This is a genomic window from Enterobacter genomosp. S (assembly GCF_001631805.1).
GTDB lineage: Bacteria > Pseudomonadota > Gammaproteobacteria > Enterobacterales > Enterobacteriaceae > Enterobacter > Enterobacter quasihormaechei.
The window spans coordinates 57,672-288,357 of record NZ_LVVA01000020.1; the positions used below are offsets into that span (position 1 = coordinate 57,672).

208 protein-coding genes and 3 pseudogenes (2 of these 211 only partly in view) are annotated in these 230,686 nt (G+C 56.0%); 92 read left to right on the plus strand and 119 right to left on the minus strand.

Annotation, left to right across the window (positions count from 1 at the left end; genetic code table 11):
• The 3 genes in view from treZ to glgX are tightly spaced (at most 15 nt apart) and all read left to right on the plus strand, a layout consistent with a single transcriptional unit that may run on beyond the window.
• Positions 1-1,769: the 3' portion of a malto-oligosyltrehalose trehalohydrolase gene (gene treZ, locus A3466_RS15440; protein WP_063451290.1), read on the plus strand. The gene continues 19 nt to the left of window position 1, outside the view; 1,769 of the gene's 1,788 nt are visible here — the last part of the coding sequence; its start codon lies off the left edge, out of view; the stop codon is at positions 1,767-1,769.
• On the plus strand, positions 1,766-4,234 hold the full coding sequence (gene treY, locus A3466_RS15445; RefSeq protein ID WP_063451291.1) for a malto-oligosyltrehalose synthase: 2,469 nt from the start codon (positions 1,766-1,768) through the stop codon (positions 4,232-4,234). The genes treZ and treY overlap by 4 nt, the downstream gene beginning before the upstream one ends.
• 15 nt (positions 4,235-4,249) lie before the next feature.
• Positions 4,250-6,325: a glycogen debranching protein GlgX gene (gene glgX, locus A3466_RS15450; protein ID WP_063451292.1), complete on the plus strand. Its 2,076-nt coding sequence runs from the start codon at positions 4,250-4,252 to the stop codon at positions 6,323-6,325.
• On the opposite strand, the gene A3466_RS15455 is transcribed toward glgX, so the two are convergent.
• The gene (locus tag A3466_RS15455) at positions 6,322-6,870 is read right to left on the minus strand and encodes a winged helix DNA-binding protein (protein WP_063451293.1); all 549 of its coding nucleotides are present in this window, start codon (positions 6,868-6,870) and stop codon (positions 6,322-6,324) included. The genes glgX and A3466_RS15455 overlap by 4 nt on opposite strands.
• Positions 6,871-7,094: 224 nt before the next feature.
• Between A3466_RS15455 and A3466_RS15460 the strand changes: the two genes are divergently transcribed.
• From A3466_RS15460 to A3466_RS15470, 3 genes are read left to right on the plus strand one after another with little or no spacing between them, the layout of a single operon-like run.
• On the plus strand, positions 7,095-7,817 hold the full coding sequence (locus tag A3466_RS15460) for a DUF969 domain-containing protein (RefSeq protein WP_063451294.1): 723 nt from the start codon (positions 7,095-7,097) through the stop codon (positions 7,815-7,817).
• The gene (locus A3466_RS15465) at positions 7,814-8,800 is read left to right on the plus strand and encodes a DUF979 domain-containing protein (protein WP_063451295.1); all 987 of its coding nucleotides are present in this window, start codon (positions 7,814-7,816) and stop codon (positions 8,798-8,800) included. Before A3466_RS15460 ends, A3466_RS15465 begins: the two co-directional genes overlap by 4 nt.
• A 9-nt stretch (positions 8,801-8,809) precedes the next feature.
• Positions 8,810-9,805, plus strand: coding sequence for a DUF2891 domain-containing protein (locus A3466_RS15470; RefSeq protein ID WP_063451296.1), 996 nt, complete (start codon positions 8,810-8,812; stop codon positions 9,803-9,805).
• 12 nt (positions 9,806-9,817) lie between these two features.
• Here the strand turns inward: A3466_RS15470 and A3466_RS15475 are convergent, their stop codons facing one another.
• Complete coding sequence (locus tag A3466_RS15475) at positions 9,818-11,200, minus strand: DHA2 family efflux MFS transporter permease subunit (RefSeq protein WP_063451297.1); 1,383 nt, start codon at positions 11,198-11,200, stop codon at positions 9,818-9,820.
• A 126-nt stretch (positions 11,201-11,326) separates the two neighbouring features.
• Between A3466_RS15475 and A3466_RS15480 the strand changes: the two genes are divergently transcribed.
• The 3 genes and pseudogenes from A3466_RS15480 to A3466_RS15490 all read left to right on the plus strand — a co-directional run bounded on the left by A3466_RS15480 (position 11,327) and on the right by A3466_RS15490 (position 13,068).
• Complete coding sequence (locus tag A3466_RS15480) at positions 11,327-12,241, plus strand: LysR family transcriptional regulator (protein WP_063451298.1); 915 nt, start codon at positions 11,327-11,329, stop codon at positions 12,239-12,241.
• A 65-nt stretch (positions 12,242-12,306) separates the two neighbouring features.
• Positions 12,307-12,595: pseudogene (locus tag A3466_RS15485) on the plus strand (DUF1778 domain-containing protein).
• Positions 12,583-13,068, plus strand: coding sequence for a GNAT family N-acetyltransferase (locus tag A3466_RS15490; RefSeq protein ID WP_063451300.1), 486 nt, complete (start codon positions 12,583-12,585; stop codon positions 13,066-13,068). Before A3466_RS15485 ends, A3466_RS15490 begins: the two are co-directional and overlap by 13 nt.
• Before the next feature lie 302 nt (positions 13,069-13,370).
• On the opposite strand, the gene A3466_RS15495 is transcribed toward A3466_RS15490, so the two are convergent.
• From A3466_RS15495 to A3466_RS15540, 10 genes are all read right to left on the minus strand, one after another.
• A complete protein-coding gene (locus A3466_RS15495) occupies positions 13,371-14,174 on the minus strand; it encodes a carboxymuconolactone decarboxylase family protein (RefSeq protein WP_063451301.1) in 804 nt (267 codons plus the stop codon).
• Between the two features lie 15 nt (positions 14,175-14,189).
• Positions 14,190-14,885, minus strand: coding sequence for a putative quinol monooxygenase (locus A3466_RS15500; protein ID WP_074161047.1), 696 nt, complete (start codon positions 14,883-14,885; stop codon positions 14,190-14,192).
• A 40-nt stretch (positions 14,886-14,925) separates the two neighbouring features.
• Positions 14,926-15,531: an NAD(P)H-dependent oxidoreductase gene (locus A3466_RS15505; protein WP_120286599.1), complete on the minus strand. Its 606-nt coding sequence runs from the start codon at positions 15,529-15,531 to the stop codon at positions 14,926-14,928.
• 36 nt (positions 15,532-15,567) lie between these two features.
• Complete coding sequence (locus tag A3466_RS15510) at positions 15,568-15,945, minus strand: DUF1330 domain-containing protein (protein ID WP_063451302.1); 378 nt, start codon at positions 15,943-15,945, stop codon at positions 15,568-15,570.
• A gap of 38 nt (positions 15,946-15,983) precedes the next feature.
• Positions 15,984-17,003: an aldo/keto reductase gene (locus A3466_RS15515; RefSeq protein WP_063451303.1), complete on the minus strand. Its 1,020-nt coding sequence runs from the start codon at positions 17,001-17,003 to the stop codon at positions 15,984-15,986.
• Positions 17,004-17,005: 2 nt separating this feature from the next.
• Complete coding sequence (locus tag A3466_RS15520) at positions 17,006-17,578, minus strand: NAD(P)H-dependent oxidoreductase (RefSeq protein WP_063451304.1); 573 nt, start codon at positions 17,576-17,578, stop codon at positions 17,006-17,008.
• A gap of 149 nt (positions 17,579-17,727) precedes the next feature.
• Positions 17,728-18,762: an amidohydrolase family protein gene (locus A3466_RS15525; RefSeq protein WP_063451305.1), complete on the minus strand. Its 1,035-nt coding sequence runs from the start codon at positions 18,760-18,762 to the stop codon at positions 17,728-17,730.
• Between the two features lie 102 nt (positions 18,763-18,864).
• Positions 18,865-19,812: an aldo/keto reductase gene (locus A3466_RS15530; protein ID WP_063451306.1), complete on the minus strand. Its 948-nt coding sequence runs from the start codon at positions 19,810-19,812 to the stop codon at positions 18,865-18,867.
• 84 nt (positions 19,813-19,896) lie between these two features.
• Positions 19,897-20,586, minus strand: a complete 690-nt coding sequence (locus A3466_RS15535; protein WP_015705388.1) for a type 1 glutamine amidotransferase domain-containing protein — start codon at positions 20,584-20,586, stop codon at positions 19,897-19,899.
• A gap of 11 nt (positions 20,587-20,597) precedes the next feature.
• Positions 20,598-20,903, minus strand: a complete 306-nt coding sequence (locus tag A3466_RS15540) for a hypothetical protein (protein ID WP_045910563.1) — start codon at positions 20,901-20,903, stop codon at positions 20,598-20,600.
• A 139-nt stretch (positions 20,904-21,042) separates the two neighbouring features.
• On the opposite strand from A3466_RS15540, the gene A3466_RS15545 reads away from it, so the two are divergent.
• Positions 21,043-21,942, plus strand: coding sequence for a LysR family transcriptional regulator (locus tag A3466_RS15545; RefSeq protein ID WP_063451307.1), 900 nt, complete (start codon positions 21,043-21,045; stop codon positions 21,940-21,942).
• Positions 21,943-21,969: 27 nt separating this feature from the next.
• Here A3466_RS15545 and A3466_RS15550 read toward each other — a convergent pair whose 3' ends face one another.
• Entirely contained in the window at positions 21,970-22,878 is a 909-nt protein-coding gene (locus A3466_RS15550) for a LysR family transcriptional regulator (RefSeq protein WP_063451308.1), read from the minus strand.
• A gap of 212 nt (positions 22,879-23,090) precedes the next feature.
• Here A3466_RS15550 and A3466_RS15555 point away from each other — a divergent pair, with 212 nt between their 5' ends.
• The 3 genes from A3466_RS15555 to A3466_RS15565 all read left to right on the plus strand — a co-directional run bounded on the left by A3466_RS15555 (position 23,091) and on the right by A3466_RS15565 (position 26,315).
• Positions 23,091-24,077 (plus strand): aldo/keto reductase, encoded by a 987-nt coding sequence (locus A3466_RS15555; RefSeq protein ID WP_063451309.1) that lies wholly within the window; start codon positions 23,091-23,093, stop codon positions 24,075-24,077.
• Positions 24,078-24,123: 46 nt separating this feature from the next.
• Positions 24,124-25,305 (plus strand): aldo/keto reductase, encoded by a 1,182-nt coding sequence (locus A3466_RS15560; protein WP_063451310.1) that lies wholly within the window; start codon positions 24,124-24,126, stop codon positions 25,303-25,305.
• A 65-nt stretch (positions 25,306-25,370) separates the two neighbouring features.
• Positions 25,371-26,315, plus strand: a complete 945-nt coding sequence (locus tag A3466_RS15565) for an SMP-30/gluconolactonase/LRE family protein (protein ID WP_063451311.1) — start codon at positions 25,371-25,373, stop codon at positions 26,313-26,315.
• Positions 26,316-26,366: 51 nt separating this feature from the next.
• Here the strand turns inward: A3466_RS15565 and A3466_RS15570 are convergent, their stop codons facing one another.
• From A3466_RS15570 to A3466_RS15585, 4 genes are all read right to left on the minus strand, one after another.
• Positions 26,367-27,404: an aldo/keto reductase gene (locus A3466_RS15570; RefSeq protein ID WP_063451312.1), complete on the minus strand. Its 1,038-nt coding sequence runs from the start codon at positions 27,402-27,404 to the stop codon at positions 26,367-26,369.
• A gap of 481 nt (positions 27,405-27,885) precedes the next feature.
• Positions 27,886-28,548, minus strand: coding sequence for an epoxyqueuosine reductase QueH (locus tag A3466_RS15575; protein ID WP_369750619.1), 663 nt, complete (start codon positions 28,546-28,548; stop codon positions 27,886-27,888).
• A gap of 91 nt (positions 28,549-28,639) precedes the next feature.
• Complete coding sequence (locus A3466_RS15580; RefSeq protein ID WP_063451314.1) at positions 28,640-29,932, minus strand: glycoside hydrolase family 28 protein; 1,293 nt, start codon at positions 29,930-29,932, stop codon at positions 28,640-28,642.
• A gap of 104 nt (positions 29,933-30,036) precedes the next feature.
• Positions 30,037-30,795, minus strand: a complete 759-nt coding sequence (locus tag A3466_RS15585) for a DeoR/GlpR family DNA-binding transcription regulator (RefSeq protein ID WP_063451315.1) — start codon at positions 30,793-30,795, stop codon at positions 30,037-30,039.
• An 86-nt stretch (positions 30,796-30,881) separates the two neighbouring features.
• On the opposite strand from A3466_RS15585, the gene A3466_RS15590 reads away from it, so the two are divergent.
• Together A3466_RS15590 and tam are read left to right on the plus strand one after the other, a co-directional pair.
• Positions 30,882-31,466, plus strand: coding sequence for a GDP-mannose pyrophosphatase (locus A3466_RS15590; RefSeq protein ID WP_063451316.1), 585 nt, complete (start codon positions 30,882-30,884; stop codon positions 31,464-31,466).
• 84 nt (positions 31,467-31,550) lie between these two features.
• The gene (tam, locus tag A3466_RS15595; RefSeq protein ID WP_063451317.1) at positions 31,551-32,309 is read left to right on the plus strand and encodes a trans-aconitate 2-methyltransferase; all 759 of its coding nucleotides are present in this window, start codon (positions 31,551-31,553) and stop codon (positions 32,307-32,309) included.
• A 6-nt stretch (positions 32,310-32,315) separates the two neighbouring features.
• On the opposite strand, the gene A3466_RS15600 is transcribed toward tam, so the two are convergent.
• The 4 genes from A3466_RS15600 to A3466_RS15615 all read right to left on the minus strand — a co-directional run bounded on the left by A3466_RS15600 (position 32,316) and on the right by A3466_RS15615 (position 36,714).
• Positions 32,316-33,506 carry a cytochrome c biogenesis protein/redoxin gene (locus A3466_RS15600; protein WP_063451318.1) on the minus strand — a complete coding sequence of 397 codons (1,191 nt, stop codon included), beginning with the start codon at positions 33,504-33,506 and terminating at the stop codon, positions 32,316-32,318.
• A gap of 135 nt (positions 33,507-33,641) precedes the next feature.
• Positions 33,642-34,937, minus strand: a complete 1,296-nt coding sequence (locus A3466_RS15605; protein ID WP_063451319.1) for an ATP-binding protein — start codon at positions 34,935-34,937, stop codon at positions 33,642-33,644.
• The gene (locus tag A3466_RS15610) at positions 34,934-35,674 is read right to left on the minus strand and encodes a response regulator (protein ID WP_063451320.1); all 741 of its coding nucleotides are present in this window, start codon (positions 35,672-35,674) and stop codon (positions 34,934-34,936) included. Before A3466_RS15610 ends, A3466_RS15605 begins: the two co-directional genes overlap by 4 nt.
• A 44-nt stretch (positions 35,675-35,718) precedes the next feature.
• Entirely contained in the window at positions 35,719-36,714 is a 996-nt protein-coding gene (locus A3466_RS15615; RefSeq protein ID WP_063451321.1) for an alpha/beta fold hydrolase, read from the minus strand.
• 646 nt (positions 36,715-37,360) lie between these two features.
• Between A3466_RS15615 and A3466_RS15625 the strand changes: the two genes are divergently transcribed.
• On the plus strand, positions 37,361-37,909 hold the full coding sequence (locus tag A3466_RS15625; protein WP_063451323.1) for a GNAT family N-acetyltransferase: 549 nt from the start codon (positions 37,361-37,363) through the stop codon (positions 37,907-37,909).
• Here the strand turns inward: A3466_RS15625 and A3466_RS15630 are convergent.
• The 8 genes from A3466_RS15630 to sad form a co-directional block, all read right to left on the minus strand.
• Positions 37,897-38,811: a bestrophin family protein gene (locus A3466_RS15630; protein WP_063451324.1), complete on the minus strand. Its 915-nt coding sequence runs from the start codon at positions 38,809-38,811 to the stop codon at positions 37,897-37,899. The two genes, A3466_RS15625 and A3466_RS15630, sit on opposite strands and share 13 nt — an antisense overlap.
• Positions 38,812-39,011: 200 nt before the next feature.
• Complete coding sequence (locus A3466_RS15635; RefSeq protein ID WP_063451325.1) at positions 39,012-40,463, minus strand: tagaturonate reductase; 1,452 nt, start codon at positions 40,461-40,463, stop codon at positions 39,012-39,014.
• Positions 40,464-40,580: 117 nt separating this feature from the next.
• Positions 40,581-41,108 carry a GNAT family N-acetyltransferase gene (locus tag A3466_RS15640; RefSeq protein ID WP_063451326.1) on the minus strand — a complete coding sequence of 176 codons (528 nt, stop codon included), beginning with the start codon at positions 41,106-41,108 and terminating at the stop codon, positions 40,581-40,583.
• 82 nt (positions 41,109-41,190) lie between these two features.
• Positions 41,191-42,156: a sensor domain-containing diguanylate cyclase gene (locus A3466_RS15645; protein WP_063451327.1), complete on the minus strand. Its 966-nt coding sequence runs from the start codon at positions 42,154-42,156 to the stop codon at positions 41,191-41,193.
• A gap of 58 nt (positions 42,157-42,214) precedes the next feature.
• Entirely contained in the window at positions 42,215-42,577 is a 363-nt protein-coding gene (locus A3466_RS15650) for a DUF4186 domain-containing protein (RefSeq protein WP_063451328.1), read from the minus strand.
• A complete protein-coding gene (glsB, locus tag A3466_RS15655; protein ID WP_432416609.1) occupies positions 42,577-43,479 on the minus strand; it encodes a glutaminase B in 903 nt (300 codons plus the stop codon). Before glsB ends, A3466_RS15650 begins: the two co-directional genes overlap by 1 nt.
• A gap of 86 nt (positions 43,480-43,565) precedes the next feature.
• On the minus strand, positions 43,566-45,155 hold the full coding sequence (locus A3466_RS15660; RefSeq protein WP_063451330.1) for a methyl-accepting chemotaxis protein: 1,590 nt from the start codon (positions 45,153-45,155) through the stop codon (positions 43,566-43,568).
• A gap of 127 nt (positions 45,156-45,282) precedes the next feature.
• The gene (gene sad, locus A3466_RS15665) at positions 45,283-46,665 is read right to left on the minus strand and encodes a succinate-semialdehyde dehydrogenase (RefSeq protein WP_063451331.1); all 1,383 of its coding nucleotides are present in this window, start codon (positions 46,663-46,665) and stop codon (positions 45,283-45,285) included.
• A 99-nt stretch (positions 46,666-46,764) separates the two neighbouring features.
• Between sad and ptrR the strand changes: the two genes are divergently transcribed.
• Positions 46,765-47,643, plus strand: coding sequence for a putrescine utilization regulator PtrR (gene ptrR, locus A3466_RS15670; protein ID WP_063451332.1), 879 nt, complete (start codon positions 46,765-46,767; stop codon positions 47,641-47,643).
• Between the two features lie 20 nt (positions 47,644-47,663).
• Here the strand turns inward: ptrR and A3466_RS15675 are convergent, their stop codons facing one another.
• Positions 47,664-48,476, minus strand: a complete 813-nt coding sequence (locus A3466_RS15675; RefSeq protein ID WP_063451333.1) for a PhzF family phenazine biosynthesis protein — start codon at positions 48,474-48,476, stop codon at positions 47,664-47,666.
• A 24-nt stretch (positions 48,477-48,500) separates the two neighbouring features.
• Positions 48,501-49,289, minus strand: a complete 789-nt coding sequence (locus tag A3466_RS15680; protein WP_063451334.1) for a PhzF family phenazine biosynthesis protein — start codon at positions 49,287-49,289, stop codon at positions 48,501-48,503.
• A gap of 176 nt (positions 49,290-49,465) precedes the next feature.
• On the opposite strand from A3466_RS15680, the gene A3466_RS15685 reads away from it, so the two are divergent.
• On the plus strand, positions 49,466-50,662 hold the full coding sequence (locus tag A3466_RS15685) for a sugar transporter (RefSeq protein ID WP_063451335.1): 1,197 nt from the start codon (positions 49,466-49,468) through the stop codon (positions 50,660-50,662).
• A 45-nt stretch (positions 50,663-50,707) separates the two neighbouring features.
• On the opposite strand, the gene A3466_RS15690 is transcribed toward A3466_RS15685, so the two are convergent.
• The gene (locus tag A3466_RS15690; protein WP_063451336.1) at positions 50,708-51,373 is read right to left on the minus strand and encodes a MarC family NAAT transporter; all 666 of its coding nucleotides are present in this window, start codon (positions 51,371-51,373) and stop codon (positions 50,708-50,710) included.
• Between the two features lie 256 nt (positions 51,374-51,629).
• On the opposite strand from A3466_RS15690, the gene marR reads away from it, so the two are divergent.
• Genes marR through marB form a run of 3 tightly spaced genes read left to right on the plus strand, consistent with a single transcriptional unit; the run spans position 51,630 to position 52,713 of the window.
• Complete coding sequence (gene marR, locus A3466_RS15695; protein WP_003857182.1) at positions 51,630-52,064, plus strand: multiple antibiotic resistance transcriptional regulator MarR; 435 nt, start codon at positions 51,630-51,632, stop codon at positions 52,062-52,064.
• 20 nt (positions 52,065-52,084) lie between these two features.
• A complete protein-coding gene (marA, locus tag A3466_RS15700) occupies positions 52,085-52,465 on the plus strand; it encodes an MDR efflux pump AcrAB transcriptional activator MarA (RefSeq protein ID WP_001303241.1) in 381 nt (126 codons plus the stop codon).
• Between the two features lie 32 nt (positions 52,466-52,497).
• Positions 52,498-52,713 (plus strand): multiple antibiotic resistance protein MarB, encoded by a 216-nt coding sequence (gene marB / locus A3466_RS15705; protein ID WP_063451337.1) that lies wholly within the window; start codon positions 52,498-52,500, stop codon positions 52,711-52,713.
• 38 nt (positions 52,714-52,751) lie between these two features.
• Here the strand turns inward: marB and eamA are convergent, their stop codons facing one another.
• Positions 52,752-53,651, minus strand: a complete 900-nt coding sequence (gene eamA / locus A3466_RS15710) for an O-acetylserine/cysteine exporter (RefSeq protein WP_063451338.1) — start codon at positions 53,649-53,651, stop codon at positions 52,752-52,754.
• Between the two features lie 193 nt (positions 53,652-53,844).
• Here eamA and ydeE point away from each other — a divergent pair, with 193 nt between their 5' ends.
• A complete protein-coding gene (ydeE, locus tag A3466_RS15715) occupies positions 53,845-55,062 on the plus strand; it encodes an efflux MFS transporter YdeE (RefSeq protein WP_063451339.1) in 1,218 nt (405 codons plus the stop codon).
• 46 nt (positions 55,063-55,108) lie between these two features.
• On the opposite strand, the gene zinT is transcribed toward ydeE, so the two are convergent.
• From zinT to A3466_RS15755, 8 genes are all read right to left on the minus strand, one after another.
• Positions 55,109-55,747, minus strand: coding sequence for a metal-binding protein ZinT (zinT, locus tag A3466_RS15720; protein ID WP_063451538.1), 639 nt, complete (start codon positions 55,745-55,747; stop codon positions 55,109-55,111).
• 52 nt (positions 55,748-55,799) lie between these two features.
• The gene (urtE, locus tag A3466_RS15725; RefSeq protein ID WP_063451340.1) at positions 55,800-56,498 is read right to left on the minus strand and encodes an urea ABC transporter ATP-binding subunit UrtE; all 699 of its coding nucleotides are present in this window, start codon (positions 56,496-56,498) and stop codon (positions 55,800-55,802) included.
• Positions 56,499-56,507: 9 nt separating this feature from the next.
• Entirely contained in the window at positions 56,508-57,305 is a 798-nt protein-coding gene (gene urtD / locus A3466_RS15730) for an urea ABC transporter ATP-binding protein UrtD (protein ID WP_063451341.1), read from the minus strand.
• Positions 57,305-58,378 carry an urea ABC transporter permease subunit UrtC gene (urtC, locus tag A3466_RS15735; RefSeq protein WP_063451342.1) on the minus strand — a complete coding sequence of 358 codons (1,074 nt, stop codon included), beginning with the start codon at positions 58,376-58,378 and terminating at the stop codon, positions 57,305-57,307. Before urtC ends, urtD begins: the two co-directional genes overlap by 1 nt.
• On the minus strand, positions 58,378-59,952 hold the full coding sequence (gene urtB, locus A3466_RS15740; protein ID WP_063451343.1) for an urea ABC transporter permease subunit UrtB: 1,575 nt from the start codon (positions 59,950-59,952) through the stop codon (positions 58,378-58,380). The genes urtC and urtB overlap by 1 nt, the downstream gene beginning before the upstream one ends.
• A 22-nt stretch (positions 59,953-59,974) precedes the next feature.
• Positions 59,975-61,246, minus strand: coding sequence for an urea ABC transporter substrate-binding protein (gene urtA, locus A3466_RS15745; RefSeq protein WP_063451344.1), 1,272 nt, complete (start codon positions 61,244-61,246; stop codon positions 59,975-59,977).
• Between the two features lie 200 nt (positions 61,247-61,446).
• A complete protein-coding gene (locus A3466_RS15750) occupies positions 61,447-62,550 on the minus strand; it encodes a cobalamin-independent methionine synthase II family protein (RefSeq protein WP_063451345.1) in 1,104 nt (367 codons plus the stop codon).
• A gap of 150 nt (positions 62,551-62,700) precedes the next feature.
• On the minus strand, positions 62,701-63,117 hold the full coding sequence (locus tag A3466_RS15755; protein WP_063451346.1) for a rhodanese-like domain-containing protein: 417 nt from the start codon (positions 63,115-63,117) through the stop codon (positions 62,701-62,703).
• Between the two features lie 73 nt (positions 63,118-63,190).
• On the opposite strand from A3466_RS15755, the gene ftrA reads away from it, so the two are divergent.
• A complete protein-coding gene (gene ftrA / locus A3466_RS15760; protein WP_063451347.1) occupies positions 63,191-64,189 on the plus strand; it encodes a transcriptional regulator FtrA in 999 nt (332 codons plus the stop codon).
• Between the two features lie 147 nt (positions 64,190-64,336).
• On the opposite strand, the gene A3466_RS15765 is transcribed toward ftrA, so the two are convergent.
• Positions 64,337-64,699, minus strand: a complete 363-nt coding sequence (locus A3466_RS15765) for a hypothetical protein (RefSeq protein WP_063451348.1) — start codon at positions 64,697-64,699, stop codon at positions 64,337-64,339.
• A 243-nt stretch (positions 64,700-64,942) separates the two neighbouring features.
• Between A3466_RS15765 and A3466_RS15770 the strand changes: the two genes are divergently transcribed.
• Positions 64,943-65,176, plus strand: coding sequence for a DUF2554 family protein (locus A3466_RS15770; protein WP_063451349.1), 234 nt, complete (start codon positions 64,943-64,945; stop codon positions 65,174-65,176).
• Here the strand turns inward: A3466_RS15770 and A3466_RS15775 are convergent.
• Complete coding sequence (locus A3466_RS15775) at positions 65,173-67,137, minus strand: peptidase U32 family protein (RefSeq protein ID WP_063451350.1); 1,965 nt, start codon at positions 67,135-67,137, stop codon at positions 65,173-65,175. The two genes, A3466_RS15770 and A3466_RS15775, sit on opposite strands and share 4 nt — an antisense overlap.
• An 80-nt stretch (positions 67,138-67,217) precedes the next feature.
• A complete protein-coding gene (locus tag A3466_RS15780) occupies positions 67,218-67,745 on the minus strand; it encodes a helix-turn-helix domain-containing protein (RefSeq protein ID WP_063451351.1) in 528 nt (175 codons plus the stop codon).
• 91 nt (positions 67,746-67,836) lie between these two features.
• On the opposite strand from A3466_RS15780, the gene A3466_RS15785 reads away from it, so the two are divergent.
• A complete protein-coding gene (locus tag A3466_RS15785) occupies positions 67,837-69,003 on the plus strand; it encodes a benzoate/H(+) symporter BenE family transporter (RefSeq protein WP_063451352.1) in 1,167 nt (388 codons plus the stop codon).
• On the opposite strand, the gene A3466_RS15790 is transcribed toward A3466_RS15785, so the two are convergent.
• Entirely contained in the window at positions 68,983-69,855 is an 873-nt protein-coding gene (locus A3466_RS15790; protein ID WP_063451353.1) for a helix-turn-helix domain-containing protein, read from the minus strand. The two genes, A3466_RS15785 and A3466_RS15790, sit on opposite strands and share 21 nt — an antisense overlap.
• 174 nt (positions 69,856-70,029) lie before the next feature.
• Here A3466_RS15790 and A3466_RS15795 point away from each other — a divergent pair, with 174 nt between their 5' ends.
• The gene (locus A3466_RS15795) at positions 70,030-70,926 is read left to right on the plus strand and encodes a DMT family transporter (protein WP_063451354.1); all 897 of its coding nucleotides are present in this window, start codon (positions 70,030-70,032) and stop codon (positions 70,924-70,926) included.
• Positions 70,927-70,959: 33 nt separating this feature from the next.
• On the opposite strand, the gene A3466_RS15800 is transcribed toward A3466_RS15795, so the two are convergent.
• Together A3466_RS15800 and A3466_RS15805 are read right to left on the minus strand one after the other, a co-directional pair.
• Entirely contained in the window at positions 70,960-71,634 is a 675-nt protein-coding gene (locus A3466_RS15800; protein WP_063451355.1) for a DUF3313 domain-containing protein, read from the minus strand.
• Between the two features lie 135 nt (positions 71,635-71,769).
• The gene (locus tag A3466_RS15805) at positions 71,770-73,365 is read right to left on the minus strand and encodes an ABC transporter substrate-binding protein (RefSeq protein WP_063451356.1); all 1,596 of its coding nucleotides are present in this window, start codon (positions 73,363-73,365) and stop codon (positions 71,770-71,772) included.
• 111 nt (positions 73,366-73,476) lie between these two features.
• Between A3466_RS15805 and pepT the strand changes: the two genes are divergently transcribed.
• The gene (pepT, locus tag A3466_RS15810) at positions 73,477-74,706 is read left to right on the plus strand and encodes a peptidase T (RefSeq protein WP_063451357.1); all 1,230 of its coding nucleotides are present in this window, start codon (positions 73,477-73,479) and stop codon (positions 74,704-74,706) included.
• Here pepT and tehB read toward each other — a convergent pair.
• Both tehB and tehA read right to left on the minus strand, forming a co-directional pair.
• Positions 74,703-75,296 carry a tellurite resistance methyltransferase TehB gene (tehB, locus tag A3466_RS15815; protein ID WP_063451358.1) on the minus strand — a complete coding sequence of 198 codons (594 nt, stop codon included), beginning with the start codon at positions 75,294-75,296 and terminating at the stop codon, positions 74,703-74,705. The two genes, pepT and tehB, sit on opposite strands and share 4 nt — an antisense overlap.
• Positions 75,293-76,291, minus strand: a complete 999-nt coding sequence (tehA, locus tag A3466_RS15820) for a dicarboxylate transporter/tellurite-resistance protein TehA (protein WP_063451359.1) — start codon at positions 76,289-76,291, stop codon at positions 75,293-75,295. The genes tehB and tehA overlap by 4 nt, the downstream gene beginning before the upstream one ends.
• Positions 76,292-76,412: 121 nt before the next feature.
• On the opposite strand from tehA, the pseudogene ydcK reads away from it, so the two are divergent.
• Positions 76,413-77,393: pseudogene (gene ydcK / locus A3466_RS15825) on the plus strand (YdcK family protein).
• On the opposite strand, the gene rimL reads toward ydcK, so the two are convergent.
• From rimL to A3466_RS15845, 4 genes are all read right to left on the minus strand, one after another.
• Positions 77,388-77,927, minus strand: coding sequence for a 50S ribosomal protein L7/L12-serine acetyltransferase (gene rimL / locus A3466_RS15830; RefSeq protein ID WP_063451360.1), 540 nt, complete (start codon positions 77,925-77,927; stop codon positions 77,388-77,390). The pseudogene ydcK and the gene rimL sit on opposite strands and share 6 nt — an antisense overlap.
• A 59-nt stretch (positions 77,928-77,986) precedes the next feature.
• On the minus strand, positions 77,987-79,642 hold the full coding sequence (locus tag A3466_RS15835) for a glucan biosynthesis protein D (protein WP_063451361.1): 1,656 nt from the start codon (positions 79,640-79,642) through the stop codon (positions 77,987-77,989).
• A 229-nt stretch (positions 79,643-79,871) separates the two neighbouring features.
• Positions 79,872-80,645, minus strand: coding sequence for an ABC transporter substrate-binding protein (locus A3466_RS15840; protein WP_063451362.1), 774 nt, complete (start codon positions 80,643-80,645; stop codon positions 79,872-79,874).
• A 1-nt stretch (position 80,646) separates the two neighbouring features.
• A complete protein-coding gene (locus A3466_RS15845; RefSeq protein WP_063451363.1) occupies positions 80,647-81,825 on the minus strand; it encodes a pyridoxal phosphate-dependent aminotransferase in 1,179 nt (392 codons plus the stop codon).
• A 113-nt stretch (positions 81,826-81,938) separates the two neighbouring features.
• On the opposite strand from A3466_RS15845, the gene A3466_RS15850 reads away from it, so the two are divergent.
• Positions 81,939-82,781, plus strand: a complete 843-nt coding sequence (locus A3466_RS15850) for a LysR family transcriptional regulator (protein ID WP_063451364.1) — start codon at positions 81,939-81,941, stop codon at positions 82,779-82,781.
• On the opposite strand, the gene A3466_RS15855 is transcribed toward A3466_RS15850, so the two are convergent.
• Both A3466_RS15855 and hglS read right to left on the minus strand, forming a co-directional pair.
• Positions 82,768-84,273 carry a carboxylesterase/lipase family protein gene (locus tag A3466_RS15855; protein ID WP_063451365.1) on the minus strand — a complete coding sequence of 502 codons (1,506 nt, stop codon included), beginning with the start codon at positions 84,271-84,273 and terminating at the stop codon, positions 82,768-82,770. The genes A3466_RS15850 and A3466_RS15855 overlap by 14 nt on opposite strands.
• Positions 84,274-84,315: 42 nt before the next feature.
• Entirely contained in the window at positions 84,316-85,659 is a 1,344-nt protein-coding gene (gene hglS / locus A3466_RS15860; RefSeq protein WP_063451366.1) for a 2-oxoadipate dioxygenase/decarboxylase HglS, read from the minus strand.
• Between the two features lie 227 nt (positions 85,660-85,886).
• Between hglS and A3466_RS15865 the strand changes: the two genes are divergently transcribed.
• The gene (locus tag A3466_RS15865; RefSeq protein ID WP_063451367.1) at positions 85,887-86,810 is read left to right on the plus strand and encodes a LysR substrate-binding domain-containing protein; all 924 of its coding nucleotides are present in this window, start codon (positions 85,887-85,889) and stop codon (positions 86,808-86,810) included.
• A 41-nt stretch (positions 86,811-86,851) separates the two neighbouring features.
• Here the strand turns inward: A3466_RS15865 and A3466_RS15870 are convergent, their stop codons facing one another.
• From A3466_RS15870 to A3466_RS15890, 5 genes are all read right to left on the minus strand, one after another.
• A complete protein-coding gene (locus tag A3466_RS15870; protein ID WP_063451368.1) occupies positions 86,852-88,543 on the minus strand; it encodes a methyl-accepting chemotaxis protein in 1,692 nt (563 codons plus the stop codon).
• Positions 88,544-88,702: 159 nt separating this feature from the next.
• Positions 88,703-89,821 carry an S-(hydroxymethyl)glutathione dehydrogenase/class III alcohol dehydrogenase gene (locus A3466_RS15875; protein WP_063451369.1) on the minus strand — a complete coding sequence of 373 codons (1,119 nt, stop codon included), beginning with the start codon at positions 89,819-89,821 and terminating at the stop codon, positions 88,703-88,705.
• Positions 89,822-89,853: 32 nt separating this feature from the next.
• A complete protein-coding gene (locus A3466_RS15880) occupies positions 89,854-90,129 on the minus strand; it encodes a metal/formaldehyde-sensitive transcriptional repressor (RefSeq protein ID WP_063451370.1) in 276 nt (91 codons plus the stop codon).
• A gap of 351 nt (positions 90,130-90,480) precedes the next feature.
• On the minus strand, positions 90,481-91,374 hold the full coding sequence (locus A3466_RS15885; protein ID WP_063451371.1) for a dihydrodipicolinate synthase family protein: 894 nt from the start codon (positions 91,372-91,374) through the stop codon (positions 90,481-90,483).
• A 21-nt stretch (positions 91,375-91,395) separates the two neighbouring features.
• Positions 91,396-92,091, minus strand: coding sequence for a B3/B4 domain-containing protein (locus tag A3466_RS15890; RefSeq protein ID WP_063451372.1), 696 nt, complete (start codon positions 92,089-92,091; stop codon positions 91,396-91,398).
• Between the two features lie 43 nt (positions 92,092-92,134).
• Here A3466_RS15890 and A3466_RS15895 point away from each other — a divergent pair, with 43 nt between their 5' ends.
• The 3 genes and pseudogenes from A3466_RS15895 (at position 92,135) to A3466_RS15900 (ending at position 93,518) form a co-directional block, all read left to right on the plus strand.
• Positions 92,135-92,737: a helix-turn-helix domain-containing protein gene (locus A3466_RS15895; protein ID WP_063451373.1), complete on the plus strand. Its 603-nt coding sequence runs from the start codon at positions 92,135-92,137 to the stop codon at positions 92,735-92,737.
• Between the two features lie 93 nt (positions 92,738-92,830).
• A pseudogene (locus tag A3466_RS23725) lies at positions 92,831-92,944 on the plus strand (GNAT family N-acetyltransferase); the annotation flags it as partial.
• A 217-nt stretch (positions 92,945-93,161) separates the two neighbouring features.
• The gene (locus tag A3466_RS15900) at positions 93,162-93,518 is read left to right on the plus strand and encodes an ASCH domain-containing protein (protein WP_063451374.1); all 357 of its coding nucleotides are present in this window, start codon (positions 93,162-93,164) and stop codon (positions 93,516-93,518) included.
• 124 nt (positions 93,519-93,642) lie between these two features.
• Here the strand turns inward: A3466_RS15900 and A3466_RS22490 are convergent, their stop codons facing one another.
• Entirely contained in the window at positions 93,643-93,999 is a 357-nt protein-coding gene (locus A3466_RS22490; RefSeq protein WP_074161052.1) for a DUF4440 domain-containing protein, read from the minus strand.
• A 229-nt stretch (positions 94,000-94,228) separates the two neighbouring features.
• Here A3466_RS22490 and A3466_RS15905 point away from each other — a divergent pair, with 229 nt between their 5' ends.
• The 5 genes from A3466_RS15905 (at position 94,229) to A3466_RS15925 (ending at position 96,442) form a co-directional block, all read left to right on the plus strand.
• On the plus strand, positions 94,229-94,834 hold the full coding sequence (locus tag A3466_RS15905) for a hypothetical protein (RefSeq protein ID WP_063451375.1): 606 nt from the start codon (positions 94,229-94,231) through the stop codon (positions 94,832-94,834).
• 188 nt (positions 94,835-95,022) lie between these two features.
• A complete protein-coding gene (locus A3466_RS15910; RefSeq protein WP_003857263.1) occupies positions 95,023-95,295 on the plus strand; it encodes a DUF883 family protein in 273 nt (90 codons plus the stop codon).
• Between the two features lie 187 nt (positions 95,296-95,482).
• Positions 95,483-95,722: a regulatory protein YcgZ gene (gene ycgZ / locus A3466_RS15915; RefSeq protein WP_003857265.1), complete on the plus strand. Its 240-nt coding sequence runs from the start codon at positions 95,483-95,485 to the stop codon at positions 95,720-95,722.
• A gap of 118 nt (positions 95,723-95,840) precedes the next feature.
• Positions 95,841-96,140, plus strand: a complete 300-nt coding sequence (locus A3466_RS15920) for a hypothetical protein (RefSeq protein WP_063451376.1) — start codon at positions 95,841-95,843, stop codon at positions 96,138-96,140.
• 23 nt (positions 96,141-96,163) lie between these two features.
• Positions 96,164-96,442 carry a biofilm development regulator YmgB/AriR family protein gene (locus A3466_RS15925; RefSeq protein WP_074161053.1) on the plus strand — a complete coding sequence of 93 codons (279 nt, stop codon included), beginning with the start codon at positions 96,164-96,166 and terminating at the stop codon, positions 96,440-96,442.
• An 84-nt stretch (positions 96,443-96,526) separates the two neighbouring features.
• Here A3466_RS15925 and A3466_RS15930 read toward each other — a convergent pair whose 3' ends face one another.
• Complete coding sequence (locus A3466_RS15930; protein WP_063451378.1) at positions 96,527-97,984, minus strand: EAL domain-containing protein; 1,458 nt, start codon at positions 97,982-97,984, stop codon at positions 96,527-96,529.
• Positions 97,985-98,269: 285 nt separating this feature from the next.
• Here A3466_RS15930 and A3466_RS15935 point away from each other — a divergent pair, with 285 nt between their 5' ends.
• On the plus strand, positions 98,270-99,154 hold the full coding sequence (locus A3466_RS15935) for a hypothetical protein (RefSeq protein WP_063451379.1): 885 nt from the start codon (positions 98,270-98,272) through the stop codon (positions 99,152-99,154).
• 33 nt (positions 99,155-99,187) lie between these two features.
• Here the strand turns inward: A3466_RS15935 and A3466_RS15940 are convergent, their stop codons facing one another.
• The 4 genes from A3466_RS15940 to A3466_RS15955 all read right to left on the minus strand — a co-directional run bounded on the left by A3466_RS15940 (position 99,188) and on the right by A3466_RS15955 (position 122,214).
• Complete coding sequence (locus A3466_RS15940; protein WP_063451380.1) at positions 99,188-100,363, minus strand: HlyD family type I secretion periplasmic adaptor subunit; 1,176 nt, start codon at positions 100,361-100,363, stop codon at positions 99,188-99,190.
• Positions 100,360-102,525 (minus strand): type I secretion system permease/ATPase, encoded by a 2,166-nt coding sequence (locus tag A3466_RS15945; RefSeq protein WP_063451381.1) that lies wholly within the window; start codon positions 102,523-102,525, stop codon positions 100,360-100,362. Before A3466_RS15945 ends, A3466_RS15940 begins: the two co-directional genes overlap by 4 nt.
• 176 nt (positions 102,526-102,701) lie before the next feature.
• Positions 102,702-120,728: an Ig-like domain-containing protein gene (locus tag A3466_RS15950; RefSeq protein WP_432416610.1), complete on the minus strand. Its 18,027-nt coding sequence runs from the start codon at positions 120,726-120,728 to the stop codon at positions 102,702-102,704.
• Between the two features lie 148 nt (positions 120,729-120,876).
• A complete protein-coding gene (locus A3466_RS15955; RefSeq protein WP_063451383.1) occupies positions 120,877-122,214 on the minus strand; it encodes a TolC family outer membrane protein in 1,338 nt (445 codons plus the stop codon).
• Between the two features lie 732 nt (positions 122,215-122,946).
• Between A3466_RS15955 and A3466_RS15960 the strand changes: the two genes are divergently transcribed.
• On the plus strand, positions 122,947-123,690 hold the full coding sequence (locus A3466_RS15960; RefSeq protein ID WP_063451384.1) for a DeoR/GlpR family DNA-binding transcription regulator: 744 nt from the start codon (positions 122,947-122,949) through the stop codon (positions 123,688-123,690).
• A gap of 13 nt (positions 123,691-123,703) precedes the next feature.
• Complete coding sequence (locus A3466_RS15965) at positions 123,704-124,771, plus strand: oxidoreductase (RefSeq protein ID WP_063451385.1); 1,068 nt, start codon at positions 123,704-123,706, stop codon at positions 124,769-124,771.
• A gap of 42 nt (positions 124,772-124,813) precedes the next feature.
• Here the strand turns inward: A3466_RS15965 and cybB are convergent, their stop codons facing one another.
• The 3 genes from cybB to A3466_RS15980 all read right to left on the minus strand — a co-directional run bounded on the left by cybB (position 124,814) and on the right by A3466_RS15980 (position 127,864).
• Positions 124,814-125,344, minus strand: a complete 531-nt coding sequence (gene cybB / locus A3466_RS15970) for a cytochrome b561 (RefSeq protein ID WP_063451386.1) — start codon at positions 125,342-125,344, stop codon at positions 124,814-124,816.
• A gap of 87 nt (positions 125,345-125,431) precedes the next feature.
• A complete protein-coding gene (gene aldA, locus A3466_RS15975; RefSeq protein WP_063451387.1) occupies positions 125,432-126,871 on the minus strand; it encodes an aldehyde dehydrogenase in 1,440 nt (479 codons plus the stop codon).
• 198 nt (positions 126,872-127,069) lie between these two features.
• Positions 127,070-127,864 carry a YdcF family protein gene (locus A3466_RS15980; protein WP_063451388.1) on the minus strand — a complete coding sequence of 265 codons (795 nt, stop codon included), beginning with the start codon at positions 127,862-127,864 and terminating at the stop codon, positions 127,070-127,072.
• A 391-nt stretch (positions 127,865-128,255) separates the two neighbouring features.
• Between A3466_RS15980 and A3466_RS15985 the strand changes: the two genes are divergently transcribed.
• From A3466_RS15985 to A3466_RS16005, 5 genes are all read left to right on the plus strand, one after another.
• The gene (locus A3466_RS15985; RefSeq protein ID WP_063451389.1) at positions 128,256-129,575 is read left to right on the plus strand and encodes an MFS transporter; all 1,320 of its coding nucleotides are present in this window, start codon (positions 128,256-128,258) and stop codon (positions 129,573-129,575) included.
• 158 nt (positions 129,576-129,733) lie between these two features.
• Positions 129,734-131,389: an MFS transporter gene (locus A3466_RS15990; RefSeq protein WP_063451390.1), complete on the plus strand. Its 1,656-nt coding sequence runs from the start codon at positions 129,734-129,736 to the stop codon at positions 131,387-131,389.
• A gap of 19 nt (positions 131,390-131,408) precedes the next feature.
• Positions 131,409-132,491, plus strand: coding sequence for an HlyD family secretion protein (locus A3466_RS15995; RefSeq protein WP_063451391.1), 1,083 nt, complete (start codon positions 131,409-131,411; stop codon positions 132,489-132,491).
• Positions 132,488-133,867 (plus strand): efflux transporter outer membrane subunit, encoded by a 1,380-nt coding sequence (locus tag A3466_RS16000; protein ID WP_063451392.1) that lies wholly within the window; start codon positions 132,488-132,490, stop codon positions 133,865-133,867. The genes A3466_RS15995 and A3466_RS16000 overlap by 4 nt, the downstream gene beginning before the upstream one ends.
• Before the next feature lie 74 nt (positions 133,868-133,941).
• The gene (locus tag A3466_RS16005) at positions 133,942-134,601 is read left to right on the plus strand and encodes an O-methyltransferase (protein ID WP_063451393.1); all 660 of its coding nucleotides are present in this window, start codon (positions 133,942-133,944) and stop codon (positions 134,599-134,601) included.
• A gap of 82 nt (positions 134,602-134,683) precedes the next feature.
• Here A3466_RS16005 and hrpA read toward each other — a convergent pair whose 3' ends face one another.
• Entirely contained in the window at positions 134,684-138,586 is a 3,903-nt protein-coding gene (gene hrpA, locus A3466_RS16010; RefSeq protein ID WP_063451394.1) for an ATP-dependent RNA helicase HrpA, read from the minus strand.
• A 204-nt stretch (positions 138,587-138,790) separates the two neighbouring features.
• Between hrpA and azoR the strand changes: the two genes are divergently transcribed.
• A complete protein-coding gene (gene azoR / locus A3466_RS16015) occupies positions 138,791-139,396 on the plus strand; it encodes an FMN-dependent NADH-azoreductase (protein ID WP_063451395.1) in 606 nt (201 codons plus the stop codon).
• Between the two features lie 90 nt (positions 139,397-139,486).
• Positions 139,487-140,173 (plus strand): RluA family pseudouridine synthase, encoded by a 687-nt coding sequence (locus A3466_RS16020; RefSeq protein ID WP_063451396.1) that lies wholly within the window; start codon positions 139,487-139,489, stop codon positions 140,171-140,173.
• A 7-nt stretch (positions 140,174-140,180) separates the two neighbouring features.
• On the opposite strand, the gene A3466_RS16025 is transcribed toward A3466_RS16020, so the two are convergent.
• Complete coding sequence (locus A3466_RS16025; RefSeq protein WP_063451397.1) at positions 140,181-140,720, minus strand: DUF2058 domain-containing protein; 540 nt, start codon at positions 140,718-140,720, stop codon at positions 140,181-140,183.
• A 169-nt stretch (positions 140,721-140,889) separates the two neighbouring features.
• On the opposite strand from A3466_RS16025, the gene A3466_RS16030 reads away from it, so the two are divergent.
• Together A3466_RS16030 and A3466_RS16035 are read left to right on the plus strand one after the other, a co-directional pair.
• Positions 140,890-141,864 (plus strand): DUF1852 domain-containing protein, encoded by a 975-nt coding sequence (locus tag A3466_RS16030; protein WP_063451398.1) that lies wholly within the window; start codon positions 140,890-140,892, stop codon positions 141,862-141,864.
• 27 nt (positions 141,865-141,891) lie between these two features.
• Positions 141,892-142,920 (plus strand): methionine synthase, encoded by a 1,029-nt coding sequence (locus tag A3466_RS16035; protein WP_063451399.1) that lies wholly within the window; start codon positions 141,892-141,894, stop codon positions 142,918-142,920.
• 3 nt (positions 142,921-142,923) lie between these two features.
• Here the strand turns inward: A3466_RS16035 and A3466_RS16040 are convergent, their stop codons facing one another.
• Positions 142,924-143,856 carry a LysR family transcriptional regulator gene (locus A3466_RS16040; RefSeq protein ID WP_063451400.1) on the minus strand — a complete coding sequence of 311 codons (933 nt, stop codon included), beginning with the start codon at positions 143,854-143,856 and terminating at the stop codon, positions 142,924-142,926.
• 98 nt (positions 143,857-143,954) lie between these two features.
• Between A3466_RS16040 and A3466_RS16045 the strand changes: the two genes are divergently transcribed.
• Both A3466_RS16045 and A3466_RS16050 read left to right on the plus strand, forming a co-directional pair.
• Positions 143,955-144,389: a DMT family transporter gene (locus A3466_RS16045; RefSeq protein ID WP_063451401.1), complete on the plus strand. Its 435-nt coding sequence runs from the start codon at positions 143,955-143,957 to the stop codon at positions 144,387-144,389.
• A 4-nt stretch (positions 144,390-144,393) separates the two neighbouring features.
• On the plus strand, positions 144,394-144,852 hold the full coding sequence (locus tag A3466_RS16050; RefSeq protein ID WP_063451402.1) for a DMT family transporter: 459 nt from the start codon (positions 144,394-144,396) through the stop codon (positions 144,850-144,852).
• On the opposite strand, the gene A3466_RS16055 is transcribed toward A3466_RS16050, so the two are convergent.
• Genes A3466_RS16055 through A3466_RS16090 form a run of 8 tightly spaced genes read right to left on the minus strand, consistent with a single transcriptional unit; the run spans position 144,849 to position 150,729 of the window.
• On the minus strand, positions 144,849-145,382 hold the full coding sequence (locus A3466_RS16055; RefSeq protein WP_063451403.1) for a DUF3833 domain-containing protein: 534 nt from the start codon (positions 145,380-145,382) through the stop codon (positions 144,849-144,851). The genes A3466_RS16050 and A3466_RS16055 overlap by 4 nt on opposite strands.
• Positions 145,379-145,903, minus strand: coding sequence for a hypothetical protein (locus A3466_RS16060; protein ID WP_063451404.1), 525 nt, complete (start codon positions 145,901-145,903; stop codon positions 145,379-145,381). Before A3466_RS16060 ends, A3466_RS16055 begins: the two co-directional genes overlap by 4 nt.
• The gene (locus tag A3466_RS16065; RefSeq protein WP_063451405.1) at positions 145,900-146,385 is read right to left on the minus strand and encodes a DUF2878 domain-containing protein; all 486 of its coding nucleotides are present in this window, start codon (positions 146,383-146,385) and stop codon (positions 145,900-145,902) included. The genes A3466_RS16060 and A3466_RS16065 overlap by 4 nt, the downstream gene beginning before the upstream one ends.
• Positions 146,382-147,602 (minus strand): SAM-dependent methyltransferase, encoded by a 1,221-nt coding sequence (locus A3466_RS16070; RefSeq protein ID WP_063451406.1) that lies wholly within the window; start codon positions 147,600-147,602, stop codon positions 146,382-146,384. The genes A3466_RS16065 and A3466_RS16070 overlap by 4 nt, the downstream gene beginning before the upstream one ends.
• Positions 147,599-148,321 carry a DUF1365 domain-containing protein gene (locus A3466_RS16075; protein WP_063451407.1) on the minus strand — a complete coding sequence of 241 codons (723 nt, stop codon included), beginning with the start codon at positions 148,319-148,321 and terminating at the stop codon, positions 147,599-147,601. The genes A3466_RS16070 and A3466_RS16075 overlap by 4 nt, the downstream gene beginning before the upstream one ends.
• A gap of 1 nt (position 148,322) precedes the next feature.
• Positions 148,323-149,582, minus strand: coding sequence for an NAD(P)/FAD-dependent oxidoreductase (locus tag A3466_RS16080; protein ID WP_063451408.1), 1,260 nt, complete (start codon positions 149,580-149,582; stop codon positions 148,323-148,325).
• Entirely contained in the window at positions 149,579-150,298 is a 720-nt protein-coding gene (locus A3466_RS16085) for an SDR family NAD(P)-dependent oxidoreductase (protein WP_063451409.1), read from the minus strand. Before A3466_RS16085 ends, A3466_RS16080 begins: the two co-directional genes overlap by 4 nt.
• Positions 150,295-150,729, minus strand: coding sequence for a nuclear transport factor 2 family protein (locus tag A3466_RS16090; protein WP_063451410.1), 435 nt, complete (start codon positions 150,727-150,729; stop codon positions 150,295-150,297). The genes A3466_RS16085 and A3466_RS16090 overlap by 4 nt, the downstream gene beginning before the upstream one ends.
• A 258-nt stretch (positions 150,730-150,987) precedes the next feature.
• Here A3466_RS16090 and A3466_RS16095 point away from each other — a divergent pair, with 258 nt between their 5' ends.
• Both A3466_RS16095 and A3466_RS16100 read left to right on the plus strand, forming a co-directional pair.
• A complete protein-coding gene (locus A3466_RS16095) occupies positions 150,988-151,185 on the plus strand; it encodes a hypothetical protein (RefSeq protein ID WP_063451411.1) in 198 nt (65 codons plus the stop codon).
• A gap of 1 nt (position 151,186) precedes the next feature.
• Positions 151,187-151,939 carry a hypothetical protein gene (locus A3466_RS16100; protein ID WP_063451412.1) on the plus strand — a complete coding sequence of 251 codons (753 nt, stop codon included), beginning with the start codon at positions 151,187-151,189 and terminating at the stop codon, positions 151,937-151,939.
• Positions 151,940-151,992: 53 nt separating this feature from the next.
• Here A3466_RS16100 and A3466_RS16105 read toward each other — a convergent pair whose 3' ends face one another.
• The gene (locus A3466_RS16105; protein ID WP_063451413.1) at positions 151,993-153,969 is read right to left on the minus strand and encodes an alkyl/aryl-sulfatase; all 1,977 of its coding nucleotides are present in this window, start codon (positions 153,967-153,969) and stop codon (positions 151,993-151,995) included.
• 201 nt (positions 153,970-154,170) lie between these two features.
• Here A3466_RS16105 and A3466_RS16110 point away from each other — a divergent pair, with 201 nt between their 5' ends.
• A complete protein-coding gene (locus tag A3466_RS16110) occupies positions 154,171-154,806 on the plus strand; it encodes a helix-turn-helix domain-containing protein (RefSeq protein ID WP_063451414.1) in 636 nt (211 codons plus the stop codon).
• Positions 154,807-154,846: 40 nt separating this feature from the next.
• Here the strand turns inward: A3466_RS16110 and paaY are convergent, their stop codons facing one another.
• The 13 genes from paaY to paaA all read right to left on the minus strand — a co-directional run bounded on the left by paaY (position 154,847) and on the right by paaA (position 166,020).
• Complete coding sequence (paaY, locus tag A3466_RS16115; RefSeq protein ID WP_063451415.1) at positions 154,847-155,452, minus strand: phenylacetic acid degradation protein PaaY; 606 nt, start codon at positions 155,450-155,452, stop codon at positions 154,847-154,849.
• Between the two features lie 9 nt (positions 155,453-155,461).
• Entirely contained in the window at positions 155,462-156,397 is a 936-nt protein-coding gene (gene paaX, locus A3466_RS16120; RefSeq protein ID WP_063451416.1) for a phenylacetic acid degradation operon negative regulatory protein PaaX, read from the minus strand.
• 110 nt (positions 156,398-156,507) lie between these two features.
• On the minus strand, positions 156,508-157,824 hold the full coding sequence (gene paaK / locus A3466_RS16125; protein WP_063451417.1) for a phenylacetate--CoA ligase PaaK: 1,317 nt from the start codon (positions 157,822-157,824) through the stop codon (positions 156,508-156,510).
• Between the two features lie 26 nt (positions 157,825-157,850).
• On the minus strand, positions 157,851-159,056 hold the full coding sequence (pcaF, locus tag A3466_RS16130) for a 3-oxoadipyl-CoA thiolase (RefSeq protein WP_063451418.1): 1,206 nt from the start codon (positions 159,054-159,056) through the stop codon (positions 157,851-157,853).
• Positions 159,056-159,478 carry a hydroxyphenylacetyl-CoA thioesterase PaaI gene (gene paaI, locus A3466_RS16135; protein WP_063451419.1) on the minus strand — a complete coding sequence of 141 codons (423 nt, stop codon included), beginning with the start codon at positions 159,476-159,478 and terminating at the stop codon, positions 159,056-159,058. The genes pcaF and paaI overlap by 1 nt, the downstream gene beginning before the upstream one ends.
• Positions 159,468-160,895 (minus strand): 3-hydroxyacyl-CoA dehydrogenase PaaH, encoded by a 1,428-nt coding sequence (gene paaH, locus A3466_RS16140; protein WP_063451420.1) that lies wholly within the window; start codon positions 160,893-160,895, stop codon positions 159,468-159,470. Before paaH ends, paaI begins: the two co-directional genes overlap by 11 nt.
• A gap of 1 nt (position 160,896) precedes the next feature.
• Positions 160,897-161,685 (minus strand): 2-(1,2-epoxy-1,2-dihydrophenyl)acetyl-CoA isomerase PaaG, encoded by a 789-nt coding sequence (gene paaG, locus A3466_RS16145; RefSeq protein ID WP_102750676.1) that lies wholly within the window; start codon positions 161,683-161,685, stop codon positions 160,897-160,899.
• Entirely contained in the window at positions 161,685-162,452 is a 768-nt protein-coding gene (gene paaF / locus A3466_RS16150) for a 2,3-dehydroadipyl-CoA hydratase PaaF (RefSeq protein ID WP_063451421.1), read from the minus strand. The genes paaG and paaF overlap by 1 nt, the downstream gene beginning before the upstream one ends.
• Entirely contained in the window at positions 162,449-163,519 is a 1,071-nt protein-coding gene (gene paaE, locus A3466_RS16155; protein WP_063451422.1) for a 1,2-phenylacetyl-CoA epoxidase subunit PaaE, read from the minus strand. The genes paaF and paaE overlap by 4 nt, the downstream gene beginning before the upstream one ends.
• 7 nt (positions 163,520-163,526) lie before the next feature.
• Entirely contained in the window at positions 163,527-164,024 is a 498-nt protein-coding gene (paaD, locus tag A3466_RS16160) for a 1,2-phenylacetyl-CoA epoxidase subunit PaaD (protein WP_063451423.1), read from the minus strand.
• 11 nt (positions 164,025-164,035) lie between these two features.
• Complete coding sequence (gene paaC, locus A3466_RS16165) at positions 164,036-164,782, minus strand: 1,2-phenylacetyl-CoA epoxidase subunit PaaC (protein WP_063451424.1); 747 nt, start codon at positions 164,780-164,782, stop codon at positions 164,036-164,038.
• An 8-nt stretch (positions 164,783-164,790) separates the two neighbouring features.
• The gene (gene paaB / locus A3466_RS16170) at positions 164,791-165,078 is read right to left on the minus strand and encodes a 1,2-phenylacetyl-CoA epoxidase subunit PaaB (protein ID WP_003857353.1); all 288 of its coding nucleotides are present in this window, start codon (positions 165,076-165,078) and stop codon (positions 164,791-164,793) included.
• Between the two features lie 12 nt (positions 165,079-165,090).
• Positions 165,091-166,020, minus strand: coding sequence for a 1,2-phenylacetyl-CoA epoxidase subunit PaaA (gene paaA, locus A3466_RS16175; protein ID WP_063451425.1), 930 nt, complete (start codon positions 166,018-166,020; stop codon positions 165,091-165,093).
• 285 nt (positions 166,021-166,305) lie between these two features.
• Here paaA and paaZ point away from each other — a divergent pair, with 285 nt between their 5' ends.
• From paaZ to A3466_RS16205, 6 genes are all read left to right on the plus strand, one after another.
• On the plus strand, positions 166,306-168,345 hold the full coding sequence (gene paaZ, locus A3466_RS16180) for a phenylacetic acid degradation bifunctional protein PaaZ (protein WP_063451426.1): 2,040 nt from the start codon (positions 166,306-166,308) through the stop codon (positions 168,343-168,345).
• Positions 168,346-168,568: 223 nt separating this feature from the next.
• Positions 168,569-169,051 carry an Hcp family type VI secretion system effector gene (locus tag A3466_RS16185; RefSeq protein WP_063451427.1) on the plus strand — a complete coding sequence of 161 codons (483 nt, stop codon included), beginning with the start codon at positions 168,569-168,571 and terminating at the stop codon, positions 169,049-169,051.
• Positions 169,052-169,164: 113 nt separating this feature from the next.
• Positions 169,165-169,458, plus strand: a complete 294-nt coding sequence (locus A3466_RS22495; protein WP_236330859.1) for a polymorphic toxin type 44 domain-containing protein — start codon at positions 169,165-169,167, stop codon at positions 169,456-169,458.
• Positions 169,436-169,831 carry a hypothetical protein gene (locus tag A3466_RS16195; RefSeq protein WP_063451429.1) on the plus strand — a complete coding sequence of 132 codons (396 nt, stop codon included), beginning with the start codon at positions 169,436-169,438 and terminating at the stop codon, positions 169,829-169,831. Before A3466_RS22495 ends, A3466_RS16195 begins: the two co-directional genes overlap by 23 nt.
• A 159-nt stretch (positions 169,832-169,990) precedes the next feature.
• A complete protein-coding gene (tynA, locus tag A3466_RS16200; RefSeq protein ID WP_063451430.1) occupies positions 169,991-172,267 on the plus strand; it encodes a primary-amine oxidase in 2,277 nt (758 codons plus the stop codon).
• Between the two features lie 119 nt (positions 172,268-172,386).
• Positions 172,387-173,493: a GGDEF domain-containing protein gene (locus A3466_RS16205; protein WP_063451431.1), complete on the plus strand. Its 1,107-nt coding sequence runs from the start codon at positions 172,387-172,389 to the stop codon at positions 173,491-173,493.
• Between the two features lie 37 nt (positions 173,494-173,530).
• Here the strand turns inward: A3466_RS16205 and A3466_RS16210 are convergent, their stop codons facing one another.
• Positions 173,531-175,030 (minus strand): aldehyde dehydrogenase family protein, encoded by a 1,500-nt coding sequence (locus tag A3466_RS16210; protein WP_063451432.1) that lies wholly within the window; start codon positions 175,028-175,030, stop codon positions 173,531-173,533.
• A gap of 241 nt (positions 175,031-175,271) precedes the next feature.
• Here A3466_RS16210 and feaR point away from each other — a divergent pair, with 241 nt between their 5' ends.
• The gene (feaR, locus tag A3466_RS16215) at positions 175,272-176,180 is read left to right on the plus strand and encodes a transcriptional regulator FeaR (protein WP_063451433.1); all 909 of its coding nucleotides are present in this window, start codon (positions 175,272-175,274) and stop codon (positions 176,178-176,180) included.
• Here the strand turns inward: feaR and A3466_RS16220 are convergent, their stop codons facing one another.
• The 3 genes from A3466_RS16220 to A3466_RS16230 are packed head-to-tail and all read right to left on the minus strand — an operon-like array spanning position 176,181 to position 179,333.
• The gene (locus A3466_RS16220) at positions 176,181-176,498 is read right to left on the minus strand and encodes a YdbL family protein (protein ID WP_063451434.1); all 318 of its coding nucleotides are present in this window, start codon (positions 176,496-176,498) and stop codon (positions 176,181-176,183) included. It lies immediately after the preceding gene.
• A 7-nt stretch (positions 176,499-176,505) separates the two neighbouring features.
• Entirely contained in the window at positions 176,506-176,697 is a 192-nt protein-coding gene (locus A3466_RS16225; protein ID WP_003857369.1) for a YnbE family lipoprotein, read from the minus strand.
• A complete protein-coding gene (locus A3466_RS16230) occupies positions 176,694-179,333 on the minus strand; it encodes a YdbH family protein (RefSeq protein WP_063451435.1) in 2,640 nt (879 codons plus the stop codon). The genes A3466_RS16225 and A3466_RS16230 overlap by 4 nt, the downstream gene beginning before the upstream one ends.
• A gap of 210 nt (positions 179,334-179,543) precedes the next feature.
• On the opposite strand from A3466_RS16230, the gene A3466_RS16235 reads away from it, so the two are divergent.
• Positions 179,544-180,533 carry a 2-hydroxyacid dehydrogenase gene (locus tag A3466_RS16235; RefSeq protein WP_063451436.1) on the plus strand — a complete coding sequence of 330 codons (990 nt, stop codon included), beginning with the start codon at positions 179,544-179,546 and terminating at the stop codon, positions 180,531-180,533.
• A gap of 271 nt (positions 180,534-180,804) precedes the next feature.
• Positions 180,805-181,641: an alpha/beta fold hydrolase gene (locus A3466_RS16240; RefSeq protein ID WP_047050820.1), complete on the plus strand. Its 837-nt coding sequence runs from the start codon at positions 180,805-180,807 to the stop codon at positions 181,639-181,641.
• A 96-nt stretch (positions 181,642-181,737) separates the two neighbouring features.
• Here A3466_RS16240 and A3466_RS22500 read toward each other — a convergent pair whose 3' ends face one another.
• Both A3466_RS22500 and A3466_RS16245 read right to left on the minus strand, forming a co-directional pair.
• The gene (locus A3466_RS22500; RefSeq protein ID WP_064718041.1) at positions 181,738-181,911 is read right to left on the minus strand and encodes a GnsA/GnsB family addiction module toxin; all 174 of its coding nucleotides are present in this window, start codon (positions 181,909-181,911) and stop codon (positions 181,738-181,740) included.
• A gap of 294 nt (positions 181,912-182,205) precedes the next feature.
• Positions 182,206-182,484: a DUF1471 domain-containing protein gene (locus A3466_RS16245; protein ID WP_063451437.1), complete on the minus strand. Its 279-nt coding sequence runs from the start codon at positions 182,482-182,484 to the stop codon at positions 182,206-182,208.
• A gap of 251 nt (positions 182,485-182,735) precedes the next feature.
• On the opposite strand from A3466_RS16245, the gene A3466_RS16250 reads away from it, so the two are divergent.
• On the plus strand, positions 182,736-183,326 hold the full coding sequence (locus A3466_RS16250) for a DUF4142 domain-containing protein (protein WP_063451438.1): 591 nt from the start codon (positions 182,736-182,738) through the stop codon (positions 183,324-183,326).
• A gap of 78 nt (positions 183,327-183,404) precedes the next feature.
• On the opposite strand, the gene A3466_RS16255 is transcribed toward A3466_RS16250, so the two are convergent.
• Both A3466_RS16255 and A3466_RS16260 read right to left on the minus strand, forming a co-directional pair.
• Entirely contained in the window at positions 183,405-185,501 is a 2,097-nt protein-coding gene (locus A3466_RS16255; protein ID WP_063451439.1) for a pyrroloquinoline quinone-dependent dehydrogenase, read from the minus strand.
• Between the two features lie 10 nt (positions 185,502-185,511).
• Entirely contained in the window at positions 185,512-185,877 is a 366-nt protein-coding gene (locus A3466_RS16260) for a hypothetical protein (RefSeq protein WP_063451440.1), read from the minus strand.
• 368 nt (positions 185,878-186,245) lie between these two features.
• Between A3466_RS16260 and A3466_RS16265 the strand changes: the two genes are divergently transcribed.
• The 4 genes from A3466_RS16265 to A3466_RS16280 all read left to right on the plus strand — a co-directional run bounded on the left by A3466_RS16265 (position 186,246) and on the right by A3466_RS16280 (position 192,800).
• Positions 186,246-187,103 carry an alpha/beta hydrolase family protein gene (locus A3466_RS16265; protein WP_063451441.1) on the plus strand — a complete coding sequence of 286 codons (858 nt, stop codon included), beginning with the start codon at positions 186,246-186,248 and terminating at the stop codon, positions 187,101-187,103.
• A 290-nt stretch (positions 187,104-187,393) separates the two neighbouring features.
• Positions 187,394-187,936 carry a histidine phosphatase family protein gene (locus A3466_RS16270; protein ID WP_063451442.1) on the plus strand — a complete coding sequence of 181 codons (543 nt, stop codon included), beginning with the start codon at positions 187,394-187,396 and terminating at the stop codon, positions 187,934-187,936.
• 269 nt (positions 187,937-188,205) lie between these two features.
• Complete coding sequence (locus A3466_RS16275) at positions 188,206-189,171, plus strand: magnesium and cobalt transport protein CorA (RefSeq protein WP_063451443.1); 966 nt, start codon at positions 188,206-188,208, stop codon at positions 189,169-189,171.
• Positions 189,172-189,491: 320 nt separating this feature from the next.
• The gene (locus A3466_RS16280) at positions 189,492-192,800 is read left to right on the plus strand and encodes an autotransporter outer membrane beta-barrel domain-containing protein (protein WP_063451444.1); all 3,309 of its coding nucleotides are present in this window, start codon (positions 189,492-189,494) and stop codon (positions 192,798-192,800) included.
• A gap of 86 nt (positions 192,801-192,886) precedes the next feature.
• On the opposite strand, the gene A3466_RS16285 is transcribed toward A3466_RS16280, so the two are convergent.
• Positions 192,887-193,648 carry an OBAP family protein gene (locus A3466_RS16285; RefSeq protein WP_063451445.1) on the minus strand — a complete coding sequence of 254 codons (762 nt, stop codon included), beginning with the start codon at positions 193,646-193,648 and terminating at the stop codon, positions 192,887-192,889.
• A gap of 371 nt (positions 193,649-194,019) precedes the next feature.
• On the opposite strand from A3466_RS16285, the gene A3466_RS22505 reads away from it, so the two are divergent.
• Positions 194,020-194,556: a GNAT family N-acetyltransferase gene (locus A3466_RS22505; protein ID WP_074161058.1), complete on the plus strand. Its 537-nt coding sequence runs from the start codon at positions 194,020-194,022 to the stop codon at positions 194,554-194,556.
• Positions 194,557-194,651: 95 nt separating this feature from the next.
• On the opposite strand, the gene A3466_RS16290 is transcribed toward A3466_RS22505, so the two are convergent.
• Complete coding sequence (locus A3466_RS16290) at positions 194,652-195,920, minus strand: Y-family DNA polymerase (RefSeq protein ID WP_063451446.1); 1,269 nt, start codon at positions 195,918-195,920, stop codon at positions 194,652-194,654.
• Between the two features lies 1 nt (position 195,921).
• Positions 195,922-196,341: a translesion error-prone DNA polymerase V autoproteolytic subunit gene (locus A3466_RS16295; RefSeq protein WP_063451447.1), complete on the minus strand. Its 420-nt coding sequence runs from the start codon at positions 196,339-196,341 to the stop codon at positions 195,922-195,924.
• Positions 196,342-196,667: 326 nt separating this feature from the next.
• Here A3466_RS16295 and A3466_RS16300 point away from each other — a divergent pair, with 326 nt between their 5' ends.
• Positions 196,668-196,907 carry a DinI family protein gene (locus A3466_RS16300; RefSeq protein ID WP_006808847.1) on the plus strand — a complete coding sequence of 80 codons (240 nt, stop codon included), beginning with the start codon at positions 196,668-196,670 and terminating at the stop codon, positions 196,905-196,907.
• A gap of 834 nt (positions 196,908-197,741) precedes the next feature.
• Entirely contained in the window at positions 197,742-198,413 is a 672-nt protein-coding gene (locus A3466_RS16305; protein WP_063451448.1) for an SOS response-associated peptidase, read from the plus strand.
• Between the two features lie 198 nt (positions 198,414-198,611).
• Here the strand turns inward: A3466_RS16305 and dcp are convergent, their stop codons facing one another.
• Entirely contained in the window at positions 198,612-200,645 is a 2,034-nt protein-coding gene (gene dcp / locus A3466_RS16310; protein ID WP_063451449.1) for a peptidyl-dipeptidase Dcp, read from the minus strand.
• A 143-nt stretch (positions 200,646-200,788) separates the two neighbouring features.
• Between dcp and ydfG the strand changes: the two genes are divergently transcribed.
• Both ydfG and A3466_RS16320 read left to right on the plus strand, forming a co-directional pair.
• Complete coding sequence (ydfG, locus tag A3466_RS16315; protein WP_063451450.1) at positions 200,789-201,535, plus strand: bifunctional NADP-dependent 3-hydroxy acid dehydrogenase/3-hydroxypropionate dehydrogenase YdfG; 747 nt, start codon at positions 200,789-200,791, stop codon at positions 201,533-201,535.
• Positions 201,536-201,625: 90 nt separating this feature from the next.
• The gene (locus A3466_RS16320) at positions 201,626-202,312 is read left to right on the plus strand and encodes a GntR family transcriptional regulator (protein WP_063451451.1); all 687 of its coding nucleotides are present in this window, start codon (positions 201,626-201,628) and stop codon (positions 202,310-202,312) included.
• A 36-nt stretch (positions 202,313-202,348) separates the two neighbouring features.
• Here the strand turns inward: A3466_RS16320 and A3466_RS16325 are convergent, their stop codons facing one another.
• Complete coding sequence (locus tag A3466_RS16325; RefSeq protein WP_063451452.1) at positions 202,349-202,780, minus strand: universal stress protein; 432 nt, start codon at positions 202,778-202,780, stop codon at positions 202,349-202,351.
• 287 nt (positions 202,781-203,067) lie between these two features.
• On the opposite strand from A3466_RS16325, the gene ydfZ reads away from it, so the two are divergent.
• Positions 203,068-203,271 (plus strand): putative selenium delivery protein YdfZ, encoded by a 204-nt coding sequence (gene ydfZ / locus A3466_RS16330; RefSeq protein WP_063451453.1) that lies wholly within the window; start codon positions 203,068-203,070, stop codon positions 203,269-203,271.
• Between the two features lie 44 nt (positions 203,272-203,315).
• Here the strand turns inward: ydfZ and A3466_RS16335 are convergent, their stop codons facing one another.
• From A3466_RS16335 to A3466_RS16355, 5 genes are all read right to left on the minus strand, one after another.
• Positions 203,316-204,779: a mannitol dehydrogenase family protein gene (locus A3466_RS16335; protein ID WP_063451454.1), complete on the minus strand. Its 1,464-nt coding sequence runs from the start codon at positions 204,777-204,779 to the stop codon at positions 203,316-203,318.
• A gap of 223 nt (positions 204,780-205,002) precedes the next feature.
• Positions 205,003-206,382 (minus strand): MFS transporter, encoded by a 1,380-nt coding sequence (locus A3466_RS16340; RefSeq protein ID WP_063451455.1) that lies wholly within the window; start codon positions 206,380-206,382, stop codon positions 205,003-205,005.
• Between the two features lie 72 nt (positions 206,383-206,454).
• Positions 206,455-207,474, minus strand: a complete 1,020-nt coding sequence (locus A3466_RS16345) for a Zn-dependent oxidoreductase (protein WP_063451456.1) — start codon at positions 207,472-207,474, stop codon at positions 206,455-206,457.
• Positions 207,475-207,488: 14 nt separating this feature from the next.
• Positions 207,489-208,703, minus strand: a complete 1,215-nt coding sequence (manD, locus tag A3466_RS16350; protein ID WP_063451457.1) for a D-mannonate dehydratase ManD — start codon at positions 208,701-208,703, stop codon at positions 207,489-207,491.
• Positions 208,704-208,813: 110 nt separating this feature from the next.
• The gene (locus A3466_RS16355) at positions 208,814-209,140 is read right to left on the minus strand and encodes a YnfA family protein (protein ID WP_063451458.1); all 327 of its coding nucleotides are present in this window, start codon (positions 209,138-209,140) and stop codon (positions 208,814-208,816) included.
• Positions 209,141-209,290: 150 nt separating this feature from the next.
• Here A3466_RS16355 and A3466_RS16360 point away from each other — a divergent pair, with 150 nt between their 5' ends.
• The gene (locus A3466_RS16360) at positions 209,291-209,629 is read left to right on the plus strand and encodes a DUF1283 family protein (protein ID WP_063451459.1); all 339 of its coding nucleotides are present in this window, start codon (positions 209,291-209,293) and stop codon (positions 209,627-209,629) included.
• A complete protein-coding gene (gene speG, locus A3466_RS16365) occupies positions 209,629-210,189 on the plus strand; it encodes a spermidine N1-acetyltransferase (protein WP_063451460.1) in 561 nt (186 codons plus the stop codon). Before A3466_RS16360 ends, speG begins: the two co-directional genes overlap by 1 nt.
• A gap of 17 nt (positions 210,190-210,206) precedes the next feature.
• On the opposite strand, the gene A3466_RS16370 is transcribed toward speG, so the two are convergent.
• Complete coding sequence (locus tag A3466_RS16370; RefSeq protein ID WP_063451540.1) at positions 210,207-210,917, minus strand: YnfC family lipoprotein; 711 nt, start codon at positions 210,915-210,917, stop codon at positions 210,207-210,209.
• A 218-nt stretch (positions 210,918-211,135) separates the two neighbouring features.
• Between A3466_RS16370 and A3466_RS16375 the strand changes: the two genes are divergently transcribed.
• From A3466_RS16375 to A3466_RS16405, 7 genes are all read left to right on the plus strand, one after another.
• Positions 211,136-211,891, plus strand: a complete 756-nt coding sequence (locus A3466_RS16375) for a glycosyltransferase family 25 protein (protein ID WP_063451461.1) — start codon at positions 211,136-211,138, stop codon at positions 211,889-211,891.
• A 128-nt stretch (positions 211,892-212,019) separates the two neighbouring features.
• A complete protein-coding gene (locus A3466_RS16380; protein WP_063451462.1) occupies positions 212,020-212,325 on the plus strand; it encodes a DUF1161 domain-containing protein in 306 nt (101 codons plus the stop codon).
• Between the two features lie 130 nt (positions 212,326-212,455).
• Positions 212,456-214,894 (plus strand): selenate/tellurate reductase subunit YnfE, encoded by a 2,439-nt coding sequence (gene ynfE / locus A3466_RS16385; protein ID WP_063451463.1) that lies wholly within the window; start codon positions 212,456-212,458, stop codon positions 214,892-214,894.
• Positions 214,895-214,904: 10 nt separating this feature from the next.
• On the plus strand, positions 214,905-215,522 hold the full coding sequence (locus A3466_RS16390) for a DMSO/selenate family reductase complex B subunit (protein ID WP_017384545.1): 618 nt from the start codon (positions 214,905-214,907) through the stop codon (positions 215,520-215,522).
• A 1-nt stretch (position 215,523) separates the two neighbouring features.
• Entirely contained in the window at positions 215,524-216,378 is an 855-nt protein-coding gene (locus A3466_RS16395) for a dimethyl sulfoxide reductase anchor subunit family protein (protein ID WP_063451464.1), read from the plus strand.
• Positions 216,379-216,422: 44 nt separating this feature from the next.
• Positions 216,423-217,037, plus strand: coding sequence for a Tat proofreading chaperone DmsD (gene dmsD, locus A3466_RS16400; protein WP_063451465.1), 615 nt, complete (start codon positions 216,423-216,425; stop codon positions 217,035-217,037).
• 108 nt (positions 217,038-217,145) lie between these two features.
• Complete coding sequence (locus A3466_RS16405; RefSeq protein WP_063451466.1) at positions 217,146-217,457, plus strand: YebG family protein; 312 nt, start codon at positions 217,146-217,148, stop codon at positions 217,455-217,457.
• Positions 217,458-217,593: 136 nt separating this feature from the next.
• On the opposite strand, the gene A3466_RS16410 is transcribed toward A3466_RS16405, so the two are convergent.
• From A3466_RS16410 to A3466_RS16420, 3 genes are all read right to left on the minus strand, one after another.
• Positions 217,594-217,908: a hypothetical protein gene (locus tag A3466_RS16410; protein ID WP_063451467.1), complete on the minus strand. Its 315-nt coding sequence runs from the start codon at positions 217,906-217,908 to the stop codon at positions 217,594-217,596.
• A gap of 38 nt (positions 217,909-217,946) precedes the next feature.
• Positions 217,947-218,624, minus strand: a complete 678-nt coding sequence (catA, locus tag A3466_RS16415) for a type A chloramphenicol O-acetyltransferase (RefSeq protein WP_063451468.1) — start codon at positions 218,622-218,624, stop codon at positions 217,947-217,949.
• An 86-nt stretch (positions 218,625-218,710) separates the two neighbouring features.
• Positions 218,711-219,595, minus strand: coding sequence for a LysR family transcriptional regulator (locus A3466_RS16420; RefSeq protein ID WP_063451469.1), 885 nt, complete (start codon positions 219,593-219,595; stop codon positions 218,711-218,713).
• Positions 219,596-219,709: 114 nt separating this feature from the next.
• On the opposite strand from A3466_RS16420, the gene A3466_RS16425 reads away from it, so the two are divergent.
• From A3466_RS16425 to clcB, 7 genes are all read left to right on the plus strand, one after another.
• A complete protein-coding gene (locus A3466_RS16425; RefSeq protein WP_074161060.1) occupies positions 219,710-220,837 on the plus strand; it encodes an alpha/beta hydrolase in 1,128 nt (375 codons plus the stop codon).
• A gap of 215 nt (positions 220,838-221,052) precedes the next feature.
• Entirely contained in the window at positions 221,053-221,796 is a 744-nt protein-coding gene (locus tag A3466_RS16430; RefSeq protein ID WP_063451470.1) for a YoaK family protein, read from the plus strand.
• A 262-nt stretch (positions 221,797-222,058) separates the two neighbouring features.
• Positions 222,059-222,769 carry an osmoprotectant ABC transporter permease OsmY gene (gene osmY, locus A3466_RS16435; protein WP_063451471.1) on the plus strand — a complete coding sequence of 237 codons (711 nt, stop codon included), beginning with the start codon at positions 222,059-222,061 and terminating at the stop codon, positions 222,767-222,769.
• An 18-nt stretch (positions 222,770-222,787) separates the two neighbouring features.
• Positions 222,788-223,687 carry an osmoprotectant ABC transporter substrate-binding protein OsmX gene (gene osmX / locus A3466_RS16440; protein ID WP_063451472.1) on the plus strand — a complete coding sequence of 300 codons (900 nt, stop codon included), beginning with the start codon at positions 222,788-222,790 and terminating at the stop codon, positions 223,685-223,687.
• Between the two features lie 8 nt (positions 223,688-223,695).
• On the plus strand, positions 223,696-224,343 hold the full coding sequence (gene osmW, locus A3466_RS16445; protein ID WP_063451473.1) for an osmoprotectant ABC transporter permease OsmW: 648 nt from the start codon (positions 223,696-223,698) through the stop codon (positions 224,341-224,343).
• Entirely contained in the window at positions 224,343-225,491 is a 1,149-nt protein-coding gene (osmV, locus tag A3466_RS16450; protein ID WP_063451474.1) for an osmoprotectant ABC transporter ATP-binding protein OsmV, read from the plus strand. The genes osmW and osmV overlap by 1 nt, the downstream gene beginning before the upstream one ends.
• A gap of 104 nt (positions 225,492-225,595) precedes the next feature.
• The gene (gene clcB, locus A3466_RS16455) at positions 225,596-226,906 is read left to right on the plus strand and encodes a voltage-gated ClC-type chloride channel ClcB (RefSeq protein WP_063451475.1); all 1,311 of its coding nucleotides are present in this window, start codon (positions 225,596-225,598) and stop codon (positions 226,904-226,906) included.
• On the opposite strand, the gene bioD is transcribed toward clcB, so the two are convergent.
• From bioD to A3466_RS16470, 3 genes are all read right to left on the minus strand, one after another.
• Positions 226,841-227,536 carry a dethiobiotin synthase gene (bioD, locus tag A3466_RS16460; protein ID WP_063451476.1) on the minus strand — a complete coding sequence of 232 codons (696 nt, stop codon included), beginning with the start codon at positions 227,534-227,536 and terminating at the stop codon, positions 226,841-226,843. The two genes, clcB and bioD, sit on opposite strands and share 66 nt — an antisense overlap.
• A gap of 131 nt (positions 227,537-227,667) precedes the next feature.
• The gene (gene mlc / locus A3466_RS16465) at positions 227,668-228,888 is read right to left on the minus strand and encodes a sugar metabolism global transcriptional regulator Mlc (RefSeq protein WP_063451477.1); all 1,221 of its coding nucleotides are present in this window, start codon (positions 228,886-228,888) and stop codon (positions 227,668-227,670) included.
• A 121-nt stretch (positions 228,889-229,009) separates the two neighbouring features.
• Positions 229,010-229,915 (minus strand): LysR family transcriptional regulator, encoded by a 906-nt coding sequence (locus A3466_RS16470; protein WP_063451478.1) that lies wholly within the window; start codon positions 229,913-229,915, stop codon positions 229,010-229,012.
• A gap of 121 nt (positions 229,916-230,036) precedes the next feature.
• On the opposite strand from A3466_RS16470, the gene A3466_RS16475 reads away from it, so the two are divergent.
• Positions 230,037-230,686: the 5' portion of an MFS transporter gene (locus A3466_RS16475; RefSeq protein ID WP_063451479.1), read on the plus strand. Its footprint extends 604 nt past the window's final position; the window shows 650 of its 1,254 coding nt (coding positions 1-650); its start codon is at positions 230,037-230,039; its stop codon lies off the right edge, out of view.

The following is a 230,686-nucleotide window of genomic DNA, read 5'->3' on the forward strand; positions in this document are numbered from 1 at the left end:
GCAGGCACTGGGGTGCCGAGTTTATTTCCGATGACGTTGTACGTTTTCGCGTCTGGGCTGAAGGGCAGAAAGATCTCACGTTGCGTTTAACCGACACCGACATTCCAATGGCGGCGGTGGGCGACGGCTGGTTTCAGATTGACGTTCCCGGCGTCAGGCACGGTACGACGTATCAGTTTGTTTTACAGGATGGGTTGGCAGTGCCGGATCCGGCCTCACGTGCCCAGCAGAATGACGTCAACGGCCCGTCGGTGGTGATTGACCCCCGACGCAATCCGCCCGCGCAATCAGAATGGAAAGGGCGGCCATGGGAAGAGACGGTAATTTACGAACTGCATATCGGGACCTTCACCGAGGAAGGAACCTTCAGGGCGGCCATCGAAAAACTGCCTTATCTGGCCGAACTGGGCATTACGCAGCTGGAAGTGTTGCCCGTTTCCCAGTTTGGGGGGCAACGCGGCTGGGGGTATGACGGCGTATTGCTGTATGCCCCGCACTCGGCTTATGGCACGCCGGAAGATTTTCATGCCTTTATCGACGCCGCCCACGCGCTCGGGCTTTCCGTGGTGCTCGATATCGTACTCAATCACTTTGGCCCGGAAGGGAACTACCTGCCGTTACTCTCGCCGGCGTTTTTCCATCAGGATCGGATGACCCCGTGGGGCAACGGGATTGCCTATGAGGTTGACGCGGTCCGGCAATACATTGCCGAGGCGCCGTTATTCTGGCTGTCGGAGTATCATCTTGACGGCCTGCGCTTCGACGCCATCGACCAGATCCATGACGATGCAGAGACCCACATTCTTCCCCACATTGCGCAACGGATCCGCGCCGCATTTCCCGATCGTCATATCCATCTCACCACCGAAGACAGTCGCAACGTCATTTTCCTGCATCCGCGCGATGAGCATGGTCAGACGCCGCTTTTCACCGCCGAATGGAATGATGATTTTCACAACGCCGCGCATGTCTTCGCGACCGGGGAATCTCACGCCTATTACCAGGATTTCGCCTTTGAACCGGAGAAAAAGCTGGCGCGAGCGCTGGCCGAAGGCTTTGTCTACCAGGGCGAAATCTCGCTTCAGACCGGAAAATCGCGCGGGGTAGAGTGTCGCGAGCAGCCTCCGCAGTTTTTTGTCGATTTTATTCAGAACCACGATCAGGTCGGCAACCGTGCCCAGGGTGAGAGGCTCATCTCTCTGGCTGGCGCGGATAAAACGCGGGTGCTGTTCTCGGCACTGCTCCTGTCGCCTCATATACCGCTGCTGTTTATGGGCGAGGAGTATGGCGAAACGCAACCGTTCCTCTTTTTCACCGACTTCCACGGCGACCTGGCGAAAGCGGTGCGGGAAGGGCGCGCGAAAGAGTTTACTGGTCATGCCGGGCACGATGAAACCGTACCGGATCCCAACGACCTGAATACCTTTATGCGTTCGAAGCTTGACTGGAACAGGGTGGATACGGAGGAAGGCAGGGCGTGGGTGCACCTGACGCGCGGACTGATAGCGCTGCGTCAGCGCTATGTCGTCCCGTTGCTGAAGCAGCACGGCGCGGTTGAGGGTAACGTCCTGCAAACAACGCTCGGCATGGTTGCCGTGAGCTGGCGTTTTCCGTCCGGTACGCTGTCGCTGGCGCTGAATATCGGTAAAAAGCCGCTCACCTTGCCGGACCTGCCCGGAAAACCGATCTTTAGCTGGCCGGAGGCAATCGAAAACCTGCCGCCGAACAGCATTGTTGTTCGCTTTGCTGAAGGAGAAGCAACGCTATGATCCCGTCCTCAACCTATCGCATTCAGTTTCGCAACGGCATGACCTTTGACCGCGTGGTGGCCTTGATACCGTATATGAAAGATCTCGGTATCAGCCATCTCTACGCGTCGCCTGTTTTCACGGCAACCACGGATTCCACTCACGGTTATGACGTGACGAACCCCAATGAAATCGACCCGGCGATTGGCGGGCGGGAAGGGTTTGACCGCATGGCGGCGGCGCTTAAGCAGGCAGAGATGGGGCTGATTCTGGATATTGTGCCGAACCACATGTCCACTTCCCTGGAGAACCGCTGGTGGCGCGATGTGATCGAGCACGGCAGGCATAGCCGCTACGCGACCTATTTTGATATCGACTGGTCCAGACCGCTAACGCTGCCGTTTCTTGGTGACACCTTTGAAGCCGAGCTGGAGCGCGGGGCTATCACTGTTAAACGTGACAGTGTCACTAATAAGGCGGAGCTGGTTTATTACGACACCGCTTATCCGCTTAATCCCGGCACGTTTGCCGAGGACAAAAGCATCGCTGAAATCCACGAGGCGCAAAGCTGGCGCCTGATGTCCTGGCGGGAAGCGCCGAAACTGCTGTCTTGGCGACGCTTTTTTGAAATTACCGGGCTGGTGGGCGTGCGGGTGGAGAATGAGGCGGTATTTGCAGACACGCACCGCCTGATCCTTGAGCTTGTTCACGCTGGTGTCGTCGACGGCCTGCGCATTGACCATGTGGACGGGCTTGCCGATCCGCTGGGCTATTTGCAGCGCCTGCGGGCGGCTACCGGGCCGGATTGCTACATCACGGTGGAGAAGATCCTCGCGAAAGGGGAACAGCTTCCTGCGGAGTGGCCCGTCTCGGGTACCACGGGCTATGAGTTTATCGCCTCGCTGGCGGAAGTGCTGGTGGACGATAACAACCTCTCGCGGCTGGAGACGCTCCACGACGAGACGCTGGGCATGACCGTGGACAGGCATACGGAGCTGCGCAAGGCCAAAGGCCTGATGACCGATCGTAACTTTGAGGGCGAATTTACTACGCTGCTGACTATCGCCAGCGAGCTGGCCCGGCGCAACGACGTGGCGGTGCAGCACGAAGATATTCGCCACGCCCTGCGCGAGCTGCTTATCGCCTTTCCGGTGTATCGCACCTACGGCACCGCAGAGGGGATGACGCCGTCGGACGTAGCGCTGCTTAGCCGGGTGGTCGCCAGCGTGAACACGTCCGAACCCGCCCTGAGCCTGATCGTCCGTATTCTCACCGGCGATCTGCCGGAGCATGACCACGCGCAGGCTTCCCTTTTCCGCACCCGTTTTCAGCAGCTGACCGGGCCGCTGATGGCGAAATCGGTAGAGGATACGCTGTTCTTCCGCCACAACCTGGAGCTGGCGCTGAACGAAGTAGGCGCCGACCCGACGCCGCGCGCGTTTTCACTTTCCCGTTTTCACCAGGAGATGCGCATTCGTCTTGCCCGGCAGCCCGACGCGCTGCTGGGGACCTCTACCCACGACACCAAACGCGGCGAGGATGCGCGAGCGCGTCTGTACACGCTGACGGAAGTGCCGGATCTGTGGGGAGAAAACCTGGCGCGCTGGCGGCAGATGAACCAGACGCAGGTCCGGTTCCTGAACGACGGCACCGCGCCGAACGCCGCCGATACCTGGATGATCTACCAGGCGCTGGCGGGCGTCTGGCCTGCAACACTCTCGCCTGACGATCGCGACGGGCTTAAGTCACTGGAAGAGCGTTTCCTCGGCTTTATCGAAAAAGCCCTGCGCGAGGCCAAGCAGCGGACCGACTGGATCGACAGCAACGAAGATTACGAGAGCGTGGTGCTGGACTACGTGCGGCATCTGCTCTCCCCGGATAACACCCTGTTCCTGCGTGATTTCAGTGCCGCACTACAGCCGTTCATTCGGGCGGGATTAATGAACAGCCTGAGCCAGACGGTGATCAAGCTGACTGCCCCCGGCGTACCGGACATCTATCAGGGTAGCGAAGGGCTTAACTTTAGCCTGGTCGACCCGGATAACCGACGCGAACCGGATTTCACCGCGCTGGCGGAGAACCTGAGCACGACGGATTGCAACATCTTTAACGATGCGCAACGCTGGCGCGACGGCAGCGTGAAGCAGTATGTCACCGCCACGCTGTTACGGATCCGACCGCATTACCCAGCGCTTTTCCGCTACGGCGACTGGCTGCCGCTGAAGGTGACCGGCGAGCGCGAGGAGAACCTGATTGTCTATGCGCGCCTTCACGAGGAAGAGGCGCTTATCGTTGCCGTGCCGCGCCTGGTGTTTGACGTCACCGACAATGCGGCCCTGTGGGCCAATACCACCGTGGCCATACCCCAGGCGCTGGCCGGAAAACACTATCGGGATCTGTTTACCGGAGAGCGTCGCCTTCTGCCAGAGACGCTGGATTTAACGTCTGAAAAGGGATGTTTGTTGGTTCTGCTTACCTGCGAATAATCGAGGAGAACAAAAATGCCAAAGGATACAACGTTTGAAATTCGGGCCGGCGATGGCCAGCAGCTTGGCGCAAATTATGACGGAAAGGGGGTAAACTTCGCCCTGTTTTCCGCCCACGCGGAGCGGGTAGAGCTCTGTCTGTTTGACCCCTCCGGCAAAACCGAAATCGCCCGACTGGAGCTGCCGGAATATACGCATGAGGTGTGGCACGGCTATGTGCCCGACCTCGAGCCGGGCGCGCTCTACGGCTATCGCGTTCACGGCCCCTACGATCCGGAGAATGGCCATCGTTTTAACCCCAACAAGTTGCTTATCGATCCGTATGCCCGCGAACTGGTGGGCGACATTGCGTGGAACGATGCCCACTTCGGCTATGAGCTGGGGCATGACGAGCTCGATCTCAGCTTTGATACGCGCGACAGCGCGCCGTTTACGCCGAAATGTAAGGTCATCGACCCAAACGCCGCCGACTGGCAGGACTCGCGTCGGCCTGACGTTCCGTGGCCATACACCGTGGTCTATGAAAGCCATGTGAAAGGTTTTACCCAGCTTAATCCGGCCATTCCGCCCGAACTGCGCGGTACGTTTGAAGGGATGGGACATAAAGCCTCCGTGGATTACATCAAAAGCCTGGGCATCACCTCGGTGGAGTTGCTGCCGGTTCACTGGTTCCCGGACGATCAGCACCTGCTCGATCGCGGTCTTAAAAACTTCTGGGGCTATAACTCGCTGGCTTTCTTTGCGCCAGCGTCCCGCTATTACGGTCCGGCGGGTATCCAGGGTTTCCGCGACATGGTGCGCGCGTATCATGATGCGGGCATCGAGGTGATCCTCGACGTGGTTTATAACCACACGGCGGAGGGCAACGAGCTGGGGCCAACCCTGTCGTTTAAAGGGATTGATAACTTCTGCTATTACCGCACCATGCCGGATCAGCACCGTTATTACATCAACGATACCGGCACCGGGAACACCGTTAACACGTCGCACCCGCGCGTGTTGCAGATGGTCATGGACTCCCTGCGTTACTGGGCGGAATCGATGCAGATTGACGGCTTCCGCTTTGACCTCGGGACCATACTCGGACGAGAGCCGGAGGGATTCGATCCGCGCGGCGGCTTCTTCGATGCCGTGACCCAGGATCCGGTGCTGTCGAAGCTGAAGCTCATCGGTGAGCCGTGGGATATCGGCCCGGGTGGATATCAGGTAGGGGGCTTCCCGCCTGGCTGGGGCGAGTGGAACGATAAATACCGCGATACGGTGCGTGAATACTGGAAGGGGGATAACGTCTCTAACGATTTTGCCGCCCGCCTGCTGGGGTCCGGCGATCTGTATGATCTGCGCGGTCGTCGTCCGTGGGCCAGCGTCAATTTTATCACCGCGCATGACGGCTTCACGCTCAACGATCTGGTGTCGTACAACGAGAAACATAACGCCGATAACGGGGAAGATAATAACGACGGACATAACGATAACCGTTCGTATAACTACGGCGAGGAAGGGCCGACGGAAAACCCGGATATCATCGCCACCCGCGAGCGGCAGAAGCGTAATTTCCTCACTACGCTCTTCTTCTCCCACGGCACGCCGATGCTGCTGGCGGGAGATGAGTTTGGCCGGACGCAGAAGGGCAACAACAACGGATACTGTCAGGACAGCGAGATCTCCTGGATAAACTGGGAAGGGCTGTCAGAAAACGACGAGGCGCTGCGCGAGTTTACCCGTCGGCTGATCGCCCTGCGCGCGGAGCAACCGCTGCTGCGCCGGGAGAACTGGCGCGACGGGCTGGAGATCCGCTGGTTTAACGCCGGCGGCGGCCCGCAGCAGTCGGAACAGTGGGACGAGGGCTCCACCCTTGGCCTTTCCATCAGCCGTCCGGACCTTCAGCAGGAAGAGGGCGTCTGGCACGACGTGCTGATGCTGTTCAATCCGTTTGAAGGCACCGTGCCTTTCCAGATCCCGCAGTTTGGTGAAGGGGGCTGGGTGCTCGAACTCTCGACGGCGGAGGATGCCCCCACGGGGGAAATCATTACTGAATCTGTAGATTATGAGCTGGCCGGGCGGAGTATCACCCTGTTCCGCCGCCCTTAAAGCGAGGCCGCCGCGCGTGCGGCGGTATCGTACAGAGATGAGATCGCGCGCAGCAGCTGCGCGGTCTCGCCTATTGACGTTCCCGGAATGCCACTTTCCGCATGAATGTTGATCAGGCAGGCTTCCCGCACCTCACGGTACTTCATGCACAGCGCTTTCCCGTCCTCGGTCGTAGAGAAAAAAAGCTCTTTCCCCGCTTTCTCGCTGGTGACGTAGCCCGCCTTCACCAGCTTTTTCAGCGCATACGTCACCACGTGGGTATCTTCCACGTTCAGCACAAAGCAGATGTCGGCCAGCTTCTTCTTACGGTTGCGGTGATTCACGTGGTGCAGAAGCGAAACGTCAAAGGCTCCCATATCCGGTTCACCTGCTGCGGCCATGCAGCGCACCATCCACTTGTTGAACGCGTTGCTGGTCATGATCAGGGCGTATTCCAGCTCTGATAATTCGGCACACCGCTCTGAGACCAGATGACGGGAGGAGACGATACGCCCGTCCGCAATATCGTCGTGGTTTAACGCTGCCTTCGTTTTCTTAGTCGTCATACCGATCCTTTCTCCAGAATGTAAACCCGTCGATAAAATAAGAACATTTTATTGATAAATTGTTTACATGTTTTTGACGTTCAGATATAGCTTTTTAGTGCAGGTTCTGCGGAGCCTGACGCAAAACACAACATCGCGCGCCGTAATGCACCGGCTTCGCTCTGCTGCGAAGTATAAAAAATAGCCGTCGGCGCGCAACGCTCACTTTGGATAGGGTAACGTTTATGGACAGTTCTACACTGTTGCCGCTTATCGGGATTCCGGTGGTGGTTATTGGTTTTGCACTGCGTTTCAACCCGCTGCTGGTTGTCGTGGTGGCGGGGCTGGCGACGGGCCTGCTGGTTGGCATGGATTTCGGCATGCTGCTGGAAACTTTCGGCGAAAAGTTTGTGAATAGCCGATCGCTTGCCACCTTCATCCTGATCCTGCCGGTGATTGGCCTGCTGGAGTATTACGGGCTGAAAGAGCGCGCCCAGGCCTGGGTGGCGAAGATCGCCAGCGCCACCTCGGCGCGTATCCTGATGCTCTACTTTGTCGCCCGCGAAGGGACGGCTGCGCTTGGGCTGATGTCGCTGGGCGGCCATGCGCAGACGGTGCGTCCGCTGCTGGCGCCGATGGCGGAAGGGGCCGCGCTGAATGAATACGGCGACCTGCCGCAGCACATTCGCGACAAAATCAAAGCCCATGCCGCCGCCTGCGACAATATCGCGGTTTTCTTTGGGGAAGATATCTTTATTGCCTTCGGCGCGGTGCTGTTGATTGACGCCTTCCTCAAGGAGAACGGGATCGAGGGGATCGAGCCGCTGCATATCGGCCTGTGGGCCATCCCGACCGCCATCGCGGCCCTGATTATCCATATGACACGCCTGCTGCGCCTTGACGCCAGCATTCGTCGCGACGTGATGGCCTGGAAAGCAGAGCAGGGCACGCAGGAGATCGCATCATGATGACGCTCATCACCATTAACCGCGTGTACTACCTGATTGGCTTCGTCGTGATGCTGCTGGTGGTCATGACCCTTCGCGATCGCGCCAACCCGAAACGCTTTACGACCGCGCTGTTCTGGTTCCTCTTCGGCGGGATCTTCCTGTTTGGCGATCTGATGGTGCAGGAGCTGGGCAGGTCGCTGGCGTATCGCATTATTGGCGGCGCCGTGATCGTGATCGCGCTGCTGGCCGGTTTCGGGCTGGTCGGGAAGGGGCACTATAAAATGGCTACCGAGGAGGAGCGCGTTTCCTCGTCGAACCGGCTAAAAAACTGGCTGTTTTTACCCGCGCTGATGATCCCGGTGGTGACGGTGATCGGGACGCTGTTCCTGAAGGGCGTCTCGATCGGCGGCGTTTACCTGCTCGACCAGAAACAGCTCACCCTGGCGGCGCTGTGCGTGGCCTGCGTGGCGGCGATCCTCACCGGCTGGTGGCTGACGAAAGGCACGCCGCTGCACGCGATTCGTCAGTCTCGTCGGCTGGTCGACACCATCGGCTGGGCGGTGATCCTGCCGCAGATGCTCGCCATGCTGGGTGGGGTGTTTGTGGTGGCCAATACCGGTGAATCGGTGCAGAAGGTGGTCAGCCTGTTTGTGAACCCGGACAGCCGCTTCATGCTGGTGGTGATTTACTGCGTGGGGATGGCGCTGTTTACCATGATCATGGGTAACGCTTTTGCGGCGTTCCCGGTGCTGAGCGCCGGTATTGCCTTGCCGTTCCTGATTAACGTTCATCACGGTAACCCGGCGCCGCTGCTGGCTATCGGCATGTATGCGGGCTACTGCGGCACGCTCATGACGCCTATGGCCGCTAACTTCAACATCGTGCCCGCCGCGCTGCTGGAGCTAAAAGACAAATATCAGGTCATCAAGATCCAGATCCCGACCGCGTTAACCCTGCTGGTGGTGAACGTGTTCTTAATGTATTTCCTCGTGTTTCGCTAAGGAGCCGCTATGGAATTAACGCAACATCAGGCTGACGCCTTCGCCAGAATGCCGTTGACCTATTTACGTCAGGAATACCCGAACCACATTATGCACCTGCTCAACGACGACGGTGACGTATTGCCGCCTCGCGAGCTGCATCCGATATTTTACGGCTGCTTCGACTGGCATTCGGCTGTACATGGCTACTGGTTACTGCTGCGCTGCCTGCGTCTCTATCCCGAACTGCCGTGTCGGGAGGAGATTATCGCGCTGTTCGACGAACACCTGAACGATGAGAAGGTGGCGAAGGAGCTGGCCTATTTTACCGCGCCGTTCCGCGCGTCGTTTGAACGGCCCTATGGCTACGGCTGGCTGCTGGCGCTGGCGCAGGAGCTGCAACAATCGGCGCTGCCGCAGGCGGAGCGCTGGTACCAGACGCTGCAACCGTTAACCCTGGACATTCGCCAGCGGCTGGTGGATTACCTCAGCAAGCTTACCTATCCGATCCGCGTCGGGACGCACTACAACACGGCGTTTGCCCTCGCGCTGGGGCTCGACTATGCCCGCGCGGTGAACGACGACACGCTTGAGCACGCCATCCTGGACGCGTCGACGCGGTTTTATCTCGCGGATACGCATTATCCGGCACATTATGAGCCGGGCGGCGACGAATATATCTCCGGGGCACTGACCGAGGCCCTGCTGATGAGTAAGGTGGCGGAGGATTTCCCGGCCTGGTTCGATGCGTTCCTGCCCGAAATCGCGTCCGTTGCAGCGCTGATGCATCCGGCAGAGGTGAGCGACCGCACCGATCCGAAAATTGCACACCTGGACGGGCTTAACCTCAGCCGCGCGTGGTGCATGAAGCACATTGCCCGTGCCTTACCGGAGAATCATCGTGCCCGGCAGGCATTACGCGATGCCGTTGCGCGCCATCTTTCGGCAAGCGTGGAGCATGTCGTCGGCAGTCACTACAGCGGCGGACACTGGCTGGCGAGCTTTGCGCTACTGGCGCTGGAGTAGCCCAGCCTGGTTTCATTTTATCAGCCTCAGCGACCGTAACCGGCTTACGCTAACCAATACGGATACCGCTGAGGCTGCCGTGGCGATCCACAATGCAGTATGAACGGATCTTCCATCTGCTGTCAGCATAACTCCTACAACCGCTGCACCGAGACACTGTCCGAACGTCCGCATGATGGACAAAACGCCTGAAGCAAAGCTCGCATGGTCACGCGTAACGTTTGAGAGCATCTCCCGGTTATTGGGGCTCTGGAAGCAGCCAAACCCCATACCGCACACCAGGCACCGCAGGCAGATGTCCCACATGGCTGGGCTGGCAGGCAGCGTCGCCAGTAGCCCCAACCCCACCGCGAAAATCATCAGCCCGAGAGTGGAGATCGGCGGAGCGGAAATCGTGTCCGCCCACCGGCCTGCATGCGGTGCAATCAGCACGATCCCCAACGGCCACGGCGTAAACAGCAGGGCAGAGACGAGCGAGCTAAAGCCATAGACGCTTTGAAGCAGGAACGGCAGGGCAATGAAGGCGATCCCCTGGCTGACGAACGCCATCATCGACGTAAGCGCCGCGAGGGTAAAACGTTCATTTTTGAAGATGGCAGGCGGCAATAATGGGTTAGCCGAGCGGCGGATCTGCCAGACAAAGGCGATGCCGCTTAGCGCGGCGAGCGCCGACCAGCAGAGGCTGGTGATGTGCTGTTCTGCATTCTGGAAACTGTTCGCCGCCACGATCGTCGAGCCCAACAGCAGCGCCGACAATATTGCCCCCGGTGTATCGAAGGGCGCCTGATTTCGAACTGCGTCACGCGGCAGCGCTTTGACAGCCAGATACCAGGCGAGAGCGCCCGGAATAACGTTTATCGCAAACAGCCATTGCCAGCTCAGCATATGAAGAATTGTACCGCCCAATACCGGCCCGATAGCGGAGCTGAAGGCGATGAGCAGGGCGTGCAGCGCAAGAACGCGGCCAAGCAATCGTCCAGGAAACACGGACCGCAATATCGCGGGGGCAATACTCAGCGTCGCTGCGCCGCCGATCCCCTGAAGTACACGCATACCGATGAGCGCTGCCGGGGAATTCACCAGCGCGCAGCCCAGTGACGTCAGGGTAAAGGTCGTCAGGCCTGCGAGAAATACGGGGCGGTAACCCAGGCGGGCCGCAAGCGCCGCGAATATCGCCAGCGACATCGCAGCCGCCAGTAAATATCCGTTGGCGAACCAGACGGCAAAACTGGCAGATACCTGTATATCCTGAGCCATAGTCGGCAGGGCAATATTGATCATGGTGCCATCAAACACGCCCATTAACGTGGTGGTCATGACTGCGGCCATCACCCGTGCGCGCGCCGGGCCAGGCAGTCCTTCGTCGCCGGGTTGACTGGAAAAAAGCGTCGTCATGTTGTCCTCTGAAAGATTATTGGGATGACAAAACTATAAAGATGGCTTTTACCGGGCGGAAGGCGCACCATTTGCACTTTATCGTTGCATGAAACGCCTTATCCGAATTTGCAGGGAGGAGGGGAAATGTCCGATCCGGATTTTAATTTGCTAATAGCGCTCGACATACTGCTGAGTGAAGCGAGCGTGGCAGGCGCGGCACGTCGTTTGAACCTCAGCACCTCGGCCATGAGCCGCACGCTGAGCAGGTTACGTGACGTCACAGGCGATCCGATTCTGGTACGCGCCGGACGAAGCATGGTCCTGACCCCGTGGGCCGAAGCAACGCGGGATCGCGCCCGGCGCGCGGTGTACGAGGCCAAGGCGGTATTGCAGCCCTCAACCGAAACGTTCAACGTGGAAACTCTGGAGCGCCTTTTCACCATCCGGGCAAACGATGGTTTTGTGGTGGCGTTTGGGCCTGCGCTTATAGCGGCTGTGGCCAACGCCGCGCCGGCCGTCTGTATACGCTTTGCACCCAAGCCGGAAAAGACGTCGCGCTATCTACGGGAAGGACTGGTCGATCTGGAGATTGGCGTCCAGAGCAATATGGGGCCTGAAATCCGTTTGCAACGGCTGTTTGAGGATCGGTTTGTGGGCGTGGTGCGTAAAGGACACCCGCTGGCTTCCCTGGCAGACATACGCGTGGACGACTATGTCTCGTGGGGCCATGTGGTGGCGTCACCCGAGGGTACATTGCACGGATCCGTGGACGATGCGCTGGCCGGGCTGGGGATGAAGCGTAAAATCGCAAGCGTCGTACCGGGATTTCCGACGGCACTGTCCGTGGCGCTGGAATCAGATCTTATCGCCATGATACCCGCGCTCTATTTACTTAATCAGCAGGTAACGGACCAGGTTCACGTTTTCGAACTGCCGTTCAAAAGCCGACGTATAACGGTGTCGCAGATGTGGCACCCGCGAATGGAACGCGACCCTGGCCATCGCTGGCTGAGAGAGACAATTCTTGGTATATGTGGTGAGCGCAGATCTTACCGTTAACGGCTTTCGTATGATTTTGTATAGAGATTGCTATACACAACGCCTATGCTATTCTTGTAAAGCAAATGCTATACAAGAGGTGTTCCCATGAAATCAGATGTTCAGCTCAACCTTAGAGCCAAAGAATCTCAGCGGGCGCTTATCGATGCCGCCGCAGAGATCCTCCATAAATCACGTACGGACTTCATTCTGGAGATGGCCTGCCAGGCGGCCGAGAATGTGATCCTCGATCGACGTGTATTCAATTTTAACGATGAACAGTATGCCGAGTTCATTGATATGCTCGATGCCCCGGTCGCGGACGATCCTGCCTTAGAAAAACTGCTGGCAAGGAAACCCCAGTGGGACGTGTAACCGCACCAGAGCCTTTAACCAGCGTCCATCAACTGGCGGAATTCTTCAGTGGGGAAGCCGTGCTTGATGAATGGATAAAACAAAGAGGTCTGAAAAACCAGGCGCTCGGCGCAGCCCGAACGTTCGTTGTTTGTAAAACTGGCACGAAGCAGGTAGCGGGTTATTACTCACTGGCTACCGGCAGCGTTAACCATACGGAAGCGACCGGTAATCTACGGCGTAACATGCCGGATCCCATTCCCGTGATTGTACTTGCCCGTCTGGCAGTCGATGTCTCATTACGTGGAAAGGGGTTGGGAGCCGATTTGCTCCATGATGCGGTTTTACGCTGTTATCGGGTGGCAGAAAACATCGGCGTACGGGCGATCATGGTTCATGCACTGACTGAGGAAGCCAAAGCTTTTTATATTCACCATGGTTTCAGGGCATCGCAGATTCAGGAACGGACACTGTTTCTGAGACTTCCTCAGTAGAGATAAAGGGGAAGGGGTGAATGTGAGGAGCTCATAGGATTGGGGATAAGCTTTAGGATATCGCATTTAACTATTCTGGGTTTGAGGAATATACATAATTTACGACAGCACCAGAAACAGTATAACAAACTGTTTTAAATGGATATAAATCAAATGGCGATTCAAACTCACAGTTATGAACTCAGTTTTGGTTCATAACTGTGTTAAACGCTGTCCATAAATCACTCGATGTCACGCCTGTTGGTTCATGAACTGTTCGTTCTAATTTTGTGATGTGCGTCAGGTTTTAGTGTTCAGTAATATTACCTTTTACTCGATGATCGATTGTTTAGCACCTCTCCGACAACCGGAGCAGCAGTAAATGCGTTTGGCCAGCCAGCGTAGAACGCGGCCTGGGTAACTATCTCTCCGGCCTCTTCGGCAGAAAGTCCATTATCCATCGCTCTGTTGAGGTGATAGCCAATCTGCGCACTTTGTCCGGATGCGATTAACGCGCTGACCGTAACCAGGCTTCTGTCGCGGGGTTTCAGCGCGGGTCTTTGCCAGAGATCCAGGAAGAGTGGATCGGCAGTGAATTTAACCAGGCCTGGAGATATTGGGCCCACGTTTTTTTCCACCGTCTCTGAACGCTGCTTCTCTGCTTCCTGATTGAGGGGAAGCAGGTCCGGAGAAGCTTCAGGAAGTGCATCTGCCGTGACGCCGCGAGATTCAAAAACCGCTTTGGTCACGCCGACGGCTGACATTGCATTTGGCCAACCTGAGTAGAACGCCAGATGGGTAATGATTTCTGATAATTCCGCTGGCGTCACGCCGCTATCGAGAGCGACGTCAAGATAGTGCTTAAGCTCGGCAGGCTGGTTGCGGGCTATCAGCATGGCGACGGTTACCACACTACGATCCCTGGGCGAGAGGGCGTCGCGTGTCCACAGATCTTCAGTAATCGCTTCGCGACCAAAGCGTGCGAGAGCCGGTGAGACGGCACGAATATCAGATTCCGAGATCGCTGAAGGTTCAATTTTCATCATAGCGTTACCTCTTGTTTCCTCAGCATTGGCAAAATCAGAAATAACAAGCGACATGGCCGCCGCTGCAAGTACGCTTTTCATGTTAGTCCTTACTGGTCAACGTTGCGGATCCTGTTTGATTCCGCCTTTGTTACGAAGAAATACCGGTTTTACCGGGATAGCGTCCTTCCTGGCGCTCATATGCGCCGTTTGCCTGAGATAATCCAGGAAGTGCGGCGTTTGTCGGTGCAGTTGATAATCCTCCTCACTGGCGTAAATCTCATAGAAATACCAGCGGTTTGGCGTCTCTGAATCTGTACCGGCATACATGGCTAACACGCCTTTCTCTACTTTGAGCGACTCGGCCATTTCAGGAAGGACGATGTTTTTAAATTCGCTCTGAAATTCAGGCTTTACCTCGACGATCACCAGATTATTGATGGTTCGCTCATTCGGTATAATGTGTTTATCGCCCAGAAACTGTGGCTCCAGGGCGATTTTATTTTTCCTGTCAATAATGTCAGGTGCACGAGCAGCGAATGCTTTGTATGGGCCGGCATTGAGATGTTTGCGATAAGCACTCTCATTTTCATAGAGTTCGACCATGAATGCCTGACGTGGATTGTCGCTGCGTTGCAGGGCATACATCGCCAGCGTACCTGCTTCATGATCAACCGAAGCGGAAATCGTCTGTCTGGCTACGTCTGCAAAATCTTTGTCCCGATCGGGCCTGACGCCGAGCTCAAAGATATTCATCACTACCTTATCCGGCGCGTCCAGCTTTATTGCAAAGACAGGGCTGCTTATTAGCATGCAAATTAAAAGCATAAGAGTCTTTTTCACGATGATCCTTTTACTGAAATGGCTGTTTAAGACGTTCTATAAGTTGGTGTTGGTAAGAAGGTAACCGATCGCTGCTGGCGCTCTCAAAGACCAGGGGAGGAAGCCACGTCATACCTGCATGCAGGGCGCTTGCCTTCATCGGTAAAAACACATCCGAAAGCGATACCCCGATCCTGCCGTCCGGCCCGTAAGTGGAGCTTCCCCCCGCAGCCGTACTGACAATAAACATCTCCTTTCCCTGCCAAAGACCGGGTCCGACACTTCCCCAGGTTTCATTCAGCCAGGCCTTCATCATTGGTGTAATGTTGAACCAGTGTGTCGGGAAGATAAAAACAACACGCCTGTGCTCACGCATCATTTTTCGCTCAGCGTCGCCATTAATCCGACGTGTGTCATAGCCATACAGCGTCTCAAGGTTGCGAACCGTCACGCCTTCCAGACTCTCAGCGGCTTCCTGCAGCCCTTTTGTCAGAACTGAGCGTTCCGGATAAGGGTGAGAGACGATAACGAGCGTTTTAATGTCGGTCTTTTCACGGCTATGAGCATGACTAACGGGCATGAGGAAGATAAAGGCAAACAAAAACAATGCTGCTGCTCTGCGCTGAAGTAACACCATCATAAACCTCCTTTGTCTTAACAGGATTGTAAAACGCTATGGTGTAACAGGAGCCCGTTCTGGCAATCCTTCTACGATATAGGTTCGCGAATTGCCGGCACGGTGTCGGATAGGAATGATCTTCTGGTACGCGGCCGAGCTATACCAGTCCTGGGCATTTTTGAGACTCTCAAACTTGATTACAACCAGTCTGCCCTGTGCTCCAAACCCTTCTTTAACATCGGGTTCACCTCCTCTGACGATGAAGCGTCCACCAAAAGGTCTGAAGGTGGATTCAACCTGAGCGCTGTACGGTTTGATAGCGTCAAGATCGGTCGCCTGAAACTCTGCGATGTAATAAGCAGGCGTTGCTGCCAGGGCTGACGCGAGCCCGGAGAGGGTGAAAAGAGTGGCTACCACTGTTTTGAAAATCATCCTTCCTCCTCATAAGCTTTCATGAAAGTGAATAAGGGCTACCGCGTCCAGACCTGCCTGGCGTCTTTCGTTTGCGGCGTGTTTTGCGCCATGATCCCCGTCAGAACGTGCGGCTGGTAGGTTTCTTCCAGAAACCGGATTTCCTCCGTGTTTAGTTGAAGATTTACGGCGTTTACCGCGCCATCGACGTGATCTTTTTTTGTGGCCCCTACGACAGGTGAGGTGACTTTTGTCAGCAGCCAGGAGAGAGATATTTCCGTCATGGACACCTGATGTCGTTCAGCAAGTTCAGCTACACGCTCAATAATGAGCCGATCCTGTTCAGCCGTGCTGTCATATTTCCCGCGCGCATAATCATCCTCGGTGGATCGCCGCGTGTGGCCTTCTTTCCTGGAGAGGCGACCGCTGGCCAGCGCGCTATAGGGGGTCATGGCGATATTATCTTCAGCGCACAGCCCGAAGAGCTCTCGTTCATCTTCACGCATAATCAGGTTGTAGTGGCTTTGCACGGAGACAAAGGGCGTCAGCCCTTCGCGTTCGGCAAGGGCGTTCGCTTTCGCAAGCTGCCAGGCATAGCAATTGGAAATACCAATAGCGCGCACTTTGCCCGCAGTAACGGCGGCATGAAGCGCTTCAAGCACGTCAATAACTGGCGTGTTGTAATCCCAGATGTGGTAGATGTAGAGGTCGATGTACTCCATCCCCAGATTCTGCAGGCTCTGGTCGAGCGATCGGGCTATTGCCTCTTTTCCGCCGATCCCCCCGGCAATTTGCGCGGCGGTCCGCGGCAGAAACTTGGTGGCCAGTACCACGTCCTCGCGTTTTGCCATCTCCCGCAGCGCCCGGCCAACGTACCGCTCGCTGGAGCCGTTCTGATAGGCGATAGCGGTATCGTAAAAATTGATACCCTTTTCGAGACCGTAGCGGATAATGTCCCGGCTTGCTGTTTCGTCCAGCGTCCAGCGATGCTGGCCCGTTAACGGGTCGCCAAATCCCATACATCCCATACAGATGCGGGAGACCAGTAAGTCACTTTTACCGAGCCGGGTATACTGCATCTTTATTCTCCCTCTGGATTATTCACGACGGAATTGAGCAGATCGACAAGCCTTGAAGCGTGTTCCCAGGCAAGCGCTTTTTGCTGCGCGAGTTTGTCGGCATCCCGATCGGCATAGCTGATACCGCAGGTATAAACCGGCGCCAGTAGTTCAAGATTGCACAGCTTTGCTGTGGTCTCGAACGGAATAAGATACGCTTCAATGGGATGGCCAAAGAAACCGTCAGCGGTATAGAGCGCCTGTGGCGCCCCTGTAGTGAAGGAGAGGATCAGCTTTTTACCGCCCAGTTTCGCCGTTGAGCCATGCGCGAAACCGTGGACAAAGACCTCGTCCAGCCATTGTTTCATTAACCCGGGCAGTCCATACCAGGAAAAAGGGAACTGCCAGACAATCACATCGGCCCTGAGCAGGCTTTCCTGCTCCGCGGCGATGTTGAATTTGCCGTCCGGATAGAGCCAGTCCAGACGACGAATTTCAGCATCGGGAAGGGCGCTCGCCACTTCATCGAGGATAGTGGCGTTGGCGACGGAATGGTTCAGCTCAGGATGACCTGAAATAACAAGGATATTTTTCATTTCAATGGGTTAAATGTCTTTGTGAATATTTAACCCAGTATAGAGTGACACCATTATTTTTTTTAGAGCAGTAAAGACTCATTCACTTTTAGACAAAAACTAATAATGGTCAACTGTTCACATTGTACCGGTCATCACGAACCCGTGAACTACGCCGTGATGCCCAGTAAACGTTCTGCATTGCGAAATGCGATGGCCTCTTTTTCAGCCTTGTTGACGGGCAGACTGTCTATAAAGGTTTTTACACCGTCCAGGGTCTGATAGGGATAATCGACGGAGAACAGGATCCTTTCTGCCCCCATTAACTCGTAGATAAACTTGAAGTGCGGCAGTGTCAGCATACCTGACGGGGTAACGTAAACGTGTTCCTGGAAGGTTCTCGTTAGCGTGCGTGACAGACCCGTTGCAGCCAGTGGTAGGCTGTCATCAAGACGCTGGAGCCAGAAGGGTAACATCTCCCCCCAGTGGCCACTGATTACCTGCAGGTTGGGATATTTATCAAATGCGCCCGATAACATCAGCCGCAACAAATGGATCCCCGCTTCGTGATGCCAGCCCCAGCCAAACATAGAAAGCCTGGCGTTGACCTCTGCGCTGAAGCCCGTGAAGTAGGCCTGCTGTACGCTTTTAAGCGGTAACCCGGGATGAAGATAGAGTGGCACATTCAGTTTATTAAAGCGGGAAAGCAGGGAGTCATAGTCAGGATGATCGAGAAAGCATGAAGAGGGTCTGCCATTCAGCAGTGCTCCTTTAAATCCTAGTTTTTCAACTGCGCGGACAAGCTCATTTTCAGCATCTTTCGGCTGTGCCCAGGGAAGTGTGGCAAATGCCGCGAAGCGATCCGGGTGATTTCTTACCGCCCCGGCAAGGCGATCGTTTGCCGCCGTATTTAATGTTACCGCTTCATCCTCGGGTGCCAGCTGGGGGAATCCGCCCACAGAGAGTATCTGCAGGGTAATTCCCGCCTCATCCATATCCCTGAGGCGGCGGCTTCCCAAATCAGCGCCTTTCTGGTTTATCAGCGCATTCTTTTCAATCTGCGGCCGGCTTCGGTCAGGATTATGACCATCAGGGACGGTTTTCCCCCAGTCGCCAAGGAAAGGCGCCTGCTCAAGCGCAACGGGCATACACGCTCGCCCTAACTCGCTGTCGAGATAATGTTCTTCGAGGCAAATGATTTTCATATTCTTAGCCTTCATACAAAGCGGTAGAAGTGATGCAGATCAGGAGCGCCCGGAACAGCCCGCTCGTGAGTGACATTCATGACAGCCTGTTCCGGACGGGGTTTACACCATCGGTTTTTCCCAGGCGCCTCGTGTATCCACTCTGGTCTCTGCGGCGAGTTGTTCAAGCAGGCTGATTTCCTCATCGCGTAACTGGATATCTGAAGCGCTGGCGGCGTCCAGAACGTGATGGACTTTAGTCGCACCAACGAGGGGAAGGGTACCTTTCGCAATAGCCCATGCGATGGCTATCTGTGCCACGCTGGCATTCCTTTCGGCTCCCATTTTTTTCATGGCGGCGGTTAGTCTTTCTATCTGCGGCAGTACTGCGTTATAACTTTCGGCCCGGCCACTCCCGGCAGGCATGGGATGATTTGAATCATAACGACCACTGAGCGCGCCTTGCTCCAGGACCATGTAAGCAAAGAACGTGATGTTATTTTGTCGGCAATAATCAAGGATCCCGGCCTCTTCAGAGGCGCGATAAAGCAGGCTGTAGTGATTCTGTACTGCACTGAGGGAATAACCGGAAGCGTTAAGGATTTCGTTGGCGCGTCTGATTTGTGCCAGATTGTGGTTGGAAACACCTACGCGTTTTACCTTACCGCTTTGTAAAAGTGGGATCAGTCCTGGCGTCCATTTTTCGACGTCGAGGGGATTATGGATCCAGTAGATATCAATCGCGTCCACGCCCAGGCGTCCGAGGCTGGCCTCAAGCATATCGCTGACAGGCTGTGCAGACTGCTCGTTCGCAATCTGCGGCGTGAATTTGGTGGATAAAATCATATCCTCGCGGGGGAACTGACGGACTAATGTTCCCAGCGCTGCCTCGGAACTCCCCATGCCATATACTGCTGCGGTATCCCAGAGGTTGAGACCCTTACTCATGGCCGTGATGAACACGTCTGCCATCTGAGTATCAGAAAGATGATTGCCGAAGACGGTGTCGCCACCGGCGAAGCCTGTGCCCCAGGACCATGTGCCGAGCGCGACTGGAGGAAGAGTTTTCATATTCAGCTCCTGAAAAAAGGCCGGAACGTTGCTGACGTAAACCGGCCAAAGAGGGTGAGTAACGATGAAAGACAGATGAATGAATTAAGTTGGCTGGCGGAGGGCATTTAACAGCGCCACACCGACACCGTGCGCTGAAGCGGGATTCTGCCCCGTGATAAGGCGTCCGTCGGTAACCACGTTTTCAGACCAGTTCGGGGCTTCATGATGAAGCGCGCCATGCTCGCGGAGTGCAGTCTCAAGCAGGTAGGGAACCACATCTGTGGTGTGAACTTCTTCCTCTTCCTTGTTGGTAAAGGCCGCCACGTTTTTGCCTTTCACCAGGTATTCGCCGCTGCTGAGCTTTGCGTCAACCAGTGCCGCAGGCCCGTGGCAGACGGCTGAGACAATCCCATCACTTTCATACACTTCGCGGATAATACGCTGGGCATCATGGCTGTCGCGGAAATCCCACATGGTTCCATGCCCGCCCGCAAAGAAAACAGCGCTGTAATCGGAACCGTTCAGCTCAGATAACGCAGGCGTTGTGGCCAGGCGCTGCTGAAAATCGGTTTCGTTCCAGAACCAGGCGTTGACAGAGTCACTGAGGTCAAATCCATCCACCGGCGGCTGTCCCCCGCGAATGCTGGCTATCGTCGTTTTTAGTCCGGCATCTTCCAGTACTTTCAGCGGATGCGTCAGCTCAGCCAGGAAAAAACCGGTTGGTACACCGGATGCGCCTTTAATCGGATGACTGGAAACGACACACAGCACGGGTTTATCTGCAGGTTTCATATCGGGCCTCACTATTTATTTTTAAATTCAGCGGCAAAGAGATTTTCCCAGTTAATAAAGGAGCCAAGCGGAATGCACTCAAAGCTTAATAAGCCAGCTTTTGCCAGCGGGAATTCGGCCATTACGTTCATCGCTTCATCGACAGAGTCACATTCAAGAAAAATAGCGACGCCAGGTCTGTCCTGACGGAAGTAGATGTCGCGGATGAAGCCGGATTTATACAATCCCCAGGCGTGTAGCGCTTCAGCGTTAAGGTGTGGAGCATATTTTTCCAGCGATGCTCCAGGTGCGGGGATATCCAGACATAAAATTCGCATCATAGTCTCCTGAACTCAGGTCGTTGTAGAAAGAGATAAAAGTATAAGAGGCGAATTTCACGAAGATTAGAGGAGCATTGACTTAAGCATCTTTAGACTGTACTTAATAATCAGGCGGAGATTGCTTTAGGAACACATTATGAATAACGCCCTGTATAACCAGATACGGATCTTTCAGAGCATTGCACATGAGGGCAATATTTCGGCAGCCGCAAGAAAACTGGAAATTACGCCTCCCTCCGTCAGCAATGCGCTTAAGCTGCTGGAAGATCATATTGGCCATCCGCTTTTTGTGCGTACGACCCGCCGTATTGAGCTGACGGAAACCGGGCAGCTGTTGCTGGAACAGACCGCTGCGGCGGTGGAGTCGCTGGAAAATTCGCTTGAAAGCATTCGCGACCAGAATCAGGAGCCCTCTGGTATCGTGCGAATCACGCTCTCGCGTTTTGCCTATCTGTTAATTCTTAAGCCTGCAATGGCGAAATTCTGTCAGCAATATCCGGGTATAAAGCTTGAAATTTCGGTTTACGACGGTACCGTGAATGTTATCGAAGAGCGTTTTGATCTTGGGATCCGTTTTGGCGATATCCTCGAAGGTGGGGTGGTGGCGCGGCCGTTAATGAAACCCTTTCGTGAAGGGTTGTATGCATCCTCAGCTTATATCAGCGAGCATGGAATGCCCGAGGTGCCGGCTGACCTCAGTCAACACAAGCTGATTGGCTACCGTTTTATTACTAACAACCGCATCCTTCCGTTGATTCTGAACGATCGCGGAGAGCAGTTGACGGTTGAGATGCCCGGGCAGTTAATCAGCAACGATATTGACGTTATGGCAGACGGGATCCGTAACGGCCTGGGAATCGGACGTTTGTTTGAACCCATCTTGCAGTTACAGCCGGACAGGGAGCGCTTTATACCCGTGATGGAGAGCTACTGGAAAACCTACCCGCCAGTGTATCTCTATTACCCCAAAAACGCGGGCAAAACGAAAAGAGTTAAGGCCCTGATTGATTTTCTGATATCCGCTACGGGACGATAACGCCTCGTTCAGTATGGAGGCGCTATTTCACAACCCCAGCGGCCGGGCCTCCTGTATGAACTCAATCAGAAGGCGAAGCCCGGTCGGCAATTGCCGGCGGCTTGAATAATAGATATGAAAACCTTCCTCCAGCGGGGACCACTCCGTAAGCACCAGGCGGAGCCGTCCATCCTTCACATAGGGTGCAACAAGAGGCTCCGGAAAATACATCAGGCCGGCTCCGCCTAATACGGCCACAAGGCCCGTTTCAGCCTGATTGACCGTCACAGAGCCTGGCACAGTGATTTGGTACGTTTCGCCGTCTCGCTCAAGTTCCCAGCGATAAATCCGATCGTCGCCGAGACGATTGCTTATACAGCGATGGTGTAATAAATCATCAGGATGTTCAGGCGTTCCGTAGCGTTCAAGATAGTCGGGGGATGCTGCGATAACCCAGCGAATATCGGCAGATAAACGCCGGGCAACCATGTCTTCCGGGACGGTGCCACCATAGCGGATACCGGCATCGAAGCCCGCATCAGTGACGTCAACCATACGGTTGCTGGCCACAATATCGATTTCAATATCGGGATAGCGATCCATAAATGCGGGCATAACCGGCGCAAGCAAAAGATTGGCCGCTTCAACGGCAGCATTGATGCGGATACGTCCGCTAGGGGTATTACGATACCGGTTAAGCGATTCAAGCGCGCCTTCTATCTTGTCGAAAGGCTGAAGGACCGACTGAACCAGTTCTTCACCTGCAGCCGTAGGTGTAACGCTCTTGGTCGTGCGATTAAGGAGGCGAACCCCGAGCCGGGTTTCCAGTCCCTTCAGGGCATGACTAAGCGCTGATGCACTGACACCTAATTCAATCGCCGCACGGCTGAAACTGCGATGACGTGCAATAGCCATGAAATAAATGAGATCGGCGACATCAGCTCTGCTTATTTGCATACAGAATCGTTTTCCTTGTGCGTTAAGGCCCGAATGTATTGATACGGAAATGATATACACCATAGACCGATTAGCGCTCATCCGTTGCTGAATTTTTTTCACAAGTCCATCCACTCATCGCCTCTCACTGAACACGTTGTGCTTCGTTATTCTTGAAAATTATGCGCTCTGGCCGTCGGTCAGGGCGGAACATTCACCTAACGGAGCCGTGTATGAACTATACGCATCTTGGCCGCACCGGCCTGAAAGTCAGCCGCCTTTGTCTCGGAACCATGAATTTTGGTGACGTCACCGACGAGAAAACCAGCGCCCGCATTCTGGATGAAGCGCTTGAGGCGGGTATAAATTTCATTGATACAGCAGACGTGTATGGCACTGAACAATCACCCGATATCCAGCAAGGCTCGGGGCTGTCCGAAGAGATCATTGGTCGCTGGCTCCAGCAGGGTGGCCGGCGAGACAGTATCGTTCTGGCGACGAAAGTCTATCAGCCAATGGGGCCAGGTCCGAACGATCGCCGTCTTTCTGCTTACCATATTCGCAAGGCCTGCGAGGACAGTTTGCGACGGCTTAAGACCGACCATATTGACGTCTATCAGATGCATCACATCGATCGCTATACGCCATGGGAAGAGATCTGGCAGGCCATGGAACTCCTTGTTCAGCAGGGAAAAGTGCTTTATATCGGTAGCAGCAATTTCGCGGGCTGGGACATTGCGACTGCGCAGTCAGTTGCCACGGCCCGTCATTCCCTTGGCCTGGCTGCTGAGCAAAGTCTCTACAATCTGACTGCCCGAACTGTTGAGCTGGAGGTCATTCCCGCATGCCGCCATTTTGGCCTGGGACTGATTCCCTGGAGCCCACTTGCAGGAGGGTTGCTTGGTGGCGCACTGAAGAAGATGGCAAGCGGGCGCCGTGCAAGGCCCGCGTTTGCCCGTCTAATTGAACAGCACCGTCCGCAGCTGGAAGCCTACGAAGGATTATGTGAGGACCTCGGCGAAACCCCTTCCGATGTGGCGCTTGCGTGGCTCCTGCAGAATCCTGTCGTTACTGCTCCACTTATAGGGCCTCGTACGGTCGAACAACTCCATCAGGCGCTTCACGCAACGACAATCACGCTATCAGACGACACAATGAGCTGTCTCGACGAAATCTGGCCCGGACCCGGGGGAGAAGCGCCCCAGGCTTATGCCTGGTAATCACCAAATTAATGAATCCTTTCTTCGCTTAAGGGAGTCCCAGTTTATGAGCAAGATGATGCATGACCAGCATTCTGCTTCTGTACCCGCTTCCCGGGATCGTCGCAATTTTCTGATCGCCGGCGCCGGTCTGGCGTTGGCCGCTAGTACTCTTGGCAGTAGCGGAGCAGTGATGGCGAACCCGGCTGGTCAGGACACGTCGAAAGCCCCTTCGGATGCTGTTCCCGTCCAGAAGGAGACCTTAACCACGCGTAAACTCGGCTCGCTGGAGGTATCCAGCATGGGGCTCGGGTGTCTGCCTATGGTGGGGTATTACGGCGGTGGTCCGCGCGATCGTAAAGCCATGGTTTCGCTCATCCGGGCCGCCTTCGAACAAGGCATTACGTTCTTTGATACTGCCGAGGTGTATGGTCCCCATCTCAGTGAAGAATTTGTCGGGGAAGCACTGGCCCCCGTTCGCGATCGTGTGGTGATTGCCACTAAGTTCGGTTTCGGCGTGGAGGAGGGGAAGCCAACCTCCCTCAACAGCCATCCTGACCATATCCGCCGCGCCGTAGAGGGTTCGCTAAAGCGTCTGAAAACGCACCACATCGATCTGCTTTATCAACATCGCCCCGATCCGAATGTGCCGATTGAGGATGTGGCGGAAACCGTGAAGGCGTTGATCCAGGAGGGTAAAGTGAAACACTGGGGATTGTCGGAAGCGAGTGCCAGGACAATCCGCCGCGCACATGCGGTACTCCCTGTGACTGCAGTACAGAGTGAGTATGCCATGTGGTGGCGTGAACCGGAGACGCGGATATTTCCAACGCTCGAAGAGCTGGGTATCGGCTTTGTACCTTACTGCCCGACCGCCCGGAGTTTCCTTGCCGGGGCAGTCAATCCAAGCCAGCGGTTCGACAGCACCGATCGGCGGCATAACCTGCCACGCTTCCAGCCCGATGCACTGGTCAAAAACATGGTGCTGCTTGAATTCGCACAGTCGTGGGCCCGTCGCAAAAACACCACTCCGGTTCAGTTCGCGCTGGCCTGGGTGATGGCGCAGCGGCCCTGGATTGTCCCTATCCCGAGTACGACGCAATATCCGCACCTAATAGAAAACAGCGGTGCACCGCAAGTCCGGTTGACGGACAGTGAGCTACGCGAAATCGATGCGGCGCTTGCCAAAATCCCATTGCAGGGCGGTCGCGCCGATCCGTTTACCGAAAGTCAGTTTGATAAAAATTAATACCTGCTGTCACAGGGAGACTGCAGGTAAAGTCTCCCTCAGTGCTATTGCCGGGGATAAACCACATGAATGGACTAAATCATAACGCGCTTACCCACAGTGCCGTCCCCATACCGCCCTGCGAGCGTTCTCTTCAGACCGTGGAGGCCCAGCCGTACTTCAGCGTTTCAGAGGGGGCGCTTGTGCTTGAAGGGGCTGTGTTCGATCGGAACAATAACCTGCTGTTTGTTGATGTGGTGACGGGACGCGTGTTTAAGCTCACCCCGGAGCGGCAGCTTTCCATTGTACTTAAGGGGAATACATTCGGTGCTTCCGGCCTGGCGGTACACAAGGATGGACGGATCTTTATTGCGTCGGTGGGCGATATGCAGCGAGGTTCAGTCCGGGCTATCGAACCCGACGGCACCCGTGAGCAGATGGTTGTTACTCCTGATGCTGGATTTCTTGTCAACGACCTGGTCTTTGATAATCAGGGCGGATTTTATTTTACTGACAGCCGGGGAAATTCAGCCGATCCACAGGGTGGGGTGTTCTACGTTAGTCCCAACGTCGGGTCAATTCATACCATCCTGCCTGGACTCGCGGTCGGGAACGGCATAGCGATTGACTCCGCCGGCTCTCAGATATGGGCCACAGAACACGCTAAAAACAGGCTTCATCGCGTAAGATTGTCAGACGCCACCACGATTGCCCCCTTTGGTTCGGTTGTTACCTATCAGTTCACCGGGCCGGCTCCAGATGGGGCCCGTGTCGACAGCGAAGGCAATGTATATGTGGCCATCTCAGGCCAGGGGCGCGTCATGGTCTTCAACCGCAACGGACTGCCGATTGGGCAAATTGTGCTGCCTGACCGCGACAAAGGTCGTAACCTTAAATCGACAAGCCTGGCGATTCAACCCGGACATCACGAGTTGTTCATTGTCACCAACAGCGGGAACGAACCTGGTGGAGCGATGATTTTTCGATCGGGCGCATTCGCGCCGGCACCGCTTCCCTTTTCACATCAGTGACCGGGCATGAGTGTCCTGGGGGACCCGGCAACGCCGGGCCAGGGTAGGGCATTAACAGTCCTGTATTGCTGAAGGCGGCGTGAGTGACGGTGGCGTATCCGGAAGCGGGGGAATGATCCCGTCAACGGGGTGCGGCAGATAGTGTGCCTCGAGTTCCATGATTTCGTCATCGCTAAGTGAAAAGTCCAGTGCGCTGATAGCCGTGGAAAGATGTTCTGGTTTCGTCGCGCCGATGATCGGTGCTGTGATGACCGTTTTTGATAGCAACCAGGCAATTGCAACATGGGCTCTTGGCACATGGTGCTTTTCAGCAATGCTTGCAACAACATCAATAACGGGCTTATCCAGAAGGGCTGCGTTCTCATACATTTTTAACGCAAAGGCATCGTTTTGCGTTCGTCGGGAAGTGATACTCCAGTCGCGCGTGAGCCTGCCGCGTGCCATCGGACTCCAGGGGATCACACCAACGCCCTGGTCTTCACACAGGGGCAACATCTCGCGCTCTTCTTCCCGGTAAAGCAGATTGTATTGCGGTTGCATCGTAATAAATCGGGTCCAGCCGTTACGCTCTGCCGTATGCTGCATTTTTGCAAAGCGCCAGGCTTTCATAGATGATGCGCCGATGTAACGTACTTTTCCTGATTTAACGAGGTCATGCAGAGCCTCCATGGTCTCTTCAACAGGCGTGGAGTGGTCAAAGCGGTGAATCTGAAAGAGATCCACATAATCCATACCTAAGCGCATCAGGCTATCGTCAATAGACTGAAAAATGGCTTTGCGGGAAAGAAACCCGGTATTGGGTGAGTTGCGCCACGGAAAGAAGGTCTTTGTCGCCACAACGATCTCATCGCGTCTGGCCATTTCTCTCAGTGCTTTTCCAGCGATCTCTTCAGAACTTCCGCCCGAGTAGATATTCGCGGTATCAAAAAAATTAATGCCAGCTTCAAGAGCCTGACGAATGAGCGGACGTGACGCCTTTTCATCCAGGGACCAGGGTTGAGGCAGACGTTCTGGTTCACCATAGCTCATACAACCGAGACAAAGACGGGAGACTTTTAAACCGCTACGTCCCAGATTCACATACTTCATTCTGTGTTCCTTCCTTTATTGCCAGCAATTCTGTATGTGACAGGGTATTGTACTGGCATGAAGGAAACCAGCATGCGTCATCGAATGGTGTTGTGAGTTTTTTTCACAGATGGGCGTAATATTGTGGCGAACATGACCGGTAGGGTAGTCACATCATCAACTATGAGATGAGTTCTCTGGTTGTTCCTCGATAAATGTAAGATGGAATATGCCATGAACTTAGCGGATGCCCCGTAATTTTTGCGTTATGAAGTCATCGTAAGTCCACAACTAAACTTTGGCAACTGACTGATTCATCGGTAAGTTCCTGAAAGAGAGGAACTCATGAATCTAAGAACAAACCCATCATATTTAACATAATATACATTATGCGCACTAAGGTTAAAGAAGCTAAATTCTAGCGTCCGTCTCAGGCCAATCCCCAATCCGCGAAAGTTACACCACGGCCCAAAATCTGGTGCGGTTCCAGGCGTCTCTCGTACTATTGACCTTCATCTTCCTTACCATAGTAAAGTTTACCGAGTTTAATCAGCGGCCTGCCTTGCGATTTACGGTGCATGTTAGTATCACGCAGTGAATAAACGCAGCCACAGTACTCCTGCTGATAAAACTGTTCGCGCTTGCTGATCTCAATCATGCGCGACGATCCTCCCTGCTTACGCCAGTTGTAATCCCAGTACACCATTCCCGGATAATGCGCGGCGGCGCGCTGTCCGCAGTCGTTAATCTGCTGCATATTTTTCCAGCGGGAAATTCCGAGCGAGCTGCTGATCACGCTGAACCCATTTTCAGCGGCATACAGCGCTGTGCGCTCAAAGCGCATATCAAAGCACATGGTGCACCGAACGCCGCGCTCAGGCTCCCATTCCATACCTTTGGCGCGCTCAAACCAGTTATCGGTATCGTAATCTGCATCGACAAATGGCACGCCATGTTTCTCAGCGAAACGAATATTCTCCTCCTTGCGGATGAGATATTCTTTCTGCGGATGAATATTCGGATTGTAAAAGAAAATGGTGTAATCAATGCCCGACGCCTGAATGGCCTCCATGACCTCACCGGAACAAGGGGCGCAACACGAGTGCAACAACAGTTTATCTGCGCCGTTTGGTAGCTGTAGTTTCGGACGTTCAAAATTAGTCATAGCCATCAGTTATTTGATTCAGGAAATTTATGGTGGCGGACAGTGTAGCATCGAAAAGATTGCTTTAAAAAATGCGATGAGTTTTGTGCTCTCAACGCTCATAAACATCATTGCTGTCCCGCGTGGCCTCCCTTGCCGTGACATGGACATCGTTAAAGTGCAGCCCGTCAACGCCCGAAATCTTACCGAACTCGGTGGCATCAATCGTAATACCTTCCAGCACGAGCCCGGATAACGGACGCTCCGGATACCCTTCGATGAAAAATGCGCGTGAAAAAATGGTATTGGCGGATCGCCGTGCCACGATGTTTTTAATCGTCAGGCAGTTGACCGTAGTAAGCCCGGCTTCTCCCTCGACGCCCTCAGCCAGCTTGCGCCAGTGTTCTGGTTTTTCCGATAAATTGCCCTGGTCGCCATAGCTGTACTGCGGAAACCAGTTCAGCTGGATCAGAACAGGAAAGCGTACGTCCGTAAGTCGCAAATTCTGTACGGTAATATCCCGAATGAACCCGCCTCGGTTGCGGGCAGACTTAATGCGAAATCCAACGCCCGTACCGTTAAACGCATTATCTTCGATCAGGACGCGTTCAATGCCGCCTGAGGTTTCGCTCCCAAGGGTGATCCCGGACCCCTTATTCAGCGTACAGCCGCGAATCACTATATCCCGCGCCGGACGTGCTTTTTGCGCCGCTTCGCGACCCCGTCCTGATTTGATGCAGATATTGTCGTCATTGCAGGAAACGATGCAGCCTTCAACCCGCACCTGTTCACAGGAGTCGATGTCAATTCCGTCGGTGCTCGGCCCCGCAGAATTGCTAATCTGCACGCCCTCAACCGCGATATGGCGCGAATAACAGAGGTGCATGTTCCAGAATCCTGACTCCCGACTGGTGAAGTCACGCAGCAAAATGGTCTGGCTTTCATAAACCAGAACATTACGCGGGCGCTGAGAGTCGTAATCAACCACCCAGCGCAACCCTCTGGCGCTGTAGTCACCGACCATTCCGCTGTGCTCGTCCTCGCCCCAGAAGCGTTGCCACCAGACTGCACCCTGCCCGTCTATCGTGCCCGTACCGATAATGCTGACGTTTTCACAGTTGATGATATTAATGATGCCTGCTGGCCAGCGCATTTCTATGCCGGCTACCCGGGTATCAATCAGCGGATAATCTGCTAAATTCTGGCTTCCCATAAGCCGAGCGCCGGCGTCCAGACGAAGCGATACTCCACTTTTCAGGAACAGCGCTCCGGTCAGAAAATGGCCTTGCGGGATAACGACGACGTCGTTCCGTTGCGCGGTATTGATGGCCTGCTGAATGGCGGAAGTTGACAGGCGTTGCGCGGTTGGATCCGCGCCGAAGGCCAGAATGGAGATCGCTTTCATGGGTTGTCCTTAAACGAATGAAAGCGTTAGTCTAAGAATCAGCGTAACGTATAACCTTTGTCTGTTTGACAGCCCCGCAGCCAGGCTGGCAAAAAAGCGGATATTTACTGGCTTGCGATCACCGCAATGCCCTTTTCTTTCATGGCGTTGACCCAGCGTTCATCCGTTGTATCTTCAACGACCAACGTATTCACCAGCGACAAATCGCCAATCACAAACGCCGAGGCCGTATTGATCTTTTCCGGCGAGGCCAGTACTACCGTTTCTGCCGCTCTGCCGGAAAATGCACGTTTGATGCACGCTTCCTCATAATCTCCTGTAGTCAGCCCGGCCTCGGGATGAACGCCGGTGACGCCCATGAAGAACAGATCTGCATGAATACTGTTGATGCCTTCAATAGCGGCCGCGCCGACCGTGACGATGGAATGTTTATACAAACGGCCGCCAATCAGGATCACTTCTATGCTCGGATGGTCGACCAGCCCCAATGCGATACCCGGGCTGTGCGTCACCACGGTAATCCGTAAATCTGGCGGTAAGAACGTGATCAGTTCTGAGGTGGTCGTCCCGCCATCGACAATCACCACCTGCCCCGACGAAATGAGCTGCGCGCCCCGACGGGCCACGCGTTTCTTGGCATCCATTTTAACGGACTGGCGCTCGGCAAAAGGCGCAATCGCTGAAGATGCCGGAAGCGCGCCGCCGTGGACACGCTGCAAACGCCCTTCTGCCGCCAGTTCGCGCAAATCCCGGCGAATAGTGTCCTCTGACACCGAAAATAAGTGGCTAAGCGCAGTAGACTGAACCTGGCCTTCCGCCTCCAGCTTTTCAAGGATTAACTGTTTACGCTGACTGGTGAGCATTTTTTATTCCTGATATTGCACGATACATCTTGTTTTTGCACGATAGTGCTGCTTATGATGTTTACTCTACGAGAGGAGAGCTAAACGTGCAATCAAAACGTGCAGATATACGCATCATCAACAGCGAAACGTTGTCCGATAACTGGTATAACCTGAAAAAATACACTTTTGACCTCCAGCGCAGCGATGGCGACTGGCAGCGGCAAGAGCGCGAAGTATATGACCGCGGGAATGGCGCGACGATCCTGCTCTATAAACGCGACAGCAAAACGGTCATTCTGACGCGCCAGTTCCGTTTCCCGGTGTTTATCAATGGTCACGAAGAGGATCTCATTGAGGCAGCAGCGGGGTTGCTTGATAACCTGGATCCTGAAAGCCGGATTAAGGCCGAAGCGGAAGAAGAAACCGGGTTCAAGGTGACGCGCGTTGAGAAAATTTTTGAGGCCTACATGAGCCCGGGCTCCGTTACCGAAAAGCTCTATTTCTATCTGGCGGAATATCATCCGCAGGATCGGGCCAGCGCGGGCGGCGGCGTTAAGGCCGAGGGGGAAGATATCGACGTGCTGGAAATGACGCTGGATGACGCGCTACGGGGCATTGAGAACGGCCAGATTGTCGACGGTAAAACCATCATGCTGCTTTATCACGTAGCCCTGAAAGGCATTTTATAATCTCACGGTCATCCAGAAACCTGCCACGGCGCAGGTTTCTGCCTGTGCTATTCTTGCTGAACACCTCAACATGGAGATGCGAAAATGGCCGACTGGGATCCCTCTCTTTATCTTCAGTACAGCGCAGAGCGCACGCGTCCCGCCGCTGAGTTACTCGCCAGAATACCTCTTGCAGACGTAACGTCTGCCGTGGATCTGGGCTGCGGGCCGGGTAACAGCACGGCACTGCTGAAACAGCGTTGGCCTACAGCGCAGATCGCGGGCGTGGATAACTCCCCTGCCATGCTGGATGAAGCCCGACTGGCTCTGCCAGACTGTCAGTTTATTGAAGCGGATATTCGTCACTACAAACCTGAACAGCCTCTTAGCCTGATCTACGCCAACGCCTCCCTGCAATGGATCCCGGACCATTATCACCTTCTGCCACATCTGGTTTCACTGCTTCAGCTAAACGGCGTGCTGGCGGTGCAAATGCCCGACAACTGGCTTGAGCCGACGCACGCCCTGATGCGTGAAGTCGCAGCGGAACAGGGCTACCCCGATCGTGGCCGCGAGCCGTTGCCGGGCATCCATGCCTACTACGATATTTTGACCGAAGCGGGATGCGACGTGGATATCTGGCGCACCACCTACTTCCATCAGATGAGTTCTCATCAGGCGATCATTGACTGGGTCAGCGCAACGGGGTTAAGGCCGTGGTTGCAGGATCTCAACGAGAACGAGCAGAAAAACTTTCTGAAACGCTATCATGAACGGCTGGTAGAGCAGTATCCGCTCCAGGAGAACGGGCAGATACTGCTGGCCTTTCCACGCCTGTTTATGGTTGCTCAGCGGGCACCCTGAGCCGAATCAGGAACGCGCCTCCTTGAGCAGCTGTTGTATAACGGCCTCCTGCTTGTCGTAGTGACCTTCGCCGAACGAGGTGTAACGCAGTTGCCCATTCGCATCGAAAAAGTAATGCGCCGGCCAGTACTGATTTCCGAACGCGCTCCAGATTTTATAGTTATTATCCGTCACTACGCGGTACGGCAGCTGCCATTTGTTGACCGCGTTTTTCACCGATGATAACGGCTTTTCCCATGGATATTCCGGGGTGTGGACGCCAATCACCACCAGGCCTTCAGACTGGTATTTCTTCGCCCAGTCACGTACGTGCGGGAGCGTATGCTGGCAGTTAATGCAGTCCCACGTCCAGAAATCAATAAGCACCACTTTCCCCCGCAGGGATGCAGACGTGACAGGGTCACCGTTTATCCAGCCCGTACCGCCGTCCAGCGACGGCAGCTGGCTGCTCGGCACCGCGTCAGCCACCGGTTGTAGTTTCACCTGCGTGGAGGCTGGTTGCGCAAGGTTCAACAGGGCGTTTTCCAGACGGTCGGCAATGCCGTTAGCTCCTTTTAGCGACGAAGTCATTCCGGAGGCGTTAAAGGCCACGGCGGCTAACATCATTACCCCTGCGCCCTGACGCAGACGCGTCATCAACGCGGATTTTGCCCTCAGAGGGGTAATCAGCTTACGCCCCCCGATGACAAGCAGCCCCAGCATTAGCGCGCATCCTCCGCCGTAAGCGGCTAACAGCGCGCCGGTTGCAATGGCCGAGTGACCCGCAATATTGATGCTGAATATTGCCCCGAGAATCGGTCCGGCACAGGGAGACCACAGGAGTCCTACGGACAGCCCTGCCAGAAATGCCGACAGCATGCCGCGCGTCTGTGCGCTTCGGGTGTTTAGCACGTTCCCGACGCTGACCGCCGGGCTGGCAATCCGTTGTGCGAACGGTGGAAAAATGAGGGCCAGTGCGGCGATGCCCAGCACCAGAAGCGCAATCCAGCGGGCGATCACGGTAGCGTCGGCGATCCACTCGCTGGCAACCGTGACCACCATCGCCACCGACGTAAACATCACAATCATTCCCCCGAGTAGCGCCAGAATGTGTTTGCGCTGCCCCTGGAAACCGGCGAACAGCAGAGGAATGACGGGAAGCGTACACGGGCTGAGCAGGCTAATCATGCCGCCCAAAAAAGCAATTATCAGAAACATAAGGACCTCACAATACCGTTGCTGCGAAGGTGCAGTGAGGTCATTTCACCGTAAGAATGTGTTCAGGCTGTGTGCTAAAAGCTGCATTTCGTCTGCCCGTGTATCGGCGCGGCATGCAGATACACAGGAGTACAATTAACCGCGCGGAAGGGTCACGCTGACGGCCAGCCCGCCCTCGTTACGGTTTGCAAGATGCAGTTTCCCGTTAAGCTGGGCGGTGAGCTGCGCGGCAATCGCGAGGCCTAATCCGGTGCCGCCCGTATCGCGGTTGCGCGACGTTTCAACCCGATAAAACGGCTGTAACACGGCCTCCAGTTCAGCCTCAGGAATGCCGGGGCCGTCATCCAGAATGCGGATCGCCACCTGATTTTCATCCGCATCAATGTCTATTACCGCGCTATCACCAAACTTCAGCGCATTATCCAGCAGATTGGTCATCACCCGACGCAAGGCCTGCGGGCGGGTAACGATAGGCAGACGCGTAGCGGGTGCATGAAACTGCACGTTTTTACCGATGTCTTGATAATCACTGGCGATGCTGTTAACCCACGCATTCAGTTCCAGCTTCAGCATGGTCTCTTCAAGGGATTCTGATGAACGGGCATAGGCAATACCCTCCCGTACCAGGCGCGACATATTATCGAGGTCACTCATCAACTTATCGCGCAGCTCGGGCCGATCCGCCATTTCGACCCGCAGCTTCATGCGTGTGATGGGTGTCTGGAGATCGTGAGAAATGGATGCCAGAATTTGCGCGCGTTCACGCAGGTAAGTCTGTATCCTCGACTGCATCTCATTAAACGCATGCGCCGCCTGACGCACCTCAATCGGTCCTTTTTCAGTCATGGGTGAATGGGCCGCAGGATCGAGCGAGTCAACCGCACGCGTGAATTGCAGGAACGGATGGACAACCTGGCGCACGGCAATCCAGGAACAAAGCGCGACAAGTAACAGCTGAAGAACCAGCACCACGGGTAACCAGCTGGCGACGGGTGGCATACGCGGGATCAGATCGATGGTGAGCGGTGCCCCATCGCGGAGCGTCAGATGGGCCTGAATATGGGAGATCGGCCCCGGAACCGCCGTGAACTGGAGCGGATATTGGGCAGAAAGCGCCACTTTAAGGGTATGAACCGCGTCCCGCGAGCGTTTATCCGCTGGCGCGGCGCCGGCCTCACCGGGGCCAAGGATGTAACGATAATTCCCCCTGCTGAGCCGTTCCAGCCACTTCGGCCGCTCTTCGGCGGGAAGTCGGTCGAGAATGGCCACGCTGGTGGCAACGTCATTTTCAAGGTTGCCCAGCATAACCGTGCGCGCGCTGTGCATTCGCTCAACCATAACCAGCGTCAGGCTGAGTGCGTTAGCCAGCAATAGCCCAAGCAGCACAATGATCAGCAGCCGGGCCAGTAATGTTTTGGGCCACAGCGTCATTCATTGGCCTCAACGATGGTCACCGGCATGGTAAACACGTAGCCTTCACTGCGTACGGTTTTTATGTAGGCCGGCGTGCGGGCATCCTCATTCAGGCGCTGCCGCACGCGGCTCACCAGAAGATCAATCGAACGCTCAAACAGCTCGGCATCGCGTCCCTGTGTCAGGTTCAGCAGCTGATCGCGGGTTAACACCCGCTGAGGATGATCGAGGAACACGCGCAGGAGCCGGTATTCTGCGCCGCTTAGCGCCACGATCATCCCCTCATTATCGATCAGATGACGCGCCACGGTATCCAGCTGCCATTCGCCGAACACCACCAGGCGCCCTGCCTCGGTCACCTGAAGATTAGGCGGCATGGTGCGAAACCGACGCAGGATGGCTTTGATGCGCGCCAACAGTTCGCGGGCCACAAACGGTTTTACCACGTAATCGTCTGCGCCCATCTCCAGCCCCAGGATCCGGTCCGTGTCCTCGTTGCGCGCGGTAAGCATCAGGATCGGCAGATCCTTATGCTTGCTGCTGCGCAGCTGTCGGCACAGCGTCAGACCGTCATCGCCGGGCATCATCACGTCCAGCACCACCAGGTCGATATGCTGTTTGTCGAGCATCACGCGCATCTCTTTCCCGTTCGCCGCGCCAGAGGCGTGATAACCGGATTTCACGAGGTAATCGACAATCAGTTCACGAATATCCCTGTCGTCATCGACGACAAGGATGCGATCAATATGCTCCACCGCAGGCTCCTGATTAAGAGGTAACGGATTGAAAATAGCACATGTCAGAGCTTATCCGCGTCGACAACCGCTTTAACAAAGTCCTGCGGATCTTCCTGCGGCGGGTTGTGGCCAACCGTCGCGCCAAAAGTGCGGTGCTCATATTTCCCGGTAAATTTTCCGGCATAGGCCGCAGGTGCCGGATGTGGAGCTCCGTTGTTACCGCCCTCAATGGTGATGGTCGGCACCGTAATATTCGGCAACGCGGCGAGCTTTTGTTCATAGGCGTCATATTTCTGCTCACCCTTCTCCAGCCCCAGACGCCAGCGGTAATTACTGAGCGTGACGGCAACGTGGTCCGGATTATCGAGGGATTTGGCGCTGGTATTGAAGGTGGCATCGCTGAATGTCCAGTCAGGCGAAGCCTGGGACCAGATCAGGCGGGCAAAATCGTGCGTATTTTTAGCATAGCCTTCAGCACCGCGCGGCGTGGCGAAGTAGAACTGATACCACCACTGTACCTCCGCTTTCGGCGGTAAAGGTTGTTGACCAATCGCCTGGCTGCTAATCAGGTAGCCGCTCACCGAGACCAGAGATTTCACGCGCTCCGGCCAAAGCGCCGCAACGATATCCGCCGTACGTGCACCCCAGTCATAACCGGCAAACACCGCCTGTTTGATATCCAGGGCATCCATCAGGTTGACGATGTCTTTCGCCATTGCCGAAGGCTGGCCGTTACGCGGTGTTTTATCAGAAATAAATCGCGTGGTGCCGTAACCGCGCAGTGACGGCACAATGACACGATACCCCTTGGCGGCCAGCGCGGGGGCAACTTCCGCGTAACTGTGAATATCGTACGGCCAGCCATGCAGCAGGATCACCGGTTGCCCGTCTTTCGGCCCGATATCGACATAACCGACGTTCAGATCGCCGGCGTTAATTTGTTTTACCTGGTTAAAAGCCGACGAGTAATCCTTACCCATCGCTTCTGCCTGACAGGACATTACGGTGCCAAGCGAAACGGTCAATGCGACTGCTGAATAGGCGAGTTTGTTAAGCATGATGTTATCTCCGGGTGAGTTCAGTTGACGGAGATATAACACCATGGGTTTGTATAGGGGATGTGTGCGGATGAGGTTTTATTGCATACCCGTGTATGTCTCTCAGGCGCAGATACAGTGTGATACAAATCGGGTTAAAAGGTGATTCGGTAACGGACGTAATCGTCGAGGCTTTACCTGCCCCTGCGTCACGTTCGGCAGCATCAGCTAACAGATCTTCCAGATAGGGGTAAGTTTGGATATCGAACAATGTATTTCATCTATTTTTCAATCGGTTCACCAAGTTAACGCCCCATCGGGTTACCGCTATTAATACAATCAACGCAATAAGAAACCTTGATACAACCCCCGATCGTGATGCTTCGGCAAACTCAAGAACATCAGCGTATTTCAAAAGGGTAAAGGCGATAATGAAAAAAAGAAGGTAAATGAGGAAATTAAAGAATTGCTTCATATTAGACCCGTATGCTCGTTAAGTTTAACTTTATGGAAACATGACCACTTAGAATCATCATTAAACATCAATGAAGCGTTTGCACTACTACCTTAGAATCAAAAAAATGCACTACATCCGTTCAGAATGTCATTAAGATAAAAATACCAGAACCCAAACAAAAGCATAACGCTCAAATATGGAGATCACCGGATGACGATACCCACGCTGACGACAGCACGCCTATTGCTTAAACCCCTCGTTGCCGCCGATGCCGTTCAGATCCAGCAGCGTTATCCACGCTGGGAAATTGTTCGCTATATGGTGGCTTCCGTTCCCTGGCCCTATCCGGACGACGGTGCTGAAAGCTATGTCAACAACGTTGCGCTGCCCGATATGGCCAAAGGTAAAGCGTGGTTCTGGACGATTCGCCGTCGCGAAGCGCCTGATGAACTGATGGGATTAATTTGCCTGTACGACGTGGAAGACAACAACCGGGGCTTCTGGCTCTCGCCGGAATTTCAGGGACAGGGATATATGCGGGAGGCGAGTATTGCGGCCACGGATTATTGGTTCAATACGCTTAACAAACCGGTGCTACGTGCGCCGAAAGCGGCTGCCAATAGCCGCTCCCGACGTATTTCAGACAGTAGCGGCATGCGGCTCATCAGAACAGAAAAAAAAGCCTACGTCAGCGGCGTGCTGGACTCGGAACTGTGGGAAATCACCCGCGACGAGTGGAATGCCCGTCAGGTCAGCTGATAATGCTTATCCGGCATCAGCCTTTCAGGGATGTTCTCTTCATCGTTCATCTGCAATAGATCGCGCTCCATCATGTTGCAGATGGCATCCAGCGGCAGGTCGTTATCTTCAGTCCCAAACGGATCTTCCAGCTCTTCCGCCAGGGTATCCAGCGAGATAAAGGTGTACGAAATCAGCGCGGAGACGAACGGCGTCATGTAATGCAGATCAACAACCAGCGCAAACGGCAGCATGATGCAGAACAGATACACCGTTCGGTGCAGGATCAGCGTATAGGCAAACGGGACGGGCGTATTGGCGATACGCTCGCAGCCGGCCAGCACGATGGACATATCGTTCAGGCGGTTGTTCAGGCTGTGAAACAGGATGTCTGAGAGGTGCCCGCTACGCCGACGTACGGCCAGCCACTCCCCCATTATCAGCAGGATACGGTTCGCCGGGGAGTTGGCGTCCATCACCTTACGTAAATCGTCCGGAGACAGATAGCGAGAAAGCCGCTCGGCATTGATTTCTTTGCGCAGAGTCATGCGCAGACAGTTAGCAAAAGCGATTTGCAGGCGGACAAACTCTCCGAGATGTTTATCATCCGGTAAGGTGTTTTTTACCTCGCGAAACAGCGAGCGCGCCGCTATCATCAACTGCCCCCAAAGCAGACGAGCCTCAACGTAGCGCGAATAGCAGGCGTTGTTCCGAAAACCAAGGAAGATAGCGATAGCCACGCCCAGAATGCTGAACGGCGCGACGGTAAACCGGATGCCCAGCGAGGTATACCACGGCAGCATGACAATCACGGCGATGGAAAGCAGGAAGTTAAGCAGCAGTCGGGTATAAATTTTGGGTAGTACCGAACCATGCCAGACAAAAATCAGTTGCAGCCAGTGCTGTTGAGGACGAACAATCATAATCAGCTTCAGAAAAGTAAAGAGCGCGGCTATTAAACGTGATCCCCGTCACGGTTGCAAGCATGTTAACAACTCATTGCATTTTCTCACCTGATTAGCCTAAATCGCACGGTGCTGCATGTGATTTAAAAAAAAGAAGCTATAGTATGTTGTAACTAAAGAGGCTTGATAAAAAACCCGGCAAACGCCGGGCAGTCTGATTAGCAGAGCGGTTTCACCGCATCACGCATCCCTTTGCTTAAAATCGCATCCAGATCCTGCGCAACCTGTTCTACCAGTCCATTCACCTGTGTCAGGTCCTGCTCCCAGTGCTCGCTCACGCTTAACACCGACGACACCAGATCGTGCGTAGTAATCTGCTTGTCGTGATGCTGCGTCCACAGCTGCTGATAACGCTCCAGCCAGTGCGCATCGTCCTGCACCGGATAACGCTCACCGTTGCGTTCGGCACGGTAGAAGGCAATCAGCGCCGCAAGGGCAAATGTGAGTCGTGCGGGCAGTTTGCCGGTCGTCTTCTGCCCTGCCAGCAGCTGCGGCAGAATGCGGGTGCGGTATTTCGTCATCCCGTTTAAGGCAATCGACAGCAGCTGGTGCTTTATGTACGGATTACGGAAGCGCCCCGTTACGGCACGGGCGAAGGATTGCAGCTCGTCGCGCGGCAGATCCAGTACCGGAATAATCTCCTCATAGATAGCTTTTTCAACGAACGCGCAAATCTCCGCGTCGTTCATGGCTTCCCCTACCGTATCCAGTCCGGCCTGATAAGCAACCGGCACCAGCGCCGTGTGCGCGCCGTTGAGGATCGCTACCTTACGCTCTTTATACGGTTTGATATCGTCAACAATCAGGACGTTGAGCGGGTATTTATCCAGGCGCAGTTCGGCTGCAAGCGTTTTTGGCCCCTGAATAACAAACAGATAGAAATGTTCAGCGGTGTCCAGGAAACCGTCGTGATAGCCCAGCCCGGCTTCCAGCTCCGCCACCTCATCACGCGGGTAGCCGGTAACAATGCGGTCAACCAGCGTCGAGCAGAATGTGTTCGCGTCGTTCAGCCAGGCAATGAACGCCGCCGGCAGCGCCCACTCCTGCGCATAACGCAGCACCAGTTCACGCAGGGCTTCGCCGTTGTAGTCAATGAGTTCGCAAGGAATGAGGATCCAGCCTTTATCCGCAGCCCCGTTGAAGTGGGTAAAGCGTTCGAACAGCAGACGCGTCAGCTTGGCCGGATAGCTGGCAGCAGGCGCATCGTCAAACTTATCGCCCGCGTGATAGCTGATGCCCGCTTCCGTGGTGTTGGAGAAGACAAACCGCATGTCCGGGTTATGGGCAAGCGCCAGAAATTCATCGTACTGGCTGTAGACGCTGATTTCACGGTTCACAGAGCGAATAAGACGCGCATCGCTTACCGCTTCCCCCTGCTCGTTCAGACCCCGAATAATCGTGGTATAAAGACCATCCTGAGTACTCAGCGACGGAGGAAAATCGCTCTGGATCGGCCGAACAATCACCACACCTGAGTTGAGATCGGTGTGCTCGTTCAAAAGATCGATTTGCCAGTCAACGAACGCGCGCAGGAAGTTACCTTCGCCGAACTGGATGATACGTTCAGGGTAGCGCGCACCGGGGAAATCACGACGGTTGAGTGTGTTCACAATGGAGGTCCTTTATGATTAGTCATACAGCCTGATAAGATTGGTGTAATAACTTATCAAAACTTCACAACCAGAACCCCTGTCTGGATCAACTCATGACGCAATGGCGGGAAATAATCACAAAAATTTATAGAACACCGAGGTCGCCGCCATATCGCCGTTCGGCATCAACGCGTAGAGTGGGATCTCCCCCACCTTTTGCCACCCTGCACGCTGGTAAAACGTCTCCGCGCCGCTGCCGGTCGAGGTATCAAGCACCAGCACCGTCAGCGCTTTTTCACGCGCAACCGCCTCCAGCGCTTCCATCAGCGCCATGGCTACCCCTTTACGGCGCGCCTTCTCGTGAACCAGAAGTTTTGCGACATCTGCGCGGTGCGGCTGGTTTTCAGGCTGATCGGTGATGAGCTGTACCGTTCCTATCAGGCCCTGCTCTTCATCGAAACAGCCCAGGAGGGTTCGTTCGCCGCGCACGGCGCTGTCCGCAACGCCGAGCCAGAACGTACGCGCCTTTTCAGAAGAAAAAGGCAGCATAAAACTGACGGAGGCACCGCCGTTAACGCAGTTGACGAGAATATCGATCAGGTCATCGAGGTGGGTAAGAATGTCCTGCCGGGAAAGAGGTTTAATCAGCATGGGAGAGTTCATAGCGCGTCCTTAGATTGAATCTCTCCACTTTGCTATTAACATTTTTGTAACGCAACAAGCGATGACATAGGATTTCGTTATGTCATTTTTCGCGATGATGTTGCTGCTTCATGGCATACATCTGTGTATCCGCCTGTTTTAACCACGCCTGCATATCGTTCCGGTGATGATCGAACTCGCTCAGCCCCCAGGAGAACTGTAACGACCAGGGATGCAGCTGGCGCGCGTTGTACTTTTCCGTTTGTTCGACGAGATACTGCATGGCGATCCAGGCGCCTGGCTCATCGGTGTCCGCAAACAGCACCGCGAACTCATCTCCGCCGAAACGTACCAGCAGATCGGCCTCGCGGAAGGAGGAACGCATCAGGTTAGCCATCGCTTTCAGGGCTTTGTCCCCCTCCTGATGGCCGAAGCGATCGTTAATGGTTTTGAAATGGTCCAGATCCAGCCAGCCAAGCGTTAACGGTTCTGCCCGACGCCGCGCAACCGACAGGGCAAAATGCGCAAACTGATTAAACCCGCGACGGTTGAACAACCCCGTAAGCTCATCGGTCGTGGCCGCGCTGACTGCTGCAAATTCATCTTCTGCCAGCGCGCTGAGATCGGCCAGCACGGCGGAATCCGCCGCCGTAAACTCGCGCGGTACGTAATCAATAATGCACAGCGAGCCTACGCACGCCCCGTTGCGTAAACGCAGCGGAAAACCGGCATAAAAGCGTATGCCGCCCTCTACCACCACCTGCGGATTATCCGCAAAGCGTTCGTCCAGCAGCGTGTCACTCACCACTAGAGGCGCATCACCCAGAATCGTATGGCCACAGAACGAGAGATCGCGAGGCTGGCTGACGGGCACTTTGCCCTCGGCAGACTTCACGATGACCGCGTTGTCATCCACCAGCGTTATCATCGCCAGCGGCACCCTGAAAAAGCGGGTTGCCAGCCGCGTGAGACGATTAAACGCGGGATTATTGTCGATCTCGAGCAGACCGGACTCGCTCAGAGCAATCAAGCGCTCCGCTTCATTAACAGGAACTAAAGGTGCTTTCATAACGTCTCCTGACGCTGAGCATTAGTAAAAGCGTAGCTTAAACAGAGACATTGTCAGTTCAGGAGGCACGATTTACCTCAATGACCAGCCAATGATGGATCACGTTAACGATATACTGTTGTTGCTGCGCATTGAGCGGCACGCCCTGCGGGATAGCGTGCCACTTAGCCAGACAGCCCCGACAGCAGGTTGCCGTGGCATGCTGGGCGATAAAGACGGGATGGCCGCGCATCGGCGTCTGCTTACCGTCATTCACAGGGTGTGCAGGTGCCAGCCGCGCGGATACAAAATCGGCCGCATGCCGATCGATAGTCTCCACGCCCTTATCCCAGCAGTATTGCCGCTCTTTGGTACCTAAACGAAAACGCGAACGGAACGTGGAGCGAGCCAGGCGCGCAAATAAAGGATCGAGCGTGGACATCAGTAGACGGACCGTCCCAGACGTTTGGTCAGCTGTTCCAGCGCCGCCACGCCCGCCAGTGAATTGCCGGTCTCGTCCAGTTCCGGGCTCCAGACGGCAATCGCCATCTCGTGGGGGACAATTGCCACAACCCCACCGCCAACGCCGGATTTGGCCGGTAGCCCCACGCGCCAGGCAAACTCCCCGGCGTTCTGATACATGCCGCTGGTTGCCATTAAGGCGTTAATTTGCCGGGCCTGCATCGGAGAGACGACGTCCTCGGCCAGATGCGGGGCATGGCCCTGATGCGCCAGAAAAAGGAAAGTCTGCGCCAGTTCGACACAGTTCATCTTCAGCGCGCAGTAATGGAAATAGTTTTGCAGCACCGTAGCGACGTCATTATGAAAATTGCCGAAGGACTTCATCAGCCAGGCAATGGCGGCGTTACGGGCGGAGTGTTCAAATTCGGACCGCGCCACCACCGGATCGTAGGCAATGTCCTGTACGCCGGAAAGCTGACGTACAATTTCCAGCATTCTTTGCCGCGGCGCGCTCAGCCGGCTTTGCAGCATATCGCACACCACCAGCGCTCCGGCATTAATAAACGGGTTACGCGGCTTACCCTGCTCTATTTCGAGCTGAAGAAGGGAGTTGAACGGCTGACCGGACGGATCTTTGCCCACCCGCTGCCAGATCTCCTGCTCGTCATACTGGCGCATGGCAGCAACCAGGCTAAGCACTTTTGAGATCGACTGAATGGAAAAGCGCTCCAGCGCGTCTCCCGCCTGAAAGCGCTGACCGTCAATAGTACAAATGGCGATGCCGAGCTTATTCCCGCTGACTGAAGCCAGCGCGGGAATGTAATCGGCAACCTTACCCTGCCCCAGTAACGGACGAACCTGCGCCAGAATCTCGTCCAGCATCTCATTATGAATGACCGCAGCCACACTTTGCTCCTTGCCCTCAGGCTAAAACGGGCTGCGAGTATAACAGAGGCTGATACGTCACGTCAGGCAGGGAGACGAAAACGCGAGACTGCTTTAATTAAAAGATCGGACTCCTGATGCAGGCGTTCAGAAGCTCTCGACGCTTCGCTGACCAGCACGTCCGTCTGGCGCGATACCTGATTCAGCGCCTGAAGCTGACGGGTCATCTGATGGATACTTTCCCCCTGATTCAGGGTAGCCAGCGAAATATCGTTCAGCAGGCTGCTCAGATTAGCCACCAGTCCGGTGACCTGTTGCAGATTATCCTCCAGACGGTTGACCACCTGAGAACCTTCCTCAATGCCCTGAAGCGAGTGGTTGATCAGCGCCTGGATGGTTTGCGTGGAGTGACTGCTTTTTCGGGCAAGTAGCCCCACTTCCCGGGCGACCACCGCAAACCCGCGCCCCTGTTCCCCCGCATGGGCGGCTTCAATAGCGGCGTTAAGGGCCAGAATGTTTGTCTGAAACGCCACGCTGTCGATCATCGAGACGATCCCGCGCATTTCTGAGGATCGGTCGACGATCGTCTGCATTGAGCCATTCACCGCAGACATCATTTGCTCCCCGCCGGCGGCAGCCTGTCGGGCCTCATCGGCGCGCGAGCGGGCGAGCTTTGCATAACCTGTGTTTCCCTCAACGTGATTTTCGAGGTCGGCAATATGTGCCGTTACCTCATCCAGCTCTTTTGCCTGACGCGTAGACTGCTGATAAAGCTTCTGATTTCCCTGGGCAAGTGACCCGATATTCTCAACCATGGAGGTGGTGGCCTCGCTAACCTGAGTGACCAGTTGCTGTAGCCCGCGCTGCATGGCGGTAATACTGTTGCTGAGCTGGCTGATTTCCCGGTTAAAGCGCATAACATCAGGCGGCGTGCCCGACAGGTCCCCTGCCGCAAGCTGGTTGATATGGGCGATCAGACGGCGTAGCGGAGATATCACCCATTTCGCCATTCCGAACCAGACGGCAATGGCAATGGCGAGCAGCACCAGCGGCGCAAACAGGAACAGCCGTTGCAGGCCTGAGAGTTGTTCCATCAACGACTGACGCCCCTGTATTGTCTGCTTCTCGCTCCGTTGCTGATAGCGCGCAAAGTTGTCATTAAAATCGGTCTGAAACGCTTGGGCAGGTACGGCAAAAAAGAGATCGATACTGTTGGATTTCACCAACCCTTCCGCCTGCTCTCTGATGGCGCCGAAGAAAAGCTGATAGCTGTTAACCAGTCCTTCGTCTTTCGGCGGATTAAGTGCGAGCCAGGCTTGCCATGCCTGCTGAGACGCCGCCATGGATTTTTGCGCCTCGTCCATCAGGCTATGCCAGCTCCCTTCAGAGCCGGACTCTTTATCCTGCATAAAGTAAACGCCGGCGCGGTTGAGCAGATCGCTGGCGGCCAGCAGGGAAACGCGTGCCTGATCCAGCTTACTCTGCTGCTGCCAGGCCAGTTGATTGCGTTGTTCGTTACGCTGGGCTTCATTGAGGGAGGCGGTCAGCAGGAAGGAGGAAGAGAGTTGCAGAGCGGAGAAAAGGCCAATAATACAAAAGATGCCGGTCAGCAGGCCAAACTGACGGGGAATAATGCGCTGCGCAAGACGGCGAAAAATTTGCGTTAGGTTCATAATTTTCTTCTGTAACAATACGTTAGACGCGAGCGAGTCTACGAAACGAAAATGACAGAACCATTGCAGAATAATGACAGGAAACGTGAACTGCCGGGTAGCGGCCTTGCCCTACCCGGCAACACCATTACACGCGATCCTTCCAGACCGTCTGAACGTTACAGAACTCGTGCAGACCGAAATGAGAAAGCTCTCGCCCGAAGCCGCTCTTCTTCACGCCGCCAAAGGCGACGCGCGCATCGCTGGCGCTGTAGCCGTTGATAAACACGCCGCCGCACTCCAGTTCGCGACAGAAGGTTTCAGCCCGCGCGTCGTCCGCGGTAAAGACCGTCGCAGATAAGCCAAAGTCGCTGTCGTTAGCCAGCTGCAAGGCATGCGCCGCATCGTTCGCAACGGTAATTGCCGCTACCGGACCAAACAGCTCCTGACGGAAGGCCGTCATCTCCGGGGTGACGCCGCCGAGTACGGTCGGCGCGTAATAGTTACCGGTCCCGGACATCTTCTCTCCGCCCAGCAGCAGGGTCGCCCCTTCCGCCAGCGTAGCCTGCACCTGCTGATGCAGTTCATCGCGAAGGTCAAATCTCGCCATCGGGCCAATGTAGTTCTCTTCTTCATCCGGTGCGCCCATCTTCAGCGCCGCAACCGCGTCTACAAAGCGTTGGGTAAAGGCTTCCGCCACGCCCGCTTCCACGATAAAGCGTTTCGCCGCCGCGCAAACCTGTCCGGTATTCTGATAACGCCCAGCCACCGCCGCGCTGACGGCCAGATCCAGATCGGCATCGTTCAGGACAATAAACGGATCGGAGCCACCCAGCTCCAGCACGCATTTCTTCAGCGCCGCACCTGCCTGCGCGCCAATCGCCGCGCCAGCCCGAACGCTGCCGGTCACCGTCACCGCCGCAATACGACGATCGTTAATCGCCTGGCTGACGCCGTCATTCGTCGCGTTTACCCAACCAAAGACACCCTCCGGGAAGCCGGCATCCGCGAACGCTTGTCCAATCAGGTCCGCCGAGCCGAGCACGTTTGGCGCATGCTTAAGCAGATAGCTATTCCCCGCCAGCAGGATCGGCACCGCGCCACGCAGCACTTGCCAGAGCGGGAAGTTCCATGGCATCACCGCCAGAATCGGCCCCAGCGGACGATATTCAATGACCGCATTTTCGACCTGTGTGGATTCAGCGCGCAGCATCGCCGGGCCGTGTTCGGCGTACCAGTCGCAAAGGCTGGCTGATTTCGCGACTTCCGCACGCGCCTGGACAATGGGCTTGCCCATTTCGCGGGAGATAGTCTGCGCCATCTCTTCCGCACGGCTGCGCAGCGCCGTCCCCAAATCGCGAAGTTTTTGTGCCCGGTGCACTATGCCTTCGCGTCGCCACTGGCGAAAACCGGCATCGGCCAGCGCAATGGCTCGCTCCACGTCCTGAGACGTTGCCCACGGCCAGGCGGACAGCGTTTCGCCGGTCGCCGGGTTGACAGAGAGAGCATGGGTTGCAGATGAATAGGTCATGATGTTCTCCACGTAATAACGGTTGATTCATTGTGGCCCACTCTGGTATTTCTTAAAAATGAATAATACTCACCACCTTATTCACGAATCGAGAATGGTATGGACTTAACACAGCTTGAGATGTTTAACGCCGTCGCGCTGACCGGCAGCATTACCCAGGCGGCGCAGAAGGTGCATCGGGTACCTTCAAACCTCACCACCCGCATCCGTCAGCTTGAGGCAGATCTGGGCGTGGAGCTGTTTATTCGCGAGAATCAGCGCCTGCGGCTTTCCCCCGCCGGGCACAATTTTTTACGTTACAGCAAGCAGATCCTGGCGTTAGTCGACGAAGCCCGAATGGTGGTCGCCGGGGATGAACCGCAGGGATTATTCTCCCTCGGCGCGCTGGAAAGTACCGCCGCCGTGCGCATTCCGGAAAGCCTGGCGCTGTTTAACCAGCGCTATCCGCGCATTCAGTTTGCGCTGTCTACCGGTCCTTCCGGTACGATGATTGACGGCGTGCTTGAGGGCACGCTCAGCGCGGCCTTTGTCGACGGGCCGCTCTCGCACCCGGAGCTGGAAGGCATGCCGGTTTACCGGGAAGAGATGATGCTGGTCACCCCTGCGGGGCACGCAGAAGTATTAAAAGCCGCGCAGGTAAGCGGCAGCGACGTTTACGCCTTTCGCGCCAACTGCTCGTACCGGCGTCATCTGGAAAGCTGGTTTCATGCTGACCGTGTCACACCGGGACGGATCCATGAGATGGAGTCCTATCACGGGATGCTCGCCTGCGTGATCGCGGGAGCAGGCATTGCGCTGATGCCCCGCTCCATGCTGGAGAGCATGCCGGGGCACCACCAGGTAGCGGCGTGGCCGCTGTCGGAGAACTGGCGCTGGCTCACCACCTGGCTGGTGTGGCGACGCGGAGCGATGACGCGCCAGCTCGAGGCATTTATCGCGTTGCTGAACGAACGTCAGCCATCGGCGACTTCTTCATAACAGCATCAGCGTACGGGCAATTAACGTTGTCCGTAATCCTGAAGGCGAAGGTAAACTTTCCCCTTCATATACAGCGTGGCCTGCCCGCCAATCAATACGCGGTCGCCCTTCAGCGCGCAGCGCAAATCCCCGCCGCGTTGGGACACCTGCCGGGCAACCATCTGCGTTTTACCGAGCTTTTCGCTCCAGTACGGGATCAGCATGCTGTGGGTTGAGCCCGTGACCGGATCTTCCGGTACCCCTTCCCCCGGGCAGAAGAAGCGGCTGACGAAATCATACGCATCCCCCGGCGCCGTGATACAGACCATTTTCCCCAGCGGGATCATCGCCGCGATGTCCGGCGTCAGGGCCTCAACCTGCTGCTGGCTGTCGAGCACGACCATATAGTCACGACCGACGCGCACCTCTTTCGCCGTGCTAATACCCAGCGCGCTGAACAGCGCCGGCGGCGGGTTGTCGACGGCCTCGGTTGACCAGGCCGGGAAATTCAGCGTCAGCCAGTCGCCGCTGCGAGTTACCGTCAGATCCCCCACGAAGCGCGTGCTAAAGGTAATCTCCGTATGCGGATAGTCCAGGTATTCAAAAATAACGTGCGCGGCGGCCAGGGTCGCGTGGCCGCACAGGTTAATTTCATCCTGCGTGGTAAACCAGCGCAGCTCAAAGCCTTCGTCCGTGCGCACGAAGAACGCCGTCTCCGACTGGTTATGCTGTTTAGCCATGTTGAGCAACGTCTCGTCCGCAAGCCAGGATTCCAGCGGACAGACCGCCGCTGCGTTTCCGCCGAATGCCCTGTCGCTGAAGGCATCCACCAGATAAAAATCAATTTCCTGCATCGTTTATTCCTCTTATCCATTTAGTCAGCGCAGAAAAACTGTGCCCTTGAGATACAGTGACGCCTGCCCGCCCATCAGCACGCGGTCGCCCTTAAGTTCGCAGCGGACGTCCCCGCCGCGGGCAGAAACCTGACGCGCAAACATCTTTGTTTTACCGAGTTTCTCACTCCAGTATGGGATCAGCATGGTGTGTGCGGAGCCGGTGACCGGATCTTCCGGCACGGCCACGCCCGGCGAAAAGAAACGGCTGACAAAATCATACTCCCCCTCATCCCGGGCGGTCACAGCCACCTTATGCACGCCCGGCGACATGGCGGAGAAATCCGGCGTAACGGCTTCCACCTGCTCGCGGTTTTCCAGCACCAGCACCCAGGCACGGCCTTTACGGGCGTCGACATAGCGGCTGATACCGAGCGCGGAGAGCATCTCCGGTGGCGGCATCTGCGCTTGCGTCGGGCAGGCGGGGAAATCCAGCGTCATCCAGTCACCCTCACGGCTGACGGTCAGGCGGCCGGAAGCGGTATCAAAATGAATGCGCGAGTCCGGATAGTCCAGTTGGTTGAACAGAACATACGCTGCGGCCAGGGTCGCGTGACCGCAGAGATTGACCTCGGTAAGCGTGGTGAACCAGCGCAGCTCAATCCCCCCTTCGGTGCAGACAAAAAACGCAGTTTCCGACTGGTTATGCTGTTGCGCCATACGCAGTAACGTCTCATCCGGCAGCCACGCTTTCAGCGGGCATACCGCCGCCGGGTTGCCGCCAAAGGAGGACGCGCTGAACGCATCTACCAGATAAAAATCAATCTCCTGCATCGAGTTACCGCCCGTTTTTGTTGTGTTGTTCTCTATCTTCAATGAAATCCCCCTCGCTCGCTACCGCTGCATGAAGGTATATTTTGTGACTCACGTCACATAACGGTTGAGTTTTCGCCGTATAACGCTTTAAGATCGTCTCCTCATCTTTCACGTAATGAATCCCAGATGTCCCTATGACAACACACACGGTTTCCCGCAGGGTCGCGTGGCTACGCGTGGTCACGCTCGCCATCGCAGCGTTTATTTTCAACACCACGGAGTTTGTTCCGGTTGGACTGCTGTCTGACATCGCAGCCAGCTTCAACATGGAGACGGCACAGGCAGGCATCATGCTGACCATCTATGCATGGGTCGTGGCGCTGATGTCACTGCCGTTTATGCTGCTGACCAGCCAGATGGAACGCCGTAAGCTGCTGATTGGGCTGTTTGTGGTGTTCATTGCCAGCCATATGCTGTCATTTATGGCATGGAACTTTACGGTGCTGGTCATCAGCCGAACGGGTATCGCCTTTGCCCATGCCGTTTTTTGGTCGATCACCGCGTCGCTCGCCATTCGTCTGGCGCCCGCGGGGAAACGCGCCCAGGCGCTGAGCCTGATTGCCACCGGAACGGCGCTGGCGATGGTATTAGGGTTGCCCATCGGGCGTATCGTGGGCCAATACTTCGGCTGGCGCACCACTTTCTTTGCCATCGGCATGGGCGCGCTGACCACCCTGGTGTGTCTGGTTAAACTGCTGCCAAAATTGCCGAGCGAACACTCCGGTTCGCTGAAAAGTCTGCCGCTGCTGGTGCGTCGTCCGGCGCTGATGAGCATCTATCTGCTGACCGTAATTGTGGTGACCGCCCATTATACGGCCTATAGCTATATTGAGCCGTTCGTACAGGTTGTCGCGGGCTTCAGCGCCAACTTCGCCACCGTTCTGCTGCTGATCCTGGGCGGCGCGGGGATTATCGGCAGTGTCCTGTTTGGGAAGCTGGGCAATCGACACGCATCCGCGCTTGTAAGCGGTGCGATTGGCCTGCTGCTGGCGTGCCTGCTGTTACTGATGCCTGCGGCGGGTAGCGAAATCCATCTGGCGATCCTCAGCCTGTTCTGGGGCGTGGCGATCATGATTATCGGTCTGGGAATGCAGGTCAAAGTGCTGGCGCTGGCGCCGGATGCCACGGACGTGGCGATGTCGCTCTTCTCCGGAATTTTTAATCTGGGAATTGGGGCCGGTGCGCTGGTGGGAAATCAGATCAGCCTGCATGTGTCGATGTCGGCCATTGGCTATCTCGGGGCTGTTCCGGCGCTGATCGCACTGATCTGGTCGGTGCTGATCTTCCGTAAATGGCCGGTTGCGATGGAAGAACAGACCAGCCACGGTTGACGATGAGTTTGCCGGGTAAGGCGAAGCCGCCACCCGGCACTGTTCTCAATGGTACGTCTTCACAATCTCCAGCACGCCGTTAATGATAAACTGCACGCCCATACAGACCAGCAGGAAGCCCATCAGACGGGAGATAGCTTCAATTCCCCCCTTACCTACCCAGCGCATTATCGCCCCGGAACTGCGTAACGATCCCCAGACGATAAGGGCAATAAGCCCAAAAATGATCGGCGGCGCAACGGTAATAACCCAGTCCGGGAAAGTCGAACCATCACGCACCGTTGAGGCGGAACTGATGATCATCGCAATCGTCCCCGGCCCCGCCGTGCTCGGCATGGCTAACGGCACAAAGGCGATATTGGCGCTCGGTTCGCTTTCAAGCTCCTCCGATTTGCTTTTCGCTTCCGGTGATTCGTGCGCTTTTTGCGCCGGGAACAGCATCCGGAAACCAATAAAGGCCACGATCAGCCCGCCGGCAATACGCAGGCCGGGAATGGAGATGCCGAAGGTATTCATCACCAGCTGCCCGGCATAATAAGCCACCATCATGATGGCAAAAACGTATACGGAGGCCATCATCGACTGCTGATTGCGCTCCGCGCTGTTCATGTTCCCCGCCAGCCCCAGAAAGAGTGCTACCGTCGTTAACGGGTTCGCCAGCGGCAGCAACACCACCAGCCCAAGCCCCACTGCCTTAATCAAATCCAACATAGTGCACCGCAGTCCTTATCCTTATTCAACACCGCAATTATAAGGGGAAACCCTCGTCCTGAGCCATCCACGTAACGTAACTCTCATTGTCCCGTGCAACCAATAACCTCAGATTATGTCACTGATTTAAAAGCGTACTGAAAAAGTTCCTGAAGCGTTTTAGCAATTCGTGGCATCGGCTGATTCATTCAGTTGACTTATACTTGCCTGAGCAATAATATCTGCCGTGACTAAACTACTTGCCAGGGCAACCATTGTGAAAAGCACCAGTGACCTCTTCAACGACATAATCCCACTGGGTCGTCTTATTCATATGGTTAACCAGAAAAAAGATCGCCTGCTCAATGACTACCTGTCACCGCTGGATATCACCGCAACACAGTTCAAAGTGCTGTGTTCCATTCGCTGCGAAGTGTGTATCACGCCGGTTGAGCTGAAAAAGGTGCTCTCTGTCGATCTGGGTGCGTTAACCCGCATGCTGGATCGTCTCGTCTGTAAAGGATGGGTCGAACGAAGCCCTAACCCGAATGACAAACGTGGCGTACTGGTGAAACTGACCAGCGATGGCGCGGCCATGTGTGAGCAATGTCATCAATTAGTAGGACAAACACTGCACCAGGAACTAACAAAAAACTTAACGGCAGATGAAGTGGCAACGCTTGAGCTTTTACTCAAGAAAATCCTGCCGTAAACAGAAAAAGAGGTATGACGATGTCCAGACGCAATACTGACGCTATCACCATTCATAGCATTTTGGACTGGATCGAAGATAACCTGGAATCTCCGCTCTCTCTTGAAAAAGTGTCTGAGCGTTCAGGTTACTCAAAATGGCACCTGCAACGGATGTTCAAAAAAGAGACCGGTCATTCATTAGGTCAATATATTCGCAGCCGCAAGCTGACGGAGATTGCCCAGAAGCTGAAAGAAAGCAATGAGCCGATCCTTTATCTGGCGGAGCGTTATGGTTTTGAATCGCAGCAAACCCTGACGCGTACGTTCAAGAACTACTTTGACGTGCCGCCTCATAAGTACCGTATTACCAGTATGCCGGGTGAATCCCGTTATTTGTATCCGCTAAAACATTGCAGTTAATCATCGCCTGTTAAGACGTAACCGAGGAAATCATGAAATTTATCGTCTCCGCCGCCCTCACCTTGCTAGTGCTGGTTTCCGGCCAGAGTTTCGCGGAGCAAACTCCCAGTGCGGGGCAGCAAAATAATCGTGGCACCATGATTATGCCGTCCACGCAAAGCCAGTCTCCCTATGACTTCAATCACATGGGCGCTGGCAGCGACAAATCCGACGAATTAGGCGTGCCGTATTACAACCACGACCTGTAATTCGTTTTTGCCCCGCTATGGCGGGGCTTTTTTCTGCCTTAACTCCGCACTCGCGTCGCCCGACGCACCCGTAAGCCAAAGACGTTGATATACAGCCCGGCCATAATCAACCCCGCACCAGACAGTTGCAGCGCGCTGAGCGTTTCGTCCAGTAAAAGTGCGGAGCTGGCAAGCCCGACCACCGGCACCAGCAGCGATAACGGCGCCACGCGCCAGGTTTCATAGCGCCCGAGCAGCGATCCCCAGATGCCGTAGCCAATGATTGAGGCGACTAACGCCAGATAGACCAGCGACAAAATGGTCGTCAGGTCGATCTCCACCAGGCTTTTCAGCATCACCTGCGGGCCATCCAGAATAAACGACGCGGCCATAAACGGCACAATCGGGATCAACGCGCTCCAGACCACCAGCGACATCACCGCCGGACGCGCCTCGTGCTGCATTATCAGTTTGTTGAAGATGTTGCCGCACGCCCAGCTTAGCCCCGCCGCCAGGGTCAGCATAAAGCCCAGCAGGGCGACATGCTGACCGTTAAGGCTACCTTCTATCAGCACCAGCACGCCAAAGACCGCAAGGCTAATGCCCGCCAGCTGTTTGCCCTGCAAGCGCTCGCCAAAGACAAACGCGCCGAGAATGATGGTAAAGAACGCCTGCACCTGGAGCACCAGCGAAGCCAGACCCGCAGGCATACCGAATTTTATGGCGCAAAAAAGAAACGCAAACTGACCAAAACTGATGGTCAGGCCGTAGCCCAGCAGAAGCTTGAGGGGAATTTTCGGACGGGCAACGAACAGCAGCGCCGGGAACGCCACCAGCAAGAAGCGCAGACCTGCCAGCATCAGCGGAGGCATGTTGTGCAACCCCATTTTGATGACCACAAAATTGAGTCCCCACACCACCACAACCAGCAACGCCAACAGCCCGTCTTTACGCGTCATCTTCCGCCCCTGAATTATTAAATTTTTGTAAACACTTCAAGGTAACAGAAAAAATAGGCCCGCGAGAAGATCATTAATTCTGGTACAGAGGCGAAGCACTTGCGGATAAATTGGGTGCTATACAAGCTGCCGATCCCGTGATAATCCTGTAATAACACAACAAAAAAAGCATAAGCATTTGTCGGGCAGGAAAATGAAACCATCTCTCAGGCGCTCAACCGCAGCACTGTTGGCGTCGTCATTGTTATTAACAATTGGCCGCGGGGCAACGCTGCCCTTTATGACCATTTATCTCACGCGCGTGTACAACATGAGCGTGGAGAATATTGGCTACGCCCTTACCGTGGCGTTGACCATAGGTGTGGTGTTTAGCCTGGGGTTTGGCATCCTGGCGGATAAGTTCGACAAAAAGCGCTATATGCTGATCGCCATCGTGGCCTTTATTGCCGGGTTTGTGGCCATTCCGCTGGTAAATAACGTTACGCTGGTGGTGCTGTTCTTTGCCCTGATTAACTGCGCCTATTCCGTATTCTCAACGGTGCTGAAAGCGTGGTTTGCCGACGTGCTGACCACCAGCGAAAAGGCGCGCGTGTTCTCGCTCAACTACAGTTTTCTGAATATCGGCTGGACCATCGGGCCGCCGATGGGCACACTGCTGGTGATGTACAGCCTGCAACTGCCGTTCTGGCTGGCGGCCTTCTGCGCCGCACTGCCGCTCGGGTTTATCCATTTCTTTGTGCAGAAAAGCGTAGCGTCTGACAGCGTGGAGGAAAAAGCGCCGTGGCAGCCCTCGGTGCTGCTCAAGGACCGCGCGCTGTTCTGGTACACGCTCTCCGGCCTGCTGGCGTCCTACGTGGGCGGATCGTTCGCCACCTGCATTTCCCAGTATGTCCTCGCCGCATATGCGGACAGCGATTTTGCAGAAAAGGTGGTGGCCGTTGTGCTGCCCGTCAACGCGGTGGTGGTGGTCACCCTGCAATATGCGCTTGGTCGCAAGATCTCCGCCAGCAACATCCGCCCGCTAATGACTGCCGCGACGCTCTTTTTCATCCTCGGGCTGGGTGGGTTTATGCTCTCTGGGGAGAACCTGATTTACTGGGGGATTGCGGCGGCGATTTTCACCCTGGGTGAAATTATCTACGCGCCGGGCGAATACATGCTGATCGACAATATCGCCCCGCCGGGCATGAAGGCGAGCTACTTCTCCGCGCAGGCGCTGGGCTGGCTGGGGGCGGCGGCGAACCCGATGATCACCGGGCTGATCCTGACACATCTGCCGCACTGGTCGTTATTTATTATTATGATGGCCGCCATCGTCGCGGCGTGGCTGATGATTTTGCGTGGGATGCGCGTGAAAAGTGAAGATAGCGTGTCGGGTGGCGCTGCGCTTACCCGACCTGGTCAACCCTAATCGTAGGCCGGGTAAGGCGAAGCCGCCACCCGGCAAAACCAGCACCCTAGTGGTGCAACATCTCTTCCACCACCTGCTCTTTGTACATCTCATTCGGGTAGTAGGTCGGCCAGTTATCCATCTCCTTCAGCAGCGCCTCGTGGGAGGTGTTGCCCATGAAGATATGGAAGTGTGAAGAGGCTTTCGGCCCGATGGTATGGTCGCTGAACTGCACAAATTTCGGCGCCTGGCTCGCGTTATCCTTACACTCAAACAGGTAGCGAACGCCCTTTTTACCCGAAGCATAGGTCAAAATTTTGTAGCCGCTATAGTCGTAGCGGCAGCTGCTCACCGTCTTGCCTCGGTGGAACTCCATCATATTGTTTTCAATACCGATGGCGTCCACGTCCGTGGCGTAACCCTTGCGGTAGTAGGCTTTCACCTCGTCAGCGGATTTGTCACCCTTCTCTGCCTTCTTTTGGAAGACCGGATCCAGCGAACCATCAAGCAGGAACGGATACACAGACTGCCAGGTCCCGTCCCAGTCAGACAATTTTCTGTCCCTGACGTCTTTATCCTCAAAGACGCCGTTAGCCGCCTTCTGTTCCGCCTCCGTCATCTGATGACCGTGCGAATGAGCAAAAAGCGAGCCGCTTACCAGCAGCGTTCCCAGAGTCAGCGCAATTTTTCCAGCATGTGCAGCCAAAGCAAAACCCTCATTCCGTGTTATAAGAATGAGGATGTTATAGTATAACATCTCAGATCGCAACCAGTCCGCGAACGCCCTCCTGCTCCATATTTTCCCCGCGCCCATGCTGGACAATACTGCCGCGCGACATCACCAGATAGCTGTCGGCCAGCTCCGCTGCAAAATCGTAAAACTGCTCCACCAGCAAAATCGCCATATCCCCCCGGTTTGCCAGGCTGCGAATCACCTGGCCGATCTCTTTAATCACCGACGGCTGAATACCTTCCGTAGGCTCATCCAGGATCAGCAACCGTGGACGGCTCGCCAGCGCCCGCCCAATCGCCAGCTGTTGCTGCTGACCACCGGAAAGATCGCCTCCGCGACGGTGCTTCATCTCTTTCAGCACCGGGAAAAGCTGCCATATCTCCTCCGGTACGCCTTTTGCACTGCGCGCGGAAAAGCGCGACAGCCCCATCAGCAGATTTTCCTCAACGGTGAGACGCGGAAAAATCTCGCGCCCCTGCGGAACATACGCCACGCCGGACTGCACCCGCTGGTGCGGCTTACTATGGGTGATGGTTTTCCCCTGCCAGACCACCTCCCCGGTTTTCACTGGGATCAGCCCCATCAGGCACCTCAGCAGGGTGGTTTTGCCCACCCCGTTGCGCCCCAAAAGGCAGGTAACTTCCCCGACGGCCGCTTCAAAGTTCACTCCGCGCAGTATATGGCTTCCGCCGTAGTACTGATTCAGCTCGTTAACCTGCAACATCCGTTCTCCTTAGCGTCCCAGATAGACGTCAATCACCTGTTCATTGGCCTGTACCTCGCGAAGCGAGCCTTCTGCCAGCACGCGACCCTGATGCAGCACCGTGACGTGGTCGGCTATGGTCTCGACGAAGCCCATATCGTGCTCAACCACCATCAGCGAATGTTTACCTGCCAGGGTGCGGAACAGTTCGGCGGTGTATTCCGTCTCTGCGTCGGTCATGCCGGCGGCGGGTTCGTCCAGCAGCAGCAGATGCGGTTCCTGCACCAGCAGCATGCCAATCTCCAGAAACTGCTTCTGCCCGTGGGAAAGCAGCCCGGCGCGGCGATCGCGCTCGCTGCCAAGCCGCAGCAATAACAACATTTCGTCAATGCGGTCGCGCTGTTCGCCGCTGAGCGTGGCCCGCAGGCTCGCCCAGACGGACCTGTCGGCCTTCATGGCGATTTCGAGGTTTTCCCATACGGTCAGCGCTTCAAACACCGTCGGCTTCTGGAACTTACGCCCAATCCCCTGCCGGGCAATGGCAGCCGGTTCAAGGGTTGTCAGATCGATGGACTGATCGTATATGGCTTTTCCGCTTATGGGCCGGGTTTTGCCGGTGATCACGTCCATCAGCGTGGTTTTGCCCGCACCGTTAGGCCCAATGATGCAGCGCAGCTCCCCGACGCCGATATTCAGCGAGAGATCGGTCAACGCCTTAAAGCCGTCGAAGCTGACGTTAATGGCCTCAAGCTGCAATACCGGATCGGTCTGCTCGCGATAACGATCGCCCGGCAGCTGGCGGGTAAAGAGTCCTTCAGAGGGCTGCATTATTTCTCTCCCTTACGCAACAGACCAAACACGCCGCGCGGTAAAAACAGCGTGACGGCAATGAAAATCAGCCCCAGAATCAGCTGCCAGTACTCCGGCATCGCCACGGTGAAAAAGCTCTTCGCACCGTTGACCAGCGCCGCGCCGATCACCGGGCCCACCAGCGTGCCGCGCCCCCCCAGCGCGACCCAGATGGCCGCTTCAATGGAGTTGGTTGGCGACATCTCGCCCGGGTTGATAATGCCCACTTGCGGAACGTACAGCGCCCCCGCCAGGCCGCACAGCACGGCAGAGAGCGTCCAGACCAGCAGCTTGAAGCCGCGCGGATCGTAGCCGCAAAACGTTAGGCGATTTTCCGCATCGCGTACCGCCGTCAAAATGCGGCCAAACTTACTCTTCGCCAGCGCGTAGCCTGTGCCCAGAGCCAGAACCAGCAGCATTACGGTCGCGATAAACAGCGCGATCCGCGTCGTGGTCACCGTGACGGAAAACCCGAGCAGCGTGGTGAAGCCGGTGAAGCCGTTATTGCCGCCAAAGCCGGTTTCATTGCGAAAGAAAAGCAGCATCCCCGCATAGGTCAGCGCCTGGGTCATGATGGAGAAATAGACTCCTTTGATCTTCGAGCGGAAAGCAAACCAGCCGAAGACCAGCGCCAGCAGGCCGGGGACCGTCACGATTAAAACCAGCGCCCAGGCGAAATGCTGCGTCCCCCACCAGAACCACGGCAGTTCGCTCCACGACAGAAACGACATAAATGCGGGCAAACCGTCTCCAGCCGCCTGGCGCATCAGGTACATGCCCATCGCATACCCGCCCAGGGCGAAGAATATGCCGTGCCCCAGCGAGAGCATGCCGGCATAGCCCCACACCAGATCGAGGGCCACGGCGATAACCGCGTAGCAGAGGATTTTGCCGACGAGCGTCAGCATCCACGTGGAGACAGCCAGCGGATGCGTGGAAGGCAACAGCGCGAGAAAAGGCAGCACCAGCAGCGCCGCAATCAGCAGGCTGCCGACAATCTGCGTGGTACGCGGTGCGCTGCGCGCCAGTGTTAAGGTCAGTGGCTGGCTCATCAGTCTGTCACCCTCCCTTTCAGTGCGAATAACCCCTGCGGACGCTTCTGGATAAAGAGAATAATCGCCACCAGAATCAGGATCTTGCCCAGCACCGCGCCCATCTGCGGTTCAAGAATTTTATTGAAGATGCCAAGTCCAAAGGCCGCCGCCACGCTACCAGCCAGCTGACCGACGCCGCCCAGCACCACCACCAGGAACGAATCGATGATGTACCCCTGACCCAGCTCCGGCCCCACGTTCCCCAGCTGGGACAATGCCACGCCGCCCAGCCCGGCGATGCCGGACCCGAGGCCAAACGCCAGCATATCAACCCGTCCGGTCGGCACGCCGCAGCAGGCCGCCATGCTGCGGTTTTGCGTCACCGCCCGCACGTTCAGGCCCAGACGCGTTTTGTTCAGAATCAGCCAGGTAAAGAACAGCACCAGCAGCACAAAGCCGAGCACCACAAGGCGGTTCCACGGTAGCGTCAGGTTGGCGAAAACCTGCACGCCGCCGGACAGCCAGGCCGGGTTCGCGACCTCAAGGTTCTGTGCGCCAAAGGTCATGCGCACCAGCTGGATGAGCATCAGGCTGATCCCCCAGGTGGCGAGCAGCGTTTCCAGCGGCCGGCCATACAGATGGCGGATCACCGTGCGCTCCAGCACCATGCCGATACCTGCCGTCAGGCAAAACGCCACCGGCAGCGCTATCACCGGATAGAGCGCCAGCCACTGAGGCATCCACTGCGCCATCATCTGCTGCACCATCCAGGTGGCATATGCCCCGAGCATCAGCATCTCGCCGTGCGCCATATTGATCACGCCCAGCAGACCATAGGTGATAGCCAGCCCGAGGGCGGCCAGCAGCAGCACCGATCCCAACGACAGGCCCATAAAGGCCTGCCCCAGCAGTTCGCCCCACATCAGACGGTGCTGGATACGATCCAGGCTTTCGGTAGCTGCGGCACGTACGCGTGCATCCGGTTCGGTTTGCGCCTGGGTGAGCGGTGCCAGCGTGGCCTGCACGTCCGGATCGTCAGACTGCCCCAGCAGCTCAACCGCCTTCAGCCGTATTTCAGCCTGTGGGCTCGTCAGCTGAAGGTTTGCCAGCGCCAGCATCAGAGACTGCCGGGTGACATCGTCCGTTTCGCGACCGGCTCGCTGTTGCAAGAAGCCGAGCATCTCCGGCTGGGCATCACGCTGAAGCTGTCGCGCGGCATGACGCCTTTCCGTGACACTGTCACTGATAAGCTGATGCGTCGCCAGCGCCGTGAGGGTCAATACGCGCAGCCGGTTGGTAAGGCGCACGGCTTTGGTTGCCCCTTCGGCGGTTTTTGATGCCCCCAGTGCAACCATGCCGCCGTCGATGCGGGTAAAAGCATGCTTCTGGCTGTCGGTATAAAGATTCTCGGTTTGCAGCGCCTTAAGCAGCGGCAAACGTGCAGGTTCCGGCGCGGCCGCCCACCGGGTCAGCATAGCGGTCTGCTGGCTCCGGGTGGCGGCAACGAAATCATCGGCATCCGATGCCTGCGCCATCCCTGGCAGCAGTCCGGTAAGCCACACAATCGCAATAATGATGCGCATGGCGTTCATGACGTCTCTCCCTGGTGTTGGCTTAGTTGCTGGCGGTTTTCATCGGCTGGTCAGGCTTTTTGTCGTTCCCGGCGATAAACGGGCTCCACGGCTGAGCGCGTACCGGCTGTTCGGTCTGCCAGACGACGTTGAACTGGCCGTTACCTTCGATTTCGCCGATCATGACGGGCTTATGCAGGTGGTGGTTGGTGGCATCCATGGTCAGCGTAAAGCCGGACGGCGCGCTGAAGGACTGGCCCGCCATTGCCGCGCGCACTTTATCCACGTCGGTCGTACCGGCTTTCTCAACCGCCTGCGCCCACATATGGAGGCCAACGTAGGTCGCTTCCATCGGATCGTTGGTGACCACGGTGTCGGCATTCGGCAGCTTGTGCGCTTTCGCGTAGGCTTTGTAGGCCGCGACGAAGGTCTGATTGGTCGGGTTATCAACGGATTCAAAGTAGTTCCACGCCGCCAGGTTACCCACCAGCGGTTTGGTATCAATACCGCGCAGCTCCTCCTCGCCGACCGAGAACGCCACCACCGGCACGTCAGTGGCTTTCAGCCCCTGGTTCGCCAGCTCTTTGTAGAAAGGCACGTTGGAATCACCGTTGATGGTGGAGACCACCGCCGTTTTGCCGCCCGCGGAGAATTTCTTGATATTGGCAACGATGGTCTGGTAATCGCTGTGACCAAACGGGGTGTAGACCTCTTCAATATCTTTATCTTCCACGCCCTTCGAGTGCAGGAAGGCACGCAGGATCTTGTTAGTCGTGCGCGGGTAAACGTAGTCCGTACCCAGCAGGAAGAAGCGCTTCGCGCTGCCGCCGTCTTCGCTCATCAGGTACTCCACCGCAGGGATCGCCTGCTGGTTGGGTGCCGCGCCGGTATAGAAGACGTTAGGCGACATCTCTTCACCTTCGTACTGCACCGGATAGAACAGCAAACCGTTAAGCTCTTCAAAGACCGGCAGAACCGATTTACGCGAAACCGACGTCCAGCAGCCAAACACCACGGCGACCTTATCCTGACTCAGAAGCTGGCGGGCCTTTTCGGCAAACAGCGGCCAGTTGGATGCCGGATCGACCACCACCGGTTCCAGCTTTTTCCCCAGCACGCCGCCTTTGGCGTTGATTTCATCGATGGTCATCAGGGCGACATCTTTCAGAGGTGTTTCTGAGATGGCCATCGTGCCGGACAGAGAGTGCATAATCCCGACTTTGATGGTGTCTGCGGCCTGGACGCCAAAGCTCATGCCCATGGCGACGACGGACGCGGACAGGGCGAACGCTTTAATAAGGGTACGACGGTGCATATTTTCACTCCTGAAAAAGAAAGCTGTGCGAAGACGTCCGTTACCGCTTGGACGCAGAAAAAGTAACGTCAGTTTCAGGAGAGCAAAAAGAGTGCCAGGTTGCAGAGGCTAGATTTTAAAGGGATGCGAGAGAAGGATGACGGGAAACGACTCAGAATGGTACAGCGCTGCACTGTATTAATGCAGCGCTGTGGAGGGTGTTACCAGACGTCGCTGGCGATTTGCGTCACCAGGCGAACTTTGTCCCACTGCTGGGCTTCGCTCAGGCTGTTACCCTCTTCCGTGGAGGCAAATCCGCACTGCGGGCTGAGGCAAATCTGCTCTTTCGCGACGTATTGCGCGGCCTCTTCCAGACGCGCTTTCACCCCTTCAGGGTTCTCCAGTTCGCCGTGCTTGGTGGTGATGAGCCCCAGAACCACCTGCTGTTTACCCGGGCGCACAAAACGCAGTGGCGCGAAGTCGCCGCTACGATCGTTGTCGTACTCCAGGAAGAACGCGTCGACGTTAACCGTGCCGAACAGCACTTCCGCCACCGGCTCATAGCCGCCCTCTGAAATCCAGGTTGAGCGGAAATTGCCGCGGCAGACGTGCAGCCCGATGGTCAGGTCGTCCGGCTTGCCTTCCAGCGCTTTGTTCAGCACGTTGGCATAGATACGGGCCAGTTCGTCGGCATCATCACCCCGCTCCCGGATCTGGCGGCGCTGATCTTCCGAACAGAGATAGGCCCATACGGTATCGTCCAGTTGCAGATAGCGGCAGCCCGCGTCGTAGAATGCCCGAATGGCGTCGCGCCAGGTGGTTGCCAGATCGTCAAAGTAGTCGTTCAGGTCTGGATAGACCGTGGCATCAATATCTTTGCGGCCACCGCGGAAGTGCAGCACGCTCGGGCTAGGAATGGTCATTTTCGGCTGCGCGTTACCGCTGATGCTTTTAAGGTAGCGGAAGTCTTCCAGCATAGGATGAGCGCCGAAGCCCAGCTTGCCCGTGACGCGCACGCCGTGGGCTTTGGTCTGCACCCCGTTGAACTGAATGCCCTGCTGAGCGTCATAACGCTCCACGCCCTGTAACCCGTCAAAGAAGTCGAAGTGCCACCAGGCGCGGCGGAACTCACCGTCCGTCACCACGTGCAGGCCGCAGGCACACTGCTGCTCAACGACGTGGCGAATAGCCTCGTCCTCGACCGCGCGAAGCTGCCCGGCATCGATCTCACCGCTGGCAAATTGCAGGCGCGCCTGTTTAATGGAATCCGGGCGTAAAAAGCTGCCGACTACATCGGCGCGGAACGGGGCGTGGTGTCGCTGCATGGAAATCTCCTTTGTCTGTCGGCGTTAATTGCCCACAGTGATAATTCATCTCTTGAATCTTTAGACTTCTGGATGTCTAAACGTCCTAAGAAGATGTCACACCCCCTGCCTCACGACAAACGAGAAAATTTCATCGGTGTTGAAAAAAATTCATGTTCCAGAGTTGGATGATGACGATCCTGCAAACGCGAACTGTTCATCCTCCCAGCCGGTCATGCCCCCGAGCATAATCTTGACCGGCAGACCCAGACGCGCCAGCTTCAGCGCCGCCCTGTCCGCGCCGTTGCAGTGCGGGCCTGCACAATAGACGACAAATAGCGTGCCCGCCGGCCACGCGTTCATCCGCTCTGCGGTAATCTGGCTCCAGGGTAAATGCTGCGCGCCGGGCAGATGACGCCGGGCAAAATGCTCGGGCTTCCCGACGACGTGCAACAGAGCGAAGTCCTGCTCACCGCTGGATATAGCGTGTTGCACATCGGCGCAGTCCGTCTCTACGCTTAAGCGTCGCAGAAAATGCCCCACGGCTTCCTGCGGCTCGGCAGCCGGAAATTCAGTAACATAGCTCATGAATCTTCCTCATTTGTGGTGTTTGTGTTAACACTACTCTATCCCTTAATACAGCCCATGAATGCCTCCGCCTATGCCAGAAAACAGCAAAAAGATGACAAACTTAAGACACACTCCTCCGCGCGCGGTCGTGCTGGCGTATGACGGTTTGTGCACCTTTGAGTTTGGCGTGGCGGTAGAAATCTTTGGCTTGCCGCGCCCGGAGATGGGCGACGACTGGTATCGGTTCGCCGTGGCGAGCGTGGATGAAGGCGAACTCCGGGCAACGGGCGGGATACGCATTCTGGCCGATGGCGATCTGCACCTGCTGGAGACGGCGGATCTGGTAGTCGTACCCGGCTGGCGAGGGCTGGACGAACCCGTACCCGAGGCGCTCTGTCAGGCGTTATGCGCGGCGCACGCCCGCGGCTGTCAGCTGCTCTCAATCTGTTCTGGCGTTTTTGTGCTGGCGGCCACGGGCCTGCTCAACGGGCGGAAGGCAACCACCCACTGGCGTTACACGCACGCGCTGAAATCACGTTATCCCGCCGTCACCGTGGTGGAAGATGTGCTGTATCAGGACGAGGGGGATATTCTTACCTCCGCCGGCAGCGCGGCGGGGATCGATCTGTGCCTGCACGTGGTGCGCCGGGATTACGGTATGGAGGCGGCAAACCGCGTGGCGCGTCGGCTGGTGATCCCGCCCCACAGAGACGGCTCGCAAACCCAGCAGCTTAGCCGGCCGGTGGCTCGGCTACGGGAAAGTCAGCGCCTGGGACAGCTGTTTGATTATCTTCATCAGCATCTTGCCGTGCCACATACCGTCGGGTCGCTGGCCCTGCGGGTTGGCATGAGTCAGCGTACCTTTTTGCGCCGTTTCCAGGACGCGACCGGAACCACGCCCGCACGCTGGTTATTGACGGCGAGATTGCAGCGGGCGAAGGATTATCTCGAAAATAGCCGACTCAGCATCGACAATATTGCAGAACAAACCGGTTTTGGGCTCAGCGCCACGCTGCGCCACCATTTCCGCCAGCAATATGCCCTTTCCCCGACGCAATATCGAAAGCAGTTTTTGCAGCCGACCCGATAAAAGGCAAAAAAAAACCGCCATATTCTGGCGGTAAATGCTTGCATGGATAGATTTGTATTTTGGTATCTACGCTCCGGTATTCCATACCGGGATGTGGATCACCTGCAATCTACCACCGTGAGCCTCAACGAAGCATAAACGAATCGATTAACCCGCTTTGGTATTAATTTGCAGATAACGCATCAGCCCCTGCTCGGCGCTCTGGCGGGCATCATCATTAATCGCTTCGAGATAGAACGCGCGAGAGACTCCGTACGGTGCCTGCTCGGATGGGTAAACGGCAAACTGAAAGGTTTTCCCCCTCGCCTTGTTGGTGCAGCCCAGCTCCCAGCGATCTTCACTGACCTGGGTGCTATTACATTCGACGCGGCCGTAATCACTGGTTAAATACGATCCGACGCGGCTTTTCGCTGACTGAATATAGTCTGGTTCTTCGTTTGAATAGATGCTGGCAGCAGCACCCACAGCAACCACTACGCCCAGAAGTGATAGCACGATTATTTTTTTCATTTATTAGATCCAATCCTTAGCCAGAAAAATCTTATTGTAAATGATTTCCCCATAAATCTAGCTGCTCTTTTCATACCAGAAATGGGAGTTTACAACGTCAATATTGCTTTTAAGAATAGTCTCAGGTGCGCTGTATTGCGATCACAAATTTTGACAGTCTGTTTTCTCAAATTTGAACAGTCAAATAATTACTCTATGAAATTATCCCTACGATAACCCTGGCGTATTTTCGGGGGATGAAGGATGTTCAGAAAAGGGTTGTCGCTACTGCTGCTGATAAGCGCTCTGTTCTCAGGGCAGATTATGGCGGAGCACAAAGGACATGAATTTCTGTATGTGAAAAACGCCGACCATCAGCTTCGTCATGAAGCTGACAGCGACGCGTTACGCAGCGAGGCAGAGGAATCTGCGGAGGGGTTGCGCGAGCGCCATTCCTGGCTGAAATCGCGCAAACCCGATACCCACTTTCCGGGTTAGCTGCCTTTACGCTTCGGCAGGGTTTTCATCAAGTCGTCAGGGCTGACGGAGGCCACAATGCTGCCAGGCGACGGCATTTTGAAGATGTGATTCTTCATCTTACCGATAACGTGCATTTCACACGGACGGCAGTCGAATTTCAGCGTCAGCACTTCGTCGCCATTCACCAGCTGCATCGGCGTTGCTTTCCAGCTTTTGATATTGCCTTTCGCCTGCTTCGGGCAGAGGTTAAAGGCAAACCGCAGGCAGTGTTTGGTGATCATCACCGGCACGTCGCCCTTCTCTTCATGCGCTTCATACGCGGCGTCAATCAGCTGTACGCCGTGACGATGATAAAACGCACGCGCTTTGTGGTTATAAACGTTCGCCAGGAAGGAGAGATGCGTGTCCGGATAAACCGGCGCAGGCACCGCTTCGGCCTTACGGCTGCCGCGCGGATAGTTTGCCAGGCGCGCGTCATCCAGCATCTCAGCCGTTTCACGACGGAACTGATTCAGCAGGCTGTTCGGCACGAACAGCGCATCCGGCAGATTCACCTCAATATTACGCGCGTAATAAATGGTCTGACCCAGCTTCGCCACGCCGTCCTTCAGGCTGTTCAGCGCTTTCTCCGCGTTGTTCGCTACCTCGAACATGCCGTCGAGGGTATGCGTCACGCTGATACCGTCTTCACAGGTCATGGTCAGGATCAGCTGCTCTTCCCAGCCTCCCAGCGCGATATCCACCGCAATGCGGCGCTCGCTGGAGGTCTTGAGCAACGCCTGCTGCCAGTTGTGGTCCAGGTTACGGTTCAGCGCCGCGTTGGGACGGGCTTTGTAGAGGTCGGCAGGCATTTCGTTCGGCCAGACGCGATAGCGGTTTTCGCCGGTTTTCTCCACGGTGTTGGCGCGGAAACCGACCACTTCACGTTTGATCATCACGTTGAGACCGTCGCCGTTCGCCAGCGGCTCTGTAACCTGAACGTCTAGATGGTCCTTCGCCACCTTCAGCACTTCACCCACCGGCAGGCCGATAAACTTTGGTGAGTCAAACGCGCCGATGTCCCCTTTGCGCGCATTCACAAAGTAATCCGTGCTGCCGCGGTGGAAGGTTTTGTCCGTGGACGGAATAAAGAAATGCTCCGTACGTCCGGCGGAGGCGCGGGCCAGATCACCGCGATCGTCGATGATGGCATCCAGCATCTGACGATAATGGGCGGTGATATTTTTCACGTAGCTCATGTCCTTGTAGCGCCCTTCAATTTTGAAGGAGCGCACGCCGGCGTCGATCAGCGCGCCGAGGTTCGCCGTCTGATCGTTATCTTTCATCGACAGCAGGTGTTTTTCGAACGCCACCACGCGGCCCTGATCGTCTTTGAGGGTATACGGCAGACGGCAGGCCTGAGAGCAGTCGCCCCGGTTAGCGCTGCGACCCGTCTGGGCATGAGAGATATTACACTGCCCGGAATACGCCACGCACAGCGCACCGTGGATAAAGAATTCAATAGTGGCGTCGGTCGCCTGGTGAATATCGCGGATCTGGTTCAGGTTCAGCTCGCGCGCCAGAACAATCTGTGTGAACCCAACGTCCGAAAGGAACTTTGCCTTCTCAACGGTGCGGATATCGCACTGGGTGCTGGCGTGCAGCTCAATCGGCGGGATATCCAGTTCCAGCACGCCCATATCCTGAACGATCAGCGCGTCAACGCCGGTCTGGTAGAGATCGGTTATCAGACGCTGCGCGGGCTCGAGCTCATCATCATGAAGAATGGTGTTCAGGGTCACGAACACCTTCGCCCCGAAACGGTGGGCGAACGGCACCAGTTCGGCAATATCGCGCAGGCTATTGCTGGCGTTATGACGGGCACCGAAGCCAGGGCCGCCAATGTAGACGGCATCCGCACCGTGAAGAATGGCTTCACGGGCAATGGCGGCGTCGCGGGCCGGGCTGAGCAGTTCAAGATGATGGGAGTGCAGGCGCATACTTCGTCGTTATCCGTTATGGTCAAAATGGCGGCTATTGTAGTCAGAAGTCTTTGTCAGTGAAACCGTTTTGCGACGCTTTATCGGGGATAATGGATCAGAGAGTGAAAATGGACCGTCCGGGCGCTGCTGTTGCGGTATGCGTGCGGTTTGTCGCCGGCAAAACGCACCCCAGAATCAGCATAAATCGTCCGCCAGATGCCGTCGATCTGCATCTCCAGTTCACCGCTTATCACCACCACGTATTCAATCACCCCGGCTTCGTGCGGGGTGGACTCGCTCAGCGCGCCGGGCGACAGCGTGATGGAGAAATGGTCAAACCTGAGCTGGTCGTCCCAGGGGAAAAGCGGCTTCACCACCATCGCCTGCTGCTGCGGATCAAATACCGCTTGCGGGTCGCTCTCTGGGGTAATAAACGCCGAAAAAGGTACGTTCAGCCCGGTGGCGATTTTCCACAGGGTGGAGACCGTCGGGCTGGACTCGTTGCGTTCGATTTGCCCAAGCATCGCTTTCGACACGCTCGTCTCTTCAGCCAGTTTCGACAGGCTCCAGCCCCGCGCCTGACGCAGCGCTTTCAGTGTAGTGGCAAGGTGTTGCGTAATATCCATGGTTCCTCCCGTTGTGCGAAGCATACCACTTGTACGCTATAGCGCACAGTGATACCTTACGCCGGACGTTATAACGCACAACGGAGTTCCCATGCGATCGACAGCCCCTCTTTTTCCTGCCGTTTTGGCCGGTTTTGTTGCCGTCCTGGTGGGCTATGCCAGCTCTGCCGCCATTATCTGGCAGGCCGCCGCGGCGGCAGGCGCAACCCCACAGCAAATCGGCGGATGGATGACCGCGCTGGGCCTCGGGATGGGGATCAGCACGCTTGCGTTATCGTGGTGGTACAAGGCGCCGGTGCTGACCGCCTGGTCAACGCCCGGCGCGGCGCTGCTCGCCACCAGCCTGCATGGCGTCACGCTGGCGGAAACCATCGGGGTATTTATGTTTGCAAATGGGCTGATCCTGCTGTGCGGCGTAACCGGACTGTTTGCCCGGCTGATGAAGCTGATCCCGCACTCGCTTGCCGCCGCTATGCTCGCGGGCGTGCTGTTACAGTTCGGCCTGAAGGCATTCAGCAACCTTGAGGGACACATTTTTCTTTGCGGCAGTATGCTGGCCGCCTGGGTGGTGGCCAAAGCCATGGCTCCCCGGTACGCCATTGTCGCCACGCTGCTGGTGGGCATTCTCGCGGCCTGGTCTGGAGGTGACGTTGTCACAGATAAGGTAACGTTATCCGTTATCATGCCTGAATTTATTGCCCCTGCGTTCACGTTCACCAGCCTGATAAGCATTGGATTGCCCTTCTTTCTTGTGACCATGGCGTCGCAGAATGCGCCCGGCTTCGCCACCATGCAGGCATCGGGCTATCCGCTGGCGGTATCACCGCTTATCGTTGCGACCGGCGGGCTGGCGCTGATGCTATCCCCCTTCGGCGTCTATTCCATCTGCATCGCCGCCATCACCGCTGCCATTTGCCAGAGCCCGGACGCCCACCCGGATGCCGGGAAACGCTGGCTGGCCGCGGCGGCCGCAGGCGGGTTTTATCTGCTGGCGGGGGTTTTCGGCGGCTCGATTTCCGGGCTGATGGCCGCCCTGCCGCTGAGCGGGATCCAGACGCTGGCCGGGCTGGCCCTGCTCGGTACGATTAGCGGCAGTCTGTATCAGGCGCTGAATCATGAAGCGGAGCGCGACGCGGCGATCGTCACCTTCCTGATGACCGCCAGCGGCGTCACGATCCTGGGGATTGGCTCCGCCTTCTGGGGGCTGGTGCTGGGTGGGTTATGTTACGCGGTCTTTTCACGCCTTCGCCGCGCGTAACCGTGACGGCGTAATCCCCGTCATGCTGCGAAAACGGTTACTGAAGTGGCTGGCGGAGTTGAATCCGCAGGCCAGCGCGATCTCGGTGAGCGGCGTGGTGGTGTGCTGCACCAGCGCTTTGGCCTTCTCCATGCGGCGCTGCATGACGTACTGATGCGGCGCCAGCCCCATCGACTGGCGGAACATTCTTGCGAAGTGATATTCGCTGAGTGCTGCCTGACCCGCCAGCTCCGCCAGCGTTAAGGGTTGCGCCAGATTTTCCTCGATAAAGGCCACTACGTTACGCAGCACAAACGGCGATAACCCGCCGGTGACCACCGGTAACTTCCACTGTACGCTGGAATAATGCTGGACTAAATGCGTCAGTAGTAAGGTCGACGCGGTGCTCAGGGTGAGCTGGTTGGCATTTTGCTGCCAGTCGCAGCCCAGCAAAAACTGGCGATAGAGGGCGGTGATTTTCGGATCGCTGCCAAAGATTTTCTCATCCAGCGTCAGTGATAGCGGACGTTTATCCCAGATTTTCTCCCCCACGTCCCGCAGATGTTCATCGGTGCAGTAGAGATGGACGAACGACAGGTCGTCGCGAATATCCCACGTGGATTCGCTCTCTTCGGGCATCAGGCAAAAACGATCCGGCCCGCCGCCATTTTTCCAGCCACCGGGGGTTTTTTGATAGCTTTCATAGCCATCCGCCACGTACAGGCTGAGCGTATGGTGGTTGCTTTTTACGGTGATCGTATCGTGCTTGTTGTACCACGCCGCCAGTTGAATGCCAGAATTGAGCGCAACGGTTTCCCGCAGCACCGCATTTTGTTGGCGTAACGTTTCAAAGGTGTCGTAAACGAGAGACATGGCCGTAAACAGGTGATTAATCAGACTGTCAGTCTATGAAGTGTTGCAGCCTGTTACCAGCGTTCGCGTGAGAAAAAAGCGCAAGAATGTGCAAGTCCGGCGCAAGCCGATGAAAGCCGCACGCCCGCGCTTTCGTCACACTGGTGTTTTTCGCGGTATGAGAAGAGAGAAACCATGAACGCATTACTCTATGGGCTGGTCGTTATTATCTGGGGCACGACCTGGATCGCCATTTTTCTGCAACAGGGGCCGGTTCCCGCCCCGGTTTCCATTTTCTGGCGCTTCGCCGTGGCCAGCGCCACGATGATGATTGTCCTGCTCGCCCTTCGCCGCCTGCGCAGGCTGGCGCTGAGGGATCACCTCTACTGCCTGCTTCAGGGCTGCTGCGTATTCTGCTTCAACTTCTGGTGCTTTTACACCGCCGCCGCCCATATCAATACCGGCCTTGAGTCGGTGATCTTCTCGATGGCCGTGCTGTATAACGCCATCAACAGCTTTATCTTCTTCGGCCAGCGCCCGCCCGCACGCTTCTGGACGGCGGCAGCGCTGGGGCTTATCGGGATCATCACCCTGTTCTGGAACGATCTGCTCGCCAGCGGCTGGAGCGCGTCGTTGCTGACCGGCATTGGACTTTCCGCCCTCGGCACCTACGGCTTCTCGCTGGGCAATATGATCAGCATGCGCCATCAGCGCAACGGGCTGGAAACCATGACCACCAATGCCTGGGCGATGCTGTATGGCACCGTCGTGATGGGCCTTATCGCTCTCTTCAGGGGCGATAGCTTTATGCCGGAATGGACGGTGAGCTATATGGGGGCGTTGCTGTATCTTGCGCTGTTTGGCTCGGTAATTGCCTTCGGAGCCTACTTTACGCTGGTGGGCCGCATTGGTCCCGGTAAAGCCGCGTACAGCACCCTGCTGTTCCCGCTGGTGGCCCTGTCGATTTCAACAATCTACGAGGGCTACGTATGGCATCTCAACGGAATCGTCGGCCTGTTGCTGATACTGGGGGGAAATATGGTGATGTTTACCAAACCGGAAACCTGGCTCCGACGCCTGCGGACGGCATAAAAAAAAGGCCTGCGAAGATGCAGGCCGTTTCTGTTATTTTGCAGTCTGATGAACATCAAACATGGTGGCATCCGTCGCCATGTCATCCACAACCTGTTTAAGCGTGGCAAAGCCTATCGGCGTATTTTCGTTTGCCAGCTCTTCACCTTGACCTTTACGAACAACTTTAATTACCGGCTTGTTGGTGGCCGCATCGATCAGCTCGCCTTCAAAGAACAGATGCGTATCCATGGTGCGATGGCCGGTTGCCATCTGCGTTCCCGCAACCAGCAGCGCGACAGGAACCACTTCATAGAACTGCAAACCTTCTTTGTCCGAGCTCACACCGGTGATGGCGCCACGGAAGATCAGGCTATGTTTGCCTGGCGTCGTGACAATCGGCTTACGCTGGCCAATCGCGGTTTTCAGTTTGGTATTGGTATAACTCAACACCTCATCAAGCGTTTTTTGCCCAAGCTGAGTGGTCGGTTTTGGCGCCGGATAATAGGTAATCGGCGTCCAGATAATGCTGTCGTAATTGGCCTCATTGTAGGAAGGATCAACCCAACGCAGAGTTGGCTTCCCGGTTGCAGATGTCATCTCCTGCAAGCCTGAGTAATCTTTTAAAAAACCTGAATACTGCTCGGGGGCTGCGACTTTTGACGCACAGCCTGAAAGGGCCAACAGGCCAGAAAGCACTGCAACTTTAAAAAAAGTCTGAGTACGCATGATGGTATTCCATGTTATTTGCAAGTATGCACTTGAAGTTATAACAAAAAAGGAGGGAACGTGGTGTGGCAAAAAATGACGAAGACAGCACATATAGCGAAAATAGTGCCCGGCTGAAACCGGGCAGTATAACTATTACTCTTTCAGTTCCACTTGCCAGAACAGGTGCTTGCCGAAGGGATCGATTTCATAGCCCGTGACCTCTTTACGGACTGGCTCAAAAATGGTCGAGTGGGCAATCATCACCGACGGCATTTGATCGTGCATCATCTGCTGCGCCTGCTTGTACAGCGCCACGCGTTTTTCGCGATCGGTTATCGATTTAGCTTCGGCGATCAGCTTATCAAAGGGCTTATAACACCATTTTGCCGAGTTCGACCCGCCGTTGGCGGACGTACAGGTAAACAGCGGTCCGAAGAAGTTATCCGGATCGCCCGTCGCCGTTGTCCAGCCCATCAGCGCGGCCTGATGTTCCCCTCCTTTCACGCGCTTCAGGTATTCGCCCCATTCATAGGTCACGATTTTGGTCTGTACGCCTACTTTCGCCCAGTCCGCCTGGATCATTTCAGCCATCCGTTTCGCGTTCGGGTTATAGGGCCGCTGCACCGGCATTGCCCATAGTTCGATGCTGACGCCGTTGGCAAATCCTGCCGCCTTTAGCAGCGCCTTCGCTTTTTCAGGATCGTAGTCGTAGTCTTTCAGCGCACTGTCGGCACTCCAGACGCCAGGCGGCAGCAGGTTTTTCGCCGCCGTGCCGGTTCCGTGGAACACCGCGTCAATGATGGCGGGTTTGTTAATTGCCATCGCCAGCGCCTGGCGCACCTTCAGGTTATCCAGCGGCGGCTTTTGCGTGTTAAACGCCAGGAAACCGGTATTCAGGCCGGCCTTGCTCATCAGGTTAATGTCTTTGTTAGCTTTCATGCGCGGCAGATCCGCCGGATTCGGGAACGGCATCACCTGGCACTCGTTCTTCTCAACTTTGGCAAAACGCACCGAGGCGTCCGGCGTGATGGTGAACACCAGACGATCCAGCTTCGATTTCCCCTGCCAGTATTGCGGGAAGGCGGTAAAGAGGATGCGGGAATCCTTCTGGTACTGCGCCAGCTTAAACGGACCGGTGCCAATCGGCTGCATATCGACCTTGTCTGGCGTGCCCGCTTTCAGCATGGCATCGGCATATTCCGCCGACAGAATGGAGGCAAAATACCACGCCAGATCAGCCACAAACGGCGCTTCCGGGTGCGCCAGGGTGAAGCGCACGGTGTGCTCGTCAACCTTGTCGATAGCCGTTATCAGGCTGCCAAACTCCAGGCTTTCAAAGTTGGAATAGCTGCCGTTCGAGACGTTATGGTAAGGATGATTCACATCCTTCTGGCGCATAAACGAGAAAATCACGTCATCCGCGTTGAAGTCGCGCGTCGGCGTAAACAGCTTATTACTGTGGAATTTCAACCCTTTACGCAGGTGGAAGGTGTAGATCTTGCCATCCTCGCTCACCTCCCAGCTTTCGGCCAGGCTCGGCACCAGTTCTGTGGTGCCCGGTGTGAAATCGACCAGACGGTTATAAACCGGTACGGCGCTGGCATCCACGCTGGTTCCCGAGGTATATAGCTGAGGATTGAAGTTTTCCGGCGATCCTTCAGAGCAATACACCAGCGTTTTTGCCGCGACGGTGGAACTGACCGTCAGCGCAGCCAGCGCCAGCGTTATCGTTGTGAATGTGCTTTTCATCATTATTTCCTGTCTTTTTAATTCGACGGCTAATTACTTCTTTTGCCGCTCCATAAATAACATTAAAGTGATGGCGCAAACACATGAAAAATAAATACAGAAGGAAACACTATGGGCTCTGAACTCTCCAGACAATTAACCCGTCGCTTTTTTCGTTATCTCGCCATTACCAGCCAGAGCGATCCAAAAGTGAAAACGTTGCCCTCCACGCCGGGCCAGCACGACATGGCGCGGGAACTGGCGAACGAGCTGGAAAAGCTGGGGTTGGACGATATTGTGATTGATGAATTCGCTACCGTTACCGCCGTGAAAAAAGGCAATGTCGCGGGTGCGCCGCGCATTGGTTTTATTACCCATATCGACACGGTGGACGTCGGTTTATCTCCGGATATTCATCCGCAAATATTAACGTTTAGGGGTGAAGATCTCTGCCTGAATAAAGAGAAAGGGATCTGGCTGCGCCTCAAAGAGCACCCGGAAATTCTGGCTTACCCTAATGAAGAGATTATTTTCAGCGACGGAACCAGCGTATTAGGCGCAGATAATAAAGCGGCCGTCACCGTGGTTATGACGGTACTGGAAAACCTGACGCCCGGGCATAAGCATGGCGATATTGTGGTGGCGTTTGTGCCTGACGAGGAGATTGGCCTGTGCGGTGCGAAAGCGCTGGATTTGAAGCGCTTCGACGTCGATTTTGCCTGGACCATCGACTGCTGCGAACTGGGGGAAATTGTTTATGAGAACTTCAACGCGGCAGCGGCAGACATTCGCTTTACCGGCGTAACGGCCCACCCGATGTCCGCCAAAGGGGTGCTGGTCAACCCGCTCCTGATGGCCACGGACTTCATCAGCCAGTTCGATCGCCAGCAAACTCCGGAATGCACCGAAGGGCGCGAGGGCTACATCTGGTTTAACGGCATCCAGGCCGGGCAAAACGAAGCGGTGCTGAAAGCCAACATCCGTGATTTCGACAAAGAGGGTTTTGCCGCCCGCAAGCAGCAAATTGCCGATGTGGCGGCGCAAATAGCTGCGCAGCACCCTACGGCAAACGTGGAAGTCCGCATTGAGGACACCTATAGCAATATCAGCAACGCGATTGGTGAAGATCGCCGCGCCATCGATCTGATGTTTGAGGCAATGGAATCGCTCGGCATCGCGCCCAAGCCAACGCCGATGCGCGGCGGCACGGACGGCGCAGCGCTGTCAGCCAAAGGCTTGCTCACCCCGAACTTCTTTACCGGCGCCCATAACTTCCATTCAAAGTTTGAGTTTTTACCGCTGTCGTCGTTCGAGGCGTCCTACCGCACCGCCCTGCAACTCTGTCTGCTGGCCGCGCGTTAAGCGGGCTTGCGCGCAAGCATCGTGGCGAAGCGCAGCTTGATACGGTTCCCGTTGGCATCGGTACGGTGGAGTTCACCCACCTCTTCGTTGTACTTGAGCAGCTCCCAGCCCTGGTAATAGTTGCTCAGTTCACCGGTTTTGAACGCAAACGGGAAGCCAACGGTACACGGATAATCCTCGGTATCCATCGCCGCAACGATCAGGTTATAGCCGCCCGGCCTGGTGCAGCGCTGCATATTGGCGATAAGACCAGGGATGGTTTTCGCCTCAAGGAACATCAATACGACGGTAGAAAGAATAAAGTCATATTCGCCTTCAAAGGTCAGACTGTTCAGATCCTGAATCGCCGTGTGCAGATTCGTAATCCCTTCCGCCGCCTTAATGCGCTCGATGTTATCGATGCTCATCGGGTTTTTATCCCACGCCGTCACGTCATAGCCGTTGGCAGCCAGGTAAAGGCTGTTACGGCCATTTCCGCAACCGAGATCGAGCGTTTTACCCGGCTTAACAATATTCGCGCTATGTAGCACTTCTGAGTGCGTGCGGGTCAGTCCATATTTCTCGGTAAAGTAGTTTTCATCGACAGTCATTGTTTTTCCTCAGATTGCATAAGCAGTGCCTTATCAGCGCGCACCAGAAGTTTGCCCTGCATCAGCAAGATAAAAGTACGGACCAGCAGCATCGCTATGATGACGTTGGTGAAAATAAACAGTGGCACAGCAAGGGCGTGAAAGAACCCTGACGGGCTGCTTTGCCCAAGATGCAAACCGGTGGTCGCCAGCGCCGAGACCCCGAACGAGAAGCTCCAGAACGACGCGTTGAACGGCTGCGACAGATACCACGGCATCAGACGCAGCATAAACAGCAGCTGCAACAGGCCATAGCCAAACAGCATTTTGGCGAAGGTGTCCGCTTCGCCGCCGTTGACGCTAAGCCAGGCGCTACAGGCCACCAGGGCTGGCGCAAGCTGGATCCCGAGCGAGGTACGAAGCGCTGCGGGCAGTTCGCCGGCGCTGCGCAGGCGCTGCAAAATGACCGGCTCCAGGCTCAGCCAGGAAAAGACTCCGGCGCCAAGGAACACCAGTCCGGCATCGTGGTAACCCAGCGCGCCGCAGGCCATCGCGCTAATAAAATTGTTCGCCACCGTCGGCAGATAGAGGCCCGGCGTTGTCGCTTCTCCCGGGTGCTTACCGCGCCACAGCCCGGCGCTTTGCCAGGCGGCATACGCAAGCTGGATCACCACGCCCACACTAAATAACACCAGCGACAGTGGGCGGTACCACGGCACGAAGCCGATGGCCACCAGCATCGTTGTGGCGGGAAACAGGCTGACAAAACTGCTCATCACCGGATGTCGCATCTCTGCCAGCACGCTGTGTGGAAACCGTACCGCACGGGTGAGAAACGCCACGCTCAAAAAGAACCAGATCGTCACGGCCAGCGCCACCAGGATCTCTCCAGGCCAGCGCGTAACCAGCCAGACAGTGCTGGCATAACGCCAGGCGAACCCCATGCCAATGGTACCCAATACCATGCCAAAGTACCCGGCGGGCAAGTTAAGAACGCGTTGGTTTTTGTTATGCATTTTTTTTAAAGTTTAAAATGTATTTTAAATGCCATTTTAAGGGGTTTCCCGTGTGGACGCCAGCACTTCGACAAGCCAAAAGTTTGCTACGTTTAGTGAAAGGCTTATCAGGGATCAGACGATGACAAAATATCGGCTTAGCAATGAAACCCGTCTGTGGCGCTGGCAGGACGGGACCACGCCGCGCACAACGCCCCTCAGACAGATCGTTGCTGTGGAGGATTTTAACGATGTTGCCCGCGGGACAAAAGGCGGTTGGGTTGAGGATGAGAACGCCCTCGCACAGGACGGGGAGTGCTGGATTTACGATGAAAACAGCGTGGTCTTTGCCGGTGCCAGAGTATCCGGTAATGCCCGCCTCACCCAACCCTGCATAGTAAGCCACCGCGCACACGTTAGCGACAACAGCTGGCTGGACGCCGCAGAGGTGAGTCACGGCGCGATAATAAGTGACAACGTCACCATTCAGCACTCTACGGTGCGCGGGGAATGCCGCATCGCAGGTGATGCGCGGGTGCTGCATAACAGCATGGTGATCGCAGCCAAAGGGCTTACGCCCGACCGCGAGCAGATCCTGCAAATCTACGACAGCGCCACGGTCAGCCAGTCGCGTATTGTGCATCAGGCGCAAATTTACGGCGATGCCATGGTGACCTAGGCCTTTGTAGAGCACCGCGCGGAGGTGTTCGATCGCGCCATGCTTGAGGGCAACGCGCTTAATAACGTCTGGGTGTGCGACTGCGCCAAAGTGTACGGCAACGCCCGCCTGCTGGCCGGTTCAGAGGACGATGCGATCCCGACGTTGCGGTACAGTTCACAGGTTGCGGAAAACGCCCTCGTCGAAGGCAACTGTGTTATTAAACATCACGTGCTGATAGGCGGCGAGGCGTGGTTGCGCGGCGGGCCGATCCTGATTGACGACCACGTCGTGATTCAGGGCCGGGCGCGTATCAGTGGTGATGTACTGATTGAGCATCAGGTGGAAATTTCAGACGATGCGGTTATCGAGGCGCTTGAGGGTGAAAGCATTCACGTCCGGGGATCTAAAGTGATCAACGGCGACACGCGGATCACCCGAACGCCGCTGCTGGGGGCGCTATAGCGAGAAAAGCCTGGCGTAAAGATTCACGTCATCGTAGCGGCCATTGAGCATTTCCGCTTCCCGCAGGCATCCTTCCAGCGCAAAACCGTTGCGCTGAGCCACACGGTTACTGCTCTGGTTTTCTACGCGACACTTAATGACAAAGCGGCGGATCTCGCCGCGCTCAACGTAATAGCGCATAAACGCCTGGAGCGCCTGAGAAAGAATGCCCTGCCCCTGATGCGCTTCGTCAAGCCAGTAGCCAATGTACCCGGCCTTGTTCGCCGGCTCGATGGCGTTAAAGGAGAGCACGCCCACCAGCGCGTCGTTCATGAAAATCAGGAACATTTTGGCATAACCGCGCTCGTGCAGCATCTGGTTGCTCTGCACGTTGCGTCGCGTGTCCTCTTCGCTGCCGACATGCTGCGCCCAGTCAAAGGCGGTTTGCAGCCAGGTTTTGTTTTTAATCACGAGGTTATGCAGATCGGCGGTATAACGTTCTTCGACGGCGCGAAGCTCGATATCCTGGTTAACGGGGATAATTTCTGAAGACATAGTGCCTCTTATTAATTGCCGGGTGGCGCTAACGCTCACCCGGCACAATCCCAAAATGACTAGCGCATAATCCGGTCGTCAACGTAGTTACGTTTGTCCGGCGCTGGCGGGAAGTATTGATACAGCCAGGTCTCGCTGATGGCGTCGCCCTGACAGCGCAGGAACAGGCGCATATCGACCGGCTCGGTAGAGTCAGAGGTTGGATACCAGTCAAACAGGATGCGATAGCCGTCGAACGGCTCGACGTAGAGGATCTCCACCTGCTTTGCTTCACCGCTGGACAGCGTGATCACCGGCTCAATGCCCTTCGGTGCGGCGGCCTTCAAATCCCCCCCGACGAAGTCAATGGCAAAGCGACGGGCCCACACTTTCGGGTAATTTTCGCCCGGCGCCCAGCCCTCCGGGAAGCCTCCCATACCGGTACGGGTCGCGTAGACGTTTGCCAGCGGCGAACGCACCGGTGGCTGCGCGCTCCAGTAGAGACGGTATTTGAAGTCCAGTTCGTCGCCCGCTTGCACCGGCTTCTCCGGCTGCCAGAAGCAGACCACGTTATCGAGCGTCTCGCCGGTTGTCGGGATCTCCATCAGGGCAATGGAACCTTTGCCCCAGTTATTGCGCGGCTCTACCCACAGGCTTGGTCGCTTGTTATACCAGCCCATGACGTCCTGATAATGGGAGAAGTCACGGTCAAGCTGCAACAAACCAAAGCCTTTCGGGTTCTTATCCTGAAAAGCGTTAAATTGCAGCTTTTGCGGGTTGTTCAGTGGTCGGCAGATCCACTCCCCGTTGCCGCGCCACATCGCCAGACGGTCTGAGTCGTGGATCTGCGGATGAATGGTGTCGCACATGCGGCGTTCGTTGTTGCCGCAGCTAAACATGCTGGTCATCGGCGCGATGCCGAGCTGCTTAATCTCTTTGCGCGCGTAGAGGTGGTTTTCGACGTCCATGATCACCTGGCTCTTCTCGCAATGGATCACGAACTTATAGGCACCGGTAATGCTTGGGCTGTCCAGCAGCGCGTAAACGGTAAAGGTGGTATCACCCGGCTTAACGGTTTCAAACCAGAAAGAGGTGAAGTCCGGGAACTCTTCCGGGGTGTCGGTAAAGGTATCCACCGCCAGGCCACGCGCGGAAAGGCCGTACTGGTAGGTATCATCCACCGCGCGGAAGTAGCTCGCGCCCAGGAACGAAACGATATCGCGTCGCGCCAGCTCGGGGGCTTTAAACACGCGGAATCCGGCAAACCCGAGGTCGCTCTGCCCTTCCAGCTGGCGGGTATCCACGCCCGTATCGCCGTAGCTGAACAGCTCAGGTCGGAAGTGGATCTCGCGCGCCTGAGAGGTGGTTTGATCCAGCGAGAACATGCGCACGCGGCGGCGGAACCCCATCCCCATATGGAAGAACTGGGCGTCCAGCTGACGACCTTCAATGTTATTCCACAGCGACTGCTTCTCATCGTAACGAATGGCGTTGTACGCCTGCGGCGTCATGGTGGCCAGCGTTTCCGGCAGCGGGCGCGGCGCGCCGCCCCACGGGGTTTTCGCCAGATCGTGCGCCATGGATTGCAGAACGGAGAAGTCAAAGCGGCGGATCTGACCGTCGGCAATATCGGAATCAGCAGCATACGCCGCCTGGGAAAACAGTGAAGCAAGGCCAGAAGTGCCGCTCAGGGCAGCCATTGCCAGGGAACCTTTGAGAAAACGTCTGCGATTCATGCCTGAGAAAACGTCCTTATGGTCGTGTGAATGTGTTTCGCACGCGGCGAAATGACGGCAAGAAAGAACGCACAGCCTAAACAAAAACGGTTAAGAATCCAATTGTTGGCGGGTGATTATCTGAACAAACCGAGAAATATTTTCTGTCGACCAGAACGGCCTGAAAAAGGGGTAAAGTTATGTATAAAATGTCCCGGCTGGACATCGACAGCCGGGACCAACGAGGCGGTTATTTTACGCTGACATTAATACCCGGGAAGTACTTATCAGCCAGTTTAGCGATCGTTCCATCGGCACGTACTTTATCAATGGCGGCATCAAGCTGCTTTTTGGTGGCCTCATCCCCCTTACGCAGCCCAAAACCGATACCACTGCCGAGGATCGTGTCGTCTGACCCCGGTTTGCCGATAAAGCCAAACCCTTTACCCTGCGGTTTGCTGAGGAAACCCGCCTGCCCGGCCGCCGACATGACCAGCGAGGCGTCGATGCGGCCATTCAGCAAGTCTCCCCACGCCATATTCTGATCTTTATAAGACACCACGGTGACACCGTGCTTTTCCCAGTGCTCTTTGGCGTAGGTTTCCTGAATTGACCCCTGGAGAACACCGATGGTTTTGCCCTTCAGCCCTTCCGGCGTGGCCTCTACCCCAGAGCCGGCTTTGCCCACCAGCTGGGAGGGAATGCGATAGATGGGCTGGGTAAAATCAATGCTCTTGCGACGCTGCTCGGTGATGTTCATTGCCGAGTTAATCGCGTCGAACTTTTTCGCCATCAAACCGGGGATCAGCGCATCAAACGAGGTTTCCACCCAGCTGCACTTCAGCGCGGCGGCTTTGCAGATGGCATTTCCCAGCTCTACGTCAAAGCCTTCCAGCTCCCCTGACGCATTGCGGCTTTCAAACGGCGGATATTCCGCCTCCAGACCGTACCGCAACTCGGTGGCGGCGATTGACGAAAATGAACACAGCAGCCCCATGCCGACAACTAACGCGCGTAATTTCATTTTAAACTCCTGAACGTGGTGTAATCCGACACAGGGCCTGGGCACCTGCCCGTAACGTCGCCTCATCTTTCGCAAAAGAGAGACGAATCAGTTTATTGTCCGTGCCATCGGCATAAAACGCCGACAGCGGAATAGTGGCAACCCCGCACTCGACAATCAGCCTTTTCACCATCTCGCTGTCGCGCTCATCGCTGAAGCCGCTGTAATCAGCCAGCAGGAAAAACGACCCTTTGCTCGGCAGCAGCGTAAAGGGCGAGTCGGCCAGCAGGTTTTGCAGCAGATCGCGCTTGCGCTGATAAAACGCCGCCAGCGACAGCCAGGTTTGCGGATCGGCCATATGTTCTGCAAACGCGTACTGCATTGGCGTATCGGCAGAGAACATTAAAAATTGATGGACCTTACATATCTCATCCATCAGCTCCGCGGGCGCCACACAATAACCCACGCGCCAGCCGGTCACGTGATAGGTTTTTCCGAAGGAAGAAATTATCACGCTGCGCTCCGCCAGCTGCGGGTGCGTCGCCATTCCGTGGTGTGGCTCGCCGTCAAAAACGACGTGCTCATACACTTCGTCAGACAAAATGATGATGTCGGTGTGGCGCGTCAGCGCCGCCAGCTGGTGCAGATCGGCGGCCGAAAACACCTGTCCGCTCGGGTTGTGCGGCGTGTTGACGATGATCATCCGCGTGCGCGGGGTGATGGCCGCCCGCACGTCGTCCCAGTTTACGGCAAAATCCGGTACCGTCAGCTTAATGGCGATCGGCGTCGCCCCTTGCAGACGGACAATCGGCGCATAGCTGTCAAAGGAGGGTTCGAAATAGATCACCTCATCGCCAGGATGAACCAGCCCGCTGATGGCCGAGTAAAGCCCCTCGCTGGCGCTGGCGGTCACCAGCACTTCACTGGCCGGATCATAGTGCGTGCCGTAGAGTGTGGCAATTTTGTCCGCGATGCGCGCCTTGAGTGGCTGTAGCCCGGTCATGGACGCGTACTGGTTATGCCCTGCCTCCATGGCGCGGGTCACGCCGGAGATCAGTTTTGGGTCGCAGGAAAAATTCGGCGCACCCTGAGAAAGGTTGATCGCGTTATGCTGGGCAGAAAGCTGGCCGATAACGGTAAAAATGGTGGTTCCCACATCCGGCAATTTGGAGCGTGTCTGCACCGGCGTTTTCAAAGTCATCCTCTGTCCCTTCTCATGGTGAATGCATAACTATTCAAACAACAACTTCACTGTCGGGACAATCGAATTGTTGTCATAATAGCCATGACAAAAACGCATAGCTAAGGTGAGATATGTCGCGTCGTTCATTTCCGCTTAATGCCGTAGAGACTTTTTTAGTGACCGCGCGTCACCTGAATCTGACCCATGCCGCGAAGGAGCTTTGTCTGACGCAGGGGGCGGTAAGCCGTAAAATCGCCGCGCTGGAAAACTGGTTCGGCTTCCCGATGTTTGAACGCCACGCCCGCGGCCTGCGTCTCTCATCACAGGGAAGCGCCCTGCTGCCGGAGCTGCAATCTGCGTTTGAGCACCTGCTAAACGTTGCCGAGCAGGCGCGGACGCACCAGACCGTGATCCGCCTGAAAGCGCCAACCTGCGCGATGCGCTGGCTGGTGCCGCGGCTGCTACAGGTGGAGCGTGAACAGCCGGATCTACAAATTGCGCTGACCACCACCACCGATCATAACGTCAATTTCAAAACCGAATCCTATGATGCAGCGATTGTGTTCGGGACGCACATGAGCGCCGGCGATCTGCTGTTCGAAGAGGCCTTAACGCCGGTAATGAGCCCGCTTCGGGCCGGTTCTGCGCTGGAAACACTCACCTTCCTGCACCCGACGCGGGACAAAACGGACTGGACGCTGTGGCTGGCGAAACAGCCGCGCCCGGCGCCAGCTATGCTCAAAAATCAACACTTCGAGACGATGGATTTGGCTATTACCGCCGCTATTCAGGGGCTGGGCATCGCCATAGCGGATGAAACGCTGGTGGAGGAGGACGTGCGCACCGGACGGCTGATGCGGCCTTACGATACGAGCATAAGGACGGGGGCGAGCTACCGGCTGGTATTCCGCGACGCACCCGGCCCGGAGAACGGGCTGGATGCGTTTCGTGCCTGTCTGCTCAGTCGAGGCTGACGTGGTGTTTCATCACCCGTTTGAAGAGGCTCATACGGGCACGCATGAAGCGATTTTCAAGCCGAAAACCTGCATGTTTATTCACGCCGATACGTAACAGCACGTCCCGCCCTTTCCGGCAGGCGGGCCAGCGCGTCGGCCCCGGCAGGCTGTCACGTTTCCCCGCGTCCCGAGCGAAGCTCACCCAGTAGTCCGCCACCCGAGCCGCGAAGGTCAGATCGCGTTCGTTCACGTACTGTCGCGAGGGCTCAACCTGTCCGAGGGTATCGAACACGTAAGGCACTTCGTTGCCGTGCCATGCGCCGTTGATGTACGTCGCGTGCTCCGCTTCGGCCACATAATCAAACCAGTATCGCCAGCACAGGCCGCCCGCTCGCTGCTGCGCCTGCATCACCACGTAGCCCATGGTGGTAAACGCCATGTCGCGGCACACCTGCCTGCCGAGCTCCTCATCGCCCTTCACGCCCGGATAAAGCAGCTTGATCAGCCCCAGGCCAAAGCGCCGCTCGCGGCGGAGCTTCTGGATCTGCCCGGCCAGATCGACGCCGAACACCGACATCACGCTGGCTTCGTCGCTGTTCGACCCAATCATCACCGGCACAGGATGTTGACGGGCCGCGAAGAAGACGTCGAGCATGGCTTCAGGCAAAACGCAGTCGCCCACGATGGGCGCAGGCGCGATATTTAGCGGCGAGGTCAGCGGCCAGAACGCCTCCGGCGGGATCGCGCGAAGCTGTTCTGCGGTGGCATTTTCAAGGCCGAAATGCGCGGCAATCGCTTCGCCTTTACGCATGGCCTGCTCGCGCGGGGTGTCCGGCAGCGTGTACCCGCTTTGCACAATGGCTTTATGGAACAGCCCTCCCGCAAGCGGGGACGCCATCAGCGAAAGCACGCTGCGCGCCCCGGCCGACTCGCCAAATACCGTGACGTTATCGGGATCGCCGCCGAACGCGGCAATATTATCGCGCACCCATTCCAGGGCCTGGATTTGATCGAGCAACGCAAAGTTATGCACTACGCGCTCTTCTTCACCCTCCAGCGCCGGATGGGCAAAAAAACCGAGGTGCCCAAGACGGTAATTTATCGTCACTACCACCGCGCCGCGCTTTGCCAGCGCCCTGCCGTTATACGGAGGCAGACCACCCGCACCGAGGGTAAATCCCCCACCGTGCAGCCAGACCATCACCGGAAGCGGCGCGGCGCGCGCGATCGGCGACCAGACGTTAAGGTACAGGCAATCTTCGGAGAACTGGCCGGGATCGCCGCCGCCCAGCTCCTGGCAGCTTTCGCCGCTCTGCCAGCTGGAGGCGGAGAACGCCGTCGCCGGGCGCACGCCGTCCCAGCGCGCGGGAGGACGCGGGGAGCGCCAGCGCAGGGAACCTACCGGCGGGGCCGCATAGGGAATGCCGCACCACACGTGCGTATCGTCTTCAGTAAAACCAATCAGTGCGCCCTGGCGCGTTTCAACCACAGGGGCGGAGGGATTTTCCATAACAACCTTCTTTTTCCATCACACCCCAGCAGAGTAACGGTTTCAGAGCAAACCGCAACGCTGTTTGCTGCGCACTTCCGCCTCGTGGTAAAGGGAAAGCTCGTCGTGTACCGCACAGCCGAGCGCGGCTTCGAAGGCCTGGCGGCTGGCATTGCCGTGGCTGCGCGCCTGCGTTTCATTTCCGAGATTCGACTGAAATATCCCCGCCGCGCTGACGGGCAGAAAATCTTCATAGGTGATCGGCTGCGCCACAACCCAGCCGCGCTCGATCAGCGGCTGCGGATCGTCGCCCGGACGAAACGCGTGGCGATGCGCCTCTCCCGTCGGGGTCAGACGGTAGCGGAAATAGGCCAGCTCCTGACGACGCAGAAACATTTCGCTGTCCGGGAAGGCGCTGAAGATCTCGCGCAGATGAAGCTGGTGGGTCAGGTTGTCTTTGCCGGTCCCGGCCTGGTTTAGCAGGCTGTCGTACAGCTCGCGTCCTTTTGGCGTAAGCGCCACGCCGCGCTGCTCAATTTCACCGAAACGCGCGGTATGAGTGCCCTGGTCTTCTCCCGCGAAAAGCACCGGCTCTTCCAGCGCCTTGAAGCTGGTCTGGCGCAGGAGGATCGGCACCTCGCGACGCGGTGGGCCTTCAATCAGAATTTTTGGCTCAATGCCGTACTTCGGCATCAGCTCCTGCACCCGGTCGATATCCAGCGTGCGCGGCGTAAGATGGTTGATATGGCACCCCGGGAAACAGACCACGTCGGCGATCAGGCGATGTTCGTTGCTCAGCGCCAGATAGGTTTCCCGATCCACCGTTGCATGGCGATGCCAGCGGAAGGTTTCTAAGGCTTCCTGCACAAATTCACGCGCCTGCGCCCCGGTAAAGTGTCCCTGCGCATCATGCAGGTCGATCAGTTCAAGGCAGCGCGGCGTAAAGATATTGCGTCGGGAGAGGATCTCCGCCGCCTTTTCGCGCAGCGCAACGTTTTCAATCAGCTCCAGGCGCAGCAGGGAGGTAAAAATGCGAAACGGATTACGGCAGAGCGCCGCATCGTCCGTGGGACGAAACGCCGTCGAGTGGACGGGCACGCCCGCCTGGGAGAGATCGTAATAGCTGACCGGGTGCATGCCCATAATGGCGAAGATCCGGCGCAGGGTGGAAAGCTCCTGCGCGGTGCCAACGCGGATCGCACCGTGACGTTCAACATTCAGGCGCGCCAGTTCGTCTGCGTTTGCCAGTTGTTCGTGTAAAAGGGGGTTATTTTCCAGAACCGCCAGGTTAACGTCCGCCACCAGTTCCAGCAAGGTGCCGTACTGTGGAACTTCCTGCTGGTACATCGCCGACATAGCCTGCGAAAAGTGTTCCCGAATATCATCAGCCGTGATGGTGTTCGCCATGATGTCATGCCTCCAGTGAATACTACCTGGAGTGTAGAGAAGCCCGTTCCTTTCGTTGGGAAGAATTTAGAAATTGTGATCCAGGCAGACGAGTGGTCAACGCGTGGACGATTTCGAAAAACAGTTGTAACTCAAACAGATCAAATGTTAAAAATATTTTGCTATCAGGTTATCAAATTCAAACATCTTAACTTGTCACCCGCGTCGCTCTGTTTTTAACATCGCCTATGGAAAAAAATGGTCTGTTCAGTCAGCGCATACGCTTGCGCCATTTGCATACTTTTGTGGCCGTCGCTCAACAGGGAACGCTGGGGCGAGCGGCTGAAACCCTTAACCTCAGTCAGCCTGCACTCTCCAAAACGCTGAACGAACTGGAACAGCTTACCGGAACGCGCCTGTTCGATCGTGGCCGTCTGGGCGCTCAGCTTACCCTGGTGGGTGAACAGTTCCTGACGCACGCCGTTAAAGTTCTTGACGCACTCAATACCGCTGGTCAGGCGTTAAATCGTAAAGAGGAGCCGGCCAGCGATATCGTGCGCGTGGGCGCGCTGCCGACGGCGGCGCTGGGTATACTGCCTGCGGCGATCGGCCAGTTCCACCGTCAGCAGAAGCATGCCACGCTTCAGGTCGCGACCATGAATAATACCATGCTGCTGGCGGGTCTGAAGTCAGGGGAGCTGGATCTGGGCATTGGTCGAATGTCCGATCCCGAACTGATGAGCGGTCTTAATTACGAACTGTTGTTCCTGGAATCACTGAAGCTGGTGGTGCGTCCGAATCATCCCCTGTTGCAGGATACCGTCACCCTAAGCCGCGTAATGGAGTGGCCGGTGGTGGTTTCACCGAAAGGAACCGTTCCTCGTCAGAATGCGGAAGCATTGCTGCAAATGCAGGGCTGCACGCTGCCGTCAGGATGTATTGAAACGCTTTCCGCGTCGCTTTCGCGCCAGCTGACGGTGGATTATGACTACGTGTGGTTTGTGCCGTCCGGCGCGGTGAAGGACGATCTGCGACGCGGTGTGCTCACGGCGCTGCCGGTCACATCCCCCGGGGCGGGTGAACCGATTGGGATCCTGACGCGGGTAGATGCCCCGCTCTCTGAAGGCGCCCAGGCGCTGCTAAGCGCCATTCGTAAATCAATGCCTCTCTGACCGTAAACGCAGGACCCGCCGCGAGGGCGGGTCTGTTTTATTCAGAACGTTTCCCAGTGATCACCTGAAACCGCCGCCGCCGGGGTTAAGGGCGCGGGCTTGACTGCGGATGCAGCCACGGTGGCCCGTCCTGCGCGCGTCCCGTTGAGACGAAACGCACCAACGGCTTGCGTCAGGCGTGCGCCCTGCTCTTCGAGCGAGGCCGCCGCCGCAGAGGCTTCTTCCACCAGCGAGGCATTTTGCTGCGTCACTTTATCCATTTCGGAAATCGCCTGGCTCACCTGAACAATACCGCGGCTCTGCTCATCGGACGCCGCCGCAATCTCGAGCATGATATCGGTGACGCGTTTCACCGCCTCGACAATCTCATTCATGGTATTGCCCGCCGCAACCACCTCCCCCGAGCCCTGATCGATAAGTGACACCGATTCATTAATCAGGCTTTCAATCTCTTTCGCCGCGTTCGCGCTGCGGCTTGCCAGCGTGCGGACTTCGCTCGCCACAACCGCAAAGCCGCGCCCCTGTTCACCCGCACGCGCCGCCTCGACCGCCGCGTTGAGCGCCAGAATATTGGTCTGGAACGCGATGCTGTTAATCACGGCGGTAATTTCGGAGATCTTCTTCGAGCTGGTGGAAATATTACCCATGGTTTTGACCACGCCGGAGACCATTTGCCCCCCGCGGCTGGCCTTACCGGAGGCATCTTCCGCCAGCTTGCTGGCATGATGCGCGTTATCGGCGTTCTGTTTCACCGTCGCGGTGAGCTGCTCCATGCTGGCCGCCGTCTGTTCAATGGCCGCCGCCTGCTGCTCGGTACGGGATGAAAGATCGGTGTTACCCGCAGAAATCTCGCTGGTTCCCCGGTAGATCTCCTCCGCCCCCTGCCGCACGGTGCCCACGGTGGTAACCAGCGCGTGCTGCATCGTTTGCAGATCGCGCGTCAGGCGGCCAATTTCACTGCGCCCGGTCGGTTCGTCCGGCAGGGTCAAATCACCTTTTGCGATATTTTCGATACGCGCAGCGGCGCGCTGGAGCGGGCTAATCACCGTGCGGCGCAGCACCACGAAGGTGATGACGGCCAGTGCCAGCGCCAGGCCGAAAGCGCCGAACATAAATATCAGCCCCAGCCGGGTGCGGGTGTGAGCCTGCGCCGTCAGGGCGTTCGCGCGTTCGGTGCGGATTTTAATCGCCTTCAGCAGCACTGCGTTATAGGCATCGTCCAGCGGACGCGCGGTCTCATTTTCGTGGTTGATAATGGCTTCAAACATGCCGTTTTTGGCATATTTCAGCATCGGCTGCATGCCGGCAATGTAGGCGTCGTAGCGGGCTTGCAGATCGCCATCCAGCGCTTCATCAGCCGGGGTGCGAACGGAGCGCTTCATATAGGCAGCAAATCCATCCTGCGACTGTTTGAGGCGGGTTTCGGCCTCAGCGATGTTTTGCTTCATCGCTTCCATTTCGGCAATACGGCTCGCGGCCCCCGCGTGGATCATGTTGATACGGGCCGTGCGTAAATGGTTAGAACTGTTTGACAGACCGGTGCGCACCTGGATTTCTGCCGTGACATCCTGCTGATCGTTATCGGCCTGGAGCAGGAAATACCCTGCCAGACCCGAGCTCAATGCAAACAGGAGAATAATGCCACCGAGAATGGAGGAAAACAGCGGAACCAGCCGGATGTGATGCAAGAAACCAAGCTTGTGCTGCGTCTGCATCGATGTTGTGTTGTCCATGACCGTCAACTCTCTTATAGGTAAGATGCGTAAAAACACGCCTGTAAAAGAGTCATCGGCACGGACGGGGATAAAATTACGCCTAAAAGCGCCAGACAGGTCACACTTTAGAAAAGATTGGGGAAGAAATGCCAGCGGCAAAAACCGCTGGCAGAATAATCAGTTTTCGCCGAAATGGATAACGGTACGAATAGATTTTCCTTCATGCATCAGATCAAAAGCTTCGTTGATCTGTTCCAGCGGCAGGCGGTGCGTAATGAACGGGTCGAGCTGAATTTTGCCGACCATCGCATCCTCAACCATGCCAGGCAGTTGAGTACGGCCCTTCACGCCGCCAAATGCCGAACCGCGCCATACGCGCCCCGTCACCAGCTGGAACGGACGGGTTTTGATCTCCTGACCCGCGCCGGCCACACCGATAATAATGCTTTCGCCCCAGCCCTTATGGCAGCACTCCAGCGCTGAGCGCATCACGTTGACGTTGCCGATACATTCGAAACTGAAGTCCACGCCGCCGTCGGTCAGCTCAACGATCACGTCCTGAACCGGCTTATCGTAGTCTTTCGGGTTGATGAAATCGGTCGCCCCCATTTCACCTGCGAGCGTGAACTTCTCCGGGTTGGTATCCACAGCAATGATACGACCGGCTTTTGCCTGTACCGCCCCCTGGATGACCGCGAGGCCGATCCCGCCCAGGCCGAACACCGCCACGGTGTCGCCCTCTTTCACTTTCGCCGTATTATGCACCGCACCAATACCGGTCGTTACGCCGCAGCCGAGCAGACAAACTTTATCCAGCGGGGCCTGCGGGTTAACTTTCGCCAGCGAGATCTCGGCGCACACCGTGTATTCGCTGAATGTGCTGGTACCCATGTAGTGATAAACAGGCTCACCGTTGTAGGAGAAACGGGTGGTGCCGTCCGGCATAAGCCCCTTGCCCTGCGTGGCGCGCACGGCCTGACAGAGGTTCGTTTTGCCTGACTTGCAGAACTTACATTCGCCGCACTCTGCGGTGTACAGTGGGATCACGTGGTCGCCGGGTTTCAGGCTGGAGACGCCTTCACCCACTTCCACCACCACACCGCCCCCTTCGTGGCCGAGGACCGCCGGGAATACGCCTTCCGGATCGTCACCGGAGAGGGTAAACGCATCGGTATGGCAGACGCCGGTGTGGGTAATTTTGATCAGCACTTCGCCTTTCTTGGGCGGAGCAACATCAATTTCAACGATTTTCAGCGGCTGGCCTGGGCCGAACGCGACGGCTGCGCGAGATTTCATGATGTCTTTCCCTTGTTGTGAGGTGTGTGGGTTTATTTTAGATAAGAGCGCAGCAAATGGCCGACTTCCGCCATCCGAACTGCCCGCTGATCCGGGGTCGTCTCCCCCGTCACCAGCTCATCTTTGAGGTGAATTTCGACCATTTCCCCCATCAGGCCATTCGCAGCACCGCGCACGGCGGCGATTTGCTGCAAAATGGCGAGACAGGGCTCGCCCGACTCCAGCGCGCGCTCAAGGGCATCAACCTGGCCTCGAATGCGGCGGACGCGGGTCAGAATACGTTTTTTATCTTCGGGTGAATGCGGCATACGCCCTCCTGATACTATAGGGGGGTATTGTATCCACTATGGAAAGTTAATGTAAACATGAAGTTTTGTGAGGGTAGCAAGTCGTGAGCGCAAAAGTAATAAGATAATCTCGGACATAAAGGGACTTTTACCTGCCCCAAAAATCATTCTTTTACCTGGCTTTTTCCAGCTTCATTAGCGCCATTTTGCAATTTCCATGAGCGGCGTCATCATTTCACGCGAGCGGATGCGTCAGGACATAGACGGAAAATAAGCAGAAGAGATTCGAGCTATCATGTCCGCTTTGAGTGAGAAGCGGACCTGAAGAGGTTATTGCAAAAGGACCGGTAGACTACCCGTCCTGCGGAGAGATCACTTCAGTTCCAGCGTGCTTATCACATGGGCAATATCCGCGATGGCGGCAGCTGACAACGGCTGCAAAGGTCGAGGCAGGCAATCCATGTCGGTAAGCCCAAGCACGCCAGCAGCAGCGGCAATAACGCGAATACTGCCGCCATGTTCACGAAACAGCGACCACAACGGCTCAAGGCGGGTTGTCAGGGCCGTAACGCGTTGACGATCGTTGGCCGCCGCGGCTTCAGTGATTTGTTTCGCTATCTCAGGGAAAAGACCGCCACACACCGAATACCACACTTCACAACCGGCGTTAAGTCCCAGTCCCGCATAAGCGTCGCCACTGATACCGATTGTTACGCCAGGGCGCAGATGTTGACGTAACGCCTTTACCCGCTCAGTCGCTGCATCGGGGCTATCCGGTACGCCAGGGATCTTGACCGAGCGAACCCCCTCAAGTGATGAGAGACGACCGTGGAGTTTATCCGTAAAGGTAAAATGCGTCGTGCCCGGGTTATCATAGATACACACCGGTACAGACACGTGCCGGGTAACGGTCTCAAAGAGTGAGAACACTTCTTCGTCACGGAGTGGCTGGTAGCTGACCGCCGGAAGTAATAGTGCATTAGCGCCAGCCGCCTGTGCATCATCTGCCAGATGCAGAATGTCATCGGTACTGACCGCTCCCACACACACCATCACGGGAATGTTCCCCGCATGCTGTTTTGCCAGCGCTGCTACGCGCTTGCGCTGCTCCCGGGTCAGGTAGGCGTAGCTTCCGGTTGAACCCAGGACGGCCATAGAATCAACCCGGGCGTCAGTAAGACGGGAAAGAATATGGCTGAAACCCTTTTCATCCACGCCGCCGTCGGTGACTGGGGTTAGTGGAAATGCCGACAAGCCGTTAAACATACATGTTGTTCCTGAATGATATTACTGGTGTTGTTCCTGGATGAGAGCAACGTCGAACCACAAACCGGGCATCATTTTTTCCAGGCCGTCGGTCAGCATTTTCCCGGCTTCGTAAAGCGTCTCCAGCGGCATCTGCGGGAGACTCTCCAGAATGAACCACATATGCTGCGCTTCCACGCCTAAGCGGGTTCTGATCCCCTGTCGCCAGTTCCAGCGACGGCAGGTCACGCCGATATCATCGCACCAGATAACCTCGCCTTGTGAAGCATGTTCAACGAAGGTCTCTCCTTCTTTAATGGTATCAAAAGGCTCTGTTCCTTTTGCCACAGTCAGACGCGGCGCCCCCTGATAGGCAGAGAGATTCTCTCCACCAACCGGAACGGCATAGCGGAGACTTACGGCATTATAAAGATCCACGATAGGATCTAGCGCAGGCATAGTTCCGTCACGCAATACGCGTCTACGTAACGCATCAGCTGAGCAAGGGGTGCGTTTAGGTTTCGCACCGAATTTTTGAAAAACGTCGGCCCATGCGGCCAGATGAGATTCCGCCCATTCAGGCTCACCGGCCAGAACCGCCTCACAGGCGCCTCGTAGCGCCGTTTCTCCAGTGCAGGGATTAAGCACTGGCGCAGCTTCTACGCAGATACTGAGCGCCCGAAAACCGGGAGCAATACGGTAAATTTCAGGGGCAATTGACGGAGATACGGTTAACACGTGATAATCCTGTAATGACCAATTTATTCCATAATAATGACCAATGACCAAAAAAGTCAATTTAATGACCGACGCGAGTTCGATCGCCAGCTCCGTCAACGAAGCCGTATCGCAGCGAATTAAGCTGTATCGTAAGCAAAAGAAAATATCCCTGGATGAACTCTCGCGTCAGGCGGGTGTAAGTAAAGGAGCGTTGGTTGAGATAGAGGGATGTCGGGCGAATCCCAGCATTGCCCTGTTATGTCGCCTGGCTGCCGCGATGGGGGTTTCGGTGGCTGATTTTGTGGATGTCAGTGCCAAACCGACCGTGCATCTCATTGCTGAAGATGAGATCCCTGAATTGTGGAAAGGTGAAAAAGGCGGGAGAGCAAGATTGCTCGCAGGATCGGGTGGCCCTGATATGAACGAGCTCTGGATGTGGGAAATGCAGCCGGGAGAAAAGTTTGCATCACCGGGCCACACGGAAGGAACGCTGGAACTGTTTTATGTTCAGTCAGGCACGCTCACACTCGGCGTACAGGATCACGTGTATCGGGTAAAAACTGGTTGTTCGGCAACCGCCAGAACGGACGTTCCTCATTTTTATGAAAACCGGGAGAAGGAATCATTGGTATTCATCATGACAGTGCATGAGAAAGCATCCTGAGCATTCCCCGATAAAGAGGATAGCACTGCTGCTCATCACAAGTAGTCCAGAAGGAAAAAATTCGGTGAAAAATCACCATCTGGGTTTTACTAAAAACAAATAGGCTTCGCCCGTCTGGTCACAGACTATGCCATTTTTCGTTATTTGTGTGACGTCTACGTGCTAAATGATTATCAGAAAAGGGGTCCTGCCTGTTGGCTGAATGAACATATGACGTCCGCTCCTGACATTCAGCAGACCATCTGTCCGGATTGAAGGTCTGCTTTAAACGAGAAGCGGACCACATTTTCTGAACTAACGTATCACTTTTAATGTTCATGTAATCCATGCTAAAACCGTTATTACGTTTTTTATCAACGGTTAGGCAGGAGTATGAGTGGTTAAGGAAATAGCAATTAAGTATCCAGGCGCAGGGGTCTGGCAAATGGGTGACAGTCCAGAACTGGCAAGCGAGCTTGCGGACCTGATTAAGAAAGGAATAAAAACAGCCTCTTGTGGATCTTATGCCTCTTACAAGCAGGATGGGTCTGCTCCGAGGATTGGCAGCTATAACATTATTCTTGATGGTCAGCATGTCCCGGTATGCGTGATCCGGTTGGTTTCGCTGCAACTTGTGCGTTTTTGCGATGTAAATGAGGAGTTCGCGCGCAAAGAAGGTGAAGGCGATTTAAGTCTTGAATACTGGCAGAAAGAGCATCAGCGATTTTTCAACTGTGAAGGTCATTTTTCTGAAGATATGGAATTGATCGCAGAAGAATTCGAAGTGGTAGAAGTGCTGTAATCGGAAAAATTTGCTGATGTTTATCTATTACCTTTTTCCTGAAGGTCTGCTTCTGGCCTTCATCAGACCTTCTGGCCGGACTGAAAGTCTACTTTGAGCGAGAAGCGGCCGTTGTATTTTGCAGCTAAACGTCTTTCGGCTCAGGAGTTCCCTGATGGAATACTAACTGCCATTGGCCATTTCCGCCCATCTCCCAGCATGAAGAACGAAGAGAGGCATTACTGCCATCTGGATCAAAAGTCCTGTAATGCAATATTGCGAAATTAATTCTCACAATAATAAGTGTAAACTCGCTACTGTGAATCACAGGCCTGTTATATTCAGTAGTAAGTGCCGCTATTGTTTCTTGCCGATCAACTAACTTGCCGGATCGCGTTATCTCTCGAAATTCCTCATGAAGTATATGCTCAAGCCATTCCCGATCGTTCCGCTTGTTACCATGAAGAGAACATTCAAGGCTTTTCAGTCTCTCAAGGAGCATAGAATCGTCCTTCTTATATTGGGTTATTAACTTTTAGGACAATGATCGCTGGAAAGCAATGCCTGCTGCTGGCGCAAAGAGGACTCTTCCGCTCATTTCTGCCTCGGCACGCCGCTACCGACCCTATTTAGCTCAAAATGTTAAAAATCTGCACTTATATGGCACGATGTGAACAGAAATAACATTCTCGTCACCTAACATACCTGCTACAAACAAAATGGTGGTGTTAATGATTGTACTAAAAAGCTTTTTATTCTTCGTTGGCGCGGCGGCAGCTTGCGCACTTATTATACTGTGTCTTTGGGTTGATATGCGGTTTGTTGGTCATGATATTCCGGAATTATCACTAACGGAAATTATGCAGGAAACGGTATTAGCGACCATCGTCTTTATCCATTTTCGTCTGGCAAAAATGGACGAATCCATGCGTTACTGCAATATTCTGGTGGGCGGATTTTTCCTGACGATGTTAATTCGGGAACTTGATGCGCTTTTTGATCTTCTTGCTCACGGGAGCTGGGTATGGTTCGCCCTCATTACCGCTCTGCTGGCCTTAATTCGTCCCGTTATGCATATTCGCGCTACCCTGGAACAGCTGGCAAAATACACCCAGTCCCCCTGGTATGGCATTTTGTTGAGCGGCCTGCTGGCCGTGCTGGTCTTCTCGCGACTCTTTGGCATGCAGGCGCTGTGGCACACCATCCTGGAGCATGGCTATATTCGTGTCGTGAAAAACGCGGTAGAGGAAGGTTCGGAATCGTTCGGCTATATGCTGTGCCTGGCCGCATCCTTTGGCTATTACGTTACCTTTCGCGCTAACGAACGCCGGAAATAATCCCTCTTCCCGCTGCGTATAAAAAGACGGCGAGGGAAATATCCATCAACTTCTCCCTTCGGAAGTCATGGTGGCGGTGTAAGAAAGACATATCCTAAAAATGAGTCATCGTATGCCGATTTTAGTGAATTCCCTCTCACTCTTGCAAACAGCGGCTATCCTTAGACTATCAACAAAAGGAGGTAAGAATGTCTGATTTCGACACTGATAAAAACGCACAATACGCTGGCGATAAAGCCAAAAACAAACTTGATGAATTGTCCGGCTCTGCACAGCAGCAGTTTGGTGAATTCGTTGATTCGCCTAAACACCAGGTGAAAGGTGCTGCGAAAAAATATGCTGCCCAGGCCAGTGACGCCGTCTCGGACGTCACTGAAGCCGTCAGGAACAACCCGCTAACGGGCTTAATCGCTGCGGGTGCGGTAGGTATCGTTCTGGGACTTCTGTTGGGACGTAAATAATTTCAGGCCCTTCGGGGCCTTTTCTTTCCCCTCTTTTACCGCTTACTCCCCCCTAATTTTGATAGTTCTCATGGCGAAAGTCCGACCTCGGCGAAAAACTTGTACAATTTATGTGTACAGATTTAACTGAATGGTATAAATTCGATGCCAGTGATGTTACAAAATTGTTTGTCAACGGTGGAAAATTATGCGTCGCAACCATGCTCCTTCAACAGCAGAAAGCGCTATTACTCTGTATTTTAACAAGGATAACGTGCCAACACAGCAGGAAACCCTTGGTGCCATCGTCAGTGAGATCATCAAAGAAAATGTACAATTGAGCAGAATGACAATTTGTACAAAGCTGTTGCGCAGAATCGAAGAATCAACGTCTGACGTTGAAAAAGCGCACTATAACGGTCTGATTGCCCTCTTCTTCGAGCGTTAACCTGAACACTGTTTTTTAACTTACTAAGTTAGTCATGCTGAGTGAGAATAGAGACTCTGGATGCGATGACTAACCCCATGCTACAGCCTGGCGCGTGTAGCAGAGTGAGATTGAAGCTATGCATAGAACTAAATTTGAACGACTTAAGGATGACCTTATCGGTGAGGCCGTTTTATCCATCATAAAAGAGAACGGACCCATTACCTTTGCGTCTCTTGCTAATCGCCTGCGGGCAATGGCTAACGTTGAATCAAATGATGAACGTAAAAATGCATTGATTGCTGCTGAAGATGAAGTGCGCCAGCGGGTAACCGGCGTAACGCACGATCGAGGAAGAGTGATGGGCGACTATGAAATTGGTCGCATGCGTTCTCTCTTCAGCCACACTACGCTTCTGACACCAGACAAGAAACACTAATTTTAACCGACACGGTGACCACCATGAGTAAAGCGATGACGCAGCAGACGTATAATTTCGAAGCACTGCACGATAAAGGACTGGCAGAACATTTCCTTAATGCCGGAAGGCATCTGAGTGGTGAGGCTGAAGTGTTGGGCTCAGCAATACGCTGTATTCTGCTTACCGGTGACAATCTCTCGAATAAAGAGATTATTCTGCAACTGATTCACGCTCTGGAAATCACCGAAGAGCCTGAAGCCTGCGATGTCATTCGTAACACGCTTGAAATTGTTGTCGGTTTTACTCGCGATGATATCTGAGAAGTCATTATTACGACGGTGAGTGACTGTGTTTGCGGGTGGTCGAATACTTAAGTATGTCGTACCACCTGCATAATGAGGCGATTAACTGAATAACCGTACCATCCGATCCAGCTCCTCTTCTTTCACTGCCCGTGAAAGGTAATACCCCTGAAATCGCTTAACGCCTAACGCGACAAGTTTTTGAAATTTTTCCTCGCTATCGACGCCTTCCGCAATGCATTCGGTTCCCGTCATGTCACTATAAACCTGTATCGCTTTTATAATGCTATAGTCTTTATCGTTAGCCATAAAGTGCTCAACAATATCGCGGTCAAGCTTCAGTCCATCGACATTAATCTGTCTGATGGGCAATATAGCATGATATTTTGAAAAACAGTCATCCAGAAAAAGCCGACAACCCTCGGCGCGTAAACGCTTGAGCGTTTCGGGAATATTTTTATCCTTTGTCACGTCTATCGTTTCAGCGAGTTCGAAGACCAACTTCCCGGCCCAGTGCGGTTTGAGTAACATTTCGACGGCCTTTTTTGCCATCCCCGGCAGCGCATTTCCCGAAGCAAGCTGGGGAGGAATGTTAACCGAAAAATAATATTTCCCATTATATTTATTGATACCCGACACAGCCGCATGGATAACAAGCGCCGTCAGTTTGAGCCATATTTCACTATGTTTTACGCCTCCCAGAAAATGGGCGGGTTTCAGGATCTGACCGTTTTTATTCCAGCGCAGCAGGATTTCAAATCCAACGCCTTTTTTATCGCCATCAGTAATAATTTGATAAGCCGCAAAGATTTCCCGCTTATGTAACGCCTGCAATATGTCTATTTCCGCCTCCGAAAAAGCCTGTGATTTATTCTTTAATGCACAGACTTCATTCCTGAATACGCGAGCGTCGCTAAACCATACCCGAATAAGATACAATTTACCTAAACCTACCTTCCGATGGGTATAAATCGTTTTATCTGACAGCCCTAACCTTTCACACTGCTCTTTTATCGACACGCCCCGATAAAAATTCAGCAATACGGTTAACTCGCGATGTGTTAAACCATGCAGACTTTTTTTATCCTCTTTATTCGGTACGTTACGCAGCAAGCGTAATGGGTCGGTGCGCATGTCTGCATTATTTTTTACACAGCCTATTATTTCTGTAATATTCGCTATCCGGATAGTAGAAAGCTTTTTCGTATTAGTAACGAGACTTCTCAACGTTGCATAAAGCCATCGCTCAGGTATTGCACCATACAGGGTGACGTTGCATATAACCGGCAGTGCATTCAGAACGGACACCAGCCGCTTGAGGCTTTCAAGAAAGGCAGCAACGTCACGACCCAGAAAGACGGAAACCTCAGGCGATTGATTTTCCATCATTTTTTCAACATCAGCAGAACATATTTCATCCTCTTCGAAATGAAGCCGCGTGACGTTTACGCCACAAGACTTAAGGAGCAAGCTATACCCCTCGAAGGTGAAACCGCAGGCTGAAATAACAAATCGTTGCTTGTAGCAAGCACCCTGCATAAAAGGTAAAGTTTGAGACATAACCTGCTCCTGAGAATATAAACATCATTCCCGCGTGTGATGAAAACCAATCTTTTTGTCGCATTGAATAATGTTACCGCACCCCCTTTGGTTAATAAACCGTTATCATTGTTAAACGCAGGAACATCTTTGCGTTAATCAACCGGCTCATCCATATGCATCATAAATATTACTTTCTTTGCATATAACGACAGTAAATAGGACTTTCTCAAGGTATAATGAAAATTCCGAAAAAGAAGACCGGATACTTCATCTCATCGGCTCGGACAAAAAAGAGAAAATGCTATGGATAATCACATCTCATCCAGAGCTTTGCTACATCGACGGGATGTCATTAAAAACAACCCGCGATTTAGTGAAGCTATAAGAGAACACTACAGAATCAATGACGCCATTTATAAAAAACAGCCCTTATTCTACAAAACGATGCTTCAGGAATCACGGTTCAACATAATACTGTCAATGTGTTGTTTTGTTTTTGGTAATCAGGCTGAATCGGTTTCCGAGATTAAGACGCTATGCTCTCGTTATAATATTGCCAGTCCTAACAGCGTTATTGCGATCATCACCATACTTAAAACCACCGGGCGAATTAAGACCTGGCGTTGTACCGAAGATCGTCGAAAAACAAAAATCGCGCCTACGGAAAAAGGGCTGGATGAGCTTAAGCGCTATATGTCCGGAGCGTTTACCCCTGTTAGCATTCTTTATCCGGCATTTAATATTGATGTTAATCTTTTAGACAATGACATTCTGAGGCACAACTTTTTCCGGCGCGCCGCAGAATATCTTTTCCGCGGATTAACATTCAAAAAAGTGCTTCCGGAGGTAGGCTTGTTCATCGATAAAGATGGTGGCCGAATGATTATGCTTTATCTCTATTTGCAGGCCATTAAAAATAAAACCGCACACGGCGCCACGATAGCGTATTCAGCCAGCACGCTGGCAAAAGAATTTTTCGTTTCGCGTATTCATGTTAACCGGATTATCAAATCGGCGCAGGAGGCAGGTTATCTTAAAGATCGCGGCGATGGCCGGATGTCGGTTTATCCGGCCTTTATCGAGCTTGTCGAAAATTATACCGGACTCTATTTTGCGTACGTCACGCATTACATCAACGTGGTACCGAAAGAACGGCGCCATGCTCTTAACATGACGCCTTCACTCTAATCTGACCGGCGTTCGGTTTACTGAACGCCTTTTTTATCTCTCGCGCAGCGCCTCTTTTGCCTTATTCAACGGTTTCAACAGATAATCGAGGACCGATTTACTGCCGGTTTTGATATCGACCGTGGCTATCATGCCCGGGAAAACCGGAAAGGCTTTGCCCTGCTTGTTCGTCAGATGGTTACTGTCTGTACGGATGTAAACGCGATAATAATAAACATCCCGTTTCACCTCATCCTGAAGGGTATCCGGGGAGATCATCGTCACCTGACCTTCCAGCCCGCCATAGATGGAGTAGTCGTAAGCGGTAATTTTCACCAGCGCTTTTTGTCCAGGATGGATAAACGCCACGTCGCGCGGCGAGATTTTCGCTTCGATGACCATCCGATCGTCAAGCGGCACCAGGCTCATCAGCTTGCCGTTCGGCGGGATTACCCCGCCCACCGTCGTGACGTCAATGTCCTTTACGATGCCGCGCACCGGGGCATTGAACGTTAAGCGGGTCAGCGAGTCTTCGCGCCCTTTCATGACGGAACGCTGGGCTTCGATCTCCGCATTCGCCTTCGCCAGCTCTTCGCGCGCGCGGACGTAATACTGGTTTTTCATCTCGGTAATTTTATTCTCAAGCTCGTTCTTCTGGCGCTCAAGACGTAACACCTCCACTTTGCTGGCTGCGCCCTGAACCACCAGCGGACGGGTCAACGCCAGCTCGCGCTGCACCAGCTCCGCGCCCTGACGCAAACCGGCCAGACCTTTCTCCAGGCTCTCGCGGCGTGACTGATAAAGCGCCGTTTCCTGCTTAACCAGTTCGACGTCATCATCCAGCTCCGCCGGGAAGGTCAGCTCCGTGTCGTTAACTTCGGCCTTCAGGCGCGCGGCGGTGGCCAGCGCGGCGTTTAACCGGGATTCACTTTCCAGCACGCTGGATTCGGTTTTGGTGCGGTCGAGCTGCGCAAGCTGCTGACCGCGCTCGACGATATCGCCTTCGTGAACCAGCAGTCTGTGAATAATGCCGCCTTCCAGGGACTGAATCACCTGCTCGTGGGAGGACGGGATCACCTTGCCGCTGCCCGTAGTGACCTCATCCAGTTCGAACAGGCTGGCCCAGATGATAAATACCGCAAGCAACGCGAACAACGTCCATGCCACCAGCGATGAACGCGGCAGACGGGGTTCCTTCAGACGGCTGTTAAAGCGGGAGAAATCATTCATGCCACGCCCTCCGTTTTCAGTTTGACGGTGCGCTGTGGCGCCCGCTGCGGGGCCATTCCGTGCTGGCGCAAAATGGCATCACGTGGTCCGTCCATCACCACGCTGCCGTTTTCCAGGACGATGATGCGGTCAACCAGGTCCAGGATCGGCAGACGATGCGTCGCCACCACCAGCGTCCGACGCTTGCCCAGCCACTGGTGCAGGTGCTGAATAAACTGCTTCTCGCTGACCTCATCCAGCCAGGCGGTGGGTTCATCCAGCAGCAGAATGTTCGGCGAGGTTATCAGCGCGCGGGCCAGCAGCAGCGCCTGACGCTGTCCGCCTGAAAGCCCAGCTCCCCCTTCGTTGATGATATAGTTCAGCCCCATTTTCTGTTTGCGCACAAACTCCAGCGCGCCGCTGTTGACCAGCGCCTGATGGATTTCCTCGTCTGTCGCCAGCGGATTGCCCATCAGGATATTGTCACGCACGGAGCCGAAGAACAGCCGCGCCTGCTGGCTGAGCAGTTGCATGTCGCGGCGCACGTCAGCCGGGTCAAGGTGATTCAGGGCAATATCGTCCAGCAAAATACTGCCCTGCTGCGGCTCCTGCATGCCGGCCAGCAAATGCAGCAAGGTGCTTTTTCCGGAACCATTACGCCCGAGCACCGCCACGCGCTCACCGGCGCGAAGGTGCAGCTTGCTGATGTTCAGCACGGTGAGTTTCTCTTCTTCGTCATAGTAGAAGCCGACGTCTTCCAGCCGGTAATCCCCGCGCAGGTTGGCTTTGTGCACCTTCTTTCCGTGCTGGGGATCGTCAATCGGGCGCTGCATCAGGTCGTCCAGCCCCTTTCGGGCCACCTTTGCCGACTGCCAGCGCGACAACACGCCAGAAATCTGCGACAGGGGCGCGATGGTGCGGGACGCAAGAATCGAGGTTCCCACCAGCGCACCGGTGGTCATGTCGCCACTGATGACAAGGTAACAGCCCACCAGCAGCACCACGGCGTAGACGATAGACTGCACCTCCTGGGTCCAGGTCAGCAGCAGCCCCGTCAGCCAGCGCTGTTTCATGCCGACGCTCGCGGCCACGTCATTGGTGTTATTCCACTGGTTCTGGAACCGCTGCTCGGCGCGCATCAGCTTGATGTCTTCAAGGCCCTGCACCGCTTCCACCAGCGTGGCGTTACGAATGGCAGATTCTCGCATCCCTTCGCTGGAAAGTTTTCCCAGCGGGCGCTGTACCAGCAGGCCGGGAATAAGCAGCAGCGGCACGGCCAGCAGAACGACCAGGACCAGCGGGCCGCCAATCATCCACAGAATGAAAACAAACAGCAGGAAGAACGGCAGATCGGAGATGGCCGCAATGGTGGTGGAGGTGATCAGCTCACGCACCGACTCCAGCTCGCGGATCTGGGCGATAAACGACCCTGTCGATTTTGACCGCGCGCCGTTTTTGATCCGCAGCGCGTGGGCAAACACGCGCTCGGAAATTCGCAGGTCGGCGCGCTTCCCCACCACGTCCGAAATATGCACACGCAGCATCCGCATGATGAATTCAAACACGATGGCGATCATCACGCCGCCAAACAGTACCCACAGCGTGGCTTCCGACTGCGACGGCACCACCCTGTCATACACCTGCATGGAAAAGACCATGCCGGAAAGCGCCAGCACGTTGGCGACCAGCGCCACCAGCATGATGTCGCCGTAACGTCGCCAGTCTTTCAGCGCCAGCTGCCAGAACCAGTTTTTCTTAAAGGGTTTGATGTAATCATCCACCCGCACGTCCGGCGTGGACTCCAGCGGTCGCAATACCATCAGCCCCTTTAAGCGCGAACTGAGCTCGTCGCGCGTCAGCGTCGTCTCCAGGCCGCCGTCGCCGCTGAACTGCACGCTGACGTTTCCTTCGTTGTCCATACGGTTGATGACCGCGATTTGCCCGCCGGTGAACTCCGCCAGCAGCGGTAAACGCCACGGATCGAGCGATACGGCTTCAGCCGCCACCCAACGCATCCCCAGCCCAAGCTGGCGCGCCATCTCTTCCAGCACCAGCTGGCGCGGAGACTGACTTTCATGGTTAATCGTGACCCGAACATGCTCTGCCGAAAAATCCAGCCGATAATACTTCGCGATGATAAGCATGCCCTGCAACCAGGGTTCGTACTGTGGATGTGTCTTCATAATGCTACGTCCTGTTCAGGGCGGTAATTTCGTCCTGAAATGATACCTTTACGGAATGATTTAAAACGGAACGCTTTCTAAACGAACCCGCAAAATAATCTTGTGAAATATAGGGTTATGGCTAGTGATGTAAAGAAACGCAAAAAGCCGCGAGGATCGCTCCCCGCGGCAGTGTTTTACGCAATTAACAGCTGATGATTAGCCAGCAGCGTTGCCAGATCCGTCTGCACGCCGTTCAGCGTCAGCAGTGGCGTTGAGGAGAACTGACCGCCCGCCCCGTCCAGGTCAACATGGATCTCAGTATTGCTGCCGTTCTGCACCACGCGGATGTAATCACTGATATTGCCCGCGCCGCTGTCCAGCGTGGCCACGCCGTCCACGTAGCTCGCCGAGCCCGTGCCGGTATAGCCGCTGCCGGAAAGCAGATCGCGCAGGTCAATACGATCCGTGTCCGCCGTCCCCTCCCAGGTGCCGACCGTAAAGCCGTTCACCTCGTCGTGACCGTTGCCGCCCGTGGCATCCGAGGCATTGATCAGCTTGTAGAGCAGCGTATCGTGACCGCCGCTGCCGATGTTGAAGGTGTCGTTTCCGCCGCGGCCTTCGAACTGGTTATCACCGCTGTTGCCGGTGATAACGTCGTCATAATCCGAGCCGTTGATCCCTTCGATATTCACCAGCGTTGCGGTATCGAAGCCGGTACTCTGGGCCGTTGAGCGTCCCAGATCCACGGTCACGCCGGAAGTGGCGTTACGGTAATCCACAACATCCATGCCGCCTGTACTGCTCCAGGTGTCGTGTTCAGAGGTCGTCGTCCAACCACCCGCGCCGTTGTAGGTATAGGTCCCTCCCTCAGCGATAAAGGTATCGTTGTAGCCGGTACCTGTCAGGGTTCCCTGATGCCCCCCCGTAGCCGCTTCTGCCGTCAGGGCATAACTTTCTTTGCCGTCTCCTGCCGTCAGTCCCTCCCAGGTTTCATTGCTCGACACACCGTTAACGGCACGTACCAGCACCGCATGGTAAGTTTCGCTGGGATCCAGGCCATAAAAACTGATGAGCGACGAAGAATCGTTAATGCCGATCCCGGACTGGGCATTGATGATTTCGCTGGCGACCAGCTGACCTGCCGAGTTATAAAGCTGGACCGTGTTGCCAAAGAAGGCGTTGATCCCCTCGCTGTCGACAATCTTCAAATGCAGTGCCGTTCCTGGCGCGACCGTATTGGTATTTCGCTCCAGCTGCACCGTACCGTTTTGACGGAAAATCAGCAGATCCTGTGCGCCATCCCAGTCGTAATCCACCAGGGCCGCGCCGGATACCTGACTTGACGTAGCGGTACTGAATTTTGAGGCGGTAAAGCTTGCGGTACCCGCCAGTCCATCATTGGTATAAAGATAAGACTGCCCGCTGTTCGCCAGCTTGATGATGTCCATCTTGCCGTCGAGGTTCCAGTCCACCGCCACGCTGACGTTACCCGCAAACTTATCCGTGGTCGCAGTTCCAACCGCGGTGCCGGTAAGCAGGTTACCAGTACCGTCGTTCAGCATTAACACCCCGCCCTGGCTGGTGCCGCTGGAGGTGCGCGACATGCTCATATACAGGTCCATGTAACCATCACCATTAAAATCGGCCCAGGTCATACTCACGGCGTTAGACGCTGCGGCTGAGCCATAGCCGCTGTACATGGTGTTGGTAAAGTTTTGCCCCCAGGTAAATGTGCCATTGCCCTGGTTAAACATGGTCGACAGGGCGTAGTTGTTGCTGCCGTTGGTCGTATGTTGGGCAATATCCACTTTTCCGTCGTTGTTCAAATCCACGCCAGACGTTTCAATCAGGCTGTTGTAGTTGCCTACCGTTGAGCCCGATACAAAATTGGAGTACGTCCCGGACTTCGAACTGCCCGTCAGCGTGCCGTTGTTATTGAGCATAACGGTGCTGGAATCCGGCCCACCCGCATCGCCAATCACAAAGTCGGTGTAGCCATCGCCCTCAATGTCAATGGCGACCACCGCGCCATACCACACCGCAGCACCCATATTGGTCAGCGTTTTGGAGGTGTAAGTCCCATCTCCATTGTTAGTCAGCTGTACCATGTACGAGTAGCTTGTTCCTTCCGCCAGCACGTCAGCCAGCCCGTCGCGGTTGATATCCGCATAGGTACCGGTTGTGTAATTTCCCGTCATAGAGAAATTACCTGACACGGTGTAAGAATTACGGCTATCGGCGTTTGCCGATGCGAACTGTTGGTTAGCCATAATCGTCCACATCCCGTCCGAATCCAGCATGTAACTGGATGAATAGGAGTAGTTCGCGGCGGTAAATGACCAGGCCGGTGTCAACGACTCTTCACTGCCCACGACCAGGTTACCGGTGGTCAACCCAGCGGTGTTACCGTTCCCCGCACTGCTCTTCACCTGCGCCGTGACGCTATAGCTCGCTGCGCTCAGGGCATCGCCGTCCGGGAGCTGCAAATACCATGTGTTATTATCCGGATCGACTACCACCGCACCGCCGGACTCTGAAGTATAGGTCTTATTGTTCACGGTGATAACCACGTACTCGCCGTTGGTCAGTCCCGCCGATACCAGACCACTCAGGATCGGGGTGGTATCCGTCGTAGTCTGAGGGTTAATGCTCACCGTCGTGGTCGGGATGCTCGTATCCACTTTCAGCACAAAATCATTTGAATCGGTGAAGTTCCCTGCCAGATCGGTCACACGCAACGTATACGTATGATTACCGTCGTTCAGACCGCTGTCCTGGAAATACCAGCTGGCGGCGCCGTTCATCGTCACCTGTCCCAGCAACACACCGTCACGATACAGCTGCACAATCTCGCCATTTTCCGGCGCGCGGTTAAGCGTTCCGTTGATGAGCGGCGAGTTATCGTCCGTTGCCACCGCGCTACCAAAGGAGCCCTGACGCTCGCCTTCACCATCGGTATAGCTCATGATCGTACCTACCGTGGTCGGCGGCGTGGTGTCTACCGTGACGACCTGAGAAGCCGTGGAGCCCACGTTGCCCGCCTTGTCGATAATCCGCACCTGGTAGGTGTAGTCACCGTCAGGCAGATCGCGGGTATCGTTGTAACTCCAGCGCAGGTTGGTGACCGTGGCATCTGACCAGGTATTCCCGCCGTCGAGGCTGATCTGCACCCGTTCGTCGCTCGCCAGCGCGCTGCCCAGGGAACCGTTGAGGGTCAGGGTGGTGTCCATGGTGATGAAATCACTTCCTGACTGGCCGGTGTCATCGCTGATGCTGTCGATGGTGATGCCGTACTGCGGCGCCTGGGTATCCACCGTCACGGTCTGCGTAGTGGTGGCCCCGATGTTGCCCGCCTGATCGACTACCCGCACCTGATAGCTGTAATCGCCGTCGGTCAGGGTGCGCGTGTCGTTATAGCGCCACTGTGTACCGTTTACCGTGGCGTAAACCCAGGTGCTGCCGCCGTCCATGCTTACCTGCACATACTCGCCCGCGCCGAGCTCGGCGCCGAGCGTCCCGTTGAGCATGTACGAAGTCGAACTGGTCAGGAAATCGTTGCTATCAAAACCGGTATCGACGGTAATGTTATCCACGGTCACCGTAATCGCGGAATCCGGTGCAACCGTGTCGACGGTTACCTGCTGATGCGCGCTGGCACCGATGTTACCCGCAGCGTCCACCACGCGAACGTAATAGTCATAGGTTTGGTTACCCAGCGTACGTCCGTCCACGTAATACCAGCTGCTGCCGGTGACAATCACGTTCTGCCAGGTGACCCCGCCGTCGATACTGATCTGGGCATATTCACCGTCGGCCAGCGTCGCGCCGAGCGAGCCGTGCAGCGTCAGGGACGTATCGTTAGTGATAAAGTCGCTGCTGCTCAGGCCGGTATCGTCGCTGATGCTGTCGATTGCGATCGTTTTACTGGCGTCCGGCGCAACCGTATCAATCGTCACGACCTGGCTGGCGGTGGCGCTGATGTTGCCCGCGTCGTCAATCACGCGCAGCTGGTAGTTGTAATCCCCGTCGGCCAGCGTACGACCGTCCACGTAGGTCCAGGTCAGGCCGCTCACGCTGACGTCGGTCCAGGTGACGCCGCCGTCGAGGCTGATCTGCGCGTGGTCGCCGCTGCCCAGCGCCGCGCCGAGCGTCCCTTTCAGGCTGATCTGGTTGTCGCTGGTGATAAAGTCGCTGCCGGACAGGCCGGTATCCTGGGTGACGGAATCCACGGTAATGGTCGTTGCCGCAGGCTTCGTCAGGTCAATCACCACGTCCTGGCTGTCCGTTGCCCCCACGTTACCCGCGCTATCGATCACCCGCACCTGGTACTGATACGTACCGTCCGTCAGGGTGCGGCCATCGGTGTAGCGCCACGTGGTGCCGGTCACCGTCAGGTCAATCCAGGTGGTGCCGCCGTCGAGGCTGATCTGCGCCTTCTCGTTATTGCCGAGCTGCGCGGTCAGGGAGCCGTTGACCACTACCTGCTTATCGTTGGTGATGAAATCCGTCGCGCTCAGGCCGGTGTCGTTTTGCAGCGAATCAATGCTGATGCCCATCGACGGCGCGGTGAGATCGACTGTGACGGTGTGGTTGTCGCTAGCGCTGTTGCCGATGGCGTTGCTGACCTGCGCGTTAATCACGTATGAACCGCCGTCTGCCAGCGCGGTAACGTCTGCGCTGCCCACCGTGTAGCTCCAGGTGCCGTCATTCTGCACGGTCGCCGCATAGGTTTTACCGTTCAGCGTAATGGTCACCGTCTGGCCCGCAGGCGCGTCGGTGGTGCCGCTGACGACCAGCGGCGTGCCGTGCTCGGCAGCGTTAACAATGTCATCCTGCGCAAAGGTGTTAATGGCAATCGTCGGGACATCACCGTTCAGCGTCACGTCGTGCGTGGCGCTGCCCGGGTTGCCCGCCTTATCGCTCACCGTGGCGGTGAGGGTGTACTGCCCGTCGCTCAGGCCGAGGAAATCACGCCCCGGCACGAAGACCGACCACGAACCGTCCGCCGCCACGGTCGCCTGATAGCTGTGACCGTTGAAGGTCACGGTTACCGTCTGACCCTGCTCCGCCGTGGTAGTGCCGCGGATGGTCTGGCCCGCCAGCTGCTCAGCGTTGTTGACGATATCGTCATCCGCCACGACGCTGATGGTCACGGTCGGCGCGACGGTATCCACCGTTAAGGTATGCGTCGTCTGACCGCTGTTACCGGCTTTGTCGTTAACGGAAGCGGTGACCGTCAGCGCGCCCTGGCTCAGTGCGGACAGGTCTGTCGCCGGAATGTCCAGCGTCCAGGTGCCGTCGTTTGCCACGGTTGCGGTGTAAGTTTTCCCGCCCAGCGTGACGGTCACGGTCTGACCCGCCTCGGCGCTGGAGGAGCCGTGTACGGTCAACGGCTGCTGAGCTTCCGCCGCGTTCAGAACGTCGTCGCCCGAGAGAGCGTTTACGCTAATCACCGGCGCGGTGGTATCCACGCTGAGGGTGTGCGTCGCCGTGGCGCTGTTGCCCGCGCTGTCATGCGCCGACACGGAAACCTGATAGCGCGCGCCATTGGCCAGCGCGCCCACGTCGGCGGCCGGAACGGTGGCCTGCCATGAGCCATCGCTCTGAATAGTGGCCGTGTAGCTTTTGCCGTTCAGGGTTACGGTGACCTGCGTGCCGCTGGCGAACTGCGCGCTGGAGCCGTTGATGACCAGCGAAGCGCCCGCTTCTGCCGCATTGATCACGTCATCACCGCTGATAGTGTTGACGGTCAGCGCCACGGAGGCCGTGTTTACCACAACGTCGTGGGTCTGGGTGCTGCTGTTACCCGCGCTGTCGGTAATGGTCGCGCTGAGGGTGACGGTGCCGTCAGCGAGCGCAGAAATGTCGCTGGCAGGCACGCCCACGCTCCATTTGCCGCTGGCGTCCACGGTGGTGGTGTACTGGTTCGAGCCGATGGTGATGACCAGCTTATCGCCCACGCTGGCGCCGGTTGCGGTGCCGCTGACAATCTGCGCCTGACCATGCTCCACGCTGTTGATAACGTTATCGTTCGCCACGACGTTAAAGCTGACGGTCGGCGGTGTGGTATCGAGCGTAATCGCTTTCGCCGCGCTGCCCGGGTTACCCGCGGCGTCGCTCACGCTGACCTGCACGGTGTAACCGTTGTCCGCCAGTGCGGACAGATCGGACGCCGGCACGTTAACGCTCCAGACGCCGCCCTGCTGAACCTGTGCGGTGTAGCTGTTCCCGCCAAGGGATACGGTCACCGTCTGACCGGCTTCAGCCGTCGTGGTGCCGGAAACGGTCACGCCCGCAGCCGCTTCGCTGCCGTTGATCACGTTGTCACCGGCGACCGTATCAATCGTCACGGTCGGCGCCGTCCCGTCCACGCTGTACTCGCGGCCCGCAGATGCGCTGTTACCGTGTACGTTGCTTACGCTCACCTGCACGCTGGCGTCGCCGTCCTTCAGGCCCGCAAGATCCGAGGAAGGCACGGTCGCCGTCCAGTTGCCGTTGGCATCGACTTTCGCGGTGTAATACTTGCCGCCAAAGGTGATGGTCACGGTCTGGTTTTCTTCCACGTTGGAGGTGCTGCCGGACAACACCAGATCCGCCCCTTTCTCCGCCGCGTTAATCACGTCGTCGGTGGCGATAGCATCGATGCTGATAGCCACGGCCGCCAGATCGACATTGACGTCGTGACTGATGGAGACCGGGTTACCTGCGCTGCTCTGACCTGCTACGGTGATAGTCACCGTGCCTGCGGCCAGAGCGCCCACGTCCGCCGCCGGGATCGCCGCGCTCCATGAGCCGTCTGCCAGTACCGACGCGGCATAGTTCTTGCCGTTTACGGTCACGGTGAGCGTCGTGCCCGCCGCCAGCCCGTCGCTGGTGCCGGTGACGATCAGATTCTGACCGTGCTCAATGCTGTTAATCACATCGTCGCCCGCCATGATATTCACGCGCAGGCCCGGCAGGCTGGCGTCGATAGTGATATCGCGCTCCCCGGTGCCGGTATTACCGTGACCGTTGGTGACGGTTGCTGACACGGTCAAATCGCCGTTGCCCAGCGCCGTCAGGACGGATTCCGGCACGCTGACGGACCAGGTGAGGTCGCTCTGCACCGTCGCGGTGTAGCTGTTGCCGCCGATGTTCACCGTCACCGTGTTACCGGCTTCCGCGTTCGCCACCTTACCGGTGATGGTCTGGCCTGCGGCCACTTCCGCCGCGTTGATGACGTTATCGCCCGCCACGGTGTTGATGGTGACGGTCGGCAGCGCGGTGTCGACCAGCAGGTTCGCTGCATTGCTCACGCTGTTGCCCACCCCGTTGGTGGCGGTCGCATTAAGGATGTAATTCGCCTCGCCCAGGCCTGCAAGATCAGCGGCCGGAACCGACAGGCTCCAGGTGCCGTCCGCCGCCGTCGTTGCGATGTAGTTTTTACCGTTCAGGGTCACGGTTACCACGGTGCCTTCCGCCAGGTTGGTGCTGGTGCCGCTCACGCTCAGAGCCTGGCCTTTCTCCGCCGCGTTCAGGACGTTGTCACCGCTGATGGCGTTGAAGCTGACCGATGGCAGACCGGTATCGACGGTCACGTTATGGGTGCCGCTGCCGGTGTTGCCCGCCGCGTCGGTAACAGACGCAGTGACGGTCACGGTGCCATCGCTGAGGCCAGAAATCACGCTCGCCGGGACCCCCACGCTCCAGTTCCCCGCCGCGTCCAGCACGGTGGTGTACGTCTGGCCGCCGACAGTAACGGTGACCTTATCGCCCGCTGCCGCGCCGGTGGCGGTGCCGCTGACGATCTGCGCCTGACCGTGCTCGGCGACGTTAATCACATCGTCATCTGCAATAGCGTGGATGGTGACCGCAGGGACGGTCATATCCACCGTCAGGTTGTGGTTTACCGAGGCCGAATTGCCCGCCTTATCGCTGACCGATGCGGTCACGGTCACGCTGCCGTCGCTGAGCGCCGCCAGGTCCGCCGCCGGAACGTTCAGCGTCCAGCTGCCGTCCGCGCCGACGGTTGTGGTGTAGTCCTTGCTGTTCAGCGACACGGTGACCGTCTGGCCCGCCTCGGCGGTGCTGGTGCCGGAAATCGCCAGGTCAGACTGCGCTTCCGTGGCGTTCAGGATGTTGTCATTCGCGATCGTGTTGATGGTGACGGAAGGCGCAGTGGCATCCACGCTGTACTCGCGGCCAGCCGAAGCGCTGTTACCGTGGACGTTGGTGACGCTCACCTGCACGCTGGCGTCACCGTCCTTCAGACCCGCCAGATCCGCAGCCGGCACGGTATAGGTCCAGTTACCGTCTGCTTCTACGGTAGTGGTGTAGATTTTACCGTTCAGGCTCAGGATGACGGTCTGCCCGGCTTCCACGTTGGTGGTCGCGCCGGACAGCACCAGATCCGTCCCTTTCTCCGCCGCGTTGATGACGTCGTCGGTGGCAATGGCGTTGATGCTGATGGCAACAGAAGCCAGATCGACGGTCACATCGTGGCTGATGGTAATCGGGTTACCCGCCGCGCTGTCGCCGGTAACGCTAATTTTCACGGTACCTTCCGGCCACGCGCTCACGTCCGCAGACGGAACCGCCGCGCTCCAGGTGCCGTCCGCCAGCACCGTCGCCGCATAGTCTTTGCCGTTCACGGAAACGGTCAGCGCCGTGCCCGCCGCCAGCCCGTCGCTGGAGCCGGTGACGATCAGGTTCTGTGCATGCTCGATGCTGTTGACCACGTCGTCGCCCGCCACGATGTTCACGCGCAGGCCCGGCAGGTTAGCGTCGATAGTGATATCGCGCTCGCCGGTGCCGGTGTTGCCGTGGCCGTTGGTGACGGTCGCCGTCACGCTCAGGCTGCCGTTGCCGAGTGCGGTCAGCACATCAGACGGCACGTTCACGGACCAGCTCAGATCGTTCTGCACCGTTGCGGTATAGCTGTTGCCGCCAATGGTCACGGTTACGGTGTTGCCCGCTTCAGCATTTGCCACGGTACCGCTCAGGGTCTGGCCTGCCGCCACTTCCGCCGCGTTGATAACGTTATCGCCCGCCACGGTGTTGATGGTGACGGTCGGCAGCGCGGTGTCGACCAGCAGGCTCGCAGCGCTGCTCACGCTGTTGCCCACGCCGTTAGTGGCGGTCGCATTAAGGGTGTAACTGGCCTGACCGAGACCGGCCAGATCCGCAGCCGGAACCGACAGGCTCCAGGTGCCGTCCGCCGCCGTCGTCGCGGTGTAGTTTTTTCCGTTCAGGGTCACGGTTACCACGGTGCCTTGCGGCAGGTTAGCGCTGGTGCCGCCGACGTTCAGATCCTGACCTTTCTCCACCGCATTCAGAACGTTATCGCCGCTGATGGCGTTGAAGTTGACCGACGGCAGACCGGTATCGACGGTCACGTTATGGGTGCCGCTGCCGGTGTTGCCCGCCGCGTCGGTAACAGACGCAGTGACGGTCACAGTGCCGTCGCTGAGGCCTGAAATCACGCTCGCCGGGACGCCCACGCTCCAGTTGCCCGCCGCGTCCAGCACGGTGGTGTAAGTCTGGCCGCCGATGGTCACGGTGACCTTATCGCCCGCTGCCGCGCCGGTGGCGGTGCCGCTGACGATCTGCGCCTGACCGTGCTCGGCGACGTTAATCACGTCGTCATCTGCAATAGCGTGGATGGTGACCGCAGGGACGGTCATATCCACCGTCAGGTTATGGTTTACCGACGCCGGATTGCCCGCCTTGTCGCTCACGCTGGCGGTTACGGTCACGCTGCCGTCGCTGAGCGCCGCCAGGTCCGCCGCCGGAACGTTCAGCGTCCAGCTGCCGTCTGCACTGACGGCTGTGGTGTAATCTTTACCGTTCAGCGACACGGTCACGGTCTGGCCCGCTTCGGCGGTGCTGCTGCCGGAAATCGTCAGGTCAGTCTGCGCTTCCGTGGCGTTCAGGATATCGTCAGTCGCGATCGTGTTGATGGTGACGGAAGGCGCGGTGGTATCCACGCTGTACTCCCGGCCCGCAGAGGCGCTGTTACCGTGGACGTTGGTAACGCTCACCTGCACGCTGGCGTCACCGTCCTTCAGGCCCGCCAGTTCCGCAGCCGGCACCGTGGCGGTCCACTTACCCGTCGAATCCACCGTTGCGGTGTAGTTCTTGCCGCCAAAGGTGATAGTGACGGTTTGATTTTCCTCCACGTTTGAGGTGGTGCCGGAAAGCACCAGATCCGCGCCCTTCTCGGCCGCGTTAATCACATCGTCGATGGCAATGGCGTCGATGCTGATAGCGACGTTCGCCAGATCCACCGTCACATCGTGGCTGATGGAAACCGGATTGCCCGCGCTACTCTGGCCCTCAACGGTCACGGTGACAGTGCCCGCTGCCAGGGCACTTACGTCCGCAGAAGGGACAGCCGCACTCCATGTACCGTCCGCCAGTACCGTCGCGGGATAGGTTTTGCCGTTGATGGTAACGGTCAGCGCCGTGCCTGCGCTCAGGCCATTGCTGGAACCAGTAATAATCAGATTCTGTCCGTGTTCGATGCTGTTGATCACGTCATCGCCGGCCACGATGTCCACGCGCAGGCCCGGCAGGCTGGCGTCTATCGCGATCTCACGCTCACCGCTGCCGCTGTTGCCCACGCCGTTCGTGACGCTGGCGGTTACAGTCAGATCGCCGTTGCCCAGCGCCGTCAGGACCGATTCCGGTACAGCGACGGACCAGGTCAGATCGCTCTGCACCGTTGCGGTGTAGCTGTTGCCGCCAATCTTCACGGTCACGGTATTGCCCGCTTCGGCATTCACCACGGTGCCGCTGATGGTCTGGCCTGCGGCCACTTCTGCCGCGTTGATGACGTCGTCGCCTGCCACGGTGTTGATCGTGACGCCAGGCAGTACGGACTCGACGTTCACGGTGTGCGAGGTGCTGGTGCTGTTGCCGACGCTGTCCGTTGCCGAGGCAGTGACAGTGTAAAGCGCCTCACCCAGTTGACCTACCTCGCTCGCCGGAACGGTAGTGGACCATTGGCCGTTGGCCTCAACCGTGGCGCTGTAGGCTTTGCCGTTGAGCATCACGGTCACCACCGCGCCCGCCGCCAGTCCTGAAGCCGTACCGGTGATGGTCAGATCCTGCGTTTTCTCGCTGCTGTTGATCACATCGTCATCGGAGACGGTGTCGATGGTCAGCACCGGCGCGCTCAGGTTAACTTCAACCTCGCGCGTCGCGCTGTTGCTGTTTCCGGCTTTGTCGGTTAGCGCTGCGGTGATAGTGTAATCCCCGGCGGTCAGGGCACCGACGTCCGCCGCAGGCACGCCCACGCTCCAGTTGCCGGAAGTATCCAGCGTCGCCGTGTAATCTTTGTTATTGATGGTAACGGTCACTACGTCGCCCGCCGCCGCGCCGGTCACTGAGCCGGTGACGATCAGAGCCTGCCCGTGCTCGGCGCTGTTGATCACGTCGTCATTGGAAACGGCGTCAATGGTCAGCTGTGGCACGGTGGTATCGACCAGCACGTCGCGACCTGCCGAAGCCGGGTTGCCGGCCTTATCGGATACCGCTGCCGTGATGGTGTAGTTGCCGTCGTTAATCGCGCCGACATCCGCAGAAGGCACGGTCACGCTCCAGCTGCCGTTTGCCTGCACGGTGGTGGTGTAATCCACGTCGTTCAGCGTCACGGTCACGGTCTGGCCCGCTTCGGCGTTAGAGGTACCGTTGACGACCAGATCCTGCTGCGCTTCGGCGGCATTGATGATGTTGTTGTCGCTGACGATCTCGATAGATACCGTCGGCGCGGTGGCGTCCACGCCGTACTCGCGTCCCGCCGAGGCGCTGTTGCCGTTCACGTTGGTTACGCTCACCTGCACGCTGGCGTCGCCATCCTTCAGACCAGCCAGATCCGCCGACGGCACGGTCGCCGTCCAGTTGCCGCTGGCATCCACTTTCGCCGTGTAGGATTTGCCGCCGAACGTGATGTAAACCGTCTGGTTCTCTTCCACGTTGCTGGTGGCACCCGACAGCACCAGATCTGCGCCTTTTTCTGCCGCATTAATCACGTCGTCGGTAGCGATAGCGTCAATGCTGATAGCAACCGTCGCCAGGTCGACCTTCACGTCGTGGTTGATCGAAACCGGGTTACCCGCTGCGCTCTGGCCTTCAACGGTCACGGTGACCGTGCCCGCATTCATCGCGCTGACGTCGGCGGCAGGGATCGCCGCCGTCCAGGTACCGTCTGGCAGCACGGTGGCCGCGTAGGTTTTACCGTTCACGGTCACCGTCAATGCAGAACCTGCTGCCAGACCGTCGCTGGTGCCGGTGATAATCAGGTTTTGAACGTGTTCGATGCTGTTGATCACGTCGTCGCCCGCCACTTTATCGACCCGCAGGCCAGGCAGGTTGGCATCTATCGTGATGTCGCGTTCGCCGGAGCCGGTGTTGCCGTGGCCGTTGGTGACACTGGCCGCTACGGTCAGGTCGCCGTTGCCGATGGCAGTTAACACATCAGACGCGATGTTAACCGACCAGCTTAAATCGTCCTGCACAGTTGTCGTGTAGGTATTGCCACCCACCGAAATTGTGACAGTGTCACCGCTCGCGGCACCGCTCACCTTCCCGCTCAGGGTTTGTCCGGAAGCGACTTCCGCCGCGTTGATCACGTCATCGGAGGCGATTGTGTTGATGGTGACCTGCGGCAGCGCGCTGTCGACCAGCACGCTGTGGCTGGCGTTCGCGCCGTTGCCTGCGCTATCGGTCACGCTTGCCGTGACGGTATAGGTCGCTTCGCCCAGCGCAGAGACGTTCGCCGCCGGAACGGTCACGCTCCACGCGCCGCTGGCGTTGGTAGTCGCGGCGTAGCTGATGCCGTTGAGGTTCACGGTAATCGCTGTGCCTTCTGGCTGGTTGCTGGTTCCGGAAAGCAGCAGATCCTGGCCTTTTTCGGTGGCATTAATGACGTCATCAACCGCCAGGGTATCAATGGCAATCGTCGGTGCCGTCAGGGAGACGTCAAGAGCATGGGTGGCCGTGGTGCTGTTACCCGCCTTATCGGTGAGGGTGGCGGAGATTGTCTGATGCCCGCCAGCCAGCGCGCCCACATCTGCCGCCGGAACGCCCACGCTCCAGCTTCCGGCACCGTCCAGCATCGCGGTGTAGTCTTTGCCGTTCAGGGTTACGGTAATGACGTCGCCCGCCTGCGCGCCCGTCACCTTGCCGGAAACGATCAGCGCCTGGCCGTGCTCGGCAATATTCACAATGTCGTCGCCCGCGACGAGGTTAAAGGTAATTTGCGGCACGGTGGTATCGACCAGCAGGGCTGCGTCCGCGCTGGCCGGATTGCCCGCTTTATCAGATACGGAAGCCGTGACCGTGGCGTTACCGTCGGTGATGCCCGCCAGATCCGCAGCCGGCACGTCGAGCGTCCAGCTGCCGTCAGCCTGCACCTGCGCGGTGTACTGGTTGCCGTTGAAGGTTACGGTAACCGTCTGGCCTGCTTCGGCAGTGGACGTCCCGCTCAGGGTCAGATCCTGCGCTGCCTCAGCCGCATTCAGCATGTTGTCGCCGCTGATGGTATTGATGGTCACCGCTGGCGCGGCGGTGTCGACGCTGAAGGCCTGCGAGGAGGAGGCCGCGTTGCCGTTCACGTTGGTCACGCTGACCTGCACGCTGGCATCGCCGTCCTTCAGGCCGTTCAGGTCGGCAGCCGGAACGGTGTAGCGCCAGTCGCCGTTGGCATCGACCGTCGTGGTATACGTTTTACCCGCGAAGGTGACGGTAACGGTCTGGCCCGCTTCAACGTTTGAGGAAGAGCCGGAAAGCACCAGATCCTGGCCTTTTTCCGCCGCGTTAAGCACGTTGTCGTCCGTCACGCTGTTGATGCTAATCGCTACCGGGGCGAGATCGACATCCACAACGGTGCCGATTTTCACCGGGTTGCCCGAGGCATCCTGCGCGCTGGCGCTGATGGTGAGCGAACCGTCCGCCCACCTGGAGACGTCTGCCGCCGGAACCGCTGCCTGCCAGGTACCGTCCGCCAGTACCGAGGCAGAATAATCATTGCCGTTAATGGTCACGGTTACGGTGCTGCCCGCCGCCAGGTCGGTGCTGGTGCCGGAGATAACCAGGTTCTGAGCGTGTTCGATGACGTTAATCACGCCGTCACCGGCGACCATATCAATGCGCAGGCCGGGCAGCTGGGCGTCGATGGTGACGTCCAGAGAAGACGAACCGGTATTGCCGTGCGCGTTGGTGACGCTGGCCGATACGGTCAGATCGCCGTTGCCAAGTGTGGTTAACTGGCTCTGGGTTAGCGGCAGGCTCCAGGTGAGATCGTCCTGCACGGTAGCCGTATATGTTTGCCCGCCGAGGATAATCGTGACGGTATCGCCCGATGCCGCGTTAGAGACCTTCCCGGTCAGGGTTTGCCCTGCGGCCACTTCCGCCGCGTTGACGATATTGTCGGTTGCGAAAGTGTTGATAGTGACTACCGGCAGCGAGCTGTCTACCAGCACATCGTGCGAGGTTGAGGCGCTGTTACCCACATTGTCGGTCACGCTCGCCGTCACGGTGTAACTGGCTTCGCCCAGCGCGCTCACCGCAGAGGCGGGCACGGTGACGCTCCAGCCGCCGCTGGCGTTAGTGGTGGCGGTGTAGTTGATACCGTTCAGGTTTACGGTGATGGTGGTCCCTTCCGGCTGATTGCTGGTACCGGAAAGCAGCAGATCTTCGCCCTTCTCTGCCGCATTGATCACGTCATCTACGGCCAGCGTGTTAATACCGATAACAGGCGTCACGGTATTCACCACCACATCCAGAGAATTGCTGCCGGTGTTGCCGGACCGATCGGTCACGGAGACGTTAATGGTCCAGGTGCCGTCCGTTAGCCCCTGAACGACGGATGCAGGCAGGCCGAGGCTCCAGTTGCCCGCCGCGTCCACCGCAGTGGTGTAGTCCACGTTATTAATGGTAATGGTGACCAAATCGCCCGCCGCCGCGCCGGTGACGGAGCCGCTCAGGATCTGCGCCTGAGAGTGGGCCAGCTGGTTAACGGTGTTGGTGTCGGTGACAAAGTCATTAATGGTCACCTGCGGCACGGTGGCATCCACCAGCCCAACGCGATCCGCGCTGCTGCTGTTACCCGCCACGTCGCTGACGGTGGCCGTAACGGTGATCGGGCCATCGGTTAGCGCGCCAACGTCTGCGGCAGGCACGTTCAGCGTCCAGGTGCCATCAGCCTGTACGGTGGTTTGATAGTTTTTGCCGTTCAGCGTCACGGTGACCGTCTGACCCACTTCAGCGGTGGTACTGCCGCTGAGCACCAAATCCTGCTGCGCTTCTGCCGCATTGATGATGTTGTCGTCGGTCAGGTTATCGAGCGTAATGGCCGGCGGCTGCGTATCGACGGTCACCACGCGTGAGGCGTTCGCGCTGTTGCCGCTGACGTTGGTCACGCTGACGCTCACCTGCGCCCGCCCGTCGATCAGCGTTTCCATGGCGTTCGCCGGGACGGTCAGGCTCCATGATCCGTCCTGCTGCACCTGCGCGGTAAAGGTCCGATCCGCGAAATTCACCACCACGGTCTGGCCCGCCTCTACGCCCTGCGTCTGGCCGGAAAGCGTTAAATCCGCCCCTTTTTCCGCAGCGTTGAGCATATCGTCAGCGGTTACCGTATTGATGGTGACGGCCACGGCGTTCAGATCAAGCTCAATTGGGTGTTCAGCCACAACGGTGTTGCCCCAGGCGTCTTCAGCGCTGACGCTGACGGTCATGCCGCCCGCGGTCCATGCCTTAAGGTCAGACGCGGGCACGCCAATCTGCCAGCTGCCGCTGGCGGTAATCACGGCGGCGTACTCAACATTATTAAGGGTGACGACGATCGGCGTGCCGGCAGCCAGATGGGTGCTGGAGCCGGTCACGGTCAGATCCTGCTGCTGTTCGATGGCGTTGATCACGTCATCGCCAGAGATGATATTGACGCGCAGGCCCGGAAGCCCGGTGTTGATGTTGATATCACGCTCGCCGGTGCCGGTATTGCCGTGCGCATTGGTAACGGAGGCACTGAAGGTTAACCCGCCGTCGCCAAACGCCTGAATGTCTGCGGATGGGATCGTCACGCTCCAGGTCAGATCGCCGCCAACCGTCGCGGTGTAGCTTTTGCCACCCACGCTGATTGCGACGGTATCGCCCGCCGCCGCGCCGGTCACGCGTCCGCTAAGAGTCTGGTCCACCGCCGCTTCGGCGTTATTGACCAGGTTATCCCCCGCAAAGGTGTTGATGATCACCTTCGGCAGCACGGTATCGACCAGCAGATTCGCCTCGGCGGAGCCGCTGTTACCCACGCTGTCGGTGCCGCTGACGCTGACGGTGTAAAGGGTATTTGCCAGGCCCAGCACGTCGGAAACCGGCACCTGAACGGACCAGATGCCGTTCTCAACGGTGGCCTGATAGCTCACGTTATTCAGGGTCACGGTGACGGCGCTGCCGTTTGGCAGATTACTGGTTCCACTGAGGCTCAGGGGCTGCATAGCCTCCTGCGCATTCAGGACGTTGTCCTGGCTGATGGTGTCAATCGTGAATTCTGGCGGGTTGCCGCTGAGCGTAATACCGTGCGTCGCGCTGCCGGTATTGCCCGCCGCATCGGTGACGGAGACAGAAACAGTATGGCTACCCTCACCCAACACGCCGATAACAGAGGCCGGTACCCCTACGCTCCAGCTGCCGTCCGCCTGGACAACACCGGTAAAGGTCTGGCCGCCGACGGTCACGGTAACGACATCACCCGCTTCCGCGCCGTTCGCATGGCCGGAAACGATCTGCGCCTGCCCCTGCTCGCTGGTGTTCAGAATATCGTCGCCCGCAACGGTATTGATAGTCACAACCGGCGCGGCGGTATCCACGGTGAAATCGGCAGTTGCGGATGAACCGTTCCCGGCTTTGTCGCTGACGTTAACCGTCAGGGTATGTTCGCCATTAGCCAGCGCCTGTACCTCGCTGGCCGGCAGTGTAACGGACCATGAGCCGTCGCTGCCCACCGTCGCGGTATGATTTTTGCCGTTCAGGGTCACGGTGACAATCTGCCCCGCTTCGGCATCCGTTTTACCGGTCAGCGTCAGGGGCTGGTTGTGTTCAGCCGCATTGATGACGTTATCCTGCGCGATCGTGTCGACAGTGATCGCTGGCGCAGCGGTATCAACGCCAATGGTCTGACTGCCGCTCACGGTATTCCCCGCCGCATCCTTACCGCTGACGTTCACCGTCCAGGTGCCATCGCCCAGCGCCTGCGCATCTGCGGCAGGCACCTTCACGCTCCATGCGCCGTTTGCGCCCACTTCAGCCGTATAGGATTTTCCGTTCAGCGTAACGGTCAGTTCGGTGCCCTGCGCCAGATTTTTGCTGGCACCCGAGAGCGTAAAGCCCGCAGACTGTTCGCTGGCGTTGATCACGTTATCGCCCGCCGTCGTGGCAAGCGTAACGGTGGCATCTGCCGTGGATACGGTAACGGTGATGCTGCCCGCAGAGGTCGTTTTACTGCCGTCGATCTGCACGACAGACCAGGTATGCTCGCCGTCCGCCTGGGTCGGGAGTTTTACGGTCCAGGTGCCGTCTTTCGCGACCATGGTGCTGGCGATGGTGCTGCCGCTACCGTCCTTAATCTGAATGGTCGCGCCCGGCTGCCCGGTACCGCTGAAGGTTGGGGTGTTATCGTCCGTGACCTCTTTTGCACTCAGCACACCCTGCTTGTCACCCGCTTTATCCGTCAGCAAAAATGTTGGCGTAGCGCTCTCTACTTCTTTTGTATTATCAATAACTTTTGTTTTGGTTTCGCCGTCACCGCCGTGAGAAAGCAGCGCACCGATGGCCCCGCCCCCTAACGCCGCCCCGGCAATCCAGCCCCACGGCGCATCGCCTAAGACGCTTCCCGGCTCCAGGAAAGGCTCAATGCTGCTAATGGGTGTCGCCTGCGCGGTTAATTCCGTGGCGGCAACGCCCGATGCTTCACCGGCATCGGCGAAAGAAATGTGTGTCAGTTCCTGATTATCGTTGAAGACCAGCTCTGAGTGGTTTTGCGTCTCAGGATCTTCCACAAAATAATTATTGCAGCGAATCACGCTGCCATCTTTCATATAAATGAGGAGGTCATTCCCCTGGCGGACATACCGCACCACGTCCTGAGCAGAGCCCTGAATTTCAATTACGCTCGGCGATGAAATAGAGACAGACAGATTTCCTTCACCGGTTAATTTTGTTTTTTCTGCCGTTTTTCGAATGATGACATCAACAACTTTTGCGTTACTCATATTCTTCTCCTTGCAGGTGCGCGTATTCCTGTGGATATGTCCACCAGATGGATGTAGCTATCCCTGGGAAAAATCACCCATTATTGTCTTACTTATTTCGCGCAGAAAGGCGCGCCTTTTTTTAACTCAAATCAGGTAGCTTCGCGGCAGCGTTTTTCTCGATTCCGATAAGCGGCATGAGATTATCCACTGCGGATGCGTAATTAATCGCCGCACTCCAGCCATCGTATTCAGCCATTATTTTTGCTGAGGTAGCAGCCCAGACATCCTGTTCCACGCTGAGCAGATCGTTAATGCTGCGCTTGCTCAGGGTATATTCATTTTTGTAGACGTCGCGGGCGCGCAGCGCATTTTCCAGCTGTCGTTTCCCGGCTTCCATTCGTCCTCGCGCTCCGGTCCAGTCGGCCTGCGCGACGGAGGCTTTTTGCAGGACATCAAAACGGGCCTGATCGACCTGAGTCGATGCCATCGCCCTTGCCCCTTCAGCCTGACGCACGCGCGCCGAGACCGCGCCGCCCTGATAAAGCGGTGCGTCAATATTGAGCTGGATCTGGTCATCCCAGTAGGCGCGATTATCCGACTCATACCGGGTCCGGCCCCCTTTAAGGCTTAAGGTCGGCCAGTGCTGAGACTTCGCGGTTTCGACCCCGTACTGGGCTGAACGCTCCATGTTCTGTGCGGCCATCACCGCAGGAATGAGTGAATAATCAATACGATTGAGAGAATCCGGTTCCACCGCCAGACTTCCAGGTACTGGTGAATAGCGTTCAGCCTGTATGCCGGTTAATACCGCCAGCCGCGCGCGGGCGCTGTTCAGGGACGCATTGTACTGCTCTACCGTGGCCTGCATACCGGCGATACGGGTACGGGTCTGAAGCTCGTCAGAGGTGGAGCTTACGCCAGCATCGGCGCGGAGTTTTGCCAGTTGCTCGACGTTTTTAAGCGCCTGCACGTTTTCTGTTGCCGCCTGCAACAGATCGCTGTAGCGCTTGACCTCCACATAGCTGAGGGCCGTTTTTTCCGCGACGGCAGACATCGTGCCCATCAGCTGATAGCGATAGCTGTCACGCTGCGCTGAAGACTGGCTGATGCTGTTGTTGGTCTTGCCAAAATCGTACACCAGCTGCGTCAGGCTCAGGCCCCAGGCAGCGGAATTTCGCAACGAGCCGCTCGAATCGGTGGTCTGGCTGTGACCGGTACTCCCGTTCAGGGCAATTTGTGGCATCCAGGCACTGCGCGCTTCATCTATTTGCGCCTGGCCGATCCCCAGCTGTGCCGCCTGCTGGCTTACCGAGGGATCGCGGTCCAGTGCGAAAAGAATACTTTCTTTCATCGTCATTGCCGCAACAGGCGATATTCCCACCGGGCCGTTATTTGCATGCGCCGCAGTCACTACCAGCGAAATGAAGGTCAGTGAAGCAGATAATTTAAGCAACCTGTTATTGCACTTCATCTTCATTATCTCCTCCGACTCCAGGTAATGGCTAAATAATTACCCACGAAGAGGTATAAATATTTTTCCAAATATTCCCCCACTCCTGTTTGATAAATTCAGGTAATAGTTACCCATACCCATTTCATTTGAGATGAGAGTCGTTCCACGTCTATTTTATTTTAAGAAATTACTTAAAAATTAATTGATTTGCAGCATAACAAAATGTGATATGTGCAACCACACCCGCAATGTTAACGTGGTGTTGCAAACAAGAAAAAAGATGGGGTTTCTGGACAAAACACTATAAGACGCATTTCAAATGTAACTTATAAACCCCCTGTAATTTAAGGAAAATTCCGAAATGTCGTGATGTACATTTTTGCGTTAATTTCAGCTCGAATCAGACACAAAGATTTTCAAAGAAGTGTCAATTTAAGTAATTCGAAGAATAAAACTGAAGCATTACACTATGTATTCTAATAGATATAGATATAATAACTATTTTATAGTTATTAATTAGATAAAAACTCTAATTACTGTCTATAAACTGGCGACTTAACCCAAATTCCTATGTAAAACATAGCGATAACAACCTGGATAAAAGTTAAATACATGTTTTTGAAGAATGATTAATGCGAAATCAATAATAACCTCATTAAACTGTTTTTAGATAACATTGCACACGGGCCTCATTTCTTTTCCTGTAAAATGCTGTAAACTGCGAGATATTGCGACATTTTGCAGGATAGTGCCCTCATGCATAAAACCGCCAGACAGAAATATGTGCTTGATATTATCAGTGAACAAGGCCAGGCCAGCATCACCGAGCTGGCAGAAAGGCTACAGGTATCGGCTGACACCATCCGTCGCGATTTGACCGACCTGGAAAAGCAGGGCCTTGCGCAAAAAAATCATGGCGGTGCCATCGCACTCAATCTCTCAACGATGACCCGGGCTAGCAGGAATACCTTGCTTCCTGAAATTAAGCAGCAGTTGGGTAAACAGGTGGCGCAACATGTGCCTGCGGGCTCGACGCTTTTTCTTGACGCGGGAAGCACAATACTGGCCGTTGCCTCTTTCCTTCAGGGGCCGCTGACCATCATTACCCCTTCTCTCGATATCGCCCAGCTGGTTAGCGCTCGGGAGGATATTGATCTGATCCTGCTCGGTGGAAAGTGGGATCAGAAACAGCGCCTGTTTGCCGGAAGCGCCACACTTTCCCTGCTCTCTCGCTACCGGGCAGATATCGCCATTCTTGGCGCATGCGCCATTCATGCCGAGCTCGGGTTAAGCGCCAGTCAGGAGGCGGATGCCGAGGTCAAGCGAGCCATGCTGGCCGCAAGCCAGGCGCGCTGGATAGTCGCCGATCACCTGAAGCTCAACCAGTGCGAACCGTATCTGGTTTCGGGGCTATCCCAGATTCATCAACTGTTTTTAGATCGTCCCTGGGCAGAGCTCGGGGACCATAGCGCCTTGCAGGTTACCGTTTGCGCGCATTAACGTGGAGAAGGTCATGAATAAAGTGAAGACAATCAATATTGCGCTGATCGGGTATGGGTTTGTAGGTAAGACGTTTCATGCCCCGCTGATCCGGTCCGTCGATGGCCTGAAGCTGGCGGTGGTTTCATCCCGGGATGAAGAGAAGGTCAAACGCGATCTGCACGACGTCCTCGTTGTCGCCACGCCAGAAGAGGCGATTCAGCACCCGGATATCGACCTGGTGGTGATCGCCTCCCCCAACGCGACCCATGCGCCGCTGGCTACGCTGGCCCTGAACGCCGGCAAGCACGTGGTGGTAGATAAGCCGTTCACGCTGGATATGCAGGAAGCGCGGGATCTGATTGCGCTGGCTGAAGAAAAACAGCTGCTGCTCTCTGTCTTCCATAACCGCCGCTGGGACAGCGATTTTCTCGGCATTAAACAGGTGATTGCGCAAGGCAGCATCGGCAAGGTAAAACACCTTGAGTCACATATCGATCGCTTCCGCCCGGAGGTTCGCGTGCGCTGGAGAGAGCAAAACGTTCCCGGCAGCGGCCTGTGGTTCGATCTGGGCCCGCACATGATTGACCAGACGCTACAGCTTTTTGGACTGCCACAGTCGGTGCAGGGCAACATCGCCACGCTGCGTGACGGCGCAGAGATTAACGACTGGGCGCACGTGGTGCTGAATTATCCTGAACACAAAGTGATCCTCCATTGCAGCATGCTGGTGGCGGGCGGCGTTTCACGCTTTACCGTCCACGGCGACAAAGCGAGCGTGGTGAAAGCGCGCATCGACCAGCAGGAAGCCCAGCTGCTGGCGGGCGTCATTCCAGGCAGCGAAAGCTGGGGTGAAGACAGCGACGATATGGTGCTGTTTAATGCTCAGGGTGAAGCCAGCGCTATCCCTGCGCCAAAAGGCGATCAGCGACAGTACTATATCAACGTGCGCGATGCCCTGAACGGCAAGATTGATAATCCAGTCCATCCGCTGGAAGCGCTGGCGGTGATGGCGGTGCTGGAAGCGGCGGTAAAATCGTCGGAAACGGGTTCAACCCAGACGCTGGCGTTAACGGCGCAGGAGCGCGCGCAGCTCCAATAAACAGCGAAAAAAATGCCCTGCGGACTGGCAGGGCATTATCGTTTACTGACGCTTTTTGGGCATCATGCGCAGCAGCGTGTTGTCTTTCCAGAAATAGTGATGCATCAGCGCGGCAAAGGCGTGCAAACCAATGACGAAATAGCCCAGATTCGCCAGGGTCACGTGCCACTCTTTTAGACTGTCCACCAGGTCAAAATTCCCCTCCGCCGCATGCGGCATCGTCAGGCCAAAGGCAAACCAGTCATTTCCCCGGTTATACATCATCACGATGCCGATCAGCGGCAGCGCAATGAACAGCAGGTAGATAACCAGATGCCCCAGATGAGACAGCCCGGTGATCATCGCTTTTGGCTTCGGTTGAATAGGCGGAGCCGGGAATTTAAGGCGGATAAGCAGGCGCGCCACCATCAGCACCAGGATGCTGATCCCGCAGGAAACGTGGATCATATTAATGAGCGGACGATCGCTTCGCGGGAACCATCCCCTGAACTCCATGGCGCAATAGGCCATAATAACTAACAGAAAAACCAGCCAGTGAATGCTGATTTGCAGACCCGTATATTTTGTGCGCATGTCGTTTCCCGATAAATAACAACTAACGCGCCAACATAACCACCTTTCCTGAAAATGTGAACCCCCTCGCACGGAGGGGGCTCTTGATTACGACTGCAAATAGACCACCTGCGTCTGCAAATACTCATTCAGACCATGTTTACCGTCCGCCCCGCCAATACCGGATTTCCGCCAGCCTGCATGGAAGCCCTGCATCGCTTCAAAGTTTTCGCGGTTGATGTAAGTCTCACCGAACTTAAGCCCTTTAATGGCTTTCATGGCGACGTTCAGATCCTGCGTATAAACAGACGAAGTTAAACCGTAGTCGCTGTCGTTGGCCATTTTCAGCGCCTCTTCCAGCGTGTCGAAAACCACCACGGGCAGCACCGGACCAAAAGTCTCTTCGTGCATGATGGTCATATCCTGACGCACGTCCAGCAGCAAGGTTGGAGGATAGAAATACCCTTTGCCTTCTGCCGCTTTACCGCCAAGGACAACTTTTGCCCCTTCCTGTACCGCGCGCGCCACCTTCTGCTCCACGCGCTCCAGCGCGGCGGCGTTGATCAGCGGCCCCATGGCAATGTCGGTTCGTTCCGCCGGATTGCCAAACTGGACGGCTTTCATGGCCTCGCCCAGACGATTGACAAAGCGGTCGTAGATCCCTTTCTGGACGTAAACACGTTCAGCGCAGTTACAGACCTGTCCGGTGTTGATAACGCGTGAATCAACAATGGCCTTCACGGCCAGCTCAAGGTCGGCATCGTCCATCACGATAGCCGGTGCTTTACCGCCCAGCTCCAGCCCCACTTTGGTGATGTTTTTCGCAGCCGCTGCCATGATCTTCTCACCCGCTCCGACGCTGCCGGTCATGCTTACCATCGCCACCTTCGGGTTCCCGGCCAGCTCCTGTCCAACGGTTTCACCGCGGCCCAGCACCAGGTTGAAGACGCCTTTCGGCAGGCCAATCTCGTCGACGATTTTGGCGAACGCAATGGCGTTGTTTGGGGTAAATTCGCTCGGCTTGATAACGATGGTGTTGCCGGTGATCAGCGCGGGAGCGAGCTTACGGGCGATCAGGAAGAAGGGAAAGTTCCACGGCAGGATGCCGGTGGTCACGCCGAGGGCGCGTTTAAATACCAGAATATTCTCGCCCGGACGGTCGCTCTGAATGATTTCCCCTTCATAACGGCGAGCCCACTCGGCCATATAGTCGATATAGTCAGCGGTAAAGTTCACTTCCACTTCCGCCAGCTGCTGGATCTTGCCGCCTTCGGCCACAATCAGCGCGCTGATTTCACTGACGCGCTCGCGGATCCCGGCGGAAATTTTGCGCAGCCAGCCTGCGCGTACAATGGCAGGCAGCGCCTCCCAGCCCGCCTGCGCGCGCTCTGCCGCGTCAATGGCTTTGCGGGCATCCTCGGCGCCGCCGTCGGGAATACGGGATATGACTTCTTCTGTGGACGGATTGATCACGTCAATCCATGCATCACCCTGCCAGGCAACAAACTGTCCATCAATATACATAGGATGTTGTACGGGTACTGTCATAACCTGCTCCTGTAATTACACTGTTTTTAACAAGTAAACTTATTGTTAAAAACTATAATTACCGGGGCAAATGCCTACCGTATGAGCCTGTTTTTGTGAGATATCTCATAAAAGAAACGGGTCAGCACGCTTCAGGAATTACAAATCGGCAACATAAGATGCCCGTTTGCGTAAAAGATGTCGCAAACGGGCAGATCGCTACAGTAGAGAACGGCTTACCAGCGCGTCGGTGAGAATAACGTCGTTTCGCAAGGTCTGCCACGCAGACTCCACCTCGGCGGGGATGTCGACGTGGGCAATAAAGTCACGCCCCGCCGGACCGTAGCCGTTAATGTCGTCCCTTAATCGTGGAAGTTCACCCAGCACCAGCGACAGGTAGCGCTCTACCGGCCATAACCCCTCAACCGGGCCGCTAAAGACCAGACCGTCGTCGCTGTTTTGCAGCACCGGGGTCAGGCTGGGGTGACTCACCCAGGCGGGCGATACGCTCTCGTCGCGGCATACGCGGGCAAACGTAGCCATTGTGCGACGCTGCATCGTCGGGTCCTGCACCACCAGCACCCGTCCGGCGTTCAGCCCGGATTGTTTCATCAACGCCCAGCTGAAGCGGGCGTTTTCCCCGCAGTTGGTGGACTGGTCCTCAACGTGCAGTTTCTCAGCAGGAATATTCCAGAACTCGCGGGCGATGTCGGCCAGGATAGCCGCCTCGGCCCGCCCGGTGGTGGGTATCCTGTTGTAGCGGGGGTGTTTTGCAATCGCGGCGTAAAGGAAGGTCGTCGAGTGACCGATCCCGCCGCTGATGATAAGAGGAACCCCCTGTTCAGCCGCGATTTTACAGGCAGCATCAATCGCGGGGATCACCGCGTTACCCGTCATAATCACCAGATCAACGGGCTGGTTGTCCTGATAGTCATCCTGAGCTAGCCACGCCCCGACGGTATTCACGGCGTCGAGGGTTGTGCCAGGCAGACAGGGGAAAAGTGCCATTGTCATCGTTACCTCCTTACAACGTTAATCTTTAGAGTACTTTACGCAACGGGGTTGAAAAGGAGATCACTCTGAAAGCGGAGGTGTTCATTACGCTGCATATTTGTCATTTTGATGAAATAACCAGAAACATCCAAAAACAATTGGGTTGCACCCTGGGTTTGTGCTTTTGATTATCTGTCCTTCAATACATCCTGCCACAACAGCATGCTGAAAAAGCACCAATTGCTGCTTAATCCATCGTGATCTGACCCGTTTTAGTTTTGGCTGACTTGCCAAACGTAACATCCAACCCTAAGTTTCTTAACAATTTCACAACCATTACACACCGACAGGTTGCACCTGAAGCGCGCCAGGTAACACCTCTATTATCATCCACGTGGCGGAGTTTTGAGTCATGACACAACATGAGAGCACGACAACGGTATTGCGGAAAAACAAAAAGGTATTAATTGCCAGTCTTACGGGAAGTTCTATTGAATGGTTTGATTATTTTCTCTATGGCACCGCTGCCGCCCTGGTGTTTAACAAGATTTTCTTTCCCATGGTCGACCCGGTAATCGGGCTGATCCTCTCCTATCTCTCCTTCTCGTTGACCTTCTTTATTCGCCCCATTGGCGGCGTTCTCTTTGCCCATATCGGGGATCGTATCGGTCGCAAAAAAACGCTTGTCCTTACCCTTTCACTGATGGGAGGTGCAACCGTGATGATTGGCCTGCTGCCCACCTACGACATGATCGGGATGTGGGCGCCCGCGTTGCTGATCCTGATGCGTATTATTCAGGGGATGGGTATCGGCGGTGAATGGGGTGGCGCGCTGCTGCTGGCTTACGAGTATGCGCCAGAAAAACGAAAAGGCTTCTTCGGCAGTATTCCGCAGGCGGGCGTTACCATCGGCATGTTGATGGCGACATTTATCGTCTCGCTAATGACGCTGTTCAGCGAAGAGGATTTTCTCTCCTGGGGCTGGCGCATTCCGTTCCTGCTCAGTTCCGTGCTGGTATTATTGGGGCTGTGGATCCGGAAAGATATTGACGAAACGCCTGATTTCCAGAAAGTGAAAAAATCCGGTCAGGTTGCGAAAGCTCCGCTGCGCGACACCCTAAAACACCACTGGCGTGAAGTGCTAATTGCCGCCGGGCTTAAGGTTGTTGAGACTGCACCGTTCTATATTTTCTCCACGTTTGTGGTGAGCTACGCCACTACCACCCTGACCTATCAGAAATCCCAGGCGCTGGAGGCAGTAACTCTTGGCGCACTGGTCGCCACTATCATGATCCCGCTGATGGGGCTGCTCTCCGACAGGGTTGGCCGCCAGCGAATGTACTCCGTCAGTGTCTTCGCGCTCGGCCTGTTTATCGTGCCCTGGTTTATGCTGCTGAATACCGGTACCACCTGGGGAATTCTGCTCGCGACCGTTATCGCTTTTGGCGTACTGTGGGCACCGGTGACGGCAGTTCTCGGGACGCTCTGCTCTGAAATTTTCAGTGCCAACGTTCGCTACACCGGTATCACGCTGGGTTACCAACTTGGGGCCGCGCTGGCAGGCGGAACGGCACCGCTAATAGCTACCGGACTGCTGGCGAAATACGACGGCGACTGGGTACCCGTGGCCTGGTATCTGGGCGTGACGGTCGCTATCTCCCTCGTTGCAATTTTTTGTGCCAGCCGCATCAACCGTGAACGCCATCTTCAGGCGCAGCCGGAACAGCGATAATATTATTGCGGCTCCGTTCGCGAGCCGCACTTTTTCTTCATTATTCCCTCTACATTTGATTAACATACAATAATCGTATTCACTTGAATTATGATTTGCGGCAACCGTAGAATCATTAGCCCGCTCACAATTCAACTTTTTGAAAGGTAAACCCCGTTATGCGCCTGCCCCAACGCGATCCTTATGCTCCTCGCGAGTGGCAGCCACACGAGAAACCCGCCCTGCTGGGTTCCCCTTCCACCCCGGAACATCCCACCCCAAAACGGATCGCCTATGGCGTGGTCGGCCTACTGGTATGTCTGACTGGGGCGCTGGGTAACGCGGTTGTCACCGCTAATCTGCAAAATCTGCAAGGCACTTTTGGCGCCTGGTCGACTGAAATCGCCTGGTTGCCTGCCGTTTATGTCATGACCAACGTTTCCATCAACCTGCTGCTGGTAAAGTTTCGCCAGCAGTACGGTTTGCGCGCCTTTACGGAAGGCTTCCTGGTGCTGTATGTGCTGGTCACCTTTTTCCACCTGTTTGTGAACGATCTTAGCTCGGCACTGATGGTACGAGCAGCACACGGGATGGTCGCCGCCGCGCTCAGCTCTCTCGGCATTTATTACCAGATACAGGCCTGGCCCGCGAAGCACCGACTGAAGGCGCTGACCATTGGCATTACCGGGTCGTCGCTGGCGATCCCGCTGGCGCGGCTGTTCTCAACAGAGCTGTTACAGCTTGATGAGTGGCGCGGGCTGTACTTCTTCGAGCTGGGTCTGGCCCTGATCTCACTGGCCTGCGTGATGGTGCTAAAGCTGCCACCGGGCGATCGGCGCAAAGTCTTCGAGAAGAAAGATTTCATCACCTTCTTTTTGCTGGCGCCCGGCATGGCACTGCTGTGCGCGGTTCTGTCGTTAGGGCGTCTTGACTGGTGGTTTGAAGCGCCGTGGATCGGCTGGGCGCTGGCTCTCTCGCTGGTGCTGATTGTCTCTGCGATTGTGTTTGAACATAACCGCAGCAACCCGCTGCTCAATACCCGCTGGCTCTCCAGCGGCAGCATTGTACGTCTGGGGCTGATTATGCTGCTGATCCGCATCGTGCTGGCGGAGCAGAACACCGGCGTCATCGGCTGGCTGCAATATGTAGGCCTACAGAATGAACAGATGACCCATCTGGCATGGGCTATTTTCGCCGGGATTGTCTGCGGTATCGTCACCAGTTGCCTGACGATAAAACCTACTAAACTGGCCTGGCCGATTATCACCTCGCTGGCGCTGATGATTATCGCCTCGCTGCTGGACAGCCAGTCTAACAACCTGACCCGACCGGATCAGCTAATGTTCAGCCAGTTCCTGCTGGGCTTCGGCAGCGCTTTCTTCCTCGCGCCTGCGATGCTGGCCGCCATTGGCGGGGTGATCGCCGACCCGCGCAACCTGGTCAGCTTTTCCGTAATGTTTGGCATGAGTCAGAACCTTGGAGGCCTGCTGGGTTCCGCGATCCTCGGCACCTTCCAGACCTGGCGCGAGAAGTACCATTCCAGCCTGCTGGCCGACCAGCTCACCACCCTGAACCCGCTGGTGAACGAACGTATTCAGCTTTACACCCAGATGTATAAAAGCCTGATTGGCGACAGTTCCCTGCTGGGCACCCAGGCCATTACCCAGCTCCAGACGGTGACGGCGCTTGAGGCAAATATTCTGGCTTACAACGATACTTATTTACTGACGGCGAGCATAGCCACTGCCACGCTGGTCTGGATTTTATGGCGCTTGCTGCGCCTGCGCATTACCGCCCGTATGGCCCTTAAGAACGCCACCGGCAATAAGTCATGATTATTTTTCAGGAGAGGTTATGAGTCAGCAGGATGCCGCCAAAGAGCAGGCCAACACCCGTAAAAACGTGCGCGTCGTGTCCATTTTCACCGCCGCAGCTATCGGTATTGTCGGGGTGCTGGTGATCCTTTATGCCTGGCAGTTGCCTCCGTTCACGCGTCACGCGCAGTTCACCGATAACGCTTACGTGCGTGGCCAGACGACGTTCATCAGTCCACAGGTAAACGGCTACATTACCGAGGTACACGTTCAGGATTTCGTGCAGGTTAAAAAAGGCGACCTGCTGTTGCAGATTGATGACCGGATCTATCGCCAGCGCGTCCATCAGGCCGAGGCGCAGCTGGCAATGAAAATCGCTGCCCTGAACAACAACCTGCAACAGCGCAAAAGTGCGGAAGCGGTGATTGCCAGAAACGAGGCGGCGTTGAAAAACGCCCGTGCCCAAAGCCTGAAAACCCAGGCAGATCTGAGGCGCGTGAAGGATCTGACCGCAGACGGCTCCCTGTCCATCCGCGAGCGCGATGCAGCGCTGGCGAGTGCCGCGCAGGGTCGCGCCGATATCGATCAGGCAAAAGCGACGCTTGAGATGTCGCGCCAGGATTTACAAACGGTCATCGTTAATCGCGGTTCGCTGGAAGCGGACGTTGAAAATGCCAAAGCCGCACTGGAACTGGCGCAGATCGATCTGCAAAACACCCGAATTGTCGCCCCGCGCGACAGCCAGCTCGGGCAGATTGCGGTGCGTCTGGGAGCGTACGTCACTGCCGGGACGCACTTGACCACGCTGGTTCCGCCGCAGCACTGGGTGATCGCCAACATCAAAGAGACGCAGCTGGCGAATATACGCGTCGGCCAGCCGGTGAAATTCACCGTCGATGCGTTAAACGATAAAGCCTATCAGGGGCGCGTAGAGAGCATTTCCCCGGCCACTGGCGTGGAGTTCAGCGCTATCACCCCGGATAACGCCACGGGCAACTTTGTCAAAATCGCACAGCGCATCCCGGTACGCATTGAGGTACTCGGTGAGGCGGAGGACTACCGGCTGCTGCGCCCTGGCATGTCGGTGCAGGTCACCATCGATACGCGGGAGGCGAAACAATGACGCTTCGCCCGATCGCTGGCCTGCTGATGATGGCTATCCTGGCGGGTTGCCAGTCGGTAGACGTTGAGCCCGCCACATCGTCACTGCACATTCCGGCCCAGTGGCGCGCCACGTCGGGGCCGACCAGCCCGGCAGAGCAGCTCTGGTGGCGCAATTTTCACGACAGCAATCTGAACCGCTATGTGGATCAGGCGCTGAAGAACAACAGCGACGTGCTGATTGCCCGCGAACGGATTAACGAGTATCAGGCCCGGGTGTATGCCGCCGACGGCAGCCTGTTTCCGTCGCTAGATGCGGGCGTGACGGGAACGCGCGGGCGCTCGCAGTCCGCTGCCACCGGGCTTCCGGTATACGGTACGCTGTATAAAGGTAGCCTGACCGCCAGCTACGACGTGGATATCTGGGGCGTAAACCGCAGCACCGCCCGTGCCGCTGAAGCATCCCTGGAGGCACAAGAAGCGGCGGCCGCGGCGGCAGATCTTACCGTCGCGTCGTCAGTGGCCTCCGGGTACGTCACCCTGCTGTCGCTGGATGAACAGCTTCGCGTGACCCGTTCCACGCTGAAATCGCGTGAAGAGGCGTTTAACCTTGCTAAACGGCAGTTTGAGACGGGATATAGCTCTCGCCTTGAGCTGATGCAATCGGATTCTGAGCTGCGCGCCACCCACGCGCAGGTTCCACTTCTTCAGCACCAGATTGCGCAACAGGAGAATGCGCTTAGCCTGCTGCTTGGCGGCAACCCGGGTGACGTTCCGCGCGGTGAAAGCTTCGACGCCCTGACGCCGCTGAAACTGCCTTCACAACTGCCGTCGACGTTACTTAACCGACGTCCGGATATCGTTCAGGCGGAACGTCAGCTCGTTGCGGCGGACGCGACGCTGGCGTCATCGCGCGCCAGCCTGCTGCCGTCGATCAACCTCACGGCCACGGGATCGGTGCAAGATCGCACGCTGTCGGGGTTGCTGGATAACCCCCTACAGCTCTGGAGCGTGGGCGGCAGTATTCTTGCGCCGCTGCTGAACCGTCAGGCGCTGAATGCACAGGTGGATATCTCCCAGTCCCAGCGCAATCAGGCGCTGTACAGCTACGAAAAAACCGTTCGTAACGCGTTTGTCGAGGTGAATGACAGCCTTGATGCCATCACCCGCTATCAGGAACAGCTTACCGAGCTGCTGGCACAGCAGCAGGTCGCGCAGGAGACGCTGCGGATTGCGCAAAACCGCTACCGCAACGGGTACTCTTCCTATCTGGATGTGCTTGATGCGCAGCGCACCTTATTCTCGGTGCAGACCAGCGTGGTACAGGTGAAAAATAACCTGCTGCTGGCGCAAATTGATTTGTATAAAGCGCTGGGCGGCGGTTGGGCCAGTGCGTGAAAACATGCCGGGTGGCGGCTACGCCTTACCCGGCCTACATTTCGCATCTGGCGATACGCCCAAGGAGTCAATCTATGCAACAGCAGTGGTGTTCAGTAGATAATTACATGATTTCGTCGCTTATTCCTGACGATGAGGTTCTCCAGAACGTTCTTGAAAACAACAAACGCGCCGGTTTACCCGAGCACGACGTTGCCGCAAATCAGGGGCAACTGCTGGCGCTGTTTGTCCGCATGACGCAGGCCCGCCGCATTCTGGAGATCGGTACGCTTGGTGCATATAGCTCAATCTGGATGGCGCGCGCCCTGCCGCCGGACGGAAAGCTGATTACGCTAGAAGCGGAGTCGACACATGCCGCAGTTGCACGCCAAAATATTCATCTTGCAGGACTCGGCGATCGCATAGAACTGATTGAAGGCCCGGCGCTAAAGTCGCTCGAGAATTTCGGTGATGTTCCGCCCTTTGACCTGATCTTTATTGATGCCGATAAGCCAAACAACCCCGGCTACCTGGAGTGGGCGCTGCACTACTCCCGTCCCGGCACGGTCATTATCGGCGATAACGTGGTGCGCGACGGCGAGGTGGTTAACGGGCAAAGCGACGATGCACGCGTGCAGGGGGTACGGAAGTTTATCGAGATGACTGGAGATAACCCACGCTTAACCGCCACCGCGCTGCAAACGGTGGGCGTTAAGGGATGGGATGGGTTTACGCTGGCGATGGTGGAACGATAAAAAGCCGGGTGGCAGCCACGCCTTACCCGGCCTACATGTTCTTCCGTAGGCCCGGTAAGCGCAGCGCCACCGGGCAAAGGTTTTAGCCGGAGATCTGCTCCATCGCCTGCAAGATACGCTTGTCCGAAATCGGGTACGGCGTGCCCAGCTGCTGAGCGAAAAAGCTGACGCGCAGCTCCTCGATCATCCAGCGGATCTCCTGCACGTCGTCATCCTCCCGACGCGCCGACGGCAGTTTGTTCAGCCACTGCTGCCACGCCTGCTGCACGTTTTCGACTTTCAGCATCTGCGCCCGGTCGCGATGCGGATCTATTGCCATTTTCTCCAGACGTTTTTCAATCGCCTGCAAATAACGCAGCGTATCGCCCAGCCGCTTAAAGCCGTTGCCGGTCACAAAACCGCGATAGACCAGCCCGGCCATCTGCGCCTTCACGTCCGACAGCCCCAGCGCCATGGTCATATCCACCCGCCCTTTCAGGCGCTTGTTGATAGTGAACACGGCGGTGAGGATCTGCTCGACCTGTTTCGCAATCTCTACCACGGTGTCGTTCAGCTCCGCGCGCACCTTTTCATGAAGCTGAGCAAAGTCCTCTTCGGTCCAGACCGGACCGCCCGCCTCGTGGATCAGCTTGTCCACGCCGCAGGAGATGCAGTCGTCAATCAGATCCAGGACTTTGCCGTACGGGTTAAAGTACAGCCCCAGCTTGGCTTTGTTCGGCAGTTTCTCGTGCAGATACTTGATCGGCGACGGGATGTTGAGCAGCAGCAGTCGACGTAACCCGCGCCACATCATCTGCTGCTGCTCCTGCGGATTGTCAAAGAGCTTAATCGCCACGCTGTCGCGCTCATCCACCAGCGCAGGCCAGGCTTTCACCTTGTAGTTGCCGCGCTTCTGCTCGTAGCTTTCCGGAAGCTGGCCAAAGCTCCAGATATGCAGCCCGCTCTGCTCGATACCGTCGTCCGCCACGGCAGACAGGGTTTCCTGCACTTTGCCCTTCAGGGCGTCCTTCAGTTCCGAAAGCGAGCGGCCTTCCAGCAGCTTTTTGTTTTTATCGTCCACCACGCGGAAGGTGATTTTCAGGTGATCGGGCACCTGCTCCCAGTTCCAGTCCTCGCGGTCAATGGTGGTCCCGGTCATACGGCGGAACTCGCGCTCAAGCGCGTCCAGCAGCGGCAGCTCCAGCGGCGTGACGCGGCCTAAAAAGGCTTCGGCGTAGTTCGGTGCTGGCACAAAATTGCGCCGTACCGGCTTCGGCAGAGATTTGATCAGCGCAATCACCAGCTCGCGGCGCAGGCCGGGTATTTGCCACTCAAACCCGCTCTCTTCCACCTGGTTTAACAGCGGCAGCGGAATGTGCACCGTCACGCCATCGGCATCGGCTCCCGGTTCAAACTGATAGGTCAGCCGCAGCTTGAGGTTGCCCTGATGCCAGAAGTTCGGGTAGTCGAGCTTGCTGACCGACTCTGCGCCCTCTTTGATCAGCATGCTCTTTTCGAAGTTGAGAAGGTCCGGGGTCTCTTTGCTGGCTTTCTTCCACCAGCTGTCGAAATGGCGCGCCGAGATCACATCGTGGCTGATGCGCTGGTCGTAAAACTCAAACAGCGTCTCGTCGTCCACCAGAATGTCGCGGCGGCGGGACTTGTGCTCAAGCTCTTCCACCTCGGCGCGAAGCTTCAGGTTTTCGCGGAAGAACGCGTGGCGCGTCTGCCAGTCGCCCTCCACTAGCGCATGGCGGATAAACAGCTCGCGACTTAACGCCGGATCGATCTGGCTGTAGTTAACCTTCCGCGCAGCGACCACTGGCAGGCCATAGACGGTGACTTTTTCGGTTGCCATCACCGCACCCTGCCCGCGCTCCCAGTGCGGCTCGCTGTACGAGCGTTTTAGCAGATGCTGCGCCACCGGTTCAACCCACTCCGGATCGATGCGTGCGGCAATTCGCCCCCACAGACGGCTGGTTTCCACCAGCTCGGCGACCATGGTCCACTTCGGCGGCTTTTTGAACAAGCCGGAGCCCGGGAAGATGGAGAAACGCGCGTTACGTGCCCCGGTATACTCCTGCTTATCGGCATCCTTCATCCCGATATGGGACAGCAGGCCGGTCAGCAAGGCGATATGAATTTCGCGGTACTCCGCCGGTTCACTGTTCACCGGGATGCCCAGCTCTTTTACCACCTGGCGCAGCTGGGTATAGATATCCTGCCACTCGCGCACGCGCAGGTAGTTGAGGAAATCCACCCGGCACTGACGGCGGAACTGATTTGAAGAGAGCGTTTTTTGCTGCTCGCCCAGGTAGTTCCACAGATTCACAAAGGCCAGGAAATCAGACTCTTTATCGTGGAAGCGACGGTGTTTTTCATCCGACGCCTGCTGTTTGTCCATCGGGCGCTCGCGCGGATCCTGAATGGAGAGCGCCGAGGTGATGATCATCGCCTCGCGCACGCAGCCGTGCTTTTGCGCTTCCAGCACCATGCGCGCCAGACGCGGATCGACCGGGAGCTGACTAAGCTGACGGCCTAATGGCGTTAGCCTGTAGGCCGTCGCCTGCTCGTCGGTGGTGATGGCGCCCAGCTCTTCAAGCAGGCGCACCCCGTCCTGAATATTACGCTTGTCCGGCGCTTCCACAAACGGGAAGGCGGCGATATCGCCCAGCCCCAGCGCGGTCATTTGCAGAATAACGGACGCCAGGTTGGTGCGCAGGATCTCGGGGTCGGTAAACGCCGGACGCGACAGGAAATCGTCTTCCGAATAGAGACGAATACAGATCCCTTCTGACACGCGGCCACAGCGCCCCTTACGCTGATTCGCCGACGCCTGCGATACCGGCTCGATCGGCAGGCGCTGGACCTTGGTACGGTAGCTGTAGCGGCTGATGCGCGCCGTGCCAGGGTCGATCACGTATTTGATGCCCGGCACGGTGAGCGAGGTTTCGGCCACGTTGGTCGCCAGCACGATGCGGCGTCCGCCGTGCGGCTGGAACACGCGGTTCTGCTCGCTGTTCGACAGGCGCGCGTACAGCGGCAGGATCTCAGTATGGCGCAGGTCGCGCTTGCTGAGCGCATCAGCGGTGTCGCGGATTTCGCGCTCGCCGCTCATAAAGATCAGAATGTCGCCCGAACTCTCGTTGCCCAGCTCGTCGACGGCATCAAAGATGGCCTGAAGCTGGTCGCGCTCGGTATCATCCGCCTCTTCAACAATCGGGCGATAGCGCACTTCCACCGGATAGGTGCGGCCCGACACTTCAATAATCGGCGCATTGTTGAAATGTTTTGAGAAGCGCTCCGGGTCGATGGTCGCGGAGGTAATGATGATTTTCAGATCCGGACGGCGGGGCAGCAGCTCTTTCAGGTAGCCGAGCAGGAAGTCGATGTTCAGGCTGCGCTCGTGCGCTTCATCGATGATGATGGTGTCATATTGCATCAGCAGACGATCCTGCTGGATTTCCGCCAGCAGAATACCGTCGGTCATCAACTTAACCATGGTGTTGTCGCTGACGCGATCGCTGAATCGCACCTTGTAGCCGATGCAGCCGCCCGGCTCCGTTTGCAGCTCTTCGGCAATACGGTTCGCCACGGTGCGCGCCGCCAGACGACGCGGCTGGGTATGGCCAATCAGCCCCTTCACCCCGCGGCCCAGCTCCATGCAGATTTTCGGCAGCTGGGTGGTTTTACCTGAACCGGTTTCCCCTGCGACAATCACCACCTGGTGGTCGCGCACGGCCTCAAGAATGTCCTGTTTTTTCTGGCTGACGGGCAGGTTTTCCGGGTAGGTAATCTCCGGGCGTGCGGCTTCGCGCAGCACAACCTTCCCTGCCGCCTGTTCAATCTCTTTGGCCATCTCCTGGTAAATGGCCTGTTGTGCATCAGGATTTTTAACCTTCTTAACGCCGTGCAGGCGGCGCGCAAACCGCTGTTTATCGCGCAGCATCAGCGAATTAAGCTGCTGCATCAGCATCGGGAAGGTCAATTTTTGTTGTTCTGTCATAGCGTTAACGGGCAGTGCACTGCCGGATAAAATCTCTTTTTAATGATTGCTATAGAGTACCACATCAGCGCTTTTCGCGCCTTATTCAAAAAATTCGAACATAGGCTTCGATATATTGCGCTATCCCTGTGGCAGGATTGTGAATAAAGTGTCAACAAGCAACGGGGCAACCCCCTTCAATCAAATACAAAACAGGAATTTCCCATGAGCAAAGTATTAGTGTTGAAATCCAGTATTCTGGCAGGGTACTCACAGTCTGGTCAGTTGTCCGACTATTTCGTTGAGCAGTGGCGCGAACAGCATACTGCGGATGAAATCACCGTTCGCGACCTGGCGGCAAACCCGATTCCTGTGCTGGACGGCGAGCTGGTTGGCGCGCTGCGTCCGAGCGATGCGCCTTTGTCCCCACGTCAGCAGGAAGCCCTGGCGCTCTCCGACGAGCTGATTGCTGAATTGCAGGCACACGACGTTATCGTGATCAACGCCCCAATGTACAACTTCAACATTCCTACCCAGCTGAAGAACTACTTCGACCTGGTGGCGCGCGCTGGCGTAACCTTCCGTTACACCGAGAACGGCCCGGAAGGTCTGGTAAAAGGTAAACGCGCTATCGTCCTGACCAGCCGCGGCGGTATTCACAAAGATACCCCAACCGACCTGGTAGCGCCGTACATGACCCTGTTCCTCGGCTTCATCGGAATTACCGACGTGAACTTTGTGTTCGCTGAAGGTATCGCTTACGGCCCGGAAGTGGCTACCAAAGCGCAGTCCGACGCGAAAGCCGCTATCGACAGCCTGGTCGCTGCCTAAGATCTCCCCCTCTCACCGCCCGGTGGGAGGGTTTTTCTTTTCCTGCATATTTCGTTATCATCCGCACCCACTCTCCAGCCGGGCGGCCTGATGTCTGTCATTATCGATACTTTTATTGCACCCCCCTGTCACGACGACATTGAGATCCTCTGGCAGGACGAACATCTGCTGCTGATCAACAAACCTTCTGGCCTGCTTAGCCTCTCGGGGAAAAATCCGCAAAACCGCGATTCCGTTCACCACCGTCTGGTACAAACCTTTCCTGGCTGCACGCTGGTGCATCGCCTTGATTTTGGCACCTCAGGCCTGATGGTCATTGCGCGTAACAAGGCGATTAACGCCGCTCTTTGTCACCAGTTCAGCCAGCGCGCCGTGAGCAAGGTTTACACCGCCCTGCTGTGCGGACATGTGGGAGAGGATGAAGGGACCGTGGATGCGCCGATTGCCAAAGATCCGGCGCTGTTTCCGCTGATGACGATCTGTTCACTGACCGGTAAACCCGCCCGCTCCCGCTACCGGGTGGTGGAACGTGTAAACCAGGATACGAAAATGCCGTTAACGCGGGTGGAACTTATCCCGGAGACCGGGCGCACCCACCAGCTGCGCATTCACTGCCAGCAGTTAGGCCACCCTATATTAGGGTGCGATCTGTATGGGGGCCTGGAATGGCCGGGCGCTGAAGAAACGCCCCGGCTGATGCTGCATGCAAGCGAACTGACTTTTATGCATCCGCTGAGCGGCGAGACCATGAATGCCCGTCACGCCGCGCCATTTTGAAACAGGTTTACCACATTAAATCGTCAGGGATTTTGAAGTCTGCGTACGGATCGTCTTCGTCCTGCTCTTCCTGACTCAGCGCGCTGTTTAGCACAATGCTGTCTGCATCGCGCTGGGCAATTTTATCCGCTACCACCGCCGGAATAATCGCATATTCACAGTCGCCATTCGCGTTGATCACCAGACGGGCAATGGCCAGACGACCGTTAATTAGCTGGGTTTGTGTCTGCTTATCGACATCGATTTTTTTGATCAGGTTGCCGTCGGTGAAGTTAAAGGTGATGTTGCCCCTCGCCACGGTGATGCGGTTCATCTCAATCAGCTGCTTCACCTGCGCCTTAAACTCTTTCGCCAGCACCGCCTGTTTTTGCTGTTCGCTCAGCTGCTTGTCACGCTCAAGCTGCGCTTTCTTATTCTCTTCAACGGCTTCTCTCGCCTCGCGAGCCTGGACGCGGGATTTTTTCGCCGTGCGCTGGACCTTCGCCATCTTTTTGCTGCTGACTAAGCCCGCTTTCAGCATCTGCTCTTGTAGGGTGAGTTTTGTCATGATCGTTTAAACCGGTTGGAAATGTCGGGGGATTATACCTGAATTGCGCAGTTCATGAAGAACCCTCATGACGCAGTGAAATTAAGTCACTTCCCCTGCGCCAGTGGCTCAGGCATAAATTATGCATTGATAACGTCCCGGCAACATGAACTTAGGATGCATAACGAAAATGAGTCAGGCTTTCACATTTACCCTTAAGCGCAGTTGCTTTGATGAAAACTATAACCCGTCAGAAAACACGCGCACGACCACCAACTTCGCCAACCTCGCCCGTGGGGAGAAGCGTCAGGAAAACCTGCGCAATACGCTGGTGATGATCAACAATCGCTTTAACGCGCTGGCGAGCTGGGATAACCCCAAGGCGGACCGCTACGCCGTCGAGCTGGAGATTGTATCGGTCGATATGAATATTGGCGGGGAATTTACCTTCCCGGCCATCGAAATTCTGCAAACGACGATTGTGGATAAAAAGACCGACGAGCGCATTGAGGGCATCGTCGGGAATAACTTCTCATCCTATGTCCGTGACTATGATTTCAGCGTCCTGCTGCTGGAGCACAATAAAGATCAATCCCGTTTTACCCTCCCCGAGAATTTCGGTGAGCTGCACGGCAATATTTTTAAGTGTTTTGTGCATTCTGCGGAATATCGGGAGAACTTCAAAAAAGCGCCGGTGATCTGCCTGAGCGTCTCCAGCAAAGATACCTACCGCCGCACCGGAAACCACCATCCGGTGCTGGGCCTGGAGTACCAGCCGGACGGCGCGTCGCTGACGGAGCAGTATTTCGCCAAAATGGGCCTTAAGGTTCGCTACTTCATGCCTGAGAACAGCGTCGCGCCTTTTGCCTTCTTCTTCACCGGCGATTTACTGCGTGATTACACTAATCTGGAGCTGATCGGCACCATCAGCACGATGGAGACGTTCCAGAAGATTTATCGCCCGGAAATTTATAATGCTAATTCCGCCGCGGGGCAGTGCTATCAGCCCGACCTGAATCAGCAGGATCACTCATTAACCAAAATCGTCTATGACCGTGAAGAGCGCAGCCGTCTGGCCATTGAGCAGGGGAAATATACCGAAGAGCGGTTTATCAAACCCTATAAAACCCTTCTTGAGCAGTGGTCTCAGCACTTCACGCTTTAATTTAATACGGATAAAAGGTTTCTACTTATGAAAACATTGCTCCCGACATCGACGGCTGGCAGCCTGCCGAAACCCACCTGGCTTGCGCAGCCGGAAACGCTCTGGTCGCCGTGGAAATTACAGGACGACGAATTACTGGCAGGGAAACAGGATGCGCTGCGTTTGTCTCTGGACGAGCAACTCCGCGCGGGGATTGATATCGTCAGCGATGGCGAACAAACCCGCCAGCATTTCGTTACCACCTTTATTGAACACCTGAGCGGAGTGGATTTTGAGAACCGCCAGACGGTGCGCATCCGTAATCGTTATGATGCGAGCGTGCCGACCGTGGTGGATGCGGTAGCGCGCCAGAAACCGGTGTTCGTTGACGACGCGAAGTACCTGCGCCAGCTTACGGACAAGCCGATCAAGTGGGCGCTGCCCGGCCCCATGACGATGATCGACACGCTTTACGATGCCCACTATAAAAGCCGCGAAAAGCTGGCCTGGGAGTTCGCAAAAATTCTCAATCAGGAAGCGCGCGAGCTGGAAGCGGCAGGCGTTGACATCATTCAGTTCGATGAACCAGCCTTTAACGTCTTTTTCGACGAGGTGAACGACTGGGGTATCGCCGCGCTGGAGCGCGCAATTGAAGGGCTGAAGTGCGAAACCGCGGTACATATCTGCTACGGTTACGGCATCAAAGCTAATACGGACTGGAAAAAGACGCTCGGCTCCGAGTGGCGCCAGTATGAAGAGGCGTTTCCTAAATTGCAGACCTCGAAGATCGATATCATCTCGCTGGAGTGCCACAACTCGCGCGTGCCGATGGATCTGCTGGAGCTGATCCGCGGTAAAAAAGTGATGGTCGGAGCGATTGACGTCGCCACCCAAACCATCGAAACGCCAGAAGAGGTCGCCGATACGCTGCGCAAGGCGTTGCAGTTTGTGGATGCAGACAAGCTTTATCCGTCGACCAACTGCGGCATGGCCCCCCTTTCCCGCCAGGTTGCCAACGGTAAGCTCAAGGCGCTAAGCGCCGGGGCAGAGCTCCTCCGCCGCGAGCTTGCCCGTTAATCCTCAGGTTTGCCAGTACAGCGGCGTACCGAACCGTTCAATATAGTAATCAATCACCGCCCTGACGTTCAGGGGCGGATGACGCGCGTTCGGGTAAATCGCCGCAATCGTCAGCGGCTCCGTATTGATTGAACACTCCCTCTCCGGCAGCAATGCCACCAGCTCACCGCTTTTCAGCCGCTCGCTCACCATCCAGTCGGGAAAAAGCACAACGCCCATGCCGCCCAGCGCCGAAATCAGGAGCGTTTCCGCGTTATTGGAGGTCATCAACGGTACGACGGGATAGTGAACCCACGCCTCACCCGGCGACCGGATCAGCCAGCGGTTAGGCCCGGACGATCCTCGGTACACCAGACAGCGGTGACGGCTAAGATCGTCCGGCCCCTCAGGCGCGCCATGTTTACGCAGATAATCTGGCGAGGCCGCCAGATGGTAGAACTGCTGCCCAAATACCCGGGCGTGAAACGAGGAGTCCGTCAGCGCGCCGATGCGAAAGATAACGTCCGCAGCGTCGCGGTGAGGATCGATAAAATCGTCGGTGAGGGTAAGTTCTACGGAGAGACGGGGATAACGCGCCAGAAGCCCAGGCAGGCCCGGCGCGATGTGCCGTTGTCCGAAAAAGACCGGGCCATTGATGCGCAGCGTGCCCGACGGCTCGCGGGCGCGTTCATCCAGCTCTCGCCGCGCATCCTCCAGGTTCCCGGCCATCGCCCGCGCATAGCGAACAAAAAGATGTCCGCTCTCTGTGGGCATAATCGCCCGCGTGTTGCGGTAGAACAGCTGTTGCCCGAGGGCGTCCTCAAGCTGGTGGATCACGCGTGAAACCTGCGACGCGGAGATCCCTTCCCGCCGCGCGACCACGGAAAAATTCTGCGTTTCGTATACGTCGATGAAGATCAGCAGCGCGCGAATGCTGATATGTCCGGCATCCATCATTAATGCATTTCCTGCACAGGTGTTTCCTGCATTATGGCATTTTTCTCAATGATGTTCAGACGTAATCTTCTCCGCCTGGAAGAAGGAGAAAAAGCGTTATGCACATTATTTTAATTTTACTGGTGATTGCCGGCGGCATGGGGCTGTCCGTGGAAGCCGGGCTGCTGGGGCCGCTGGGCGCGGAGGTAGGCGATCTGTGGGCTGCGTTCAGCATATTCAGCGTGGGAACGGGGCTGACGTTTCTGCTTATGCTGTTTTTCAGCCCGCGTAACAGCCCCTCATTTTTTGCGCAACCGTCATGGCACCTGCTGGGCGGCGTGCTCGGTCCGGTTTACGTCATCATTCTCACCATTGCCACCCCGGCGATCGGCATCGCGATGACGATGATTGGCATTCTGGCCGGTCAGGTATTTAAAAGCCTGATTATTGACCACTATGGCCTGCTGGGTACGCCGCACCGCAGGATCGATACAAAACGCATTGTTGCGCTGGTATTTATCATTGCGGCGCTCATTCTCGTGGCTCAGGGGTAACGTTATGACAGTAATTATGATTATTCTGGCCGTGATTGGCGGCGCGACGCTGAGCATTCAGGCTGCCATTAACGGGCAATTAGGCAGCAGCGTGGGGGTTTTCAAAAGCGCGTTTCTGACTTTTTCCGTCGGCGCGCTGGTGACCGCCCTGCTCATCTTCTTCTTTGAGCCGAAACAGGCGGTCAGCCTGATGGATGTGCCCAAATGGCAGCTTCTGGGCGCCCTGTGCGGCGTGCCTTATATCGTGATTATGGTGCTCGCGGTGCAGCGCATCGGCACCGCCGTTGCAACGGTAGCGGTGATCCTGGGCCAGCTGGCCATGAGCATGCTGATTGATAACTTTGGCTGGCTGAACAATGAAGCCATTCCGTTTTCAATGAGCCGTCTGGGGGCCGTGGTCTGCCTGAGTATTGCGCTCTTCTTCATTTACTCAAGCAGTAAACCTCAGCCCGAAAAGGGTTAACCGCCCTCTTTGCGGGTAAAGAACAGCGTCACCGTGGCGACGGTGATGCCAAATTTCTTCATCTCGGTTTTATTAAACAGACGGGTGCCGTCCTGCAAATACATCCAGTCATCGAAGTGCAACAGCCAGGTTTTACCGTCCGCCTTCACGTTCATACTGTAGCGCCAGTTAAGGGCGTTGCCCGCCGCCTGGCCTGACGCCACACCCTCAATATCGCCCGCCGTGCCCTCGTAGCGATTCTGACCAACGCGGCGGATGTGCCACACGCGCTGCTGCTTCTCGCCGTCGTCGTAGACAAAATGCTCGTTCAGGGTCAGCGTATCGCCGATAACATCGCCGGCGATCTCGACGTGGAAACGGCGGATCTGCTTACCGCTGCGATCCTGAACCATCCCCCACGCCTCGGTTTTCCCCTGGAAATAGGTGAAAATATCCAGCGTCGGCTGCTGATGACGATACTCTGTCACCTCGGTGCTGCATCCGGCCACCAGCATCGTCAGGGCAAGCGCCATTAACAGGAAACGTTTCATTTTGGTCCTCCGATTAACTGCTGACGCAGTTCAGGATACTCGGTGCGGGGATCGAGCCAGATCGCCAGAAAGCGCGAGCTAAACGCTGCCGACTGGCGTGGCCCGAGTGGCGTAAAGTTTTTCTGCGACGCTGTAGGGCGATACCAGAATTGCCCCTGACCGTCCTTCAGCACAAACGCGAGCTGCGCGTCGGGCGTGACGTCGGGCCAGAGCGTGGACAGCATGCGTAGCCAGGCTTCACTCTGCGGCTCCTGCTGCAAAATGCCCTGCGCCTGCCACTGGTCGCGGGTCGCCTCAACCAGGTCGTCGCCAGCAATGTCGCGCGCATAGGTAATAATCAGCGCGTTATCGCTGTCTATCCCCGCGTACCGCCCGTCGGGCGTGAGAAGCTGAGAGGTATAGACGGTAAGCGGCCCCCAGGTGAGCGTGGCGTCGCCCACCTTGCGCCAGCTCAGCCAGTCTGCCGCCTGCACGCTACAGGTGAATACGGTCAGCGCGAGCATGAATAACAGATTTCTCATTGTTGTCTCCCCATCAGCAGGTGGAAAAACAGCATCAGCACCAGCCAGCCCGGGATCATCCAGCTGACGACGATAAAGGTGGGTTCCAGAAACGTTATGGCCCCCAGACGCTCGCCGATCAGGTAGGCCACCGGCCCGCCCACGGTCGCCAGCGCCGTCAGCAGCCAGCCTGGCAGCGTTGTCGTGCGGGTTAGCTGCGTCCAGACGCAGGCAAACATCAGCCACAGCGCGACCATCCATAGCGGCATTAGCGACGCACCGGTAAAGGCAATCAGCCCGGTCAGCGCCCAGAGGGCGTCAAGCAGCGCGCCCGACGCCGCCAGCACAATGGCGTATAGCCGGTGCGATGGCGTTAACAGCAGCCAGGCAAGCACCGCCAGCGCGATCCAGATGACCAGACCCTGCTCGCGAAACAGCACCACCAGCGTCCAGTAGAGATCGAACCCGATGGCCAGCAGAAAGACCTGCCCGTAGCGCTTCATACGCGTTCCGCAGTGAGCTGCACCACGCTGATGGTGCGGGCGTTAAACCCGGCTTCACAATAGCCGAAGTAGTACAGCCACATCCGGCGGAACCGTTCATCAAACCCGAGCTTTTCTATCTCCTGCCAGGCGTGAACGAAGCGCTGCCGCCAGTGGGCTAGCGTGCGGGCGTAATCCGGCCCCATGTCAAAGAGGTTACGCACCACAAAATCCGTGTGGCGTGTCATCAGGTCATTCATGGCGGTGATGCTGGGCAAAAAGCCGCCGGGGAAGATATAGCGCTGTATAAAATCGACGCTTTTGCTGTAGTCGCGGTAGCGCTGATCCTGAATGGTGATGGCCTGAATCGCCATCCGCCCGCCTGGACGCAGACGCGCCTGACAGGTGCGGAAAAACGTTGGCAGGTAGCGTTGGCCGACGGCTTCGATCATCTCAACCGACACCAGCTTATCGTACACCCCGGTCAGATCGCGGTAGTCGCAGAGCAGCACCTCAACGCGATCCTGCAAGCCTGCCCGCGCGATCCGCGCGGTGGCCCAGTGGTACTGCTCCTGCGACAGCGTGGTGGTGGTCACCCGACAGCCGTAGTGACGGGCGGCGTACTCCGCCATTGCCCCCCAGCCGGTGCCAATTTCCAGCAGATGATCGTTTGCGGTAAGCGCCAGCTGGTCGCACAGCCTCGCCATTTTTGCCTGCTGAGCCGCCGCCAGATCCTGTTCTTCCCCGGTAAACAGCGCGCTGGAGTACAGGAGCTGCTCATCAAGGAAATGGGCGTAAAAAGTGTTGCCGAGATCGTAATGGGCGGCAATATTTTCACGCGCCTGAACGCGGGAGTTGCGCCGCGCCCAGTGCCTTAGCCGCTCCACCGGCTTCGCGAGCAGGCGAAACCCTTTTTCCAGCTGCCCGAGGATCTGGCTATTGCGCGCAATCAGCTCCAGCAGCGGCGTCAGGTGGGCCGTCTCCCAGTCGCCATCCATCCACGCTTCCGCCGCAGCAATGCTGCCTCCCGTTAAAATTCGCCAGTAGACGCCCGGAGATCGCACCTGGACTTCGGCGTGAAGCGCGGCGGACGCGTCGCCGAAATGGAACGTCTGCGGTCCTTCACGGAGCGTCAGCGAGCCCCCGCGCAGGCCGTTCAGCAGGCGAAAAAGCAACCAGCGCGCGACGCGAGCGTTGCGCGGGATATCGGGTTCAAGCGCAAAGACGGGATCGGTCATGATCGTTCACTCCTGCTGAGGGGATGGTTATGCAGCGGCACGCGCTTGAGCCACAGCCTGAGCGCCTGCCAGTAAATGGCAAAAACGGTTTTAAGGGTCATCAACGGGATGCGCACCAGCATCTCCCGCAGCGCCCCACGCGTCAGCGGCGCCCGGCGTAGCGTCAGCGTGGCATCAAACACCTTCGTTTCCTGATGGTTTTCAATATGCATGCGCAGCGTGCTGTCCGGGCTGTTGAATCGCCAGTGGTAAACCATGTCCATCGGGTTAAAGGGCGAGACGTGAAATGCTTTCTCCGTCGGCTGAGCGTCCTGCCCCGCCACGGCGTAGTAATGCCGTTCATTCCACGGCGTGTTACGCACTTCGGCCAGAACCCAGCGCAGAGTGTCTTCACCGTCATAGCAGTAGTAAAAATTGACCGGGTTAAAATGAAAGCCGAAATAACGCAGCTGCGTCAGGAGCATGATCCGCCCTGCCGGACACTCGCCGGTCAGATTTTCCAGACGCTCAAGGACGCGATCTTTGAGCGGCGTGCCCAGCGGATAATCCGCATCATAAAAGGCCGCGGGCGCAAAGCGATTTCGCCGCACGCCGACAGAGGGCAGCCCGTCCAGCTCATCAAGATCGAGCCACGCCATAAACACGCTGTAGGTAAAATGGTGCGCTGTCGGCGTAAGACGGCGATGGCGCAATGCGCCGTGGTAAAGGCAACTGTTCATCTCAGTTGACCTCCCCGACCGAGAGAGCATTCACCACGTCCAGCGCGCTGCGCACGCCATCTTCGTGGAAACCGTTGTACCAGTACGCGCCGCAGAACCAGCTCCGCTGGCGACCGTTTATCTCGCCGCGCCGGGCCTGGGCATGCCAGCTCTTCGGGTTAAAAAGCGGATGCTCATAGACAAAGCGGCGCAGCACAAAGCGCTCATCCACCGGCGTTTCCGGGTTAAGGGTGACGCAGAACAGCGGACTGCCGGCGGGCAGCCCCTGCAAAATATTCATGTTGTAGGTAACGCAGGCGCTGGCATCATCCTGCTCGCTGAGGCGATAGTTCCAGCTGGCCCAGGCGCGCTTGCGTACCGGCAGCCAGCGCGGATCGCTGTGAAGTACCACCTCGTTACGCTGCCAGCCGATATCCCCCAGCACCTCGCGTTCAGCCTGCGTCGGGCTGGCGAGCATCGCCAGCGCCTGTGCCGAGTGGCAGGCAAAGATCACCTGATCGAAGGTATGCGTAACGCCTTCCCGCTCAATGTCGACGCCGCGATCGTGGCGAACAACCTTCTGAACCGGCGCGTTGAGGTGCAGCGTCAGGCGATCGCCAATCTTGTCCATCATCGCGCGGATGTACTCCCGGGAGCCGCCCGGCACCACGTACCACTGCGGACGATGGGTGATGTCCAGCAAACCGTGGTTGTCGAAAAAGCGTAAAAAGAGCGGCAGCGGGAACCGTTTCATCTCCTGTAGCGACGATGACCAGATAGCCGCCCCCATCGGCAGGATGTAGTGACGGGCAAAAAAAGGCGTGAAGCGGTGCTGGCGCATGAACGTCTCCAGCGTGGCGGACTCGCTAACGTCGCCCTCGAGCGTCTGTTTCGCCAGCCGGTTAAAGCGCACGATCTCCTTCAGCAGCGTCCAGAAGCCGGGGTTCAGCAGGTTACGACGCTGAGCGAACAGCGACGTCAGGGTATGCCCGTTGTACTCCAGCCCGCTCTGCGGGTTGTGCACCGAAAAGCTCATCTGCGTTTTTTGCCCGCTGATGCCCAGCTCGCTGAGCAGCCCCATAAAGCGCGGATAGGTGCGGTCGTTGTAGACGATAAAACCGGTGTCGATGGCATACGTACCCTGCGGGGTGTCAACATCTACCGTTGCGGTATGGCCGCCCGGCGTAGCCTGCGCTTCAAAAAGCGTGACCTGATGATGTCCGGCGAGCCGCCAGGCACAGGTTAATCCGGCGATGCCGCTACCGATAATTGCAATCTTCATGGCCGCACCATCCTGCGCAGCAGTGCGCGCTGAAGTACGTTGGGCAGGCAGGAAAGCAGGCGCAGCGCCAGGCTGAACCCGGCGGGAAACGCGATAGTATCTTTCCCTTTTGCCAGACCGCGACGAATAGCGCTGACGGCCTGCTCCACGCTAACCCGGCCCGGCATCGGAAAATCGTTTTTGCGGGTTAGCGGCGTGTCGACAAAACCGGGTGAAACGACCGTGACGGCAATCCCTTTCGGCTCCCAGTCGAGGCGTAGCGTGTCGGCAAACCAGGTTAACGCCGCCTTGGAGGCGCCATACGCTTCGGCCCGGGGGAAGTGAAGCCAGTGCGCCATCGAGCTGACCAGCACCACGCGGTTGCCGGATACCAGCTGCGGCTGCAACGCGGCAAGGCAGTTTACCGGCCCCATGAAATTGGTGGTCATCACCCGCTCCACCAGCGCGGCATCCACTTCGCCGCGATCGAGATACTCGCAGGTTCCGGCGCAGAGGATCACCGTATCGGCAGCACAGTCCGCCAGCGCCTGGCGACAGGCGTCCCTGTCCGTCATATCGAACAGGCGCACCGTAATATTGGGGCTGTACTGATGCAGGTCCGCCAGGCGTTGCGCATCGCGCCCGCAGGCAATCACCCGGTAACCGTCGTCGGCGAAAGATGTCGCCAGCCCTGCCCCTATACCCGAGCTTGCGCCGGTAATCAGAACCGTTTTCATGATTTCACTCTCCGCTTAACGCCGCGTACGGCCCAGCCGAGCACCGGAAGGTGTTCATAAATCATCTCTCCGGCATCGTAGTAATCGCGCTGGCGAACAATGCGATCGTCGCACATGTCTACCACGGAGCAGCCCGGCAGTTGCCGCATTGCCCCCCGGGCGATACGCGGGTGCGACCAGTGCATAATCCAGGTGACAACAAAGCGCTCGCCCTGCTGCAACGGTGCATCGACGGTAAAGCGACAGTGCTGAACGTTAGCCAGCAGATGGGTGAAATAGCGCTGAAGCGCGAACAGCCCGCTGTGTTCGCCAAAGGGATCGATAAGCGTGGCATCGGCGCGATAAATCTCCGCCAGCGCCGAGGGTGGCTGGGTATCCAGCGTGGTGTAGTAATCAACGAACCGACTGATGACGGACGGCAATGTGCTCATAGGTCACATCCTGGCTGTAAACAACGTAGCGAAATCGCATAATTAAAACTTACACAATTAGCGTTATTTGTCCAAGTTCAGGAGAATATATTTTTTATTGCCGCTTATTTTCAAGAGGTTAAATGCAGCCCGCGCAGCGCCATTTTTTGATAAAAGTTAGACACCCTCACCGAAGCCCGCTTTTTTAGGGATAACCTTAAGGCAAAAGTGCCATTTATCTTCCAGACTTATCCTTTTAATTCATAAGGATGTCACGCAATGAAAAATTTACTGATGGCGCTCTTTTCCAGCCCGGAATCTTTGTTGCAGGTCATGAGTCACCAGGAAATTATCGAAGCCGTAGAGGATGGCGACCGCATCATTATCGACCAGGATGGAAACGCCTCGGTTAACTACAAAAGCAACGAGGTACGGAAGGACTTTCTGCGCCATGTAAACGCGCTAAAGAGGGCCTGAGATGGGAACGGCAATATTTATGGTATTGATGGTATGCGGGTACTGGTACACCAGCCGCGACCTGTCAACGCGATTCAAAATTAAGCGTTCATTCGGCTGGGACGTCTATTTTCTCGTGGCGCTTTATGGCTGTATTTTCGTCCTTCAGGGGGTAATCGCCACCGGCCTGCTGTGGCTGCTGTTGTTCGCCCTCTCCGCCGCTGATAACACCTTCCATTTCACGTCTGCGAAATATGCCGACTGGCAAATTGATTTTATGAACTGGAGCTTCCTGGGTATTCAGGCCCCGGTAGTGGTGATGCTGGCCTTTGCGATCCTGTTCTGTCTCTACCGCTCGAACTGGGCTGGCAGCGCGCGGCTCGACGGCGAAGGCCGGAAAAAATTGTACAAGCGGCTGGCGCAGTCGAGCGGTATCGAACAGCTCCTCTATCAGTGCATGGAAGAAGGCGAGCTGGCGCACGTCACGCTGAAATCGCGGCGGATTTATATTGGCATGATCCATACCGCCACGCTGGAGTATGAAAAAACCGCCAATATCGTGCTTATTCCAATGCTGAGCGGCTATCGTGACGGGAAAAACATGCAGCTGTGCATTGAACACAACTACAGCAAATGGTACGCCGAGCATGAGGTTACGCTCGACTCAGAGCCAAAAAGCGCCATGGATTTCCGTAAGGTGATCATGCTGGACCAGATTGAGAGTATTTCGCTCTTCGAACCCGCAAGCGCGAGCGCGCTGGCGATGCGTGAATAAAAAAATGGCGCCTTATTTCTAAGGCGCCAGGATTATGAGGATGAAACCTAAACTTACGGCGTTACGATATTGAACCAGAAGTCAAACGTATCCATGTAGCTCAGCATCTCTTCCAGCTTCGCCCCGTCTCCGCTCACCTTCACGTCATCCTTGTCCATTGCCTGCTTCAGCGTCTCTTTCTTCAGGATGATGTCGTTCAGCGTGGTACGGTCAAGCGCGATGGTCGCGTCGGCATCCTTCGCCTGCGCGTTGGCGGTATGGTTCAGCACGCCGTTTTCCAGTTCCAGCTTGTATTTGCCGCCATCCTTACCGAGATCGACGTTAAACACCGCTTTGGCGTTGCCGGCACGCACCCCGTTGATGTGCACGCCCAGGTAATCGAAGAACATTTCTGGCGTCATCGCACGCACGGTATCCGGGCTGGCGGTGTTCGGCGTCGGCAGCTTTTTCACGCCATTTCGCAGCTCCTGCGCGCCGGTCAGGTAGAAGTTACGCCAGGTGCCCGCTTCCGCCTGATAACCTAACTGCTCCAGCGCATCGGCCTCCAGGTTACGTGCCGCCTGGTTGTTAGGATCGGCAAAGACCACTTTGCTCACCACCTGGGCAACCCAGCGGTAATTGCCCTGCTGATAATCCGCTTTGGCTTTCTGCATAATGGCATCAGCGCCGCCCATGTACTGCACGAACTTCTTCGCTGCCTGTTCAGGCGGCAGCTCGTCGAGGGTTGCCGGGTTGCCGTCGAACCAGCCGAGATAAAACACGTAGGTGGCTTTGACGTCGTGGCTAACGGAGCCGTAGTAACCGCGGCTCGCCCACTGCTTCTCCAGCGATTCCGGCAGCTTAAATTCTGCGGCAATTTCATCGCGGGTCAGGCCCTTGTTGGCCATACGCAGGGTCTGGTCGTTGATGTAGCGGTACATATCGCGCTGGCCTTTCATCAGCTTGACGATATTCTCGTTACCCCAGGTCGGCCAGTGGTGCTGTGCAATAATCACTTCCGCGTCCGCGCCCCAGCGCTCAATGGCGGCGTTGATGTACTTAGACCAGGCCAGCGGATCGCGAATTTTTGCGCCGCGCAGGGAGTAGGTGTTGTGCAGAGTGTGGGTTACGTCCTCTGCGGCCTCGATCATTTTTTTCTCTTTGACGTACCACAGCATCTCCGACGGGGCTTCTGAACCCGGCGCCATCATAAAGTCGTAGGTCAATCCGTCGATCACTTCTTCCTGACCGGTATGGGTGATGTAGTTGGTCGGGGGGATGAGGGTGACGGTACCCGCAGAGGTGGTGGTGCCAAGGCCCGCACCCACCTGGCCTTTTGCGTCCGGCTTCAGCAGGTTGCCGTACATATAGCTGGCACGGCGGCTCATCGCGTTCCCGGCCATAATGTTTTCGGAAACCGCCTCTTTCATAAAGCCAGCCGGCGCGTAGATTTTCACTTTGCCTGACTTCACGTCGGCTTCGTCAACCACGCCGCGCAGGCCACCGTAGTGGTCAACGTGGCTATGGGTGATCACCACCGCCACCACCGGCTTCTTGCCGCGGTTTGCATAGTAGAGATCCAGCGCTTCTTTCGCCGGTTCAGCGCTTAGTAGCGGGTCGATAACGGTAATGCCCTTCTCGCCCTCAATGATGGTCATGTTGGAGAGATCGAGATTACGGATCTGATACACGCCGTCGGTGACCTTAAACAGTCCGCCAATGTTGATCAGCTGTGACTGGCGCCACAGGCTCGGGTTCACCGTATCCGGGGCTTTTTCACCCTCTTTCACGAAGTCATACTTCGCCGGGTTCCAGATAACGTTTCCTTGCTCGCCTTTGATCATGTCCTGCGGCAACGGAGCGATAAAGCCCTTATGGGCGTTCTCAAAATCGGTTTTATCGGCAAAGGGCAGTTTATTATACAGGACGTTATTAGCCTGCTGGGTTGTGGGTGTGGCATCCTGCGGCTGCACTTCAGCCCATGCAGAAAGCGAAAGCGATGTTAACACACCGGCCAGCGCCAGTTGCTTAGCGATTATCGTTAATTTCATTAAATGGCCTCATAGATTAATTTCGCCGCCCGGATATTTACTGCTGGCGGATAATTTAATGCGAACTCATTGAGGACCATTCTAAACAGAATACTTTCCCATCATAGTCCCATATGGGACTGGTATGAGGTTGTCTCGTCATCAGGACGCGACTCCTGCTATACTCGATGCGACGACAGACGTTGCGGGACGAGGCCTAGCGTGAATTTTCAGGACATCCATACCTATTATCAGCAGCTCAATATTGGGCGCTTTTTTCCACAAATCCTGTCTTCAGGAGAAGCGCTAACCGTTGCCGCAAATAAAAAGTTAGCCGTCGAGCCCGGCTATATTTATTTCTGTACCGAAGGTTCTCTGACGATATTAATGCCTGAAGATGGGTTGAATATTGGCAATACCATTGAATATATGCCCATCGGGCTAATGGAACGCTATTGCCCGCTAGCGAAATTTGAATATCGCAGTAGTGCGAAGGTTAAACTGGTAAAAATTCCCTACGCCGATTTCGACCAGCTATTTTTGCACGGCGGGCCAGAACGTGTGCAGGCGCTGGCCACTATTCTGACCTTCATGTCGATTTTTACTATCGATCTGCACAACGAGCGCGGACAGGTCACGAGCTACCAGACCATCAAACACATGCTGTACCGCTATCTCTATCGGCAGGAAACCCACACGGGCGAAAATGAAGGCCTGGCGCTGTTTATCATCAAGCGCACCAACCTGTCGCGAACGCATGTTTTTCGCGTGCTGGCAGATCTGAAAGCCGGGGGGTATATCACCGTGAAGCGCGGAAGGCTGGTGTCGATTGACCGGCCGTTGCCGGAAGCGTATTAAGCTCGGCCTCACGGATTTAAAAGACGCGAACAACCGGCGATTAATTATCCCGACCAGCCGATTTTGGCCGCAAATTCTCATCGAAGACCAGCCGCTTGCGTCCGGGCTCTTCTTCGCGCAATGGCTCCACCTGATGCAGCGTCTGCTTACAGCGGTCCACCAGCACCTGATACTCCCGCGTACCCTGCTTTTTCCACTCGATTTCCTGCGCGCTCAGCTCACGAATCGCCTTTGCCGGACTGCCAAGGATCAAATGATTCGCCGGCATCTCCGCTTTCGCCTTCACAAACGCCGCCGCCCCAACGATGCTGCTTTCGCCGATCGTCGCCCCGTCCATCACCACCGCATTCATCCCCACCAGCGCATTACGGCGGATGACGCAGCCATGAAGGATTGCGCTGTGGCCGATATGCCCGTCCTCTTCCACCACGGTGTCCTGCTCCGGAAAACCGTGCATCACACAGTTATCCTGAATGTTCGCACCGTCTTTCACCACGATTCGGCCAAAATCACCGCGCAGGCTGGCGTTAGGGCCTACGTAAACGCCTTTCCCGAGGATCACGTCACCAATCAGCACCGCCGTCGGGTGAACATAGCTCTCTTCAGGCACGACCGGCGTCAGACCATCAATTTGATAAACAGGCATACCCTCTCCTTATGTGATATTCAGACCACCAAAGCGCTGATGATAAAGCGTGCCGGGCGCGGGCAGCTCGCCCACGGAGGTCTCGCCCTTCTCGCTGACAAACGCCAGGGCGCCCGCCGCCACGCGCTGGTAGATGTTAATGCACAGCTGCCGCGCGCTCTGTCCCGCCCAGTGCGCAGGGAGTAACTCCTCCGGCAACAGCGGATCTTTCAGCACCACGCGACGATAAAAATGAATGAGTAACAGCTGGATCTGGAAGCAGCGTTCCGGGGTTAACTCCTCCGCCGACGCCTCCTTCAGAAGCGGCAGCAGCGGACGAAACGAATGGATAAACGTTTCGTACATCGCGTTTTGTTCAGTCAGCTGCCAGCACTCTTCCACGCGGGCTCGTAACGCCGCGCGTGATAAGGCCAGCGGTGAATGGGCCTCAAAGAAGATGACGTTTTCCGCCACGCCCGCGTCATGCAGCAGAGACTGCACATCCGCCAGGTTCTGCGACGGCGAGGCCATCAGGCTCGGCGCCAGCGTGCCAAACCCTTGCCAGATAAGCTGTTTTTTTACATCCGCGAGCGTGGTTTTATCCAGCCCCTCGGAGAGCAGCAGCAGCCATTTACCGTCCCAGGCCGGCAATTCCGCACGGTAGATTTTATTTTCCGCGCGACGGGTCAAACGCAGCCCCTTGTCGCTGAGACGGTAAAAGCTGCGGCGCCCAATACGGGACACGTCCAGCCAGCCCTCTTTGTTGAGGCGAAACAGCGCGGTGCGCACAAAGCGCTCGCCAAATCCCATCCCTTCCAGCAGGGCCGCCAGGCTGCCGAGCCAGATCTCTCCGCCGCGATGGGAAAGCGCGTCGCCATACAGCGAGGAGATAAGCGACGTTCCACTCACCGGAACCGAGCTGACCGCGTGCTGGATAAAAGCGTCAAGTTTATTCATGTGATTCATTCTGTTGTTATTTTTTTCCTGGATGAATCATAGCACAGGAATTTGGGTTTCCCCCCTCACCCCAGCCCTCTCCCTCAAGGGAGAGGGGGCCGTCATGTTATGAGGTTCCTTCACCCGTTAGCCGCGACCTTACGCAGATCAAACACCCGGCAGGCTTTGCCTTCGGAGCGCGGAATGCTGCCGCAGTTCACGATCGTCACGTCCGTTGAGATCCCCACCATCGATTTAATACGGTGCCGCAGCTGGTGGCAGACCTGACAGCGCTGTTCATGCGTCAGCGTTAAGCTGCTCTGTTTTAGTTCAACCTTCACCGAAAGTGAATCAAGATGTCCACGACGGTTGACCTCCAGCTGATAGTGCGGCGAAAGGTGTTCGAACTTGACGATCTCCTCTTCCAGCTGTGACGGGAAGACGTTCACGCCGCGAATGATCAGCATGTCGTCGCTGCGACCGCTGATGCGATCCATCCGGCGCATGGTGCGCGCGGTGCCCGGCAGCAGGCGCGTCAGGTCGCGGGTGCGGTAGCGGATCACCGGCAGCGCCTCCTTGGTCAGGGTGGTGAACAGCAGTTCGCCCTGCTCCCCGTCGGGCAGCGGCGTGCCGTCATTGGGGTTAACGATTTCCGGGAAGAAATGATCTTCCCAGATAGTCGGGCCGTCGGCGGTTTCCAGACACTCCATCGCCACGCCCGGCCCCATCACTTCCGAAAGACCATAGATATCCAGCGCGGTAATACCCAGCCGTTTTTCAATTTCGCCGCGCATCGCCTGCGTCCACGGCTCGGCGCCGAAAACGCCAACGCGCAGGGAACAGGCGCTGGCGTCACCGCCCATCTGACGCTCCAGCTCTTCGATAAGATTCAGGCAGTAAGAGGGCGTCACCATGATCATATCCGGCTGAAAATCGCGGATCAGCTGCGCTTGCTTCTCCGTCTGGCCGCCGGACATCGGGATCACCGTCGCCCCCAGACGCTCGGCACCGTAGTGCGCGCCCAGCCCGCCGGTGAACAGCCCGTAGCCATAGGCCACGTGAATTTTATCCTTCGCGCTGCCCCCGGCGGCGCGCAGGGAACGGGCGACGATATTGGCCCAGTTGTCGATATCATTTTGGGTATATCCCACCACGGTCGGCTTCCCGGTGGTGCCCGACGAGGCGTGGATACGCACCACCTGCTCCATCGGCACCGCAAAGGTATCGAACGGGTAGTTGTCGCGCAGATCCTGCTTGGTGGTGCACGGAAATTTTTGCAGGTCCGCCAGCTCGTTAAAATCGTCAGGGTGAACGCCCGCGGCGTCAAACTTGCGTTTGTACATCGGAACGTTGTGGTAGGCGTGGTTCAGCGTCCACTTCAGGCGCGCGGTCTGCAACGCCTGTAATTCATCAACGGACGCGGTTTCGATCGGATCAAGCTTTGTTGTATTTATCATCGCAGGGTACTCACATTATTGTTCGCTCAAACACGCTCAAGGATCATGGCAATGCCCTGACCCACACCGATGCACATCGTACACAGCGCGTAGCGCCCGCCGCGTCGGTGCAATTCATTACTTGCCGCCAGCGCCAGTCTGGCACCGCTCATGCCCAGCGGATGACCTAGCGCGATCGCCCCGCCATTCGGGTTGACGTGTTCGGCGTCATCCGGCAAACCCAGCTGCCGCAGCACGCCCAGTGCCTGGGCGGCGAAGGCTTCGTTCAGCTCAATGACGTCCATATCGGTGATGTTCAGCCCGGCACGCTCCAGCACCTTGCGGGTGGCGGGCACCGGGCCTAACCCCATCAGGCGCGGCTCGACGCCCGCGGTCGCCATTGCCACAATGCGCGTGCGCGGCGTTAACCCCTGGGCAAGCGCCATCGGCTCGCTGGCGATAATCAGCGCCGCCGCGCCGTCGTTCACGCCGGAGGCGTTCCCCGCCGTCACCACCCCGTTCTTACGGAACGGGGTTTTCAGCGCGGCAAGCTGTTCAAGGGTGGTTTCGGCGCGCGGATGTTCATCCACGCTCACTTCCGTCACTGCTCCTTTTTTTCCCGCCACCTGTACCGGAATAATCTCCTGCGCCAGAACGCCGTTCTGCTGCGCCCGCGCGGTGCGCTGCTGGCTGCGCAGGGCAAACGCGTCCTGATCGGCACGGCTGATATTTAACAATTCCGCTACATTCTCTGCCGTTTCGGGCATGCTGTCAGTTCCGTATTGCTGATGCATGAGCGGATTCACAAATCGCCAGCCGATGGTGGTATCGAAGATCTCCGCCTGACGCTGAAATGCCGCCGTGGCCTTGCCCATCACGAACGGCGCGCGGGACATCGACTCCACGCCACCCGCGATCAGCAGATCGCCGTCGCCCGCCTTAATTGCGCGTGCGGCAAAGCCAATCGCGTCCAGCCCCGATCCGCACAGGCGGTTAATGGTAGTGGCTGACACCGTCTGCGGCAGCCCGGCCAGCAGCGCAGACATGCGCGCCACGTTGCGGTTATCCTCCCCGGCCTGATTCGCGCAGCCAAAGATCACGTCATCAATGCGCTCCAGATCGAGCTGCGGATAACGCGCCAGCAGTGCGCGCAACGGCACGGCCCCTAAGTCATCGGCGCGCACGCTGGACAACCCTCCGCCATAACGACCGACCGGGGTACGCACCCCCTCACAAATAAATGCGTCACGCATCAGGCTTCTCCTGTCACACTGCCGCCGGTGCGGTGGGATTTCCCGCGAAAAAGCGCGACGGTTTTCTGGTGTTGGTTCTGAATTTCAATGTCGTATACGCCGGTCAGCTTGCCCTGATGCTTCACCCGCGCGGTGGCGGTCAGCCTGTCTCCGGCAAAGCCCGGTCGCAGAAAGTCGATGGCGCACCCTGAAGCTACCGCCGCCAGCCCCTGACTGTTGCAGGCGTAGGCAAAGGCGGTATCGGCCAGCGAGAAAAGCTGTCCGCCGTGGCAGGTTTTATGCCCGTTGAGCATTTGCGGAGTGATGGTCATGGTCACCACCGCATAGCCCTCTTCCATGTCGATGATATCCATCCCCATCGCCTGCGCGCAGGCGTCTTGTTCGTACATCGCGCGGGCGTTATGCCAGGCGTTATGACTCATAGCTACTCTCCAGAAGCGCACGCTGGCGCAGCAGGGAACAGGGGCGATAGCGTTCCTCGCCGTAATGACGTTGCAGGTTTTCCAGCAGGGTTAACAGACGCTGCCAGCCAAGGCGCTCGCCCCAGGCGATGGGGCCGCACGGATAGTTGACCCCTAAGCGCATGGCGGTATCGATGTCTTGCTCGCTGGCGACCCCTTTTTGCAGGGCGTCCAGCGCTTCGTTGGCAATCATCGCCACCGTGCGCCAGACCAGCAGGCCGGGGTAATCCGCAATCTGTAACACCCGCTTCTCCTGATGCTGCAACCAGTAAATGGCCTTCTGCGTGGCGGAGCGCGGGTTGCCGGGCGCGGCGGCAATCACAGCCACATCCCGCTCGATACGGTCGACCACCACCACCGGGCAGCCGTGGCGCAGCGCCAGCGCCTGTGCGGTTTCGCCCTGCGTTTCAATCAGCAGCAGTTCGTCAATTTCCGTGACACCGTCACTTCTTCGCTGTACGCGCATCGGGCTGAAGCTGTCGCTGACCGGATCGAGCCAGCTGACGGCGGGTTTTTCCGCCTGCCAGCGGTAAACGCCCTGCCCGCTTTTTTTGCCCAGACGCCCCGCCAGCACCAGCTCCTGCTGCATCAGCGACGGCAGAAAACGGCGCTCTTGCCAGAAGGCGTTAAACACGGAGCAGGTCACGGCAAAGTTGACGTCCTGACCGATCAGGTCCGTCAGCTCAAGCGGCCCCATAGGGAAGCCGCCGCCATCTCGCAGGGCGGCGTCGATCGCTTCAGGCGTTGCCACCTGCTCTTCCAGCGCGCGCCAGGCTTCCGAGTAGAACGGACGCGCCACGCGGTTGACGATAAACCCCGGCGTGGACTGACAGCGTACCGGCTGCTTTCCCCAGCTCAGCGCCAGCTCGCACAACGCATCGGCCACTTCGGACGAGGTGGCCAGCCCGCTGACCACCTCCACCAGCTTCATCACCGGCGCGGGGTTGAAGAAGTGCAGCCCGGCGACGCGTTCAGGGTGGCTAATCTCCGCCGCAATCGCGGTAACGGAAATGGACGAGGTGTTGCTGGCGAGCAGCGTCTGCGGCGGGCAGACCTCTGCCAGCTGGCTAAACAGGGCTTTTTTCACCTCAAGCCGTTCGGAGGCCGCCTCGATCACCAGATCGGCTTTCGCCAGGGCATTGATAGTCGTCACCGGTGTCAGGCGGTACAGGATCTGCTCCGCGGCGTCGGCAGAAAGTTTTCCGCGCGAAACGCGAGAGGTCAGGCGCTGACGAATGCCGTCAACGGCGCGGGAAATCGCCGCTGCGTCAATGTCGTACACCAGCACCGGATGACCGTGGCTGGCCGCCACTTCGGCAATGCCGGCGCCCATGGTGCCGCTGCCGATCACGGCGATCGTATGAAGGTTGGTCGCCATCTTATTTCCCCGTAAAGTTGGGCGTGCGTTTTGCCAGAAACGCGCTGACGCCTTCCCGGTAGTCGTCGCTGCGTCCGGCCAGACGTTGGTAGTCGCGCTCCAGATCGAGCTGGGCATCGAGGGTGTTGGTTTCGGCGGCGTTAATCGCCTGCTTGATCAGGCCCAGGCCAAAGGTAGGCTGAGAGGCAAAATGCAGCGCCATCTGCCGGGCGGTGTCAGAGAGCTGCTCATCGTCCACCACCTGCCAGATCATCCCCCAGGCCTGCGCCTGTTCGGCGCTGAGCTTATCGCCCAGCAGCGCCAGCCCCATGGCGCGGGCGCGTCCGGCCACGCGCGGCAGCAGCCAGGTGCCGCCGCAGTCTGGCACCAGTCCGAGCTTGCTGAAGGCCATCACAAAATGGGCTGAACGGGCCGCTATCACTATGTCGCAGCCGAGGGCCAGCGTGGCACCCGCTCCCGCCGCCACGCCGTTAACCGCGCAGATCACCGGCTTCGGCAGCTTCGCCAGGCGGCGCACCAGCGGGTTGTAAAAGGTCTCAACGGACATGCCCAGATCCGGCGCGGGACCGTTTGGGTCCACGTTACGATCGTTAAGATCCTGCCCGGCGCAGAAACCGCGCCCCGCCCCGGTGATCAGCAGACAGCGGATGGCGTCATCGCGCTCGGCCTGCTTCAGGCATTCGGAAAGCTGCTGGTGCATAACATCGTTAAAGCTGTTCAGGCGATCCGGGCGGTTCAGCGTAATGGTCATTACGCCCTGCTCAACATGGCTCAGAATACATTCCACAATTAGCGTCCTTTGAAGTCTGGGGTGCGTTTTTGTAAGAAGGCGTCGATACCTTCCCGGCGATCGTCGGTGGCCGCGAGCAGCGTAAACAGCTGACGCTCCTGCGCCAGCCCGGCCTGAAGCGGGACCTCCTGCGACTGGCGTAGCGCCTGCTTCGCCGCCTGTAGCGCCAGCGGCGAGTGGCTCGCGATCCGTGCCGCCAGCTTCAGGGCGTACTCCAGCGTCAGCGAGGCCGGGAAGACGTCGCTGACCAGCCCGGCGCTGTGTGCCTGAACCGCCGTGAGGCTTTCACCCGTCAGCACCATTTTGCAGGCCAGGGATTTGCCCACGCTGCGTATCAGCCGCTGGGTGCCACCTGCGCCCGGCATGATCCCGAGGGTGATTTCCGGGAGGCCAAAACGGGCGTTATCGCCGGCAATCACCACGTCGCAGAGCAGCGCCAGCTCGCAGCCGGCACCCAATGCGTAGCCATTCACGGCGGCGATCAGCGGTTTATTGAAGGCGTCTATCCGCCCCCACAGCCGGGGACGGATATCGTTCAGGGTGGCGGAAAGGTCTTTCTCCGCCATTTCGTTCAGATCGGCCCCGGCGGCAAAGCAGCGTTCATTGCCGGAAATCACGCAGACGGCAATGTCAGCATCCGCTGCGGCGGCCTCAAGCTGCTCGGCGAGCTGCATCAGCAGCGCATTGTTGAGCGCGTTGCGCGCCGCCGGACGGTTTAGCGTTAGCTGCAACACGCGGCCATGACGGGTGACAATCAGTTCGCTCATGCCATCCCCTTCGCATCAAAATCGACGATGACGTCGGCGGTTAACGGCAGCGCCTGACAGCTCAGCACATAGCCCGCAGCCAGCTCGTCCGGCTCCAGGCTGTAGTTGGTCGCCATATCAACTTTTCCGCGCAGCACTTTGCATTTGCAGGTGGCGCATACGCCGCCCTTGCAGGCATACGGCAGATCCGCGCCCTGACGCAGGGCGGCGTCCAGGATGCTCTCATCGTCCGCCGTCAGGGTGATTTCCCGGTCGCGTCCGTCCTGACGGACGGTGACCTTCTGCCCCTCGGCCTGCACGCTGTGCGTTCGTTTCACGGTAGTGCCCGGCGTATTAAACCGCTCAAGATGGATCGCTTTTTCCGGCATGCCCAGCGCTTTCAGCGCCGCCTCGGCCTCGTCCATCATCGCTGACGGGCCGCAGATAAAGGCTTCGTCGTACTGGCGGAAATTGATCAGCGTTTTTGCCAGTGCCTGGAGCTTTTCGCCGTCAATGCGGCCATGAAGCAGATCGCTGTCGAGCGTTTCCTGGCTGAAGATGGAGACCAGTTGCAAGCGCTGCGGATATTTGTCCTTCAGATCCGCCAGCGCCCGACGGAACATCATGCTCTGGCTGCTGCGGTTTCCGTAAATCAGGGTGAAGTGGCTGTGCGGTTCCGTGGCCAGCGTAGCGGATAAAATGGCCAGCATCGGGGTGATCCCGGACCCGGCGGCTATTGCCAGATAGTGGCCTTCGCGTTCAGCCTGCGGCTGGTAGCCGAAATGCCCCTGGGGCACCATCACCTCTAAAGCCATGCCCTGCTTAATCTCGTCCCGGGCGTAGCGGGAGAAGCGCCCGCCGTCGATGGCTTTGACCGCTACGCTGATCTCCCCCGGTGCGGTGCTTCGGCAGATGGAGTAGCAGCGGCGCAGTTCGTCACCGCCAAGCCTGGCTTTCAGGGTCAGATGCTGACCGGGACGGAAGCGGTACGCCTCCTGTAACGCCTGCGGCACCGCGAAGGTAATGGTCACCGCGTCGCGAGTTTCAGGTTCTACTTTTGCCACTGTTAATGAATGAAACGTTGTCATGGCGGCCTCAAATACATTTGAAATAGTCGAAGGGCTCACGGCAGGTATTGCAGCGGTAGAGCGCTTTGCAGGCCGTCGAACCAAATTCACTGATGAGCGCGGTATCGGTGCTCGCACAGCGCGGGCAGATCACCTCTGCGGGAGCGTGGGCATGGCAGCTATGGCCGACGGGCGGGCTGATACCATATTCACGCAGGCGCCTGCGCGCATCGTCGGTCATCCAGTCGGTGGTCCAGGCGGGCTCCAGTTGCAGCACAATATGTACCGGAGAAAAGCCGTTCCCGGTCAGGGTTTCGCGGATGGCCCTCAGCAGATGCTCCGTTGCCGGGCAGCCGGAATAGGTCGGCGTGAAGCCAATAACCCAGCCTTCCCCCTGCGCCTTCACGCTGCGCACCATGCCTAAATCGGTGATGGTGAGCACCGGCACTTCCGGGTCGGGGATCTGGCTTAGCAGCGCCCAAATCTGCGGGATTTGGGCAGGCGCAATGTCGACGAGGCGTTGCATAGCGTTCTCCTTCACCACTGCTGGCCGGGGTAGACGCGCTGGAGATACTGCATCTCTGCCAGCATCGGCCCCAGATGTTCGGTATGAAGCCCCTGCTTGCCGCCCGTGCGATACGCCACGTCTTCGGGCACGCGGAGGGTGGCTTCCGCCAGCCCGGCAAACACTTCGCGCTCCCACGGCTCTCGCAGGGTGCGGGGATCAACCGCCACGCCGACGTCAATCAGCGCCAGCTCGACGTCGTCGGCGTCGAACAGCTCGGCCGTAAAGCGCCACAGGCTATCCACCGCCTGCTGCATTTTCTGGGCGGAGGTTTCTGTTCCGTCGCCCAGACGCACCAGCCAGCCACGGCTAAAGCGCAGGTGATAGCGCGCCTCCTTAATGGCTTTTGCGGCGATGGCGGCAAGCTGGCCGTCGCTGCTGTGGATCAGTCGCTCGTACAGCGCCACGTTCCATGCATCCATAAGGTACTGACGGGCAATGGTGTCGGCGAAGCTGCCGTTTGGCTGCTCCACCAGCAGCAGATTGCTGAACTGACGCTCATCGCGGCCATAGGCCAGGGTGTCTTCATCCCCCGTTCCGTCCAGCTCAGCGGCGTAGGTCAGGAAGTTGCGCGCCTGGCCGAGCAGGTCGAGGCCGATGTTGGCGAGGGCCAGGTCAATCTCCAGCTCCGGCGCGTGGCCGCACCAGGCGCCCAGGCGCTGGGAGAGCACCAGACCGTTGTCGCCCAGCCGCAGGGCATATGCAGATACGTTGTTCATCCCCAACCTCACATGTGCTCAATGCCATCAGGGATGGTGTAAAACGTCGGATGGCGGTAGACCTTGCTTTCCGCCGGATCGAAAAATTCACCGCTCTCTTCCGGCTGGGAGGCAACGATTTCGCTCGCCTTCACCACCCAGATGGAACAGCCTTCGCTGCGGCGGGTATAAGCGTCACGCGCGTTTTCCAGCGCCATGCGGTCGTCGGCAGCGTGCAGACTGCCCACGTGACGGTGCGACAGACCCTGCTTAGAACGGACAAAAACTTCGTATAACGGCCAGTAAACATTGCTCATGGTTGATTCCTCTTATGCGGCCTGGCGGGCGCGTTGTTTCTCGGCATGCGCCAGCGCGGCTTCACGCACCCACGCGCCGTCGTCCCAGGCTTTACGTTTTGCGGCCAGACGTTCGTGGTTACAGATCCCCCGCCCGTTGATGACCTCGTCAAATTCCTGCCAGTCGATATCGCCGAAGCAGTAGTGGCCGCTCGCGTCATCGAAACGCAGGTCAGGGTCCGGCACGGTCATGCCGAGCATTTCCACCTGAGGCACCGTGTTATCGACGAAGCGCTGGCGCAGCTCATCATTGCCGAAGCGCTTGATCTTCCAGGCCAGGCTACGGGCGCTGTTTGGTGAGTTGTCGTCGTTAGGTCCAAACATCATCAGCGCTGGCCACCAGAAGCGGTTAATGGCGTCCTGCAACATCTGACGCTGGGCTTCGCTGCCCTGCGCCAGCGCCATGCAGGCCTCAAAACCCTGACGCTGGTGGAAGCTCTCCTCTTTACAGATTTTTACCATCGCCCGGGCATACGGGCCGTAAGACGTGCGGCACAGCGCCACCTGGTTCACGATGGCTGCACCGTCCACCAGCCAGCCGATAACGCCGATATCGGCCCAGCTCAGGGTCGGATAGTTGAAGATGGAGGAGTATTTCATCTTGCCGTCGAGCATCTTTTGATAGATGTCCTCCCGGGCGCAGCCCAGCGTTTCCGCCGCGCTGTAGAGGTACAGGCCGTGTCCAGCTTCGTCCTGCACCTTCGCCAGCAAAATGGCTTTCCGGCGCAGCGTCGGCGCGCGGGCGATCCAGTTCCCTTCCGGCAGCATGCCGACAATTTCAGAGTGGGCGTGCTGTCCAATCTGGCGGATCAGCGTCTTGCGGTAAGCTTCCGGCATCCAGTCCTGCGGCTCGATGGCCGTCTCCTGCGCGATGCGTTGCTCAAAGCGTTGTTCTTGCGTCACATAACCACCTTTATGATTCGTTAGATCACCAAATGTAGCAGAATGGTGAATCACTTGGTTTCTTAAAAGTTACACAAAGGTTAAATATAACCCCAAGAAGCGTTTGCTTATTTTGTGACGACGCTCGCAAGGGTTTTCGTGAACAGCAGGAATCGCGCGGGTTTTTCATGACGAAGCTGAGCAATGCAGATCACAACATTAACAATTCATTAAAACTCAGCTTGATTTTTATGATTCATGATCAAACTATCTATAGTGAAATCACGAAACATCTGGAGAGAAGAAATGCAGCAGTTAGCCAGCTTCTTGTCCGGCACCTGGCAGTCAGGCCGGGGCCGTGAGCGCACCATAACCCACGCTATCAGCGGGGAAACGCTATTTGAAGTCACCAGCGAAGGGCTGGATATGGCGGCCGCACGCCGTTACGCCATTGAACACGGCGGGGAGGCGCTTCGCGCAATGAGCTTTATCGAGCGTGCCGCCATGCTGAAGGCGGTGGCCAAACACCTGCTGAGCCAGAAGGATCGGTTTTACGCCCTTTCAGCCCAGACCGGCGCAACGAAGGCCGACAGCTGGGTGGACATCGAAGGCGGTATCGGCACCTTCTTCACCTACGCCAGCCTCGGCAGTCGCGAACTGCCGGACGATACCCTGTGGCCAGAAGATGAGCTAATCCCGCTGTCGAAAGAAGGCGGCTTTGCGGCACGCCACGTGTTGACGTCCAGGTCCGGCGTGGCGGTACATATCAACGCGTTCAACTTCCCGTGCTGGGGGATGCTGGAAAAACTTGCCCCGACCTGGCTTGCCGGGATGCCCGCCATCATCAAACCCGCCACCGCCACCGCGCAGGTCACGCAGGCGATGGTGAAAGCGATTGTCGAGAGCGGTCTGGTGCCGGACGGCGCCATCAGCCTGATCTGCGGCGGCGCGGGCGATCTTCTGAGCCAGCTCGACAGCCAGGACGTGGTGACGTTTACCGGATCGGCCAGCACCGGACAGAGCCTTCGCGTGCACCCGAATATCGTCGCCCATTCCATTCCGTTTACCATGGAAGCGGATTCCCTGAACTGCTGCGTGCTCGGTGAAGACGTAACTCCGGAGCAGCCGGAGTTTGCGCTGTTTATCCGTGAAGTGGTGCGCGAGATGACCGCCAAGGCCGGGCAAAAATGTACCGCCATCCGCCGCATCATCGTGCCGGAAGCGCAGGTTGAGGCCGTCAGCCAGGCGCTGATTGCGCGGCTGGAGAACGTGGTCGTCGGCGATCCGGCGCAGGAAGGAGTGAAAATGGGTGCCCTGGTCAACCATGAGCAACGCGCCGACGTGCAGGAAAAAGTCGATCGTCTGCTTGCCGCGGGCTGCCAGATCCGTCTGGGTGGTAAGGCCGATTTGCAGGCGGCTGGCGCATTCTTCCCGCCCACCCTGCTGTTCTGCCCGCAGCCGGACGAGACGCCGGCCGTTCACTCCACCGAAGCCTTTGGCCCCGTCGCCACCCTGATGCCGTATCGCAATACCGAACACGCCATGCAGCTGGCGCGAGCGGGCGGCGGCAGCCTGGCGGGAACGCTGGTCACGGCAGATTCAAACGTGGCGCGGCAGTTTATTGCCGGGGCAGCACGCGCCCACGGACGTATTCAGATCCTCAACGAAGAATCTTCCAAAGAGTCTACCGGACACGGTTCCCCGCTGCCTCAGCTGGTGCACGGCGGCCCGGGACGTGCGGGCGGCGGCGAAGAGCTGGGCGGCCTGCGCGCCGTGAAGCACTATCTTCAGCGCACGGCCATTCAGGGCAGCCCGTCCATGCTCGCCGCCATCGGCAAACAGTGGGTGCGTGGCGCCGGGGTGCAGGAAGATCGCGTTCATCCGTTCCGTAAATACTTCGAAGAGTTACAGCCGGGCGACAGCCTGCTGACCCCGCGCCGTACCCTGACGGAAGCGGATATCGTGAATTTTGCCTGCCTGAGCGGAGATCACTTCTATGCCCATATGGACAAAATTGGCGCGGCGGAGTCGATTTTTGGCGAGCGCGTGGTGCACGGCTATTTTCTGATTTCCGCCGCGGCGGGGCTGTTTGTTGATGCCGGGGTTGGGCCGGTTATTGCCAACTACGGTATGGAAAACCTGCGCTTTATCGAGCCGGTTAAACCGGGCGACACCATTCAGGTGCGCCTGACCTGCAAACGTAAAACGCTGAAGAAACAGCGTGCTGCCGATGAAAGACCCACCGGCGTGGTGGAATGGGCGGTTGAGATTTTCAACCAGCATCAGCAGGCCGTGGCGCTCTACTCCATCCTTACGCTGGTGGCGCGCCAGCAGGGTGATTTCTGATCAAAGCAACAAGATTGACGTTGCTGCATCAATTGTTTAAGAACATCAAAAAGCCTGAATAGAAACATGGACTGGATGGCTTTGATTAATCAAACCATCCAGTCAGCCCGGTCTGGATAAGTTACAACCGGAAACAGTAAGTAAATTGACCATATTGTTAGCATGGTTATTATTTAGCGGCGGGAATATTCCCGCGTTAAATTACATGGAAGAGTATTAGGCTATGGCAATTCCTGTTTATCTTTTCTTAACTGATGATGGTGGCGCAACAATTACAGGCTCGGTGGATATACGTTATCGTGAGGGAAGCATTGAAGTCACTGGCTTTACACATAATCTAAGCCTACCAACCGATCCATTGACTGGGAAAATTACCAGTAAACGCAACCATGCCCCAGTCGTTTTTCAAAAAGAAATCGATTCCTCCTCCCCTTTCCTGATGAAAGCCGTTGCGACTGGCCAAAGCCTTAAAACGGCTGAATTCAGGTGGTATCGCATTAATGACGCGGGGCAGGAAGTAGAATATTACAATATGCGCCTCGATAATATTCGCGTCGTTTCCGTTACGCCATTGATGCATGACATTAAGGACCCGACGAAAGAAAAACACAATCATCTTGAAGTCGTGGAACTACGCTACGATAAAATAACCTGGACGTATTGTGATGGTAATTTACAGTTTGCTGACTGCTGGGCTGAGCGTTAAATATGCGAATCCCATTATATTCAACACCCTATAATATTGCATCCTTTGCACCACCTGGCGTGGACGTTGTGAGCCACATGGTAATTGCGCGATTTCACGGTGGCCCCTCATTAATGACCTACATATGGTTTTATCAAATGGTCAGGAATCATGGCCCCTGGGATTATAAACAAGGCCGGGCACAATTTGCCAACTTTGGCAATTTTCATTACGGTGCCGTTGGCGCCGCTGCGGGTATTCCGGATGGCATTCTGCTCCGGGGGGCAGGTACTGCACAGATTCTTGCCGGGACAAGCGATCCTGTCGAATTTGCAAAATTCCAGAGTCATAATAACTACGGTGATGACCCAGTCGATCAGTTATGGATAAGGGCAGGAATTGATTATGCACGACGTTCGGGTTTTTAACTGGCGCGCTGGTGTGATTTTACTTTTTTTCCTTATCTTCATTGCATACCCTTTCCGCGATCTGTTTACCGTATATGAACATTTGCAGGAAAAAATCCAGGTTAACGAGCGTTTAACGCTTTATATCACCCAGGTTGAGGCAGGTTCACTGTCTAAGAACAGGTATCATATTTATCTCTTTGATGCGAAAAAAAGCCCGGAAGATTTCATGTCCAACGTTAAGGACATTCCCCCCGTCATGATCACCGATGATGATAAAGCTTCGGTGACGATTAAAGATGAAGACATTTATTTTCGCATTCGCGGTAAGGTCTATTCGTTCACGACGGTAGGTTTCGACGTCCGCATACATCTCGACAGTTCACCTTATTGAAGCACCCTTTTTCTGTCACGGGGTGTGATGCACCCCCGGTCTTTTTTTAACCTGGCAAGACTGACAAACAACCTGGCAGATGCAGGCAAACGCTTTTCGTGCGCGCCTGTCAGGATAAGGCTGACACAACACAATAAACACAACAAGATGAGGTCTGCGATGGGAAGCTATTCTTCTTTTTCTGCCCGTAGAACGGCGCTGGCCATGGCCGTTGCGCTCTGTTGCGCCTGGCAATCCCCTGTTTACGCGCACGGCAGCGAGGCGCATATGGTTCCGATGGACAAAACGCTCCAGGCGTTCGGGGCTGACGTGCAGTGGGATGATTATGCCCAGATGTTTACCATCTTTAAAGACGGTGCCTTTGTGAAGGTCAAACCCGGCGCAAACACCGCCATCGTTAACGGCACGCCGTTGGCGCTACAGGTGCCCGTGGTGATGAAGGACAACAAGGCATATATCCCGGAGACCTTTATCAACGATGTCTTTCAGTCCGGTCTTGATCGGACCTTCCAGGTCGAAAAAAGCCCCCATCCGTTAAACGCGCTGACGGCTGATGAAATCAAGCAGGCCGTGGAGATTGTGAAAGCGTCTGCGGATTTTAAGCCCAATACCCGCTTTACCCAGATCGCGCTGGCGGAGCCAGATAAAGCCAAAGTCTGGGACTTTGTGCTGAACGGCACGGCGGTGGATGCGCCCCGCCAGGCCAATATCATCATGCTTGACGGCAAACGCATCGTCGAAAGCCGGGTGGATTTGAAGGACAAGAAGATCCTCCACTGGGCGCCGATCAAAGACGCGCACGGCATGGTGCTGCTGGATGACTTCAACACCGTGCAGCAGATCGTCAGTGAGAGCCCGGAGTTTGCCGCGGTGCTGAAAAAGCGCGGCATTAACGATCCAAAAAAAGTGATCACCACGCCGCTTACCGTCGGCTTTTTTGACGGCAAGGATGGGCTGAAACAGGAAGATCGCCTGCTGAAAGTGATCAGCTATCTCGACGTGGGCGACGGTAATTACTGGGCGCACCCGATTGAAAACCTGGTCGCGGTGGTGGATCTTGAGCAGAAGAAAATCCAGAAGATTGAGGAAGGCCCGGTCGTGCCGGTGCCGCTCACCCCGCGCCCGTATGATGGCCGCGACCGCGTTGAGGCGGAGAAAAAACCGCTGGATATTATCGAGCCGGAAGGCAAGAACTACACCATCACCGGGGATAGGGTGCACTGGCAGAACTGGGATTTTCATCTGAGCCTGGACTCACGCGTCGGCCCGATGATCTCCACCGTAACCTATAACGACAACGGCAAAAAGCGCCAGGTAATGTACCAGGGTTCGCTCGGCGGAATGATCGTGCCGTACGGCGACCCGGATATCGGCTGGTACTTTAAAGCCTACCTGGACTCCGGTGACTACGGCATGGGTACCCTGACCTCCCCGCTGGTGCGCGGTAAAGACGCGCCGTCCAACGCTGTGATGCTCAACGAAACTATCCCGGACTACACCGGTGCGCCAATGGAGATCCCCCGCGCGATCGCCATTTTTGAGCGTTACGCCGGGCCAGAATATAAGCACCAGGAGTTAGGTAAACCCAACGTCAGCACCGAACGCCGCGAGCTGGTCGTGCGCTGGGTCAGCACCGTGGGTAACTACGATTACATCTTCGACTGGGTGTTCCATGAAAACGGCACCATCGGCATTGATGCAGGTGCCACGGGCATTGAAGCGGTAAAAGGCGTACAGACAAAAACGATGCATGACGCCACCGCGAAAGATGACACGAAATACGGGACGCTGATCGACCATAACATTGTCGGTACCACGCACCAGCACATCTATAATTTCCGTCTGGATATGGACGTGGATGGTATTAACAACAAGCTGGTGGCCATGGATCCGGAAGTCAAACCAAACGCCGCTGGCGGCCCGCGCACCAGTACCATGCAGGTCAATCAGTATGATATTGATACCGAACAGCAGGCCGCCCAGAAGTTCGACCCGGGCACCATCCGCCTGCTGAGCAACACCCGCAAAGAGAACCGCATGGGCAACCCGGTTTCGTATCAGATTATCCCTTACGCGGGGGGCACCCACCCGGTGGCGACGGGCGCGAAGTTTGCTCCGGACGAGTGGATTTATCACCGCCTGAGCTTTATGGATAAACAACTGTGGGTGACCCGTTACCATCCTGACGAAATGTACCCGGAGGGGAAATACCCGAACCGTTCCACCCACGATACGGGCCTCGGGCAGTACAGCAAAGATAACGAGTCGCTCAACGACCAGGATAACGTTATCTGGATGACTACCGGCACCACCCACGTCGCCCGCGCCGAAGAGTGGCCGATTATGCCGACGGAATGGGTGCACACGCTGCTCAAGCCGTGGAACTTTTTTGACGAGACGCCAACGCTCGGCAAGAAAAAAGCCGAGCAAAAATAAGCAAATGTCGGGCGCAATGCCCGTTTTTTTGTGCAAACATTTGAGGAATAATCGAGCCTGCTTATAGTTAATACTACCTGGCTTTAGCGAGCTATCCACCGGACGGGAAGAAAACCATAATGGAAAAAAGACACAACGCAACGCCAGAACCTGCGACATGGCCGACCCGTAAATCAATGGTTGTTCACGGGCTGGCCGTGAATCTGCCCTGGCTCGCCTTTGTCAATGCGAGCTTTGCGCTGATGGTTCTGCTGCGCAATTCCCTGTTCGGCCATTTTGACGCCCTCTTGCACATCCGCCCGCCTCTTAGTCAGATGATTGACGCTTCCATGCTGGGAGTAGTTATTCTTTCCGTGGCGCTGGTCATCATGGCCTGGCGCCACATCCGCGGCGTCAGCGCCGTGCTCTTTATGTGCAGCCTGCTGTGGTCGATAAGCTGTTACTGGTTTATCACTGTGATCCAGCTTCCTCATCCCTGGCCGATATTCGTTACCCTGCTGATGGCCGGTATGACCGCGCTCTATTTTCATCCTGTGGGGCTGGTGTGCTTTATCGCGCCGCTGTGGATCACTCTGCCCGTTGCCAGCATGCTGCTGAATCAGGAGATGAACCTTCGCTTTGTCGGGCTGTGGGTGGTCTTCACCTTCATTCTCGTTTGCGGACGCTACATCCTGTTGAGCTGGTTTGAAGAGGCCTGGCGTCGCAACCAGCAGAATCAGCGCTTGATTTCACGGCTGGATGCGCTGGCCCACCAGGATCCGCTGACGAGAACAGCCAACCGCCGGGCGATGGAGCTGGTACTGGAAAATGCGGTGGAGCAAGGCAAACGCTTTACGGTGCTGATGCTGGATGTCGACTACTTCAAACTCTATAACGACACCTATGGTCACCAGGCAGGAGACGATTGCCTTGCGCGGGTTGCAGAGGTGCTGAACGCCTCGGTGCGCACCCCGGAGGATGTGGTCTCCCGCTACGGTGGCGAGGAGTTTGTAGTGATCCTCTTTGACTGCGTGGAAAACGTTGCTGAAAAAGTCGCTGCGCGGATCCAGCAAGGCCTGCGCGCGGCAGCCATTCCGCACGGTGCATCGAAGGTCAGTGAATATGTGACGGTCAGCATGGGGATTGCCGCCCATAGCGCAGGACTTGCCGGTCCGGAAATCATCGCCCGCGCCGATGCGGCGCTGTACCGGGCGAAAGAGGCCGGGCGGGATCGTTGGAGGCGTTAAGTTATGCCGGGTGGCGCTGCGCTTACCCGGCGTTTTATTAGTACCGCACGCATACCGACTTGGTTTCACACCAGCCATCCAGCCAGTCGGGGCCGAAATCACGCCCGGTGCCGGACTGCTTCATACCGCCAAACGGCAGGTTGGCGTCGATCAGCGTGTGGCTGTTCACCCACACGGTTCCGGCCTGTAGCCTGTCGGTATACTCCAGCGCTTTGCTGATGTTCTGCGTCCAGACGCTGGCCGTTAAGCCATATTCAGTGTCGTTCGCCAGCTGAAGCGCCTCTTCCCCGTCGGCGACACGGACCAGGTTGACCACCGGCCCGAACACCTCTTCACGCGTCAGGCGCAGATGATTATCCGGGTTGACCACCAGCGTTGGCGAAACGTAATAGCCTTTGCCGTCTGGCCCCCGGTTCCCGGCGATCAGCTCCGCATTGTGTGTCTTTGCTTCATCCAGGAACGCCTGGACCTTATCGCAGTGGGCGCGCGACACCAGCGGATTGATAAACGCCTCGGGCGACATGCCCGGCCCGACGGTCAGAGATTTCACGGCCTGTTCAAACCCGCTGACCAGCGTGTCAAACAGCGGGGCCTCAATATAAATGCGCGAGCTGGCCGCGCAGACCTGCCCCTGATTCAGGAAGCTGCCGGTCATCAGCCCTTCAATCACCCACGCCGGATCGGCATCTTTCAGCACGATGGCCGGGTTTTTGCCCCCCAGCTCCAGCGTCACGCCCGTTAGCGTATCCGCCGCCGCGCGGGCTATCTGCTTGCCTGTCGCCGTCGAACCGGTAAAGCTCACTTTGGCAACGCGCGGATGCGAGGTCAGCGCCGCGCCGCAGACAGCGCCACTTCCGGTTACGACGTTGAACACGCCATCCGGGACACCCGCCTCGCTCGCCAGTTCCGCCACCCGTAACAGGGTGAGCGGCGTGGTTTCGGAGGGTTTGATCACGATGGAACAGCCCGCCGCCAGCGCGGGCATCACTTTCCACATGCCAATCATCAGCGGGAAGTTCCACGGCACAATCCCCGCCACGACCCCAACCGGCTCTTTGCGCGTCCACGCCTGATAGCGCGCGCCCTGCGGCAGAGGAATAGAGAGATCGAGAGTTTTGCCGGCAATTTTGGTGGTCAGCCCCGCCGTGTAGCGCATCCAGTTCAGGGTACAACCCACCTCAAAGGCGCGGGAAATATTGATGGATTTCCCCTGCTCCAGGGTTTCGAGCTGCGCCAGCTCTTCGCCATGCTGTTCCACCAGATCCGCAAACCGCAGCAGGATGCGTTCCCGCTCTGCCGGCAGGCGCCCGGCCCAGCTTCGGGCGACAAAGGCGCGCCAGCCGGACATCACCGCCCGATCGACATCGTCGACGCTGGCATCGGCGGTGGAGGCAATCACCTCTCCGGTCGCCGGGTTGTAGACGTTCAGACGCTTTTCGCTGTCGGATGCCGCCTGACGCCCTTCAATCCACAGGCCGTGCTGACGGTCTAAAAACTGCTGCACGCCCGGCAGGACGGCGACGTGTGATTCGGACATAGGGTACTCCTTCGTTATGCTTCGCAGGGTGTGTAAGCAGTCTAAGAGGGGTTTCGCATTCCTGCTTTTGTCTGTGTGACATTCGCTTTGCCAGCTGTGACAGGCTCCGCAAATCGTGATAATTCCCGCTTATAACGCTGTCACCGGTGAGCGTTCTTTCCTATAGTCAGCCTCGTAGCCCAGACAAAATGCAACATAAATGCAACAATGCGAAAACGGTGACGGTGCAGCGAGAAAAGCAATGGCATGTGCAAGCGAACAGGACAATTTTCAGCAGTGGCTGGCGCAAATTAACCAGGTTTGCGGGCGCTTTGCGGCACGTCCGTTAGAGGGAGCGTTTCTCGGCGAACTGGAAACCAGCTACACCCAAAGTCTGAAGTTGAGCACGGTGACCACCGCAGGCGTTAACCTGTTTCGCACCCGTCAGGAGATCAAAAGCGGCAATGATGCCTGGTTCTACACCGTATTTCAGCTGGAAGGCAGCGCAGGGATCGAACAGGACGACCGGCGCTCGGTGCTGAAAGCCGGGGATATCACACTGATTGACGCCTCCCGCCCGTGCTCCATTTACTGGCAGGAGCGTTCCCGCCAGATTTCGCTGCTGCTACCGCGACAAATCATTGAGCAATACGCACGTTTTCAGGAAGTACGCTGTGCGCTTCCACTCTCCCGCAGCCTGCCTACGGTGCAGCTTAGCTACCGCCTGTTGCAGGAGAGTATGGGGAATGCCGATCTGAGCGCCAGAGAAAGTGAAGCGGCGCTGGAGGCAATGGTGTGTCTGCTGCGTCCGGCGTTCCAGCAGCGTGACGAGGCGCTGCCGCGCAAGGAGCGTCAGTTCCGGCACGTGCTCTCCCTGATTGATGACCACATTCAGTCGGAGGCGTTAAGACCGGAATGGATAGCCTCAGAGAGCGGCATGTCCGTGCGCAGCTTGTACCGCATGTTTGCCGAGAAAGGACTGGTGGTGGCGCAGTACATTAAGAACCGTCGCCTCGATTTATGCGCGCAGGCGCTACGTGGCATCAGCGACGATGAAAAGCTGGCGGGAATTGGCTACAGCTGGGGCTTCACCGACCATAGCCATTTTTCCACCGCGTTCAAGCAGCGTTTCGGGGTTTCGCCGGGCGAATACCGTAAGCGTTACCGCTAGCTATTTTTTCAGCCACTTTCCGTTAATCCCCTTCACGTACTCGCCCGGCTGGGCGCGGGCCACCAGCTTTTGTCCCGCCATTTTCGCCACCTCGTCGACGGGCAAATTATTATCGTCAGCCAGCTGCTGATAGCTTTCCGTACGCGCGGCGTTGATACGGTTCACCAGCGCCAGCGTTTCTGCGTCGTGCTGAACGGGCGCCAGATAGCCGCTCAGGGTTTCCCCTACGCGTCCCTGGGCGCGCGCATCGTTGAGCGTCAGCGTGGCGGCGTGAACGTTCATCCCCAGCGCCAGTAACATCAGAACTAATCGTTTCATGGCATCCTCAGAACAGATCGCTGCGGGACTTCAGCAGGGCTTCAACGTCTTTATCCACTTTGATATGGATTTCATGCTCGATTTTCACGTTCATGTTGATGGTGATCGGCTCCTTGGGCGCCGCCACTTCAATGCGCGGCGTGCAGCCTGACAGCAGCGCGACGACGGCCACGGTGAGTACACCAGCCCTCTTTTTCATCGTTGTTCCTCACTTTCCTTGCCTGTCGTACTGCGGAGAAGGGGTATCGCCGCATGTTGCTCAAACCATGTTTGCAAATTGTCCCCGAAGCGCAGACTGCGCCAGAGGGTAAAAATATTCTCTTCATGGGTGTAATTCAGGTTCACGAAGCTGCTTTTGCCCTCGACGTGGCTGATGCCTTTGATGGCCGCCTGCATGGTCAACACCCCCAGATTATCCACATTGAGCTTCGTCCACGACTGCGAAATTTCCATATAGCGGAGCCAGTTGATCGCCGCCCCTGCAACCACGTTGTCCTTCACAATGGCATCCGCCGTGTCCTGGTCGATGCGCAGCGTCATCGGCCCCGGGTTGGTCAGCCAGCCATCTTTAATGATCCATTTTTCATTGTCCAGCCAGAACGGCAGCGCGCCGCTCACCGGGCCGGACATGGCAAACTGCTTCGGATTTACCGCGCTTATCAGTTCGCTGGAGGAAATATTATCCACGCGCAGTAACGCTGGATCGTGCTGCGGCATTCTCAGCTGCTGCATGGTGATTTTCCCGCCAAGCGCTTCGACCTTCACGTTGGTGAGCAGGAGCGGGTTTGCTTCGGTCCACGGATAATCACCCTGGAGATCCGCAGTGATATTTCGGGCCGTGACCAGGTTTTTTACCTCGCTGATACGTAACGTTACCGGCCCCCGCGTGCCCAGCGACCAGGTGCCCTGGCTCAGGCGGAACGGCAGGACAAAGTCAACGCCGTTAATCTCGTTATCCGGCATCCACGCGCTGCCCGCTTTCAGTACCCCGTGCCCCCCGGCCTCAAAGCCCTGATCGGGTGCCGCCGAGAAGGCCACCTGAGCGTACATTTCACCGCCGCGCAGGGTCATTTTCCACTCTGGCGGGATCAGCGGCTGGAACACCGTAAGGGACTGTTTTGGCCACCAGGCCTGACCGCGAAGGCGTTCGCCGTCCCAGCGGCCATTTACCCGTACCGGGCCGATGTCGTCCGCATGAAGATCTCCTTTAAACTGGAACACCGTCGGGTCTGTTCCCTCAACGCTGAAGGTCAATACGGACGGTGGCAGCACACTTCCGCCCGAGAAGCTCGTTTGCCCGGCATTGAGCGCGAGCGCGCCGCTGAAGCCAGGGTTATTCGGGTCGCGCGACCAGCGCACCGGGCGATCCAGCACCAGGCGCGGTTTGCTGACCAGCATCGTGCCGTACTGCAATTTGTCGAAACCCGTGGAAAGATCCGTCAGCTCAATAACGTTGTCGCGCCACTCCCCGGTTCCCCGAACATCCCAGCGCGCGTTCATCGGCGTGAAGTTCCCTTTCCCCCAGTAGCGCCACTGCCACAGACCGTTATCGGGTAAAAAGTCGTTAGCCTGGCCGTCCAGATGCAGCTCAAAATCACCCATTTCGTTTTCATGCGCTCGCAGAATGGCTTGCAGGCGGCCGTCCACACCCTTTTGGGTCAGCTTCACGCCCGCCAGCGGCCAGCGGATTTCATCGATATCCAGCGAGTCAATGATGCGCCCGCGCGAGCGCAATAAAGCGCCGGGCTCAAACGTAAGCTGCGGATCGTAAAGGCTGCCGGTCAGTTTCGCCGGGAGTCTGGCATACAGGATCAGATCGTTTTGCTTGGCTTCCCCGCTCAGGTGCAGCGGCATCGCGCTGTTTTCCATGCTGAGGGAGCCGGGACCGATATTCAGCACCGCGTTGCCCTTACCCGCATCCCCCTGGGTCAGCACGTTGAGGCGCCCCGTGAAGGTAGCTTTCTCCAGCCCCTGCTGCCAGTTATCCACCTTCAGACCGACGCGTCCGCTCATCGGCATACCTGAGGCTGACAAGTTCCAGCGTCCGTCGCTGATCGTTAGCTGCTGGGCGGTGATCTGCCACGGTAAATCGAGCAGCGGCTCGGGGTTCTCCCGCGCCATCACCACCAGCTGGCCCTGATTGCCCTCCCAGTCCAGATCGGCATCGACCAACGAGGATAACTGTGGCACGTTAAAGGTGGCGACCGTATGCCCCTTCACCGGCACGCCGTCCGGCACCAGCGGCAGGGTAAATTCACCCACCAGCTTCACGGGCTGGGGCTGGTCCGGCAGCTGAACATCGAACTGGCTTACAGAAAGCGTCTGGCCACGCAGCTGCCCCTTAATGCTCACCTGCTCTCCCTTATAGGTGATGTCCTGGCGATCTGGGGTCAGTGAGGCATGCAGCTCACCTTCCCACTGCTGCCAGGGGGAAAGGGTAAAGCGGTGGATGGTCAGCCAGGTGTTGGGCAGGATGGCCTGCCACTGTGCCAGCGTTTTCGGTGCCACCGTCGAAGGCGCTGATTGCGGTAGTTTGCTCAGGCAGACAGAGTTAAGTTTAAGCGCGCCAATATCCAGATCCCAGCGGCTTGGGTGTGACAGGGTCACGTTTTCGACGCGGGCAATTTCGCACTCTTCTACCAGATAGCGAAGATCGGGAATAATCAGGGCGTGGCGCGTTAGGCGCGGGCTTTTTTCAAACGCGATACGCGTTCCAACGGGAAGCCAGATCCCGGCGAGCGTGGGCACCCACTGGGCGAGCGTCATCAGCAGCGTCAGCGGCACGAGTAACAGCAGCAGTAATAGCGCGATTGCGGCTTTGTATTTACCCTTCATGGGCAGTTAATATCCTGATTTTGCGAAAAAAATAAGCCGTTCTTGCCGCTCATTGTCGCATGTTTAGCCAGTCAGTTGAAGGTTATGCCATTTTTAAGAGTAGATGCTCTACAATAATTCATAGAACTTATTGATTTCAATGAATTTTGAAAAATTGTAAGATAATTTTAAACATGCTAACGTGGTTCCAAAATCACTGGAGAAAGTCTTATGAAACTCGCGGTATATAGCACAAAGCAGTACGACAAAAAGTATCTGCAACATGTTAACGAGACGTACGGTTTCGATCTTGAATTTTTCGACTTTCTGCTGACTGAAAAGACGGCTAAAACCGCCCACGGCTGTGAAGGCGTATGTATCTTCGTTAACGATGATGGTAGCCGACCGGTGCTGGAAGAGTTGAAAAAACAGGGCGTGAAATACATTGCCCTGCGCTGCGCGGGCTTTAACAACGTCGATCTCGATGCCGCCAAAGAGCTGGGCCTGAAGGTCGTGCGCGTCCCGGCCTATTCTCCGGAAGCGGTGGCAGAGCACGCCGTTGGCATGATGATGTCGCTCAACCGTCGTATACACCGCGCCTATCAGCGTACCCGTGACGCTAACTTCTCTCTGGAAGGGCTGACCGGCTTTACCATGTTCGGTAAAACCGCTGGCGTGATCGGTACCGGAAAAATCGGCGTGGCCGCCCTTCGCATCCTGAAAGGTTTCGGCATGCGCCTGCTGGCGTTCGATCCGTACCCAAGCGCCGCTGCGCTGGAGCTGGGCGTGGAGTATGTCGATCTGAAGACGCTTTTCTCCCAGTCGGACGTCATCTCCCTGCACTGCCCGCTGACGCCTGAAAACTATCACCTGCTCAACCAGTCGGCGTTCGACCAGATGAAAGACGGCGTGATGATCATTAACACCAGCCGCGGCGGACTGATCGACTCTCAGGCCGCTATCGAAGCGTTGAAAACGCAAAAAATCGGCGCGTTGGGTATGGACGTGTATGAGAACGAACGCGATCTGTTCTTTGAGGATAAATCTAACGACGTGATCCAGGACGACGTATTCCGTCGGCTGTCGGCCTGCCACAACGTGTTGTTTACCGGACACCAGGCGTTTCTGACCGCCGAAGCGCTGATCAGCATTTCGGAAACCACGCTGGGCAATTTACAGCAGCTTGATAAGGGCGAACCGTGCCCTAACGCGATCGTTTAAGACCTTCAGGCCGGGCGGCGGTGGCCTCTGCCCGGCCAATAATAAGCCCATCGGAAAAATAACAGTGCCCCGGCGTGTATAGGGGCTATTTCGTTTAAAATAAATAATGATCCTATAAAATAAACCTATAACTGTTTTCAGGAACCCTTCTACACTTTAAGCGGATATATCGGTAATAAGATTAATATAAGTCAATTTTATTACGTTCTTAAATGCTGGGCTATTTACTTAGCCTTCACACATTTTTGCCATTAGCAGAGGAGTCTGAAATATGGCATTCGTAACAACGAAAGATGGTGTCAGTATTTATTACAAAGACTGGGGTCCGAAAGAGGCGCAGCCTATTGTTTTCCATCACGGCTGGCCGCTGAGCGCCGATGACTGGGATAACCAGATGCTCTTTTTCCTTGCTGAAGGCTTCCGCGTCATCGCCATCGACCGTCGTGGTCATGGTCGTTCCGATCAGGTGAGTGAAGGTCACGATATGGATCATTACGCCTCCGACGCATCGGCGGTGGTTGAAAGCCTCGATCTGCGTAATGCCGTGCACGTCGGCCACTCCACCGGCGGAGGCCAGGTCGCCAGATACGTGGCGAAGTACGGTCAACCTCAGGGGCGAGTGGCCAAAGCGGTACTGGTTAGCGCCGTTCCACCGCTGATGGTCAAAACCGACGCTAACCCCGGCGGAACGCCCATTGAGGTGTTCGACGGCTTCCGCCAGGCGCTGGCAGCTAACCGCGCCCAGTTTTACCTCGACGTCGCCAGCGGTCCGTTCTATGGATTTAACCGGGACGGAGCAGACGTTTCGCAGGGCACGATCCAGAACTGGTGGCGTCAGGGTATGATCGGTAGCGCCAAAGCCCACTATGAAGGCATTAAGGCGTTTTCAGAGACCGACCAGACGGACGATCTTAAAGCCATCACGGTTCCTGTCCTTGTGTTGCAGGGCGATGACGATCAGGTCGTACCGTATAAAAATGCCGCCCTTCTACAGGACAAGCTGCTCGCAAACAGCGAACTTAAAATTTATCCTGGCTTCCCACACGGGATGCATACCACGCATGCCGATACCATAAACGCCGATATTCTGGCATTTATTCGCTCATAAAGACGTTGATTATCCATAAAAAACCGGGCGCTATGCCCGGTTCTCTTTTAGGGTTATAGAAAAGGCCACATGAGCGACCATTTCAGGAAAAGACGATTACAGGAGTTTTATTTTTACCTCATACCCCTCAAGGCCTGTCATGGCCTCACGCGCAGTAAACTCAATTTCAGACACTTCCTGCCCTGTTTTTTTTCGTAGCTCTGCAATTTTTTTGGCTATAAGCGCTGAAATTTCTTCTTCTGCCTTTTGCGTCATTGCGTCAACTTTCATGTTTACCTCTTGCGACCGTTTACTGTTTCCATTTTCTAACTGGCTTTTACCATAAGCTTATGTAAAGCGTAGACTATCTGCGTTACGTCTGCTGCCTGCGCCTCCGGGTGAACCTGCTTTTAAAAAAATGCATTTAGATTGCATTATTTCTTCAAGGTGTTATTGTCCCAACGCCTTAGAGCACATAAACATAAGAAAAGATTTGACTCAAACTCGCCCCGCATCAGGGGCATTTTTTTGGCGGTATATAAGCAAAAACCCGCCATAAGCGGGTTTGCGTATCAATCGTGAAGATTATTTGAAAACTTCCGCTACGGCCTGGAAGTTCGGGCCATGCTCACGAGCAGCAATGATGACGTAGTATTTCCCGCCCTTCTCGTCTGCCAGTTTTGAGAGTTTTTCATGAAGATCTGAAGGTGAAGAAATTTGTCCACCTGAAGCCCCTACAGATACGTTACCCAGATATTCCAGTTTGAAGTGGTGCGCTTCATCCTTGGAAATCATATCTGCCGCAGATGCGCCAAAGCTTGCTACCGTTAAAGCCAATACAGTCCCTAATAGTGCTTTTTTCATATCATTCCTCCTGTTGATGAATTTATATATTTAACATTAGCACCAAATATGTAAATGATCCGTATCAATTTTGTAGAAGGGTTGAGCAATAAGAGGCGCGCCATTGATCATGATTACCGGCCATGCTGACGCGCAAACTGCGGGTGCAGCAGGTTCATCTACTATACTGACCGGGGTAGTTATCACTTATCTGCCCGGTTGCGCATAAAGCAACTCAAACTCACCTGTACCATGACCATCAGGAGAACAATATGCACACGAGTAAAACCCTGAAAAGGCTGCTAGCCGTATCAGCAGTTGCAGCAATGTTCAGCACCGTTGGCGTACACGCTCAGACGACAGGCGCCGCGCAGACTAGCGCTGCGGGCCAGGCTCAATCAGACGCCAAACTCAGCGCCGACGACGAAAATGCGTTGAAGGACATGGCGCAGGCAAATATCAACGAAGTTGCCGCCGCCAGGCTCGCCCTCGACAAGGCTCAAACCAGCGACGTGAAAACATTCGCCCAGAAAATGGTCGACGATCACGGCGCCGCCCTGACCAAAGTCCAGGCCGTGGCCCAGAAAAAGGGCGTAGAGCTGCCGACCGAGCCCGACGCCGCGCATAAGGCCCTGACCTCGAGGCTGGAAAACCAACGCGGTGACGCCTTTGACAAGATGTATATGGAATACGCCGGTGTGAAAGACCACCAGAACGTGCTGTCGAAGCTACAGAGCGACGCCAGTAAAATCAGCGATCCGGATGTGAAGGCCCTGGCCAACGAGCACACTCCGGTCGTTGAGCAGCACCTGAAGTCCGCCGAGCAGATGTCCACGCGCGCCGGGGCATCAGCCGATAAATAAGCGCGCCGGTAAAACGGCAGAGGCAAAATAAAGTGGGGCCCGCAGGCCCCACGCTTATTTCCCCCTTCCAGGGCAACACTATTCAGGCAGCGCGTAAACTACTACCTGATCTCCTACCTGGTCCTTCAGGATCGTGTTTCCGCCCGCCACGAAGGCCACGTACTGGCGACCTTTATATTCATAGACGGACGGGTTCGCTACCGCCGGGGCTTCTGCCTGATCGGACCACAGCTCCTCACCGGTTTCCACCGAGTAGGCGCGCACTTTGGCATCCATAGAGGCACCGATGAAGATTACGCCGCCCGCCGTCACGGCCGGGCCACCAATGGTAGGCGAACCCCAGCTTTCCGGCATGAAGAAGCCATACTGCTGGGAGGCGCCAACCGGACGACGCCATTTCACATCCCCCGTGTGCATATCCAGCGCCACGATTTCGCCAAACGGCGGCTTCCAGCACGGCATGCCCAGCCAGTTGCTCGCCACCAGCAGACGCATGCCGTACGGGGCACCTTCCTGTGGGGCAAAACCGCTTTCGTTGCCGGAGTCTTTGTCCGCGTTATCGTAATCTTCACGGCTGTAAAGCTTCACGTACTGGACGATATGCGAAGTATTGACGATGGCAATCTGTTTTTGCGGATCGAACGCCACCCCGCCCCACTGCACGCCGCCGGCGCTATCGGGATAGGTGAGCGTGCCTTCGCCTTTGGTGGTCGGCGGGGTGTACATTCCCTCATAGGTCAGGTTATCCCACAGGCGGGAACACTGACCGCCACCGACGATATCCGCCAGCTTCCAGATTTCCGGCTTTTTCGACTGGTCGAGCAGCGGCGCAGGTTTGGTCGGGAACGGCTGCGTAGGCGAGAGCACTTCGCCCTGCACCGAACCATCGCCCTGCGGAACCGGACGCTCTTCGATAGGCCATACGTCCTCTCCCGTCAGGCGGTTAACCACAAACAGGAAGCCCTGCTTGGTGGCCTGAACCAGCGCCGGGATCTGTTTGCCGTCTACGGTGATATCCATCAGCGTTGGCGCGGAGTTGATATCGTAGTCCCAGACGTCGTGGTGTACCCACTGACGAGACCAGACCACTTTACCGGTGTTGATGTCCAGCGCAGTGGTGGAGGTGCCAAGCGGAATAGCGTCGACGCGGTTGCCGCCCCAGTAGTTGGGAGACGGAGACGAGACCGGGAGATAGACCAGGCCGTTGGCCTCATCGGCAGACATGTGCGTCCAGACGTTGGCAGTACCGGTACGCTTGCGGATCTCTTCCGGGATCGCGTCAAAGGTCCATTCACGCTCGCCGGTCTGGGCGTTGAATGAAAATACGGTGCCAGGAGGCGCTTCGGCATAGGCCCAGTCTTTCCCGGCCCAGCCTACCAGCAGATGGTTGCCGACGACGGTTGGCGGTTGCAGTACAGAGAGCGGATACTTGGCGTTAACGGTGTTCCACTGGTTCAGATCCAGCACGCCGTTGTCCGCAAAGTCGCTGCACGGTTTGCCTGAATCGGCGTCCAGCGCAAAGAGCTTGCCGTCAACGGTGCCCATATAGACGATTTTCTGGCATGCCTGACCGTTCACCGGTTGTTTTGCCTGCCAGTAGGAAACGCCGCGGTTTTTGAGCACCGGCTGGGTCAGCGCCTTGCGCGACGATTTGGTGTCATAGTGCCACTTCTCTTTACCCGTGCCCGGATCCAGCGCAATCAGGCGATCGAAAGGGGTGCCGATATAGAGCGTGTCGTTAGCGAAAATGGGCGTTGCGGACCATACGGTCGCCGGCGTATCGCCTTTGCCGTCCGAGACGTCGCCGGTATGGAACTCCCACACTTTCGTTAATTTACCGACGTTATCCGCCGTGATCTGGGTCAATGGGCTGTATTTCTGCGCGTTAAGCTGCCCATGGAAGCTGTCCCAGGTGGCGGTGCCGGGCACCAGCGGCGTCGCTGGCTGGTTCGCCGAGGCGACTTTTTGCCCGCCACCGTTGCCGGTTGAGGCATCGTCTGTGGTTTTTGTGGTCCCGGGTGCCTGCTGATCGGCGGCATCAATGTTAAGCGAGTCCTGGGTCCCCTGAGAGGCCTCAGCGGCTTTATCCTGCGCCTGAAGCGCGAACGGAGCGACCAGCAGCGCCAGCGCCGTCATGCCGACTTTTATGAAGGGATAATGCTTATCGTTATGCACGGGCGGCTCCTCAGGTTCGGACGGAATGTTTGTAACGGGCGGAATTGCTGCTCAGCATAATCAGACCGATCAGGCCGACCACCATGGCTGCCGTTACGATGTACTGGTGCAGCAGCGCGGCGGCAAAACCAATACCCACTAACACGACCAGGGTGATAATCATCATGAAAACACGCGCCCCGCGCCCCGATGCCGCACGTAACATAAAGGTCAGTATCGCCAGCACCGCGCTGGCAATGGCCACGCCCAGTGCGCCAATGGTGCCTGTGACGCCGGAGAGCGGCGTCCACCAGGCGTATAGCGCCACCGCGAAGCCTATTATCGCGGCCAGCAGCAGCAAAATACTGCCGATGCGCGAAGATTGAGAATGCAACATACCAGGGATCCCCCTCTAAAAAATGCCAAATGGACCAACGTAAGGCGTTTTCGTGGATATATGCCCCTGCTGTTCTCGCGTGCAATCGCTATTAAAACAACGCGGCGTGAAGAACGGCGGCATATTTCACTAAACGTAACTGAGTATAGAAGAGGATTTTTTTATGGGACGTTTATCCGACGCGTGCCCTGCCCCACGCTGAGTTCATAAAGCGGCGTGTTTCGTGAAAAACGCACGGGCGAGGTTTATTGTCTGCTTTGAGCGAGGGGCGGATGGTGGGGAGAAAACAAAAAATCGCCAGATGGGATAGTAAAGGCTAGATTTAATTCAGGCATAACTGGTATGACCACACAAATAAGGCTCTGCGTATGCATTCAGTCATAATACCCGTAAAAGAAGGCGGATTTCTGGCAGCCACACTATGGGAAAGAAAAGATGCCAAAGCGATGGTTCTCCTTCATCCGGCAACCGCGGTTGTGCAGGCGTTTTATAAGGGATTCGCACAGTATCTTTTTAACAGAGGATTCAACGTTCTCACCTACGATTATCGCGGTACGGGCCTTTCTAAGTCCGGGCGGGTTCGGACTTACCGCGTGTCTATGTCTGACTGGATCGACCAGGACGTCGGATGCATAACCGCCTGGGCTAAAGCACATTTTCCAGGGCTTAGCCTGTTGGCGGTAGGACACAGTGTAGGCGGGCATGCTGTTCTGCTTTCAACCGCCACCCACGCCCTGCAAGCTGCGGTCATGGTGGCCTCACATGCCGGAGTGACGAGCTCCATAAAACAAACGACAGAAAAGGTGCGTGTCTGGTGCTTATTGCGTGTTCTGGCTCCGGTTCTGTGCCGTATCTTCGGTTACATGCCTGCCAGGCGCCTGGGATTGGGCGAAGATTTACCGGCGCCAGTCATGCTTCAATGGGGGCGCTGGAGCGCAATGCCAGGTTATTTCTACGATGATCCAGACTGGAATGCACGCCAACGGGCAAGTGAGATCACGCTACCCATGCTGGTGATGGGATTTGATGACGACCCCTGGGCTAACCGTGAAGCTATTGCGCGGCTGATGGAGCCAGTGCAGCAAGCAAAAATCGAACGCTGCGAGATACGGCACGCAGAGTTTGGCCTTTCGTCCATTGGGCATATGGGATTTTTTCGTACGCGATGTGCGGAGAAATTATGGCCCGTCGTCGGTCAATGGCTGGAGAGTCAGTGCCCGGATTGAACGACGCGTGAACATGGCCTCCTGAGTATTTGCAGGGTGTTTTCCGCGGCTGGCACAAAGTGGGCAGGCTCATACTGAAGGTCCGCTATGAGCGAGAAGCGGACATCATGACTTTGAAAAATGCGAAGACCGTATTAATGCATTACTTATTCACACATTGATTCTTTCCTGACGCATCGGCTCAGCAATCCGTGTCAACCCCAGATAAGGTAGTGGTGCGTCCTGTCTTTATCGCGTTAGTCTGTCGTGAAAGGACCATAAACTAGAAGCTCTGTATGGAAATTATTTTAATGCGTCATGGAAAGCCTACTTTTACAGGATCTGCGAGAGTAACGAGCCGTGAAATGTCCAACTGGATTGCAGAATACGATCTTTCTGACACAGGAGAAGATATACCGCCGGAGTCCAGTAAAATATTAGCATTCAGCGCATCGCGAATCATAAGTAGTCCTCTTCCCAGAGCACTTTCTTCCCTGAAAGCATTAGGGCTTGAGCCGGACGTTATTGATGAGGTTTTCAGGGAAGCAGAACTGCCGGTATTTCACATGCCCGGTATCAGGTTATCCCCGACCCTGTGGGCTGTATTTTTCCGCGTCATGTGGTTATGCGGTATATCCCGTAATGTGGAGCGCGTGGGAATAGCAAAGAGACGTGCTATTCAGGCTACGGATATTCTCATAGCGTCTGCAAAAGGATCCGACGGCCCCGTGCTCCTTATGGCTCACGGGGTGATGAATCGGCTAATTGCAAAGGAACTGAGGTCGCTGGGTTTCAAAGAGTGTTGTTGTCAGGGTAATGGTTACTGGAACGCGAGTATCTACAGACTCCAGTAACTAAAGATATTGAGTGGAGTGCACATCCGGAGTCTCCAGATATTGAAAGTTAGTAGTTTCTTTTTCGGCACGCAAAGAACTGATGTGACGACCAATGTTTGCCATGAGCGAGAAGCGGACAGGATCACTGACCTGAACTGAACTGAAGGTCTGCGATAAACGAGGAACAAATAACGCCATTCATATGTTAACAACTGCCAGCTTAAAAATTTGGAAATTTAACGGAAATGGTTAAGCTTCTTAGAACATGCTTACGGGATAGCAAAAAAATGATTGTTAACTGTATGGTCTACCGTTCAGGCCGCCCCGCCGAAACCGTGGATATCGAGGATATCAGCGAAATCATCCAGGATACCGATGCGTTTATCTGGCTGGGGCTTTGGCAGCCTGAACCTGCGTTTATGTATAAAGTCCAGGAAGAGTTCGGTCTGCACGATCTGGCCGTTGAGGATGCGCTTAACGCGCATCAGCGGCCTAAGATAGAGCGTTATGGCAGCTCGGCATTTGTCGTTGTAAAGACCGTCAGTGGACAGGGCGACAACATTGAGTTTGGCGAAACGCATTTATTTGTGGGGCGAAACTTTCTTATTACGGTGCGCCACGGTGCTTCAGAGAGCTATGCGCCTATACGCGCCCGTGCTGCTGAAGCCCCGGACATGCTGTCGTACGGTCCGGCGTATCCGCTTTACTGTATTCTGGATTTCATTGTTGACAGTTACGCAGAGCTGACTGCGCGCCTCAACACAAAAATTGGTGATATAGAAGCGACACTTTTTCACAGTGAATTTGACCGTGAAGCTATTCAGGACGTGTATTCCCTCCGCCGTAATCTGCTCGGGCTTCGCAACGCCGCTCAGCCAGTAGAAGAAATCTGTACCGAGCTTATCCGCATTCATGAAGACCTTATTCCAAAACCCCTCAGGGCCTATTTCAGAGATATTCAGGATCACGCAAGCCATGTAGTCACAGATGTAAATGACATGCGTGAACTGCTTAGCAGCGCGATGCACGTTAACCTGGCACTGGTTTCAGTGCAGCAAAACGAAGTTGTGAAGAAACTGGCCGGTTGGGGGGCCATACTCGTGATCCCGACGGTAGTCTTCAGCATGTATGGTATGAACTTCGACAATATGCCGGAACTGAAGACGCTCTATGGCTATCCGGCTACGATCGCTGTCACGCTGGGAGCCTGTGTATTACTGTGGCTACGACTCAAACGCTCTCGCTGGCTTTAATTGATAAGCGGTCCGATCGTTTTTGGTGCCCTGAAGTAAAGTAAAGCCTCACGCTTATGTCGATTATGCCACGGCACCAGATCCTATCCGTTAATTCCCCTGCATATGTCGGTACATTCCTATTCATTGAGATCCGGGTTCGCCCGCTCCACCGTTTATAAAATCCTGAAAAACGAGGCTATCACAGGGCAAGGTCACTCGTTATTATAAATTAACAAGCCACATTGATAATTATCATATTCGTTTATGCTTTATTGAGCTCAGATGTGAATTTATGTTGAGGAACGTAAGCAATACTTTTTTAGACAAGGATGATTAATATGAAAAGGGTTTTTATGACGGCTGCATTAACAGGTTTATTTGTCAGTAATAATCCGTATGCAGGCGAAAGCTATCTGGTCTATAACCCACACAATATTGCGGTATTTGAAGTGCGTTTCTTTAATGTTGGCGACGGCCCTTTTATGCCGGACTGGCCGAATGCCTCTGAGTCAACCTGGGATCTTGGCCAGCAGCAAAAAGAAAAAATACTTGATGCCATGCGTTACTGGGCTGAGGTTATTACCCCCAGCCCAGGGCAACTGCCCGCCATTATCAATGTGGGGACATTTAACGATGAGAATGCCGCAGGTTCCAGCGATTCAGTTACCGACGGCATCATGAGTCTGACGCAGTTGCAGGGAGCATTGAACGGCATTGATACCGGAGAGCTGACCTTTGGCTCCCATGCCCAGTTCATCATGGGCAAACTGGATTTTGATAACGTTCCCTATGTGCCTGCGCAGTTGCCACGCACTGGAAAGGCCGATCTGGTCAGCGTCGCTGTTCATGAGCTGGCCCATGGCCTGGGAATATCCAATATGGTTACCGATCTGCAAGGCAGTGGTACATTCACGCCCGCTTTTGATACCGTGCCTTTTGGCTCCTGGACCAGCCATCTGCGTGATGACCGTGGCAATCCTGCCCGACCAGGGCAAGTAATATTGTGTAATGGATGCAATAACACCTGGGATCCACAAGGCTTTGATGTACGGCTCGATAAAGGCTATTTCACCGGCAGGCACGTGGATGAAGTACTTGCAGGCGCCATGCCTGGCGTGCCGGTGAAAATGTTAGCAGACGACGGTTCGGTCGATGATAACTACATGAGCCATATCGAGCTGAAAAACAGCATGATGAGCCATCAGAACTACCGCAATTACACAACGTTTATGGAAGCGGAACTGGCATTGCTGCAAGATATGGGATATCAGATTGACCGTCGTAACTTTTTCGGTTTTTCGCTGTATGGTAACGGGCAAACTCTCATTAACCGCAATGGATATTTTCTGCGTAATCAGCAGGCGGATGGCTATCTGGCTGGGCAATATAATACCGCTAATCTGGGGGTTGGCCTGCATGTGTATGGCAGTTATAACCCTATCTTTCAACAAGCGGACCTGATGACATCAGGGATTGGCGGCGCGGGCATCCGTATAGATGGGCAAAATAACACCCTGAGCATTGAACCCGGAGTACGGGTATATGCCGATGGCGAAAATGGCCGTGGGGTGATGTTTGCCTACGGTAAACAGCACAACCTTATTCAACGTGGCGACGTTCAGGCACTGGGAGCCCATGGCGTCGCTATCAGTTTTGACTTTGGCAATAACCTCCTGGGTAACGACGTGGATTATCGTGGCTCCTGGCTTCATATCGTGGACGGCTATTACGATGCGTTATTACCCGAGTTGCAGGGAGCGCTGGTAGATAATGCCGACATCAGCGGACGGGTTGCCGGTAAAGGCGCGGCGATTTATATTTCACCGAACGCGCTGGTCGGTAATATAAATATATTAACGGGTGCCCGGCTGGAAGGTGATATTTATTCGGACTACGCCCAGCGGGATGACGATGGCCAACAGCGGTTAACACAGCTTACCTTCGGTCGGAAGGCCAATGCGTATGGGCAAGCGACGGAAGCTGCTGATGCTGATTTCAGCTTTACTTACCGCGGAAACATTGAAGGTATCAATAATCTGGCACTGGACGCGCACGGAGGGAAAACCTCGCTTAATGGCGATTTTCAGATTTACAGCATGACTATCGCGCCAGGTGCCAGCCTGTCCGGCAACGCCAGCTACACGCTTAATGAGGAAGGCCGCTTTGTAAATAACGGGATCCTTGCGCCGGGTAATTCCCTTGGGCAAATCACTATATCCGGTGATTATCAACAGGGTGATACCGGACAGTTGTTGTTGGAAGTCGACGGGCACGGCAGGCATGATACTCTGCGAGTGAACGGTCACGCACAATTTGACGGTCAACTGACGTTTGCGCCGCAGCCGGACTGGTACGCCACAAACTGGCGTCTGAATACGCAAGATTTGCTAAAAACAGACTCTTCCGGCGGCAATTTCAGCGCGGTGAACAGCGTGCTCCGCTCACCCACGCTAACGCTGCAAACCACGCCTCAGGGAAAGAATGGCTGGCAGCTCTCAATGCTGCGCGCTTCAAACGCATACAGCCGGTATGCGCAGGACGCTAATGCGCGGCAGGTAGGGCAAGCGCTGGATAAAATTGTGGCAGAAGCTAAGTCGGATATTCAACCGCTGTACCGTACTCTGGATTTCTCCGCCACTGATGGCGGAAGTATCAGCAATGCCTTGCCGCAACTTTCTGCGGGCGCCTACAGCGCCATGTTCGCAAGTTCCCTTCACCGTGAACAACAGATAGCGCGGATCATTGGCGGGCCGAATCCTGTGGCTATGCCGAAACAACTGGCGGAAGGCGAATGGCGCAGCTTTGCTATCCCCTTTGGCGGCGGCTTCTGGCAACAGCGTCAGGGTGACAGTGTAGGGTATGACGCCAGCAGTTATGGCATTGTATTCGGTGCTGAAAAACAAAACGATCAGAATCACAACTGGATTTATGGCTTCCATGGTGCGGTCAGCGGCCAGTCGGTGACGGTGAAATCACCAGAAACCGCAACCGGAAAAACCACTGCGTTCGATCTGGGTATTCATGCTCGTTACGGCGCTGAAAGGTCCGAAGGAATGTATTTATTCGGCACTGGCCGATTGGGTATTGAAGACAGCTGGCTGGACAGAAACATTCATGTAGAAACTTACGGAGCAAGCCACCATGCCACCTGGACCGGATTGTCAGGCTCTGTTTCGGCCGGCGGGGGCTATCGATGGGCGCTGAATAATAATGTGAACGCCGGACCGGTAACTTCATTGAATTACACCACATTACATCGTCCCGGCGTGAAGGAAAGCGGCAATGACGGCAGCCGACTGATGCTGGGTTCGCAGACCTTCGATTCTCTGAGATCAAGTATCGGGGTGAATAATAACTGGAATGTCCCCCTCGCTTCAGGGGCGTCGATTGCAGCTGAGTTGCAGCTTACCTGGGATCATGAACTGCTTGATGGCAACGTAGTGCAACACGCCTCTTTCGCCAACTATCGAAGCTCAGGGTTTAGTACCCGGAATCAGGTGACTGGCCGTGACGCTCTGGGCGTTAAGGCAGGTATGAGCTATAAAATCAACGCTGATGTCGAATTGGGCATCGGGGTTGAAAGCGAAATGTTTCGTTCTGGCTATGACTCGATCGCAGGTAATCTTTCAGCCACCTGGCGTTTCTGATGTCTGAGGACGAGAAAATAACAGGGCTGGTAATTTAACTCACCGTAACCCCGGCGTTGCCGGGGTATACCTAAAGGTTTTTGATATCAGAAATGGCTTGTGTCTCCCTGGCCATGCTCACCTGAGCCTTCAACCCGCTTAAGCTGGATCTCTTCACCACGTTGCCAGGCATCAGCTCCCTTAGCAACGGGGTGCGCCACAATACCCTCACGTTCTTGTTTGATGGCTTGCGTGCTCACGTCAAAGCGTCGATCTCTGTCCGCCAGGAGTTTGGGGTCTAACTGCCCTTCCCCGGTAAAGCCCATCATCAGAGCCGGAATGCCGAGCGGCAGCTTTTTATCGCGGTCGGTGTGCCAGGTATGCCAGGTCTTCCCGTAGGTATTCACAATTTTGCTCATCAATGCTTTGTCAGCCACTGCCGGTAAACCTGGAGCAATCAGACTGCCGGATTTCACTTCATATTGATGGCTGTGCCACAATTTTTTTTCTTCCGACGGCAGTGTGTTAAACAAACGCTCACTAATAATGTACTCAACGCCCATTAAACGGGCATCTTTGGTGTTTCCGTCGTAGATCACCGCCTGCATCACGTCTTCATTCAAGACGGTTACATAATGATGGGCTTCCATCTGGCCATTTTTATCCCCGCTATAAAAATGGAAACCGTCCAGGTAGGCACTCATTGCATCAATGGGCGGACGGGACTGGATAAGCTGCGCACCGGCTTCAAGCGTGCTCGTCCCGACGGAGGTTTTTACACCCGGAACAGGCGTATTTGAAGGGGTATTGTTCGCGCCGCAACCCACTAAAGTCAGGCTCGACAATAATAAAAGCGATAATGGTTTCATTGACCCTCCCTGTAAAAGTCACTTTACTGAAAGTAGTACATTAGCGCAGACACGCCAGGCGAATTTTTATTAAACCATCGGGATAACTGGCGTACTTTATATGACAGAAAATCAGCGAAATAGCCAAACTGATATTCGGTGCACCTGCTATTTGTGATCCAGGTCCTTAGCGCTGGTATACGGCCCCGAAACACCAGACTTTTCAATCTTCCATGCCTGGGACGGTGATGCAACAGCAACGACTTTGAGTTTGACCCGATCACAGTCTCGTAGCCTGGAAATGGACGATGAGATGTTGCGAACCTACTTTTTCCTTACTATAAAAATAGTTAAATAACTAAGCGAATGAGCTCATTATTTAGGAAATTGTTTTGCAACTCCAACCCTCCCGACTACATCTTCGTCCCGTAACGACGTCCGACCTGGATGATCTTTTCAGAATTTATGGCGACCCGGCTACGAATACCTTTAATCCAGCAGGACCATATCCTGACATACAGCATGCGCAAACTGTCTTAGCCCGTTGGATTAACCACTGGGAAACGCACGGCTTTGGAAACTGGGCAATCGCGTTACAGAAAAGTCCTGAAAGAATCATTGGTTTTGGTGGCCTGAGCGTTAGCAGTTATGCGGATATCATCATTAATAATTTAGGCTATCGCTTCGCTACAGAGGCATGGGGAAAAGGTCTGGCAACAGAGTTTTCGAAAAACTCTATCAGATATGGATTTGGTGAGTTAAAGCTGACTGAGATATCTGCCGTAGTAAGAGGTAATCACGTGGCATCGCAGAACGTTCTTCAAAAAGCGGGGTTGCAATACATAAAAGAGATTTATGATGTGAAAGATGCGCCGCCTAGCCTACTTTTTTCTCTCACACGGAGTGAATGGTTAAGGCAATCAATGTGAGCGCATTTACTCTAAATTAGTGATACAAAAGAATCGATGTACGACGACCTGGAAAGTACGAACGTCCGCCATGGGCACAAAACAGCCGTTAACATTCATCGGATCCTCAGTAAATCTGAATAGCGGGTCGTGTACCGCGGCGAAAGCATTTCACGCTTCATCTGCCATTGCTGCTGTATGCCCTGCCCGGCAAAGTAAAGCGTTCCCTTTCCATCTTTCGCGTTCAGGCGATCCAGCACTTCCATCAACTTTTCACTTCCGGCACGCGGCGCGCTGTTGTCAAACAAATTGAGCTGGGCAACCCCCTGGCTGAAGAAGTCTCCGAGCATAATGCCGGCTTTCTGGTAGCGGTGCCCCTCCTTCCAGATTTTGTCGAGGCACTTTACCGCAGCGCTGATAATGTCGCGGGAGTCCTGAGTGGGCGTGAGAAGCGTCATTGAGGCACTGTTGCCGTAATAGGGTTCGTTCAGCGCGAATGGGGAGGTCTTAACGAACGCCGAGATAAAGCGGCAATACTGGTGCTCGCCGCGTAACTTCTCAGCGCCACGGGCCGCATAGCTGCATATAGCCTGACGCACCTGCTCGTATTCTGACACGCGTTCACCGAATGACCGGCTACAGACGATCTCCTGCTTTGCCGGTGCAAACTCTTCCAGGTCGAGGCACGGCTCGCCGCGCAGTTCCCGGACCGTTCGCTCCAGCACCACATTGAAGTGCTTGCGGATAATCCACGTACTCTGCTCTGAGAGATCCAGCGCCGTTTTGATGCCCATCGCGTTGAGCTTCTTGCTGATGCGCCTGCCCACGCCCCACACGTCCTCTACAGGCACGATAGCCAACAGCCGGCGCTGGCGGTCGATATTGGATAAGTCAACTACCCCACCCGTCTGCTGCTGCCATTTCTTCGCCGCGTGATTTGCCAGCTTCGCCAGCGTCTTCGTCTGGGCTATACCCACGCCGATCCTCAGGTGCGTACGCTTTAAAACCGTTTCGCGGATCTCCTTGCCAAAATCAGTCAGGTCCCGGCAGTTTCGAACCCCGGTGAGGTCACAAAAGGCCTCGTCAATGGAATATATTTCGACACGCGGGCTTATTTCCTCCAGCGTGGTCATAACCCGGCTGGACATGTCAGCGTAAAGTTCATAGTTACTGCTGAAGCAAACCACGCCGGCGCGCCGGAACAGGTCTTTCTGCTTAAAGTATGGTGCCCCCATGGTAACGCCAGCGGCTTTGGCCTCTGCGCTGCGCGCTATCACGCAACCGTCGTTATTTGAGAGGACAACCACCGGTCGGCCTCTCAAATCTGGCCTGAATACCGTCTCGCATGATGCATAGAATGAATTCACATCACAGAGCGCAAACATATCAGCTGGCCGATTTAACAATAAAAGTGACCACGCCGAAGACGTCCAGCGTGTCTTCATTGCCAACAATAATCGGCGAATAAGCGCTGTTCATCGGATTGAGTTGAACATGAGGCCGCAGTTGCAGGCGCTTAACGGTGAATTCCCCCTCTACCGCGGCGATGACAATATCTCCGTGTTCGGCCGTTCGGGAACTATCGACCACCAGCAAATCGCCGTCGCTTATTCCCCCTTCAATCATCGAATCACCCGCGGCTTTAACGAAATACGTCGAGCTGGGGTGGGCAACCAGAAGTTCATTAAGATCAATGCGCTGCTCCACATAGTCGGCAGCCGGGCTTGGGAATCCGCACTGAACTAAATCGCTAAAAAGTGGAAGCGCGACAATCTCACGCAGTTCTGTAGGTCTGATAAATTCCATTACGCATACCTCTACTACTGTTTTTATATACAGTAGTTTTGTTTTGAAGCACGCGCAAGCCAGCTGAACCGTAGCGACTGTTTAAACCTTCACCGTTTCGTTTGTAAGTTTCTCTCTGGCTTCAAATTATAGTTTTTGTAAATTTTATGATTAAACGCTTCGACTGCTCGTTTTAAACGCTAAATGAATAGATTGTCATCAACACAGACAAAATGAAGAACGGCATGGCATTTCTTTAGCCAGAATGCCGTTTGACTGTACCCATATACAGTAGTATTTTTACGTGCAGACAGAATCGCACAATTAATATTCATAGGGAAAAAATAATGTTTGTTGAACTGGTTTATGACAAGCGAAACGTACAAGGGCTGGAGGGAGCCAGAGAGATAATTCTGGCTGAACTGACAAAACGTGTGCACCGGATTTTTCCTGATGCCAGCGTGACGGTTAAGCCGATGCAGGCAAACGGCCTGAATAGCGATGCCAGCAAAAGCGATCGGGAAAAGCTGAACCGTATGCTTGAGGAGATGTTTGAAGAGTCGGACATGTGGCTGACGCAAGAGTAACCAGCGTTTAGCGGCAGGGAAACCCGCTATGGCATATGGCCAGGTTTCCCTGTCATCGACGAACAATAAACACAGGGCAGGTGTTTATTAATATCGCTTCATTGTGTTGACGGGTGCCCTTTCTGACCAGTCAGGCCTTTCACCAGACATAATGGCACGCTGTTGTGATGGCGTCACAGACTGGGTTATTTCAGGCATTGATTTATATTCAGGTTGTTCAGGAGAGCTGAGAACCAGATCAGAACTACAACCTGACAGAAGGAAAAAAACGAATACAGATGAATTAAACTTAAACACTTCAACCCCTTCCAATGGGACAACATTTTGCAGACAGAATGCAGTGTCTCCCGGCGACGTTGCCCTATTCAACAAAGACACGCGTATACCCGCAGAGAGCAGTTGCCTGTAACACCCTTTGGCACAAACATTCATTACAAGAATAAAATTATGCCGAAATTATTTCCGTAGTCAATGATTCATGGCAACGGGTTTACGTTGAACGGAAGATAACAAAAAGATTGTCAAATGGCCGACGTATAAATTCAGAGCGTCTTCAATAGCACCTGTGCCATTTATTGCCGAGACTCTCAGTATCGATATAGCTGGTTTATTACTCGCTGGCTCTGCCTGCGCCCAGGGTAATGTGATTTGGTAGGGGTACGCACTGGCGTTATCCATACCTTTTCTTTGCTTGCTAATTAAATGGCAGAGAAAGACAGCTCACCTGAAAAAATTCTGTGGCTGTCCGGTGGGGTTTTAATAAATATATTGTACTACCTGAATTCTTCTTTTATCCATGCCCTATACTTTCAGTCTGACTGACTGGAGATTTCTATGTGTGGACGTTTTGCACAAGCCCAAACTCGTGAAGAATACCTGGCCTACCTTGCCGACGAAGCCGATCGCGACATCGCATATGACCCGGAACCGATTGGGCGTTACAACGTGGCGCCCGGTACCAAAGTGCTGCTGTTAAGCGAACGCGACGAACAACTGCACCTCGATCCGGTACTCTGGGGCTACGCACCTGGATGGTGGGATAAAGCACCACTGATTAACGCACGTGTAGAAACGGCAGCAACCAGCAGAATGTTTAAACCTCTGTGGCAGCATGGCCGGGCGATCTGTTTTGCCGATGGATGGTTCGAATGGAAGAAGGAAGGTGACAAGAAACAACCCTACTTCATTCACCGGGCTGACGAGCAGCCGATATTCATGGCGGCGATCGGCAGCACACCGTTTGAGCGCGGTGACGAAGCAGAGGGCTTTCTCATAGTGACGTCCGCTGCGGATAAAGGACTTGTTGATATACACGATCGGCGGCCGCTGGTTCTGTCGCCGGAAGCTGCAAGGGAATGGATGCGCCAGGACGTAGGCGGGAAAGAAGCTGAGGAGATCATTGTCGACGGATCTGTATCCGCAGACAAGTTTATCTGGCACGCGGTGTCGCGTGCCATTGGTAATCCCAAAAATCAGGGTGCTGAATTGATTGAGAATGTTCAGTGATATCCTGAGAGATATTGCCAGAGTTTTACGCCTCCATCTGGCTGCTTACCCCCACAGGAGTCATGCCGTACACCTTAGTTACACATTTTTGTATGCCGTCTTTAAGATGCTTTACCTTTTTCTTGTCTGCATTATTATTCCGCTCAAAATAATTCACGGTGGATATTTTATTTTGACAATAGCGCAAAGGGGGAGCCCTTAAGCACTCAATCCACGGTTCTCCAGCATCGGTTCAATCTTCGGATCGTGCCCACGCCAGTTCCGGTAAAGTTCAGCTAAATCAGTACTATTTCCGCGCGACAAAATCGCCTCGCGGAATTTCTGTCCATTTTCGCGCGTCAAACCGCCCTGCTCGACAAACCACTGATAGCCATCGTCCGCCAGCATCTGCGTCCACAGGTAGGCGTAATACCCCGCCGCGTAGCCGCCGCCGAAAATATGGGCGAAATAGCTGCTGCGATAGCGCGGCGGTACGGCAGGAATATCCAGCCCCTCTTTTTTCAATGCGGCTGCTTCAAAGGCCTCCACGTCCTCAACCGGCGCCTGAATGCTGTGCCAGTTCATATCCAGCAGCGCGGCGCTCAGCAGCTCCGTCATGTCATACCCCTTGTTAAACTGGGTCGCGTTGAGCATTTTTTCCCGCAGCGCATCCGGCATCGGCTCGCCGGTTTGGTAGTGACGGGCAAAGTGCGCAAACACCTGCGGATAGCTGGCCCAGTGTTCATTGATTTGCGACGGGAATTCAACAAAATCACGCGGCGTGTTGGTGCCTGAAAGCGTGGCATAGCGCTGGCTGGCAAACAGGCCATGCAGCGTGTGGCCAAACTCGTGGAACAGGGTAATCACATCGTCCCAGGAGATCAGCGCGGTCTGCCCGTTAGCCGGTTTTTGATAGTTACAGACGTTGTAAATCACCGGACGCGCGGCAAACTCGTAAGATTGCTCAACGAAATTTCCCATCCACGCGCCGCCAGCTTTGGAATCACGTGCGAAGAAGTCGCCGTAGAACAGCGCCATGCCTTCACCCGTATGATCGAAAATCTCCCACACGCGCACGTCTGGGTGATAAACCGGGATATCGAAACGTTCGACAAAGCGAATGCCGAACAGCTGCGTGGCGGTCCAGAATACGCCATCCTCCAGCACGGTATTAAGCGCGAAATAGGGTTTGATCTGCGATTCGTCCAGCGCATATTTCGCAGAGCGCACGCGTTCGGCATAAAACGCCCAGTCCCAGGCCTGTACCGAAAAACCGCCCTGCTCGTCGTCAATGACCTTCTGAATATCTGCCTGCTCCAGCGCGGCCCTGCTGCGCGCCGCAGGAACTATCCCGCGCATAAATTCGAGCGCGGCATCCGGCGTTTTCGCCATCTGGTCGGCAATGCTCCAGCTGGCATAGTCTTCAAACCCGAGCAGCTGCGCCTGCCTTGCCCGTAACGCGGTAAGGCGACGGATCAGGTCGCGCGTATCGTTTTCGTCGCCTTTTTGAGTGCGCTCCCAGCCCGCATTAAACAGCTTTTCCCGCGTCTCGCGCTGCGTGAGTGCTGCCAGCGCAGGCTGCTGTGTGGTATTCAAAAGCGGGATCAGCCAGCGATCCGTCAACCCTTTTTCTGCGGCAGCATGAGCGGCGGCGTCTCTCTCCTCCACGCTGAGCCCGTCAAGATGTTGAACATCGTCCACCACCAGCCCGCCCGCCTTGTTCGCAGCCAGCAGGCGCTGGTTGAACTGGCTGATCAGGGTGGCGGCTTCGGTATTCAGGGCTTTCAGCTCGGCTTTTTCATCGGCGTTCAGGCGCGCACCCGCCAGAACAAAGTGCTGATACGTCTCCTCTGTCAGCCGACGGGATTCGGCATCCAGCGTGTCGCGAGCCTGCCAGACGGCTTCCACGCGGGCGAAAAGCGTATCGTTTAGCCAGATATCGTTCGCCAGCCCGGCCAGTTCGGTGGAGAACTGCTCGTCCAGCGCCTGGAGATCATCGTTGGTGTGTGCGGACGTCATGGCGAAGAACACGCTGCTGACGCGCGACAGCATGGCCCCGCTCTTTTCCAGCGCCAGCACGGTGTTATCGAAGTCCGGCGCAGCGCGCTGCGCGATAATCGCGTCAATGTCAGCACGCTTGAGACGCATTGCTTCATCAAACGCCGGGCGATAGTGGCTGTCTTCTATCACATCAAAACGCGGGGCCTGATAAGGCAGCAGGCTAACGTCAAAGAAAGGGTTATTGACCGACATCGTTTACTCCTGAGCACGGTATTTCTCACCAGAGTAGGCCAGCCTGCCCCGGCCTGCAATGCCGTCATACAAATGTTGCCTTAACGACCCGCCCGAGAGCGTGCTATGGTAATACAACACAAAAAGCGTTGAGGAACAGTGAGATGATTATTTTAGTTACCGGGGCGACGGCAGGTTTTGGTGAAAGCATCACGCGTCGCTTCGTCGCCAACGGACACAAGGTGATTGCAACGGGTCGACGTCAGGAGCGTTTGCAGGAGCTAAAAGACGATCTGGGCGACAGCATCCTGACCGCGCAGCTGGACGTGCGCAACCGTGCCGCCATTGAAGAGATGATTACAAACCTGCCTGCCGAATGGCGTGAAATCGACGTGCTGGTCAATAACGCCGGCCTGGCGCTGGGCATGGAGCCAGCCCACAAAGCCAGCGTGGAAGACTGGGAAAACATGATCGACACCAACAACAAAGGTCTGGTGTACATGACCCGCGCCGTGCTGCCGGGCATGGTTGAACGTAATCGTGGTCATATCATTAATATCGGTTCCACCGCAGGCAGCTGGCCTTACGCGGGCGGCAACGTCTATGGCGCAACCAAGGCCTTTGTACGCCAGTTCAGCCTGAACCTGCGCACCGACCTGCACGGTACCGCGATCCGCGTGACCGACGTTGAGCCGGGCCTGGTAGGCGGAACGGAATTCTCCAACGTGCGCTTCAAGGGTGACGACGCGAAAGCGGATAAAACCTATGAAAATGCAAATGCGCTGACGCCGGAAGATATCACCGAAACCGTCTGGTGGGTCGCGACGCTGCCGAAGCATGTCAACATCAATACTGTTGAGATGATGCCCGTCAGCCAGACCTATGCCGGACTCAGCGTGCATCGCGGATAATTCACCCTTCCCGGCCTGCGGGCCGGGTATGTGATGACGGGTAAAAGAATGGTAGTATGTTCAGGTTAACTCTCTGAGAAATCACAACCCATGGCCGCTGAATCGCAACTTAATCCTACCCAGCCCGTTAATCAGCAAATTTATCGCATCTTACGCCGTGATATCGTTCGCTGCCTGATCCCGCCGGGAACGCCGCTCTCAGAAAAAGAGGTTTCGGTACGTTTTGACGTTTCCCGTCAGCCCGTGCGCGAGGCGTTTATTAAGCTTGCAGAAAACGGCCTTATTCAGATCCGCCCTCAGCGCGGCAGCTACGTGAATAAAATTTCGCTTTCGCAGGTGCGTAACGGTTGTTTTGTACGCCAGGCCATCGAATGTGCCGTTGTGCGTCGCGCCGCGTCGCTCATCAACGACAACCAGTGTTACCTGCTGGAGCAAAACCTGCATCAGCAACGCATTGCCATCGACCGCAAACAGTTAAACGACTTTTTCCAGCTGGACGATGAGTTTCACCAGAAACTGGCGCAGATCGCCGAGTGCCAGCTCGCGTGGGATACCGTCGAAAACATCAAGGCCACCATCGACCGCGTGCGCTACATGAGCCTCGACCATGTTTCTCCGCCAGAAATGCTGCTGCGCCAGCATCACGATATTTTCAGCGCGCTGGAAAAACGCGACGCGGAAGCCGTAGACAAAGCGATGACGCTTCACCTCCAGGAAATTAGCGAGTCAGTTCAGTTAATTCGTCAGGAAAACCGCGAGTGGTTCAGCGAAGAATAAAACCTCGCCGCCCCCTTTTCGGTTGCGGCGAAGCGATTAGCGAACCACTAATACCGGAATAGTGGCGTAGCGCAGGATAGTTTCAGCATTCGAACCCAGCAGATGCGTCGTGATACTCGGATTTTTCGATCCGATAACGATGACATCATATTTCCCCTCTTTGCTGAGCTTGATGATTTCATCCCGTACGTTGCCGAAGCGTACTTCACAGTCAATATTGTCCGGAGACATATCAAAGAGCCGTTTCAGCGCTTTCATCTTCTTATCAGACTCGGCGGTCATATACTCTTCGAATTTCTTTATATCAGCATTGAACCCCCGCAGTAACGAACGGCTGCTGTTAGGGAGAATGTTGACCAGGGTGATGGTCGCGCCTTCCGCCTTCGCGAGATTAGCCGCGTGGCGGACCGCTTTGTCGCTCAAGTCCATTTCAAACACATCAACAGGCATCAAAATTTTCTTATACATAAGCCTGACTCCTTTTCCAGTGAAGGGTTATTTTCTGCTTCCAGAATGGCATTGCGCAGATAAACAAAACCTAAACACTTGCATCCTGAAATTATCAATTAAGGAAAATAACTGTCCGCTTTGTAAAGCGATGTCCTGAACCGTCAACAACATCATGAAATAAGAAAAAAGTGTGAGCTTGATCAAAAGCAAATAATTTCGTTTAAGAGAGGCGTATTAATAGTGCCCCGTGAACGGCAGTCGTTGAATTATCGCCGTAACGGATAAGTGAGAGAGGAGAAAATACCATGATGACATACGACCGTAACCGAAATGCAATCACCACCGGCAGCCGCGTCATGATTAGCGGCACAGGCCAGTTCGGCGTGATTAAAGCGATCCACAGCGACGGTCTTAATGCCGAGCAGGTGCGTCGTAACAAAACGGTTGAAGTGGACGGATGCGAAGGTAAGTTCGAACCGATTGAGCTGATTCGCCTGGGGATGCACTAAGCCGTGCCCCGACATGCCGCCGCAAACGGCGGCATGTCATAGCGTTAAAGCTGAGCGGCGTACTCCGCAACCGTGGCCTTCGCGCCTTTTTGCAGCAACGTCTGATAGGCCTGCATGACCGCCGCCACAAACACCGCGTCCTTCGGCAACTCGTTACCGAAAATAGACTCAATGCCCAACAGCGCATTAACGCGGCTTGCCCCTTCAGCGCTACCGTTTACCGCCGCCTGAATCACCGCCAGCTGCGGATCGCTCACCTCAATCGCGTTACCCTGCTCATCCACACCGCCGACATAACGCATCCAGCCCGCCACGCCCAGGGCCAGCAGCGGGAAAGGCTTCTGGTGGACAAGGTGCCAGCGCACGGAATCGAGCATGCGCTGCGGCAATTTCTGGCTGCCGTCCATGGCGATTTGCCAGGTGCGGTGGCGCAGTGCCGGATTGCTGTAGCGCGCGATCAGCTGGTCGGCATAACGACCTAAATCCACGCCTTTCACTTTCAGCGTCGGCGCCTGCTCTTTCAGCATCAGCGCATGCGCGGCGATACGGTAATGTTCATCTTCCATGCAGTCATTAATATGCTGATAACCGGCCAGGTAGCCAAGATAAGCCAGGAACGAGTGGCTGCCGTTAAGCATTCTCAGCTTCATCTCTTCAAACGGAATGACATCAGAAACCAGCTCCGCACCGGCCTTTTCCCACTCAGGACGGCCTGCAACGAAATTGTCTTCAATCACCCACTGGCGGAACGGCTCGCAGGCCACGCCTGCCGGATCGCGTACGCCGGTCAGCTGCTCGATTTTATCCAGCGTGTCGGCCGTGACGGCGGGCACAATACGATCCACCATGGTTGACGGGAAGGTGACGTTCGCGTCGATCCAGTCTGCCAGTTCGCCATCAACAGCGCGCGCGTAGGCACAGGTCACATTGCGCATCACGTGGCCGTTCTCCGGCATGTTATCGCAGGACATCACGCTGAATGCCGGTAGCCCCGCGGCCTTGCGACGCGCCAGCGCTTCCACCACCACACCCGGTGCAGATTTTGGCTGATGCGGGTTTTGCAGGTCTGCAACGATTAACGGATGATCGAGCATCAGTTGTCCGGTTGCCGGGGAGTGGCAATACCCTTTCTCGGTGATAGTGAGCGACACAATGGCGACCTGCGGCTCGCACAGGGCCGCCAGCACGGTTTCCAGCCCGTCCACCTGCGCATGGAGCGCGGTTTTAACAACGCCGACCACGCGTGCCGTCCAGGCATCGGCTGACATTTCTGCCACGGTATAAAGGTTATCCTGTGCCTTCAGATCGGCGATCTGCTGTTCGCCGCCAATCAGGTTAACTTCGCAGTAACCCCAGTCGCTGCCTTGTTCTGCGGCGAGTATGTCGGTGTACACCGCCTGGTGCGCGCGGTGAAACGCGCCAAACCCTAAATGAACAATGCGTGCCTTGAGGCTGCCGCGATCGTACTGCGGACGCGTTGCCTTCGCCTGTAATAAACGGTTTTCCATGATTGAGACTCGTTAATTAATGAAAGCTGTGATCCGCTGCCGCTTGCTTAACAAAGCGGCAGCGCCTGCTGACTACACCAACTAGAATGGCAGTCGGAGTCAAAAAGTGCTGCCATTAACCATACTGATACGTCATTTTCAGATCTTGATTTACATTAACTTTTCGCCATGTGGTGTGACATCAGAGAAAAGTTGTGTGACAGGTAGCGCAAGATGTAAACCATTAGCGACGGGAAGAGAGCGCGCCATAGGCTACCGATCCCTTATGTGACACTTCTGCCGCATCTTCGGCTTCACTCAGATCGCGATCGCGCACTTCCGGCATCAGCAAAGCGGAGAGCAGCCCAATCAGCGAGTACGCCACCAGCATCGCCACAATCGGCCACCAGGACCCGGTCATGTTGCAGAAGATCCCGGCCAGCACCGGACCAAAGCCTACGGCCACCAGCCCTCCCGCCTCTTTCGAGATTGCCATGCGGGTAAAGCGGTTCCGCGAACCAAACATCTCTGCCATGGTGATGTTTTCCAGCGCAAACAGCCCGAGCACCGCGAAGTTATGAATAACGATGATAGAGAGCATGATCACGCCCGGCGCGTAACTTTTATCGACGATGATCGACAGCATCGGGTAAGCCAGTATGATGGCTGAAATATTAAGGAGGATATACGGCAGACGGCGCCCCACTTTATCGGACAGCCAGCCCAGCAGCGGGATGGTGAGGAAGCCGAGAATCGAACTGATCATCAGCGCATCGGTTGGGATCGCCTTATCAAACAACAGCGTCTGCACCAGATACCCGGCAAGAAACGTCTGAATCAGACCTGAGTTCCCGGCCTGACCAAAGCGCAGGCCCGTTGCCAGCCAGAACGATTTGCTCTTAAACATCGCGCCTAATGAGGTATCCTGTGCCGCCGCCGGCGCAACGGTTTCGGCGTCGTTAACCTTCTCAAACACCGGACTCTCTTTAAGGTTCATACGCAGCCAGATGGCGAAGATCATCACCACGACGCTGGCAAGGAACGGCACGCGCCAGCCCCAGGCAATAAGCTCTTCACGATCGAGGACAAAGAACATGACGGCCCAGATCGCCGTAGCGCTCAACGTTCCGCAGTTGGTTCCCATGGCTACCAGCGAGGAGATGATGCCGCGTTTCCCCTTCGGCGCGTACTCCGCCAGCATGGTCCCTGCGCCGGAGATTTCCGCCCCCGCGCCCAGCCCCTGAATAATACGGAGCGTCACCAGCAGCACCGGTGCGAAAATCCCGATCTGCGCGTAGGTTGGCAATACGCCAATTAAAGTGGTGCAGATCCCCATCATGGTGATGGTGATAAACAGCACCTTTTTACGGCCAATTCTGTCCCCCATCCTGCCGAAGATAAATGCCCCGACGATACGCGCGATGTAGCCAGCGCCGTAGGTTCCCATCGCCAGGATCAGCGCCATGGCCGCAGACTGTTCAGGGAAGAAGATTTCATGGAACACCAGCGCGGCGCCAAGGGAGTAGAGCTGGAAATCCATAAACTCCAGGGCGGTGCCCAGCCAGCCAGATACGGCGGCCTTCACCAGGTCTGACGTACTTCTTTGAGGTTGTGCTTGAGTCATAATGGCTATCTCTGAAAGGTAAGATGCGTACCACTTAGAGCCTGTCTTCGCAGGCTCTTAACCGCGTGATTTTTATTGGTCGAACGTGAGCAAGACTTTGCAGCACTGCCGCTGATCTTTTTCAAACAGTTCGATGGCGTCTGTAACGTGGTGATAGTCAAATGTGTGGGTGACCAGTTTTTCAGGGTCGATCAGCCCTTTTTCCAGCCAGTCGATAACGACCGGGAATTTGTTGGCATTGAGGCGCGAAGAGAAAATTGACAGCTCTTTGCCGGTGATCCCCTGCTGCACGATCTGGCTCGGATCGCTGGAGAAGCCCATCAGCACGATGCGTGCCGCCGGGGAAGCCAGCGTAATCGCTTCCTGCAAAATAGAGGGATGACAGGCAGCATCGATGATTAACGTCGGCTTGATCCCTTTTTCGTCCAGCGCGGCCTGTAGCGATTGCTCCCCGTTGTTGAAGACCCAGTCTGCACCGCTGCGCTGCGCCATCGCCAGCCGCTCATCAATACGATCGACCACGATGACCTGCTTCACCTTGTAAACGCCCTTCAGCGCCTGCACGGTAACCAGCCCCATCGGACCTGCGCCATAGATCAGCGCCACGTCCTGTTCGGTGGGTTTCGCCTGCCCCGTGACGTTGGCGGCAATAGTGAAGGGTTCAACCATCACCGCGTGTTTGTCTGGGATCGCAGCCGGAATGTGCCAGGCGTTTTTTGCCGGCACGACGGCGTATTCGCTGAAGCCACCGTCGCGATGGACGCCCAGCACCACCAGCGAGGTGCACACGTTCGGTTTTCCGACGGAACACGGGTAGCAGTGCCCGCAGTTGATCACCGGATCAACCGAGACGCGCTGGCCCAGCCGGGAGCTTTCCACGCCTTCGCCAATCGCGTCTATCTCGCCAAAGAATTCGTGACCAATGACGCGCGGATATTTCGCAAACGGGTTATGCCCGCGATAGATATGGCTGTCTGAACCACAGATCCCGGCCAGCCTGATTTTGACGCGGACCTCCCCTGCGCCCGGCAACGGGAGGGGACGCTCTTCAATCACCAGCGTATTTGGCTGTGGGATCACTACGCTTTTCATTATTCGCTCCTCGTTTACCAGTTCCAGAGGGTGCCGTCTTCCAGACGGGCCACCGGCAGATAGGCCGGATCGTACGGGTATTTCGCCGCCAGCTTCTCGTCAAACTCAATCCCCAGCCCTGGCTTGTCGCCCGGGTGCATATAGCCGTTATCAAAGCGCCAGCTGTGCGGGAACACTTCCAGCATCTGCTCTGAGTACCCCATATACTCCTGCACGCCGAAATTCGGCACCCACAGGTCAAAATGCAGTGCCGCGGCGTGGCAAATCGGCGACAGATCCGACGGGCCGTGTGAACCGGTACGCACCTGATAGAGTGAGGCAAAATCCGCAATACGACGCATCCCGGTGATGCCGCCCGCGTGGGTTATGGTAGTGCGGATATAGTCAATGAGCTGCTCTTCAATCAACTGCTTGCAGTCCCAAATGCTGTTAAACACCTCACCCACGGCAATCGGCGTGACGGTGTGCTGGCGGATCAGGCGGAAACATTCCTGGTTTTCAGCGGGAGTCGGATCTTCCATCCAGAACATGCGGAACGCTTCAATGCTCTTGCCGAACCGCGCCGCTTCGATTGGCGTCAGACGGTGGTGCATGTCGTGGAGGAGATGTTCGTTGAAGCCAAACTGACTACGCACGGCATCAAACAGTTTTGGCGTGAAATCGAGGTATTTCTCGGTGGACCACAGCTGCTCGTCTGGCCAGTCACCTTTGGTTGCAGGCTCATACGCCAGCCCTTTTCCTTTAGACATACCATAGGTGGTTTTCATCCCCGGCACGCCGCACTGCACGCGGATGGCCTTAAAACCCATCTCTTTGTGGCGGGCGTAGTCTTCCAGCACGTCATCAATGGTGTGCCCGGTGGTGTGACAATAGACCATCACCCCTTCGCGCGATGCACCGCCCAACAGCTGGTAGAGCGGCATGTTGGCGGCTTTCGCTTTGATGTCCCACAGCGCCATATCCACGGCGGAAATCGCGGACATCGTGACCGGACCACGGCGCCAGTAGGCCCCTTTATAAAAGAATTGCCAGATATCTTCGATGCGGTGCGCATCGCGGCCAATCAGCTGTGGGCAAAGGTGATCCTTCAGGTAGGAGGCAACGGAAAGTTCACGTCCGTTCAGCGTGGCATCACCCAGGCCGACAATGCCCTCATCGGTCGTGATTTTAAGGGTGACAAAGTTACGCCCCGGGCAGGTGACAAATACTTCAGCCCCGACAATCTTCATAATCCATTTCCTTACATCTTCGTTGTGATGCAGGAAATTTACGCAACTACACTACTACCATACAAGTATAATGATCGTAAAATCAGCGGACGATCACATTATAAGGACGCTTATGCGCGTCCCCAGCCAGCCACGATGATCAACATGCCGCACAGGGCAACCACTGCGCCAGCCCAGTCGTACAGGCTTAGCCTGACGCCATCGACAATGCGCAGCCACAGCAGCGCGGTACAGACGTACACCCCGCCGTAGGCGGCATAAACTCGTCCGCTGGCGGCCGGATGCAGGGTAAGCAGCCAGACAAAAAGGGCCAGCGCCACCCCGGCAGGGATCAGCAGCAGCGCGGAAGCGCCCCGCTTTAGCCAGAGCCACGGTAAAAAACATCCGATGATTTCACACAGCGCGGTCGCGAAAAAAAGCAGCGTCGTTTTGAACATTTTTCTCGTTTCGTGAGGATTGATTTAGACATCATACGCGATAATGCTCTCATCGTTCCCATACCTGCGGCGCGGGTATGACACCCTTTCGGATTGGTGTAGAATCCAACGGGGTAATCCGATTTTCTGCACCCGTTTAAAGGAAACGCTATGACTACATTAAGCAAACGCCTTTGTCTGACAGCCGCACTGGCGCTGTCCTCGTTCGCCTTTGCCGCAACGGCATCAGCCGAAACCAGCAAGCTCATCATTGAGTCTGGTGACAGCGCGCAAAGCCGTCAGAACGCCGCCATGGACAAAGAACAATGGAATGACACCCGCAGCCTGCGCCAGAAAGTGAATAAACGCGCTGAAAAAGAGTGGGATAAAGAGGATGTGGCGTTTGACGCGCGCGATAAGTGCCAGCAAAGTGCCAACGTCAACGCTTACTGGGAGCCTAACACCCTGCGCTGCCTGGATCGTCGTACTGGCCGCACGGTAGCACCGTAATGTCGAGGCTGTGTGACGTGAAGCTCCGTCCGCTGGAGCGCGAAGATTTACGCTTTGTTCACCAGCTCGACAACAATGCCAGCGTAATGCGCTACTGGTTTGAAGAGCCTTACGAGGCCTTTGTTGAGCTGTCCGATCTTTATGACAAGCATATCCACGACCAGAGTGAACGCCGGTTTGTGGTTGAGTGTGAAGGTGAGAAAGCCGGGCTGGTTGAACTGGTTGAGATCAACCACGTCCACCGTCGGGCGGAGTTTCAGATCATTATTTCACCGGAACACCAGGGGAAAGGTCTTGCTTCGCGGGCGGCAAAGCTGGCGATGGATTACGGATTTAACGTCCTGAATCTCTACAAGCTTTACCTGATCGTCGATAAAGAGAACGAAAAAGCGATCCATATCTACCGTAAGCTGGGCTTTATGGTGGAAGGTGAGCTGATCCATGAGTTCTTTATTAACGGCGAATACCGTAACACCATCCGCATGTGCATTTTCCAGCATCAGCATCTGGCCGGACATAAGTCCTCCTCTGCCAGCCTGCTTAAACCCACCGCGCAGTAACCTGCGCGGTTTTATTCTCAATAATATGCAATGCTGTTTTTGATGGTGTACTTGCGCTCAACGGCAGGTTTGACGCTGTCGTCGACGATCGCCAGTTCACAACTCACCGGGTTGTTGTGGCGATCGTACTCGCAACTCTGCTTAACATTGCCCATCGGTTTATCGTTCAACAGGCTTACCGCCGTATAATCCATACGCTTGCGCAGATCTTTCGACGGCGTTGCCTGGACCGATAAACGCTGGTCGCCGGACACCGTGGTTTTACCCAGCGGGTAGCCGTCGGCGTCATACTGGTACTTTACTTCCATCTCTTTGCTGTGCGCGGCAACCACAAACCCATTATCGTCGGTATCCCACGTCACCCCGGCCGATGGCAGTTCCGCCAGCTGACATTTCCCCTGCAACTTCACCTTCTGCTGCTGGGTTTCAGCATCGACGTAGTAGTTCGCATCCAGCACCAGCGCAACGCCCGTGTTAGCCTCCAGATCGTGCAGTTCAAGCGTATCGAAACACCCTTCCGTCGACATCGTGCCGGTCACGCGTTTGGAGACTTCACCCTTGTCGTTGAACAGCGTCTGGGTAAAATCTTTCACCGGGCCGCGAAGAGGATCAAAGTCAAACTCGTTTGAAAAACTCGCCATCTCCGGCGTAAATGACAGCGGCGCGGTGTTGTTGTCGCATCCCACCAGTACCGTTGCCAGTAGCGTTATCGCTGCATATTTCTTCACATCATTTACCAAAAGAATGAAAGGATTGTTGCACTTATAGTAGCAAAGAGCGTGGTAAGGATGGATAGCAATTTCAATTGTGCTATCCACACAATCCTTCCAGCAAAAACAATTTTTTAGCATCCCTCATATGTACTGAGCTATGTTGAATCGGTTCGAATACTGGTAAAATGCATGAATTTGGCCCAGCCATTCAGTCCTTAAGGGATGTTCAGAGTATGCGAACTTTTATAATCAATCTTAAACACTCGCTCGAACGCCGTGAAAAAATGGAATCTCAACTGTTAAAGTTGAACATCGCGCACGAATTTATTGAAGCTGTTGATGGGCGGAAAATGACTGAAGTTGAACGCAATAATGTCACACGCGAGTTAAATTATGCCTTTCTACCGGGTGAAGTAGGTTGCGCATTAAGCCATCAAAAAATATACAAAAAAATAATAAATGAAAATATCGAAGCAGCACTCATTCTCGAGGATGATGTCATACTAAACAGCGATCTGCATGATATCTTGAATAGCGTGACGCTTAGCAAGACCAAACCTGAGATTCTTCTTTTGAGCCGGGTCAATAAATATTACAAAAAGCCGCTCAAACCCATTTGCGGCTCTTATAATATACATAAAACTCAGCAAGCCACGACTGCTCACGCTTATATTATTAATCAAAAAGCTGCCGGTAATCTCCTTCAACACCTTTACCCTGTATGGATGGTTTCCGACAAATGGAGCTTATTCGAAGATTTATCCTTGGCTAAAATTTACTCAACAGTACCCTTCCCAGTACGCCTTTCTGAAGAAGCGAACGCTTCAACCATTAATGTATCAAAGGGCGAAGCCACCTTAGATGCTAAAAAGAAAGAAATTTGGGAGTTATTGATGCGAGAAAGACCTTTGGCTGCAAAGCTTCGCCACCGTTATCGACGCGCAATTACTCCACTGTTCAATCCAATAATCAATCAAGGCAAAGGGTAAGCTGACTATTCTTTTCAATGGCTGGGCGTTTCAACACTTCCAGGACAATTCAGAAAGAGGCACACTAAAACAAAAGCTTATCCTAACCCTGCTATGCTTATTACCTACACAGTGAAAAGGAGCTACAGATGAAACGGTTACCCTGGATTACCGCCCTGCTGTTAATGAGTGCTTCACCTGCGATTCTTGCGGCCCCGGACTCCTGCGAGCGAGTGAAAAGCGACATTCAGCAGAAGATTATCAACAACGGCGTGCCGGAGTCTGGCTTTACCCTGAACATCGTTCCGAACGATCAGGCCGATCAGCCGGATGCACAGGTCGTTGGGCATTGTGCCAACGATACCTTCAAAATTCTGTACACCCGCACCAGCAGCGGCAATTACCCGGTAAGCGGGGCGGGAACGCAGGAGAATGTGCCTGCTGAGCCGCAATGATTTTGCCACTCAATTCCCCTGATTTGACGAGGATTAATATTTAATACCTCCAAATAAGTAACACTCCCCCCATCATTAGCCCAGTTGTAGTCACGGGTGAAAATAATTATTAACAATGATGGGGTGAGTCATGTCCGAAGTTGAACATCACGGCGGGATAAGCCGTCGAGCTCTGGTTAAATCCACTGCCATAGGATCGCTGGCGCTTGCCGCCGGTGGGATCGCATTACCTTTCGGTTTGAAAAGCGCCGCCGCCGCAGTGCAAACCGCCGTGCAGCCCGCGAATGACAAAGTCGTTTGGGGCGCCTGCTCGGTGAACTGCGGAAGTCGATGCGCGCTGCGTCTGCACGTTCGCGATGACGAAGTTTATTGGGTTGAAACGGATAACACCGGCGAGGATATTTACGGCAATCATCAGGTTCGCGCCTGCCTGCGCGGTCGTTCTATCCGCCGTCGTATTAACCACCCTGACCGTCTGAACTATCCGATGAAACGCGTGGGCAAACGCGGAGAAGGTAAGTTTGAGCGTATCACCTGGGAAGAAGCGCTGGACACCATCGCCGCCAGCCTGAAAGGCGTGGTCGAAAAATACGGCAACGAAGCGGTCTACATTAATTACTCCTCCGGGATCGTAGGCGGCAATATCACCCGCTCCTCCCCTTACGCCTCCCTGGTCGCGCGCCTGATGAATTGCTACGGCGGCTTCCTTAGCCACTACGGCACCTACAGCACCGCGCAGATCGCCTGCGCCATGCCCTACACATACGGCAGCAACGACGGCAACAGCACCTCGGATATTGAAAACACCAAACTGGTGGTGATGTTCGGCAATAATCCGGCGGAAACGCGCATGAGCGGCGGCGGGATAACCTACTACCTCGAACAGGCACGCGAACGCTCTAACGCGCGGATGATCGTTATCGATCCGCGCTACACCGACACCGCCGCAGGGCGTGAAGACGAGTGGATCCCCATTCGTCCGGGCACCGATGCCGCGCTGGTAGCGGGTATCGCGTGGGTGCTGATTAATGAAAACCTCGTCGATCAGCCTTTCCTCGATAAATACTGCGTGGGTTATGACGAAAAAACCCTGCCGGAAGGCGCACCTGCTAATGGTCATTACAAAGCCTATATTCTCGGCCAGGGTGATGACAAAACCGCGAAAACGCCGGAGTGGGCGTCGCGCATTACGGGCATCCCCGCCGATCGCATTATTAAGCTGGCCCGTGAAATCGGTTCGGCGAAACCGGCCTACATTTGCCAGGGTTGGGGCCCGCAGCGTCAGGCCAACGGGGAGCAAACCTCCCGCGCCATCGCCATGCTGCCGATCCTGACCGGCAACGTCGGCATTCACGGCGGCAACAGCGGCGCGCGCGAATCGACCTACACCATCACCATCGAACGCATGCCGCTGCCGGAGAATCCGGTGAAAACGCAAATCTCCTGCTTTAGCTGGACGGATGCCATTGTCCGTGGCCCGGAGATGACCGCCCTGCGCGACGGTGTGCGCGGCAAGGATAAACTTGATGTGCCGATCAAGTTTATCTGGAACTACGCGGGTAACACCCTCATCAACCAGCACTCCGATATCAACAAAACCCACGACATTTTGCAGGATGAGAGTAAGTGCGAAACGATCGTCGTCATCGACAACTTCATGACCTCGTCCGCGAAGTATGCCGATATTGTTCTGCCGGACCTGATGACCGTTGAGCAGGAAGATATCATCCCCAACGATTACGCCGGCAACATGGGCTACCTGATTTTCCTCCAGCCGGTTACCGCCCCGAAGTTCGAGCGCAGGCCCATCTACTGGATCATGAGCGAAGTGGCGAAACGCCTCGGACCGGATATCCATCAGAAATTCACCGAAGGCCGTACGCAGGAGCAGTGGCTGCACTATCTGTACGCCAAAATGGTCGCCAGAGATCCCCAACTGCCGTCCTACGACGCGCTGAAGAAAATGGGCATCTATAAACGCAAAGATCCGAATGGACATTTTGTGGCCTATAAAAAATTTCGTGACGATCCGGACGCCAATCCACTCAAAACCTCGTCGGGGAAAATCGAAATCTACTCCAGCAAGCTGGCGGATATTGCGGCAACCTGGGAGCTGCAAAAAGACGAAACCATTACCCCGCTGCCGGTTTATACCTCAACCTTCGAAGGCTGGGACGCGCCCGAGCGCAGTAAATTCCCGCTGCAACTGTTCGGATTCCACTTTAAAGCCCGCACCCACTCCAGCTACGGCAACGTGGATGTGCTCCAGGCCGCCTGTCGTCAGGAGGTGTGGCTTAACCCCGTGGACGCCGCGAAGCGCGGCATTAAAAACGGGGACACGGTGCGCGTGTTTAACGACCGCGGCGAAGTGCGCATTGCCGCCAAAGTCACGCCGCGCATCATGCCCGGCGTGAGCGCGATGGGCCAGGGCGCCTGGCACGACGCCAACATGAACGGCGATCGCGTCGATCGCGGGTCTTGCATCAACACCCTGACCACGCACCGCCCGTCACCGCTGGCGAAAGGCAACCCGCAGCACACGAACCTGGTGCAGATCGAGAAGGCATAAGGAATAGACAATGACAACCCAGTATGGATTTTTTATTGATTCCAGCCGTTGCACCGGGTGCAAAACCTGCGAGCTGGCCTGCAAGGATTACAAAGACCTGACTCCGGACGTCAGCTTCCGTCGTATTTATGAATACGCGGGCGGCGACTGGCAGGAGGACAACGGCGTCTGGCATCAGAATGTCTTCGCCTATTACCTGTCGATTGCCTGCAACCACTGCGAAGATCCGGCCTGTACCAAGGTCTGTCCGAGCGGGGCAATGCACAAGCGCGACGACGGCTTTGTGGTGGTGGACGAGGACGTCTGCATCGGCTGTCGCTACTGCCACATGGCCTGCCCGTACGGCGCGCCGCAGTACAATGCCGCCAAAGGTCACATGACCAAGTGCGACGGCTGCCACAGCCGCGTGGCGGACGGCAAAAAGCCCATCTGCGTCGAGTCCTGCCCGCTGCGCGCGCTGGACTTTGGCCCGATTGAGGAGCTGCGCAAAAAACATGGCCAGCTTGCCGCCGTCGCGCCGCTGCCGTCTGCGCACTTCACGAAGCCGAGTATTGTGATCAAACCTAACGCCAACAGCCGTCCGACGGGTGACACCACCGGCTACCTGGCCAACCCGAAGGAGGTGTGAGATGGGAAGTGGATGGCATGAATGGCCGCTGGTGATCTTCACCGTTTTCGGGCAGTGCGTGGCCGGCGCGCTAATCGTAATGGGCTTCGCCTGGCTGAATGAAAAAGAGGAAGCGGCTAAACGGCGCATCGTTCGCAGCATGTTTTTTCTCTGGATAGTGATGGGTATTGGGTTTCTGGCCTCGGTACTGCACCTTGGCTCCCCGCTGCGCGCCTTCAACTCGCTTAACCGCGTGGGAGCGTCAGCGCTGAGTAATGAGATCGCAGCGGGTTCGATCTTCTTTGCCGTGGGCGGTTTCTGGTGGCTGGTGTCGGTTATCGGTAAAATGCCCCCTGCTTTAGGCAAAATCTGGCTGGTGGTCAGTCAACTCCTGGGGGTCGTTTTTGTCTGGGCGATGACCCGGGTCTATCAGATTGATACCGTTCCGACCTGGTATACAGGTTACACCACGCTGGCCTTCTTCCTGACGATGGCGCTTGCTGGTCCGCTGCTGGCCGCGCTGCTGCTGCGGGGTGCAAACGTGACATATAAAGGTACCGTTGCCGCGTCCGTCAGCGTGCTGGCGCTGCTCGTCTGCGTGGCGGTCGTCGTGTTGCAAAGCAATGCGCTGGCGACGATCCAGAGTTCCATCCAGCAGGCCAGCGCCCTGCTGCCGGATTATGGTTCGCTTCAGGTCTGGCGCATCGCGCTGCTGGCGGCGGGCTTAGGCTGCTGGATCTGCCCGCTGATTCGGCGTCAGGAGCCGAACACGCTGGGCCTGCTAGCAGGTTTTGTGCTGGTGGCGCTGGGTGAACTTATTGGCCGTGGGCTATTTTATGGTCTGCATATGACCGCAGGGTTAGCGATTGCAGGTTGACACAGGCGCGCGGGACCGCCCGCGCGCAAGTAAGGAAAGTTGTAATGAATGACGTCTCACATCGCGAATCGTTCGCGTTCAGCGCCCGGGTACTGGGCGCGCTGTTTTATTTTGCACCGGACAGCGAACAGACTGCGCCGCTGGTGAGTGCCCTGACCGCCGGTGACTGGGTGCAGGACTGGCCGCTGCCGGAAGAGAGCCTGCTGCCCGTCGCTACTGCGTTTAAAGCCCCGTCTGACGAAGCGTTGAAGGACGCGTGGCAGCGTCTGTTTATTGGCCCATATGCCCTGCCCGCTCCTCCGTGGGGCTCCGTCTGGCTCGATCGCGAGTCCGTGCTGTTTGGCGATTCGACCCTCGCGTTGCGTCAGTGGATGCGTGAAAACAATATCGCCTTTGAAATGCAGCAGAATGAGCCGGAAGATCACTTCGGCACGCTGCTGATGCTGGCGGCGTGGCTTGGCGAGAACGGTCGCGACACAGAACGCGACCAGCTTCTGGCCTGGCATCTGCTGCCGTGGAGTACGCGTTTCCTGACCGTATTCGTTGAAAACGCGGCCCATCCTTTCTACGCGGCGCTGGGTAAACTGGCTCAACTGACCCTGGCAGACTGGCAGTCCACTTTGCTGATCCCGATTGCAGAAAAAACGCTGTACCGATAACAGCGCCTGGCTTGCACATCTGTTGTGCAAGCCAGGTTCGCACATTTTTGCTGCAACACCACTTCGTAACTGCTATACTGTATATAATTACAGTATCGGAGGCGCAAAATGGCTGTTGAAACAAAATTTGTTGTCGTAAGAAAGGGTGAAGAGAAAATGACATTTGCCAGTAAGAAAGAGGCTGACGCTCACGACAAACTGCTCGATATGGCAGAAGCGTTCACCGACTGGCTGTTGCAAAGCGAAATGCAGATGGATGAAACGCAGGCGGAGAACCTTGGGTTGTATCTCGCCGAGCAGAAAGAAGCTGTTCAGCATATCCTGCGTACCAGCAAGCTTCCCGAGCGCGATGCTGCAACGGATAAGACAGCGTCGGATGCGGATGGCAGTAAAAAAATTCGTGCCGTTAAAGCAGCCTGATCGTCAGAACCCTCATCACTTGTCCTGCCACCGTGAGCTGGAAACGGCTCACGGCTTTAACATTATCGGCTTACAGAACGTCGCGCTGGATATTTTGCCTTTAATTGTTCCAGCGTCACCATGAAACATGGTTCTGTTATCTGGATTTGTCCGCCTCAACATTTACGCTAACGTTCAGCCTTTTTGCTTCCATGGTTAACATTTTTTGGGCCAAAGCCATATCACCCCCGTGAACTTTATCTATAAGATTTTGTACAAGGGTCATCATCAGGAAATGTTTATTCGCGGGACAGAAATCTGTCATAGTGATTCCGTGGTCCTTAAGGCGTTGATGCGCAACCGTCTCTGTCTCTGCAATTATTTCAGAAACTTTCTCATGCATTATGTCGATCTGCTCAAAAACAATCCCGTTAATCATTTCAATCTGTTCTGGCGTAAAATTCGGTTCCATCATTTCCCCTCGTCAGGCGTAGGTTAAAAACATGTGCATCACAAGGTGAGCGCTTCGGAATGGCGCGGTAAATTATCACACAACTCTTGCAACTCATTGATCAGCCTTGCAAGGTGGAAACCATCGCACACGGAGTGATGGACCTGAACGGCGAAAGGCAACAAGACTTTTTCATCCTGGTTATAGTATTTTCCAAAGGTGAACATGGGTGCAAAAAAGTTCTGCATGTTAGCCACGTTGATATTGAAACTGGTAAAACTCGCCCATGGAATATCCGATATGAAGAATATATTTTCTCGGGACTCTTCCTTAGGCCAGTAGGCAAGATTATCACCATAGCGAGAAACGTCTTCTGCATAAACGTTCTGAAAGTGAGCAATATTCCCGTCGAAGTGACTCCACAACGATGAAAACGTCTCCGTCTCTTTATGGAAAAGAGTATAGCTTGGATGCACCTCCTTCCATATTACAAGTTCATTATCCTTCATAGCCATACGAAACTCAGAATGGCGGTTAACGACTGTGGCAATAATAGAAATAATCGTAGGATAAAATTTCCAGCCAACCTGTTTGATATGTTTCAGCAGCGCCGTAATATCCAGCTGAACCGTTTGGTTAATCGTGCATTGAGCAAAGCTCTGAAAGACTTCAAAATGCTCTTTCCTTGCCCAACTTGATAAATTTACAGCCGTATATTCTGGCGTTATTTTTGTCATTTCTTAGCCTTAATTAAGCAGCGCTATATAAAAGAATAGCGTAACACAAACCCAGGAGCTGTATAGACGGCAGCGCAGAGGCACCCCTAAATTTTCAGCGTATCGATTACCGCTCTCAGCGCCGGGGAGACGTTGCGGTGCGGGTAATAGAGGTAAAGCCCGTCCATCCGCAGACTGTAGCGCTGCAAGACCCTTATCAGCGTCCCGCACTCCAGATCGTCAGCCACCAGCTCTACCGGGACATAGGCCAGCCCGAGTCCCAGCCGCGCGGCTTCGGCCTCCATGTAGCTGTCCGAAAAGGCCCATTGTCCTTCCGGGCGGTGAGCAATACTCTTTCCGTCCTGAATGAGCTCCCATTGATAGTGGCGACCGTCGGCGAACTGATAGGCAATGCAGGGATGCGAAGTCAGATCATCAGGCACCTGTGGGAAACCATAGCGCCGGAAATGCGCCGGGGCAGCAACCACGGCCATCTCCATATCGGGCGTAATGCGCACGGCAATCATACCTTGCCCCACCTCCGGCCCCAGCCGGACGCCCGCATCGAACCGTTCGGCAATAATGTCGACGAACCGGCTTTCATTGATTAATTCCAGACGGATATCCGGGTAACGCTGTTTGAAAATAGCGAGTTTTGGCAGCAGACATTTTTCAATGGCGTGCTGGCTGGCATTAATACGCACCGTGCCGGACGGCGTCTGGCGGTAGTGTGCCAGTCTGGTCAGCCCGGTATCGAGCGCATCAAAGGCGGAGCTGGCAGTCTGGTAAAGCTGTTCTCCGGCGTGGGTCAGCGACAGCTTGCGCGTGGTACGCACCAGAAGCTGAACGCCCAACCGCTCTTCCAGCTCCCGAACCGATCGGCTGATCCCGGATTGTGCCAGCCCGAGCCGCTGTGCGGCTGCCGTGAAGCCCCCCTCCCGCACCACCTGGATAAACAGATACAGCTCATTGTAGTTCTCCCGCTTTGTCATTTCGCCTCGCGCATCTATAACAAAATGATATTAATTCTAGCAGAATTTGGCCTCTAATCAGCACTATTACTGCTAATTATAATGACCGCATAACAACAACATACGGTATCTCTTATGAAAACATTCACCCAAAAACTATCCGTTGCGCTGCTGCTATGCGCATCATTAAGTGGAGTGACGACAATGAGTTATGCAGAAACGCTAAATCCAAACGCCCCCGTTTCCATGGTGACTAACTGGGATAAAACCTTCGCCGAGAGCGATAAAGTCGATCACCGCAAGGTGACATTCCAGACCCGATACGGGATCACTCTGGTGGGCGATCTGTATCTTCCCAGGAACCGCGGCGACCAGAAGCTGGCGGCGATTGCCGTCAGCGGGCCGTTCGGTGCGGTTAAAGAGCAATCCAGCGGTCTGTATGCCCAGACCCTGGCTGAACAGGGGTTCGTGGCCCTGGCCTTCGACCCATCCTATACGGGTGAAAGTGGCGGCCAGCCGCGTAACGTTGCCTCCCCTGATATCAACACCGAAGACTTTAGCGCCGCAGTGGATTTCCTGGGGCTTCAGAAAGAAGTCGACCGTAATCGTATCGGCATTCTCGGCATTTGCGGCTGGGGCGGAATGGCGCTGAACGCGGCATCCATGGATACCCGCGTGAAGGCGGTCGCCACCAGCGTAATGTACGATATGAGCCGCGCGATGGGTCACGGCGTGGGCGACGGGAAAGATCGCTATTCAGCGGCTGACCGACGGGCCGTGTTGCAGTATCTGAACGCCCAGCGCTGGAAAGATGCCGAGAGCGGCACTTTTTCCCATGGCGGTCATGATATTAATGTCGATGAGAACGGTAAGGTGACGGCAGCCGAGCGTATTCTGCCGGAAGCATTGCCCGCCGATCCGCATCCGGTACTGAAAGAGTTCTACGACTACTACCGTATGCCGCGTGGCTTCCATGCCCGTTCCGTAAATTCCACCGGCGCATGGACCGCGACCATGCCGTTGTCCTTTATGAATATGCCGCTGCTGAGCTATGCCGGGGAGATCGCCATCCCGACGCTGATCGTGACCGGTGAAAACGCGCATTCTCGCTATTTTGCGGAAGATGCGTTTAAGGCCGTCGGCAGCAAACAGAAAGAGCTGGTGATTGTTCCGGGTGCAAACCATGTTGATCTCTACGATAACGTCGCAGGAAAAATCCCGTTCTCGCAGTTTGAGCAGTTCTTCAAAACCAGTCTGAAATAGGCTTTCTGCCCCCGGCAATCACGGGGGCGGTATTTTTGCCCGTCAGTCTGCTCGCGACATCAGCAGTAAGGCATTATATTAACAGGGTTATTTTATTTAATTACAAAACCGCGAATACCTCCCGTTGAATTAATAATTAAGCAATATCCTGGTCAGCCAGCGATATCGCTTTGTTAGCTTGAGGAATCAGGCAAAGCTCAAACCGGAGGTATTCTTTGCTGATTAAGTTAAAGAAAGAACGAACGCATCAGGAGGATCGCCGTCTTGCTCTCTGGCTGGCCACCTCCGCAGGACTGCTGAATGCCATTGCGCTGGGCGCGTTTGGCTTTTTTCCCTCACACATGACCGGCAATACCTCACAACTCTCCAGCGAAGTCTCCTCCACCGACCTCAACGATATTCTTTTTTTTGGCGCCATTATTCTGTCGTTTGTCACGGGTGCCATCGTTGCGCGGATGATTGTTATCTGGGGAATCATCCATAACGTCAGGCTGGTATTCAGCCAGGTTCTTTTTGTTGAAGGGCTATTACTGGCCGGGGTATCCCTGTACGAAATGTATTTTCACTCCTTCGCCACGAATCAGGAGATTATTATTTTCCTGTGCGGGCTGATGGGCATTCATAATTCTACCTCAACTCAGCTATCCGGCGGTCGGGTGAGATCCACGCACATTACCGGCACGCTGACCGATGCAGGCATTTCGCTGGCCTCCGTTATGGTCGCCATGCTGCGCCGGGATTATTCTAAAGACACGGCTGCGCAAAAGAGCCAGCTCAAAACCCATTTAACCACCCTTTTCTCGTTTATTACCGGAGGGATTGCCGGGCTGATCCTGTTCAGAGAATTTGGATTCCACGCGATGCTGGCGCTGGGCCTGATGTTGGTCTTCATCGCTACCTTTTCGATCGTTCGCGTCTCCTGGCGGGTGCGAAAGGTGCGCGCCGCCCTCGGTCGTTAGGATTTATCAATGAGTCTTAGGTGACGTTGTCACTTAAGGCTCGCTTCTTTAAGACTATTCTGTCTGCCCGCTGACAGCCCTTATGCCATAAGGCTTAACCCAGGTTGTCACTAATTTCATAGGGTTACTGTTTTCCCCCCATTACTGGAACCCTTCCGCTTCACTTGCTATAGGTGAAGTACCCCTGCCGAAACATGGCATAACAACAGGCAACCGCAACCGGTGGTTGCTATAACGCATGCGCACAGGGAGACACACCGCAATGCACCCACTACTCAAACGTTCGCTGCTTTTTGTCGGCGCCATTATCGTGGTTCTCGCTCTCCTCACCTGGGGAATTGGGCTGGAGACGATCAAGGCGCGCCAGGTTGACCTGATCTACCTCGGGCAACAGCATTTAATTCTGGTTTTCTCCTCAATGTTTTTTGCCCTGCTGGTCGGTATTCCAAGCGGCATCCTGCTAAGCCGTCCGGCAGCACGGGGTATCGCCGAATACGTGATGCAAATTTTTAACGTGGGCAATACCCTGCCGCCGCTGGCCGTTCTGGCGCTGGCGATGGTGGTGATTGGCATCGGCGATAAACCGGCCATTATCGCCCTCTTTCTGGCCTCTCTGCTGCCGATTGTGCGTAACACCTACGCCGGGCTGTGCTCTGTTCCCGCGTCATTGCTGGAAGCGGCAAACGGCATCGGCATGACCCGGTGGCAGCGCTTGCGTCAGGTCGAAATCCCTAACGCCTGGCCGGTGATGCTTTCAGGTATTCGTATTGCTACGGCAATTAACGTTGGTACCGCGCCGCTGGCATTCCTGATCGGTGCCAGCAGCTACGGTGAGCTGATTTTCCCGGGTATTTATCTGAATGACTTCCCGACACTGATCCTGGGCGCGGCGGCCACCGCCCTGTTCGCCCTGATTCTGGATACGCTGCTGGCGGCACTGGGCCGACTGCTGAGCCCGCATCTCGCACGATAATTATAACAAGGAGCTTCTATGAGACTGTTTTCCGGCCTGACGGCGCTGTGCGCTGCCGCGCTCTTCACCAGCCAGACGCTCGCCGCGCCGCTGATCCTGGCGACCAAAAGCTTTACCGAGCAGCACATTCTCTCGGCCATGACCGTGCAGTATCTGCAAAAGAAAGGGTTTCAGGTGCAGCCGCAGACCAATATTGCGACGGTGATATCCCGAAACGCGATGATCAACAAACAAATCGATATGACCTGGGAGTACACCGGTACGTCGCTGATCATCTTCAACCACATCAACAAACGCATGTCGCCGCAGGAGTCTTACGAGACGGTGAAACGTCTTGACGCGAAGCACGGTCTGGTGTGGCTCAAACCTGCCGACATGAACAATACCTATGCCTTTGCCATGCAGCGCAAGCGTGCCGAGGCTGAACATATCAACACCATGTCTGAGATGGTGGCGAAGATTGAACAGATCCGTAAAACCGATCCGGATAACAACTGGCTGCTGGGACTTGACCTGGAGTTTGCCGGGCGTAGCGACGGGATGAAACCGTTGCAGGCGGCCTACAACATGACGCTGGACCGCCCGCAGATCCGCCAGATGGATCCGGGACTGGTTTATAACGCGGTACGCGACGGGTTTGTCGATGCGGGGCTGATCTACACCACCGACGGGCGCGTGAAGGGCTTCGACCTCAAAGTGCTGAAAGACGATAAAGGCTTCTTCCCGAGTTACGCCGTGACGCCGGTTGTACGTAAAGACACGCTGGAGGCGAACCCGGGGCTGGAGGAGGCGCTGAATACCCTCTCTGCTCAGCTGAATAACGACGTTATCACCGAACTGAACAAGAAGGTGGATATCGACCATCAGTCACCGCAGCAGGTCGCCCGAGATTTCCTGCGTAGCAAACAGTTGCTGTAGGAGGCGCTATGGAGACGATTCACTATATTTTCGACAACTGGGACTATCTCTTAACCCTGACGCTGCAACACCTGTGGCTGGTCGCGCTGGCCGTGGGCCTTGCGATTATCATCGGCGTGCCGCTGGGCATTTTGATTGTTCGCCACAAATGGCTGGCAACACCCGTGCTGGGGATTGCCACCATCGTGCTCACCATCCCGTCTATCGCGCTTTTCGGCCTGATGATCCCGCTCTTTTCGCTGGTCGGTCAGGGCATTGGCGCCCTGCCCGCGATTACGGCAGTGTTCCTCTATTCGCTGCTGCCGATTGTGCGTAACACCCATACGGCGCTCGACAGCCTGCCTCCCGGCCTGCGTGAAGCGGGACGCGGCATCGGCATGACCTTCTGGCAGCGTCTGCGCTGGGTGGAGATCCCGATGGCGCTGCCGGTCATTTTTGGCGGTATCCGCACCGCCGTGGTGATGAACATTGGCGTCATGGCGATTGCCGCCGTGATTGGCGCGGGCGGTCTGGGCCTGCTGCTGCTTAACGGTATTGGCGGGAGTGATATTCGTATGTTGATTGCGGGCGCGCTGATGATTTGTCTTTTAGCGATTGTGCTCGACTGGTTGCTGCACCGTTTGCAGGTGGTACTGACTCCGAAGGGGATTCGATAATGATAAAACTGGAAAACCTCACCAAACAATTTTCACAGAAACACGGCCAGACGTTTAAGGCCGTCGACAACGTCAACCTGAACGTACCTGAAGGGGAAATGTGCGTGCTGCTCGGCCCGTCCGGCTGCGGAAAAACCACGACCCTGAAAATGATTAACCGTCTTATTACGCCCAGCAGCGGGACGATCCTGATTAATGGTGAAGACACCAGCGGGATGGACACCGTGACGTTGCGCCGCAACATTGGCTACGTGATCCAGCAGATTGGACTGTTCCCGAACATGACCATCGAAGAGAACATTACCGTTGTGCCGCGTATGCTGGGCTGGGACAAAGCGCGCTGTAAATCCCGTGCCGAGGAACTGATGGATATGGTGGCAATGGATCCGCATAAATTCCTTCACCGCTATCCGCGTGAAATGTCCGGCGGCCAGCAGCAGCGCATCGGCGTCATCCGCGCGCTGGCAGCGGATCCGCCGGTCCTGCTGATGGATGAACCGTTCGGTGCGGTCGACCCGATCAACCGTGAGGTGATCCAGAACCAGTTCCTCGAGATGCAGCGCAAGCTGAAAAAGACCGTTATGCTGGTGAGCCACGATATTGACGAAGCGTTGAAGCTGGGCGACCGTATCGCCGTTTTCCGTCAGGGACGTATCGTGCAGTGCGCCAGCCCGGACGAACTGTTGGCGAAGCCAGCGAATGAGTTTGTCGGCTCGTTTGTGGGCCAGGACCGGACGCTGAAACGCCTGCTGCTGGTATCGGCGGGTGACGTCACCGATCAACAGCCGACCATTACGGTACGCGAATCAACGCCGCTGTCAGAGGCCTTCGCCACCATGGATGACAACGATATTCGCGCCATTACCGTGGTTGATGAGCACGGAAAACCGTTGGGCTTTGTGAAGCGCCGCGAAGCGCGTCACGCCAGCGGCGCCTGCGCCGACATTCTGCACCCGTTCCGCATGACCGGGAAAGCCGAAGACAACCTGCGCGTGGTGCTTTCTCGCCTGTATGAAAGCAACACCAGCTGGATGCCGATTGTGGACGAAGATGGGCGCTATAACGGCGAGATATCCCAGGATTATATTGCGGAATATTTGAGTTCAGGGCGTACGCGCCGGGCGTTGAATATTCATAGCGACACGTAATTATGTAAGCCGGGCAATGCCCGGCTTTTTTTCGCACGCATACATTTTGCTAACCTCACGTTTTCCCATCACAATATTGTTTTGTCCTCACGTAATTGCGACCCATGCAACGTCTTCACGCTTACCCCGACATCCGCGCGATGTTTCGTCGACTCCTGATCGCTACCGTCACCGGCGTGCTGGCGGCGCTGGCCGTTGCGGCGTTTCGCCACAGCATGTATCTGCTGGAGTGGCTGTTTCTGAGCAACGAAAGCGGAAGCCTGGTGAACGCCGCTGCCGCGTTATCGCCCTGGCGTCGCGCGCTCACGCCTGCGCTGGGTGGTCTGGCCGCGGGGATGCTGCTGTGGGGATGGCAGCGCATGACGGCACAACGTCCCCACGCCCCGACTGATTATATGGAGGCGCTGGAAACAGGTGATGGCCAGTTTGATTACGCCGCCAGTCTGGTGAAATCGTTCGCCTCGCTGCTGGTGGTCGCCAGCGGGAGCGCCATTGGCCGGGAAGGTGCCATGATCCTGCTCGCCGCCCTCGCCGCCTCCTTTTTTGCACAACGCTGTACGCCGAAATCCGAATGGAAACTGTGGATCGCCTGCGGTGCCGCCGCCGGGATGGCCAGCGCCTATCATGCGCCGCTGGCGGGCAGCCTGTTTATCGCAGAGATCCTGTTTGGCACGCTGATGCTGGCCTCCCTCGGCCCGGTAGTGATTGCCGCCGTGGTGGCCCTGCTCACCACGCGTCTGTTAAGCCCCGGCGCAAATACGCTTTATGCGGTGCACCTGAGTGAGACATTAATGGCGGGAGATTATGCGTTGATAGTTGGCGTAGGTCTGCTGGCGGGCGTTTGCGGTCCGCTGCTGATGTGGCTGATGGGATTTAGCCACGCGCTGTTTCTGCGTCTTAAGCTCTCGCCGCCGTGGCAGCTGGCGCTGGGCGGGCTGATCGTCGGGCTGCTGTCACTGCTGACGCCAAAGGTATGGGGGAATGGCTACAGCGTGGTTCAGGCATTTTTGCAGTCGCCGCCGCTGCTGTCGGTGATTGCCGGCGTCTTTATCTGCAAGCTGCTGGCGGTGCTGGCAAGCAGCGGGTCCGGCGCGCCGGGAGGGGTGTTTACGCCAACCCTGTTCGTCGGTATGGCAACGGGAATGCTGTTTGCGCAGATAGTTGCGCTGTGGTTCCCTGGGTCTGAGACGGCGATCCTGCTCGGGCTGGCGGGTATGGCGACGCTGCTCGCCGCCACCACGCATGCGCCAATTATGTCGGCATTGATGGTATGCGAAATGACCGGGCAGTATTTTTTACTCCCCGGTTTGCTGGTTGCCTGTGTTGTGGCGTCGGTACTGTCGAGAATGTTACGCCACGACTCGATCTACGGACAGCATACCGCCGAAAGCCGAGAGATCGATATAGTGCGCTAGTTCGCGCTGCTCCGCGCGAGGCAGATAAGGCAGTTCGCCCACCAGCGGGCCAGGCAGTTTTTTGCTCAGCACGTCGATGATTTCAGCGTAGTGTGCAAGGCCCGGATTGATCCGGTTCGCCACCCAGCCAATCAGCGGCAGGCCGTCATTGGCGATAGCTTGCGCCGTTAGCAGGGCATGGTTGATGCACCCTTCCTGAATGCCCACAACCATAATCACCGGCAATTGCTCCTGCACCACCCACTCGGAAAGGGGACGTAAATCGTTCATCAGGCTGCGCCAGCCGCCGGTCCCTTCAACGACAACGTGGTCAACCTTTTCGCTCAGATTCGCCAGACCATCTGAAAGCAGGCTGTAGTTGATCGGCCCGCTATGAGCGACGCTGCTTTCCTCTTCGCTCAACGCGATAGGATTGACGGCGTCATAAGGCAGTTCCAGAGACGAGACGCTTTGCAGAACCAGGGCGTCCTTATTGCGCAGCCCTTCTGGCGTCTCTTTACTGCCTTTTGCAACCGGCTTGTATCCTGCAACGCGTTTACCGCTCGCCGCCAGGGCCTGAAGTAACGCGCGGGATACGACGGTCTTCCCGACAGAAGTATCCGTACCAGTAATAAAGAAACGCTTAAGCATGACTCATTCCACCTCTTGGGTATGCTTCAAAAAATATAAACCAGGTAAATAATTCAGTGGAGAAAGTCTACGGGAAGCGTGCGCTACCCGGCTTGAGATAGCGCAATTTTTCGTACATCTCTGGAAAAGAGTTAGCCCTGAAGCAAACGAATCAGTAATGAGCCGTTGTACATGGCATCTTTAACCAGTGCGGCACCGGCCATCGTGCCCTGGTTGGAAAATTGCGTACTTTCGACCACGATATTTTTGCTGTATGCGGGGAGCGACTGCTGGTTGATACAGGCGGAAATCGCCGGGAAGAGAATATCCGCCGCCTGGCTGAGGGGGGAGCCAATGAGTATTTTTTGCGGATTGAACAGGTTCACCATAATCGCCAGGATGCGCCCGACATTATTGCCTACGCCGGTAATGATGTCCTTCGCCAGCAGATCGCCCTGCCTTGCCGCAGTGCACAGTGCATCGACGCTCAGCGGCTGTCCATGCAGCGTGGAGCTCATCGACTGGCTGAGCCGCACCTGCGCCAGCTCCAGCACGCTTTCCACGCTGGCAATCGTCTCCAGACAGCCATGGTTACCACAATAGCAGCGTTTTCCGTACGGATCGACCTGCGTATGGCCGATCTCCACCAGGCTACTGCTGCCGGCGTGTAAAAGACGCCCGTCGGTGATCACCCCCGCGCCAACGTTGTGATCAATCACAACCTGAATGACGTCGCGCGCGCCGCGCGAGGCGCCAAACAGCGCCTCCGCCATCGTCCAGGCGCTGATATCATGCTGAATGTAGACCGGCACACCAGTATGGCTTTCCAGCACTTCACCCAGCGGCATCTCTTTCACGTTCTCGTAAAAGGGCATGCGGTGCACAATGCCATTTTCGGTATCAATAATTCCCGGCAGGGTAATCGCAATTGCCGTTAAGCGTTCAAGACGCTGCTGGTGGCGAATAAAGAATTGGTCGATATGAGACAGAATGGCATTAAGAAGAGGTTGCTCTGCATCAAGCGGAAGGTCCAGCCGATCTTCCACCACCATCTTGCTGCTGAGGTCGCGCAGTGCGAGGAAGATTTCCCCTCGGCTGATGCGCATCGACAGGTAGTGCCAGGCTTCCGTTTCCACCACCAGCCCTACCGCCGGACGACCACGGCTGCCCGGCTCCTGAATTTCCGTCTCCTGAACCAGATGGGCTTCCAGCATTTCGCGGACAATCTTGGTAATACTGGCGGGTGCCAGTTGTGCCAGGCGCGAAAGATCGATACGCGAAACCGGACCAAGCTGATCAATCAGGCGATAAACGGCGCCCGCGTTGGTCTGCTTGATCTGATCGATATGCCCTGGCTGACTATCAGCAACCACCTCGTACTCCCTTATTTTCGAGCTTCGAAATAAACTGAGGGCTATGGTGAAGCACTTCAATGGCTGACGTCAAATTTTTACTTAGCCATGTGATTTACTGCACATTTTTGCCCACTTTTCCTTATAAATATTGCCCGTGAGACGCGGTAAGTAATTGTGCTTTGAAACGCTGTGCCGCATGGCTCTGTTCATGATGTTTAGACCACACCAGCCACATCTCCGAGACCGCATCCTGCTCGACAATCTTCACCCAGCGCATCTCCGGCAGCTGCACCCGTTTAAACGAGGCCGGGAGAATCGACACGCCAAGCCCTGCGGCAACGAGCCCAATGATCGTCATGGCTTCCCCCACCTCCTGCGCGATAGTCGGGACAAGGCCATATCGCCGCATCAAACCCAGAATGTCGTCGTACAGCCCGGTTCCCACCTGGGGGTCAAAAAAGACAAACGGCTCTTTCGCCAGTTCAGCCAACGTGACGCCAGGCCGGGCGGCGAGAGGATGGTCGCTGGGGATCATCGCCATCAGCGGCTCTCGCAGGATCACCTGCCACGCCAGGGTATCAGGCAACTGCGTGTTACGCATCAGCCCCAGGTCGAGCGATCCTTCGTTCAGCGGCGCGATTTGCTCCCGGGTATTTATTTCACGCGTCTGAATATGCACATCCGGAAAGTGACGGCGAAACGATGAGAGCGTTTGTGAAACAGCACTGATAAAAGGGGCCGAGGAGGTAAACCCGATGCGCAGCTCCCCCGTCTCACCGAGATAAAGCCGTTCGGCTCTGGCGGCGGCGTCTTCCACCATGCTCAGGATCTGTCGGCTATCGGTGAGAAACTGTTTTCCCGCTGCCGTCAGGCTCACGCTACGGTTGGTTCGCGCCAGCAGACGCGCCCCCACCTGCTGTTCCAGGATCTGGATCTGCTGGCTTAGCGGTGGCTGAGAGATATTCAGCCTTGCCGCCGCGCGGCCAAAATGCAGCTCTTCGGCGACGGCGACAAAATAGCGGAGGTGACGCAGCTCAATATTCATATTTTTAAAGTATCATTTGAGATTATTAATATATTAGACAGAATATTTACATTTTCCTACTCTGATCTTGTGGTCTTACCCGTCACCAGAAACCACGGGGATGTTTAAGCAAGGATTATGTGTGAGCCGTACAACGACTATTGATATCGCGCCGGCCAGCGACATTGATGATTTACCCGCAGCACCGCAGCCGGTTCAGTTTATTAAGCGTGGTACCCCCCAGTTCATGCGCGTCACGCTGGCGCTCTTCTCAGCGGGTCTCGCTACCTTTGCCCTGCTCTACTGCGTTCAGCCGATTTTGCCGGTTCTGTCGCATGAATTTGGCGTGTCGCCAGCCAGCAGCAGTATTTCCCTTTCCATTTCTACCGGGATGCTGGCGATTGGTCTGCTGTTTACCGGTCCACTTTCGGATGCTATCGGACGTAAGCAGGTCATGGTAACGGCGTTAATGCTGGCCTCCGTGTGTACCTTGCTTTCTACCATGATGACCAGCTGGCACGGTATTCTGGTCATGCGCGCGCTGATTGGGCTCTCTCTCAGCGGCGTGGCGGCGGTTGGGATGACCTATCTCAGCGAAGAGATCCACCCGAGTTTCGTGGCCTTCTCAATGGGGCTGTATATTAGCGGGAACTCTATCGGCGGGATGAGTGGACGCCTGCTGAGCGGTGTGTTTACGGATTTCTTTAGCTGGCGCATTGCGCTGGCCGTTATCGGCTGCTTCGCGCTCGCCTCGGCGCTGATGTTCTGGAAAATTTTGCCGGAATCGCGCCA

What these genes read in the sequence shown, in the direction of transcription:
- treY (WP_063451291.1), top strand. Translation starts at nt 1,766, where the DNA reads ATGATCCCGTCCTCAACCTATCGCATTCAGTTTCGCAACGGCATGACC.
- glgX (WP_063451292.1), top strand. Translation starts at nt 4,250, where the DNA reads ATGCCAAAGGATACAACGTTTGAAATTCGGGCCGGCGATGGCCAGCAG.
- A3466_RS15455 (WP_063451293.1), bottom strand. Translation starts at nt 6,870, where the DNA reads ATGACGACTAAGAAAACGAAGGCAGCGTTAAACCACGACGATATTGCG.
- A3466_RS15460 (WP_063451294.1), top strand. Translation starts at nt 7,095, where the DNA reads ATGGACAGTTCTACACTGTTGCCGCTTATCGGGATTCCGGTGGTGGTT.
- A3466_RS15465 (WP_063451295.1), top strand. Translation starts at nt 7,814, where the DNA reads ATGATGACGCTCATCACCATTAACCGCGTGTACTACCTGATTGGCTTC.
- A3466_RS15470 (WP_063451296.1), top strand. Translation starts at nt 8,810, where the DNA reads ATGGAATTAACGCAACATCAGGCTGACGCCTTCGCCAGAATGCCGTTG.
- A3466_RS15475 (WP_063451297.1), bottom strand. Translation starts at nt 11,200, where the DNA reads ATGACGACGCTTTTTTCCAGTCAACCCGGCGACGAAGGACTGCCTGGC.
- A3466_RS15480 (WP_063451298.1), top strand. Translation starts at nt 11,327, where the DNA reads ATGTCCGATCCGGATTTTAATTTGCTAATAGCGCTCGACATACTGCTG.
- A3466_RS15495 (WP_063451301.1), bottom strand. Translation starts at nt 14,174, where the DNA reads ATGAAAAGCGTACTTGCAGCGGCGGCCATGTCGCTTGTTATTTCTGAT.
- A3466_RS15500 (WP_074161047.1), bottom strand. Translation starts at nt 14,885, where the DNA reads ATGCTAATAAGCAGCCCTGTCTTTGCAATAAAGCTGGACGCGCCGGAT.
- A3466_RS15505 (WP_120286599.1), bottom strand. Translation starts at nt 15,531, where the DNA reads ATGGTGTTACTTCAGCGCAGAGCAGCAGCATTGTTTTTGTTTGCCTTT.
- A3466_RS15510 (WP_063451302.1), bottom strand. Translation starts at nt 15,945, where the DNA reads ATGATTTTCAAAACAGTGGTAGCCACTCTTTTCACCCTCTCCGGGCTC.
- A3466_RS15515 (WP_063451303.1), bottom strand. Translation starts at nt 17,003, where the DNA reads ATGCAGTATACCCGGCTCGGTAAAAGTGACTTACTGGTCTCCCGCATC.
- A3466_RS15520 (WP_063451304.1), bottom strand. Translation starts at nt 17,578, where the DNA reads ATGAAAAATATCCTTGTTATTTCAGGTCATCCTGAGCTGAACCATTCC.
- A3466_RS15525 (WP_063451305.1), bottom strand. Translation starts at nt 18,762, where the DNA reads ATGAAAATCATTTGCCTCGAAGAACATTATCTCGACAGCGAGTTAGGG.
- A3466_RS15530 (WP_063451306.1), bottom strand. Translation starts at nt 19,812, where the DNA reads ATGAAAACTCTTCCTCCAGTCGCGCTCGGCACATGGTCCTGGGGCACA.
- A3466_RS15535 (WP_015705388.1), bottom strand. Translation starts at nt 20,586, where the DNA reads ATGAAACCTGCAGATAAACCCGTGCTGTGTGTCGTTTCCAGTCATCCG.
- A3466_RS15540 (WP_045910563.1), bottom strand. Translation starts at nt 20,903, where the DNA reads ATGCGAATTTTATGTCTGGATATCCCCGCACCTGGAGCATCGCTGGAA.
- A3466_RS15545 (WP_063451307.1), top strand. Translation starts at nt 21,043, where the DNA reads ATGAATAACGCCCTGTATAACCAGATACGGATCTTTCAGAGCATTGCA.
- A3466_RS15550 (WP_063451308.1), bottom strand. Translation starts at nt 22,878, where the DNA reads ATGCAAATAAGCAGAGCTGATGTCGCCGATCTCATTTATTTCATGGCT.
- A3466_RS15555 (WP_063451309.1), top strand. Translation starts at nt 23,091, where the DNA reads ATGAACTATACGCATCTTGGCCGCACCGGCCTGAAAGTCAGCCGCCTT.
- A3466_RS15560 (WP_063451310.1), top strand. Translation starts at nt 24,124, where the DNA reads ATGAGCAAGATGATGCATGACCAGCATTCTGCTTCTGTACCCGCTTCC.
- A3466_RS15565 (WP_063451311.1), top strand. Translation starts at nt 25,371, where the DNA reads ATGAATGGACTAAATCATAACGCGCTTACCCACAGTGCCGTCCCCATA.
- A3466_RS15570 (WP_063451312.1), bottom strand. Translation starts at nt 27,404, where the DNA reads ATGAAGTATGTGAATCTGGGACGTAGCGGTTTAAAAGTCTCCCGTCTT.
- A3466_RS15575 (WP_369750619.1), bottom strand. Translation starts at nt 28,548, where the DNA reads ATGACTAATTTTGAACGTCCGAAACTACAGCTACCAAACGGCGCAGAT.
- A3466_RS15580 (WP_063451314.1), bottom strand. Translation starts at nt 29,932, where the DNA reads ATGAAAGCGATCTCCATTCTGGCCTTCGGCGCGGATCCAACCGCGCAA.
- A3466_RS15585 (WP_063451315.1), bottom strand. Translation starts at nt 30,795, where the DNA reads ATGCTCACCAGTCAGCGTAAACAGTTAATCCTTGAAAAGCTGGAGGCG.
- tam (WP_063451317.1), top strand. Translation starts at nt 31,551, where the DNA reads ATGGCCGACTGGGATCCCTCTCTTTATCTTCAGTACAGCGCAGAGCGC.
- A3466_RS15600 (WP_063451318.1), bottom strand. Translation starts at nt 33,506, where the DNA reads ATGTTTCTGATAATTGCTTTTTTGGGCGGCATGATTAGCCTGCTCAGC.
- A3466_RS15605 (WP_063451319.1), bottom strand. Translation starts at nt 34,937, where the DNA reads ATGACGCTGTGGCCCAAAACATTACTGGCCCGGCTGCTGATCATTGTG.
- A3466_RS15615 (WP_063451321.1), bottom strand. Translation starts at nt 36,714, where the DNA reads ATGCTTAACAAACTCGCCTATTCAGCAGTCGCATTGACCGTTTCGCTT.
- A3466_RS15625 (WP_063451323.1), top strand. Translation starts at nt 37,361, where the DNA reads ATGACGATACCCACGCTGACGACAGCACGCCTATTGCTTAAACCCCTC.
- A3466_RS15630 (WP_063451324.1), bottom strand. Translation starts at nt 38,811, where the DNA reads ATGATTGTTCGTCCTCAACAGCACTGGCTGCAACTGATTTTTGTCTGG.
- A3466_RS15640 (WP_063451326.1), bottom strand. Translation starts at nt 41,108, where the DNA reads ATGAACTCTCCCATGCTGATTAAACCTCTTTCCCGGCAGGACATTCTT.
- A3466_RS15645 (WP_063451327.1), bottom strand. Translation starts at nt 42,156, where the DNA reads ATGAAAGCACCTTTAGTTCCTGTTAATGAAGCGGAGCGCTTGATTGCT.
- A3466_RS15650 (WP_063451328.1), bottom strand. Translation starts at nt 42,577, where the DNA reads ATGTCCACGCTCGATCCTTTATTTGCGCGCCTGGCTCGCTCCACGTTC.
- glsB (WP_432416609.1), bottom strand. Translation starts at nt 43,479, where the DNA reads ATGCTGGACGAGATTCTGGCGCAGGTTCGTCCGTTACTGGGGCAGGGT.
- A3466_RS15660 (WP_063451330.1), bottom strand. Translation starts at nt 45,155, where the DNA reads ATGAACCTAACGCAAATTTTTCGCCGTCTTGCGCAGCGCATTATTCCC.
- sad (WP_063451331.1), bottom strand. Translation starts at nt 46,665, where the DNA reads ATGACCTATTCATCTGCAACCCATGCTCTCTCTGTCAACCCGGCGACC.
- ptrR (WP_063451332.1), top strand. Translation starts at nt 46,765, where the DNA reads ATGGACTTAACACAGCTTGAGATGTTTAACGCCGTCGCGCTGACCGGC.
- A3466_RS15675 (WP_063451333.1), bottom strand. Translation starts at nt 48,476, where the DNA reads ATGCAGGAAATTGATTTTTATCTGGTGGATGCCTTCAGCGACAGGGCA.
- A3466_RS15680 (WP_063451334.1), bottom strand. Translation starts at nt 49,289, where the DNA reads ATGCAGGAGATTGATTTTTATCTGGTAGATGCGTTCAGCGCGTCCTCC.
- A3466_RS15685 (WP_063451335.1), top strand. Translation starts at nt 49,466, where the DNA reads ATGACAACACACACGGTTTCCCGCAGGGTCGCGTGGCTACGCGTGGTC.
- A3466_RS15690 (WP_063451336.1), bottom strand. Translation starts at nt 51,373, where the DNA reads ATGTTGGATTTGATTAAGGCAGTGGGGCTTGGGCTGGTGGTGTTGCTG.
- marA (WP_001303241.1), top strand. Translation starts at nt 52,085, where the DNA reads ATGTCCAGACGCAATACTGACGCTATCACCATTCATAGCATTTTGGAC.
- marB (WP_063451337.1), top strand. Translation starts at nt 52,498, where the DNA reads ATGAAATTTATCGTCTCCGCCGCCCTCACCTTGCTAGTGCTGGTTTCC.
- eamA (WP_063451338.1), bottom strand. Translation starts at nt 53,651, where the DNA reads ATGACGCGTAAAGACGGGCTGTTGGCGTTGCTGGTTGTGGTGGTGTGG.
- ydeE (WP_063451339.1), top strand. Translation starts at nt 53,845, where the DNA reads ATGAAACCATCTCTCAGGCGCTCAACCGCAGCACTGTTGGCGTCGTCA.
- urtE (WP_063451340.1), bottom strand. Translation starts at nt 56,498, where the DNA reads ATGTTGCAGGTTAACGAGCTGAATCAGTACTACGGCGGAAGCCATATA.
- urtD (WP_063451341.1), bottom strand. Translation starts at nt 57,305, where the DNA reads ATGCAGCCCTCTGAAGGACTCTTTACCCGCCAGCTGCCGGGCGATCGT.
- urtC (WP_063451342.1), bottom strand. Translation starts at nt 58,378, where the DNA reads ATGAGCCAGCCACTGACCTTAACACTGGCGCGCAGCGCACCGCGTACC.
- urtB (WP_063451343.1), bottom strand. Translation starts at nt 59,952, where the DNA reads ATGAACGCCATGCGCATCATTATTGCGATTGTGTGGCTTACCGGACTG.
- urtA (WP_063451344.1), bottom strand. Translation starts at nt 61,246, where the DNA reads ATGCACCGTCGTACCCTTATTAAAGCGTTCGCCCTGTCCGCGTCCGTC.
- A3466_RS15750 (WP_063451345.1), bottom strand. Translation starts at nt 62,550, where the DNA reads ATGCAGCGACACCACGCCCCGTTCCGCGCCGATGTAGTCGGCAGCTTT.
- A3466_RS15755 (WP_063451346.1), bottom strand. Translation starts at nt 63,117, where the DNA reads ATGAGCTATGTTACTGAATTTCCGGCTGCCGAGCCGCAGGAAGCCGTG.
- ftrA (WP_063451347.1), top strand. Translation starts at nt 63,191, where the DNA reads ATGCCAGAAAACAGCAAAAAGATGACAAACTTAAGACACACTCCTCCG.
- A3466_RS15765 (WP_063451348.1), bottom strand. Translation starts at nt 64,699, where the DNA reads ATGAAAAAAATAATCGTGCTATCACTTCTGGGCGTAGTGGTTGCTGTG.
- A3466_RS15770 (WP_063451349.1), top strand. Translation starts at nt 64,943, where the DNA reads ATGTTCAGAAAAGGGTTGTCGCTACTGCTGCTGATAAGCGCTCTGTTC.
- A3466_RS15775 (WP_063451350.1), bottom strand. Translation starts at nt 67,137, where the DNA reads ATGCGCCTGCACTCCCATCATCTTGAACTGCTCAGCCCGGCCCGCGAC.
- A3466_RS15780 (WP_063451351.1), bottom strand. Translation starts at nt 67,745, where the DNA reads ATGGATATTACGCAACACCTTGCCACTACACTGAAAGCGCTGCGTCAG.
- A3466_RS15785 (WP_063451352.1), top strand. Translation starts at nt 67,837, where the DNA reads ATGCGATCGACAGCCCCTCTTTTTCCTGCCGTTTTGGCCGGTTTTGTT.
- A3466_RS15790 (WP_063451353.1), bottom strand. Translation starts at nt 69,855, where the DNA reads ATGTCTCTCGTTTACGACACCTTTGAAACGTTACGCCAACAAAATGCG.
- A3466_RS15795 (WP_063451354.1), top strand. Translation starts at nt 70,030, where the DNA reads ATGAACGCATTACTCTATGGGCTGGTCGTTATTATCTGGGGCACGACC.
- A3466_RS15800 (WP_063451355.1), bottom strand. Translation starts at nt 71,634, where the DNA reads ATGCGTACTCAGACTTTTTTTAAAGTTGCAGTGCTTTCTGGCCTGTTG.
- A3466_RS15805 (WP_063451356.1), bottom strand. Translation starts at nt 73,365, where the DNA reads ATGAAAAGCACATTCACAACGATAACGCTGGCGCTGGCTGCGCTGACG.
- pepT (WP_063451357.1), top strand. Translation starts at nt 73,477, where the DNA reads ATGGGCTCTGAACTCTCCAGACAATTAACCCGTCGCTTTTTTCGTTAT.
- tehB (WP_063451358.1), bottom strand. Translation starts at nt 75,296, where the DNA reads ATGACTGTCGATGAAAACTACTTTACCGAGAAATATGGACTGACCCGC.
- tehA (WP_063451359.1), bottom strand. Translation starts at nt 76,291, where the DNA reads ATGCATAACAAAAACCAACGCGTTCTTAACTTGCCCGCCGGGTACTTT.
- rimL (WP_063451360.1), bottom strand. Translation starts at nt 77,927, where the DNA reads ATGTCTTCAGAAATTATCCCCGTTAACCAGGATATCGAGCTTCGCGCC.
- A3466_RS15835 (WP_063451361.1), bottom strand. Translation starts at nt 79,642, where the DNA reads ATGAATCGCAGACGTTTTCTCAAAGGTTCCCTGGCAATGGCTGCCCTG.
- A3466_RS15840 (WP_063451362.1), bottom strand. Translation starts at nt 80,645, where the DNA reads ATGAAATTACGCGCGTTAGTTGTCGGCATGGGGCTGCTGTGTTCATTT.
- A3466_RS15845 (WP_063451363.1), bottom strand. Translation starts at nt 81,825, where the DNA reads ATGACTTTGAAAACGCCGGTGCAGACACGCTCCAAATTGCCGGATGTG.
- A3466_RS15850 (WP_063451364.1), top strand. Translation starts at nt 81,939, where the DNA reads ATGTCGCGTCGTTCATTTCCGCTTAATGCCGTAGAGACTTTTTTAGTG.
- A3466_RS15855 (WP_063451365.1), bottom strand. Translation starts at nt 84,273, where the DNA reads ATGGAAAATCCCTCCGCCCCTGTGGTTGAAACGCGCCAGGGCGCACTG.
- hglS (WP_063451366.1), bottom strand. Translation starts at nt 85,659, where the DNA reads ATGGCGAACACCATCACGGCTGATGATATTCGGGAACACTTTTCGCAG.
- A3466_RS15865 (WP_063451367.1), top strand. Translation starts at nt 85,887, where the DNA reads ATGGAAAAAAATGGTCTGTTCAGTCAGCGCATACGCTTGCGCCATTTG.
- A3466_RS15870 (WP_063451368.1), bottom strand. Translation starts at nt 88,543, where the DNA reads ATGGACAACACAACATCGATGCAGACGCAGCACAAGCTTGGTTTCTTG.
- A3466_RS15875 (WP_063451369.1), bottom strand. Translation starts at nt 89,821, where the DNA reads ATGAAATCTCGCGCAGCCGTCGCGTTCGGCCCAGGCCAGCCGCTGAAA.
- A3466_RS15880 (WP_063451370.1), bottom strand. Translation starts at nt 90,129, where the DNA reads ATGCCGCATTCACCCGAAGATAAAAAACGTATTCTGACCCGCGTCCGC.
- A3466_RS15885 (WP_063451371.1), bottom strand. Translation starts at nt 91,374, where the DNA reads ATGTTTAACGGCTTGTCGGCATTTCCACTAACCCCAGTCACCGACGGC.
- A3466_RS15895 (WP_063451373.1), top strand. Translation starts at nt 92,135, where the DNA reads ATGACCAAAAAAGTCAATTTAATGACCGACGCGAGTTCGATCGCCAGC.
- A3466_RS15900 (WP_063451374.1), top strand. Translation starts at nt 93,162, where the DNA reads ATGGGTGACAGTCCAGAACTGGCAAGCGAGCTTGCGGACCTGATTAAG.
- A3466_RS22490 (WP_074161052.1), bottom strand. Translation starts at nt 93,999, where the DNA reads ATGCTCCTTGAGAGACTGAAAAGCCTTGAATGTTCTCTTCATGGTAAC.
- A3466_RS15905 (WP_063451375.1), top strand. Translation starts at nt 94,229, where the DNA reads ATGATTGTACTAAAAAGCTTTTTATTCTTCGTTGGCGCGGCGGCAGCT.
- A3466_RS15910 (WP_003857263.1), top strand. Translation starts at nt 95,023, where the DNA reads ATGTCTGATTTCGACACTGATAAAAACGCACAATACGCTGGCGATAAA.
- ycgZ (WP_003857265.1), top strand. Translation starts at nt 95,483, where the DNA reads ATGCGTCGCAACCATGCTCCTTCAACAGCAGAAAGCGCTATTACTCTG.
- A3466_RS15920 (WP_063451376.1), top strand. Translation starts at nt 95,841, where the DNA reads ATGCATAGAACTAAATTTGAACGACTTAAGGATGACCTTATCGGTGAG.
- A3466_RS15925 (WP_074161053.1), top strand. Translation starts at nt 96,164, where the DNA reads ATGAGTAAAGCGATGACGCAGCAGACGTATAATTTCGAAGCACTGCAC.
- A3466_RS15930 (WP_063451378.1), bottom strand. Translation starts at nt 97,984, where the DNA reads ATGTCTCAAACTTTACCTTTTATGCAGGGTGCTTGCTACAAGCAACGA.
- A3466_RS15935 (WP_063451379.1), top strand. Translation starts at nt 98,270, where the DNA reads ATGGATAATCACATCTCATCCAGAGCTTTGCTACATCGACGGGATGTC.
- A3466_RS15940 (WP_063451380.1), bottom strand. Translation starts at nt 100,363, where the DNA reads ATGAATGATTTCTCCCGCTTTAACAGCCGTCTGAAGGAACCCCGTCTG.
- A3466_RS15945 (WP_063451381.1), bottom strand. Translation starts at nt 102,525, where the DNA reads ATGAAGACACATCCACAGTACGAACCCTGGTTGCAGGGCATGCTTATC.
- A3466_RS15955 (WP_063451383.1), bottom strand. Translation starts at nt 122,214, where the DNA reads ATGAAGATGAAGTGCAATAACAGGTTGCTTAAATTATCTGCTTCACTG.
- A3466_RS15960 (WP_063451384.1), top strand. Translation starts at nt 122,947, where the DNA reads ATGCATAAAACCGCCAGACAGAAATATGTGCTTGATATTATCAGTGAA.
- A3466_RS15965 (WP_063451385.1), top strand. Translation starts at nt 123,704, where the DNA reads ATGAATAAAGTGAAGACAATCAATATTGCGCTGATCGGGTATGGGTTT.
- cybB (WP_063451386.1), bottom strand. Translation starts at nt 125,344, where the DNA reads ATGCGCACAAAATATACGGGTCTGCAAATCAGCATTCACTGGCTGGTT.
- aldA (WP_063451387.1), bottom strand. Translation starts at nt 126,871, where the DNA reads ATGACAGTACCCGTACAACATCCTATGTATATTGATGGACAGTTTGTT.
- A3466_RS15980 (WP_063451388.1), bottom strand. Translation starts at nt 127,864, where the DNA reads ATGACAATGGCACTTTTCCCCTGTCTGCCTGGCACAACCCTCGACGCC.
- A3466_RS15985 (WP_063451389.1), top strand. Translation starts at nt 128,256, where the DNA reads ATGACACAACATGAGAGCACGACAACGGTATTGCGGAAAAACAAAAAG.
- A3466_RS15990 (WP_063451390.1), top strand. Translation starts at nt 129,734, where the DNA reads ATGCGCCTGCCCCAACGCGATCCTTATGCTCCTCGCGAGTGGCAGCCA.
- A3466_RS15995 (WP_063451391.1), top strand. Translation starts at nt 131,409, where the DNA reads ATGAGTCAGCAGGATGCCGCCAAAGAGCAGGCCAACACCCGTAAAAAC.
- A3466_RS16000 (WP_063451392.1), top strand. Translation starts at nt 132,488, where the DNA reads ATGACGCTTCGCCCGATCGCTGGCCTGCTGATGATGGCTATCCTGGCG.
- A3466_RS16005 (WP_063451393.1), top strand. Translation starts at nt 133,942, where the DNA reads ATGCAACAGCAGTGGTGTTCAGTAGATAATTACATGATTTCGTCGCTT.
- hrpA (WP_063451394.1), bottom strand. Translation starts at nt 138,586, where the DNA reads ATGACAGAACAACAAAAATTGACCTTCCCGATGCTGATGCAGCAGCTT.
- azoR (WP_063451395.1), top strand. Translation starts at nt 138,791, where the DNA reads ATGAGCAAAGTATTAGTGTTGAAATCCAGTATTCTGGCAGGGTACTCA.
- A3466_RS16020 (WP_063451396.1), top strand. Translation starts at nt 139,487, where the DNA reads ATGTCTGTCATTATCGATACTTTTATTGCACCCCCCTGTCACGACGAC.
- A3466_RS16025 (WP_063451397.1), bottom strand. Translation starts at nt 140,720, where the DNA reads ATGACAAAACTCACCCTACAAGAGCAGATGCTGAAAGCGGGCTTAGTC.
- A3466_RS16030 (WP_063451398.1), top strand. Translation starts at nt 140,890, where the DNA reads ATGAGTCAGGCTTTCACATTTACCCTTAAGCGCAGTTGCTTTGATGAA.
- A3466_RS16035 (WP_063451399.1), top strand. Translation starts at nt 141,892, where the DNA reads ATGAAAACATTGCTCCCGACATCGACGGCTGGCAGCCTGCCGAAACCC.
- A3466_RS16040 (WP_063451400.1), bottom strand. Translation starts at nt 143,856, where the DNA reads ATGATGGATGCCGGACATATCAGCATTCGCGCGCTGCTGATCTTCATC.
- A3466_RS16045 (WP_063451401.1), top strand. Translation starts at nt 143,955, where the DNA reads ATGCACATTATTTTAATTTTACTGGTGATTGCCGGCGGCATGGGGCTG.
- A3466_RS16050 (WP_063451402.1), top strand. Translation starts at nt 144,394, where the DNA reads ATGACAGTAATTATGATTATTCTGGCCGTGATTGGCGGCGCGACGCTG.
- A3466_RS16055 (WP_063451403.1), bottom strand. Translation starts at nt 145,382, where the DNA reads ATGAAACGTTTCCTGTTAATGGCGCTTGCCCTGACGATGCTGGTGGCC.
- A3466_RS16060 (WP_063451404.1), bottom strand. Translation starts at nt 145,903, where the DNA reads ATGAGAAATCTGTTATTCATGCTCGCGCTGACCGTATTCACCTGTAGC.
- A3466_RS16065 (WP_063451405.1), bottom strand. Translation starts at nt 146,385, where the DNA reads ATGAAGCGCTACGGGCAGGTCTTTCTGCTGGCCATCGGGTTCGATCTC.
- A3466_RS16070 (WP_063451406.1), bottom strand. Translation starts at nt 147,602, where the DNA reads ATGACCGATCCCGTCTTTGCGCTTGAACCCGATATCCCGCGCAACGCT.
- A3466_RS16075 (WP_063451407.1), bottom strand. Translation starts at nt 148,321, where the DNA reads ATGAACAGTTGCCTTTACCACGGCGCATTGCGCCATCGCCGTCTTACG.
- A3466_RS16080 (WP_063451408.1), bottom strand. Translation starts at nt 149,582, where the DNA reads ATGAAGATTGCAATTATCGGTAGCGGCATCGCCGGATTAACCTGTGCC.
- A3466_RS16085 (WP_063451409.1), bottom strand. Translation starts at nt 150,298, where the DNA reads ATGAAAACGGTTCTGATTACCGGCGCAAGCTCGGGTATAGGGGCAGGG.
- A3466_RS16090 (WP_063451410.1), bottom strand. Translation starts at nt 150,729, where the DNA reads ATGAGCACATTGCCGTCCGTCATCAGTCGGTTCGTTGATTACTACACC.
- A3466_RS16095 (WP_063451411.1), top strand. Translation starts at nt 150,988, where the DNA reads ATGAAAAATTTACTGATGGCGCTCTTTTCCAGCCCGGAATCTTTGTTG.
- A3466_RS16100 (WP_063451412.1), top strand. Translation starts at nt 151,187, where the DNA reads ATGGGAACGGCAATATTTATGGTATTGATGGTATGCGGGTACTGGTAC.
- A3466_RS16105 (WP_063451413.1), bottom strand. Translation starts at nt 153,969, where the DNA reads ATGAAATTAACGATAATCGCTAAGCAACTGGCGCTGGCCGGTGTGTTA.
- paaY (WP_063451415.1), bottom strand. Translation starts at nt 155,452, where the DNA reads ATGCCTGTTTATCAAATTGATGGTCTGACGCCGGTCGTGCCTGAAGAG.
- paaX (WP_063451416.1), bottom strand. Translation starts at nt 156,397, where the DNA reads ATGAATCACATGAATAAACTTGACGCTTTTATCCAGCACGCGGTCAGC.
- paaK (WP_063451417.1), bottom strand. Translation starts at nt 157,824, where the DNA reads ATGATAAATACAACAAAGCTTGATCCGATCGAAACCGCGTCCGTTGAT.
- pcaF (WP_063451418.1), bottom strand. Translation starts at nt 159,056, where the DNA reads ATGCGTGACGCATTTATTTGTGAGGGGGTGCGTACCCCGGTCGGTCGT.
- paaI (WP_063451419.1), bottom strand. Translation starts at nt 159,478, where the DNA reads ATGAGTCATAACGCCTGGCATAACGCCCGCGCGATGTACGAACAAGAC.
- paaH (WP_063451420.1), bottom strand. Translation starts at nt 160,895, where the DNA reads ATGGCGACCAACCTTCATACGATCGCCGTGATCGGCAGCGGCACCATG.
- paaF (WP_063451421.1), bottom strand. Translation starts at nt 162,452, where the DNA reads ATGAGCGAACTGATTGTCACCCGTCATGGCCGCGTGTTGCAGCTAACG.
- paaE (WP_063451422.1), bottom strand. Translation starts at nt 163,519, where the DNA reads ATGACAACGTTTCATTCATTAACAGTGGCAAAAGTAGAACCTGAAACT.
- paaD (WP_063451423.1), bottom strand. Translation starts at nt 164,024, where the DNA reads ATGCAACGCCTCGTCGACATTGCGCCTGCCCAAATCCCGCAGATTTGG.
- paaC (WP_063451424.1), bottom strand. Translation starts at nt 164,782, where the DNA reads ATGAACAACGTATCTGCATATGCCCTGCGGCTGGGCGACAACGGTCTG.
- paaB (WP_003857353.1), bottom strand. Translation starts at nt 165,078, where the DNA reads ATGAGCAATGTTTACTGGCCGTTATACGAAGTTTTTGTCCGTTCTAAG.
- paaZ (WP_063451426.1), top strand. Translation starts at nt 166,306, where the DNA reads ATGCAGCAGTTAGCCAGCTTCTTGTCCGGCACCTGGCAGTCAGGCCGG.
- A3466_RS16185 (WP_063451427.1), top strand. Translation starts at nt 168,569, where the DNA reads ATGGCAATTCCTGTTTATCTTTTCTTAACTGATGATGGTGGCGCAACA.
- A3466_RS22495 (WP_236330859.1), top strand. Translation starts at nt 169,165, where the DNA reads ATGACCTACATATGGTTTTATCAAATGGTCAGGAATCATGGCCCCTGG.
- A3466_RS16195 (WP_063451429.1), top strand. Translation starts at nt 169,436, where the DNA reads ATGCACGACGTTCGGGTTTTTAACTGGCGCGCTGGTGTGATTTTACTT.
- tynA (WP_063451430.1), top strand. Translation starts at nt 169,991, where the DNA reads ATGGGAAGCTATTCTTCTTTTTCTGCCCGTAGAACGGCGCTGGCCATG.
- A3466_RS16205 (WP_063451431.1), top strand. Translation starts at nt 172,387, where the DNA reads ATGGAAAAAAGACACAACGCAACGCCAGAACCTGCGACATGGCCGACC.
- A3466_RS16210 (WP_063451432.1), bottom strand. Translation starts at nt 175,030, where the DNA reads ATGTCCGAATCACACGTCGCCGTCCTGCCGGGCGTGCAGCAGTTTTTA.
- feaR (WP_063451433.1), top strand. Translation starts at nt 175,272, where the DNA reads ATGGCATGTGCAAGCGAACAGGACAATTTTCAGCAGTGGCTGGCGCAA.
- A3466_RS16220 (WP_063451434.1), bottom strand. Translation starts at nt 176,498, where the DNA reads ATGAAACGATTAGTTCTGATGTTACTGGCGCTGGGGATGAACGTTCAC.
- A3466_RS16225 (WP_003857369.1), bottom strand. Translation starts at nt 176,697, where the DNA reads ATGAAAAAGAGGGCTGGTGTACTCACCGTGGCCGTCGTCGCGCTGCTG.
- A3466_RS16230 (WP_063451435.1), bottom strand. Translation starts at nt 179,333, where the DNA reads ATGAAGGGTAAATACAAAGCCGCAATCGCGCTATTACTGCTGCTGTTA.
- A3466_RS16235 (WP_063451436.1), top strand. Translation starts at nt 179,544, where the DNA reads ATGAAACTCGCGGTATATAGCACAAAGCAGTACGACAAAAAGTATCTG.
- A3466_RS16240 (WP_047050820.1), top strand. Translation starts at nt 180,805, where the DNA reads ATGGCATTCGTAACAACGAAAGATGGTGTCAGTATTTATTACAAAGAC.
- A3466_RS22500 (WP_064718041.1), bottom strand. Translation starts at nt 181,911, where the DNA reads ATGAAAGTTGACGCAATGACGCAAAAGGCAGAAGAAGAAATTTCAGCG.
- A3466_RS16245 (WP_063451437.1), bottom strand. Translation starts at nt 182,484, where the DNA reads ATGAAAAAAGCACTATTAGGGACTGTATTGGCTTTAACGGTAGCAAGC.
- A3466_RS16250 (WP_063451438.1), top strand. Translation starts at nt 182,736, where the DNA reads ATGCACACGAGTAAAACCCTGAAAAGGCTGCTAGCCGTATCAGCAGTT.
- A3466_RS16260 (WP_063451440.1), bottom strand. Translation starts at nt 185,877, where the DNA reads ATGTTGCATTCTCAATCTTCGCGCATCGGCAGTATTTTGCTGCTGCTG.
- A3466_RS16265 (WP_063451441.1), top strand. Translation starts at nt 186,246, where the DNA reads ATGCATTCAGTCATAATACCCGTAAAAGAAGGCGGATTTCTGGCAGCC.
- A3466_RS16270 (WP_063451442.1), top strand. Translation starts at nt 187,394, where the DNA reads ATGCGTCATGGAAAGCCTACTTTTACAGGATCTGCGAGAGTAACGAGC.
- A3466_RS16275 (WP_063451443.1), top strand. Translation starts at nt 188,206, where the DNA reads ATGATTGTTAACTGTATGGTCTACCGTTCAGGCCGCCCCGCCGAAACC.
- A3466_RS16280 (WP_063451444.1), top strand. Translation starts at nt 189,492, where the DNA reads ATGAAAAGGGTTTTTATGACGGCTGCATTAACAGGTTTATTTGTCAGT.
- A3466_RS16285 (WP_063451445.1), bottom strand. Translation starts at nt 193,648, where the DNA reads ATGAAACCATTATCGCTTTTATTATTGTCGAGCCTGACTTTAGTGGGT.
- A3466_RS16290 (WP_063451446.1), bottom strand. Translation starts at nt 195,920, where the DNA reads ATGTTTGCGCTCTGTGATGTGAATTCATTCTATGCATCATGCGAGACG.
- A3466_RS16295 (WP_063451447.1), bottom strand. Translation starts at nt 196,341, where the DNA reads ATGGAATTTATCAGACCTACAGAACTGCGTGAGATTGTCGCGCTTCCA.
- A3466_RS16300 (WP_006808847.1), top strand. Translation starts at nt 196,668, where the DNA reads ATGTTTGTTGAACTGGTTTATGACAAGCGAAACGTACAAGGGCTGGAG.
- A3466_RS16305 (WP_063451448.1), top strand. Translation starts at nt 197,742, where the DNA reads ATGTGTGGACGTTTTGCACAAGCCCAAACTCGTGAAGAATACCTGGCC.
- dcp (WP_063451449.1), bottom strand. Translation starts at nt 200,645, where the DNA reads ATGTCGGTCAATAACCCTTTCTTTGACGTTAGCCTGCTGCCTTATCAG.
- ydfG (WP_063451450.1), top strand. Translation starts at nt 200,789, where the DNA reads ATGATTATTTTAGTTACCGGGGCGACGGCAGGTTTTGGTGAAAGCATC.
- A3466_RS16320 (WP_063451451.1), top strand. Translation starts at nt 201,626, where the DNA reads ATGGCCGCTGAATCGCAACTTAATCCTACCCAGCCCGTTAATCAGCAA.
- A3466_RS16325 (WP_063451452.1), bottom strand. Translation starts at nt 202,780, where the DNA reads ATGTATAAGAAAATTTTGATGCCTGTTGATGTGTTTGAAATGGACTTG.
- ydfZ (WP_063451453.1), top strand. Translation starts at nt 203,068, where the DNA reads ATGATGACATACGACCGTAACCGAAATGCAATCACCACCGGCAGCCGC.
- A3466_RS16335 (WP_063451454.1), bottom strand. Translation starts at nt 204,779, where the DNA reads ATGGAAAACCGTTTATTACAGGCGAAGGCAACGCGTCCGCAGTACGAT.
- A3466_RS16340 (WP_063451455.1), bottom strand. Translation starts at nt 206,382, where the DNA reads ATGACTCAAGCACAACCTCAAAGAAGTACGTCAGACCTGGTGAAGGCC.
- A3466_RS16345 (WP_063451456.1), bottom strand. Translation starts at nt 207,474, where the DNA reads ATGAAAAGCGTAGTGATCCCACAGCCAAATACGCTGGTGATTGAAGAG.
- manD (WP_063451457.1), bottom strand. Translation starts at nt 208,703, where the DNA reads ATGAAGATTGTCGGGGCTGAAGTATTTGTCACCTGCCCGGGGCGTAAC.
- A3466_RS16355 (WP_063451458.1), bottom strand. Translation starts at nt 209,140, where the DNA reads ATGTTCAAAACGACGCTGCTTTTTTTCGCGACCGCGCTGTGTGAAATC.
- A3466_RS16360 (WP_063451459.1), top strand. Translation starts at nt 209,291, where the DNA reads ATGACTACATTAAGCAAACGCCTTTGTCTGACAGCCGCACTGGCGCTG.
- speG (WP_063451460.1), top strand. Translation starts at nt 209,629, where the DNA reads ATGTCGAGGCTGTGTGACGTGAAGCTCCGTCCGCTGGAGCGCGAAGAT.
- A3466_RS16375 (WP_063451461.1), top strand. Translation starts at nt 211,136, where the DNA reads ATGCGAACTTTTATAATCAATCTTAAACACTCGCTCGAACGCCGTGAA.
- A3466_RS16380 (WP_063451462.1), top strand. Translation starts at nt 212,020, where the DNA reads ATGAAACGGTTACCCTGGATTACCGCCCTGCTGTTAATGAGTGCTTCA.
- ynfE (WP_063451463.1), top strand. Translation starts at nt 212,456, where the DNA reads ATGTCCGAAGTTGAACATCACGGCGGGATAAGCCGTCGAGCTCTGGTT.
- A3466_RS16390 (WP_017384545.1), top strand. Translation starts at nt 214,905, where the DNA reads ATGACAACCCAGTATGGATTTTTTATTGATTCCAGCCGTTGCACCGGG.
- A3466_RS16395 (WP_063451464.1), top strand. Translation starts at nt 215,524, where the DNA reads ATGGGAAGTGGATGGCATGAATGGCCGCTGGTGATCTTCACCGTTTTC.
- dmsD (WP_063451465.1), top strand. Translation starts at nt 216,423, where the DNA reads ATGAATGACGTCTCACATCGCGAATCGTTCGCGTTCAGCGCCCGGGTA.
- A3466_RS16405 (WP_063451466.1), top strand. Translation starts at nt 217,146, where the DNA reads ATGGCTGTTGAAACAAAATTTGTTGTCGTAAGAAAGGGTGAAGAGAAA.
- A3466_RS16410 (WP_063451467.1), bottom strand. Translation starts at nt 217,908, where the DNA reads ATGGAACCGAATTTTACGCCAGAACAGATTGAAATGATTAACGGGATT.
- catA (WP_063451468.1), bottom strand. Translation starts at nt 218,624, where the DNA reads ATGACAAAAATAACGCCAGAATATACGGCTGTAAATTTATCAAGTTGG.
- A3466_RS16420 (WP_063451469.1), bottom strand. Translation starts at nt 219,595, where the DNA reads ATGACAAAGCGGGAGAACTACAATGAGCTGTATCTGTTTATCCAGGTG.
- A3466_RS16425 (WP_074161060.1), top strand. Translation starts at nt 219,710, where the DNA reads ATGAAAACATTCACCCAAAAACTATCCGTTGCGCTGCTGCTATGCGCA.
- osmY (WP_063451471.1), top strand. Translation starts at nt 222,059, where the DNA reads ATGCACCCACTACTCAAACGTTCGCTGCTTTTTGTCGGCGCCATTATC.
- osmX (WP_063451472.1), top strand. Translation starts at nt 222,788, where the DNA reads ATGAGACTGTTTTCCGGCCTGACGGCGCTGTGCGCTGCCGCGCTCTTC.
- osmW (WP_063451473.1), top strand. Translation starts at nt 223,696, where the DNA reads ATGGAGACGATTCACTATATTTTCGACAACTGGGACTATCTCTTAACC.
- osmV (WP_063451474.1), top strand. Translation starts at nt 224,343, where the DNA reads ATGATAAAACTGGAAAACCTCACCAAACAATTTTCACAGAAACACGGC.
- clcB (WP_063451475.1), top strand. Translation starts at nt 225,596, where the DNA reads ATGCAACGTCTTCACGCTTACCCCGACATCCGCGCGATGTTTCGTCGA.
- bioD (WP_063451476.1), bottom strand. Translation starts at nt 227,536, where the DNA reads ATGCTTAAGCGTTTCTTTATTACTGGTACGGATACTTCTGTCGGGAAG.
- A3466_RS16470 (WP_063451478.1), bottom strand. Translation starts at nt 229,915, where the DNA reads ATGAATATTGAGCTGCGTCACCTCCGCTATTTTGTCGCCGTCGCCGAA.